At 33.4% G+C, this 228,841-nt stretch carries 174 protein-coding genes and 2 pseudogenes; 29 read left to right on the top strand and 147 right to left on the bottom strand.

Annotated elements, in window-relative coordinates; all coding sequences use genetic code 11:
- The coding region (locus tag OCV48_RS08440; RefSeq protein ID WP_147591667.1) for a motility associated factor glycosyltransferase family protein at nucleotides 1–1,515 on the top strand (1,515 nt) is incomplete at its 5' end.
- Here the strand turns inward: OCV48_RS08440 and OCV48_RS08435 are convergent.
- Genes OCV48_RS08435 through OCV48_RS08425 form a run of 3 tightly spaced genes read right to left on the bottom strand, consistent with a single transcriptional unit; the run spans nucleotide 1,516 to nucleotide 4,436 of the window.
- Nucleotides 1,516–2,601 carry an RES family NAD+ phosphorylase gene (locus OCV48_RS08435; protein WP_147591666.1) on the bottom strand — a complete coding sequence of 362 codons (1,086 nt, stop codon included), beginning with the start codon at nucleotides 2,599–2,601 and terminating at the stop codon, nucleotides 1,516–1,518.
- Entirely contained in the window at nucleotides 2,602–3,576 is a 975-nt protein-coding gene (locus OCV48_RS08430; RefSeq protein ID WP_147591665.1) for a sce7725 family protein, read from the bottom strand. It lies immediately after the preceding gene.
- 2 nt (nucleotides 3,577–3,578) lie between these two features.
- Nucleotides 3,579–4,436, bottom strand: coding sequence for a sce7726 family protein (locus OCV48_RS08425; RefSeq protein WP_262559443.1), 858 nt, complete (start codon nucleotides 4,434–4,436; stop codon nucleotides 3,579–3,581).
- A 448-nt stretch (nucleotides 4,437–4,884) separates the two neighbouring features.
- On the opposite strand from OCV48_RS08425, the gene OCV48_RS08420 reads away from it, so the two are divergent.
- A complete protein-coding gene (locus OCV48_RS08420) occupies nucleotides 4,885–5,286 on the top strand; it encodes an adenylyltransferase/cytidyltransferase family protein (protein ID WP_147591663.1) in 402 nt (133 codons plus the stop codon).
- A 110-nt stretch (nucleotides 5,287–5,396) separates the two neighbouring features.
- Here OCV48_RS08420 and OCV48_RS08415 read toward each other — a convergent pair whose 3' ends face one another.
- From OCV48_RS08415 to OCV48_RS08270, 30 genes are all read right to left on the bottom strand, one after another.
- Nucleotides 5,397–6,557 (bottom strand): LicD family protein, encoded by a 1,161-nt coding sequence (locus OCV48_RS08415; protein ID WP_147591662.1) that lies wholly within the window; start codon nucleotides 6,555–6,557, stop codon nucleotides 5,397–5,399.
- Between the two features lie 2 nt (nucleotides 6,558–6,559).
- Complete coding sequence (locus tag OCV48_RS08410) at nucleotides 6,560–7,375, bottom strand: radical SAM protein (RefSeq protein ID WP_147591661.1); 816 nt, start codon at nucleotides 7,373–7,375, stop codon at nucleotides 6,560–6,562.
- A gap of 40 nt (nucleotides 7,376–7,415) precedes the next feature.
- Nucleotides 7,416–7,937: a GNAT family N-acetyltransferase gene (locus OCV48_RS08405; RefSeq protein ID WP_147591660.1), complete on the bottom strand. Its 522-nt coding sequence runs from the start codon at nucleotides 7,935–7,937 to the stop codon at nucleotides 7,416–7,418.
- A 54-nt stretch (nucleotides 7,938–7,991) separates the two neighbouring features.
- On the bottom strand, nucleotides 7,992–9,035 hold the full coding sequence (gene pseG / locus OCV48_RS08400) for a UDP-2,4-diacetamido-2,4,6-trideoxy-beta-L-altropyranose hydrolase (protein WP_147591659.1): 1,044 nt from the start codon (nucleotides 9,033–9,035) through the stop codon (nucleotides 7,992–7,994).
- 58 nt (nucleotides 9,036–9,093) lie between these two features.
- On the bottom strand, nucleotides 9,094–11,079 hold the full coding sequence (locus OCV48_RS08395) for a cytidylyltransferase domain-containing protein (RefSeq protein ID WP_262559441.1): 1,986 nt from the start codon (nucleotides 11,077–11,079) through the stop codon (nucleotides 9,094–9,096).
- A gap of 91 nt (nucleotides 11,080–11,170) precedes the next feature.
- Nucleotides 11,171–12,217 carry a pseudaminic acid synthase gene (gene pseI, locus OCV48_RS08390; RefSeq protein WP_147591658.1) on the bottom strand — a complete coding sequence of 349 codons (1,047 nt, stop codon included), beginning with the start codon at nucleotides 12,215–12,217 and terminating at the stop codon, nucleotides 11,171–11,173.
- A gap of 26 nt (nucleotides 12,218–12,243) precedes the next feature.
- Nucleotides 12,244–13,383 (bottom strand): UDP-4-amino-4,6-dideoxy-N-acetyl-beta-L-altrosamine transaminase, encoded by a 1,140-nt coding sequence (pseC, locus tag OCV48_RS08385; protein WP_262559440.1) that lies wholly within the window; start codon nucleotides 13,381–13,383, stop codon nucleotides 12,244–12,246.
- Nucleotides 13,384–13,419: 36 nt separating this feature from the next.
- A complete protein-coding gene (pseB, locus tag OCV48_RS08380) occupies nucleotides 13,420–14,421 on the bottom strand; it encodes a UDP-N-acetylglucosamine 4,6-dehydratase (inverting) (protein ID WP_147591657.1) in 1,002 nt (333 codons plus the stop codon).
- 59 nt (nucleotides 14,422–14,480) lie between these two features.
- Nucleotides 14,481–14,828 carry a hypothetical protein gene (locus tag OCV48_RS08375; protein WP_147591656.1) on the bottom strand — a complete coding sequence of 116 codons (348 nt, stop codon included), beginning with the start codon at nucleotides 14,826–14,828 and terminating at the stop codon, nucleotides 14,481–14,483.
- Nucleotides 14,829–14,832: 4 nt separating this feature from the next.
- On the bottom strand, nucleotides 14,833–17,013 hold the full coding sequence (locus tag OCV48_RS08370; protein WP_147591655.1) for a motility associated factor glycosyltransferase family protein: 2,181 nt from the start codon (nucleotides 17,011–17,013) through the stop codon (nucleotides 14,833–14,835).
- 201 nt (nucleotides 17,014–17,214) lie between these two features.
- Nucleotides 17,215–18,027, bottom strand: a complete 813-nt coding sequence (locus tag OCV48_RS08365) for a flagellin N-terminal helical domain-containing protein (RefSeq protein ID WP_147591654.1) — start codon at nucleotides 18,025–18,027, stop codon at nucleotides 17,215–17,217.
- Nucleotides 18,028–18,226: 199 nt separating this feature from the next.
- Nucleotides 18,227–18,709 carry a hypothetical protein gene (locus OCV48_RS08360; protein WP_147591653.1) on the bottom strand — a complete coding sequence of 161 codons (483 nt, stop codon included), beginning with the start codon at nucleotides 18,707–18,709 and terminating at the stop codon, nucleotides 18,227–18,229.
- A 27-nt stretch (nucleotides 18,710–18,736) separates the two neighbouring features.
- Complete coding sequence (fliS, locus tag OCV48_RS08355) at nucleotides 18,737–19,108, bottom strand: flagellar export chaperone FliS (protein WP_021982582.1); 372 nt, start codon at nucleotides 19,106–19,108, stop codon at nucleotides 18,737–18,739.
- Nucleotides 19,109–19,148: 40 nt separating this feature from the next.
- Nucleotides 19,149–21,386, bottom strand: coding sequence for a flagellar filament capping protein FliD (gene fliD / locus OCV48_RS08350; RefSeq protein WP_147591652.1), 2,238 nt, complete (start codon nucleotides 21,384–21,386; stop codon nucleotides 19,149–19,151).
- A 40-nt stretch (nucleotides 21,387–21,426) separates the two neighbouring features.
- A complete protein-coding gene (locus OCV48_RS08345; protein WP_147591651.1) occupies nucleotides 21,427–21,855 on the bottom strand; it encodes a flagellar protein FlaG in 429 nt (142 codons plus the stop codon).
- Nucleotides 21,856–21,928: 73 nt separating this feature from the next.
- Nucleotides 21,929–22,147: a carbon storage regulator CsrA gene (csrA, locus tag OCV48_RS08340; RefSeq protein ID WP_021982585.1), complete on the bottom strand. Its 219-nt coding sequence runs from the start codon at nucleotides 22,145–22,147 to the stop codon at nucleotides 21,929–21,931.
- Complete coding sequence (gene fliW, locus OCV48_RS08335) at nucleotides 22,148–22,615, bottom strand: flagellar assembly protein FliW (RefSeq protein WP_147591650.1); 468 nt, start codon at nucleotides 22,613–22,615, stop codon at nucleotides 22,148–22,150.
- Nucleotides 22,616–22,639: 24 nt separating this feature from the next.
- Entirely contained in the window at nucleotides 22,640–24,133 is a 1,494-nt protein-coding gene (locus OCV48_RS08330) for a flagellin N-terminal helical domain-containing protein (protein WP_147591649.1), read from the bottom strand.
- Between the two features lie 288 nt (nucleotides 24,134–24,421).
- On the bottom strand, nucleotides 24,422–25,942 hold the full coding sequence (gene flgK, locus OCV48_RS08325; RefSeq protein ID WP_147591648.1) for a flagellar hook-associated protein FlgK: 1,521 nt from the start codon (nucleotides 25,940–25,942) through the stop codon (nucleotides 24,422–24,424).
- A 16-nt stretch (nucleotides 25,943–25,958) separates the two neighbouring features.
- Nucleotides 25,959–27,710 carry a flagellar hook-associated protein FlgK gene (gene flgK, locus OCV48_RS08320; RefSeq protein ID WP_262559439.1) on the bottom strand — a complete coding sequence of 584 codons (1,752 nt, stop codon included), beginning with the start codon at nucleotides 27,708–27,710 and terminating at the stop codon, nucleotides 25,959–25,961.
- 99 nt (nucleotides 27,711–27,809) lie between these two features.
- Nucleotides 27,810–28,319, bottom strand: coding sequence for a flagellar protein FlgN (locus OCV48_RS08315; RefSeq protein ID WP_147591646.1), 510 nt, complete (start codon nucleotides 28,317–28,319; stop codon nucleotides 27,810–27,812).
- 41 nt (nucleotides 28,320–28,360) lie between these two features.
- Nucleotides 28,361–28,633 carry a flagellar biosynthesis anti-sigma factor FlgM gene (flgM, locus tag OCV48_RS08310; protein WP_147591645.1) on the bottom strand — a complete coding sequence of 91 codons (273 nt, stop codon included), beginning with the start codon at nucleotides 28,631–28,633 and terminating at the stop codon, nucleotides 28,361–28,363.
- A 682-nt stretch (nucleotides 28,634–29,315) separates the two neighbouring features.
- Nucleotides 29,316–29,729 carry a hypothetical protein gene (locus OCV48_RS08305; protein ID WP_021982592.1) on the bottom strand — a complete coding sequence of 138 codons (414 nt, stop codon included), beginning with the start codon at nucleotides 29,727–29,729 and terminating at the stop codon, nucleotides 29,316–29,318.
- Nucleotides 29,730–29,767: 38 nt separating this feature from the next.
- Nucleotides 29,768–30,523 (bottom strand): ComF family protein, encoded by a 756-nt coding sequence (locus OCV48_RS08300; RefSeq protein WP_262559438.1) that lies wholly within the window; start codon nucleotides 30,521–30,523, stop codon nucleotides 29,768–29,770.
- Nucleotides 30,496–32,709, bottom strand: coding sequence for an SF1B family DNA helicase RecD2 (gene recD2 / locus OCV48_RS08295; RefSeq protein WP_021982594.1), 2,214 nt, complete (start codon nucleotides 32,707–32,709; stop codon nucleotides 30,496–30,498). Before recD2 ends, OCV48_RS08300 begins: the two co-directional genes overlap by 28 nt.
- Nucleotides 32,710–32,757: 48 nt before the next feature.
- Nucleotides 32,758–33,114 carry a rod-binding protein gene (locus OCV48_RS08290; RefSeq protein ID WP_021982595.1) on the bottom strand — a complete coding sequence of 119 codons (357 nt, stop codon included), beginning with the start codon at nucleotides 33,112–33,114 and terminating at the stop codon, nucleotides 32,758–32,760.
- Nucleotides 33,115–33,147: 33 nt separating this feature from the next.
- On the bottom strand, nucleotides 33,148–33,966 hold the full coding sequence (gene flgG / locus OCV48_RS08285; protein ID WP_021982596.1) for a flagellar basal-body rod protein FlgG: 819 nt from the start codon (nucleotides 33,964–33,966) through the stop codon (nucleotides 33,148–33,150).
- Between the two features lie 17 nt (nucleotides 33,967–33,983).
- Nucleotides 33,984–34,766 (bottom strand): flagellar hook-basal body protein, encoded by a 783-nt coding sequence (locus OCV48_RS08280; RefSeq protein ID WP_147591644.1) that lies wholly within the window; start codon nucleotides 34,764–34,766, stop codon nucleotides 33,984–33,986.
- Nucleotides 34,767–34,803: 37 nt separating this feature from the next.
- The gene (gene mreB / locus OCV48_RS08275; RefSeq protein ID WP_021982598.1) at nucleotides 34,804–35,796 is read right to left on the bottom strand and encodes a rod shape-determining protein; all 993 of its coding nucleotides are present in this window, start codon (nucleotides 35,794–35,796) and stop codon (nucleotides 34,804–34,806) included.
- 830 nt (nucleotides 35,797–36,626) lie between these two features.
- A complete protein-coding gene (locus OCV48_RS08270; protein WP_147591643.1) occupies nucleotides 36,627–37,091 on the bottom strand; it encodes an Lrp/AsnC family transcriptional regulator in 465 nt (154 codons plus the stop codon).
- Nucleotides 37,092–37,378: 287 nt separating this feature from the next.
- On the opposite strand from OCV48_RS08270, the gene OCV48_RS08265 reads away from it, so the two are divergent.
- Nucleotides 37,379–37,684: a Glu/Leu/Phe/Val dehydrogenase gene (locus tag OCV48_RS08265; protein ID WP_021983381.1), complete on the top strand. Its 306-nt coding sequence runs from the start codon at nucleotides 37,379–37,381 to the stop codon at nucleotides 37,682–37,684.
- A gap of 63 nt (nucleotides 37,685–37,747) precedes the next feature.
- On the opposite strand, the gene spoIIID is transcribed toward OCV48_RS08265, so the two are convergent.
- The 20 genes from spoIIID to OCV48_RS08165 form a co-directional block, all read right to left on the bottom strand.
- Nucleotides 37,748–38,005, bottom strand: coding sequence for a sporulation transcriptional regulator SpoIIID (gene spoIIID / locus OCV48_RS08260; protein WP_021983380.1), 258 nt, complete (start codon nucleotides 38,003–38,005; stop codon nucleotides 37,748–37,750).
- A 128-nt stretch (nucleotides 38,006–38,133) separates the two neighbouring features.
- Nucleotides 38,134–39,057 carry a hypothetical protein gene (locus OCV48_RS08255; protein WP_021983379.1) on the bottom strand — a complete coding sequence of 308 codons (924 nt, stop codon included), beginning with the start codon at nucleotides 39,055–39,057 and terminating at the stop codon, nucleotides 38,134–38,136.
- Nucleotides 39,058–39,185: 128 nt separating this feature from the next.
- Nucleotides 39,186–40,319: an adenylate/guanylate cyclase domain-containing response regulator gene (locus tag OCV48_RS08250; RefSeq protein ID WP_021983378.1), complete on the bottom strand. Its 1,134-nt coding sequence runs from the start codon at nucleotides 40,317–40,319 to the stop codon at nucleotides 39,186–39,188.
- Between the two features lie 2 nt (nucleotides 40,320–40,321).
- A complete protein-coding gene (locus tag OCV48_RS08245) occupies nucleotides 40,322–41,287 on the bottom strand; it encodes a TIR domain-containing protein (protein WP_262559436.1) in 966 nt (321 codons plus the stop codon).
- 1 nt (nucleotide 41,288) lies between these two features.
- Entirely contained in the window at nucleotides 41,289–43,136 is a 1,848-nt protein-coding gene (locus tag OCV48_RS08240) for a diguanylate cyclase (protein ID WP_262559434.1), read from the bottom strand.
- Between the two features lie 323 nt (nucleotides 43,137–43,459).
- Nucleotides 43,460–46,153 (bottom strand): CotH kinase family protein, encoded by a 2,694-nt coding sequence (locus OCV48_RS08235; protein ID WP_262559433.1) that lies wholly within the window; start codon nucleotides 46,151–46,153, stop codon nucleotides 43,460–43,462.
- A 71-nt stretch (nucleotides 46,154–46,224) separates the two neighbouring features.
- Nucleotides 46,225–47,217: a UDP-glucose 4-epimerase GalE gene (gene galE / locus OCV48_RS08230; RefSeq protein WP_147591639.1), complete on the bottom strand. Its 993-nt coding sequence runs from the start codon at nucleotides 47,215–47,217 to the stop codon at nucleotides 46,225–46,227.
- Nucleotides 47,218–47,250: 33 nt separating this feature from the next.
- Nucleotides 47,251–48,120, bottom strand: a complete 870-nt coding sequence (locus tag OCV48_RS08225) for a PPK2 family polyphosphate kinase (RefSeq protein ID WP_147591638.1) — start codon at nucleotides 48,118–48,120, stop codon at nucleotides 47,251–47,253.
- Between the two features lie 515 nt (nucleotides 48,121–48,635).
- Nucleotides 48,636–50,732, bottom strand: coding sequence for an ABC transporter permease (locus OCV48_RS08220; protein ID WP_147591637.1), 2,097 nt, complete (start codon nucleotides 50,730–50,732; stop codon nucleotides 48,636–48,638).
- A complete protein-coding gene (locus tag OCV48_RS08215) occupies nucleotides 50,722–51,486 on the bottom strand; it encodes an ABC transporter ATP-binding protein (RefSeq protein ID WP_147591636.1) in 765 nt (254 codons plus the stop codon). Before OCV48_RS08215 ends, OCV48_RS08220 begins: the two co-directional genes overlap by 11 nt.
- A 256-nt stretch (nucleotides 51,487–51,742) precedes the next feature.
- Nucleotides 51,743–52,807 (bottom strand): sensor histidine kinase, encoded by a 1,065-nt coding sequence (locus OCV48_RS08210; protein WP_147591635.1) that lies wholly within the window; start codon nucleotides 52,805–52,807, stop codon nucleotides 51,743–51,745.
- Entirely contained in the window at nucleotides 52,798–53,478 is a 681-nt protein-coding gene (locus OCV48_RS08205; RefSeq protein WP_262559430.1) for a response regulator transcription factor, read from the bottom strand. Before OCV48_RS08205 ends, OCV48_RS08210 begins: the two co-directional genes overlap by 10 nt.
- Before the next feature lie 119 nt (nucleotides 53,479–53,597).
- Complete coding sequence (locus OCV48_RS08200; RefSeq protein ID WP_147591633.1) at nucleotides 53,598–54,608, bottom strand: Abi family protein; 1,011 nt, start codon at nucleotides 54,606–54,608, stop codon at nucleotides 53,598–53,600.
- A gap of 288 nt (nucleotides 54,609–54,896) precedes the next feature.
- A complete protein-coding gene (locus OCV48_RS08195; RefSeq protein ID WP_147591632.1) occupies nucleotides 54,897–55,769 on the bottom strand; it encodes a phosphoribosylaminoimidazolesuccinocarboxamide synthase in 873 nt (290 codons plus the stop codon).
- A gap of 89 nt (nucleotides 55,770–55,858) precedes the next feature.
- Nucleotides 55,859–56,446: a cytidylate kinase-like family protein gene (locus OCV48_RS08190; protein ID WP_147591631.1), complete on the bottom strand. Its 588-nt coding sequence runs from the start codon at nucleotides 56,444–56,446 to the stop codon at nucleotides 55,859–55,861.
- 212 nt (nucleotides 56,447–56,658) lie between these two features.
- Nucleotides 56,659–58,014, bottom strand: a complete 1,356-nt coding sequence (locus OCV48_RS08185; protein WP_262559479.1) for an MATE family efflux transporter — start codon at nucleotides 58,012–58,014, stop codon at nucleotides 56,659–56,661.
- A 353-nt stretch (nucleotides 58,015–58,367) separates the two neighbouring features.
- Complete coding sequence (locus OCV48_RS08180; protein ID WP_147591629.1) at nucleotides 58,368–60,107, bottom strand: ABC transporter ATP-binding protein; 1,740 nt, start codon at nucleotides 60,105–60,107, stop codon at nucleotides 58,368–58,370.
- On the bottom strand, nucleotides 60,107–61,876 hold the full coding sequence (locus tag OCV48_RS08175) for an ABC transporter ATP-binding protein (RefSeq protein ID WP_147591628.1): 1,770 nt from the start codon (nucleotides 61,874–61,876) through the stop codon (nucleotides 60,107–60,109). The genes OCV48_RS08180 and OCV48_RS08175 overlap by 1 nt, the downstream gene beginning before the upstream one ends.
- Nucleotides 61,877–61,898: 22 nt before the next feature.
- On the bottom strand, nucleotides 61,899–62,882 hold the full coding sequence (locus OCV48_RS08170; RefSeq protein WP_021983984.1) for a helix-turn-helix domain-containing protein: 984 nt from the start codon (nucleotides 62,880–62,882) through the stop codon (nucleotides 61,899–61,901).
- 360 nt (nucleotides 62,883–63,242) lie between these two features.
- On the bottom strand, nucleotides 63,243–65,852 hold the full coding sequence (locus tag OCV48_RS08165) for a cation-translocating P-type ATPase (RefSeq protein ID WP_147591627.1): 2,610 nt from the start codon (nucleotides 65,850–65,852) through the stop codon (nucleotides 63,243–63,245).
- 548 nt (nucleotides 65,853–66,400) lie between these two features.
- Here OCV48_RS08165 and OCV48_RS08160 point away from each other — a divergent pair.
- The gene (locus OCV48_RS08160) at nucleotides 66,401–67,114 is read left to right on the top strand and encodes an undecaprenyl phosphate translocase family protein (RefSeq protein WP_021983982.1); all 714 of its coding nucleotides are present in this window, start codon (nucleotides 66,401–66,403) and stop codon (nucleotides 67,112–67,114) included.
- Between the two features lie 164 nt (nucleotides 67,115–67,278).
- A complete protein-coding gene (locus OCV48_RS08155; protein WP_021983981.1) occupies nucleotides 67,279–68,253 on the top strand; it encodes an Abi family protein in 975 nt (324 codons plus the stop codon).
- 120 nt (nucleotides 68,254–68,373) lie between these two features.
- On the opposite strand, the gene OCV48_RS08150 is transcribed toward OCV48_RS08155, so the two are convergent.
- Nucleotides 68,374–68,796, bottom strand: coding sequence for a (deoxy)nucleoside triphosphate pyrophosphohydrolase (locus OCV48_RS08150; protein ID WP_147591626.1), 423 nt, complete (start codon nucleotides 68,794–68,796; stop codon nucleotides 68,374–68,376).
- Nucleotides 68,797–69,048: 252 nt separating this feature from the next.
- Between OCV48_RS08150 and OCV48_RS08145 the strand changes: the two are divergent.
- From OCV48_RS08145 to OCV48_RS08135, 3 genes and pseudogenes are all read left to right on the top strand, one after another.
- A pseudogene (locus OCV48_RS08145) lies at nucleotides 69,049–69,216 on the top strand (helix-turn-helix domain-containing protein); the annotation flags it as partial.
- A 180-nt stretch (nucleotides 69,217–69,396) separates the two neighbouring features.
- The gene (locus OCV48_RS08140; protein WP_262559476.1) at nucleotides 69,397–70,404 is read left to right on the top strand and encodes an IS30 family transposase; all 1,008 of its coding nucleotides are present in this window, start codon (nucleotides 69,397–69,399) and stop codon (nucleotides 70,402–70,404) included.
- A complete protein-coding gene (locus OCV48_RS08135; RefSeq protein ID WP_021982349.1) occupies nucleotides 70,394–70,567 on the top strand; it encodes a hypothetical protein in 174 nt (57 codons plus the stop codon). The genes OCV48_RS08140 and OCV48_RS08135 overlap by 11 nt, the downstream gene beginning before the upstream one ends.
- A 300-nt stretch (nucleotides 70,568–70,867) precedes the next feature.
- Here OCV48_RS08135 and OCV48_RS08130 read toward each other — a convergent pair whose 3' ends face one another.
- The 8 genes from OCV48_RS08130 to OCV48_RS08095 all read right to left on the bottom strand — a co-directional run bounded on the left by OCV48_RS08130 (nucleotide 70,868) and on the right by OCV48_RS08095 (nucleotide 80,274).
- Complete coding sequence (locus OCV48_RS08130) at nucleotides 70,868–73,804, bottom strand: DUF3427 domain-containing protein (protein WP_147591624.1); 2,937 nt, start codon at nucleotides 73,802–73,804, stop codon at nucleotides 70,868–70,870.
- Between the two features lie 165 nt (nucleotides 73,805–73,969).
- A complete protein-coding gene (locus OCV48_RS08125; protein WP_021983965.1) occupies nucleotides 73,970–74,749 on the bottom strand; it encodes a ZIP family metal transporter in 780 nt (259 codons plus the stop codon).
- Between the two features lie 232 nt (nucleotides 74,750–74,981).
- On the bottom strand, nucleotides 74,982–75,491 hold the full coding sequence (locus tag OCV48_RS08120) for an NUDIX domain-containing protein (RefSeq protein ID WP_021983964.1): 510 nt from the start codon (nucleotides 75,489–75,491) through the stop codon (nucleotides 74,982–74,984).
- 81 nt (nucleotides 75,492–75,572) lie between these two features.
- Nucleotides 75,573–76,106, bottom strand: coding sequence for a prolyl-tRNA synthetase associated domain-containing protein (locus OCV48_RS08115; RefSeq protein ID WP_021983963.1), 534 nt, complete (start codon nucleotides 76,104–76,106; stop codon nucleotides 75,573–75,575).
- Nucleotides 76,107–76,177: 71 nt separating this feature from the next.
- Entirely contained in the window at nucleotides 76,178–77,458 is a 1,281-nt protein-coding gene (locus OCV48_RS08110; RefSeq protein ID WP_021983962.1) for an N-acetylmuramoyl-L-alanine amidase family protein, read from the bottom strand.
- A complete protein-coding gene (locus OCV48_RS08105) occupies nucleotides 77,442–78,890 on the bottom strand; it encodes an ATP-binding cassette domain-containing protein (RefSeq protein WP_021983961.1) in 1,449 nt (482 codons plus the stop codon). Before OCV48_RS08105 ends, OCV48_RS08110 begins: the two co-directional genes overlap by 17 nt.
- 13 nt (nucleotides 78,891–78,903) lie before the next feature.
- Nucleotides 78,904–79,983: an ABC transporter substrate-binding protein gene (locus OCV48_RS08100; RefSeq protein ID WP_021983960.1), complete on the bottom strand. Its 1,080-nt coding sequence runs from the start codon at nucleotides 79,981–79,983 to the stop codon at nucleotides 78,904–78,906.
- Nucleotides 79,984–80,028: 45 nt separating this feature from the next.
- Nucleotides 80,029–80,274, bottom strand: a complete 246-nt coding sequence (locus tag OCV48_RS08095; protein WP_021983959.1) for a TM1266 family iron-only hydrogenase system putative regulator — start codon at nucleotides 80,272–80,274, stop codon at nucleotides 80,029–80,031.
- 497 nt (nucleotides 80,275–80,771) lie between these two features.
- Here OCV48_RS08095 and OCV48_RS08090 point away from each other — a divergent pair, with 497 nt between their 5' ends.
- Nucleotides 80,772–81,176, top strand: a complete 405-nt coding sequence (locus tag OCV48_RS08090; protein WP_021983958.1) for a hypothetical protein — start codon at nucleotides 80,772–80,774, stop codon at nucleotides 81,174–81,176.
- Nucleotides 81,177–81,287: 111 nt separating this feature from the next.
- Here OCV48_RS08090 and OCV48_RS08085 read toward each other — a convergent pair whose 3' ends face one another.
- From OCV48_RS08085 to OCV48_RS08050, 8 genes are all read right to left on the bottom strand, one after another.
- Nucleotides 81,288–82,466, bottom strand: coding sequence for an FKBP-type peptidyl-prolyl cis-trans isomerase (locus OCV48_RS08085; protein ID WP_021983957.1), 1,179 nt, complete (start codon nucleotides 82,464–82,466; stop codon nucleotides 81,288–81,290).
- 189 nt (nucleotides 82,467–82,655) lie between these two features.
- On the bottom strand, nucleotides 82,656–83,417 hold the full coding sequence (locus tag OCV48_RS08080; protein ID WP_021983956.1) for a tRNA threonylcarbamoyladenosine dehydratase: 762 nt from the start codon (nucleotides 83,415–83,417) through the stop codon (nucleotides 82,656–82,658).
- 66 nt (nucleotides 83,418–83,483) lie between these two features.
- Nucleotides 83,484–84,161: a FadR/GntR family transcriptional regulator gene (locus OCV48_RS08075; protein ID WP_021983955.1), complete on the bottom strand. Its 678-nt coding sequence runs from the start codon at nucleotides 84,159–84,161 to the stop codon at nucleotides 83,484–83,486.
- A 24-nt stretch (nucleotides 84,162–84,185) separates the two neighbouring features.
- The gene (locus OCV48_RS08070) at nucleotides 84,186–84,752 is read right to left on the bottom strand and encodes a cytidylate kinase-like family protein (RefSeq protein ID WP_021983954.1); all 567 of its coding nucleotides are present in this window, start codon (nucleotides 84,750–84,752) and stop codon (nucleotides 84,186–84,188) included.
- 24 nt (nucleotides 84,753–84,776) lie between these two features.
- The gene (locus OCV48_RS08065; RefSeq protein WP_021983953.1) at nucleotides 84,777–85,469 is read right to left on the bottom strand and encodes an LrgB family protein; all 693 of its coding nucleotides are present in this window, start codon (nucleotides 85,467–85,469) and stop codon (nucleotides 84,777–84,779) included.
- Entirely contained in the window at nucleotides 85,462–85,809 is a 348-nt protein-coding gene (locus OCV48_RS08060; protein WP_394803259.1) for a CidA/LrgA family protein, read from the bottom strand. The genes OCV48_RS08065 and OCV48_RS08060 overlap by 8 nt, the downstream gene beginning before the upstream one ends.
- A gap of 448 nt (nucleotides 85,810–86,257) precedes the next feature.
- Nucleotides 86,258–87,412, bottom strand: coding sequence for a type II toxin-antitoxin system HipA family toxin (locus tag OCV48_RS08055; protein WP_021983951.1), 1,155 nt, complete (start codon nucleotides 87,410–87,412; stop codon nucleotides 86,258–86,260).
- Nucleotides 87,399–87,677 carry a helix-turn-helix domain-containing protein gene (locus OCV48_RS08050; RefSeq protein WP_021983950.1) on the bottom strand — a complete coding sequence of 93 codons (279 nt, stop codon included), beginning with the start codon at nucleotides 87,675–87,677 and terminating at the stop codon, nucleotides 87,399–87,401. The genes OCV48_RS08055 and OCV48_RS08050 overlap by 14 nt, the downstream gene beginning before the upstream one ends.
- Nucleotides 87,678–87,919: 242 nt before the next feature.
- Between OCV48_RS08050 and OCV48_RS08045 the strand changes: the two genes are divergently transcribed.
- A complete protein-coding gene (locus OCV48_RS08045) occupies nucleotides 87,920–88,447 on the top strand; it encodes a M15 family metallopeptidase (protein ID WP_021983949.1) in 528 nt (175 codons plus the stop codon).
- Nucleotides 88,448–88,544: 97 nt separating this feature from the next.
- On the opposite strand, the gene pncB is transcribed toward OCV48_RS08045, so the two are convergent.
- From pncB to OCV48_RS08030, 3 genes are all read right to left on the bottom strand, one after another.
- Nucleotides 88,545–89,753: a nicotinate phosphoribosyltransferase gene (gene pncB / locus OCV48_RS08040; RefSeq protein ID WP_147591620.1), complete on the bottom strand. Its 1,209-nt coding sequence runs from the start codon at nucleotides 89,751–89,753 to the stop codon at nucleotides 88,545–88,547.
- A gap of 158 nt (nucleotides 89,754–89,911) precedes the next feature.
- Nucleotides 89,912–90,481 carry a cysteine hydrolase family protein gene (locus OCV48_RS08035; protein ID WP_147591619.1) on the bottom strand — a complete coding sequence of 190 codons (570 nt, stop codon included), beginning with the start codon at nucleotides 90,479–90,481 and terminating at the stop codon, nucleotides 89,912–89,914.
- A gap of 27 nt (nucleotides 90,482–90,508) precedes the next feature.
- The gene (locus tag OCV48_RS08030) at nucleotides 90,509–91,393 is read right to left on the bottom strand and encodes an NUDIX hydrolase (RefSeq protein ID WP_021983946.1); all 885 of its coding nucleotides are present in this window, start codon (nucleotides 91,391–91,393) and stop codon (nucleotides 90,509–90,511) included.
- Between the two features lie 368 nt (nucleotides 91,394–91,761).
- Between OCV48_RS08030 and OCV48_RS08025 the strand changes: the two genes are divergently transcribed.
- Both OCV48_RS08025 and OCV48_RS08020 read left to right on the top strand, forming a co-directional pair.
- The gene (locus OCV48_RS08025; RefSeq protein WP_021983945.1) at nucleotides 91,762–92,484 is read left to right on the top strand and encodes a lysophospholipid acyltransferase family protein; all 723 of its coding nucleotides are present in this window, start codon (nucleotides 91,762–91,764) and stop codon (nucleotides 92,482–92,484) included.
- An 8-nt stretch (nucleotides 92,485–92,492) separates the two neighbouring features.
- Nucleotides 92,493–93,275 (top strand): histidinol-phosphatase, encoded by a 783-nt coding sequence (locus tag OCV48_RS08020; RefSeq protein ID WP_021983944.1) that lies wholly within the window; start codon nucleotides 92,493–92,495, stop codon nucleotides 93,273–93,275.
- 93 nt (nucleotides 93,276–93,368) lie between these two features.
- Here OCV48_RS08020 and mgtE read toward each other — a convergent pair whose 3' ends face one another.
- From mgtE to cls, 3 genes are all read right to left on the bottom strand, one after another.
- Nucleotides 93,369–94,763 carry a magnesium transporter gene (mgtE, locus tag OCV48_RS08015; RefSeq protein WP_021983943.1) on the bottom strand — a complete coding sequence of 465 codons (1,395 nt, stop codon included), beginning with the start codon at nucleotides 94,761–94,763 and terminating at the stop codon, nucleotides 93,369–93,371.
- Between the two features lie 299 nt (nucleotides 94,764–95,062).
- The gene (locus tag OCV48_RS08010) at nucleotides 95,063–95,989 is read right to left on the bottom strand and encodes a polysaccharide deacetylase family protein (RefSeq protein ID WP_262559428.1); all 927 of its coding nucleotides are present in this window, start codon (nucleotides 95,987–95,989) and stop codon (nucleotides 95,063–95,065) included.
- Between the two features lie 77 nt (nucleotides 95,990–96,066).
- Nucleotides 96,067–97,539 carry a cardiolipin synthase gene (cls, locus tag OCV48_RS08005; protein ID WP_021983940.1) on the bottom strand — a complete coding sequence of 491 codons (1,473 nt, stop codon included), beginning with the start codon at nucleotides 97,537–97,539 and terminating at the stop codon, nucleotides 96,067–96,069.
- Between the two features lie 133 nt (nucleotides 97,540–97,672).
- On the opposite strand from cls, the gene OCV48_RS08000 reads away from it, so the two are divergent.
- Nucleotides 97,673–98,164: a hypothetical protein gene (locus tag OCV48_RS08000; protein WP_021983939.1), complete on the top strand. Its 492-nt coding sequence runs from the start codon at nucleotides 97,673–97,675 to the stop codon at nucleotides 98,162–98,164.
- 128 nt (nucleotides 98,165–98,292) lie between these two features.
- On the opposite strand, the gene OCV48_RS07995 is transcribed toward OCV48_RS08000, so the two are convergent.
- On the bottom strand, nucleotides 98,293–98,715 hold the full coding sequence (locus OCV48_RS07995) for a DUF1934 domain-containing protein (RefSeq protein ID WP_147591618.1): 423 nt from the start codon (nucleotides 98,713–98,715) through the stop codon (nucleotides 98,293–98,295).
- 36 nt (nucleotides 98,716–98,751) lie between these two features.
- Complete coding sequence (gene murI, locus OCV48_RS07990; protein WP_147591617.1) at nucleotides 98,752–99,594, bottom strand: glutamate racemase; 843 nt, start codon at nucleotides 99,592–99,594, stop codon at nucleotides 98,752–98,754.
- Between the two features lie 354 nt (nucleotides 99,595–99,948).
- Between murI and OCV48_RS07985 the strand changes: the two genes are divergently transcribed.
- The 5 genes from OCV48_RS07985 to OCV48_RS07965 all read left to right on the top strand — a co-directional run bounded on the left by OCV48_RS07985 (nucleotide 99,949) and on the right by OCV48_RS07965 (nucleotide 107,035).
- Entirely contained in the window at nucleotides 99,949–101,418 is a 1,470-nt protein-coding gene (locus OCV48_RS07985; protein WP_147591616.1) for a DUF1846 domain-containing protein, read from the top strand.
- A 24-nt stretch (nucleotides 101,419–101,442) separates the two neighbouring features.
- A complete protein-coding gene (gene murC, locus OCV48_RS07980; RefSeq protein ID WP_262559427.1) occupies nucleotides 101,443–102,876 on the top strand; it encodes a UDP-N-acetylmuramate--L-alanine ligase in 1,434 nt (477 codons plus the stop codon).
- A gap of 283 nt (nucleotides 102,877–103,159) precedes the next feature.
- Nucleotides 103,160–104,473, top strand: coding sequence for a DnaD domain protein (locus tag OCV48_RS07975; RefSeq protein ID WP_147591615.1), 1,314 nt, complete (start codon nucleotides 103,160–103,162; stop codon nucleotides 104,471–104,473).
- A 256-nt stretch (nucleotides 104,474–104,729) separates the two neighbouring features.
- A complete protein-coding gene (locus tag OCV48_RS07970; protein ID WP_021983933.1) occupies nucleotides 104,730–105,749 on the top strand; it encodes an ATP-binding protein in 1,020 nt (339 codons plus the stop codon).
- A 101-nt stretch (nucleotides 105,750–105,850) separates the two neighbouring features.
- Complete coding sequence (locus OCV48_RS07965) at nucleotides 105,851–107,035, top strand: ribose-phosphate pyrophosphokinase (RefSeq protein WP_021983932.1); 1,185 nt, start codon at nucleotides 105,851–105,853, stop codon at nucleotides 107,033–107,035.
- A 198-nt stretch (nucleotides 107,036–107,233) separates the two neighbouring features.
- Here OCV48_RS07965 and OCV48_RS07960 read toward each other — a convergent pair whose 3' ends face one another.
- The 5 genes from OCV48_RS07960 to pfkB all read right to left on the bottom strand — a co-directional run bounded on the left by OCV48_RS07960 (nucleotide 107,234) and on the right by pfkB (nucleotide 115,998).
- Nucleotides 107,234–109,567 (bottom strand): transglycosylase domain-containing protein, encoded by a 2,334-nt coding sequence (locus tag OCV48_RS07960; RefSeq protein WP_147591614.1) that lies wholly within the window; start codon nucleotides 109,565–109,567, stop codon nucleotides 107,234–107,236.
- Between the two features lie 249 nt (nucleotides 109,568–109,816).
- Complete coding sequence (asnS, locus tag OCV48_RS07955) at nucleotides 109,817–111,208, bottom strand: asparagine--tRNA ligase (RefSeq protein ID WP_147591613.1); 1,392 nt, start codon at nucleotides 111,206–111,208, stop codon at nucleotides 109,817–109,819.
- 151 nt (nucleotides 111,209–111,359) lie between these two features.
- Nucleotides 111,360–112,475, bottom strand: a complete 1,116-nt coding sequence (locus OCV48_RS07950) for an aminopeptidase (protein ID WP_147591612.1) — start codon at nucleotides 112,473–112,475, stop codon at nucleotides 111,360–111,362.
- A gap of 610 nt (nucleotides 112,476–113,085) precedes the next feature.
- A complete protein-coding gene (locus tag OCV48_RS07945) occupies nucleotides 113,086–115,047 on the bottom strand; it encodes a PTS fructose transporter subunit IIABC (RefSeq protein WP_147591611.1) in 1,962 nt (653 codons plus the stop codon).
- Nucleotides 115,048–115,077: 30 nt separating this feature from the next.
- Nucleotides 115,078–115,998, bottom strand: coding sequence for a 1-phosphofructokinase (gene pfkB / locus OCV48_RS07940; RefSeq protein WP_021983905.1), 921 nt, complete (start codon nucleotides 115,996–115,998; stop codon nucleotides 115,078–115,080).
- Nucleotides 115,999–116,276: 278 nt separating this feature from the next.
- Between pfkB and OCV48_RS07935 the strand changes: the two genes are divergently transcribed.
- Nucleotides 116,277–117,035 carry a DeoR/GlpR family DNA-binding transcription regulator gene (locus OCV48_RS07935; protein WP_147591610.1) on the top strand — a complete coding sequence of 253 codons (759 nt, stop codon included), beginning with the start codon at nucleotides 116,277–116,279 and terminating at the stop codon, nucleotides 117,033–117,035.
- 120 nt (nucleotides 117,036–117,155) lie between these two features.
- Here OCV48_RS07935 and OCV48_RS07930 read toward each other — a convergent pair whose 3' ends face one another.
- A complete protein-coding gene (locus OCV48_RS07930) occupies nucleotides 117,156–117,683 on the bottom strand; it encodes a spore maturation protein (protein WP_021983903.1) in 528 nt (175 codons plus the stop codon).
- 117 nt (nucleotides 117,684–117,800) lie between these two features.
- Between OCV48_RS07930 and OCV48_RS07925 the strand changes: the two genes are divergently transcribed.
- The gene (locus OCV48_RS07925) at nucleotides 117,801–118,877 is read left to right on the top strand and encodes a hypothetical protein (protein ID WP_147591609.1); all 1,077 of its coding nucleotides are present in this window, start codon (nucleotides 117,801–117,803) and stop codon (nucleotides 118,875–118,877) included.
- On the opposite strand, the gene OCV48_RS07920 is transcribed toward OCV48_RS07925, so the two are convergent.
- From OCV48_RS07920 to OCV48_RS07670, 51 genes are all read right to left on the bottom strand, one after another.
- Entirely contained in the window at nucleotides 118,860–119,450 is a 591-nt protein-coding gene (locus OCV48_RS07920) for a nucleoside recognition protein (RefSeq protein WP_147591608.1), read from the bottom strand. The two genes, OCV48_RS07925 and OCV48_RS07920, sit on opposite strands and share 18 nt — an antisense overlap.
- Nucleotides 119,451–119,580: 130 nt before the next feature.
- Nucleotides 119,581–120,510, bottom strand: coding sequence for a cysteine synthase A (gene cysK / locus OCV48_RS07915; protein WP_147591607.1), 930 nt, complete (start codon nucleotides 120,508–120,510; stop codon nucleotides 119,581–119,583).
- Nucleotides 120,511–120,528: 18 nt separating this feature from the next.
- Nucleotides 120,529–121,836 (bottom strand): O-acetylhomoserine aminocarboxypropyltransferase/cysteine synthase family protein, encoded by a 1,308-nt coding sequence (locus OCV48_RS07910; RefSeq protein ID WP_021983899.1) that lies wholly within the window; start codon nucleotides 121,834–121,836, stop codon nucleotides 120,529–120,531.
- A 258-nt stretch (nucleotides 121,837–122,094) separates the two neighbouring features.
- The gene (locus OCV48_RS07905) at nucleotides 122,095–122,535 is read right to left on the bottom strand and encodes an RrF2 family transcriptional regulator (RefSeq protein ID WP_021983898.1); all 441 of its coding nucleotides are present in this window, start codon (nucleotides 122,533–122,535) and stop codon (nucleotides 122,095–122,097) included.
- A 22-nt stretch (nucleotides 122,536–122,557) separates the two neighbouring features.
- A complete protein-coding gene (gene nifU, locus OCV48_RS07900) occupies nucleotides 122,558–122,995 on the bottom strand; it encodes a Fe-S cluster assembly scaffold protein NifU (RefSeq protein ID WP_021983897.1) in 438 nt (145 codons plus the stop codon).
- Between the two features lie 31 nt (nucleotides 122,996–123,026).
- Nucleotides 123,027–124,214, bottom strand: coding sequence for a cysteine desulfurase NifS (gene nifS, locus OCV48_RS07895; RefSeq protein ID WP_147591606.1), 1,188 nt, complete (start codon nucleotides 124,212–124,214; stop codon nucleotides 123,027–123,029).
- 300 nt (nucleotides 124,215–124,514) lie between these two features.
- On the bottom strand, nucleotides 124,515–127,049 hold the full coding sequence (locus OCV48_RS07890) for a C1 family peptidase (protein WP_147591605.1): 2,535 nt from the start codon (nucleotides 127,047–127,049) through the stop codon (nucleotides 124,515–124,517).
- Nucleotides 127,050–127,245: 196 nt separating this feature from the next.
- The gene (locus OCV48_RS07885) at nucleotides 127,246–129,030 is read right to left on the bottom strand and encodes an alpha-amylase family glycosyl hydrolase (RefSeq protein WP_147591604.1); all 1,785 of its coding nucleotides are present in this window, start codon (nucleotides 129,028–129,030) and stop codon (nucleotides 127,246–127,248) included.
- Between the two features lie 195 nt (nucleotides 129,031–129,225).
- Nucleotides 129,226–131,211, bottom strand: coding sequence for a hypothetical protein (locus OCV48_RS07880; RefSeq protein ID WP_262559426.1), 1,986 nt, complete (start codon nucleotides 131,209–131,211; stop codon nucleotides 129,226–129,228).
- A gap of 389 nt (nucleotides 131,212–131,600) precedes the next feature.
- Entirely contained in the window at nucleotides 131,601–132,443 is an 843-nt protein-coding gene (locus OCV48_RS07875) for a PAS domain-containing protein (RefSeq protein ID WP_147591602.1), read from the bottom strand.
- A 161-nt stretch (nucleotides 132,444–132,604) separates the two neighbouring features.
- On the bottom strand, nucleotides 132,605–132,997 hold the full coding sequence (locus OCV48_RS07870; protein ID WP_262559425.1) for a hypothetical protein: 393 nt from the start codon (nucleotides 132,995–132,997) through the stop codon (nucleotides 132,605–132,607).
- Between the two features lie 21 nt (nucleotides 132,998–133,018).
- Nucleotides 133,019–133,576: a histidine kinase N-terminal 7TM domain-containing protein gene (locus OCV48_RS07865; RefSeq protein ID WP_147591600.1), complete on the bottom strand. Its 558-nt coding sequence runs from the start codon at nucleotides 133,574–133,576 to the stop codon at nucleotides 133,019–133,021.
- On the bottom strand, nucleotides 133,533–135,416 hold the full coding sequence (locus tag OCV48_RS07860) for an InlB B-repeat-containing protein (RefSeq protein WP_262559424.1): 1,884 nt from the start codon (nucleotides 135,414–135,416) through the stop codon (nucleotides 133,533–133,535). Before OCV48_RS07860 ends, OCV48_RS07865 begins: the two co-directional genes overlap by 44 nt.
- Before the next feature lie 211 nt (nucleotides 135,417–135,627).
- On the bottom strand, nucleotides 135,628–139,416 hold the full coding sequence (locus OCV48_RS07855; protein ID WP_147591598.1) for an alpha-amylase family glycosyl hydrolase: 3,789 nt from the start codon (nucleotides 139,414–139,416) through the stop codon (nucleotides 135,628–135,630).
- A gap of 234 nt (nucleotides 139,417–139,650) precedes the next feature.
- A complete protein-coding gene (locus OCV48_RS07850) occupies nucleotides 139,651–143,097 on the bottom strand; it encodes an alpha-amylase family glycosyl hydrolase (RefSeq protein WP_147591597.1) in 3,447 nt (1,148 codons plus the stop codon).
- A gap of 94 nt (nucleotides 143,098–143,191) precedes the next feature.
- Nucleotides 143,192–147,748: an alpha-amylase family glycosyl hydrolase gene (locus OCV48_RS07845; RefSeq protein WP_262559423.1), complete on the bottom strand. Its 4,557-nt coding sequence runs from the start codon at nucleotides 147,746–147,748 to the stop codon at nucleotides 143,192–143,194.
- 372 nt (nucleotides 147,749–148,120) lie between these two features.
- On the bottom strand, nucleotides 148,121–151,978 hold the full coding sequence (locus OCV48_RS07840; protein WP_147591595.1) for an alpha-amylase family glycosyl hydrolase: 3,858 nt from the start codon (nucleotides 151,976–151,978) through the stop codon (nucleotides 148,121–148,123).
- 260 nt (nucleotides 151,979–152,238) lie between these two features.
- Nucleotides 152,239–154,140, bottom strand: coding sequence for a BspA family leucine-rich repeat surface protein (locus tag OCV48_RS07835; protein ID WP_262559422.1), 1,902 nt, complete (start codon nucleotides 154,138–154,140; stop codon nucleotides 152,239–152,241).
- Nucleotides 154,141–154,175: 35 nt separating this feature from the next.
- On the bottom strand, nucleotides 154,176–155,786 hold the full coding sequence (locus OCV48_RS07830; RefSeq protein ID WP_147591593.1) for an SH3 domain-containing protein: 1,611 nt from the start codon (nucleotides 155,784–155,786) through the stop codon (nucleotides 154,176–154,178).
- A gap of 270 nt (nucleotides 155,787–156,056) precedes the next feature.
- The gene (locus OCV48_RS07825) at nucleotides 156,057–158,576 is read right to left on the bottom strand and encodes a BspA family leucine-rich repeat surface protein (RefSeq protein ID WP_147591592.1); all 2,520 of its coding nucleotides are present in this window, start codon (nucleotides 158,574–158,576) and stop codon (nucleotides 156,057–156,059) included.
- A gap of 49 nt (nucleotides 158,577–158,625) precedes the next feature.
- Entirely contained in the window at nucleotides 158,626–160,713 is a 2,088-nt protein-coding gene (locus tag OCV48_RS07820; protein WP_262559421.1) for a BspA family leucine-rich repeat surface protein, read from the bottom strand.
- Between the two features lie 57 nt (nucleotides 160,714–160,770).
- On the bottom strand, nucleotides 160,771–161,055 hold the full coding sequence (locus OCV48_RS07815; RefSeq protein ID WP_021982350.1) for a hypothetical protein: 285 nt from the start codon (nucleotides 161,053–161,055) through the stop codon (nucleotides 160,771–160,773).
- A complete protein-coding gene (locus OCV48_RS07810; protein WP_021982351.1) occupies nucleotides 161,055–161,183 on the bottom strand; it encodes a hypothetical protein in 129 nt (42 codons plus the stop codon). Before OCV48_RS07810 ends, OCV48_RS07815 begins: the two co-directional genes overlap by 1 nt.
- Complete coding sequence (locus tag OCV48_RS07805; RefSeq protein WP_021982352.1) at nucleotides 161,173–161,691, bottom strand: hypothetical protein; 519 nt, start codon at nucleotides 161,689–161,691, stop codon at nucleotides 161,173–161,175. The genes OCV48_RS07810 and OCV48_RS07805 overlap by 11 nt, the downstream gene beginning before the upstream one ends.
- A gap of 166 nt (nucleotides 161,692–161,857) precedes the next feature.
- On the bottom strand, nucleotides 161,858–164,101 hold the full coding sequence (locus OCV48_RS07800; RefSeq protein WP_021982353.1) for a BspA family leucine-rich repeat surface protein: 2,244 nt from the start codon (nucleotides 164,099–164,101) through the stop codon (nucleotides 161,858–161,860).
- Between the two features lie 4 nt (nucleotides 164,102–164,105).
- Nucleotides 164,106–165,746 (bottom strand): BspA family leucine-rich repeat surface protein, encoded by a 1,641-nt coding sequence (locus OCV48_RS07795; protein ID WP_147591590.1) that lies wholly within the window; start codon nucleotides 165,744–165,746, stop codon nucleotides 164,106–164,108.
- A gap of 367 nt (nucleotides 165,747–166,113) precedes the next feature.
- On the bottom strand, nucleotides 166,114–167,694 hold the full coding sequence (locus OCV48_RS07790) for a BCCT family transporter (RefSeq protein ID WP_262559420.1): 1,581 nt from the start codon (nucleotides 167,692–167,694) through the stop codon (nucleotides 166,114–166,116).
- A complete protein-coding gene (locus OCV48_RS07785; RefSeq protein ID WP_262559419.1) occupies nucleotides 167,687–167,815 on the bottom strand; it encodes a hypothetical protein in 129 nt (42 codons plus the stop codon). The genes OCV48_RS07790 and OCV48_RS07785 overlap by 8 nt, the downstream gene beginning before the upstream one ends.
- Before the next feature lie 23 nt (nucleotides 167,816–167,838).
- A complete protein-coding gene (locus tag OCV48_RS07780) occupies nucleotides 167,839–169,596 on the bottom strand; it encodes an NTP transferase domain-containing protein (protein ID WP_147591588.1) in 1,758 nt (585 codons plus the stop codon).
- A 111-nt stretch (nucleotides 169,597–169,707) separates the two neighbouring features.
- The gene (locus tag OCV48_RS07775) at nucleotides 169,708–171,249 is read right to left on the bottom strand and encodes a BCCT family transporter (RefSeq protein WP_147591587.1); all 1,542 of its coding nucleotides are present in this window, start codon (nucleotides 171,247–171,249) and stop codon (nucleotides 169,708–169,710) included.
- Between the two features lie 89 nt (nucleotides 171,250–171,338).
- The gene (locus OCV48_RS07770) at nucleotides 171,339–172,055 is read right to left on the bottom strand and encodes a sugar phosphate nucleotidyltransferase (RefSeq protein ID WP_021982359.1); all 717 of its coding nucleotides are present in this window, start codon (nucleotides 172,053–172,055) and stop codon (nucleotides 171,339–171,341) included.
- 138 nt (nucleotides 172,056–172,193) lie between these two features.
- Entirely contained in the window at nucleotides 172,194–173,162 is a 969-nt protein-coding gene (locus OCV48_RS07765) for a choline/ethanolamine kinase family protein (RefSeq protein WP_147591586.1), read from the bottom strand.
- Between the two features lie 118 nt (nucleotides 173,163–173,280).
- Nucleotides 173,281–174,231, bottom strand: coding sequence for a LicD family protein (locus OCV48_RS07760; protein ID WP_021982361.1), 951 nt, complete (start codon nucleotides 174,229–174,231; stop codon nucleotides 173,281–173,283).
- A gap of 24 nt (nucleotides 174,232–174,255) precedes the next feature.
- Entirely contained in the window at nucleotides 174,256–175,359 is a 1,104-nt protein-coding gene (locus tag OCV48_RS07755; protein WP_021982362.1) for a hypothetical protein, read from the bottom strand.
- An 89-nt stretch (nucleotides 175,360–175,448) separates the two neighbouring features.
- Nucleotides 175,449–176,267 (bottom strand): DUF4422 domain-containing protein, encoded by an 819-nt coding sequence (locus OCV48_RS07750; protein WP_147591585.1) that lies wholly within the window; start codon nucleotides 176,265–176,267, stop codon nucleotides 175,449–175,451.
- A gap of 106 nt (nucleotides 176,268–176,373) precedes the next feature.
- A complete protein-coding gene (locus OCV48_RS07745; protein WP_262559418.1) occupies nucleotides 176,374–180,825 on the bottom strand; it encodes a right-handed parallel beta-helix repeat-containing protein in 4,452 nt (1,483 codons plus the stop codon).
- A 53-nt stretch (nucleotides 180,826–180,878) separates the two neighbouring features.
- Entirely contained in the window at nucleotides 180,879–182,459 is a 1,581-nt protein-coding gene (locus tag OCV48_RS07740; protein WP_021982365.1) for a lipopolysaccharide biosynthesis protein, read from the bottom strand.
- Nucleotides 182,460–182,463: 4 nt separating this feature from the next.
- Nucleotides 182,464–183,729, bottom strand: coding sequence for an O-antigen ligase family protein (locus OCV48_RS07735; protein ID WP_147591583.1), 1,266 nt, complete (start codon nucleotides 183,727–183,729; stop codon nucleotides 182,464–182,466).
- 26 nt (nucleotides 183,730–183,755) lie between these two features.
- Entirely contained in the window at nucleotides 183,756–184,850 is a 1,095-nt protein-coding gene (locus OCV48_RS07730; RefSeq protein ID WP_147591582.1) for a hypothetical protein, read from the bottom strand.
- Nucleotides 184,851–184,865: 15 nt separating this feature from the next.
- Nucleotides 184,866–185,984: a UDP-galactopyranose mutase gene (glf, locus tag OCV48_RS07725; protein WP_021982368.1), complete on the bottom strand. Its 1,119-nt coding sequence runs from the start codon at nucleotides 185,982–185,984 to the stop codon at nucleotides 184,866–184,868.
- Between the two features lie 24 nt (nucleotides 185,985–186,008).
- A complete protein-coding gene (locus OCV48_RS07720; RefSeq protein ID WP_021982369.1) occupies nucleotides 186,009–187,049 on the bottom strand; it encodes an NAD-dependent epimerase/dehydratase family protein in 1,041 nt (346 codons plus the stop codon).
- Nucleotides 187,046–187,759, bottom strand: coding sequence for an IspD/TarI family cytidylyltransferase (locus tag OCV48_RS07715; protein ID WP_021982370.1), 714 nt, complete (start codon nucleotides 187,757–187,759; stop codon nucleotides 187,046–187,048). Before OCV48_RS07715 ends, OCV48_RS07720 begins: the two co-directional genes overlap by 4 nt.
- 51 nt (nucleotides 187,760–187,810) lie before the next feature.
- Nucleotides 187,811–188,680: a LicD family protein gene (locus tag OCV48_RS07710; RefSeq protein WP_147591581.1), complete on the bottom strand. Its 870-nt coding sequence runs from the start codon at nucleotides 188,678–188,680 to the stop codon at nucleotides 187,811–187,813.
- A gap of 24 nt (nucleotides 188,681–188,704) precedes the next feature.
- The gene (locus tag OCV48_RS07705) at nucleotides 188,705–189,610 is read right to left on the bottom strand and encodes a LicD family protein (RefSeq protein ID WP_021982372.1); all 906 of its coding nucleotides are present in this window, start codon (nucleotides 189,608–189,610) and stop codon (nucleotides 188,705–188,707) included.
- Between the two features lie 86 nt (nucleotides 189,611–189,696).
- Nucleotides 189,697–191,145 carry a sugar transferase gene (locus OCV48_RS07700; RefSeq protein ID WP_147591580.1) on the bottom strand — a complete coding sequence of 483 codons (1,449 nt, stop codon included), beginning with the start codon at nucleotides 191,143–191,145 and terminating at the stop codon, nucleotides 189,697–189,699.
- Between the two features lie 80 nt (nucleotides 191,146–191,225).
- Nucleotides 191,226–192,686, bottom strand: coding sequence for an LCP family protein (locus OCV48_RS07695; protein ID WP_262559417.1), 1,461 nt, complete (start codon nucleotides 192,684–192,686; stop codon nucleotides 191,226–191,228).
- Nucleotides 192,687–192,834: 148 nt separating this feature from the next.
- Nucleotides 192,835–193,716, bottom strand: coding sequence for an immunoglobulin-like domain-containing protein (locus OCV48_RS07690; protein WP_147591578.1), 882 nt, complete (start codon nucleotides 193,714–193,716; stop codon nucleotides 192,835–192,837).
- 33 nt (nucleotides 193,717–193,749) lie between these two features.
- Nucleotides 193,750–194,481: a CpsD/CapB family tyrosine-protein kinase gene (locus OCV48_RS07685; RefSeq protein WP_147591577.1), complete on the bottom strand. Its 732-nt coding sequence runs from the start codon at nucleotides 194,479–194,481 to the stop codon at nucleotides 193,750–193,752.
- A 38-nt stretch (nucleotides 194,482–194,519) separates the two neighbouring features.
- Nucleotides 194,520–195,248 carry a YveK family protein gene (locus OCV48_RS07680; protein ID WP_147591576.1) on the bottom strand — a complete coding sequence of 243 codons (729 nt, stop codon included), beginning with the start codon at nucleotides 195,246–195,248 and terminating at the stop codon, nucleotides 194,520–194,522.
- Between the two features lie 20 nt (nucleotides 195,249–195,268).
- Nucleotides 195,269–196,009 (bottom strand): CpsB/CapC family capsule biosynthesis tyrosine phosphatase, encoded by a 741-nt coding sequence (locus tag OCV48_RS07675; RefSeq protein ID WP_021982378.1) that lies wholly within the window; start codon nucleotides 196,007–196,009, stop codon nucleotides 195,269–195,271.
- A gap of 259 nt (nucleotides 196,010–196,268) precedes the next feature.
- Nucleotides 196,269–207,623 carry a cadherin-like beta sandwich domain-containing protein gene (locus OCV48_RS07670; RefSeq protein WP_147591575.1) on the bottom strand — a complete coding sequence of 3,785 codons (11,355 nt, stop codon included), beginning with the start codon at nucleotides 207,621–207,623 and terminating at the stop codon, nucleotides 196,269–196,271.
- Between the two features lie 202 nt (nucleotides 207,624–207,825).
- Between OCV48_RS07670 and OCV48_RS07665 the strand changes: the two genes are divergently transcribed.
- Together OCV48_RS07665 and OCV48_RS07660 are read left to right on the top strand one after the other, a co-directional pair.
- A complete protein-coding gene (locus OCV48_RS07665) occupies nucleotides 207,826–208,653 on the top strand; it encodes a LytTR family DNA-binding domain-containing protein (protein WP_021982380.1) in 828 nt (275 codons plus the stop codon).
- Between the two features lie 14 nt (nucleotides 208,654–208,667).
- Nucleotides 208,668–209,222: a GNAT family N-acetyltransferase gene (locus tag OCV48_RS07660; RefSeq protein WP_147591574.1), complete on the top strand. Its 555-nt coding sequence runs from the start codon at nucleotides 208,668–208,670 to the stop codon at nucleotides 209,220–209,222.
- 327 nt (nucleotides 209,223–209,549) lie between these two features.
- Here the strand turns inward: OCV48_RS07660 and OCV48_RS07655 are convergent, their stop codons facing one another.
- From OCV48_RS07655 to OCV48_RS07630, 6 genes and pseudogenes are all read right to left on the bottom strand, one after another.
- Nucleotides 209,550–210,671 carry an HD-GYP domain-containing protein gene (locus OCV48_RS07655; protein WP_147591573.1) on the bottom strand — a complete coding sequence of 374 codons (1,122 nt, stop codon included), beginning with the start codon at nucleotides 210,669–210,671 and terminating at the stop codon, nucleotides 209,550–209,552.
- Nucleotides 210,672–210,769: 98 nt separating this feature from the next.
- A complete protein-coding gene (locus OCV48_RS07650; protein ID WP_147591572.1) occupies nucleotides 210,770–211,999 on the bottom strand; it encodes a DUF6128 domain-containing protein in 1,230 nt (409 codons plus the stop codon).
- Nucleotides 212,000–212,176: 177 nt separating this feature from the next.
- On the bottom strand, nucleotides 212,177–213,040 hold the full coding sequence (gene rsmA / locus OCV48_RS07645) for a 16S rRNA (adenine(1518)-N(6)/adenine(1519)-N(6))-dimethyltransferase RsmA (RefSeq protein WP_021982384.1): 864 nt from the start codon (nucleotides 213,038–213,040) through the stop codon (nucleotides 212,177–212,179).
- Between the two features lie 41 nt (nucleotides 213,041–213,081).
- Entirely contained in the window at nucleotides 213,082–213,849 is a 768-nt protein-coding gene (locus tag OCV48_RS07640) for a TatD family hydrolase (RefSeq protein ID WP_021982385.1), read from the bottom strand.
- A 1-nt stretch (nucleotide 213,850) separates the two neighbouring features.
- A pseudogene (gene metG / locus OCV48_RS07635) lies at nucleotides 213,851–215,821 on the bottom strand (methionine--tRNA ligase); the annotation flags it as partial.
- A 142-nt stretch (nucleotides 215,822–215,963) separates the two neighbouring features.
- A complete protein-coding gene (locus tag OCV48_RS07630; RefSeq protein WP_147591571.1) occupies nucleotides 215,964–218,117 on the bottom strand; it encodes a DUF5704 domain-containing protein in 2,154 nt (717 codons plus the stop codon).
- Nucleotides 218,118–218,345: 228 nt separating this feature from the next.
- Between OCV48_RS07630 and OCV48_RS07625 the strand changes: the two genes are divergently transcribed.
- From OCV48_RS07625 to OCV48_RS07595, 7 genes are all read left to right on the top strand, one after another.
- The gene (locus OCV48_RS07625; protein ID WP_147591570.1) at nucleotides 218,346–220,178 is read left to right on the top strand and encodes a DUF885 domain-containing protein; all 1,833 of its coding nucleotides are present in this window, start codon (nucleotides 218,346–218,348) and stop codon (nucleotides 220,176–220,178) included.
- Between the two features lie 297 nt (nucleotides 220,179–220,475).
- Entirely contained in the window at nucleotides 220,476–221,198 is a 723-nt protein-coding gene (locus OCV48_RS07620) for a radical SAM protein (protein ID WP_147591569.1), read from the top strand.
- Nucleotides 221,199–221,226: 28 nt separating this feature from the next.
- Nucleotides 221,227–221,937, top strand: a complete 711-nt coding sequence (locus OCV48_RS07615) for a queuosine precursor transporter (RefSeq protein ID WP_147591568.1) — start codon at nucleotides 221,227–221,229, stop codon at nucleotides 221,935–221,937.
- Nucleotides 221,938–222,148: 211 nt separating this feature from the next.
- Nucleotides 222,149–222,313, top strand: coding sequence for a hypothetical protein (locus OCV48_RS07610; protein ID WP_021982391.1), 165 nt, complete (start codon nucleotides 222,149–222,151; stop codon nucleotides 222,311–222,313).
- A 92-nt stretch (nucleotides 222,314–222,405) separates the two neighbouring features.
- Entirely contained in the window at nucleotides 222,406–222,891 is a 486-nt protein-coding gene (locus tag OCV48_RS07605; RefSeq protein WP_021982392.1) for a helix-turn-helix domain-containing protein, read from the top strand.
- A gap of 74 nt (nucleotides 222,892–222,965) precedes the next feature.
- Complete coding sequence (locus OCV48_RS07600; protein ID WP_262559411.1) at nucleotides 222,966–224,177, top strand: glycosyltransferase; 1,212 nt, start codon at nucleotides 222,966–222,968, stop codon at nucleotides 224,175–224,177.
- A 120-nt stretch (nucleotides 224,178–224,297) separates the two neighbouring features.
- A complete protein-coding gene (locus tag OCV48_RS07595) occupies nucleotides 224,298–224,987 on the top strand; it encodes a GTP pyrophosphokinase (protein WP_021982394.1) in 690 nt (229 codons plus the stop codon).
- Between the two features lie 185 nt (nucleotides 224,988–225,172).
- On the opposite strand, the gene OCV48_RS07590 is transcribed toward OCV48_RS07595, so the two are convergent.
- The 6 genes from OCV48_RS07590 to OCV48_RS07565 form a co-directional block, all read right to left on the bottom strand.
- A complete protein-coding gene (locus OCV48_RS07590; RefSeq protein WP_021982395.1) occupies nucleotides 225,173–225,619 on the bottom strand; it encodes a hypothetical protein in 447 nt (148 codons plus the stop codon).
- Between the two features lie 73 nt (nucleotides 225,620–225,692).
- Complete coding sequence (locus tag OCV48_RS07585) at nucleotides 225,693–225,884, bottom strand: hypothetical protein (RefSeq protein WP_147591566.1); 192 nt, start codon at nucleotides 225,882–225,884, stop codon at nucleotides 225,693–225,695.
- A gap of 192 nt (nucleotides 225,885–226,076) precedes the next feature.
- Entirely contained in the window at nucleotides 226,077–226,475 is a 399-nt protein-coding gene (locus OCV48_RS07580; protein WP_021982396.1) for a hypothetical protein, read from the bottom strand.
- 20 nt (nucleotides 226,476–226,495) lie between these two features.
- A complete protein-coding gene (locus OCV48_RS07575) occupies nucleotides 226,496–226,741 on the bottom strand; it encodes a hypothetical protein (protein WP_021982397.1) in 246 nt (81 codons plus the stop codon).
- Between the two features lie 117 nt (nucleotides 226,742–226,858).
- Nucleotides 226,859–227,389 carry a hypothetical protein gene (locus OCV48_RS07570; protein WP_147591564.1) on the bottom strand — a complete coding sequence of 177 codons (531 nt, stop codon included), beginning with the start codon at nucleotides 227,387–227,389 and terminating at the stop codon, nucleotides 226,859–226,861.
- 358 nt (nucleotides 227,390–227,747) lie between these two features.
- A complete protein-coding gene (locus OCV48_RS07565; RefSeq protein WP_021982412.1) occupies nucleotides 227,748–228,803 on the bottom strand; it encodes a hypothetical protein in 1,056 nt (351 codons plus the stop codon).
- Nucleotides 228,804–228,841 lie beyond the last annotated feature (38 nt).

Below are 228,841 nucleotides of genomic sequence, written 5' to 3'. Positions count from 1 at the left end.
ATGTTTACGGACGAAGAAATTTCATTAGTAACTGATAATCTCGGAACAATTCTGAATGCACAATCTGAAGCTGACTATGTTCTCCTTGCAGATATGTTAGAAATCTCTTTACTTACTTCAGTTAAAAGTATCTTAGAAACAAGAATTTCCACAGATGGCTCCAATCCTAAGCCAGAATACCTTAATAATAACCTTGAAGCCCTTAAAAATGCTGATAATTCAGGTAAATACACTTCATTAATTACACTTATACAGAAGAATTCTGCTAAATACATTTCCTCTTTTTCAACGCAGACTCAATACATTTACAATGTAGAGCAGACAAACATTGGTGTTCCGACACTTAAGGTAACCACAAATGATAAATCGGTCTATTATCATTCTAATGTAAATCCATTTAGTGAGGGACGTATGCTTGCTAGATATTATGCCAAACCAGACACATATAACTACAATGTTTTCGGTTTTGGTTTCGGATATCATATTAAGGCTCTCTTAGAATCGGACCGACGTTTCAGAATCAATGCCATCGAGACTAATATCGAAGTTCTTACCATGGCATTTATGTATATAGATTTGGCAGACATTTTGTCTAATGACAGATTTTCTCTGGAATACTGCCCATTAGATAATTTTGCTGATTCTTTCAAAAATTTACTTAATAATTCAGAAAATTCTTCATTATTAATTCACTATCCATCATTAGCCACATTAGAAGATGGTGTATTAAAGCAATCTCTTAATAATTATTTTATTAATTTTAGTTCAATGTATTCACAGGAGAAATATCTTAACTGGAATTTCTACTATAATATGAAGTTAAATAGCAGACCTGCTGACACCCTTAAGGATAATTTTAAATCTAAAGACATTATATATGTTGCCGCAGGTCCATCACTTAATTATTATTTTGATTATCTTGCGAAGAATATGGCTTCTAGCAACACAATTATTATCTGCGCAAGCACAATTTACCGTACATTATTGAATAAAAATATTATCCCTGACTACGTAATAATGACTGATGCACAGGATAATATGATTTCTCATGTAAAAGATATCAATACGACTGGAAGTTCTCTTATCTATCTTTCTACAGCGTGCAGTAATGCAGTTGCAGCATTTAATGGTGATAAATACATTTTATTTCAATACGGTTATAAACCCGCTGAAAGTTATGCTAACAAAAACCACCTGTCTCTTATAGAAACAGGCGGCTCAGTTTCAACCAGTGCAATTGATTTAATACTCAGATTCAATTGTAAGTCTCTTACAACAATCGGTTTAGACTTAGCATATACCGATAATAAGTCACATTCATATGATACTAAAAATGTTGACACCTCTAACCACTGTATCTATGTTAAAAGTGTTAAGGGCGAGTCTGTACCAACTACTAACATCTTAAATATCTATAGAAAATGGATTGAAAACCGAATTAAAGACGTTAAGAATATCAAGCTTGTAAATATGTCTCATGGAGCATATATAGAGGGAATGGAGAATGTGGGGTAGTTAGTTTCTAATAAGATGGTAGTCCAGATTGTTAATTATATAATTCTCACACTCTACACATTCGCAGGCATTTGGGTTAAATAGTGCTAAATTATATGATTCCTTATCAAATGTACTGTAGTATTTCACACCATCATATCCCAGGTATTTTGCAAAATCACTTATATATTGTGTAGGTAGATAATCTAAATCACTATCTAACCTGCTCACCGGTTTAGCCAAATCATTCTTAATTCTACGCAGATGCCTTTCATTTATCAAATAATTGATTTTATTATTATCTTTATAAAACGGTGTAAAATGTGCAATCGAACTCAAATCTAATACGTGAAGTTCACATTTTGTATTAAAGGTTGCAATTGTTACACCATCAAATGCTTGTCCTCTTATTTCCTTTACAGTAGTATCCATATTATTAGACAAATATAAGCAGCTTTGCCCTTTTGAATTAATTCTTCCTGCTGATGCCACATCACAAGGTGGTTCTCCCATCTCGCCTTTTTCGAAACCATTTTTATGTCTTTCATCAGTCAAACGGGCTCTGTAGAAATATTCATCTTTAGGAATTATTATCTCTGTTTCTTTCAGTATATTCTCTAATATCTCATAATTTATATATTCACCATGGAATCTGTTTTCATTTCGTATATATTTCTTAAATGTATCCCAGTTCCCCACACCTAGAATTGAATTATCCCGCAGATATTCTTCATCATATAATTGAGGCACACCTATTTTCTCACTTATAAGTCTGGAATCCAAATCAAATGATTCATCAATAATCTCAGTGACGATATTCTTCACTTCATATGTATTACCTGAAAAAATCTCCCAGTCTTTAAGTAACCTTTCCTCTATATTCATCTTCTCATCTTCAGGATATAATTCCGGTAATTCTGATTCTGGAATATATATCTCTAATATTGAGTCTAATAATTCCTCAACATTTGACGAAAATAAATCTTTCTCTGAATCATATATCCAGACATCCTGTCTATTGCAAATCGGGCATTTTCCTTTATGTCCTATCATTTTTATCGCAGCTCTTATCTCTGAATCACGAAAACATTCTACACAACATATCATTTACTCATCTCCTAAATATTCACTCATCATCTGTATATGATGCATTAACGAAAATCTCTTAATCATTCCTAATCCCGGATACTGTCCCATATAATAACATTCTACAAGTCTGTTAAGTCCATCTGTCTTAGGTATCTCATCATACATTTCCCAACTAACCAGTTTACTCATTGCTTCTTCAAATTTTCTTGCAAGGTCAGATTTTGTATCATTACTGTCTGATACAAAATGATGAATTCTTAATTCATTATTCTTACCATAATACATAATATGAATGGCTATAGCAGAAGGGGCAAACCCTGATTCATCATATTCTTCACCTACTATAGAATAATCAGAGAAACCAAAATATCCTCTTTTAGCATATACAATATGATTTCGGCTAAAAAACTCATCAGGCTGATTCAGATAATCCACATTTTTCTTTGCTTTATTATAACAATCCTTTATCATTACCACATTACCATATACCTCATCTTTAAAATCTTCGTCATTAGGTATAAATGTTATCTTAGCTTTTAATCTTTCTCCGTTTTCCTCGTAATACACATAATCGCCAGTTTTTTTATTAATAACTACTATATCTTCCGATTTCTTCTCTCCATTTAGTATCTTATCTACTATTTCGCCATTACTAATATAACCATCTATAATATTCTCATCTGTCAGTAATTCTAAACTTAAGTATAAGTCAAGTTTTTTCTGTAAATTATTCTTTTTCTTCTCATCTTCTTCTTTAGATATCTTTCTTATCATATTATGGTAATCTTTTTTATAACTTCCTACTTGCGGGTTTCTTATAATAATTATTTTTCTCTTCATTTCCACAAACTTAGCTAAAGTCATAAAGAACGTTGAATTAAAATGAACCGGTTCTATAACCGGAATAATCTTATCACTTAATTTACCATTTTCTAATAATTCTTTAATACACAATAATTCATTCTGTCTGCCTCTTAAATACGGAAAATACATATTTACTCCTCCATTTCCTTATGTAAAAATTCATCAATTGCTTCATAGTTCAATTTATACTTTTTCGAAAAATACGCATAAAAGCGTAGTTCATACGGAACTTTCTCCTCTAACTCACCACCCTCCTTTAATAATGTCCTTTTTTTCAAACACTCCATCACCTCTTTCTGCAATGTAATAATATTTACCATTCCAATCCATTTCTGGCACTCTCTATAATATAAAAAATTGTTGACCTCTGGCAATTTCTTATAATGCTTTAATAAGATACTTTCAAATTCTGACTTCCTTAGCAATTGAAACATCGTTTCATATGTTAAGTATTCACGATTGCAATAAGCTTTTTTCCTCTGTACCAATCTTCCACTTTTCGTCAGTTCATATATTCCAACACTCTGCAATTCTAAATTATCTTTAATTATATCTATATATTTGCTTCCCACAACAACATATACATAGCTGAATACCTTATAGTAATCCCGAATCTGATGATTAAGCCGTACAAGACTATCTAAGTCAGTTTTTATTTCATATACAATTCCCCGACCATTAATCATAACAAAATCGGCTTTTGATTCGCCTATCGGCAATTCCGAAAGTGCTGCTGTATCGCATAAATCATGCTTATTTATTAATAGTCCATTTAAAATTGTATTTTTAAAAAAATACTCGTTTCTATATCTGATATTCATATATCTATATATCTCTTTTATCGCTGTTCCATATGTTACATTTGCCATTTTACTACATCTACGGATACATTTATAAAAAGATTGTGGTGTTGAATTATCTTCAATCATTTTATCTATATATGGAATTGTAAATATTTTATTTATTATAGACATATCTTTATTATGCATAATAATCCTCATTTCTGAGCAACTTGCCTAGAAGAAGCGTTGAAAATTCACATAGGCAATTTACCATCTACCATAAAAGCTATTTGCTTTCGCTCCGAAACAAATAGTTGTGCCAAAATAAATGTATCAACATTATTTTTCACACTATCTCCATATACCATATACTATCTAGAACTGTTTACAGTATATCACATTTTATAAATTATATCAATAAGATACTTTCAAAATATCTATATTAGTGTATATATTTCATATATTATAATTATACCAGAAATTCTTTTTGCTTCTTTATTTTAGCAACATACAAGCCGATAAATACTATAGTATCTGATACAAAAATTTATATTAGAGCATAAAAATATTCCCTATTGTGAATTAAAAATTGATATTTTCAAATTTACAACTATCACATTAAAAACAAATATACTGCTCAGAAACGAGGTCTACTATGAAAAAAATACTTACATTCGGTGTATATGATTACTTCCATATAGGACACCTAAATTTATTCAAGCAATGCAAGCAATATGCAGACTATCTTATTGTAGCCATTCAAGATGGTGATTACATTCTAAAATATAAACCTGAGGCACAGATTCTATATTCAACCGAGCAACGTGTTGAAATAATTCAGGCATTACGCATCGTTGATGAAGCGATTGTATACCAGACAGTTAGTCCTGAAACACTTGAAACAATTAATTTTGACATATTAGCTCTTGGTGAAGATCATATCGGAGGTCGTTTTACTGAAGTTGAGCAATGGTGCCATGAACATAACAAAGAAGTTGTCAGACTAAAGCGTACACCCGGCATATGCTCAAGTTCTATAAAGAAGCATCTTAGTTAATGATTTATATTTTTTAATTTTTAAACAACGTTATAAAAATAGTTTCATAATACATTTATTATCTTATATATTATGAAACTATTTTATTATGTTACATTATAATGTTTACATCAAATATCTTTATTATAATAAGTATGATAGAAATGTTCACCTACACGTTTTTCCTCTGGTGGTAATTGCATATAATCTCCATACATCTGCTTTAAGTATGCATCATATTCCGTCGGAACCATAAGTTGCAGATTCTCAAACTGTTTTTCAACACCATCTCCAAACATTTCCTTTTTAAAAATATCCTTAACAAAAAATGGCATCAATACATTTCCAATTAATTTACTTTCATCATACTTATATTTCAAAAGGAACTCATTTAATTCATTAATTGCTTTTATTCTTTCATTATCCTCTACTGCTATAAGGCAATTATTTTCAAGTTCTTTAACTCTTTTAATATAATAACTTTTTTCTTCTTCATCATCAGGTATTCCATATAAAGGAAACAAATCAATACTTTGACCTGTTGTAACCTGAATTGGGAATTTATTCACATCACATATCGTATTACAATCAACCATATAACCAAATCCCCAGCCAAAATAACAATCTGTATTAAATTGAGATATTATCTTATATTGTTCATCTTCTTCCAGAATTTTAATTAACTTCAAATAATCATCTATTGGGATAAATACATCAACATCATCATCCCAAGGTATATATCCTTTATGCCTGATAGCTCCCAATGCCGTTCCCGCATGTAAATAATATTTGATATTATATTTTATAGAGCACTCTTTTAGCTTCTGTAATATACCCAATTGGACATCTTTCACTTCATCTCTGCTAAGTTTATGCAAACCACTTCTATCAACATACGAATAATCGCTCATTAATTCTGGCAAATCAATAACTTTTATTATATGTTTTCCATATTCGTAGCCATAGTTCTCCAATTGTGTAATCATTTCATTCTGAAAGCCAGATGCAATTAATATCAAATAATCATCATTAAATTCTTCATTTAATTTCTCAGGCGCATACACTTTTTTGCCATATACAGTCATACCTTGTCGCATTTTTGCATTATCAATTATGAACGAGATATCTAATACAGTATCCTTTAATTTATCAACTATCATCTCTGCTATAATGCTCGTTCCAAACATAATACATTTTCTATTTTCATCTTTGTATTTTTCCAATAATTCTTTGATATTCTGATTAAAAATATTAAATGCATATTTATGAATTTCAAAATACTGTTTTTTCATGCTTAACTCCTTTTATTCTTTTCATTTTTTATTTCTTCCAATGACATTTGAATAGCTGCCGGGATTAAGTCATCTGATATTTTGCAATATCCACATAGTTCAGAGGCTTTAGTGTTATACCATTCTTCAAATCTTTGAAATTCATCAATAAATTTTTTTCCTTCATTTTTTATTTTTTTCAAATCAATTATATTACTTCCAGTCGTATTCTCGTTTTTAAGTTCCAAATAAGCAATCATTCTTCCACAACCTGCAAAATAATTTTCAGACAATGTCCAGCAACTTTTATCTGGACATTGTCTATATGTCATATTTATTATATCATATTGTTTTTCCTTTTTATTATCTACTTCCCCCAGTTTATACCATTCTCCTGTGTTATATATAAATTCATATTCTCTCACATCTATATCATATAAAGTTTTTAGTTTATTTTCTATATTCTGACGTATAACATCTGTGCATTTATATTTAGAAAATCTTATTTCAACTTTATTAGAATATTTTCTTATAATATTGATTGCTTCTTCACTTGGCATAACAGTTCCATTGCTTGCTATCTCTATTTTATGTATTTTACTGTTCATTGCACATATTTCTATAACTTTTGAAATATCCTTATGTGTAAACGGTTCTCCCCCTTGAATTTGTAATACTTCTATATCCATATTTTCTGTAATATATTCTATATTTGCAACTATATCATTAACTTCATAGGATTTTTGTGTCAAATATGGTATCAAATTACAACAATCTCTGCATTTTAATGTACATTTTGTTCCAACCCATAAAACTAAAAATCGTATTCTATTCTTCATAATTTTTTCTCCTTAAGTTTTTATTATTTTATTAAATAATTCATTTTGATATCTCTTTATATCTTTTTTTCATATAATACCATACTCGATGCCTTATTTCATCACCAATAATTCTTTGTGAAATTCCAACTTTGTCACTTGGAATAAAATTATTATTTAATACGGCCTTTTGAGATGCTACATTATTTTCTCTAATTTTAACATATATATTATCTGATATATTTTGTGCCTCTTCAATAGCTAACTTAATTGCTTCTGTTGCATAATGATTTCCTTGAAATTTTTCTTTAATTCCATATCCCATTTCAATTCCATCTGCCATAATTGATAATTGAATAAAACCTACCACCTGATTATTAATATTTTCTCTAATAAAGTATACTCTTTTATCTCCTATTTCGGAAAATCTATCTTTTTCCGTTCTTTGGCTATAGCACTTTTTCATTATATCATAATCTGGTGGATTATGATACCCACTCCAATAAATATTGGATTTTTCGCATCGTATAGCATAATATTCCTTAAATTCACTATCCTTTGCAACGCTTATATTTATATTCATCTATGTTGACCTCATATGTTTTATTGTATCATTATATATTAATATAGCAGTCCTTTATTCTGTATACATTCGTCCGATATATTCAGCTATTCGTCCAGCTCCTAAACCATCAATTAAACCTTGCATTCTCTTTGATGATTTTTTCCTTAATTCAAAATCTGTACAATATTTTTCAATATTGCTAACACAATTTTCAATACAATTTTCGATATTCTCACATGCATTTCCTGCATAAAGCATATATTCTTTCCTTTCCCACATATAAGTCTCATCCTGATTATCTGCAATAGATAAGCAAACTGTAGGTATCCCACATGAACATAATTCATATAAAGTTGTACCACCTGCTGAAACAGCAATGTCACATGTACGCATCCAATATGAAATATTATTCACATTCTCATGCAAAAAAATATTGGGATTTTTTTCTTGTAATTCAACAAGTTCTTTTTTATGTTGATTGAATCTTCCAACTATTACATGTATCTCTATATTTTTGTATTTACTATCTTTTTTTAGTTCAAATATTAGTTTTCCAGTTATATTAAATGCATCTGTCCCACCTGTTGTAATCAAAATTTTTTTAACTTCATCTCTGACTACATATGGATGATAACTAAATTCATCTCTTAATGGAGCATATCGACCGCCTATCAATAATTCCGGACATTTAATATTTTTATACATTTTAATATAATCACTTGCACATGTAAATGGATTGTCGCAAATTACAGTTGACACATTATATTCAAACTTTTTCAAATCATCAATATATATAATCTTTGTATATTCAGATAGTACGTTCAGGTAATTCGCTGTTATATAATACGAATCTACAATTAATAACTTTACCTGATTCTTTATAAGATATTCTTTCATAATATCTATTTCTTTATCAAAATCATTCCATGTTGAATTCAAAATATCCACCAAAAAGTTTCTATCTCTTATTATATCACTGGAATTATTATCAGCAGTTACAAAAGTAACATTTACATTGTTTTTTCTTAATTGTTCCGCTATAGACAAACACCTCATAACATGTCCTGTCGCAATCACATCATTTGCGTCTACTCTGATATATACTTCTTTATTCATATTTCACCAACTATTTCTATTCAATTAAATTAATTATATATCTTAGTATATTATTAATCTACACTGTTTTCCAGATAGGACCTTCTATTCCATCTTCTGTTTTCACCTTAATCTTAATTGTTTTTTCGATATCATATACTCTCTGATATAATTCTTCGTCATCTTTTGCAACCAGATGTATAAATTTACCTTCTATCTTATCCTTAAACTCACATGTTTTTAGTCCTACTTTAATATCCTCAAAGTTATTACTTCCTGTATATGGCAAATCTATTGCTTCCTGTAATCCATCAATAGATATAACCTCTCCCTTTGGCAGGAAAAATGCGACATATCCCGCCGAAACATTCTTTGAGTTAATTGTAGGCATTTGAGTTAATTGACCTGTGCAGGCTTTAAGTAAAAATTCCTCTGATGAAAAATCTGTCATTAGTGGAACTATCCCTGAGGAAATATATCTTCCTCCGCCTCTTGCTGCTGTTTCCATCAACCATGCACCTCTGTCATTTATCTTAACTTCTGTATGCGTTCTTCCCCAAGGCAATTCAAAACCTTCTACTATTTTCTTTACTAACTTATTAACCATTTCATATTGCTCAGGGGTGATTTCAGCAGGATATTTGCCCATATATTCAGAAAAAACTCCTGGAACTTCACACTTAATATATTCGCCACATATAATTGTCTGGTATATACCATTAAATACAACTCCGTCTAAAAGTAGTTCTTTACCTTCGATATACTCTTCAATTATAACATTACCTGTCTTTGATGAATTTTTAGTGTATTCAAAATTTTCTATAATCGTTTCTACTTTATCAATTCTTACAACACCTCTGCTGCCCGCACTATCAATTGGCTTCATAATTGCATCTGTGTCTAAAGTTTTATAAAACGAAACTGCATCTTCTAAATTGTCAACTAATTTATATCTAATTGTATCAATACCAATTTTTCTACATGTTTCTCTCATTAAGAATTTATTTGTAAATAATTCTGCCTTATCATTTCCAATTCCCGGAAGATTTAACTTATCAGCTACATATGCAACCGTCTTTACCGGTGTCTCCGCCTGGTCTGTTATTATTCCATCTAAATGTAGATTTTTCGCAATTTCATATACTTTTTCCTTATCACGCAAATCAACATATACTCTTTCATCCGCATAAGCAAATCCAGGTTCATTTTCATCTGGAGATGCAACAATTGTATACATATCTAATTTTTTTGCACATTTAATTAATGGAAGCAGGAAATTATTTGCACCTAGAATCATAACACGTTTCTGATTCTTATGGTATGTGTGTGCACCTTTCTGAACTACATTATCATTAATCCTTAATAGTTCTTTATTATCTTCCATATATCTGATTACATCGTTAAAATAAAAATTATGTTCACCATGATATAAGCCCTGGTATATTTTCTGAATAAGTTCATAATCTTCAGGAGTATCTAAAGTCCACCTGTAGTTTGAATAATCTTTGTTATATTTATATACGTATATTTTATCTGTGTTTTTATAAATATATGGTGTTACATGTTCTCTGTCATATTTGCTTTCTGCCTTATCAAACGCTTCTTTTAATAGCGTTGTTCTAAAGATTTCTATATCTAAGCCTCTTGGATATGTCATCTGGCTATTATCATCAGGAACATTCGTAATAATATCACATGCATTTTCTTCATATACATCTATCATTTCATCTATCAAATGCGGATCAATCAACGGACAGTCTGCAGTAATTCTTATAATATTTTCAACATTATATTCTTTTGCAGCATAATAATAACGCGCCAGAACATCATTTTCACTTCCCTTAAAATAATTCACATTCTGTTTGTTCGCTATATCAATTATTGGCTGATTATTTTCATTGTCAGTTGTTGCAACTATAATACCATCTATCTTTTTTGCCTGCTTAATTCTTTCAAGTTCATGTTCAAGCACTGGTTTGCCACACAGATTTTTTAGAACTTTTGCCGGTAATCTTGTTGACCCTATTCTTGCCTGAATTATTACTGCATATTTCATTTCTTCCATAGTTTTTCTCCCATTTCTAGCTTATATTTTAATCAAATAATATTAGTTTAGATGATAGGCTTCTTATAAACTGTACTATATACATATATTTCTATCCTATATATTTCCAATCCATCGGAGTACCTTTAGCTATATCACATCTTGCCTTCTGACCTAAAATTTGTTCATAATATTTAGTATGCATACCTATTCCAGGTCTTATTGAACGTACATTTTCTTCTGTAATTACTTCACCTGCTTTTATATCTTTAACAACAAATAAAGAACGTGAATATATCCTGCTTTCTATCTGACCTGCATTTGGCATATATGACACTTTTCCTAATGCCTTTTCGACATTTCTTATCTCTGTAACCATCTTCTCAAATTCAGCCGGCTCCATAGAGAACTGTGAATCTTCTCCACCGTCACTTCGTCTTAATGTAAAATGTTTTTCAACCATCTTAGAGCCTAATGCAGTTGCAGCAACTGCTATTTCAGTTCCCAATGTATGATCTGAAAGTCCACATATGCAATCAAACGTCTCTTTCATATTAGGAATTACTTTTAGATTCATATCTTCATAAGGTGCAGGATATGATGATATACATTTTAGAAGAATCACATTATCGTTTCCTGCCTCTATACATGTTCGAATAGCTAAATCAATATCTTCCAGATACGCTATCCCAGTTGAAATAATAATAGGTTTACCAAGTTTTGCTATCTTTTTTATTAACGGAATATCATTTATCTCAAATGAAGCTATTTTATATGCCGGAACATCCATCTTTTCTAGGAAATCTACCGCTGTTGGGTCAAATGGTGATGAGAATAAATCAATACCTAATTCATCTGCATAACTTTTTAAATCATTCTGCCACTCCCACGGAGTATATGCTTTTCCATATAATTCATATAAAGTCCTGCCTTCCCAGATTCCTTTCGTTATAAATGCAGGCATATCGCTGTCTATTGTAATTGTATCCGGTGTGTATGTCTGTATCTTAACAGCATCTGCACCTGATTCCTTTGCTGCCTTTATTATTTCCTTTGCACGGTTAAAGTCCATATTATGATTTGCTGACATCTCAGCAACAATATAAGCAGGACTACTTTCAGATATTACTTTACGTCCAATTTGTATTTCTTTGTTCATACTAATCTCCATTCCACAATCAATGTTTATTTCATAAACTCTTTTATCTTATCTATTACGTAATCCTGTTCTTCGTCACTCAGGTCATAATAAATCGGAATACTAATTATTGACTCATAGAGTTTTTCAGCATTTTCGCATTTTACATTCTCATAACCATGTTCTCTATAATATGGAAATGTATACACTGGAATATAATGAACATTTACGCCAATATTATTAGCTCGCAGATATTCAAATAATGCTTTTCTAATCGATTTATCAACCTTAATTACATATAAATGATAGGCACTATTACTATATTCAGCCTGCTTAGGTATCTCTATACCATTAAAGTCTCTGAATGCCTCATCATACTTTGCAGCTATCTTCTTACGTTTCTCTAAGAATTTATCTATTCTTCCTAACTGGCTTATTCCAAGCGCTGCCTGTATATCAGTTATTCTGTAATTATAGCCTAAGTCAATCTGCTCATAATACCATGGTCCATCAACTTTATGTAAGAACTTCTCTTCTCTTGTTATACCATGTGTTCTGAAAAGTTTTAATTTTTCATATAAATCTTCTCTATTCGTAGTAACGATTCCACCCTCGCCACATGTTATATGCTTTACCGGATGAAAGCTAAACTCTGTCATATCAGAAAGTGAACCTATCTTCTTTCCCTTATATTCAGCACCTACAGCATGTGCAGCATCTTCAATTACGATAAGATTATACTTATCAGCAATCTTGTGAATTGCATCCATATCACATGTCTGTCCGGTATAATGTACAGGTATTATTGCTTTCGTCCTCTCTGTAACATGGCATTCCACTGACTCCGGTGAAATGTTATATGTAACAGGGTCAATATCTGCAAATACAGGAGTGGCTCCACAATATAATGCACAGTTGGCTGATGCTGCAAAAGTTATAGGTGTCGTAATAACCTCGTCACCCTTACCTATTCCTGCTGCCATACACGCAATATGAAGTGCTGCTGTACCATTTGATACTGCAACTGCATATTTTGCACCTACATAATCAGCAAATTTTCGTTCAAATTCAGCAATCTTTGGACCTGTCGTAATAAAATCTGATTTCAACACTTCTTCAACAGCTTTTATGTCATCTTCATTTATACTTTGACGACCATATGGTATATAATGCATAGCACCTTCCATTTTGCATCAGCCTCCATCTATTCTTCTAGTTATCTATTAATGTTTCTTATTATAATACTGTTCTTCTACTAATTTCTTTAAATCTTCAACAGAATACCATTCAGTATTATTATCTGAACTGTAAGCAAAACCATATTCAAGTTTCTTACCACCTGGTATTACTTTGCTCTCATTCCACCAGTTAACCTGAGGATATACTATGAAATGTTTATCATATTCATATGTATGTAATGAATCCTCTCTTGTAACCATTATCTCATGTAATTTCTCACCTGGTCTTATTCCGACCTCTTTAAGTTCACAGTCAGGTAACATTGCCTTAGCTAAATCTGTTATCTTGAATGATGGAATCTTAGAAATAAATGTTTCTCCACCTCTTGCTTCTGATAATGCTTTAATAACAAGTTTTACACCCTCTTCTAGGCTAATCCAGAATCTTGTCATTCTGAAATCTGTTATCGGAAGTTCTTTTGCACCATTCTTAATCAATTCATCAAAGAACGGAATTACTGAACCACGACTTCCTGCAACATTACCATACCTTACAAGTGAGAAATTAATATCCTGTTTACCTGCATATGCATTAGCTGAAATAAATAACTTATCTGACACTAATTTTGTTCCACCATATAGATTAACTGGATTAACTGCTTTATCGGTAGATAGTGCAACTACTCTTTTCACACCCTTATTAAGTGATGCATTAATTACATTTGTTGCACCATCAATATTAGTCTTAATTGCCTCTAATGGATTATATTCACAGGCAGGCACCTGTTTCATTGCTGCCGCATGAACTACATAATCAATTCCATTTAACGCTCTTTCTAATCTACTTTCATCTCTGACATCACCGATAAAAAATCTTAATTTGTCAGCATATTTCTTAAACTTCTCCGCCATAAGGAACTGTTTAAATTCATCTCTTGAATATATTACTATCTTCTCCGGATTATAATGTTCTAACACATATGTTGTAAATTCATTTCCAAACGAACCTGTTCCACCTGTAATTAATATAGACTTGCCATTAAGCATATTCTGTACCTCATTTCATAATTTTCTAAAATATCTCGTATATTATCGCATTAATATTATTATACCATAATATTGTTTTTTTCCAATTCATTAATAACATCAATATAGAATAATAATGTATTCTTTATCTCATAATTGAGCGTGTCCGTAAGAAGTATTGTATCCTTATGTTCAATTGCATCAGCCAGATTATTTATCTGCTGGATAACAACTTCTTCCGGGAATTCCACTTCAAGCTTGCTAAAGATTTCTTTACTATTAAGTATCTTACCAAGTATATTTGTGAGTTCATTCATCATACCATTGAGTTTTTCAAAGCCATCTTTCTTATCACCCTGGCACAATAATATATATATATCATCTATTTTATTTAGTATTTCTTCCATATATCTAACCTTTTCACTCATATTTCTATTCCTCCGTCAAATATACTTTTCTATCAAGCAGACTCTTCATCAGTCCGCATAGCCTATTCTGTAATATATCATTCATCTCATACATCTTAGCCTGACTGTCTTTCTCAACAATCTCATCCAGAATATCCTTTATATTCTTCCATTCATCTATGTTACTTTCTTTCATATAATTTATACAATGAACGATTTCTTTATAAAAGATTTTCATATTATCATTAACTGTTTTCATATCATCATTCTTGGCAGCATTATTAATATTTTCTATTGCTGATAATGATTCTATAAGACTTTTTTCTGTTTCTACACCTAAATTGCTCTTCCATTCTTTTAAATCTTTTACCAGGCAATCAATTCCTCGTATGTATGAATCCATTAGTTTTATTCCATTATTAGATATATCTCTTATTTCATCCTTAACTGAATCCTTAGTGTGATATACATTTCCTAATACTTCAAATTCTGTATTCTTTTCATAGACATTTGCTAATTTTAACAGTTCTTTATTATCTATATATTCAGTAATTTCATTAATTTCCTCTACAAGTTTGTTAAACTCCTTGCTTGCGACTTTGCCCTTACGTGATAACTCCTCTAACTTTTCATATTTACGTTTATATTTCTTTAGCTTATCCTTTTCAGATAACAGATCATCAGGCATATTGTCAATTTCTTGTAATATTTCATCCGCCTTTTCATCAGTAATTAGTCGTTTTATCTCTGCAATTATTTTTTCAAAATCTATATCCGTTTTACATTCTCGTTCAATCGCTTCTTTGAGAGTCATTATCTCACTGCCCTCTATCTTAGCCCCACCCTCTGTAGCATCTATTACATTCAAATCAGTATATCTGACAATCTGCGATTCAAACCACTTACGATACAGATTCATATTAGATTCAGTATATACTTTATTTCCATATACATCATCAACTTCAAAATATTTCTTATTATCTTTTAATAAATTATCATCACTATTACCATATGCATCCGTAGTATGTTTCTTCTTGTCTGTATATGCTAAATCCTGCCCCACCAATATAATATTTTTAAATCCCAATATATTTGCAAGTGAAAATGCATTATTTGCAACGGAGCCACCTGTTTCAGTCGGATATAGTTTTTCACCTGTACCCTTTTCGTATATATATGATATATATGAATCAGTCTCAGAAAAGTAAAACCTTTTTCCTTTGTGAAATAAATATAGCTCATAATTCGAACAATCACAAACCACCATAGGAATATCTTTGAATCTAGGATGCATAAATAATACCGGTGGTTTGTGCGAATCAATTGTGATTATCAAATCAGGTATTATATCTCTTTTTAAAAGTGCTTTTAATGCCGTATCCACAACTAATATAAATGCTTTTCCTTTCGCCTGTTTCAATTCATTAATATTCTTATCCAAAGATGGTCCTGCGGATACAATTATTGCCGGAATATTTTTTATATTTTTAATCTTATAGAGCTCTTTTCTTAATTGTACTATTGAATATTCTCTGATTATATCCCTACATGTAGATACCTTATTTCTTATAAACTCCGATGCCATTAATATCTCTGTATTTCTGCTAAGTATTACACTTTCATATTTTTCTTTTATATTTCTAATAACATCTCTCCATATCTCAGGATACAACTTATCGTAATTAGGCATACAACAATATTTTGTAAGTCTCATTAACGCATAATTATTCATAACAATAGCTACAAATTCACCAAAAACCTCATCATTTATTCCATTAATACATAAAACCACTTCGTCATTTTTTATAACATCCGTAATATCAATCTTCTCAATCGCCTTCATAAATATATTTTTGTCGGGCTCATATAATAATATAGCACTTTCTTTACCTACATTTTTTATCAATTCTTTTACACATCTGAAATTTGATAGTCCAAAAATTATATATACGGTTTTATAGTTGTCACCTTCAAACTGTTTAGCCCAGTTCTTAGCAAATTCTTCATCTGAATATCTGCTGTTCAGATAATATAACCTTCCATTTCTATTTATAACCATAATATCTTCTTCTGATGCTGATATATCCCATAATACGTCCTTGATATTATATAAACTGTTATTTTCGTTATCCGTAAGGTATTTATATATACTGTTATATTTTATTTCAAATGCTTTCACATTCTCTTCATATATTGTATTATTCATTAGCTTCTCCTATCTTTTTACACTGTAATATATATCGGCATATATGATATTAATAATAATACCTTGTTATATGTTATTTCCCATTGATCAGCCTCAATCTGATTAAAATTAATTATAGAGATTCATTTTACAAGTATACAAAAGAAAAAGACCATACATCAAATGATGTATGATCCTTTTCTTTTATGATAGTACTCTTAATTAGCCTAATAATGAGAGAACACCCTGTGTTGACTGGTTAGCCTGTGCAAGCATTGACTGACCTGCCTGTGCAAGAATGTTATTCTTGCTGTATTCAACCATTTCTTCAGCCATATCAACGTCACGAATACGAGATTCAGCTGCACTTGTATTCTCAGATGTTGTATCAAGGTTAGCAATTGTATGCTCTAATCTGTTCTGTAAAGCACCAAGAGCTGAACGCTGTGTAGATACTGCGCTGATAGCCTTCTGAACTTTTGTCATAGCTGAACCAGCTTTTGTGAATGATGTAACATCTAAGCTAGCAACACCAAGTGCCTTAGCATTCATTGTGCTGATTGAGATAGAAATCTTCTGTCCTTCAAGAGCACCAACCTGAAGATTCTTTCCTGTGAATTTACCATCAAGTAAGTTCATTGTATTGAACTGTGTTGTAGAAGCAATTCTTGAAAGTTCTGATGTAAGTGCATCGATTTCCTTCTGGATAGCTGTTCTATCAGATGTTGTATTAGTATCGTTAGCTGCCTGTGTAGATAATTCATTCATTCTCTGAAGAATTGAATGAGCTTCATTTAAAGCGCCTTCAGCTGTCTGGATTAAAGATACACCATCTTCTGCGTTAGAAGAAGCTTTGTTAAGACCTCTGATCTGGCTTCTCATCTTCTCTGAAATTGTTAAACCTGCTGCATCATCACCTGCACGGTTGATTCTGTAACCTGAAGATAATTTCTCTGTTGATTTTGCCTGATTGCCTGTTGTGATACCTAACTGTCTGTTAGTGTTCATTGCTGTAAGATTATGCTGTATTACCATAATAATTCCTCCTTGAATATGCAGTAGCTTCCATGCTACTGATTACTTAATTTTTTTTGTTGTGTAACTTTCCCTCCGGCCGTACGCTCCATCGTTCCCGTCACATAAGTAAATTACTTATTTGTTTTACTTGTATATTATATCGGCATATGTACCGAATACTTTATACCTAAATTAATTTTTTTGTATATTTTTTTAATTATTTTTTCTTGTCCATAAACTGTGGTTCTACATAATTGACCTTATTCATATTATTATAATAATTAGATGCCACTTTATTAGCATTCCTGGTCTGATGAATCTTTGTCTTTTCTTCACTCATCTTCTTTAGGACTGCTTGTTTATTTCTCTTCTCACTAAGCTGGACTTCCATCGATTTCTCGGTAATCTGCGAGATAAGCTGTTTCAATACAGCTATTTCACTACTAAACTTATCGGTATTGCCAGTTATCTCACTCTTAATTCTTTCATATACCTGTTCGAAACCTTTATCAAGATTATTGATTTCCTTAATATATATATCTTTCTTATCTATTATTTCATTGAATAAATCATCATCTATTTCATTACCTGATACAGATTCTAACTGTTTCTGATTAAGAAGTAATATTTCATCCAATATAGTAATCTTCTTTTTTAAACTCTCTGTTAAAATAGATAAATATTCTCTACCATTCTCCATTAAGTTTAATCACCCCGCTTCTCTTTGCTATTTGCTCTGTTTCATAACTTCTGTCCATGTTTCTCTCATAACACGCAGATGAGATAACACTTCTTCTAATATTTCCTTATCCTTGTGCAAATTTGCTTCTAAGAGTCTTCTTCCGAGGTATTCGTATACGTTATCGAAATCCTTTGCTACAGGATATTTAAAATTAAGTGTCGCTCTAAACTCTGCAATTATAGCCTCAACTTTTTTAATATTAGTATTAGCCATTTCTATCTGTCCTTCTTCAACTGCATTTATAGCCAGATTACAGAATTTAATAGCTCCGTCATAAAGCATTAATGTCAACTGAGCAGGAGTTGCTGTCTGTATCTTCGTATTTGCATAATTAGCATATGGATTGCCAAATGACATCTTGTCTTCTCCTTTTCAACCTTCTCTAAATTATTAACTATCAGGAACCTAATAGACCTGTTAATGAAGAACTGTTAGAATTAAGTGTTGCTAATGCCTTTTCCATTGCTGTAAACTGTTTTCTGTATTTTTCTTCATATGACTCTATCTTTTCTTCCCAGCTCTTTATAGTCTTAGTATATTCATTATACTCGTTCTTCATTGATTTGTCATTATATACTGTATATGCACTGCTAAGTGTAGTACCTTTCATCTTGTTACTCAATTCAGCATATACACCATCTGCAAGTTTATTGAAGAACTCGCATACTGTATCAGGATCTGAAGCAATTGCTGCCATTAATTTGTCTGTATTACCTGATGATGTTGAATCTTTAGAATCACCATCAATATGGAATATTGATTTCTCGTTATCGCCTGATGTGAAATATCCTCCGGTCTTTATACCGAATGAAGATAAAGAATACTTCTTTCCATTAATCTCATAACTCTTCTGGAATGCATTCTTAACAGAATCCGATACAGACTGTAATGTATCATCACGTCTTAATAATGCTTTCTTAATCTTTTCTTCCCATTTCTCTATTTCTTTATCAGTCATAGCTTCTTTCTCATCATCAGTAAGTGGTTCATAACCCTTAGCTGAATCTGCATTATATAAAGAATCCATTTCCTTGATAAGTGTATTATATTCTGTGAAGAAGCCTTTAATCATATCATAGATACCTTGTGTATCTGTATTTGTTGTGATAGATATTTCTTCATCAGCACCTGTTAACTGGTTTGCCGTAATAGTCAATCCATTAATCTGGAAGTTATTAGATGCAGATGTAAATGTAGCACCATTTAATTCTACAATAGCATCCTGTCCCTGAATACGGACTGCACCTGTTCCTGAACCTGAATTATCACCTATGAGTTGTAATGCATTCTTATATTCATCGCTTGTCTTATCAGCATTTGCATCATTTACAATGTCATATGCCTTAACAAATTCTTTAGCATTACTTCTCTTAGTATTGTAATTATCTAATATTGTCTCTTTTAACTCTGCATTCTTCTTAGTTATATCATCATTGAGACCATTTACATATGCTGTAAAACCGTCATTATCAGCAAGTGCCTTATTAGCTGTATCTATAGTCGCAACATTTGCATCAATTATCTTCTGATTCTCTGTTTTCTCATCTTCATATTTCTTTTTCTCCGCTTCTACATTAAATGTAGCATTTGCAGAAGCAACATATATCTCATGTTTTGCCTGAAGTTCTTCTAACTCAGCCTTGTCTTCATCGGTAAGTTCTTTCTTTGATGAAATTTCTGTCATTCTCTCAGCTGCTTTACTGATAAGTGCACTTCTATCTTCTAATGACAAGCCCGATACTTCATTTATTGCATCTAATTTATAATCGATTAACTTATTAGCCTTGCCTAAAGTCTCATTGCTCTCATTAGCCTTCTCAAGTGTAGATCTCAATGTATCTTTGAGTTTATTCATAGACACTTCATCTGTAAGATCATACAATGCAGTCTTCTGCTTAGTATAATCTGTGTCTGTAAAGTTGCTTATATCATCATCTGTAAGTGCAGCCCAATATCTGTATGATTCAACATCTGCAGATGTGACTGAATTAAGTCCCATACCACTAAGTGCTTTTAAGCCTGATGAATTAGCGCCTATAATTGAGAACTCTCCCTCAGAGCCACTTGTCTTGGAACTTACGAAGAATCTCTGGTTAGTCTCATCAAAGCTTGCATTAAGCCCTGCTTCTTTTAATCTTGCCACTGCTGTATTAACACTATCACTTCCATTAAGTGTAATTGTCTTCTCTGTATTGCCAACCTTAACAGATATACTGCTTCCATCTTCTATTCCAAGTTCTGATAACTTAGATGAGCCTGTAAGTTTTGTATTACTTCCGTCACTTGATTTAACAACTGCACCTGTCAGATAGCCTGATTTAGCAAGTTGCTTAATCTTAAGTTTCTGCGTACCTGATACAGCATCGCTACTCGCCTTAACTGTAGCCTTTGTACTGTCTACAGATGATGCTTTCTTAGAAAATGCATTAGAAAATCTAAGTGATGACAATGTACCACTATAGAAACTATATATCTTTGTATTTAATTCTTTCCACGCATCCTGCTTCCATTCAAGTTTAGTCTGTGCCTTTACATATTTATCTTTCTTTGTGGAATATGCTGATACTAACGCACTAACAATTGAATCGGTGTCAAGATTTGAAACAAGTCCTGATATAGATACATTACTGCCCATATTCTACCTCTTTTCTACTACTAATAGTTAATAATGTAGTTTATAACTTTTCATCTACTAAGATACCTGCTAATTCCCATACTTTAGCAATCATGTCCAAAGTCTTCTCTGGCGGTATCTCTTTAATTACTTCTTTAGTGTTTTTATCAACTATCTGTATAGTTACACGATTAGTTGCTTCATGCACTCCGAATACACATTCCGTATTACTTAGCTTCTTATTAATATCACTAAGCGTCTGTTTCATAGTCTCTTCTGACATCTGCCTGCCTTTACCATCAGTATTGCTATCTAATGATGAATTATTAGCATTCTCTACTATCCTTGTATCTTTACTAATCTCGCTGACAGATCCTTCGGCTCCTGAAAAGCCGCTAACTGTACGAGCCGCTTCCGGCTTCTCTACCTTTGTTATCTGTGGTGCTGCCTGATATGTTGCTGCTGCACCTGTTACGCCTTCAATTGCCATAACAATTCACCTCCATGTGAAATTCATTCTTTATTACATTATCTATCGACATTTTTATATAAATATTTAACAGTTATTCAAATAATTTCTTTAATCCTTCTACTGCTGATGCATCAGCTGCTTCCCTATTCGATTCCTGTATCTGTAAATACACTTCTTTCCTATATATTGGCACTGATTTTGGTGCAGATATACCAAGTTTCACATGGTCACCTTTCACTTCTAATACAGTTATCTCTATATTATTATTAATTACAATTGCCTCGTCTTTTTTCCTTGATAATGCAAGCATCTATTCGCCCTCCTTATCTGCCACCTTTGATGACTTTAATATATCATATATAGGGTATCTAACGACATAATCATCATTATCCACTATTATCTGGCAGCCCTTTAAAGTGACCGGATTAATTACAATAGGTGCTTTTAGATTAGTGGTTATCTTAGTTATATCTGCCGGCACTGTAAGTGTAGTAAGTACAAATATTTCTCCATCCACTAATTCACCAATATTTTTAAATAACTCATCTTCAACAACAGGATTGTAATCCGCCTTAATCATAAGCGGGTCAATCACAGGTAATGCAATGTTTCCATCATCTAATGACTGAAGCCATAATATCTTAGATTTCTCCGATTCTGCATCATGCATTATCATAAACTGTTTTAAGTCTTCGAATCCTATGATTCCATCGCTGAAATTAATAATTTTATTAACATCTATTTCAATATTCCCAAATAATCTTGTCTCGATTTTCATATATAGTCACGCCTCCATTACATTTTATAAGAAATCTAATAACTTCTTCTGCACTACCATAGATGCTGCCGCAAGTGATGCATCGTAAATGCTTTCTGCTTCTTTAATCTTAATTGCTATATTTGAAACATTTATCTCTTCATTTGTACTCATCAGCTTCTTAACTGTTGTCTGCTGATCTGAAAGTCTGCTTTCGTTAAGTTCTAATCGTTTAAGTCTGGCACCTACATCAGCCTCTGCTAAGCTGACCGAATCCTGATGTTTATTAAACACACTTAATCCATATGTAAATGCTTTCTCCATATTCTTCTTTGCGAAATCTAATTCTCTGTCACATAGATCAAGTAATTCTTTGTATTTCTTCTGCTCTGTGCTGCCTTCCTTAGCCGAATTATACATTTTCTCTATTCTCGACTTCTTCTCTTCGACGTTCATTGCATAGTTAACACTTTCAATGATATCGTCCAAGTCTCTTGTCATATCCTGATTAAATACTTCTTTACCCTGAGTATTAATCTTTATGTCCTGATTGAAATTAATCTCATATTTAATATCTTGTTTTCTATTCGTATATGTTACCCAGTTATCAGGATTATCATCTGTCATGTCTACACAGTCGAAATACTGAATTGGATCAAGTTCACCTTTATTAAAACCTTTTTTGGTGTAGGTTATCTTAAAACTATTACCCTCTGAATCGGCTTTTGCCTCTGACAGCTTCTTATATACATCTTTACCAAGAATCAATTCGCCTGTATCTGCAAGATAATATGCTTCGCCTGCTCCAGGTTCATATGAGCCGATGTCTGTAGAAGTCTTAGTAACAGTAGTAATGCTCTCACCTGTCTCAGTAAGATTTATAACTGCACCCGAGCCAGCTTCTAACTTATCATAGCCAAGTCTTATTCTATAAGCTGTTACCTGGGTAGGCAATTTAATGGCTGAAATATCCGTTCCTGCTATTGTAGAATCATTTATTCCTGAAATATCTAATCCGTTAGATACTTTATTCACAGTACCAATTGCACTATCATTAAATTTCTGTGTAATCTCATACTTTTTTTCATTATCACTTGTAAATGTAAGAGTTCCATCAGTTTTATATCCCGTAAAAATTGTCCTTCCGGCACAATCTGCATTAGCATCACTATATATCTGGTCTCTGTATGCTTTTAACTGGCTTACTATAGTATTCTTATTAGTTGTATCATAATATCCGTTAACAGCCTGGTTACAATATTCTGTTATATCACTTAATACCTTTACAGTATTCTCAAGTGCTCTTTCAGTCTCAGTCATCCATGACTCTGCATCAGGTATATTCTTTGATAGATACTGATTTATCTCTGATAAAGTAGAGCGAAATCTTAATGCTCTGATTGCAATTATAGGATCATCCGATGGTCTCTGAATCTTCTTCTCAGATGCAAGCTGCGTATTAAGGGTATCCATATTAGTTTTATTATTATTAATGTTGTTTAATGAATTATTTATCAAAATTCCATTTGTAATTCTCATACCTTACTCCATTCCGCAGGCATATATTCCAGAGGAACCGCGAGCTGAATTTCAAATTCAGTTCTGCGATATATACTAATTGTTTTGCCTGCGAACAATTAGCTGTGTGGAATAATTGCCACATCAGTGCAATTATTTCACATTAACCTCATTTATGAGCGACTTGTCGCGAATGGGCGATAAGAAATTGCGTATGCAATTTCTTATCTGCCATATATGGCTAATTGTAGCGCCCGCGATACAATTAGCTGTGTGAATGAATTAGCGCATCAGCATAATTCATTCACACTATACCCCCATTTCGTTTATAAGTTTATTATATATTTCCTGCATAACCGATATCATTTTTGACGAAAGTTCGAATGCCTCCTGATACTTAACAAGGTTCATACTTTCCTCATCTCCATCGACACCTGACACTGACATTTTCTGATTCTCTATGCTCTTCTGGATATTGGCATGGTTCTTCTCAAATGTCTGTGCTTTCTTAACATCTACAGCGATTTCTGATACTATACTCTGCAAGAAATCACTTGCCGTATAATTGCTGAATGCCTGTTTATCTTTAAGTGCTATAAATTTATCTATAAGTCCTGCATCTTCTTTACCATCGTTAATAGGATATTCTGAAGCTGCAAGTAATGATGGATCATCTATTAACTCCTGATTAACAGTAAGCACTCCATTGTCTGACAATTTGAATATCGGTAAATTCTCTGTAGTATTACCATATAAGTTATAATTAGCAGGTACATCATTACCATTTTCATCTTTTCTGGTATTCTTCTGATGTATGTCATTAAACAGATTAGTTATTGTCTTTTTAAATACCTGAATCTTATTCACATAATGTGGTATTCCTTTGTACTTAATAGCCTCACAATCAGGATTGCCTTCTTCAATTGTTCCGTTATTACCATCACGTACATCAAGTGCGGCTCTTAGCGAACCTGAAAGTCCCATTGCCTGCACATCTAATTTTGTACCTTGGAAATATATGTCGTAAAGCCCCGGTGAATCCATTGAATTCTTTGGATTCTCTCTTTCAACTGTATATAGCTGCATACTGTCATATGTATCAACCAGTGTCACACCCTGAACCTTAACATCGAATTCCGAATTACCATTCTTGCCAATATTTTCTGTCACTTCAATAGGTATTATCTCTGATAATTCGTCAAGCAGTAATTCACGTTTATCTCTTAAGTCATTTGCGACTGCACCGGTAAGTTCTACTGTATTAATCTGTTTCGTAAGTGATGCAACCTGCGACGAAATAGTATTAATTCTGTCTACTAAGTTACTGACTTCTGTATTAGTTTCCTGCTGAAGATTAGTAAGTTTAGTCTGTATGTCATTGAAATATTCTGCTATTGTCTGACAGCTGCTTAAGAATTCATTTCTGTATGTCAATTCTGACGGATTTCCCTGCATAGACTTCAATGTATCGAAAAGATTCTCATATTCTACAATAAATCCATCAGTTTCAAACTCATTGAAATAATCCTCTATCTGTAATGCATATGTATCTTTGGATGTATATTCCCCTACTTTAGCCTGATTATATCTGTATTTATCATCATAGTAAGAATCTCTTACCTGGGATATCTTTGATACTTCTACTCCTGCGCCAAGCATTCCATAAGAGGTGTAAAATCTTATGGCATTAGCTGCTGACTGCGAAACCTGCTGTCTTGAATACCCTTTTGTATTCTCATTTGCAACATTATGCATAGTCGTAGATAATCCTGCCTGTGCAGCACTTATTCCTGATGTCGCAATATTTAATCCAAAAAATGTTGATGCCATTGTTCTGCCTCCTATCCTAACCTAATCTCTCGATAATATACTCTAACATATCTGCAATTGTTGAAACATATCTTGATGATGCATTATATGCACTTTGGAATTTAATCATATTAGCTAATTCATCTTCTGATGAAACTCCATTAATCTCTGACCTCTTGCTATCCACCTCATTAGTAGTCGTAAGCTGGTTAGATGCCATTGAATTATACAAATCACCTTTGTTACCTATCGAATATACAAACTGTTTATAGAAAGCTTTAAAATCAAGTTTAGCCATATTACTTGGGTCAAGACACATCTTATTATTATCCCATGTCTCAGCCAATTTCTTACCTTTATCAAGGTCATTGTCACCTTCTAAGGTCTTAAATGGTAATTTCGAATAGTCCTCTATTATAGTCTGGTTCATATTTATATTAGAAATTGTATACAATGATTCCGAACCAAATGTATTACGCTCATTATAGACATAATATGTATTACCATCATTACCTGTTACTTCTATGAATCTGTCTGTGTAATCCCTTGAAAATAACTCCTCAGGCGGCATCTTGCCATCATCACCTGTAGAAGTTGTCATATCTAAAATCTTCACCTTTGTAGCATCGTAAATATTACCATTTGCATCTGTATATTCCGTAACTCCATCAGGTACTTCATCTGTAGTAGGACTAAACACATCATTTATAGCTGTTACGATTCCATTTACCAGCTTATCAAATAATGCCTGTGCTTTAGTCACATCACAGCAATCAACTGTTGCATTATATTTATCTACTGCTGCTAAATAATCCTTAAGTCCGTCCGGTGTAGATACATCATAATCTGCTACTTCCGGAATATCTGTGTATTTTGCTGCAAAATCGCCTCTTGCAAGAAGATAACCTTTGAGGCTTCCTATATCATTCTTCTCTGATGTGGAAATCTTTACTTCTAAGTTAAATACTTCCTGATTATCAAGGTATGGCCATACACATGATAAATATGTAGAGCCTTTATCACTGTCTAATTTCATTGTATCTATATGGAACACACCGCCCTCTGTAACAAACGGAACTCCTTCAATCTTAACTGATACATAATGACTCTCGTCTTCCACATATGAAATATTTACATATTTAGATAACTCATCTAAATATAAATCTCTTGTATCTCTTAAATCATTCGCATTCTCAATTCCTGCCTCAATTCCTGAAATCTTTAAATTGAGTGCATTAATCTTATCTCCTAACTCATTAATCCTATCTACTGTTGTCTGAACTTTACTGTCTAAATTCTTCTGGTAATCTACGAGTCCGTCATAGATGCCTTTCGCCCTGTTTAAAAATGTCTCCGCATTCATAACTAATTCCGACCTTGACACAATGCTATCAGGTGTCTTCGCCATCTCACTTATTGATGACCATAAATCCTCTAATGTATTCTGAAATTTTACACCTTCTGTTTCTCCTATTATTGTCTCAATTTCAGATACTGCCTCATATCTGGCATCATAGAAACCCTGTCGTCCGGTTTCTTTTCTATATTTAGCATCAAGAAGAATATCTCTTACTCTGCTGGTAACTGATGTCGCAACACCTAAACCAACCTGCATACTGCTTGTTGCACTTTTTCCGATATTATTATATGTTCTGTCACTTGTAAAGGATAACTGTCTCGTATATCCTTTTGTATATACATTAGCCAGGTTATGTGTCGTAGTATTTAATGCCGTCTGTGCTGACTGCAATCCTGACACCCCGACATAGATGCTTGTCATTCCTGCCATGGCTTCCTCCATTTGTTATCAATATTTGCTGTCAATCTGCTCTTAGAATATTATAGTATCCGTTAATAAAATTCATAAGCAGGTTATTATATTAACACGTTAGTTCTTCGCATCAAATGTAGAATTAGCATAAGTTGATGCATTATAAGCATTTCTATTATAATTCGCTGTCTCAGGATACTGATTAAGACTATTGAGAAAATTAATATCAAAATCAACTAACTCAAGTGACTCCTGAATCAACTGCTTATTCATGTCATTTATGACCGCCATGTCATTCAATGTCATCTTTAATTTGTCATGAACCTCTGCTAATGCATTCTGTTCTTTTTCCTGCCCATTTAACAAATCTATAATCTTCTTTACTGTAATTGTCTTAACATCCATGTTCAATACAGTAGCTATATCTTCTACTACCTGTGTTCTTTTATTCTCAAGAGCAGCAATCTTATCTGTATGCTCCTGCTCTTTCGCAGTTATATTATTTAAAGCTTCAATTTCACCATTAATTATAATAGGTGTCTTTTGTTTAGAGAGTTCAAGTAACTCCGTATATTCATTATTTTCTAAATCTAATGTATCTATTAATTCTTCTATTAAACTAGCCACCGAATCTCTCCTTTATCTATAGGCATTTATCTAATTATAATCTATAATACCTGATATTTTTCTAATAATTTGTCTGCAAAGCTTTCTGCACTTACATTATATGTTCCATTGTCAATTCTTGACTTAATATCAGCAATCTTATCTTCTCTTACATCCGCAACTTCATTTACTGCACTTTTAGCTGTCTGATAAGCCTTGCCCATTGAAGAAATCTCTACTTTATCTCTTGCTGATACCGATGTTGTCTTCTGTGTCTTATACTTGTTATTCGTCTGGTAAATCTGTGATATCTGGTTATAAGCATCAATACGCATAATATTCGCCTCCCTGCAAATTTGTAGTCAGATATTAAAATCTCTGGTTACTTAAGTTTTTTCAATATCTAAAATTTTCTTTCCATATCTGATTTATTACTATAATAATTATGCTAAATTCTCTTAATTTATATTTAGCTATATTTTAAATATCGGCAAAGTTTAAATTTACTTTATAGATAAACTAATAAAACTCCTCTAGAATAATGAATGTCGCTTGCGACGTTCTCCGCCTGCGGCGGGTTGCTCTAGCAACATTTTCTATTCCGCCGCAGTGCGATCCTCGCGGAGCGTTATTTACTTACCAGGACAATTTCAACGAAATTTCCTGGTAAGGAATACAGAATGTCGCTTGCGACATTCTCCGCCTGCGGCGGGTTGCTCTAGCAACATTTTCTGTTCCGCCGCAGTGCGATCCTCGCGGAGCGTTATTTACTTACCAGGACAATTTCAACGAAATTTCCTGGTAAGTAAATAAATGCCGTCCTATGCAAACGATATCACGGAGCAGTAAATCAAACATACTTCGCTTAAATGTTGATTTACTGCTCCGTCCTTTTGCATCTGACGGCATTAACTTACATACGATATGTTATAAATCACGTCTATGTCATAGACGGACATATAGTTTTTAGTTCATGCATTAAATAAACTCATATAACCAGAAAAGTCACTAAAACATCTATTTATCCAGGAATCTCATCTTCGCTCTTTCATCTCTGTCATATCTCTGATTCCTTTGCATCATAGGTGATTCTTTCTTATATGCATTGCCTAAGGTATTAACCATTGTCTTCTTACAGTTTTCACAAAATCTTCCTGTTCTTATGGTACAGCCACAACGCTCACATTCTATTCCGACCAGCGAATCTTCTGTAAATGCAAGTCTTTCTTCTCTTACCCACTGTTTAATCTGCTGTATGCTTACATCATTATCTTCTGAAATCTGCTGAAGTTGTGCTGTTCTATTGTCTTCTATATATTTCTTGACCTGTGCAAATTTTTCTTCAAGTTTATCCCTACAGGCAGGACATAGTCTTGGTCCGCTGATATAATTAAATAATCTCCCACATTCCTTACAATTTTTTACGTCCATTGTTGTCCTCCATTTCTGCCTGTATTCTCCAGATTTAATTAATATCCGGTTCCAATACTTAATGCCACATAATATACTTCTTCTATGCCTGACCTAAGTAAAACAGCTGCACACGCATCTATTGTACTTCCTGTAGTATATATATCATCTATCAATATAACTTTACTTAATCTTACTACATTTTTGCCTATTTTAAAAGCATTTTCCAGATTTTTCTTTCTATCCATATCATTTAATTCTTTCTGTGGTTTTGTATTCTTTGTTCTTAATAAAATGCCTTTTCTAACAGGTATGCCAAGCCTTTTTGAACATTTGTCAGCTATAATTTCAGCCTGGTTATATCCTCGTTTCAGCCTTCTTTGTCTGTGAAGTGGTACCGGTATTAATGCGTCGCAATTCCAATTCTTTATTATACCGCCATATCTGTTTACCACTTCATCTGCATAGAAATCTATGTATTCCCTTTTATTACAATATTTTATCTTATATATTGATTTCTTAATTTCACCGATATGCATAAACGGAACCACTCCCTCTTTATACAAATGTTTCTTCATCTTACAGTCATAGCAATATTCATCCTCCATTTTAATTAACTGCTTGCCGCATTTCTTGCATCTGGGTTCGTTAATATATACTAATTTATTCCTGCATTTTTCACATATCAATTTCCCATTAAATTCCAATATCTTATCACATATAGGACATCTCCTTGGAAATATTATTCCTTTAATGTCTATATTAAAATCTATCCCTAATCCCATATTTACCTCACTAGTTCCTTTATTCGCCATCTAAGTCCTGAATATCTCGTCTGTTCTCTGTCATTAGCTTTCATCTGCACAAATACCTCAGGTACTCCAACCATGCATACACATTTCTTCGCTCTGGTAACTGCTGTATATAGAAGATTCCTATTCATTAACATTCTAGGTCCCGGATACATCGGCATAACAACCGCTGGATACTCACTTCCCTGTGATTTATGTATGGTTACAGCATAGGCTAACTCTAACTCGTCTAATTGTTTAAAGCTATACATTACAAATTTATTTTCTTCAAATTCAACTTCTAAATATTCAGTATAATTGTTAATTCTTCTTATAATACCGACATCACCATTAAATACGCCCATTCCACTGTCAACGGCAATTCCATATTTACCTCTCATTTCCCACTGAATCTGGTAATCATTTTTTATCTGCATTATCTTATCGCCTTCACGAAATACACAATTTGCCATTTCTTTCTCAATTTTTGTCTTATCAGGCGGATTAAGAAACCTTTGCAGAATTGAGTTCAGACGTTCCACACCTAATAATCCTTTTCTCGTAGGCGTAAGCACCTGAATATCATTTACATCTGCATCTACATATGGTGGCAGCTTTTCTCTTATAAGCGTAAGCATTGCATTTATTATGCTGTCAGCATCTTCTCTTCTTATGAATAGAAAATCATTGCTTTTCTTAGCTAAATTCACTTCTTCACCTCTATTAATCTTATGGGCATTTATTACGATATCACTACTTGCAGCCTGTCTGAAAATCTTTTCTAAACACACTACATTGAATGTTTCACTCATAATTATATCTCTAAGTACATTGCCCGGACCTACTGACGGAAGCTGGTTCACATCACCTACAAGAATCAGCCTTGTACCAACTGTTATAGCTTTAAGCAATGACTGCATAAGAAAAATGTCTACCATCGACATCTCATCTATTATAATTACATCCGCCTCTAAAGGATTTAATTCATTTCTCTCAAACTGTCCATTCTGTCCTTCGTCAGGATTGCCATTAAGTTCTAATAATCTGTGTATAGTTACTGCATCAAAGCCTGTCGTTTCTTTCATTCGCTTAGCTGCCCTGCCTGTCGGTGCTGCAAGTAAAATCTCCATTCCCTGATTCTCAAAGTATCTGATTATCGTTTTAATTGTTGTAGTCTTGCCTGTTCCCGGACCACCTGTAATTATTAGCAATCCACATTTGACAGCTTCTATTACTGCTCTCTCCTGCATCTCATCCAATGCAATCCCTTCACTATCTTCTATTTCATTTAATTTTTCTATAACTTTTTTCTCATCTGTTTTCGAACTTACATTTAAGTCATTCAGGTATCTGGCAATGCTCAATTCTGTAAAATAGAATTTAGATGAATATATGACTTTTTCATCATTTTCTTCACGTATTATAATTCTTTTCTCTATAGATAAATCTGTTAAATGCTTATCTAAATTCACCTCAGTAAGACCAAGTAATTCCTCAGCCTGACGTATGAGCTGATTATAGGGCAGATAAACATTTCCGTTTATTCCTGCCTGCTGAAGCGCATATAATATTCCACTTTTTATTCTGAAATCCGAGTCTGTATTTATCCCCACGTGCGATGCAATTTCATCTGCAATTTTAAAACCTATTCCGTCTATATCGTCTGCCATTTTATATGGATTGACTCTTACTACATCATAGAGTCCCGGTCCATAGAAATTATATATCTTAACCGCAAGCGACATTGAAATTCCATATTGTCCAAGAAAAATCATAGCTTTGCGCATATCTTTCTTCTCTTCCATCTGCATAGCTATCTCTTTAGCTTTGTTGAGACTTATTCCCTTTATCTCTGCAAGCCTTTCAGGTTCTTCTTCCATAATTCTGAAAGTATCTTTCTTGAATCTATTTACTATCTTCGTCGCTGTCGAAATCTTTACACCTTTAATTGCTCCAGATCCAAGATATCGAATCATTGAAATCTCATCTTCTGGTGCAATTATCTCATATTCTTTAACACTTAATTGTTCGCCGTACGATGGATGTTCTATGTATTCTCCCTGAAGTTCCAAATATTCTCCCTCTCCGATATAATGAAAAATGCCTACACAGGTTATCTCTTCACCGTCAGCATTGACAGACATAACCGTATAGCCATTTTCCTCATTTCTATATACAATTTTCTCTATATACCCCTTTACGTTTTCCATAGTTCAAGCTCCACTTCTTATGTATTGTTTGCTTTATAAATTGTATCTTTAAATTTTATATTCACGTTTCATCGATTCATACAAAGTCTGTGCAAGTCCTAAGCCCTGTGTCTCTGTACTCTTACTTGCAAGTTCCTGATACATTGTATCTTTAAAGAAATCTACTGTCTGGGTCATTGATGAATCTTCGTCCTCATCACTCTTAGGAATCATTGACTCCATTCCTTTCATAACCTGCTCTAGGAAATATGCTTCAAACTGTTTGCATACCTCCATTAATTCTTCATCACTTGCTTTAGCATAATCAGTCGATAATGAATTCTCTAATTTACTTGCTGTAGTATTATTAGCATTGTTATACAGGTCTCCTAACTGACCTACATAGTTATCTATAGACATACTCATCTATCTATCATTCCTTTCGGATATACAATATCCTTAATTCTTTAATTGGTTAGCCTGCTGCATCATTGTATCTGATGTAGTTATCGCCTTAGAGTTAAGTTCATAAGCTCTCTGAGCCACAATAAGATTAACCATCTCATCTACTACCTGTACATTTGAAGCCTCTAAGCAACCCTGATGTAATTTACTTTTCTTTAATGTATTCTCATCTTCATATACAGCTTCACCTGAAGCTTCTGTTGCTTTATATAATGTGTTTCCCTGTTTCTCTAGTCCTGATGGATTAGCAAATTGTACAAGTCCAATCTTAATATCTAACGATTGTGGATTACCTGTTTCATCAGGGTAACATATATTACCATTGCTATCAATCGAAATCTCTGATACATCATATTCTTCTGTATCAAATTCTATTGTATTACCATCAGCATCTAAAATAGGAAGTCCCTCTGAATTAGCTAAAACAACGCCACCACTTGTACTTGTTGCCCAGTTAAATGCACCATTTCTTGTATAATATGTCTCGCCGTCTAATCCTTGAACTGTAAAGAATCCTTTACCCTCAATTGCAAAATCTGTATCTACTTCTGTAGTATTAATATTGCCCTGTTTAAATATTGATGTAATTGCCGCATTCTTTACACCTAAGCCTACCTGTGCACCTACTGGTTTTGTATCACCATTTGCACTTGTAGTCTTTGCCTGGATTGTCTGATATAATAACGACTTAAATTGATTTGTTTCTTTCTTGTAACCTATTGTATTAACATTTGCAAAGTTGTTTGATATTGTATCTACATTTGTCTGCTGCGCTCTCATTCCTGATGCAGCTGTCCATAATGACCTTACCATAACATGTACCTCCCTTTCTATCCTAATTTACCAACATTATTAACCGATTTACTCATCATCTCGTCCATAGTCTTAACAGCTTTCTGGTTAGATTCATATGCTCTTGCTATCTCTATCATCTCAACCATTTCTGATACAACATTGATATTAGAAGCTTCTGTATATCCCTGATGTATCTTACCTGACCATTCTGTCTCTGTAGCACCATCAACAGCTATAAGATAATTCTCACCTGTATCTTTAGCAAGATAATTATAATCCTCAAAATCAGTTATTCCAAGTGTATCTACATATTCACCATCTGCATAAATATTTCCTAATTCATCTACAAGAACCTCTTCGGCATCTGCAGGCACAACAATCTCTGTTCCTGCATCATTTAACACGTAGTCACCATCTTTAGTTCTAAGTGTTCCCTCTGCATCTGTAACAAAACTACCGTCCCTGGTATACTTTACTACGTCTTCACCATTCTTATTTGTGAATAATATAGAGAAAAATCCATTTCCCTCTAATGCTAAATCATATGTGTTCTCAGTCTCAACCAACGATCCCTGTGAATAATCAACGTAATTCTCGCCAATTTTAACACCAAGACTCATCTTTCCAATGTTCTGGTTGATATAACCTACTGAACTGTCTTTAACTTTAATAGCAAGTACATCATCAAACGCTCTTGATGTTGCACCCTCTCTTTTATATCCGGTTGTAGTCGCATTTGCAAGATTATTCGTTATTGTATCTAATCTATACTGCTGATTTAACATTCCGGTATAAGCTGTGTAAAGTCCTCGTACCATTCGCCTTCTCCATTCTGCCCTCTGGCATCCTCATAACCTATTCTGTAGGACCGTCGCTTAAAAATTCAATGAATTTACCGGTTCCGATAGCAACTGCTGTCATTGGGTCTTCTGCTGTCATTGTATTAATACCTGTCTTCTCTTCTATAAGTTCTTCTAATCCCTGTAATAAACATCCGCCGCCTGTAAGGACAATTCCTCTGTCTGCAATATCTGCTGCTAATTCTGGTGGAGTCTTCTCAAGCACACCATGAACTGCTTCAACTATCTGTGAAGTTGTCTCACGTAATGCTTCTTCTGTCTCATCTGAAGTAACTGTTATAGTCTTAGGGAGACCTGTTACAAGATTTCTTCCTCTTACATCAAGAGTTACAACCTCCGGTCTCTTGAATGCCGAGCCAATCTTAATCTTGATTTCTTCGGCTGTTCTCTCACCAATTAATAAGTTATGTTTCTTACGCATATATCTTACGATTGCTTCATCGAAATCATCGCCTGCTATCTTAACAGATGTACTTACAACAGTTCCGCCAAGTGAAATAACAGCTATATCCGTCGTTCCACCACCTATATCGACAATCATATTTCCACATGGTCTTGTTATATCTATTCCTGCACCAATAGCTGCTGCTATAGGCTCTTCAATAATTGCAACTTCTCTTGCACCAGCTTGTAATGTAGCATCTTCTACAGCTTTCTTCTCTACTTCTGTAACTCCACTTGGTACACATACACTGATTCTTGGCTTCTTAAATGTTCTCTTTCCGATTGCTTTCTGGATAAAATGCTTAAGCATCTTCTCTGTAACTGTATAATCAGAAATAACACCCTGTCTTAATGGTCTTACTGCGATAATATTACCCGGTGTTCTACCTATCATTAATCTTGCTTCTTCACCAATAGCTTTAATCTTATTAGTATCTCTGTCAAATGCTACAACTGAAGGCTCTTTTAATACTACACCTTTACCTTTAATATATACTAAAATACTAGCTGTTCCTAAATCAATTCCAATATCTGTAGTCAACATACAAATCTCCTTTCAAATCTCTTCCATCAAATTCTTCAATTGAATAAATCGAATAAATGATTAAATCTATTTAAAGTCTAGTCATAATCAAGTAATTTTAACTATCTCTTATAATAATTATCTATCTTTAACTATCTCTCAATAATTTTTATCTTTCAGCTATCTGTAAATATGATATTGCAATTTACAAAAAAATATTAAACCATAAATATAAATTTTATGGTTATCAGTTTCTGAATCTACTTATTTTATGAGATACCTTGTCTAATTATATACAATATCTTTAAAATATGGAAGAACTTTTTTGAGAAATTCACATTTTTTTTACATTTTTACATTTTCAATAATTTTTAGGCATTTTTGAGTATTTTTATTATTGATTTTTTACTGATATATATAACCCAAACTTCGTACATACATAACAGAATTAAATCATCTGTATAAATAAATTTGCATATATAAATATCTTTAACAATTGATTAACGATTAGTTTATATTTTTTTTATAATATGTACAAACTTTATACACATTTCCCAAATATAATACAAATATGCTACTGATAAGTAGCTAAAACAACTTAACATTTTCATAACTCAGCCTAGTAGTTGCGAGGCTACTAGGCATCCCCCCAGAGAATACGATATCCATTTAGGATATCTTTTTTTTACTTACCAGGAAATTTCGTTGAAATTGTCCTGGCAAACAAAAACGCTCCGCAAGTATCACACTGAGGCGGAGCAGAAAATGTTGCTATAGCAACCCGCCGCAGGCGGAGAATGTCGCTTGCGACATTCTTTATTCTATTAAAACATAATATTAATTCAGCATATCTATTCCTCTATATTATTATCTATGTTTACCCCACGATGCTCAACCGAAGTAGAAAATACTATCAAGGTTTTTGTTCTTCCATATTTCTGTAATTCACCGATAAACTGGTCTAATTCCATCGTCGTTCTAAATAAAACTTCTAACAGCATAGAATAATCACCGGTTACACAGTTGCACTCCACCACGTTCCTGCATTTCTTTATATATGGATAAAACTCTTTCTTCTGTGGAGGCGTAACTTCAAGACTTATAAATGCTTTTGTATATAATCCGAGTGCCGAAGAATTTATAATCGCCTGATAACCTGTTATATAATTATCCTGTTCTAATCTCTCTATCCGGTTTGATACGGCAGGCGATGACAGGCATACCTTTTTAGCAATTTCTTTTACTGCTGCTCTGCCATCTCTTTGCAGAATATTTAATATTTCAATATCAATCTCATCTAATTCATTATGTTTCATAAGCATCTTCTCCTCCTTATGATATATGATATTACACAGAAAAGGCGTAACCTGATTATGGTTACGCCTTCGTCCTCTATACGCAAAGATTAACATTTATCTTTCGTTCCGTCAATACTTATTAAGTATAATTTTTCTCATTTTATATAACCTTTAATTTTATTTTGAATATTTTTACTTAAACGATTTTAAATTTAGTTAAAGTTCTTACTTTTATTAATTATTTTCGTATTTACTCTGACTTATTGACATTTTCTTAAAGCAAATCTATTATTGCAGACAAGTTGATGTACACAACGTTTTACCGCAGACGTGACGAAATATTAGAAAAGCGTTCAATCACACTTATTCCTGATATATTTGCAAATAGCGGCGGCGTAATTGTGTCATATTTTGAATGGGTACAGAATATCCAGGAGCTTACCTGGGAACGCGAACAGGTTAATGAAATGCTAGAAAACCTTATGACGAAATCATTCAAAGACCTTACAGATGTTGTAGATGAATGTAACTGTACATTTAGAATGGCTGCCTATATAGTGGCCCTCAGAAAATTAGTTTATGCTGAAGAAATTAAAGGCATTTTCCCATAAATTGTTATTATACATTTCTTTTCAAAAAAGCTACATATTACCAGGATATGTAGCCTTACTATTTTATGAAATATGCAGATGCAGATATTTTTCCTTAGTTGCCATTCCACCCCTTATATGTCGTTCTGATTTGTTAATATCTAACACCTTTCTTGCCTCACTTGCAAGAGATGGATTTATTCTTAAAAGTCTTTCCGTAACATCTTTATGTACCGTACTTTTACTTATTCCAAACTGTTTTGCTGTCTGCCTTACTGTTGCTTTATTACTTATTATATAATTGGCTATTTCAACAGCTCTCTCTTCGATATATTCTTTCATATATAGGTCTATACCTTGTATTTGTTTATTTATACAAGATATGCTTTCAAATATATATTAATGCTAATATTTTTTTCAATATATATTTATTTTTCTAATATATATTTATTTTTCATATATATATATATTTATTTTTCATATATTTCATATGTATTCCAGAAGATATCTCTTTTTATTATATACACGTCTCTCACATCATCTACCCTCGCTGCAAGGTAATCTCCCTTTTCACCTATAAAATATTCAGCATTATTATTAACCCCGAATACTTTAGTTCTCTTCTGTAATTCTTTCGCATAGATTCCGTTTCCTTTTCTCGGATAACACATATATGCAAGTTCATCTATCGATTCGTAATTACCACTATCCACATTTAGAACCGCCGGAATGAAATTAAGCATACTTTCAAATACATCTAATTTCTCATTTGTCTCTATATAACTTGCCTCGAATTTCTCCCTTTTTATATCATATACTTCGCCACGATTTCCTATCATAATATATAAATCTTCATCAGAAGTTATTATCACGCCTGACGTATTCTCAAGACTTTTTATACACAGATTCGTTCCTATTCCACATATATCTTTAGTTCTTACAAAAGCCCATGGAATCCTTCTCTTCACATAATGCTTCATATCATCTAATGATATTTCATCTTCCATAGAATTAATCACTTCTGTATCTTCGAAATATTTATACGACATTTTCTCAATAATATTTTCAACATCCATCCCCGTAAATGCAGAGTCGGTATCAATTATTAACTTAGAAATTTCACCATTAGCTACAACTGCTCCACCAGCAGTAATCCCATAGCCGCCTAAAATATAGTTAATAAATTCCAATGCACGTATTGATTTATTATTACTGACACAATTGATTATGTAATTATCATTTTTCATACAGATTATAATGCAGATAATGCTTCCACATTCATTGGTAATATCTATTACTTTATCCACATTAAATTCATATTTATCCTCTACATTCAGAATCACAACTGGAATGTTTTCTAATTTAATCGTTTTTTTAACTTCGACTGCCTCCATATGCCTGCCTCGCTTCCACTAGTTTCTTACAGAACCATAAATATTTAACACATCACTAATATATTTAATCTATTTAATTTAATCTATTTAACCTATTTAATCTATTTCATCTATTTAATTCTTTTAATCTATTCTACTCCCATTACTTCGCATACCGTAACTTCCTTAGAGATTCCCTTAACTGTAACCGTAATCTCTTCCCTGACAGCTACTTTCTTCTCTATATCTTTAATACTTTCTTTCGATATCAATATCTGCCCGCCTTTGCTTACGTCTTCTATTCTTGAAGCTAAGTTAACTGTATTTCCCATAACATTATATCTCATCATCCGGTTTGAACCGATATTTCCGATAAACACCTCACCTTTATTAATTCCGATTCCCATTTTCAATTCTGGATATCCATTTTCACTATTATATTCATTTACCTTACTCATAGCCTCCTGCATTTCCAATGCAGCTTTAAGTGCATTGTATTCGGAACATTCTAATTCCATCGGTGCGCCAAATACAGCTAATATTGCATCTCCGATAAATTCGATAATAGAACCCCTCCACTTAAATATTATATCTGTCATTTCTCCTAAGAAGAAATTAATCATATTTGTAAGCGAATCCGCTTCTAATCTTTCGGCAATCGGTGTAAAACTTCTTAAGTCTGCCATAAGTATAGTAACGTTCTTCTTCTCACCACCGATAGATGCACCCTCAGGATTATCAAGAATTACTTCAGTAATATCATTAGAAAAATACCTGCCAAATATCTGATACAGCAGCTCATTGCGTTTCTCTAGCTGCTCATTTAATATCTTAATCTGTCTTGCCATACTTAGTTCACTATTCTGTCTCTGAAGAATTATTTCGTAGTCCCTGCCCTTTTCATACTGGGATGCTATTCTCTTAATTCTCATTAAAGCTACATTGCTTAATGGTTTAGATAATACAATCAATGCACCTCTTTCATAACATTCTTCGTCTATTTCCTTTGTTCTTTTACCTATAATAAAAATTACAGGAACACCCACATACGCAGACTGCCCCTGTATAATCTCCAATGCCTTAAAGCCACATTCTTTCTCTGTGTCATAATCTAATATTATAACCGATGGTCTGATGTCTATGTCTTCTCTCTCTATTGCCTTTTCTACAGATTGATGCGACAACATCGCAATGGTTCTGAATGTGCCACCGCCATTTACCGCGCCCTGGGTTTCTACTAATTCTTTTTTGTTGCTGCTAATTATCCATATATTTTTTTCCATAATTACCTGCCATCTATTTTCTTGCAAACATCACATAAATATCCACTTCTGATAGGTGCCCCACATATTTTGCACCTTAACCTTACATCACTGTTTTTAGGAATTTCTAACATTTCCTGTTTAATAAAATAATCAATGCTTGCTCTTGGTACTTTTGTAGCTTTCTCTATCATAATAATCGAACATGGACCTGCTTTCTCAAGATAGTTTCTTACTGTCTGGAAATAATCATAATTCTCCATTCCACAATTTGTACATTTATATACACCTTTAGCAATCTCTTTTAACTTGCCATTACATTTTCTACAGAATTCAGGTTGAGGATTATAGCTAAATGCTTTAATTTTCGAGCGTCTTATATTTTCCCTGTCTGTTTTCTCCATTTCAGGATGTTCTTCTCTGTTTTCTGCTCCTTCAATATCTTTATCTGAATTTTCTCCGTTACCTGTATTTTCTATATTTCTATTCGAGGTAGTTTCATTATTATCGTCTAATTCACGATTATTTGAATTTGCGATTTCTCTGCCATCTGCAATATTTCTTGTATTGTCTTTTAAACTTTCCTTTGATAAAAGCGTCTCTATCCTGGTTCTTAATACTCTCAAAGTTTTCTTTAGATTACCATTATAATTAACCATCTGGATATTATTAAGATAGAAGCTAAACATATCCGTAAGTTTTCCCTCTGTGAGTTTTAACGGAACTATAACTTTTCTATTATTTATTGCAAAATCTATCTCCTTTTCTACCCATATCGAGCGTTGGGAATCTTCGGAAATAATAAGCAGAAATATATTACATTCACATATAACTCTTGGTATCTCTTTTGCATAATTTGAACCTGCCGGTATCATCTCAGGTGCTTTCCAATACGAAATACCTGAAGTTTCAAGCATATTAACTACTTCATTAACAATCTCTGTATCTTTAGAGCTATAACTTATAAAAACTGATTTTAATTCTTTCATATTAGTCACCATCTATTACTCTGTTTCTTCCATCACGTTTTGCTTTATACAAGCGTCCGTCTACAACCTTTATATTATCCTCAATGTTATTTTGTGCATTTAACTCGCTTACACCAAATGACATTGTTATATTTAATATCTTATCCTCAACCATGAAATCTGACTTCTCAATCTGACTTCTTAATTCTTCTGCAAATGCTTTAGCAGCAGCTATATCTTTATTCTTAAGGATAAAGATAAACTCTTCACCGCCCCATCTTACTATTTCATCTTCCTTATCGACACTGTTTTTGAAAAGTTTAGAGACACTTCTAAGTATTTCATCACCCGCATTATGTCCATATGTGTCATTTACTTTTTTGAAAAAGTCTATGTCACACATTATAAATGAAAATTTCACATCATATACATTTGGTAAGACTTTCTTATTATAATATTCGTAAAATGAATATCGGTTTTTAAGTCCTGTAAGTCTGTCCCTCAATGCAACATTGTGCAGTAAATGCGACTCTAATGATTTCTCACAAAATGCAACAACAATCGATAATCGATTAATATCCCTTTCATCGAACACTCCTGCATTCCCATTTTCATCTATTTTATTGATTACCTGAAACGCACCAATAACTTCATTATCAACATCGGTTATCGGCATACACAATGTTGAACGTGTAAGATAACCTGTCTCTTTATCCACATTTCCATTAAAATATGGCTGGCTATATGCATCATTGCAAAGAATCGTTCTATTCTCTGTAATTGTTCTTCCAACAATTCCTGTTCCCTCAGGTATAGTAATTCTGCCATTACCCTGTGCTGAAAGTGTCCAATACTGCTTAGAACTGGTATCCCAGAACCAGAATGATGCCCTGTCAGAATTAACTATTGTACTTCCTAAATCTGTCAGCAAATCAACCGTTTCCGAGAATTCTTTAATCTCAACTAACTTCGTCATATAGTAGAAGATTCTCTCTAAAAGTTCTTCCGCAGCCAATGCTTTAACATCGCTAATTTTATTGTATTTATTAATTCCTATTTCATTATTTGTCACATTATGTGCAAATGCGGCTTTGTATCTTTCTGACTCTAATTTCTCCATAAATTCTAATGACTTAATCTGATTCTCCGGCAATGTTGTCTCTATCAATACCGAACAATCACTAAAATATACATTATAATATTCTAAGAATTTATTCCAGTCTAATTTACCATCTCCTAATGTCAGGTGCAAATCCTGTGTCAAATCATTGTCATTAATATGAATATGTTTAACATATGGACTTAGTACTTCTATCCACTCTTCCATATTATTACCGTAGATGCTTGCATGTGCATAATCAAAACACACACCATAATTATCATATTTTGATAACTTTTTCGAAATCTCTGCCAATATATGTGGATTGCAGTCAAACATATTTTCTAAATAAATATCTATATCACTGTATTTGTCCAGTAACTTTTCCAAGACTTTGACCGTAATCTCAACCACACGTTTTTCATAAGTTTCCGAAACAAGATATGGATTAACATTTGTATGAAATACAACTCCACGCGCACCAATTTCTTTAGCTATATCCATACTCTGTACCATTTTTCTATATGAAATATCTCTTATTTCCTTATCTTCACTAAAAACGGCTATATCATAAAAAGCGCCATGCAAGGTACAATACTTCGGTACTCCGGCTTCTTTATATCTTTCTATAATTTCATGAACTTTCTCTTCATCATTAATTATATCAGGTGCATAAAAATCATTATATTCGAATCCTGCATTATACTTTGATGCAATTTCTTTATGTTCATAAACTCTGTCTATATTTGACACAACTAAAACTCTATTCATACAATTCTCCATTTATATCACACATTTTTAATAGGTATATTATACATTATTTATGTATATTTTTCTACATTTTTAGTGCAAAAATGACACCCTGATACTATGAATAAAGAATGTCGCAAGCGACATTCTCCGCCTGTTGCGGGTTGCGATAGCAACATTTTCTGCTCCGCCGCAGTGCGATCCTCGCGGAGCGTTTATACTTACTAGGACAATTTCAACGAAATTTCCTAGTAAGTATAAAAAGGTATCGCCAGACTATTCTGACAATACCTTTTTGATTTCATTATATTTTATTCTTCTATCTCTTTATACCTGACTACTTATTAGTTCCATTTTGCAATTGCATCATTGTAGGTTTTCATAATCTTAGTCATATATGTCTTAACTGATGTATTGAATCCATTGTTCTCGTTGAATGCAAGGTCTGAATTCTTATATGTCTTTGCAGGAGCATCCACTTCCTTAACATACGCTCTAACATTTGAGTCAGGAATAGCAACTGATGCATAATTAGCTTTTGCAATATTATATATCTTCTTATATTTACTATAATCAAGCCAGCCACTTTCTGCTATTGCTTTAAGGGCATTTGTATATTCTGTAGTATACAGATTATTTCTTGTAATAATACTATATCTGAATACAGGATTCTCCTGTGAACCCTTTAAAGCTGCATTATCAGCATATGGGCTGAATGTTGTCATATCTTTACTTGAAACTGTCATACCAAGACATCTGTCATTATCATATGGAATATAAACTGCCTTACCATTCTTCATAAAGTAAATATAATGATTATTGTAGTTATTTCTTAAATCATCCGGATTACCTACAAAATAGGATGCTGCTGCAAATTTAACAAATCTGTCTGAATCAACAAGACTTTCAAATGTTGCCTTAGTAGGTGTTCCCTGTGCAAACGTGTTAATAAAGTTCTTTAGTGATGCATGTTTTGACTTCTTCTTATTAGTCTTTAACTCATATATGAAATTCTTACCACTTTTTTCAACGCTCATTGAATTAATAGTATCTTTCTTATATGTAGCACCACTCCATTCACCTACACCATTGCTCGTCTGACCCCATGCACATTTGTAAAGGTCTCCTGAATCATCGCCGAAATATCTCTTTAAGAATACGTCATCTACCATTTCATACATTGTATATACACCATAGTTGTATCCACCAAATCTTACATTTGCAAGCGATGTATTCTGTGCAACAACGCCTGATGCCCTGAATAATTGATTTGCATAATAGTTACCTATATATGTTCCATCAATATTTCTGTTCCATTTAAGTTCGATAGCTTTTAATGTAGCAAACGTTCTCTTCTTTCTGGCTTTTCTATCAGCATCATTTGCCCATACCTTAGCATTGCCGGCATATTCTGTCTCATCATCAAATGTTTCTTTGAAACTTATCTTTAAATGTATTAAGTTTCTATCATCTACATTTCCATTATTATAAATATTTACTCTTGATGTATTACCTTTAATTCTTACACCGACTTCATAAATATCATACTTCTTATTGCCAACTGTTACTGTAAGCTTATCAATCTTTCTGTAAATGTCTTTACCTTCTTTGTAATCCTTCTGCATTAGTTTAATCTGGTCATCACTGATATTCATATCAAATGTAACTTTGTTATTAATATCAAATAATGCGTTGTATAATGCTTTCTGATCACCCTGGTCTGTATCTGTTCCGGTTACAGGCTGTATGGAATCTTTAACTGTAATCTTACATGTTGCTGTTTTACCATTAGATGTCTTAGCTGTAATTGTAGCTGTACCTGCCTTAACTGCTGTAACTTTACCTGTGCTGCTTACTGTTGCAACAGATTTATCACTTGTTGTCCATGTAACTGTCTTATTTGTAGCATTAGATGGCGCTACTGTAGCACTTAAAGTATATGTACCGCCTTTTGTTAAAGTATAGCTTGTCTTGTTAAGTGTTATACCTGTTGCTGCAACCGTAGTTGGTTTCTCTATATATGTATTGGCTGTGCTGCCAGGTGCTGCACTTCCCTTAGCTACTAATTTAATCTCTATAGCTTCAAGCCTCTTTCCATAACCTGAACTTCCTGCCGATGCACCATTCTTAGCCCAGCCTAACCAGCCATATGTCTGTGCGTGAACTCTGTAATATACATCATATTTATCAGCCATCTTTCCTGTTAATTTAATCTGAATGGCTTCAAGTCTCTTTGCCTGACCTGATGTTCCACTTAACGCTCCGTTGCTTACATATCCCTGCCATCCATAGTCCTGTACGTGTGTTCTGTATTGTATACTTCCTGAATATCTTGGATTAACAAGAGAAATCTGGATAGCCTCAAGTCTCTTTGCCTGGCCTGATGTTCCACTTAACGCTCCATCACTTACATATCCCTGCCATCCATAGTCCTGTACGTGTGTCCTGTATTTAACTAATGTCTCACGAAATGTATTCTTTGTACTTCCAGGTGCTGCACTTCCTTTTTTAACAAGTTTAATCTGGATTGATTCAAGTCTGTAACCATATCCTGCTGTTCCAGCTGACGCACCATTCTTAGCCCAGCCTAACCAGCCAAATTTCTGCGAATGCACTCGATAGTACACATCATACTTATTAGCCATCTCCCCTGTAAGTTTAATCTGGATAGCCTCAAGTCTCTTTGCCTGGCCTGATGTTCCGCTCATTGCGCCATTACTTGCCCAGTTCATCCAGCCATAACTCTGTACGTGAGTTCTGTACTGTATACCTCCACTGTAATCTGCATTATTTAATTTAATGCGGATTGCCTCTAATCTCTTAGCTTGTCCCGTTGTACCACTTTCTGCACCATTGGATACATAATTCTGCCAGCCATAAGTCTGGACATGTGTCTGGTACTTCACACCTGCGCCTGTTGCTGCCATTGCTTCTATATTATTAGTTGAAGAATTATTTCCGTTAAACATAAGACTTAATGTAAAAACAATTCCTAATACAATAGACATTACAACATGCTTTCTGCCTTTCTTTGTCATAGTTTTTTCTACCTCCATTGTTATTATTCTAAGTATAGTAAATGCCTTGTCCTATGTTAAACCTGCATTTACTAATCCTCAAAACCATTTTTATGTTCGCTGTGCCACTTCCATGCTGTCTCAATTATCTTAGATAAATCAGCATATTCCGGTTTCCAGCCAAGTACACTCTTAGCCTTATCACTTGAAGCTATGAGTGTTGCAGGATCACCTGCTCTTCTGCCTTCTTCTACTACTTTAATATCAGCTCCGGTTACTTTCCTAGCTTCATCTATTACCTGTCTTACCGTAAATCCAACGCCATTTCCAAGGTTAAATATATCACTCTTATTACCATCCATAAGATATCTTACTGCTAAAATATGTGCCTGTGCCAAATCAGTAACGTGTATGTAGTCTCTTACACATGTTCCATCTACTGTATCATAATCAGTTCCGAAAATGCTTATATGGTCACGTTTGCCACTTGCCGCCTGTAGAATCAGTGGAATAAGATGTGTCTCAGGATTATGGTCCTCGCCAATCTGTCCGCTTATATGTGCACCACATGCATTAAAATATCTCAACGATACAAAACGTAAATTATGTGCCACGCCTGTCCAATAGAACATTCTCTCCATAGATAATTTTGTTTCACCATAACAATTAGTTGGTCTGGTAGGATCAGTCTCTACAATAGGAATGCTCTGAGGTTCACCATAAGTTGCGGCTGTTGAAGAAAATACAACTTTATCAATTCCATGAGCCACAAGTGATTCTAACATTACCTTTGTTCCACATAAGTTATTATCATAATATTTCAAAGGATTAACCATACTTTCGCCAACCAATGAATTTGCTGCAAAATGAATTACTGCATCTATATTCTTCTCAGTATCTAATACACTGTCAACAAATGCTCTGTCTCTTAAATCTCCTTTATAAAATTTAGCTTGTGGATGTACAGCTTTCATATGCCCTGTCTCAAGGTTATCTATTATTACGACCTCATTTCCGGCATCGATTAACTCATATACAGTATGTGAACCTATATATCCTGCACCACCTAATACTAAAATTTTCATTTTATTCCTCCATTTCTAAGACGTTGTTCTTATCTATTTATCTCTTAATTCGTCTTCTAACATTTTTCTTGCTTCGTCAAAATTCTCCATTACTGCCTGACTTACCTTTGGAAAATTAGGTTTCATATCCTCTAATGTATCTAATATAATCTGGCTTACCAGATATCTCATATACCATTTATGGTCTGCCGGAATCACATACCATGGGCAATAATCCATCGCAGTCTGGTTAACTGCTTCTGCAAATGCCTTCTGATACTCTTCCCAGTATTCTCTTTCCTTAAGGTCAGATGAACTGAACTTCCAATATTTCTTAGGCTCATTTAAGCGTGACAAAAATCTTCTTGCCTGCTCATCCTTCGATACATTGAGATATATTTTAACAATTCTTACGCTATTATTGTATAGATATTTTTCAAAATTTCTGATATCTTCATATCTGTTCTTCATAACCTCGTTTAATTTCACATATGAAGCCCTTGGCTGGTTCTTATATAATTTATGGACTCTTCCAATGAGTACATCCTCGTAATGACTTCTGTTAAATATAGCTATCTGACCTTTCTCAGGTACGCAATGATGAACTCTCCATAGATAATCGTGTGCTAATTCTGTTGCATTGGGTGCTTTAAATGCATACTCCTTAACTCCATGAGGTGACAGACAACTCAAAACCGCCTGAATGGTTCCATCTTTACCTGCTGCATCCATCGCCTGAAATAAGAATATAATTCCTTCTCTCTTCTCAGCATAAAGCTTCTTCTGTAATTCATCAATCTTAGGGAGATTCTCATTCATCAGATTGACCGCTTCTTCTTTAGTAAGTCCGCCTGTTTCTTTTGTGTCAAATTTATCAGGGACAAATTTCTTGCTTCCATCATAAATATACTTTTTTATATTCATATTTACCTCTTTTCTCTGCATTTTCTATTATTTTTCACGTAAACGTACCTTAACTTTATTATGGTTAGTATTATAACATTTTATTACCGGCATTACAATTAACTACGATAGTTTATAATTATTTTATTAATTTTATATTTTTTTTATATATAATTCAATTTTTAGACAAATTTATCCCTTATAATGACAATTGTAAAGCAAACGAAAGGGGTTTGCTTTACACCTCTCAATGTTATAACAGTGAAAGCTGTTATACATATACCCAATACATCCTACATCTTTTTATCCCCATTGATCACAAGCCATTGAAGGAAGGCTCATCAATGGGGATTACAATTTTTCCTACCAGAAAAGAGTTTTGTATATAACAGATTTTAATACCAGAATTATTCAGGCATTAAAACCTTTACATACAAAACTCTTTTATTTATTCAAAACTGCATTTGTTTGGTTAAGATACATCATTTGTCAAATGAATTTGATAATATATCTTAACAATGCCAACGAAATTTTATTTACACATTTTTCTTAAATCCAACATAGGTTGCTATAAAATATATAACATACACTCCAAAGAATACCAATGCTGAAATCCCGAAATAATACATACCACTTCCTGAAACACCCGTATATTTTACGAAATTATTTCCAGCAAATACTGCAATAATTCCGCTTATTATAAGTGATACGATTCCCGGAATCATATAATATCCAAGTAACTGTTTTAAGATTATTCTATTAACACTTCTTTCGCTAAGTCCTAATTTACGGAGAATAACATATCTGCATCTGTATTTTGATGAATCACTCAACTGTTGTACTGCTAAAATGGTAAGTGCTACACAGACAAATACAATTCCTACATATGCTATTGGAAAAACAATTGCTGTTATGACAAATTTCATCTCATTAGTCATTGGCGCTGATACTAACACATCTGCAAAAACTGCAATTATATTATCAGTTCCATAACCGCCAAGAGTAACATCATCCCATTCTTCATTACTACTAATCTTACCCTCCCTGACTAACTTCTGAAATTCTTTCTCAGGCATAATCCCATTTTTCTTCTGTCTTATGTCATCTAATTTATCACTAAGTTTATTATCCGGAGCATTAATAACACTGGCTGCAAGATTCGTATAATATGGTGTCATCTTCTCTGCTGCGCTGTCAGGAACTACAATCAGGTAATCTGCACCATTTATTCCGTTTTGTGAAATGCTGTCAGTATATATCTTAGAAAACCTGAGTTCCTTATCACCAGCTTCCACTTTTGTATTAAGTATTTCTCCTTTCAAATCATTTTTCATTCTCTTCTTAATATTAATGGCGTACTCATTCTCATGTAATGTAATCTCTTCGTATCCAAGCATTTTTCTTAACGCATTATAATCACTAAGACTTATAAATGTATCATAATCATAGTATTCATCTCCGTCATTTTTAACAGCTTCTTCATCTAATTTTCCATCTTTAGTTCTGTATATTTTTCTTATCGTAGATGCATTTACATAGAGAAAATCATTTATTTTATGACTTCCATTCTGGTAAATGTGATAAATTAACTTTTCTTTTATTCCTGCCAGTTCCTCTATGGCTTCCATTTCTTCCTTGAAATCTTCATTTACGTTATTACTATATACAAGCACATCAAAAGGCATTATATTCTTAAGCTCGGTATCCTGGTATTTTGCAAACATCATGGCAATGGTTCCACCAAGAATTGCACACGTAAGTAATATTGTAAGGCTTCCCATTGTGAAACGCATTGTACTTAATTTTGAAGAAAGTTGTCTGTAGATAAATAAATTATTATTCTTATAGACTCTTCTGCTGCCTTTTTGGACACATCTTGCTATATATCCCGCAATTCCAAAGTAAATCATATAAATAGAAATGATAAGTCCTATGCTCATAAGAATTACACCTGACACAGTGTATCTGCCCTCAAATAATTTAATAAAAAACAGAATTATATACGCAAGCGAACCAAAGAAAAGCCATTGTGATAAAACAGGACTTCCCTGCTTAATCTTTTCATTCTCCTTATCCATTTTCATTAATTCTGAAATATTCATTTTCTTAAACTTTCGTTTATTACGAAATAGTGCAAGAAGATAACAGCCAAAATAGCAACAGATTGTCATTAATACAGATAATCCCTGCACATCTATTTTCACCTTGTATTCTATGTTAAATACGCTATAGAATATCGTCATAATTATCTGCTGCAGAAACATTCCCGCCACAGAACCAATCACGAACCCGATAGTTCCCATTATAAGATTCTCTTTCATATATAAATGCGATATTTCTTTCCGCTTCATTCCTAGCAGCAGATATGTTCCGAATTCCTTACTTCTCTTCTCAAGCATAAATTTCGCCATATAATTGATAAGCCAAGCCACAATTAACACTATGAAAAATGTCGCAATTCCAAGCATTACCGCCATAATTCCTGCTTCACTGCACATATTTCTTACTTCTTTGCTGAAAATCATTGAATTAAATGCGAACATCATAGCTGCAATTATAGTCATTGTAATAATATATATAAGATAATCTTTTAAAGACCTCTTAGCATTTCTGAAAGCGAGTTTACTTAACATCTTTGTCACCTCCGGTCAATGCAAGAATGTCTAATATTTCATTTAAGAAATCACGTCTGCTCTTATCGCCTTTCACCAGTTCATTAAAGATTTTGCCGTCCTTAAGAAATAATATCCGATCACAATAGCTTGCCGAAAATGCATCGTGTGTAACCATAAGTATAGTAGCCTGCATACTCTTGTTTATCCTTGTAAATGTCTCAAGCAACGTCTGTGCTGCTTTAGAATCTAACGCCCCTGTTGGTTCATCAGCAAGTAAAAGCGACGGATTATTTATAAGCGCTCTCGCACAGGCACATCTCTGTTTCTGCCCACCGGATACCTGATACGGAAACTTATCACGTATTCCACTAATTCCTAGCAGACTTAACATCTCATCTACTTTTTCTTTTATTTCTTTCTTACGTTTCGTATGAAATGTCATTGCTAACGCAACATTTTCTCCAATCGTAAGTGTATCTAACAGATTAAAGTCCTGAAATACAAACCCTAAATTATCTCTTCTGAAATCAGATAATTTATCTTCATTTAAACCGGTTATATCTGTTTCGCCATAGTAAATGTGTCCCGCAGTTACTTTATCAATTGTAGACATCATGTTAAGCAATGTAGATTTACCGGAGCCTGATGCACCCATAATTCCGACAAATTCACCTTTATCCACATCAAAGCTTACTCCGTCAACAGCCTTTGTTACATTACTGCCCTCTCCATAATATTTTTCGACTTCATATACTTTTATATATTCACTCATTTTTACCTCATTTCCAAGCCACCGAAATATATTCAAAAGTTTATCTTAGTTTAATATAAACTATTTGATTCTTTTAATCTTAACGGCTTTATTTTTACTAAAATGAGTCTACTACCTTTTTAAATTTTCTTGTATCACTTTAGATTTCACTAATCTTACAATTTCGTAAGATTATATGCATTTACCTAACAGACTTTTAGCGAAGTCGAACGTCTATGCCGCACGATACGTCATAAATCGAGTGTGTAGTATGGACTTACAACTTCGCATAATCTGAATCAGGAAATATAAGAATCATTCGTGTATATCTGCCTTCCTCTGACTCACATCTGATTCCGATATCTAACTTATCGCACAGATTTTTACACAGGTACAAACCTATTCCTGTTGCTTTTTTATTCCTATTATATTCTAATGAATTGTCTTTTTTGATGTTATTTTCTTTCTCGATATCTCTTCTGCCGTTACTTCCCGTAAAGCCTTTCTCAAATATCCTGCCGATATCTTCCTTAGGTATTCCAATTCCATTATCTTCTATTATGAGTTCTATATTTTTATCCTGCTTATTTGTTGTTATATCTATATGTGCATTTTCATTTGCACGATATTTGATGGCATTTAAGAATATCTGGTTAAGCAGGAATTCTATCCATTTCTCATCTGTCGAAACCATTATGTCATCGAATTCAACATTTACCTGCATTTTTCCCTGAATGAAATACAGCTTATTTCTTCTTACAGAATTTAATACAACATTTTTAAGATTAATGCTATGTATCATATAATCTTTATATACCTGCTCCATTCTGGCATAATACAGGACATTTTCCACCTGATTTTCAATTATTCCGGTTTCTCTCTGAATTTTCTTCGTATAATCATTCTTATTATTTTCGCATATGAGATTAATGGCAGTTAACGGAGTCTTGATGTCATGAACCCAGCTTTCAATATATTCCTTATATTCTGACTGTGATTTCTTCAAATCTCTTATCTCTTCTATTACTGATTTATTAGATGTGTGTATTATTTCTCTGTAGATTTTGTCATAAATGCTGTTGCCTTTATCCATTACTTCTGCTAGAAGATATGGCTTATCAAGATTTTTTAGGGTATCATCTATTTTATTAAAATATTTTCTCTTAATTATATAGTCCACGCTCAGATAAGTAACTAAAATTATACCCCACGCTGCAAGTATTAATATTACATTTGTAAGATAGTTGCCTGTCGAAATGAGGTACAGACTAAGTGCCATCATAGATGCCATATTTATAAGTATTACAATTATTTTGTCTGATAAATAATCTGTCAGCCGCATATGTAGCCCATTCCTCTCTTAGTCTGTATAAGTTTTTCTTCATCTAATCCTTTTAATTTATTTCTTATTCTTGTAACATTTACACTCAAGGCATTGTCATCAATAAATACGTCATTGTCCCACAAGTAGTCAATCAGTTCTTCCCTTGAAATTATCTTGCCTTTATTTGCAAATAGATAATAAAGTATTTTCATTTCATTTTTCGTAAGCTCTGATTTCTTATTATCCTTATAAATCAATGCAACAGATGTGTCCAGGCATACATTTCCACATTCTAATATAGTGTCTGACTTCTTATCAGATGATTTCTTAGTCCGCTTGAGTAATGCGGCAATTCTTGCAAGTAATATCGGTGGTTGATATGGTTTACTGATGTAATCGTCACCACCACGAATAATACAGTTAAGCTCGTCCATTGAAGTGTTATTTCCCGTTACAAATATGATAGGGACATCTGACTTCTCTCTTAGACGGTCGCATATCGTAAGACCGCTTATTCCCTCTAAATTAACGTCTAGCAAAACCATATCAGGGTTCACGTTTAATATATCATCTGCAGCATTTTTGTAATCTGTAGTTGTGCGTACTTCGTATCCTGACGTATTTAGTAATAATTTTAATTCTTCGCGAATGTTGTCATCATCTTCAACTATGTAAATAATCGGTGTCACCCTCTTTTCTATAAAAATAAAAGACACCCACATAATTGTAAGTGCCTTTCAACCAAAATCCATCTGGTTATCTCTGTATTAGTATATTATCATAACACTTTTTTTATTACAAGTCTTTTTTATATCTTTTTATCAAATGTATTATAATTGATTTTTTCCTTTGGTAACTCAATTAATATTTGTAAATCTTCTATATTTTTAATTCCCATTTGTCCTCTTATATTATCAAAAGCATTTTTCGGAACAGACTTTTCTAATGCATTTACCATTCCTATAAATTCTATCATCATACACTTGAATTCAGAAGCCGGCAAATAATATTTAAAATAAACCATCAAATCCATCAACTTCTTTTCAGTATCTTTCATATATGATGGTTTTATCATTTTAAAATAATTTTCTTTTATTCGCCCCTTTTTATTTTTATTTTTTGTTTCTGTAATACAATATATTCTTTCATTATGCGCACACGAATTTCTTACTTTTCTAAGCCAATGCAAACTACCTATTAGCAATTTTACATTTGGATATCCATTTTCATCTTTCATTCCATATAATTCGCACAAACTATGTTTTACTATTGTTTTGCTATTATTCAATATATCAATGAATGTAGAAAAATTAACTACCTTAATCATTATCCATGTAGGTATAGCTGTGTGTTTGTCCATATAAAATCTCACATAATCTAACTGACTTTTACTTAACTCACTATATGCTGATGAAATAGCACTTATCTTGTTTTGCAACCTTGCTTCATCTGAATATGCTTTAGCATCATACCATGGAATCTTTCCATTTTTATTGCATTGGTCAAATTTATAACTCGTTAATGTTCTCACTTCTTCTTCAATTTGTGTAATGTACCTTAAAAGAAAGTTTCTCAATTTTTCATCAAATCTTTTCAGCTCATAAATATTAGATAAATCTGTATTTGGCAAATATATGTAGTTTCCATTAATATCTTTATCACAGATAAATGGATTTTTATATCCATTAACAATATTAAAATATCCCATTCGAACAAGAATTTCCTTATCTTTAGAACTTTTATTACAGGATATTTTCTTATCATTACGTAACTTTTTTAATTGTTGGTTATATGTTAAAAAATTTTTGTCATCACTCATAAATAACTCCTTATCTCTTTATTTTTCTATAAATTGCTTCATATGAAATGGTAAATTACTCCTTCCAGATAATCCAATACAATTTTTAACAAAAGAGATGCTTTTTGAACAGACATTCTATTCAAAAAACATCTCTTAATATTCCTTTATGTTTATTACCATCAAGTTAGTTTCTTTTCAAAAAATCACCTTTTAGCAATATCATATCTTAAACTTCGTCAAATAAGGCATTTTATAGATTTTCATGACTGTGTTGCATTTATAATTTATTCACTAGCCTTAAATTAATTATTCAAATTTCTTTCCTGTAATTAATTCAAATGCTTCTTTATATTTATCAACTGATTTCTCAACAACTTCATCCGGAAGATGATAATCACTGTCCGGGTTCTGTTTTAACCAGTCTCTTACATACTGTTTATCGAATGAAGGCTGTCCCTGTCCAGGTTTGTAACCTTCTAATGGCCAGAATCTTGAGCTGTCTGGTGTAAGCATCTCATCACCAAGAACTACATTTCCATTCTCATCTAAACCAAATTCGAATTTTGTATCTGCAATAATAATTCCCTTGCTTAATGCATATTCTGCACATTTCTTATAAAGTGCAATTGTGCAATCCATAATCTTCTTAGCATATTCTTCGCCTTTTCCAGGGTGAAGCTTCTCAAGAATCTCTACGCTATCTTCAAAAGTAATATGTTCATCATGGTCGCCTAAATCTGCTTTAGTTGTTGGTGTATAGATTGGTTCAGGTAACTTGTCTGATTCCTGTAATCCCTCTGGAAGCTTAATTCCACATACAGTACCGTTTTTCTTATAGCTTTCCCAGCCACTACCTGTTATATATCCTCTAACGATACATTCGATTGGAAGCATATCTAATTTCTTACACATCATACTGTTTCCATCGTATTTCTCATTCTGGAAGAATTCAGGCATATCTTTAACATCTACAGAAATCATATGGTTTGGAACAATATCCTTTGTGAAATCGAACCAGAACTTAGACATCTGTGTAAGAATTGCACCTTTCTTATGTACAACATTCTTAAGAATAACATCAAAAGCTGATATTCTGTCTGTAGCAACTATGATAAGGCTGTCTCCGTTATCATATACTTCACGTACTTTACCCTCTTTAATAGGTTTAAATTCTTTCATTGCATTAATCTCCATTTCTGTGATTTATTTCTTTATGAATATAATACAATAAATCTATAATAAATCAATGTCTATTTTCAACAAAATTTTTAGAGATTATAAAGTTCCTCTATAATATCAATACATTTTTCATATCCAATTTCACTGCTATTTAACGAAATTGTGTAATTTTTAGAAAGTCCCCACTGTCTTTCAGTATAATATTTATAATTAACACTTCTTCGCTTATCTATATCGTGGATAAGTTTTTTTGCCTCCTCTTCTGTCTTATTATACAATTTACTGATTCTTGCAATCTTTTCTTCCATATTTCCACATATATATACATTTATACATTCCTTATAATCCTTGAAAATGTAGTCAGCATTTCTTCCAACTATAACACATGGACCTTTCTTTACTGCATCAATTAGAATTTCCCTTTGAGCCGCATACAGAATATCATCGATTGATTCTCCATTTTGATTTCTGCCAATCAGACCATATGCAAAAATATTTTTAAGATGTGCATATTCGCCTTTCTGCTCTATAAATTCTTCTGCGAGGCCCGTTTTCTCTGCAACCTCACTAATTATCTTTTTGTCATAAAATTGTATTCCAATTCTTTTAGCAAGCTGTTCACCGATAAAACGTCCGCCACTGCCAAATTCTCTGCTGATTGTAACTATTTTATTCATATTAACCTCTTTTCTGAGCGACTTGTCGCGAAGAGGCAGTCAGAAATTCGCGTAGGCGATTTCTGACTTGCCATAAAAGCTATTTGCTTTCGCTCCGAAACAAATAGCTATGTGAAAAATAATTGCATCAGCATTATTTTTCACATTGACCTCTTTCTGAATTCTCATTTCTATTTAGTTTTTATTTAATTAATTTTCATATAATTTCTTATTTAGTTAAGTTCACTTAATTTAGTCCTGTTAATTCGCTTCATTAATAAATATGCCACAAATGCCGTAACCGCCTCGGTTATCGGAAAACATGTCCATATTAACCATATCTTATCAGAATTTTTAATCGCAATGTTTGAAAATAAATATGCTAAAGGAAGCACTATTATACACTGTCTGAGTACCGATATAATCAGGGATTCCAAGCCGCTGTCGATGGCCTGATAGATTCCCTGGTATGCAATATTTATTCCTGCAAATACGAAACTTATTGAAACAATACGCATTGCATCAATACATAGGTTCTGGGTATTTCCTGACAGTCCAAATACTGCCGACAACTGATTTGCAAAGATTTCAAGTACCACCATACCCACAAACATAATTATGAATGTATATAACATTCCATATTTAATTCCGTCTTTAACACGTTTCTTACTTCTCATACCATGATTAAATGATACAACCGGTGTTATGGCATCTCTTAATCCAAATGCAGCAAAGAGAACAAACTGCTGGATCTTATAATATAATCCATACGCAGTTACCACTGATTCATTAATTCGTACAAATATAATATTTAAAGCATATGTCATAAGCGACATTAGTGCCTGCGAGATAATTGCCGGCAGACCAATTGCATATATTTCCTTTATTATTGTAAATGATGGTTTCTTATATCTTAATGAATTGTCAATTTCGACATTGAATTTCAAATGAAATATGAGTGCTGTCACAAATGATACTATCTGTCCGATTACAGTCGCATAAGCTGCACCCTTTACTCCATATTCCTTAAAGCCACTTAAACCATAGATAAGTACCGGGTCTAAAATAATATTTACGACAGCGCCAAGAATCTGTGCAATTGTTGAATATAACGAACGTCCTGTCGCCTGTAATAATTTCTCAAATATTGAGAAAAATGTAATACCAAATGAAATTACGCAACAGATTCTAAGATAATCAACTGCCATTTCTCTTATGAGTACATTTTTCGTCTGCGTTGATATATATGCTCTCACTCCGACCATTCCGTATATCAGAAAAATAATATATATCACAGTTGCAAGAAAAATACTGTTTCCTGCGACTTTACTTGCTTTCTCTTTATTGCCCTGTCCTAGACTTTTTGCAAGTAATGCATTAGTTCCGACACCTGTACCAATAGCAATTGCCACCATTAACATCTGAATTGGAAACGCAAGGGTCAGAGCATTTAATGCTGCTTCGCCATTTCCTTTCATATTTGAAACAAATGCACTGTCAACAATATTATATACAGCCTGCAATGCCATTGATAAAATCATCGGAATTCCCATACTTAGCATTAATTTGTTAACCGGCATACTTGCCATTTTGTTGTCCCTTTTGCTATTTCCTTTCTCTAAATTTTCAGAAATATTGTTTTCCACTTCATCTTCCTCCATTTCTTTTAACTAAGAAGAATATCGCTTTGCGATATTCTGTGCCACTTTTGCAACATTTTGCATTACCTTTTCATAATTTTTATGTTTATGATGCTTTATGCAACATTTTTCTCTGCAAAAGTGTGCACATTCCTGCGAAGCTTTTTGTTGCATAGGAAATACTAAGAAATTTCTTATACAACAAAAAAGCACGTAAGCCCATTCCTGGACTTACGCGCTTCGCAACTCGGATATTTCGGATTATAGCAAAACTTTTTCTTGATGTCAAACTAAAATAATTTCTAATTCATCTTCCACTCCGCACTCTTAAGCTGCATACTCATCATATGTTTATATATACCATTCTTAGCTTCAAGCTCTGCAGGACTTCCCTGTTCAGCTACAACGCCATCTTTCAGAACGACAATCTTATCTGCACTTGCCACAGTTCTCATTCTGTGTGCAATTATAAGAACAGTTTTATTCTTAATTAACTCAGAAAGCGACTGCTGAATCAAAGTCTCATTATCTACGTCAAGAGATGCTGTTGCCTCATCAAGAAGAATAATAGGAGCATCTTTCAAGAACGCTCTGGCTATTGAGATTCTCTGGCGTTCACCACCTGATAATTCCGAACCATTTTCACCAATCATTGTGTTATAGCCATCAGCCAGTTTCTCTACAAACTCATCACAGTGTGCTAATTTAGCGGCTGCTATAACCTCCTCGTCAGTTGCATCTTTCTTACCGATTCGTATATTTTCCATAACAGTATTGTTAAATAAAGTAACATCCTGAAATACAATCGAATACAGGGACATAAGTTTCTCAGGATCAATCTTCGATATATCCATTCCACCAACAGTAATCTTACCTTTATTAATATCCCAGAATCTTGCTGCAAGTCTTGATACAGTTGTCTTACCACCACCTGATGGTCCGATTAAAGCTGTAACTTCGCCCTGTTTTGCACATAATGACGCATCACTAAGTACATTATCTTCACCATCATATCCGAATGCAACATGGTCAAATACGATATCACAACCCTTATTTGTCAATTTCTCTGAACCTGTCTGTATACTGTGTGACAAGATTTCATCCATTCTTCTGCAAGGTACATCTGCTGATATAATTGCTGCAAGATTCTGTAATGACATCTGCATAGGATCATATAATCTTGACACCAGAAGTAAGAACATAAAGAATTTAAATATATCGATTTTGCCTTTTGATAGAAGTATTCCACCCACAAGGGCAACAGTTGCGATTCCCACTTTTAAAATCATCTGGGCTGAACCTACGAACACTGCTGTTCCAAACTCAGTGACTATTGAATGTTTCTCAACTGCCTTAATCTTCTTATCCAGTCCTGTCATATAGCTTTCACTTGCATTGTTAGCTCTTAAATCTCTAAGTGTTTCTAAACACTCCTGTATACCATCTGCAAGATTCATTTTAAGTCTCATATGATTTTCATTTAATTTCTTTTGTACATTTGCAGAACTTAATACAATGATAAATGCAATAGGTAAAACCCATAACGCTGCAATTGCCATTCTCCAGTCAATAAAGAAAAGGCTTATTGATACAATAAGTGTCGAAATCATTGCTCCTATTAATTCAGGAATCCAATGTGATGATGCAGTCTCAAGCGTGGCACAATCAGCCATAATTGTACTTGTCAGATCTGACAAATCTTTTTTACCAAAATAAGAAAGAGGTAATTTTCTTAACTTTTCGGCGAGCGTTGTTCGTCTGACTCCGCTTTCCACATAAGTAGAAAGGAATGTTGCATTATATTGAATATAAGTTGTTATCGCTATTAATAACAGACAGATAACACTTCCAATAATATAAAGAATTCTCTTATTAGAAGTTACATCATTGTTTATAAAATCTTTAACAATATAATAAAGTAAACCAACAGGAAGCATAAGAACAATATTTGACACAGTTACGGAAATAAATGCCTTTATCATATCCTTTGCACCCTTAGGTGACAACGCATATTTATGTTGTAATTTTTCGTTTAAATTCATTATCTCACACCTACCTTCCAATTTACTGATTTATTGTATTCAGACCACATATGAGTATATATTCCGCCTTTATTATTTAACTCATTATGTGTTCCCTGCTCTGCAATCCTGCCCTCTTTTAATACATATATCTTATCAGCATTTGTAACAGTTGACAGTCTGTGTGCTATCATAATAACTGTCTTGCCTTTTGAAAGATTTGCAAATGCCTCCTGAACCTTAGCCTCATTGTCAGGGTCCGCAAATGCTGTAGCCTCATCTAATACAAGAATCGGTGCATCTTTTAACATTGCTCTTGCGATACTGAGTCGCTGTGCTTCTCCACCTGACACGTATGTACCATCTGAGCCAATCATTGTATCTATACCTTTTGGCATTTTTGCGATAATATCCTCACATTGTGCATCTTTAAGAGCCTTAAGAACTTCTTCTCTTGTTGCATCAGGTTTACTTAATCTTACATTATCAAATATTGACATTTTAAGTAACTTACTATCCTGAAATACAAATGAAACTGTGTTCATAAGTTCTTTGCCTGCGATATCTTTGACATTTGTTCCGCCAATGTTTATTTCACCCTCATTAACGTCCCAGAATCTTGCGATAAGACTTGCAAGTGTTGTCTTACCACCACCTGATGGTCCAACGAGTGCAATATGTTCACCTGATTTAATATTCATATTAATGTCAGTTAATGCATTGCTCTTAGCATCATCATATCTGAAAGAAATATTATTTACGGATACGGAATAATCCTGTGGAGGCTTTGGTGCAGAAGGCTCTTCAAGAGGCTTCATATTAGTTATTCCCTCAATTCTCGAAAGAGCATCTTCCACAAGCATATTATTCTCACTTGAGAACATAATTTTATTAAGTGTAACTGTAATGATAGGTGTTATAATTACATAGAATGTGAAATTCAAAATAAAATCTTTAGTTACGTCATTTCTGGTAATCACAAAGCCTGCAAGCATAAGAACTGCGAACACTGAATTAATAATTGTTGTATACAATGTCATTGGCATTCTAAGGTCTAATGTATAAGAAATTACCCATTTCTCATACCCTTTAATTGCCTCTTTAAATCTCTTAAACGAAAACACTGACTGTCCAAATGTTTTAACAACCGGAACACCTCTTACATATTCTACAGCTTCATTTGACATTGTCTCTAAGGAATTCTGGTATTCCTTCATCTTCTCTTTCATCTTTTCACCTGTCATCGAACCCATAATTAGGAATGCAAGTACAGTAGGGATAAGACTTAAAAGTCCAAGTTTCCAGTCAAATGCTATAAGTAAGACTAACAAACCTACAGGTGTAGCCATTGCACCTGCCATATCAGGAAGCTGATGTGCAAGGTATGTCTCTGTGGCGGCACTTGATTCATTTACTATTTTTCTGACTTTACCACTTCCCTCTCTGTCCATAAAACCTAAAGGAAGTGTAAGGATATGTCGCATTACTTTTGACCTCATATTTGCCTGAACTCTGAAGGCTGCAATATGTGAACACATGAGTGCAGATATGTAAATAAGCATTGAACCTATTGCAAAGCCAACCGCTGTCCAGCCGTATTTACTAAGATTCTTTGCATCACCATAAAAAGGTGCCACATCAAGTATTTCTTTGATAATTCTCCAGATATAATAAAATGGGACTAGTGCTAACCATGCACTAATCACAGAAAGTACTAATGAAGCCATAGTCAGGTACTTAAAATTTCCTGCATAGTCAAACAATTTTGACATTGCACTTTTTTTCTTCATTTTTAAACATCTCCTTTTTTGTTTATAGCGGTAGTGTACTGTTATTTTTTCTATATTGCAGCGGCGTTACTCCCATAATCTTTTTAAATGCTGCCGCAAATTTGCTTGGACTGTCATATCCGACATGCCCTGCAATCTGTGAAACATTTTCATTAGAACCGTTTCTAAGTAATGTTGCTGCTCTGTTAATCCTGTATGTCTGAATATATTTATATATTGGACTTCCATAAATTGATTTGAAACATTCCTTTAATGTTGTCGCTGATATATCATATTTTTCTGACAATTCTTCGATAGTATAATGATATGTAAGGTTATGTGTAATCAATTCATGTATGTTCTTTACCTTTTCCACCTGACTTTTGTAGAAATATGGTTTGTCAAATTTATCATTATCGATTTCTAAGGCGTCTAAATACAACAGCAATTCAAAAACCTTTATTCTGTAATACTCTTTTCTTATCTTCGATGGAACTTCATAAAGTTCCGAGAAAATATGTTCAATTTCCTTGCTCGCCTTTATAATATGTGGCTTATCATTGTCACAGAATTTTTTCTGAATGTCTGACAGCTTCACTGGAAAATTATTAAGTTCATTTGCCAGTTGTTTATCAGCTACAGGTCGATAAAAGCATATTCCTATTCCGTGATAGTGATTTAATGGAAAATTAACATTGCCTGCATGATATTTTCTGATATCTACACACAAATCGCCTTTTTCAATATAGTAATATGCGCCTGCCCTTAATTCACTTTCCATACAACCCTCACGACAATGATTAATGCAAAGTAAATCAGTAGATGTCGCATCAAATTCCGATATACACGATGACATATGAAAATCACTATACATAACAATTACACCTGGAAATACATTGTACATAGTTATGAGTCCATCACCTGAAGAGTTCTTCATTTTCCAAATTTCACAATCTTCGCTCTTAAATATCTCTTCTGCCCTGTTTTCCCTTGCTATATTTTCAAAAATTTTTTCTTCATCATTCATATTAAATTTTGATTAGTCACCTCTTCCTTTAGTTAGCATATACTAACCTATGTATAAAAAAAAATATTCTCTTTTTATTTGTTTTTGTTCTGAAACAAATAGTTATGGAAAATTCATTTTCATCAGAATTATTTTCACACTATTTATCGTAATGATTTTATAATATTTAAAACATTATTTCTACTCCATTTAGTCAAAAATAATCCTTTTAGTTATGTATCTCCCAAAATTCTCCGGGAGATACATATATTTTCCTATTTTGATTTATTTATATTTATTCTGCTTCTACCTGCTTTACCTTTATTTATACGCTTTATTTAATTTTATTTAAAAGTTGAGTTTCTTCCTTGCATTTTATCGCTATATCAATGTTTTTAACCATTTAAGCAGTTGTATAATCAGGAAATCAGCTGCCGCAAGTGCATATATAATCAGTAATTGTGCGATACTCAAAGTCTGTACTTTTAATGCTGTATGAAATACCGGAATCATAAGAACTGAGCTCATAAGGATTACTCCTGTCAAAAACGAACCAATCAGCCATTTATTTGAAAATAAGTTATTAAATATAACCGGTTTATCTGATTTACAGTTAAAACCATGGAATAATCTGCCCATACATAATGTTCCAAATGCCATTGTACTTGCAAGCAAAGCATTATTATCTCTGTAACCAATCATAAATGCAGTCATTGTCGTAACTGCTATAACTAAGCCTTCGATTCCAACATTTATCAGGAAATCTTTAGTCATAATGCTTTCATTTCTGTCTCTTGGCGGTTTCTTCATCACATCTTTATCACCCTTTTCAAATCCTAATGCTATCGCTGGGAGACTGTCGGTGAGCAGATTTATAAATAGCAGATGAACTGGTGCAAACGGAACAGGCAGCATCGCAATTGATGCGAATAAAACTGCAAGTATTCCTGCAAAATTACCTGATAGCAGAAATTGTATCGAATTTTTGATATTCTGGTATATATTTCTTCCATTTTCTATTGCCTTGACTATTGTCTGGAAATTATCATCTGTAAGCACCATTGCTGCCGCATCTTTCGATACTTCACTTCCTGTAATTCCCATGGCCACGCCAACATCTGCCTGCTTAAGTGCAGGTGCATCATTCACGCCATCACCTGTCATCGCAACTATATTTCCCTTAGCCTGCCACGCCTTTACAATTCTTATCTTATGTTCCGGAGAAACCCTCGCGTAAACCGATATATTTTCTACGAAATTCTCAAGTTCTTCATCACTCATTTTATCTATCACACTACCCTCGCATGCCTCATCAGCATTTTCTAAGATTCCAATTCTCTTAGCAATTGCTGCCGCAGTGACCTTATAATCTCCGGTAATCATTATTGGCTTTATGCCCGCTTCCTTACACTCCTGCACTGCTGACTCCGACTGCTCTCTTGGCGGGTCTACCATAGCAGCAAGCCCTAGGAATGTGAGGTTATCTTCGTCATCTATTGTTAAGTCATATGATTTATAATTCTTATATGCAACAGCTAAAACTCTCATTCCTTTTTGGGAAAATTCTATGTTTTTCTTCTCGATTTCTCTCTTATCTTCGGCATTAATCTGTCGTACTATACCTTTATCCTCTATATTAGCAAGTCTTGATAAGATAATGTCTGTTGCACCTTTTGTTATCATTATTAAATTGCTATTATTCATATCAGACATATCATTAACATTATTAATAGTGCTGTCATTTACAATAACATTCAAAGTTGACATCAATTTTCTGTCACTGTCAAATGGATTCTCAGAAATTCGCTTATTATCTGCACGAAATTTCTCAACCGATATTCCTAAGTTCTCCGCCCATACCACAAATGCGACTTCTGTAGGGTCGCCAATCTGCTCATCATCTCTGATTGATGCATCATTGCATAAGATACTGTATTTAGCAAGTTTCAAATTGTCGTCATTAAGACAATAGGCATCTTCTATGGTCATCTTGTTCTGTGTCAGTGTTCCTGTCTTATCCGAGCAAATAACAGATATGCTTCCAAGTCCCTCAACTGCCTGAAGTTTTCTGATTATCGCATTTTCTTTGGCCATCTTCTGTGTTCCAAATGACAATACAATAGTTACAATAGAACTAAGTGCTTCTGGAATTGCCGCTACCGCCAATGCTACTGCGAACATAAACGCATTTTCAATATTTTCCCCCTGAATAATATTAAGTGTGAACAATATCGCACAGAAAATAAGTATTATTATAGATAACTTCTGACCAAATTTATCTAATGATATCTGTAATGGTGTTCTTTTCTCAGAAGTCGCTTTCAACAGACTTGCGATTTTACCAATCTCCGTATTCATTCCGATTGATGTAACGATATAACTTCCCCTTCCAAATGACACTAAGCTACCCGAATAGACCATATTAGTTCTTTCTGCAAGCGGCTTCTCCTCTTCAATAACTGTGTCGGTTTTATCAACCACAAGGCTTTCCCCAGTTAGCATACTCTCATCTATCTTAAGTCCTGCTGATTCTATAATTCGTCCATCTGCCGGAACATAATCTCCGGCTTCTAAACAGACCACATCACCAATTGTTAATTCTTTTGAACTTATTTTCATAACCTGTCCGTCTCTTATAACCTTTGCCATCGGCATCGATAACTCTTTAAGGCTCTGCAAAGAATGTTCTGCCTTAATGGTCTGAACCGTTCCAAGTATTCCGTTCATCGTAATAACAACTAATATTACAACACTGCTTTCCACATCTCCTAATGCTGCTGATACTATTGCTGCAATAATAAGTATTATTACAAGAAAATCTGCAAATTGCTTTAGAAATACCTGAAAAACATTTTTCTTTTTCTCCTCTACTAATTCATTTAAACCGTATTCCTGCTGTCTCTTGGCAATCTCTTCATTTGTTAATGGTTCTGTTTTACCATTTAGTTTTTGTCTGACTTCATTTGATGTCATCTGATACAACTCTTTCATCTCTTACCTCCATTTCTTTGCATAAAACAAAAAGTGTTTCTTCGTATAAATCAAAAATGAGACCTTTACTGCACACAAAATGTACAGTAAAAGTCTCACTATTTAATTACGACGCGGATATGTCGCCATATCGGGATTGACACAGTCGTAAACGTTTTGATTCATAATTAAACGCCAGTTACTCCCTCTTACAAGAGTTTCACAATATTTAATTGGTTCAATGTATTCTACAATATACTATGCAATATTTCAAGACTTATTTTAATTTTCATAATAATATTTTTATTAGCTCAACCTTCGCACATACATATTGTCGCCAATATTCGTCTATTAAAGTAGATTTGACAGATATAAATATTAATGTCTAATTACTCTTTCTGATGAATATCTTTATTATAATCTACCATCATTATATTGTAAATGTAGGAATTATATATCAGAATCTCGTGAGTATGTTTCACAAAATATTTCACTACACATTTTAATTAATTTAATTCTACTATCATTACACATATATCTTAAAACTATAAGTCAGAGGTAAAATATTTATGAATATTATATTATTCTTAAAAGGACTTTTTATAGGTTCTACGATGACCATTCCTGGTGTCTCTGGTGGAACCATGGCTATTATATTAGGTGTATATGAAGATTTAATTCATAACGTCAATCAGATTAAAAAGGAGCCTTTTAAAAGTGTACTTTTTCTTTGCAACATCGGACTGGGCGGGCTTATTGGGTTCGTTGCATTTGCAAGGGTTATATCCTATCTTCTCGCAAATCCTGCAACTGGTATCTATGTCAGAGTTATATTTGCCATCATCGTCTTATGTGGTATTCCGTTATTAGTTAAGAAATCCGGTATAACAAAGCTGTCCATAGTCCATATCCTGTGGCTTTTTCTCGGTCTGTTTCTGGTTCTGTCACTTTCAATTATTCCTAAAGGACTTTTCGCCTCAGGTTCAGGTCTTTCATTTATTATTATGCAGTTTCTCGGTGGCATTATCGTCGCTATCGCTCTGGTACTTCCTGGAATCAGTGCATCTCATATGCTGTATATTCTCGGTCTTTACACCACAGTCCTTGAAAATGTATACACTTTCAAATGGCTGTCTCTTATTCCATTGCTACTCGGAATTATTATCGGTACGTTTGCAACTGCAAATGTGCTAGAGCGACTTATAAATAAATATACTGAGAATACTTATATGGTTATTATTGGTTTTGTGATGGGGTCTGTGGTTGGATTGTTTGGTGGGTGAGGACTGATGGTGTAATTTATACTACATACCATAAGTTATAACAAAAAATCATTAAAATATCAGCGTTACCTTTATTCCTAGCATCTTATCAATGTTTTATTATTGCATTGTCATCTTTTTACTGATATACTTGTTATATACACCAAAAGAAAGAAGGTTACTAAATGGGGAGACCTCAAACAATAAATGGATTAATGCGTCATTTACGAAATGATTGTAATATACAGATAAAAGGTAGTTTTCAAAAGCAACAGTTGATTAGTTATGGATATTATCATGGATATAAGGGATACCGCTTCATAAAAAACCAACATAACCAGATTCCATACACAAACTTTAGCGAAGTGGTCGCTGTTATTGAATATGATAACAATCTGAAAGCAGCTTTATATTCTGATCTTATGTTTATTGAAACCGCAATCAAAAATATTGTCTGTAATGAATCTGTAAATGGCTTAAAAATTGGTACATTTGAATATGTCTACAAAGAGCGCATGAAGGACAATCCAACAAATACAAATTTACAATCTAAACGTCTTAAACTAAGAAACTCTGTATATTTAAAATTATCTACACGCTACCACGATGAAGGGGACAACGATAATCAAATGGTTCGTCATTTTTACAATCGTGGTGAGGATTTACCTCTATGGGTTGTTTTTGAAATATTGTATCTGAGTGATCTTGCAAGATTTTTTGAATGCTTGAACACATCTATGCGCGAACATATAATGACACAATTAGACATGTTTGATATTACTATTGATACTAATAGAAATCTACTAAGTAATATACTATATACCATAAAATCATTACGCAATTCTGTTGCTCATAACAATATAGTTTTTGACACAAGGTTCAAAGATAGAAAAATCAGCTCTGTATTAAAAAAATGGGTTGAAAAAGAGACATGCATTCAAAATATAACTTTATATTCTTTAATTGATTACATAATCATTGTATGTTGTCTACTGAAACGTATTGATTTCAGTTCTCAAAGAGCCAAACAACTTGTTACTGCATACAAGTCACAAAATCAGCTTCTCAAAAAGCAAGTAACTCCAGCTATTTATTCACAGATAATACAACAAAACGTTTCTCAAAAAGTTATAGCTTTAGAAGCATATCTCAACACATAAATAAGAAATATTTATTATTTACCTTGCATATTTTCAGAATTTATTGTATATTATAGTTATTGAAAGAGGTGTATGTTTTCGGACTACACTGGGGAAGTCACTCTGTGGCTTCCTTTTATGTTACTTATTTTTATCTTGCTTCATTTCATCCCTAACACTATCTACAATAGAAATATCCGCTGGTAACCATTCAACATTATATAGTTCATCTTGTGTCAGCCATCTTGCCGCTTCATGTTCTTTTAAGATTATTTTATCAGATTCTAAACTACACCAATAACAAGCCATAGAAAGATGAAACGTATCATAATCATATTCGACCGTGTCGATTAACTTATCTACTGAAATCTTAGTATCCAGCTCTTCTTTAATTTCTCTTATCAATGCTTCCTGTGGTGTTTCACCAGGTTCTATTTTACCTCCAGGAAATTCCCAGCCTCCCTTAAATTCTCCATAGCCTCTCTGTGTCGCTAATATAACAGATTGTCCATTTTGATTTTTTGAACATATTACTGCTGCAACAACTTTTATAATCTTTTTCATATTTTTATTATTAAGCTCCATTCTGTAGATTTTATATTATACTTTTAAAAAGGTTACATTATTTCTTACTGTTTATTGTTTATAATGATATATTGTATAATAATATTCAAATTTTACTATTCAATGAAAATTCGTAATGTGAATTTTTAAATTCCAGTTTCCTAACCCTAAAATCATCAAATTCGGAATTTACTCTTGCACATAGTTTCTGTTACTATATCCATGGTTATCTGTCTGTCAGAAAGGATTACCATGAACAAAAATAAGAATACCATTCATAATCAAAAACATTTAACACTGACAGAACGAATTTATATTGAACAGGAACTGGTACAAGGAAGTACATTCAGCTCCATTGCGTCTATCATAGACAAAGACCCTTCCACCATCTCTAAGGAAGTAAAGCGCGCACGAATTATTGAAGATGCCAGATATACCGGAAAATGTCATGCCTGTCAAAACTATGGTGACTGTTTTCGGAAAAGCATCTGCGGCGATTGGTGTAAATGGCGTTGTCGTAACTGCTATAAGAAAAATCCTACACATGTCTGTCCCGATTTTATTCCCTGGAACTGCGGTCAGCTGGGCAAGCCACCATATGTGTGCAATGCCTGTGACAAGTATAAATGGTGCCCTCTTCCCAAAGCCTTATATGTCGCCAATAAAGCCCAGGCCTCCTATGAAAAAAAATGGACCGATTCCAGAAAAGGTATCAATATGACACCCGAAGAACTTCAAGAATTAAACGATTTGATCTCTCCTTTAGTCCTCAAAGGTCAGCCATTGAGTCATATCTTCGCAGTTCACAAAGATGAAATACCGGTCTGCCGAAGAACTCTATATAACTACTTCGACCAATGCGTTTTCAAAGCACGCAATATCGATTTACCACGTCGTGTCCGTTACAAAAAGCGTAAGAAACGCTCCGAGCCTCGTAAAAAGGATTACCAACAGACTTATCGTAACAAGCGCACTTATATTGATTTTGAACGCTTTATGGAAGCTCATCCGGATACTGACGTAGTTGAAATGGATACCGTCAAAGGCAGCCGTGAAAAAGGAAAATGTCTGCTTACACTTCTATTTAGAAGCTGTAGTTTCATGATTATTATTCTACTCCCTGACTGTACACAAAAAAGCGTCATCAAGGCGATCGATGACCTTTGTGAGACCATTGGAATCAGGACCTTTAAGAAATACTTTCCGGTTATTCTCACAGATAACGGCTCTGAATTTAAGAATCCCTGGGAAATCGAGAAAAACGAAGCCGGCACACACAGAACTTATGTGTTTTACTGCGATCCTTATGTTTCCAACCAGAAGGGGCGGCTTGAAAAGAATCATGAATATATACGTTATATCATCCCAAAAGGTCGGAGCATGTATAAATACACTCAGGAAGATATAAATCTCATGGCCAGCCACATTAATTCAACAGCCAGAGACAGCCTCAATGGTGCATCTCCTTTTGATTTGGCAGACCTGCTTTTGGACAAAAAAATACCGCTTTTAACAGGACAGCATAAAGTCTCCCCAGACAATGTCGTGCTAAAACCGGTACTTATAGAAAACAGTGTCAAAGAAAGAGAGATCCGTCATGAACAATAATCTTACTATTCCATACGACATTTTCCTGGATAAATACTTAGAAGTCCAAAGAGATATCGAATATTTGGAATATAAAATAGCATCATTAAATGAAGAACTTGATGTCTGGCAAAAGGCCTATGAAGACTATGCTGACATCTTAATGGAGCATGGTCTCATATAAAACACTCAAATCTTAAACACAAGAGCAGATAGATAACCACCAAAACTCATCAAAATTTTCTCCGAGACAGGTGGAATTTATTTTTGCCCAATTTTCTCCAACTGTCTGTTTGCCATGCAAACAAACAGACTTGGTACAACGAATTATAGCACTTTTCAAGGTACTTTTGTATAGGGTATCTTCAAAAAAGTTGCTCAAAATCGAAAATACGAGGCCAAATCAACTTGAACTGGAATTTAGTTTTTCATTTGACCTTCAATGAAAATTATTCTATGCCAAAAATTCTTATATTAATAGTAATTAACCATTTACAATGTACTCATATATGTCATCTCTTACACTATGTTTAAGTCTAAAAATAAAATTAACTATTGGCAATTTTTTTCCCTTATTGTTTCTTATAGTTGTCTCATTCCATTTAATTGGCTCGACTTCACCCATATAATAAAAATCGGTACCTTCACCATCGCTTTTCTTAATAAATAAACATATTTTCAAACCTGTTTGCTTATAATTTATTATATCTTCACTTTCTCTGCTATTTAATGACACACCATTTCTAGTCATCCAACTAAATATCTGATTATTTATAAATTCATCTTCATATTTTGTACTATCTGAAATATCACTTTTCTTTTCATATGTAACAAATATAGGACAAGTATTATGTTTAATTCTATATCCATACATTGTAGAACTCTCATCTTTATCCCAGTTCATAAGACGACAAACATCTTTTCTTGAATACTTCTGATACAATACCATATTATTGTCATCATGTTCCGAATATAAATCTTTATATCTTAACATTCCGTATTCGATTAAGTTGTTTAATTCTCTTCTAAATTCCACATGTTTAAGTTTATTCCAAAAGCTAATTGAACGCATAAACATATCCTTAGCTGATTTTTCATCAGAAATCAATTCGATATCTGAATATTTTTTTATATCAGCACCTGCTATAAACTCCATATTCAATATTCGTTTAGCCGAATTATAATCAACTGCCTTATATTTTTCACCAATTTTTTCAAGCTCATTCTTAAATGAATCTTCATTTATAATTCTGTCTTCAATCATCATTTTAAGCATAAGCAATTCATGTGGCCTCTTACCATCTATTATAAGTGCAGAAATAAATGCCAATATCTGCTCTTCTTTTAGTGAAAATGTTATTTTATAATCTTTATCTACCATTCTAAGAAAATTATCATAGGTTTTAGCATAATTAATAAAAAGCATAGGCTCAATTTCACCTAATTTATAAAAATCCAAAATAGTTGGTATCCTTCCAAGTTTATATTTAACCTGATTATACTTATCCGTAAGCATTCGTTTAGTCGTTGTCATTCTATCTATAGATTCAAATATTTTTTTCTTAGTTATTTCTTCAAAATGAATTGTAGAACAACCTGGTATAATTCTTGAACCCTCACGAATATATTTTCTAACTGTATCTTTGTTATAAGTTCTATCTCCTGATAATGCTATTGGAATAAGAAAATTATTATTATAATTGCCAATAAAGTCTAAGACTACTACATATTCTTTATTATCAGATTTTCTAAGACCACGTCCTAACTGCTGCACAAATACAATTGCCGATATAGTTGGTCTTAACATAATTATCTGATTAACTTCCGGAATATCAACACCTTCATTAAAGATATCCACAGTAAAAATATAATCTAATGTTTTCTCCGCATTTGAACTCATATTACCGCAATCCATCTCAAGTCTTTGTATAGCTTCTTCTCTTTCATCCTGTGTATTTGAACCTGAAAGTGCAACTGTATTATATCCTCTCTTATTAAATTCCTTAGATAGTTCCTTCGCCTCCTCATTTCTACTACAAAATATTAATCCTTTTACTCTATCTCCATCATGTCCGTAATATTCTGCCTGCTTTATGATATGATCTACCCTTGCTTCATTTGCCAGAAAACTAAAATCAGAATTATCATCAATAGTCTTTCCATCCACTTCTAAATCGGATATTCCAAAATAATGAAATGGACATAATAAATCTTCCTTCAACGCATCTTGTAATCTTATTTCACTTGCAATATTATGGTCAAATAATTTATATATATCAAACCCATCTGTTCTCTCCGGACTAGCTGTCATTCCTAGCAGAAGTTTCGGTTTAAAATAATTAATAATTTTATGATAGCTCTCTGCACCAGCTTTATGCGTTTCATCAATTATAATACACTCAAATCTATCTCTTTCAAAATTCTCTAACATATTTGAACGGCTCATAGTTTGAATCGTTGAAAACAAATAATCTGCTTCTATTTCCTTATAATTACCTGAAAGTAATCCCGTAGAGATATCAGAAGGTAAAACCTTTTTATATGAGGCTTGTGCCTGTTTAAGAATCTGTTCTCTATGTACTAGAAATAGAACTTTTTTAAAGCCTAATTCACGCATAGCAAATGCCGAAGCATAAGTTTTTCCTGTACCTGTTGCTGATATCAACAAAGCCCTATCACATTTTTTAGCCATTAAATTCTTTAAGTTGGTAATAAACTCAATCTGCATTTTATTAGGCTTTAATTTATAATTCTCAATAGATGTTATTTTTCCCTTATTTGCAATACTCTTCTGCTTTTTAATTATTTCATAATTTACTCTATACTGCTCAATGAATTCATTATACTCAATTGAATGTTCATCATTCCATAATGTATTAAATTCTTCTAATATTTCATTTGCCATTTTTCCTTGTGATGTTGATACAATTTTTGTATTCCATTCACGATTTTTAGTAATGGCACTTAATGTCATATTAGAACTTCCAATTATAATTTTATATATTTCCTGTTCTCTAAATATATATCCCTTTGTATGAAAACCACCTGTTGTATCATTTGTACAAAACATTTTAAGCTCAATATTTTTTAATTCAGATAATTTAGATAATGCTTCTGGTTCACTAAAGTTCAGATAATTTGTAGTTAATATTTTACCTGGAATATTCTTTTCTTCTAATTCCTTTAAAATTTGCAACAAAGGAGTTATTCCACTCATAGTTATAAACGCAACACTTATTGAAAATTCATCACACTTACGCAGTTCATTTTCAATAGACACAAGAACCTTTTTCCCCTTTTTATAATCATTTGAAATAAATTCTGGTCTATATGCTAAATTTGAATTAATATTGCTATCAATATATGCTGTTTCCAAGCCACTTATTATATCTTGTATTTTGTCATTTTCACTTATTATCATTTGCCATTCTCCATTTTTCTACAATCATATTGTTTTTCTACATTGAACTACACATATCTATCATTCTCTCACAGGGACTCCAAAGCCCCTAGTCTCTTTCGCTATCATATAACTTCTGTTCAACTCTATCTCAAATCTAATTATTCTACCTAACTTGCCTATTCCCTACCCCAATGCCACATCTAACACCATCATTACAATAAATCCAATCCCAAAGCCAATCGTTCCGATATTGGAATGTTCGCCCTCTGATACCTCCGGAATCAGTTCCTCGACTACAACATATAACATTGCTCCGGCCGCAAATGATAATACATACGGTAAAATCGGTGTCAGGACATTTGCAAAGGCTACGGTTATAAATGCCGCAATAGGCTCAACTATTCCAGATAATGTTCCGTATAAAAACGCCTTGAATTTGCCATTGCCATCCGCTTTAAGTGGTAATGAAATAATTGCTCCCTCCGGGAAATTCTGTATTGCAATACCAATAGAAAGTGCAATTGCGCCCGCAAATGATATCGCTTTGTCCCCAGATGCAAATCCTGCGAAAGCTACACCAACTGCCATACCCTCTGGTATATTATGAAGTGTTACTGCAAAGACAAGCATTGTCGTTTTTTTTAAATTCGCTTTAATACCCTCAGGTTCATCTGAACCCATATGTAAATGAGGGATAATTCTATCCATTATTAATAAAAATGCCATACCAAGTGCAAGTCCTGTACAAGCTGGTATAAATGCAAGTCGTTTCATTGATGATGACATATCGATTGCTGGTATAATGAGCGACCATACCGATGCCGCCACCATTACTCCTGATGCAAAGCCTAATAATGCCTTTTGAATCTTCGGTCTTATCTGATCTTTAAGGAAGAACACACATGCTGCACCTAATGTTGTTCCTATAAATGGTATAAGAATACCAATAATAATATCTATCATTCAAACCTCCTGACTTTATAAAGCTCATTCTTCTCCTGGCTTTATAAAGTTCACTCTTCTTCATAACATTATATTATTCAATATTTCCATTCTGTTACTTATATAAATACTATGCCAATAACTTTTCTAACTTATTATTTATAACTTACTATTTCTAATTTACCATTTATAACTTACTATTTCTAATTTACTATTTAAACTTATTATTTCATAACTAACTATTCTTAAATTCCTATTCATAATATTCGTCCATACACACCACAAATTCATCAAATATCATCTGGTCAGCAAGTGTAAGTCTGTCATACATCTCATCAATCTGATCTACTGTAAGAATCTTTGCTTCTACTGTTTCTCCAGGTTGTAATTTGATATCTTTAAGTTTCAAATGTGGATTTGCTTCCACATCATATACATCCATAAGCAAGCTGCTGCCATCAATATTCAATTGTCCAAGATAATTGAATTTATCAGGTACTACAGTAATGCCTGTTTCTTCCTTAAGTTCTCTTATTCCTGCTTCTTTGCTGTCCTCATCTGCGCGAACTGCACCTCCTGGGAACTCCCACATTCCTGCAAACGATTTATTTTTATCACGTTTTGTAATAAGAACTTTTTCTCCAATTCTTACTATCATAACTGCTGCTAACACAAATTCTCCATCCGCAGGTTTGTATTCGCCTCTTGTAACCACCTTACCGGTATCTTCGCCATTTTCATTGTATATTCTTATTTTTTCCATTGTAATCTCCATTCCGTAGTAATTTTATCAACTCATCCTGACTGTTCTTATGTCTTTTTCTGGTTTATTCATCAACGAATTTTATAATTTAACAACAGTCATATCATGATGCATTGCAGGTAAAATTTTTTCAATCAAATCCTTTGTCTTAAATCTCAGACTCGATGTGTTAATACATGGATGGCATCCAATATATTCGCCGTCTAATAATTCTTCATCTACCAAAAGTCTTACTGCATTATCAGTGTCATTCATAAGTCCCATAACACTGACTGAACCTGGCGTTATGTCTAAATATTTTTCCATAAATTCAGGCGAAGCAAATGATAATCTCGGACTGTTAATCTGTGATGAGATTTCCTTTGTCTTAAACTTTTTATCGCCAACTATCATCAATAGATAAAATTTAGTTTTCTGGGTATTACATAAGAACAGATTTTTACAAACTGTTGCGTCAAGAATTTTATCTACTTCTTCACAATCTTCCATTGTATTCGCTGCCTCATGGTCTACTCTTTCATATTCAATTGAAAGACTATCTAACAGGTCGTAAACACGAACCTCTTTAGCAAGTCTGTCATCTGTATTTTCAGGTCTTCCTTTAACTAACTGCATTTTTTCCTCCATAATCTTTTGATATTATCATTGAATAACTGCGTTTCTTTCATTATATTCTTTGATTTTATCTATCGTCTGCATTTTTTCATACATATAAATGTAATAATTATTCCGCACACTATTAACGCCATTCCAATAAATGTATTTCTATTATCTTTAACAAATGATTTGGCTTCAGAGCTTCTATTATCTGAGTCTGTTTTATCACTTTTCTGTTTCATAATTCCATTAAGTTCAATAATATTGCTGTCCGAACTCACATCATCTCTATTATAAACCCTCACAATTAAATTTCCAATATCGACATTAATATCTGATAAAGTAACCTCAATGGTATCTTCTGAACTTCTCTTATCATTCCAGATTTTCAGTTCTGAAAATGTCTTACCACCATCTAAAGAATATGAATAATAATTTATATATGAGTCCGAATCTTTTGCACTTACGGAAAATGTTATACTATTATTTCCAATATATTTAAGGTATATGCTGCATTTTTCAGGCGGGGTATTATCAGGATATACTCTTTCTTGTGGCTCGGCAACATCTAATTTCTTATAGTCAGAATAATCCACACCAAGTTCGGTGCTTTTTAATCCAAAATATTTTGCTACGGCAGTCGCATCAAGTTTACCAAACTTCTCCAGATTTTCGATATTTACATTTTCAGCATTATCATTCTCAGTATTTTCATTTACTATGTATCTTCTGTCCTCTTTATTATCCACGTAGCAATGCTCTATAATTACTGCATTTATGCCACGCCACTCATTTTCCCTGATAATTCCGTAATATTCGTCACCGTCATCTCCAATTCTGGTCTTGATTCCACGTATAAGAAGCCCCATTTGTGACAGTTCATTTAGCTCAATATCCGCAAACTGATATCCCGCCACATAGTAACTTCCGATGCTTGGAATCCAGACTTCCGAACCATATTTGCTATGTAGTTCTGATGCATTAAAATGTATGCTAAAGAGAAAATCTGCATTCACACTCTTTGCAAATTCACTCCTTGCCCTTAGTGACATCGACACATCTTCACTATCGTGTGTCAGATATACTTTTATGCCATTATATTTTGACAGTTCTTCATACATTGCCTTCGCAACAATCATATTTATATGTCTTTCTACAATATTACCATTTATTGCACCATCGTCCGATTCGCCTCTTAATCCACCATGTCCCGGATCAATTACGACTACAACATTTCCATTTTCGTCTGCTCCATAGACTTTATTTCCGTAGTTAAGCCCGATTAACATAATGACAATAATTAAGATATATCTTAATATTAATGTCTTAATTTTTAAACCATTATTTACCTGATTAATAAATATTCTCATTTTTCCGTCCCAAATTCTTAATTTCAATAATTTCAGCCTGTATTTTTTCTGCTTCTGAGATATCATGTGTTACCATAATAACAGCTCTTCCATTCAGATATTTTACCACATATCTGATTATATTGTCTTTAAGAATTGTATCCAGACCCTTAAATGGTTCGTCTAGAAGTATTATTTCAGACGACTTCATCATGCATCTTACGATTGCTACGCGTCTCTTCATTCCCCCGCTTAATTCACTGACTATTTTATTACCGACACCCTCTAATCCCACTTCTTTCAGATGCATATCAGCTTCGGCTTTATCAAATCTGCTGCCAAGCACACAATATAGATTCGTATACACATCTGTATTTTCTAACAGACGGTCCTCCTGAAATACCATCGACACCTTCCCCACAAATGTAATTTTCCCGCTATCGGCTTTCTCAAGACCTGCTATTATGCGAAGCAGCGTTGTCTTGCCAATTCCTGATTTGCCATAAATGCAGATTCGTTCACTTTCGTTTAAGTTAAATGAAATATTTTCTAATACCTTTTGTTTTCCATATGATTTTGTAATTTCCTTAATCATTAAAATATTATTATTTTCTAATTTCTCATATTCTCCCTTTTTCTTATGTGATTTATCTGCTTTATTCTCATTCTCTGCTTTTCTGCTTATATTGGTTTTTTCAATAATACACGATAATTTATTTAATAAATATATGCATACGCCTTCAAAAAAAACACTCATAAGCACAATTACAACCGTCCACGCAAATAGCTCATCTGTCATCAGATATAATTTCGATTTATATAATTCGCTGCCTATCGATTGGAAAGGCAGTCCTATTATTTCTGCTGCAATTCCTGCTTTAAAGCAGAAACCAAGTCCTATCTTGCAAGCCGACATAAAACCACTGACTAATGCGGGAACATAGATAAATCTAAGCCTTCTTAAAAGACCTACATTAAATATATCTGCCATTTCTAATAAATTATTATCAACATTATCGAAGCTCTGCAATATATTTATGTAAACCACAGGTGTTACCATTACAAATGAAATTAATACCGATAGTTTGTCTGATTTGACCCATAAAAGTGCAAGAATTATAAACGAAGCTACCGGTACGGTCTTTAGCAAACGCATAAATGGTGACACGAGCACATCAATAATTTTCACAAATGAAGATATAATTGCTGAAAATGTTCCGGCTATTAATGCAAGCAGAAAGCCTTTTGCTATTTTACTGAATGTATTAAATATTGTCTGCCAGAAGCCCGCCCTTTTACCGATTCTTATTAATGCTTTATATGTTGCCTCAGGCGATGGCAGAAATATACTGCTGTTTATTTTCAATGATAAAAAATGCCATACAAAAAGCCAGAAACATATTGCTGTTATTGTAAGGACAATTTTTTTCACAATATTATTCAGACTTTTCATATGGCCTCCTATTTTAGTTTACATAATAAAATGCATCATCAGGTAATGTTCCACCTACTGCTTTCGCATCTGCATCAAATAAAACATTTAAGTAAGAAGAGATATCTGATTTCATCTCATCTCCTGATTCAAACTTGATATTACAGTAAGGAATCGCCTTCTTAGCTATAGCTGCTTTGAATATATCATATTTCTCGACTAATGCTGCTGCTTCATCTACATTTCTGTTAACATATTCTGTTGATTCCTTATAGTCTGCTAAGAATTTGTCAAATGCTGCTTTATTCTCTTCAAGGACTTCATTTCTGACAATTACTACACCTGTTACAAGTGAACCGCCTGAAACTTTTTCCCACTCTTTAGTCATATCCAGAACTATTTTCATATTTTCGTTCTGTGCAAGAACTGTTGTAACATATGGCTGTGGAAGCATTGCTACTGCATCTGTCGCTTCACTCATAGCTGCTGCCACTTCAGTTGCCTCTGATTTGTATTCTATCTTAACATCTTCGCCCGGTTTAAGACCGTTTTTCTCCAGAATATAATTAAGCGTATATTCAGGTGTAGTTCCCTGACCTGTAGTTATAATTGTTTTTCCTTTAAGGCCAGTTACTGTTGAAATATCATCTGATGTAGAAATCATATAGAGTACACCAAGTGTATTAATGGCTGCGACTTTAATTCCACCATTTGTCTTATTATACAATACCGATGCAAGATTGCAGGGTACGGCGGCAATATCTATATCACCTTTTACAATTCCTGCTGTTATCTCATCAGCGGCACCGTATACTGTAACTTTGTATTTGTTATTATCATTAGTCTGGGTTGATGCACTATCGTCCCATGCTTTAACAAAGCCAATTGCTGTAGGTCCTTTTAACATTGCAATATTATATTCTCTTGCATCTTCTGCCGTAAATGAAATTCCATTATCTTTATTATCTTCATTATTCTTAACTGTTTCCTTATCATCTTTACCTGTGGCTACACTGTTAGTCGTTTCTTTCTGAGTTTTATCACCGCCACAGCCTGCTAATAATGTCATTGCAAACATCAAGGTTAAAATAACCGCTGAAATTCTCTTTGTCATTGATTCTTCCTCCTGTTTCTGCTTCTTTCAAAGGTATTTTTAGAATTATTTCTTAGAATATACAGTTTTAACTGATATTCCCTTAATCATTCCAAGTTTACCGGATAAAGAACTGATAACATCATTAGGTGCATCTATTACGATGCTTATAATATTCACCTGTTTCTCTCTATATGGAATTCCCATTCTGCCAATTATGTAACTGCCATAATTATGTAGAATCTCGTTTACATTTTCCACAGCATTTGTGTCTTCTACGATAATCCCTATCAATGCAATTCTAGTTTCCATTTTTCCTCCATTTACTATAGAATTCCTGGTAACGAATAAAGAATGTCGCTTGCGACATTCTTCGCCTGCGGCGGGTTGCTATAGCAACATTTTCTGCTCCACCGCAGCGCGATCCTCGCGGAGCGTTTTTTCCTTACCATGACAATTCCAACAAAATTTCCTGGTAAGGAAAAAACTCTGCCATAAGCAGAGTCAATAATTCTGAATAATCCTATAGTTATAGTATTGTATTCTTATTGCACTCAATGCCTTTACATACGGTATTCCGGTTTGCTTAGTACGATTAAGTATCTTTAATGGCTTTGCCCTTAACTTTATTTTCCTTTAGTTTCGAGTTCAGCACTAATGGCATTATACATTTTTAATTTATTTTTTACAAGTATTTAGTTGAATATGGTTGAATATAACAGACAGATTTCTTGACGATTTTTTTCAATAATGTTATTATTAGACTAATAGAAATAGTGCGTTATTATTTTGAGAAGAGGTGTTGTATTATGTGGAACTATTCAACAAGTTTATATGAAATGCAACAATATATTATCAAAATTTTTGAAGATAAAATGCGACTACATGCCAAGATATCTGATATTATCGACTTATCTTACGATGACTATATGTGTCTGCTTAATAAGATACACCAGATTAAAACAATTGAAGAGATTGATCATTATAATCTCTCAATATTGGTCTGTTTTACAATATCCTACAAATTTAACCAGCAGGACAGTTTCTATAATACTATGAAATCTATTGTATTATCTATGCCACAGCATCATACCAGATTTATTTTAGAGTCACTAAATACTACCTGCTATGATTATCAGATTGATACTTTTGACTACACGCTTGATAATCTGCCGGTAATTAAGGAAATAATAAAAATACATGCAAACTATTAATTACAACTTTTATTTATATTGATTAAAATTAATAACTCCCTATGAATGCTATCGCAAATATTCATAGGGAGTTCTCTTTTTATATATTTACTTACAAATTTAAGTCAAATATTATTTTGCTGATGTTGTCTCATTTTCTGTTGTTGACTCAGCTTCTGTCTCAATTTCTGAATCTGGAACTACTTCAACATAATCAGCAAGTTTATAATAAACTTTTCCACAGATTAAATCATCTACTGTAGACTGTTTATCATAGTCAACCTGATATGCTGCTATATCAGCATATTTTCCTTTACTGTGATCTACCATAGCCTGTGCTACTGTATTGTATTCATCTTCAGAAATCTTAATGCCTTCTTCTTTAGCAATACTGATTAATACAAGATAGTTCTTGAATATCTTTGTATAATACTCATCAAATTCTTCTTCTGAAGATAATCCATAGTAGTATGATATAAGTGTTGCAAAATCAGCGCCATTGCTTTCTGCTGCTTCTTTAATAGGTGCTTTAATTTCATCTAAATATTCATTAAGTTCTGCTTCATTAATTTCTGTTTTTGTTGCATCTGTTATCTCACTAACAATTTTAGATGCAATATTTGAAACTTTGATTCCTTCTGTAATTGCATCATAATACTCATCTGCTGTTTTAACTGATTTACCATTTAAGAAATATTCGTGTAAGAAGTAATATATCTCGTCTGTGTTGTCAGCTACGAACTGGTCATTGATTCCAAGAATATAATTAACTTTTACAGTAAATACAACATTTTTACCAGCAACATCTTTATTCTGGTAATCATCAGGGAATTTTAAGTTAAGGTCAACTGTTTCACCTGTCTTAACACCTTTAAGTCCATCCTCGAATCCATCGATAAATGAACCTGTTCCGATACCAAGTAATGAACCTGAAGCTGTACCGCCTTCGAATTCTGCGCCATCAATCTTACCTGTATAATCGATATTTACAATATCAAATTCTTCAACTGTACCCTCTTTCTGAGTTACATTTGTTGTATCAACTGTAAAATATCCTGATGTAATAAGGAGACAATTAATCTTCTTCTTTGTTGCTTCATCAATATCGACTGTAGATTCACCAACTTTTAGTCCTTTGTATTCAGCTAATGTAACTTTAGATTTGTAATCTGTACCTGACATATCTGCCTTTGTATTAGCTACTTTTCCTACATTTCCTGAGCTTGCACTCTTACCTTTATCCTTGCCACATGCTGTAGCTGTAAATGCCATCGCAATACAAAGACCTAAGGCTAAAATTCTTTTTCTCATTAATATCCCTTGCATTTCGTTCCGTAACGATATAATCACATAATATATCTGAGATTTTATTATGTAATTAATGCATTTTCCTTTACTTTTAATATTTTATCCACACTAATGCGAACACGTACTCTCATTTATACCATAATTATTTACAAAATAAAAGTATCTATGTATATTTTTCACATAATTTTCAAATTATTTGTTAATTCTGCACAAATCTTTCACGACTTCGCCAGCAATAATAAGTCCTGCTACCGATGGCACAAATGCAACGCTTCCGGGAATATCTCTTCGTTCTGTACATTTATGTGCGGCACCCGGAGGACATATGCAATTAGAGCGACAGCTTATAGCCATATCTTCTATCGGTCTTGTAGGCATTTCTTCTGAATAAACAACCTTTAATTTCTTCACGCCTCTTTTCTTAAGTTCACGTCGCATAACTTTAGCAAGTGGGCATACCTTTGTCTTGTATATATCAGCTACCCTGAACATACTTCCGTCGAGCTTGTTACCGGCTCCCATACTGCTTATAATCGGTACGTTCATCGCCTGCGCTTTCATTACTAATTCTATCTTTGCAGTTACGGTATCTACCGCATCTACAACATAATCGTATTCCTCAAATGGGAATTCATCAGAATTCTCAGGTAAAAAGAAACATTGATGTAATCTTACATCAGCCTGTGGATTGATTTCAAGTATTCTGTCTCTCATCACTTCGGTCTTATATTTACCCACTGTTTTTCTCGTAGCAATAATCTGTCTGTTCAGATTCGTAAGGCATACTTTATCATCATCAATCAAATCAAATGCTCCGACTCCACTTCTTACAAGTGCTTCACATACATAACCTCCGACTCCTCCGATTCCGAATACTGCGACTCTGGAATTCTTTAATTTCTCCATTGAATCTTTACCTAATAATAATTCTGTTCTTGAAAATTGTGTAAGCATATGTATTCTCTCCTGAAATTATTTTCTATTTAAACGATTGCATAATTAACTTTGCAAATCAGATACTTATTCAAGCATTTCCTCTATTATATCATAGTGCCTGTCAATCGCCCTGAATGTTTCATCACATTCTTTTTGCATTATATTCATATATATTTCTTTGTGACATTCAACTAATTCTTCTCTTACATCATTATCTGCACGTTTAATGACATAATCAATCCATTCCCGGTACACTTCCGTAATCGCTTCCATAATTATAATTAACAGGTTATTCTCCGTTAATATAATCAATTCGTTATGGAATTCCCTATCGGTATCAGATAACCTCTTTCCTTTTAAATCCTGCATTTTGATAAGCAGTTTATTCAGATTATCCATTCTGTCCTTCGGTACGTTTTTCTCAATTAACAGGCTGCATACTGACTTCTCCATTGTTCTTCGGAATTCGCATATATCCTTCTTAGAGATACTTCCTAATGCAAGCATCATTATTATTGTCTGCCTTATTGACTGTCCTGCATTTTTCGAAATATAGTTGCCTGAACCCTGTACTCTGTCAACTAATCCCATTCCACTTAGAATACTTATAGCTTCTCTTGTTGAATTTCTTCCGATTCCAAGTTCCTGTGCAATTATACGTTCTGCCGGAAGTTTACTTCCCACCTGTAGTGAACCATTCTGCATTAAATCATAAATATATTTAACTGCCTTTTCATATTCCTGAGTTGTATTTTCCTGCATAGCGGTGTATTAACCTTTCTGATATTATTTTCTGGCATTTATATAATTTTCAATTACATCTACCACACCATCCACACCAAGTGCGGAAACATTCAGACAAACGTCATAATTTTGCGCCATTCCCCATTCTTCTCCGGTGTAGTATTTATGATATCGCTCTCTTCTGTCATCGGTCTGCATAATCAGGTTATGTGCCTTTTTAACAGATATGCCATGCTTATCTGAAATAACTTTCTCTCTGTCACTTATGTCTCCCGTCAGAAATATTGAGACTGCATTTTCATTATCTTTGTAGGCATAATTTCCGCATCTTCCAAGAATAACAAAATTATCTTCAGGAACGATATCTTTCAATGCTTTTTTGGGTGTTTTCATATATATGCTGTCATCATCAGTCATTGATATTGTGTGAAGTAACATATCCATAGGTATCTCACTGTAATAATCAGGATATTTATCATATAACCCTTTTTGCTTCGCTATTTCTGAAATGCGTGCTTTATTATAGTATTCCATATTGTATTTCTCTGCTAATTTATGTCCTATTATGTCACCATTACAACCACATTTACGTCCAATTGTTATAATCATAATTGTCCTCCTAGTTCTATTTAATTACATAAAATTTGCAAATACAGACGAAAGTACAACTGTCAGAATTCCTGTTACAGCTATTGCAAGACTGCTCATTGCACCCTCTATCTCACCTATTTCTATTGCCTTAGCCGTTCCAACAGCATGTGATGAAGCACCAAATGCAAGTCCTTTTGAAACCGGCTCAGTTATTCTGAATATTTTGCATATCATTTCGCCAAAAATATTTCCAAGGACTCCGGTTACAACGATTACTGCAACGGTAATTGTAACATAGCCACCTAATTCTTCCGACACGCCCATACCTATCGCAGTTGTTATAGATTTTGGTAACAATGTAACATAGTCTTTGTGCGAAAGTCCCATTATCTTAGCTAATACAAATACTGTACCAAGGCTTGTAAGCACTCCTGAAGTTATTCCTAATATGACAGCTTTATAGCTTCTCTTTAATAACTCCCACTGTTCGTATAAAGGAATTGCTAAGCATACCGTTGCAGGTGTCAGAAACCAGCTTAAATACTGTGCACCTTTGTTATATGTTTCATAATCTACTCTTGCACATACAAGTACAACTATTGTAAGCACAATCGAAATTAATAATGGATTAAATATACCTAATTTGAATTTCTTCTTTAATATAGAGCCAGCCAGATAGGCAAGGAGACTGATTGTAACTCCTGCAAATAGTGAGTTCTGAAACAACTCATTCATGTCTTGTTTCCTCCTTTTTCTTTCCTCTTCTGATTATCCATTGGGATGTTCTTCCCGTAGCTATCATAACTGTTACAATTGATACTACTGTTATTATGCTTACTGGTAATAACACAGGCTTTAAATTCACCCATGATGACATAAGTCCTACTCCTGCCGGAATAAACATAACCGGCATTATTTCGATTAGAAATTTACCAACATCCTTCACTGCCTCTAATGGAATTATTCCTGTAAGAAGTCCTATAAATAAAATCATCATACCGTATATGCTTGCTGGTATGGGCAATGGAAGAAAATATTTTAATATTTCTCCGATAAATGATATGGCTAAAATCATTAAAAACTGGCGCAAATATTTCATAGTTCTCTATATGATGCATTAATTGTTTCTATCTTGCAGATATACCTATATTATGCTTGGTTGCAGGTCTATAATAAACATCCTCATAATTCCTTTATCTAGTGCAAGTAAATGCCGTCCTCTGCAAAGTCTATTACGTTGCAGTAAATCAAACGCACTTCGCTTGAACGGTGATTTACTGCAACGCTCTTTTACATATGACGGCATATAACTTGCACACGATACGTCATAAATCGTATATTTATTATAGACCTGCAACCAAGCTTTAATATCCAGCTATTTAGCAAAGATTAGAAACAATTAATACATCATAGTCTCCTTTCCTGTTTATACTTCTAATATTCATTTGCAAATATTTATACTAAAATTGGTAGTACCAATTCATTATAGACACTCATATTTACTATGTCAAATATTTTTCTTACTAATTATCTTTTTTAATAAATGCCAGTTCTTCACCAACTATTGTTCTGATTTCGTCTATGATATCTTCACATAATGATTTCTTAATACCTGCCCCTGTTCCAACATTCATCAGTTCTTTTTCTCCGGGATTTTTTCCATTACCATCAACTGATGTCGTATGCTCACCATAATAAGTATTACTGTAAGTGATATCGTATGCAGGACTTAGTCTCCAGCAATCCTCATCTTCATTATATAAAAATGTAAAGTTCTTAGCATGGTCATCTCTATTATGTGCAAATACATTAAAACATGCTCTTCGAAACATATTTTCCATATCTTCTGCATTTCCTCTTGTAAGTACATGGGTAAGCTTCATTAACACACTATAATCCAGACATGGAGACATAAAATCTGCTTCTAATATTGCAGCCGCCGTAGCCATGTGAACTTTTTTCATTTTACCTTCATATGGTATTCTGTCAAATCTCACTGTTCCGAAATATCCGTCACAAATTTTCGATGGAAATAGCCTTGTTTCTGTCATTTTTATACCACATTTTCTTGCACATTCTGAATAAATGTATTCTCGTAATCCACAGTTTGGGCCATCGATTCCCGCCAAAAACTTTATAATCCAATCCTTATCTTCAATATGTGTTAATATCTTCGGTCTTGCACCTCCACTACTGCCTCCTAACTTATATAATATGTCCAAATCAGGCGAATATTCTGTTTTAAGAACTTTCTGGCATTGTTTTGAAAGATAATCCAAATCATCTATTTCTTCATTTTCTATTATTCTGTAATCAGGTTCATATTCCAAGGCTCCCATTCCTGATGTACCAACTAATGCAAGCCTGTCAAGAACAGTTATATCCTCAGTAATCTTATATTCCTTTAATATCCTGTCTAAAAGCAGTTGTCCCCATGCATCAGGCAAACTATCTGCAAATATGCCAAATAATCCATTAAAATATCGTTTCCCGGGGATAAATACTTTTTTCTCAAGTGGTAGTGAAAACGGACTTATTGCAAAACCATTAACTAACCATTCATCATCATATGAAAATGCCACTTTACCATCCGGTGTCATTGCAAGTGTTCCTACATATCGGTCAAAACATTTTACCTTAAGAGTTTTTAACCCCAACCTAATACTATCTTTGTTCATTGATAACCTCCTGTATAGAATTATATGTGACTTCCGTAAATAAGGCTTTGATTCCATTTACAGCATCTAGTACGACAGCAATTTTTGTCAAAGAAATAAGACTGATATTTCCTGTTTCCTCAAATCTCTTTATTGAACCATAGCTTACCCCTGATAACTTACTTAGCTTTTGTTGTGATATCCCCTTTCTCTTTCTTATATTCTTTGCATTAGTTGCAACTAGCATATTTATCTCCTGTGGTGTTTCCCATATATATTTTTGCATACTAATCTCCATTTTAAATCGACTTATTGTTAATATAATTATAGCTAATATATTAGCTTTTTTCAATATATTTATTAAAATTAGATAATATATTAGCTATTTTATATTTTTCTTATACTTCCCCACATTTTTATCTATTGTTTTTCTTACATAATCTGAATTAGTTTCTTTCATTACTTTTCACCTTTTTCTGTTTCCTGAATAATATAAAATATAATTTTTCATATGTAATCGAGGTTAGTGTGAACACAAAACATTATATTACCGACAGGTATCACCCTTTGCCCCCTGATTATATCCCAGAAGATTTAGTAAGAGCGCCTGTTCCGTTCATAGCACCTGTATATGATATGAAGCGATGCATTTCCTTAGTCGCTTATGAGCCACTCCGCAAAATGTTCAAAGCCTGTTTTAAAGAAGGGCTTAATCTTATGGGAATCTCAGCTTTTCGTTCATACGACAGACAAAAAGAACTCTATGAAAACAGTGTTCGTGAACATGGGCGTGAATATGCATATTCACATGTAGCAATGCCAGGTACCAGCGAACACCAGACAGGTCTTGCAATCGATGTCTCCTGCCCTGGCGTTGACTACGACTTATGCGAAGAATTCGAAAAAACTCCTGAGGGAATCTGGCTTAGGAAGAATGCCTCTGCCTTTGGTTTTACATTCAGCTTTACCAAAGAAAATTCATCTTTCACCGGATACGTCAATGAACCATGGCACATAAGATATATTTGTAAAGATGCTGCTTATTATGATTTATAGTTTTTCATAGCACATCATTTTCCTGCACATATATCAATTATCTGTATATACTGAATTACACATATAAAATATTTTTATAAATGTATCTTAATATCTTCTATCTGTCGTTTTTCATTCGCCAGTCGATACATCTTCTCAGATAATGTACATAATCAGGATTTTTACACATTCCTTTACCCGGTGTATCAGAAATCTTTGCAACATCCATACCGTTACATGCCGTTGTTTTCATTACGATATTGAGTGGATGAACATCTGTATCATTCGAAATATAAGTTCCTATTCCGAAGGCAACTCTTGCTTTGGTATTAAAATACTTGTTAAGTCCGTCAGCACGTTCGAAATCAAGGCTGTCGCTAAAGAGCAATGTCTTCGTCATAGGATTTATCCCAAGACTTTCATAATGTTTAAGCATCTTGTCGCCCCATTCATAAGGATCACCACTGTCATGTCTGACACCCGAAAATAATGTTGCATAAGTAAGCTGGAAATCTTTAAGGAAGCAGTCAGTTGTTATCGCATCCGCTAACGCTGTACCATTTAAGATACCATATTCTTTTACCCATGCATCTAATGCATACCAGTTAGAATATGCTGGATTATGTTTATGATTACCCTGTCCTACGCACATAATCCACTCATGCGCCATCGTACCAACCGGTGTAAGATTATATTTCTTAGCAAGATATACATTTGAAGTTCCAACGAATTTTGAGCCGGGATATTCATTTTTACTAAGTAAATCTACTGCAAGTTCCTGGGCTTTGGCTGACAATCTTCTTCTAAGACCAAATTCACTAAATGAACCGATATTATATTCACCTGTGCTTATTTTCCTGATTTTTTCATCTAATCTATTCTTAAAGCTATTAAGAAGTTCATCATAATTATATTCCATTCTGAAATACACTTCATTAATGATTGCAAGTGTAGGAATCTCATACATAGAGGTATTAAGCCATGTGCCTTTTGCCTCAATTGAGAGACCACACTCTGCATCTGTTGTTATCTCGAAATCTTCATATCTTGGCTGCCAGAGTCTTAAGAAATCCACATAACTTCCCTTAATCCACTTAATATTATGAAGATATTCAAGCTCTTCTTCTGTAAATCTAAGTCCGCAATATGCCTTTATCTGCTCTTTTATTTCCTCTACTACTTCTTTTGTAAAATGCACATCTGTATTTCTGCATTTGAAAGACCAGGTAGTCTTATAATCACTAAATTGATGGTATATCGCCTGTCCCATACTGAATTTATACATATCAGTTTCTAATAAACTTGTAATAATCTGATTTAATTTCATAATAATCCTCATTTCTGAGCGACTTGTCGCAAAGAGGCGCTGAGAAATTCGCGCAGGCGATTTCTCAGCTGCCATAAAAGCTATTTGTTTTCGCTCAGAAACAAATAGCATGGTGAAAAATAACCGCATCAGCATTATTTTCACACTTTTCTCCTATTCTACACTATCTCAACCTGACACATTTTCATTGCTTCAATTGCTGTTCTATGCGATTCCTTAGTTACGCAGGCACATGCATTTTCTATAACTCTTACCTTTGTCTCCGGAATTGCTGCTTTCGCAAGTAATACATTACTAATCACACAGATTCCTGTACATACTCCTACGAAATCTATGATATCTTCTTCGTTTACATTTTCAGATAACAGCCTTGCTAACTCCATACTTCCAAATGATGGCTTGTTAATAATAATCGGCATATTTTCTTTCTGATTCAGATAATTTATAATTTCTGAAGTTTTATATTTATTTTCTACTGCACTCATTATATCTGAATCTATCTCAAAACCTTTCGTTCCCTCTATACAATGAACGACTGGAAGATTCTTACCCTCCCGGGTATCAAGATAATTCTCCTGGTGCGTATCTCTTGTAAGAATAATGTCTGTATACTTTTCATTATTCACAATTTCTATTATATTATTAACTACAGCCTGACAGTCCGCATTACCAAGTGGACCTGTTATAAAATCATTCTGCATATCTACAATTACTAATATTTTCTTCATATATTTTTCTCACTGTCTCCATTTCTACTAACGTTTATATTTATATAAAGCTGATGACTTATTACCTGTTATCGATATTCCTTTTTTGTCTAAAAGTCTGACTTTATCGATTATTTTTTCCCTGAAATTCGTCTTATAAAGTTTCTTACCCAGAATAACTTCATACACCCGTTGCAAATCAGGAAGTGTAAATTCCTTTGGTACAAGGTTAAATGCAACATCGGAATATTCTATTTTATTCTTAAGCCTCGTAAGCCCTTCTAAGATTATCTCCGAATGGTCAAATGCTAATGCATCATCACTGACTAAGTCAGGCACATAATTCTCAACTTTTATTACGCCATTCTTAAATGATTTCTTCTTAAGATTGTATCTGATTTCAATATTCCTATCCTCATTCCGAAGAATCAGATTCCTGTCCGTAAATCTTATGTCAAACCATAAAGCCTCTTTAGCATCATCTCCGGCCTTAACTTTTCCCTCGACTTTCGTCTCTGGTACAAGTGCCATATACGCAATATCTATAACTCTCATTCGAGGGTCCCTGTCCGGCTGGCTCATTGTATAAAGCTGTTCTAAATAAATATTTCTAAGTCCCGTTTCTTCTTCAAGTTCCCTTGAAGCTGCACTATATGCCGATTCATCTATCTCCACAAAACCTCCAGGTAATGCATAACAATCTATGTATGGATGGTTTTTACGTTGAATCAGCAAAGTTTTCAGTCCGTTAAACGACTTATCCATTGCAAGAATCAGCATATCTACTGTCACTGATGGTCTCTCATAATCACTTGGCCTGTAACCTGCCAGAAACTCTGCTTCGGTAAGCCCAGCAGCATTTCGTTTTTCTAATATGCCTTTTCTACCACAATCTTGTTCTGGTAAATTCTCCTTACTACGTTTTTTTTCCATATTCCATTTCTCCTTAAAAGTATCTTTTTACTACTTTCGTTCTATAACAATATCACTATGTCATATTAATGTCAAGAAGTTTTTATAAAAAAGTATTTTTTTACTACTTTAATGATATTGTTTATATAACTCAGACTTTGCACATACATATTGCAGACTATATTCATCTGTTAAAGTAAATTTGACAAATATAAATATCCAAATACCTCTCAATATGTTATAATGTATAGGATTAAAGTGTTAAAAAGTAATTCAATATGTTCTCTTGCTATATTCTTATATGCGTATACGATATGTATTCTTGTATACAAGATGCTTATTACTTCTTTAATATTTAATTTAATACTAATAAATTTTATGGAGGACTTATGTTACGACTTTTTGGAATTGCAATATTTCTGGTAATATTTTTTATTCTAAGTATACCCATATATCTTATTGAATGGATACTTAGTAAATGCAATGTTAAGGCAAGGGATAATTCAAGCAAATTCATTGTATCGATGGGCTTTAGAATTTGTCTGTTTATAGCGGGTGTTAAAATCGAAGCAACCGGGGTTGAGAATATTCCAAAGGATAAAGCCTGCTTATATGTTGGTAACCACAACAGCTTTTTTGATATCTTAGTATCATATGTTACTATCCCATATAATGTCGGATATGTAGCGAAAAAAGAGATTAACAAAGTTCCATTTCTTAATCTGTGGATGAGAAATATCAGTTGTCTTTTCTTAGACAGAGATAATATTAAAGAGGGACTTAAGACAATATTAAAAGGTGTAGAACAGATTAAAGGCGGTGTGTCAGTATTTGTTTTCCCTGAAGGAACACGTTCTAAAGACGGTAAAATGCTTCCTTTCAAAGAGGGAAGTATGAAGATGGCAGAGAAATCTAAATCGCCTATTATTCCTGTCGCGCTTACAGGTACAGCAGATATTTTTGAAAATCATTTTCCTAAGGTTAAACGCGGAAAAGTAACTATTGACTTTGGTAAACCAATTATAATCGAAGAATTAGACAAAGAAGATAAGAAATTTCTTGGTGCCTATACACAGAGTAAGATTCAGGAAATGCTTGACGAAAGGGCTTAGACTTAAAAATGAAAGTTAATTACCATACACACACCTGCCGCTGTAAACATGCCGGTGGAACGGAAGAAGATTATGTATTGGCTGCTATTAAAAGCGACATTAAGATTTTAGGATTTTCCGACCACGCACCATTTCCTGATGGTGAAAATTATGGTCTTAGAATGGAATATAGTGAATTAGATGATTATCTTAACGAACTTGACCGCCTTAAAGAAATATATTCTGACAGAATTACTCTTTACAAAGGATTAGAGATTGAATATTTTCGTAAGAATCTTAATTACTATGAAGAACTTCTTACGAAACGCGGACTTGATTATCTGTTACTCGGCGAACACACATATATGTCTGATAATAATTCTTCTAAAAGCATTTATTCCGCTGACAGCACTGAATGTTATTTAGAATATGCTAATGCAATAAGCGAGGGACTTGCAACTAGATATTTTAAAATTCTTGCACACCCTGATTTGTGTATGATTAATCCTTTTGCATGGGATTATAATTGCGATAAAGCATTTGACATTATATTAGAGGCCGCATCCAGATACGGAACCATCATAGAATTCAACGCTAATGGAATACGACGTGGACTTACCGATTATCCTGATGGCAAACGATATCCTTATCCTGATAACCGCTTCTGGTCACGCCTTAAAGGTAGTGATATTAAGGTAATCGTAGGTTCAGATTGTCATAATCCGTCAGTTATATGGGACGAAGCCGTAAATCTGTCATATAAAACATTGGCTGACTTACAGCTTACACCTTTAGAAAATATTTTCCGGTAAATGCCAATTTGCCAGACATTATCTGGCAAATTAAATATACAAAATACTATTTATTTTCTGTTTAGTAATACTAATCTTTATTCTAATTAAATACTATGCCAGATGTATACACTGGATTAAAAGTATCCAAGATAATCCATAATAAGTAACTACTGCAACTAAATCATTTACAGTTGTGATAAGTGGTCCTGAGGCTACTGCCGGGTCCACTTTTATTTTATGGAAGAATAATGGCACTAAAGTTCCAACAAGGCTTGAAATAATCATAGATACTAATAATGATATTCCAACACAACCAGATATCATAAATGCATTAAATAATGTGTAGCCCTTGAAGAAACTAATGTAAAGTCCCAGACAAACAAGTGACAATATGCCAAGAAGCATACCATTACTAAAGCCGACTTTCACTTCTTTTATAATTAATGATAATTTATCTTTACCCTTTAAGTCCTCGTCCATAAGAACACGAATTGTTACAGCCAAAGACTGTGTTCCGACATTTCCTGCCATATCAAGTACCAAAGACTGGAAGCATATTATTATCGGCAGCACTGCCACAACATTTTCAAACGCACCCACAACTGTCGAAACTCCCATTCCTAAGACCAATAATACTATAAGCCATGGCAAACGTTTACGCATACTTTCTGTTGTGGTTTCTTTAAGGTCCTCTTCTGCAGTCAGACCAGCTAATTTAGCATAGTCCTCACCCATTTCATCATCTACTGCCTCAATTACGTCCTGTGCAGTCAGAATACCTATTATGTTCTTATCAGCATTTAATACAGGAAGTGAATCTTCTGCATAATCTTTTATCTTCTCGATACTCTCAGAGATATTCTCATGGTCAAGTAAATATGGATAAGAATAACTGATAATATCATCAAGTTCATCATGCTCTCTTGCTATAATTAAATCTTTTAAATCAATGACACCACAATATTTATCAGCTTCATCTACAACATAGATTGTAGAAATATTATCATTCTCTCCTGCCTGTTTAATCAATTCATGCATTGCCTGACGGATAGTAAGATTTTTAGATATTTTAATATAATTCGTAGTAATCAGACTACCGATTTCTTCCTCGTCATATGAATTTATCAAACGGATATCAGCTTTAACATCTTCTTTCAGAATTGGTCGCAACTGACTTTTTATATTTTCATCAATATTTTCTAATAAATCGACCGCATCATCTGAGTCCATCTCGTTGATAATTGTGGCTAATTTATCGATTCCTAATTCTTCGATATATTTATCAGGTTCTTCAATATAAGAAAATATATTAGATATCGTTTCTGCATCAAGATTATTATATAATTTAATACGTTCTTCTTTAGTCAGATATTCAAGACTTTGTGCGATATCATTCTCATGGTAATCACTTAATTTTTCTAATAGCTCTTCTTTATTAAGTCCACTTCTGATAATAGATACGATATTTTCAACATACATTGGTTCTTTTAATACTTCTTTTTCCATTTTAAGCCTCCATTCCCCCTAAAAAAGGGCATAAAAATTCCATCGTAGTAAAATACTACACAAACATCTGTGGTTGTGATATTTCTAACGATGGATAAGGCCTAAAATATATATCTAAAAGGCATACATACAGACACTTGAAATATATTCCAAGTCTGTTCCATCGTTATATGTACTTCGACTATTACTATCACAACTGTCCATATATTTCGCCTCCTTTTAATTTAGCATTAATTGAATTACCTTTTTAACCAATGTTGATTATAACACCCTGACCACCAAATGTAAACCTCATCTGATTAATTCTCATAATCTATAAACTGTGCAAATGACACATCTAAATTGCCCTTTATTACACCGAATTCATATCCGTTAGCCTTATAATATTCAATTATTTCAGGTAAAGCAGCAAGTGTTTCAGTTTTAGTTCCGCTGTCATGTGCTAACATTACAATATGATTTTTTCCCTCTGATTCAGCTTGTATCTTAGCAATTATACTGTCTTTCGTTGCTTTGGCGCTTCCGTCACCCACACTTACATTCCAGTCCACGAAATCATATCCATTAGTTTTCATATCTTTTGCAATTGATTTTACAATACTCTTTCCATAGCTGTTTGTACTTCCGCCCGGAAATCTGAAATAATTAGGTGTTGTACCTGTTACATTTTTAACATACTCGAAAATCTCGTTGAAATCAGCTATATATGCCTCTTCTGAAGCATATACCTTGTCATAATCATGTGATGCCGTATGAATCTGTATGCTGTTTCCTCTTGCGATTGTATCCTTGTAAATGTCTTCGTGCTGTGGCTGATATGTTACGAAAAATGTAGCATTTATACCATAGCTGTCTAGAGCATCAAGAAACTGTGGTGTCAAATCTGATGGACCATCATCAAATGTGAGATAGACAATCTTCTTATCAGCAGCTGCCTTTTCCTTAATTCCCTGTGCTGTCATTACACTTTCAAGCTCTGCGTTCTTATCAGCAAGTGATTCCTTTTCACTCTCTAACTCAGTTACCTTTTTATTTAAGTCATCTTTTTCATTATTAACTGACTCTAATTCCTTACTGTATGAATCCTTTGATTTATTTAATTCCTTGACCTTGTCGGCATTTTGCTTATTGTCTGATTTTACCTTTATAAAACCGATTGTCATAACCACTAAAGCTAAAAACATTACACACGTAATGCCTGACATCAGTAAAACTCTTTTTGCCATCTTACTTTTCCTTGTATTTTTACTGCTCATTTCATTCGTTCCTTTCTGCACCTGTAAATGTTTTATAATGCCAAAAACTACATAAGCGGTGCTAACAACCTTGATATCTGCTCTTTAAATCTTATCCATAATGTTCTTCTGTTATAATTAAATCTTGTTATTTCTCTGCATTTCGTCAGGTCTTCTAAGAATTTCTTCTCTAACTGCCATGAAACATCAGGATCATAGACAACTGCATTTACTTCGAAATTTAATGCAAAGCTTCGTCTGTCCATATTAGCTGTTCCATAACAACTTACCAGACCATCTACCACCATTCCTTTTGCGTGCAGGAAGCCCGCTTCATAACAATAACATCTGACTCCCGCATCTATAAGATCTCCCGCATATGAGTATGTTGCCCAATAGACGAATGGGTGGTCAGGCTTACATGGTATCATAAGCCGCACATCTACTCCTGACAATGCTGCAATCTTAAGTGCCTGCAACACACTGTCGTCCGGTATGAAATATGGTGTCTGCACATATATTCTTTCTTTTGCTTTATTAATCAATCGCAGGTAATTATCTCTTATCTCCTGTCTCTTTGAATCAGGACCACTTGAAATAATCTGTACACCTACATTTCTATTGTAATGCAATGGCTTATTATTGAAATATTTCTCTATGCCGAACAGATTCTCTTTAGTCGTATAATTCCAGTCAAGCAGAAATCTTATATGAAGATCATTAACTGCCGCACCCTCTATTTTAAGATGTGTGTCTCTCCAATATCCGAATTTCTTATTCTTACTTATATACTCATCTCCAACATTAAAACCGCCAACATATGCACATTTGCCATCGATAACCACAATCTTTCTGTGATTTCTGTAGTTAAAACGCATCTGGAATCTTCCAAGGAATGCTGGGAAGAATTCACCGACTCTGATACCCGCCTGCTTCATTTTCCTTACATTTTTTCTTCCTAAATATCTGCCGCCCATACTGTCATAGAGAACTCTTACCTCTACACCCTGTGCGACTTTTTTCTTCAACACCTCGAATATTCTGTCGAATAATTCACCTTTACTGATAATATAATATTGTATATGAATAAACTTTGTCGCTTTCTTCATCTCCTCTATTAAATCATCGAATTTGGCATTTCCATCCGTAAATACTTTGACTTTATTATCCTCACTGTAGATTGCGCTGCTCGTCTCCAGATTAAATAATACTAAATCCGAATATTCCCGCACCCTTTCATCTGTAATACTGAATTCATTATTAAATATCCGGTTCTCCTGTTTCTTAATTGCTCCATTTAATTCGTCTTCTACTTCTTTAATTCGAAACATTTTACTCTTATGGTAATCATGCCCGATTACAAGATATAAGAAGAAACCGACAATAGGTATGAAATATAAAAGCAGAAGCCATGCCCACACCGAAGTCGGATCACGTCTCTGGAAGAATATAATTATTATGCCCAAAATAATATTTATATAAAAAGTGTTATTATATATCCACTCCCCGATGCCCTTTGCTATGCCTATTGCTTCGCTCATATCGGTGTAATCTCCTTTACTTTTATTTTATATCTAAAAAAGAATTGTATTTTATTCCCATAAATGTTAAAATACTTTTTATGTATTGGTTTTATACCAAAATCATAGTATTTATCATAGAACGGAGGAAAATATGCCATTACTAATTAAAATATTATTAATAGTTATAGCAGTTTTACTTGTATTATTAGTTGTACTTTATATATTCGGACGTAAAGCTGAGAAAAAAGCTGATTCACAGCGTAAGACAATGGAAGGCCAGTCACAGATGATGTCTTTTTATGTAATAGATAAAAAGAAGATGAAGCTGTCCGAAGCCGGATTTCCAAAAATTGTCGTTGAACAAACGCCGAAATATCTACGTCGTGCAAAAGTTCCTATTCTAAAAGTTAAAGTCGGACCAAAAGTTATGTCCCTTATGTGTGATGGAACTGTATTTGATTCAATACTTCCAAAACAGGAAGTTAAAGCCCAGGTAAGCGGAATCTATGTTATGTCTGCAAAGCGTATCAGAGGACCTCTTCCAGAACCTAAGAAAACACGCAAACAGCTTAAAGAAGAGAAGAAAGCTGCTAAACTTGCTGAAAAGGCAAAGGCTGAAAAAGCTAATGCAAAATCTAAATAATCTTAAATGTAATTTAGATTCATAAGTCTTTATATATAGCATTAAGTGTTATATATAAAGACTTTTTTACTTCTATAATTTTTCTATATCCTTGTACTTTTTTATGTTTTCTTAATTGTTATTTTTTATTATATATTTTCTATGACCTGTATCTCTACTACACAATCCGAAACTTTCTGTTCATCCATAACTAACGCATACTCGATTCTTGCCTCAATCCTGCCATCGCCTTCGATTACATGCATATATTTTGTATCTACACCAATATACAGATTCCCTGCAAATGTCTTATAATAAGTAGTATTTATTTTACCCTTTTCGAAATTCAGATGTGTTGCATTATTTCCTCTTTTGATAAGCTCGATATTATCATCTCTCATTTTCAGCATATTTGTATTAGCTTGATTAGAGTTCTCATCTTTCTCTTCATAACAGATATAATGCTTTCCATTCTTATTATAATAAGTTCCTTTAACGTCTATAACCATATCCGATTCATCACTGTCTGTATTGTGGAGTCCCCTGATTATAACACGCACATTTTTATCCATATTATACCGAACCTTTCTGATTTTTTATAAAATGTACTAATATTCTTCAATATTTATCTGTGTAATATTATCTATATGAAATGGCAATATTGAATTTGCAAAATTCTTAAACTTATCCGCAGTATCACTTACATAGAATTCATACATTCCACCTGTATATCTGTGTTCGTTGCCTGCTGCTAAATTCTTCTCTTCTAAAAGAGTTCTTAAACTTATCGCTGTCTCATATGCCGGATTAACAAGTGTTACCTTATCGCCCATAATCTCACCAATCGTATTTCTAAGGAGGGGGTAATGCGTACAGCCAAGTACCAATGTATCTATATCTTTATCCTGAAGTTCAGCAAGATATCTTCTTGCCACTTCATAAGTAACCGGATCTTTAATCCATCCCTCTTCTACTAAGGGAACGAATAACGGACATGCCTTTGTCACAACCGTAATGTCACTATTACGTTCATTTATCGTATCTGTATAAATTCCACTGTTGATTGTAGCCTCTGTTGCAATTATTCCAATGCGTTTATTAACTGTTTTCTCAACAGCTACCTTTGCGCCCGGCTTAACCACACCAATAATTGGAATGTCTAATTCTTTCTCTATTTCATCTAATGCCATCGCACTTGCAGTATTACATGCCACGACAATAGCTTTTACACCTTTTGTTCTTAGAAATCTTACTATCTGTCTTGAATATTTAATAATGTTATTTTTAGATTTCGAACCATATGGAACTCTCGCAGTATCACCAAAATATACTATTTTCTCATTTGGCAGCTGTCGCATAATCTCTCTTGCAACGGTAAGACCGCCTATACCTGAATCAAATACACCGACAGGTGCTAGTGAATTTTCATTATTATCAACTGATGTTTCCATTTTTCCTCATTTCTGCACATTTCCCTGTACATATAAATATATTAATGATGTCCGGACAAATATTTAGAATTGCGAAGTAATTCACATAATATCTGCACCATCTGCATCTTCTTATATTGCCTCATTATAGCAGATATTTTATTATTTGAAAAGCAGACTTGAATTTTACTTACTTATTATTTACAATATATATAGTTCGATAATATAATGATACAGATAACAGGAGGTTCTATGGATTATGCACTGCATATCTTTCCATACTCTGCCACTGTTAAAATATTGTGTAGCATCATATAATACAAAACTAATAAACCATAATGTAAGGAAAAGTTAAACTTTAGAACGGAGGAACCAATGAAAATCGGTTTTGATAATGACAAATATCTTAAAATGCAATCTGAACACATTAAAGAGAGAATAAGCAAGTTCGGCGACAAATTATACTTAGAGTTCGGTGGCAAGCTTTTTGATGATTACCATGCTTCCCGCGTATTACCGGGCTTTGAACCTGACAGCAAATTAAAAATGTTAATGCAGCTTTCTGATCAGGCTGAAATAGTAATCGTTATAAGTGCTGCTGATATCGAACGTAACAAAGTTCGTGCCGACATCGGAATAACTTATGATGAGGACGTTTTACGTCTTATGGATGCATTTACTTCACGTGGATTATATGTCGGAAGTGTTGTAATTACACATTATGAGAGTCATAAGGCAACAGATGCATTTAAGGCTAAACTAGAGAAAATGAATGTCAAAGTATATCTTCATTATTCAATAGAAGGTTATCCATCTAATATACCTTTTATTGTAAGTGATGAGGGATATGGTAAAAATGATTATATAGAGACGACAAGACCATTGGTAGTTATTACCGCACCAGGTCCAGGAAGCGGAAAGATGGCAACATGCCTTTCACAATTATATCATGATAACAAACGTGGAATCAAAGCAGGCTATGCTAAATATGAAACATTCCCTATATGGAATATTCCTCTTAAACATCCTGTGAATCTTGCATATGAAGCAGCAACCGCTGACTTAGATGATGTAAATATGATTGATCCATTTCATTTAGAGGCATATGGCGAAACAACTGTTAACTACAACCGTGATGTGGATATTTTCCCTGTTCTAAATGCAATCTTTGAAAAGATTTATGGCGAAAATCCATACAAATCGCCTACTGATATGGGTGTTAATATGGCAGGCAACTGTATTATTGATGACGAAGTATGCCGTCAGGCATCTAAAATGGAGATAATCAGAAGATATTATGAGAGTCTTAATAAGCTTGTTACTGAAAATGGTACTGAACATGAAGTCCAGAAGATTGAACTTATAATGAATCAGGCAAACATCAGCACACATGACAGGAAAGTTGCTGTTGCAGCAAGGGAATTATCTGAGAAATTAGGTGTGGCTACAGCCGCTATGGAATTAGACGATGGTAGAATTATTACTGGTAAGACTTCTGATTTATTAGGTCCATCTGCTGCATTATTATTAAATGTGCTTAAAACTCTTGCGGAAATCGACCACGAGACACCTATTATTTCACCAGAAGCCATAGGTCCTATCCAGCATTTGAAAGTTGATTATCTGTCAAGTAAGAACCCACGACTCCACACTGATGAGGTTCTGATTGCTCTTGCAATGAGTGCTACTTCAGATAACAATGCCAAACTTGCAATGGAGCAGCTTCCAGCCCTCCAGGGACTTGATGTTCATACAACAGTAATGCTTTCAGATGTCGATAAGAAGACATTTAAAAAGTTAGGCGTACGCCTTACAAGCGATCCTGTGTTTGAGAAAAAAATATAATATTTATCAGAAAAGAGGATTAGTATGAAAAATCTTGATATAGAAAATATAATGAAAAAGCCTTGTCACGTTCATTTCGTCGGCATTGGCGGTATAAGTATGAGTGGATTAGCTGAAATCCTTATAGATAACGGATATACTGTTTCCGGTTCAGATTCTAAAGAATCCGCAGTAACAGACCGTCTTACTTCACTTGGTGCAACTATTCATTATGGACATAATTATGAAAATATAACAGATGATATCTCTTATCTTGTATACACAGCCGCGGTTAAACAGGATAATCCTGAATTAGTTGCTGCAAGAGATAAAGGTATCACAAGCGTAACGCGTGCAGTCTTATTAGGACACATAATGGCACAATATAAAACAGCCATTTCCGTTGCAGGAACTCATGGTAAGACTACTACTACTTCTATGTTATCTGAAATATTACTTGCATATGAATGTGACCCTACTATATTAGTGGGTGGAATGTTAAAAACTATCGGTGGAAATTTACGTGTAGGGCATTCAGATTATTTAGTTACTGAAGCCTGCGAATATACTAACAGCTTTTTATCACTTGTCTCAAATGTAAATGTAATCCTTAACGTGCGTGAGGACCATCTTGACTTCTTTAAAGATATTGATGATATCCGCAACAGTTTCAAGATATTTGCTGATAAATTAGACGAAAACGGCACATTAATAATAAACAGTGCCATTGATAATCTAAGTTACTTTACTAATGATCTCAAATGTCGTTACATAACATTTGGTCTTGATAAAAATATCAGTGATTTTTCGGCTGAAAATATTGTTTACAATGATTTTGCATGTGCATCATTTGATGTAGTCAAGCGTGTAGTCAAATGTGAAGGGGGCTGTTGCTCATTATCAGGCACAGAAACAATTGCACATATAGACTTAAAAGTACCGGGTGAACACAATATCTTAAATGCATTGGCTGCATTTGCAACCGCTTCCTCTATAAAAGTACCTGTTGAGTTCATCGTAAAAGGTCTTAGCAACTACTCAGGTACAGACAGACGTTTCCAATATAAAGGAACATTTAACGGTGTAACTGTAGTTGACGATTATGCACATCATCCTGATGAGATAGAGGCTACATTAACAGCAGCCAGAAATTATCCTCATAAAACTCTCTGGTGTGTATTCCAGCCACATACATACACACGTACAAAAGCTCTTATGGATAAATTCGCTAAAGCTTTAACACTTGCTGATAAAGTTGTCTTAGCTAAAATATATCCTGCAAGAGAAACAGACGACCTCGGAATAAGCTCTGATACATTACGTGCAGAGATAGAAAAATTAGGTAAAGAAGTATATTATTTCCCAACTTTTGAAGAAATTGAAAAATTTTTATCAAAAAATTGTATCAACGGTGATTTGTTGATAACTATGGGTGCTGGAGATGTTGTATTAATTGGCGAAAATCTGGTTGAGAAATAGTTATCCACATTATCCACATTTTTATTGTGAAAAACTCCATGATAAAAATGTGGATTTCTTTATTTTTCGACAATTATGTAAACCACATTGATTTGCTTGTATTTTACGGAATGTAACAATTTTCGATATTATTTTTTATACCTTGTCCACATTGTCCACATTATCCACATTGCTTCAATCCCTTTATTTTCAAGGGTTGCAGCAAAAATAGGTGTGTTCATTTTCCTTTTTTTGTGCTATAATGACTACTCAAAGAAAGTTGTTTATTTGAAATATTTATAGTGTGAAAGGTATTGATACAGAAATGGGTACGATTAAATTAGAAGGCAGCTCACAGACTATGGCAACCATAGTATCTAATTATTTTTTAGATGAGTATATGCCAAATGCTAACGGAGAGTTTGTGAAAATTTATTTATATTTACTAAGAGCTTTGTCTTCTCCAGATATGGATATTTCGATATGCCATATCGCAGACATCTTTAATCATACTGAGAAGGATGTTGTCCGTGCCCTTAGATACTGGGAACAGATTGGTCTTCTTGACCTTAAATTTGATTCTAATAAGGTACTTACAAATATTAAGATGAAACCACTTATTACCGACTACACGACTACTGACGGCTCAAATATTGAGATTTCGACATTTGTAGCACCTAAGTCACAACCAGTAGCCCATATACATAATGAAATGACTGATAGCCATAGAAACAATACATTAACTGACAACCATAAAAACAGTGCATTAACTAGTAATCGCATGGATAGTGAATTGCCTGTTAATCATATGGATAATGATAATATAAATACTGACAATATAAATACTGACAATGTGGCACCTGACAACATTCCTTCAGACAAGGCTTCTGCCACACTTAAACCATTCAATATGGCACAGCCTGATTTCTCCAAGAAAGTATATACAGCTAACGAAATCAGCTCATTTAATGAGAAAAGCGAAGTTGTCGAATTTATGTATATCGCACAGAAACTTCTCGGTAAAACTCTTAGTGCATCCGATGTAAATACTTTATTATTCTTCTATGATGTACTTGGTTTTGATTCAGACCTCATTGTATATCTGCTTGAATATGCTATTTCTAATAACCACAGGCAGATGCGTTACATAGAGAAAACTGCTATTTCGTGGGCAAACGAAGGAATCGATACTGTTGATAAAGCTAAGGCAAGTACAGAATTATATAGTTCAAGATGCTATCCTGTGCTTAAGGCATTCGGAATAAGCGGACGTAATCCTGGAGCAGGCGAGAAAGCCCTTATTGTAAAATGGACAGATTCCTATGGTTTTCCAATGGATATCGTATTAGATGCCTGCAATCGTACGATGAATGCAATTCACCAGCCAAGTTTCGAATATGCCGATTCCATTCTTACCAAATGGAAAGAAAAGGGTATCCGTACTCTTAGTGATGTCAAACTATTAGACGGCGAGCACCAGAAGAACAAGGCTGCTTATAAGAAGAATCATACCGATAATAATGAGACTTCTGCCAGACCTAAGAATTCATTTAATAATTTTAACCAGAGAACATACAACTACGAATCTTTAGAGAAAGAATTACTTAATAACGTATGATGCCAGGGTCAAAATTCTCAAAATATACTATGCTTGCATAGTATATTTTGAGAATTAATGACCCGCCCCGATATGAGCATAAAAGGGAAGCGCTAGCTTCACGTTATGCGAATATCGGGTAGGATTGTTAAGAGTGCAACGCACGTAACAATCCGTATGGCATCATTTCCCTGATATTGGCATAAAAGGGAAGTGCTGGCTTTACAATATACTGATATATTAAATTTCTTAAGACCACATCGCAATGGAGGATATAATGTCACTTACAAATATGCAATATGACGAGATAATTCGCTCATATAACAGAATACAATTAGAGAATAAGAGGCTTCAGAACGAAAGAATTGCAACCGTCTATAGTCAGATTCCACGTATCAAAGAGATTAATGATGAGATTTCCTCTCTTTCTCTTGCTACGACCAGGGCAATGCTTTTAAGTAATAATTCTCCTGAAGACAGCAATAAGCCTATAGAGGAATTTAAGAAGAAATTAACTTTACTCAAAGAAGAACGTATAAAACTTCTTATTGAAAATGGCTATAAACCCGATTATCTCGATATGCACTACCATTGTAATGACTGTAAAGATACAGGATATATAGATAATAAGAAATGTCATTGTTTCAAGAAAGCTGAGATTGAAATATTATACAACCAGTCAAATATTCGTGAAATTCTTAAAAGCGAGAACTTTGATAACTTTAATCTTGATTATTTCAATGACAGTGATATAGATTCAGTAACCGGAAAGTCCCCTAAGGACAATATGAATAGTGTCTTGAATATATGCCATAACTTCGTAGACAACTTCTCTTCTCCTGACAGGAAATACAATAATCTTTTGTTCTTCGGTAAGACCGGAGTAGGTAAAACTTATCTTACAAACTGTATTGCAAGAGAACTTTTAGACCAGAGTATATCAGTTATATATCTGTCTGCAATTGGCTTGTTTGACATATTATCAAGTGCCGGCTTTGATAAATCTGATATTGATGCAAAGAATAAATCACAACAGATTACAGATTGCGATTTACTGATTATCGATGATCTAGGAACAGAATTATCTAATTCTTTTACTAATTCTGCATTATTTAACAAGATAAATGAAAGACTAATTAATAAAAAATCGACCATTATTTCAACAAACCTTGGTCTACCTGAACTAATGGAACGTTATTCCGAAAGACTTACATCAAGACTTGCAAAGGAATATACATTTATGAAGATTTACGGTGATGATTTGAGACACAACCGTAAGGTAAAAAGCTCTAATTGAGAGATTCTACCATTTTTTTTAACTAATTAACTTGACTATAACAATTCATAATGTTATAAAATTATGTGGATTATCACAGAAAACACAACGGAGGTTTGATTATGTCAGCAGATGAAAACAATTTCGCAACAACTATCCCTGTCGGTCCTCTTGGAATTATAGCTTTAAATAGCTGTGAGCCAATCGGCAAAAAAGTCGATGCTTATATTTCAGCATGGAGAAATGACAGAGAACACGAGCACAAGAACACAATCGCTTTTTCAGGTTATCAGAAAGATTCTTATCTTATTGATTCAAAGATTTCGAGATTTGGTTCAGGTGAGGCAAAAGGTAGTATTAACGAATCTGTCAGAGGTAAAGATTTATACCTTATGGTAGACGTTACTAACTATAGCATTAAATATTCTCTTTGTGGTTATGAGAATCATATGTCACCAGATGACCATTATCAGGATCTTAAACGTATTATTGCAGCCGTAGCAGGTAAAGGCAGACGTCTTACTGTTATTATGCCTTTCTTATATGAAAGCAGACAGCATAAACGTACTGGAAGAGAATCTCTTGACTGTGCATTGGCTCTTCAGGAATTAACAAATATGGGTGTTGAAAATATTATCACTTTTGATGCTCATGACCCTAGAGTTCAGAACTCTATTCCTCTTAAAGGTTTCGAGACAGTTCAGCCTGCATACCAGTTTGTAAAAGGTCTTTTACGTCATGAGAAAGATTTACAAATTGATGCTGACCATTTAATGATGATAAGCCCCGACGAAGGTGGTATGGGACGTGCCGTATACCTTGCTAACGTATTAGGTATCGATATGGGTATGTTCTATAAGAGACGTGATTACAGTAAGGTTGTAAACGGAAGAAACCCTATTGTAGCTCATGAATTCCTTGGTTCAAGCGTAGAAGGAAAAGATGTATTTATCATTGATGATATGATTTCTTCAGGCGAATCTATGATAGATGTTGCTACAGAGCTTAAGAGAAGAAAGGCCCGCAGAGTATTTGTAGCCGCTACATTTGGTTTATTTACAAATGGTCTTGAGAAATTTGATGAAGCTTACGAAAAAGGAATCATTGACAGAGTTCTTACAACTAACTTAACATATCAGACTCCTGAATTATTAACAAAACCATATTACATTAGTTGTGATATGAGCAAATATATCGCTTTAATAATAGATACATTAAATCATGATGCATCTATCAGCGGCTTACTTGACCCTGTTAAACGTATACAGAAATGTCTTGAAAAATATCGTAACGGCGAGGTTATCTAAGCTCTATACACAAATAAAATACTTTAAAAAGAGAGTTAATGTATCGATTAATTTCATACATTAACTCTCTTTTTATCTTATCAGCACAATTTTTATGCCAATCCTCATTTCTAAATGAATTGTTGCGATGACACAGACGAAGAATTCGCACAGACAATTTCTTATCTCTTATCTGTAATAAAAACATTTACTATCGCACTAATCACCCCAATATTCCTGATATACACCACCATCAGCACCTCCCGGTGCCTGCTCATTTGATGGTTTTGTAACCTGTGAATTATATGGATTAGTTGTCTCTGTATTATCTCTGTTATCTCTATTATCAGAATTATTATCTGTACTTATAGTTGTTGTTTCATCATCACTTTCATTAGTATAGATAGAATTTTCCTCATTTTCAGTAGTCTCATCAGCGATTTCTTCAGTGGTTTCTTCAGTGGTTTCTTCAGCAGGCTGTGATTCAGATATCTCTTCGCCATTACTTAGTATTCCGTCTTCTGTAACATACGGAACGAAATCTTTAATCTCTAACCCATCATGAATCTTAGTCATAAATTCTTTCCATATATTTCCTGAACAGGTATTGCCATAGCCGTCATTAATAACTTTAGGCATGTCATATCCCACCCACACTGCTGTAGTGTAATATTTACTAAAACCTACAAACCATACATCTTTATTATCATTAGTAGTTCCAGTCTTTGCAGCACAAATTGCATTTGAAATATTATATTTTCTTCCTGTTCCTACTGTAAGAACACCTTTCAGGACATCAGTCATTATTCTTGCTGCATTTGTCTGGTAAATCTGTTTAACTTGTATGGAAGTATTCTTCGACTTTGTATACTCTATATTATCTACTATTATATTGTAATCTGCATCTGTTATCTTTGATATACAAGTTGGCGTTCTGAATACGCCATCATTTTCTATAGCAGCATATGCAGAAGCCATCTCAAGTGTCGATACACCGTAGGTCATTCCTCCAATTGAGACAGCAGGTACATAGTCTTTATTCACAATCTTATTAAAATTCATATTTTTAAGATATCCAAGGCAGGTATCCGCTGATAGCTCATCAAATAGTTTCCATGCTATTGTATTCTTTGATTTTTCTACAGCACTTCTTACTGTCATCTCACCTTCGTAGACATTAGGTGAGTTAACCGGTCCATTTTCGATGGGTTCATCTACAACCTTTGTGTCAGGATAATAATTTCTTTCAAATATAGGTGTATAAATGAGAATTGGCTTAATAGTACTACCAGGCTGTCTATAGCTCTGATATGCCCTGTTGAGTGTATATCCTTTATAGTCCTGCGTTCTTCCACCTACAATCGCCACGACCTTTCCAGTAGTATTGTCAATGCAGGTCGCAGCCCCCTGAAACGCATAAATACCCTCATTATTTACATCTGTATAATGTGCTAAATTATTATCCACTATATCTTGTAATTCCTGCTGCTTATTCAAATCAATTGATGTATATATTTTGTAACCACCCGTATATAATTTAGCCGAAATATCATTATATAGGACCTCATATTCTTTCTCATACTTCTCTTTTTCCTCATCTGAATCGAAATAATACTTAAATTCAAATCCAGAATTAGACATAAGAGAAATTGTTGCACAATATCTAACATATGTTTCTATGTAATTATTGGTTTTATTTTCTGATGGATATAAGACAATTGTGGTATACAATGCAGCTTCGTACATCTGCTTGTCAATGTCATCATTTTCATACATCTGCTTTAAGATTCTGTTCTTTCGCAAGGTAGTCTCATCACTATTCGTATACGGATCATATAAAGTAGGATTATTCGGAATTGCACATATAAATGCTATCTCACCTAGCGAAAGCTCCGTTACTGATTTACTAAAATATCCTCTGGCAGCCGCCTCAATTCCATAATATCCGTTACCAAAATATATGTTATTTATATAAAACTCTAATATTTTATCCTTAGAGAACTTTTTCTCAATCTCTTTTGCAATAAACATTTCCTTTATTTTTCGTCCCATTGTAACTTTATGTGACAGAAAAACATTTCTTGCAAGCTGTTGTGTTATCGTACTTCCTCCTTGCGTTATTTCACCTTTATTCTGTAGTAACACTAAAAATGCTCTGGTTATCGCTTTGTAATCTACACCTGAATGTGAATAAAAATTTCTGTCCTCAGATGTAATAAGCGCTGCTTTAACGAAATATGGAATATCTTTATAATCAAGATAATATGAATCTCTTTCTCCTATCAGTTCCGTTATAACATTACCGTCTGCATCATATATAATACTCGTCTGGTTTGCTTTAAATATTTCCTCGCCACCCTCTTTAACGAGTCTCTTCGCTTCTTTATCATACTCATATAATTTCACGCCATATTTTACTCCAATAAATAATATAGCTGCTATAATTACAAAAAACAGACCAAGTAAAATCTTCTTAATTACTTTTCTGTTCTTATTCCTATTCTTATATCTATTATTATTTTTTCTATTATTTCTCTTTCTTCTTTTAGCCATCGTACACTCCTTTTCTCTGGCATTATCTGTCTGAGAAATCGTATTATTTATTATTAAATGACCAACCTGACCTTATCTTAAAAATCTTATTAACATAAGCGGCCCAATTCATCGATGTTATCTAAAGAAATTTATAGATGTTATCTGTAAATTGAGCCGCCTTCTATATCTGCTTATTTTAAATCTAAATTACTTTTTCGTGCCACGCACTCTTAATAATCATAATTTAATAAAATTATTAAATACAGATTATAATTCACAGTTATTAACTGTTCTTGGAAATGGAATTACATCTCTGATGTTAGCCATACCTGTAAGGTACATTACACATCTTTCGAAACCTAAACCAAAACCTGCATGTCTTGTTGAACCATATTTTCTTAAATCAAGATAGAAGCCATAATCCTCTTCTTTAAGGCCTAATTCTTTCATTCTGCCAAGAAGTTTATCATAATCATCTTCTCTCTGGCTTCCTCCGATGATTTCGCCGATTCCAGGAACTAAACAGTCCATAGCCGCAACTGTCTTATTATCATCATTTAATTTCATATAGAATGCTTTGATTTCCTTTGGATAATCTGTTACAAATACAGGACGTTTGAATATCTCTTCTGTAAGATATCTCTCATGCTCTGTCTGTAAATCACATCCCCATGAAACTTTATAATCAAATTTATCATTATGTTTTTCAAGAATCTCGATTGCTTCTGTATATGTTACGTGTCCAAAATCCGAATTAAGCACACCATTTAATCTGTCTATTAAACCTTTATCTACAAAATTATTAAAGAACTTCATCTCTTCAGGTGCATTATCCATTACATATTTGATAACATATTTAAGCATTGCTTCTGCAAGCATCATATCATCTTTAAGGTCTGCAAATGCCATCTCAGGTTCTATCATCCAGAACTCTGCTGCATGTCTTGTAGTATTAGAATTCTCTGCTCTGAAAGTTGGTCCAAATGTATATATATTTCTGAATGCCATAGCATATGTTTCGCCATTTAACTGACCTGATACTGTAAGATTTGTCTCTTTACCGAAGAAATCCTTGGTATAATCTACTTTTCCATCATCTGTCTTAGGTAAATCATTCATATCAAGTGTTGTTACCCTGAACATTTCACCTGCGCCCTCGCAGTCACTTCCTGTAATAAGTGGAGTATGAACATATACGAAATCTCGCTCCTGGAAAAACTGGTGTATAGCATAGGCTATTAACGAACGTACTCTGAATACTGCCTGGAATGTATTTGTTCTTGGTCGTAAATGTGAAATTGTACGAAGATATTCAAAACTGTGACGTTTCTTCTGTAAAGGATAATCAGGTGCTGATGTTCCCTCTACTACTATTTCACTTGCCTGTATCTCAAATGGCTGCTTAGCTTCAGGAGTTGCAACCAATGTACCTTTAACAATAATCGCTGCACCAACATTTAATTTAGAAATCTCTGCGAAATTCTCCATCTCATCATGGTAAACTATCTGTAATGTTTCAAAAAAAGTACCATCATTTAATACGATAAAACCAAATGTTTTAGAATCTCTGATACTTCTGATCCAACCACCTACTTCGATTTCTTTGCCAATATACTTGTCAGTATCACGATATAAGTCTTTAATAATTGTTAGTTCCATTTCTTTTTCCTCACTTAAACACATTTTTACACAAATAACATATAGTGTATTAGAATGTACAATCCCTAAGTTATATAAACTCTTTAATCATACATCAAATTTCAAAACACTTTTCTATTATAATACAGATGTATTTTTTTAACAAGACCATCTACTTTAAATTCTCCGGATTTAAACATTCTAATTCAGGCAGAACAAATACACCGTCTTTTCTTATAAGAACATCATCAAAATATATTTCTCCGCCACCATATTCTTTAGTCTGGATAAATACCAAGTCCCAATGGATTGATGATTTATTGCCGTTTGGTGCATCATCATAACAGCAGCCCGGTGTAAAATGTATTGAACCCATTATTTTCTCGTCAAATAAAATGTCTTTCATAGGGCTTGTTATATATGGATTGACACCAATCGCAAACTCACCCACATATCTTGCACCCTCATCAGTATCAAATACTTTGTTAATTCTGTCATTATCATTTGCAGTAGCTTTGATTATCTTACCGTTTTCAAATGTAAGGCTTACATTTTCATAGGTAAAGCCCTGATATACTGATGGCGTATTATACGTAATTGTTCCGTTTATTGAATTCTTTACAGGTGCTGTATACACTTCTCCATCAGGTATATTCATTTCGCCTGCGCATTTGATTGCAGGAATATCTTTTATCGAAAATTCTATGTCTGTTCCCGGACCTGTAAGTCTGACCTTGTCTGTTTTATTCATAAGCTTCTGTAATGAGTCCATTGCTTTATCCATCTTAGAATAATCCAGATTACATACATTAAAATAATAATCCTCAAATGCTTCAAGGCTCATATTACTAAGCTGTGCCATCGCCGGATTAGGATATCTTAATACAACCCATTTAGTATGGGCTACACGTCTGTCACTATGAACCGGAGTTCCGTATAAAGTCTCATACATATTCATCTTGTCTGCCGGAACATCAGATAATTCGGCAATATTATCAGTACCGCGGATACCTATATAACAATCCATTTTATCCATTTCCATACAGTCAATTTCAGACATTATTTTTAACTGTTCTTCACTACATTCTAATAATATCTCACGAAGAACCCTATTATCAGTAAAATGTGCAAATGGAATACCTTTTGCCTTATACACTTCTTTAATGACTGCTCTTGCAAGGTCAGTTGTGTCATTTCCTATATAATGCACATAGACCTTTTCGCCCTCTTTAACCTTTACAGAATAATTCACAAGATTGTATGCTAATTTCTTAATTCTTTCATCCATTTTTAGTCTCCATTTTTATGCATTGCATATTTATTTTCCTTGCCATATTATAACATAATTGCAATACATTTATACACTATTATTAACTCAAACTTCGCACATATATATCGTAGCATATATCCATCTGTTAAAGTAAATTTGACAGATATAAATATCGAAATACCTTGTAAGAATTGCGTAAATTTGCAAGATATCTTTTTCGGCTCAAATTTTGTGTACATTCAACAGACATACACTTAAGGCGAGATGTCCGTCTATGCTACACACTTTCATAATTCCTTTATCTAGTGCAAGTAAATGCCGTCATCTGCAAAGTTTATTACGGTGCAGCTAATCAAACGCGCTTCGCTTGAATGGTGATTTACTGCACCGCCCTTTTGCATCTGACGGCATTAACTTGCACACGATACGTCATAAATCAAGTGTGTAGCATAGACGAACACAACGTTTTAAGTGTATGGCATTGAATGAACTCAAATAATCAAAAGAGCCGAAAAAGATATCTACAAATTAGCAATTCTTACAAAAGTTTCGATATTTATATATGCAAATTCACTTAATACAAATGATTTGATTCTATTATATATGTGCGTAGTTTGAGTTATTAAATTTATTTTGTAATTGGTTTCTTTAGTAAACCTAACATAAATGTGCTTACGACTGTTCCTATAACTAATGCAAGGAAATAGAATAATCCATTACCGACTACTGGGAATACGAAGATTCCACCATGTGGTGCCATAAGTGTACATTTGAATGCCATTGATAATGCACCTGCTATTCCTGAGCCAATTACGCATGCCGGTATAACATGAAGTGGATCTGCTGCTGCAAACGGAATCGCTCCCTCTGTAATAAATGATAAGCCCATAATGAAGTTAGTTGGTCCTGCTTTACGCTCATCTTCTGTAAATCTGTTCTTGAATAATAAGGTGGCTAATGCTATTGCGCAAGGTGGAACCATTCCGCCTATCATAACTGCTGCCATAATGTTATAATTTCCTGCTGCTATTGATGCTGTACCAAATACATATGCTGCCTTATTAAATGGACCACCCATATCTATGGCCATCATACCAGCTACGATAATTCCAAGTAATACACTGCTTACACCATTAAGATGTCCAAGTCCGTTATTGAGCCCTGTATTAATCATACCTACAACCGGCTCAATTATATAATTCATTATTAATCCACACGTAAGTATTCCAACAAAAGGATAGATAAGAATAGGTCTTATACCGTCTAGACTCTTTGGTAACTTCTCTGTTAATTTAATAAGTAATTTAACAAGATACCCTGCTATAAAACCTGCTGCTAACGCACCTAAGAAACCCGATGAGCCTGTTGCTGCTATTGAACCTCCGACGAAACCAACCGCAAGTCCCGGTCTGTCTGCTATACTCATAGCTATAAAGCCCGCAAGTATTGGTAACATAAAGTTGAATGCTGTTCCACCGATAGATTTAAACATAGCTGCGATAGGGGTAATTGTACCAAAATTTCCTCTTTCAGCCGCACTTAATGAATTAATATCGACTGATAAACCATCTATTAAAAAGGCTATGGCTATAAGTAAACCACCACCGACTACAAATGGAAGCATATGTGAAACACCATTCATAAGATGTTTATATATCCGGTGACCTATACTGTCTGAACCTGAACTTTTAGAAGAACCGCCCTCTTCACTTCCACCATTACTCTTGTATATAGGTGCATCACCATTTAATGCACGATTAATCAATTTATCAGCCTTACTGATACCATCAGATACCTGAACTTCAATTACCTTCTTACCATTAAAACGTGACATTGGAACTTTGGTATCTGCTGCTACGATTACTGCCTCAGCTCTATCTATTTCTGATTCAGTAAGTACATTTTTAGCACCACCTGAGCCTCTTGTCTCAACCTTAATCTTACAGCCAATTTCCTTAGCTTTCTTCTCTAATGATTCTGCTGCCATATAGGTATGTGCAATTCCTGTAGGGCATGCTGTAACTGCAACTATGAATTTGGCATTCTTATCAGATTTTTCTGATTCACTTACAACATTTTCTGTTCCGGCATTAACTGCATTTTCTTCGGAAGCTTTTTTACTATCTGACTTATCTCTCTCATTTTCGGCTTTATCAATAATGCTTATAAATTCTTCTTTGCTCTTTGCATTTCTTAAATTAGCTGTGAATTCTTCATCCATTAACATTGTTGATAATTTACTTAGCATTTCGATATGAGCATCTCCACCATTAGCAGGTGCGGCTATAAGAAATATCAAATGTACTGGCTCATCATCAAGTGCCTCGTAATCTACACCCTCTGGAAGCACCATTGCTGCAAGTCCCGGAGCATTTACTGCCATACAACGACCATGAGGAATTGCTATTCCTTCACCAACTCCTGTGGTTCCCTCTTCTTCTCTTGCTCTTACTGCCTGCAGATACTCTGCCTTATCTGTGATATTCCCTTTTTCATACATTAAATCTACTACTTTTTCAAGCACTTCATCTTTCGATGCTGCTTTCTGATTAAGACTCACTGAATTTCCTAATAAATCTGTAATCTTCATAAAAACCACCATTCCTTTCTACATATATTGTTATTCTACAGTCATTTCTCTTTGTTTAATAAGTAATTCTTCGACCTGCTCCTTTGTTGCAAGATTTTCCGAAAATGCACTTGCACTTCCTGCACACAGACCTGTTTCAAATGCTTCTTTATAATCTTTATTCTTAAGATATCCATATATAAAGCCTGCTACCATCGAATCACCTGCCCCGACAGAATTAACAACATTGCCTTTATGTGCCGCACTCGAATATACATTTCCGTCTTCAGTAACAAGAATGGCTCCTTCTCCCGCCATCGATACTAAAACATTTCTAGCCCCACGCTTCTGTAATTCAAATGCATTTTTTACAATATCCTCTTTCGATAAATTCTCAAGATTCATCATTTCAGCAAGCTCCTGCTTGTTCGGTTTGATTAAAAATGGGTGTAAAGGCAATACATTTAATAATAAATCTTTGGTTGCATCTACTACTATCATTATCTTTCTGTCAGACAACATCTTCATAATATCGTAATAGATTGTGTCCGGTATAGATGCCGGAATACTTCCTGCCAGTACCAGAACATCGCCTTCTTTAAGCTTATCAAGCTTGTCTAATAACTGAGTCATTTCACTATTAGATATTGCAGGTCCGATTCCGTTAATTTCACTCTCTTTTTCTGATCTCATCTTAACGTTGATTCTTGAGAATCCATTGTCAACCTTGATAAATTCTGATATGCAACCATCATCACTTACCATTCTCTCAATTTCTTTACCTGTGAAGCCGGCGATGAAGCCCAAAAGATGACTTTCCATTCCCAGATTATTAAGTACTATCGAAACATTTATGCCTTTTCCACCTGGCAATATCATTTCATCAGACACTCTATTGACACTGCCTTCTTCAAAATTTCTGACACTTACGATGTAATCCAGTGACGGGTTAAATGTAACTGTATAAATCATATCTTCCAAACCTCCATTTCCTTATTTTACTAATATGAGCCTTTCTTCATAATTTTATTAATTTTTTCATTATCTTTCGTATTTTTGAATGTTTTTAAACGTTTTATATCTTTGTATATTATATATACCACCATTTCCATTCATAGTCAAGCATTTTCATTCGTTTTCTTTCAAAAATATAATAATTATTTTGACAATTTTCCCACATTTCATTATACTATCTGTATTGAATGATTTTGACCGTTTGTGAATAAGCTGAATAAGAAATGGAGATTATTATGTTAAACGAGGAACGAAAAAATGAAATCGAAAAGGCAGTAAATGAAAAAGGCTCAATAAGTGTACATGAGTTAATGCAATTATTTGATGCTTCTGAATCAACTATCCGAAGAGATTTAAACGATATGGCTGCAAAGAAGCTTTTAACCAAGGTTCATGGTGGTGCAATAGCCTTAACTCCGAACCAGAACCCCTATACAATTTCATATGACTCTGCTGTTTTAGAACGCGAAAATATTAATCGTAATGAGAAAGTATTAATTGCACAATACGCTGCCTCACTTATTAATAATAAAGAAATGATTTATTTAGATGCCGGTACCTCAACTGGATTTATTATTGATAATATTTCACCTGATTCAAATATAATTATTGTAACAAACGGCATTATGCATGCCAAAAGGCTTGCCACAAAGGGCTTTAATGTATATCTGCCTGGTGGATTATATAAGGCAACTACTGAGGCTATGGTTGGCGAAGAAGCAGTTATTAATCTTACTAAATATCATTTTACCAAAGGTTTTTTCGGAACAAATGCTATCAATAAAGCAAATGGTTTTTCAACACCTGACCCATCGGAAGCTATGATAAAAAAATGCGCCCTATACCAATGTACAGAACGCTATATTCTATGTGATTCATCTAAATTCAATAAAGTATCTAATGTATCTTTTGCCGGATATTCAGATGCAACTATTATTACAACTACAGCTGCACCTGATATCTATAAAGATTCCGAAAATGTTTTGCTTGTATAGATGTAAAAGTTAAGTTTCATCATTACACTCAATATATCGTATAACTCTCTATAGGTCTTTTGAAAACCATAATAAGGTATAGATTTTGATACTATAATTTTATGTTATTAAGCAAGTTAATCAAATCATCATTTTAGTCATTATTACACTTGCAATAATTCCGGCTAAAGTAGATATTAATGCTCCTGCCAAAGTCCACCTTGTCTTGGTGACTTTGGCTGTCATAAAATATACCGACATTGTATAAAATATTGTTTCGGTGCTGCTCATCATTATAGATGAAAGCAGTCCCTCATATGAATCTGTTCCAAATTGTTTGAAAACATCTAATACAAGTCCGGTGGCCGCTGATGATGAAAACATCCTTACAATCATTGCTGGCACGACCGCCGGTGGCAGACCAATTTTCAATGTCATCTTAGCTATCTGTTTGGTAAAAAAATTCAAAAAACCAGATGAGCTTAACACACCAACACCAATCATCAGCCCTACCATTGTAGGCATCACACCTGCGACTGTTTTTAAACCATCTTTTGCTCCCTCAATAAAATCATCATACACTTTATTTTTCTGAATAATTCCAATTCCTACAATGTAGAATACGACAAATGGAATCATCATATCAGACAGATATAGAATAACTTTCATACTACCCCTCATTTCTGATAACATTTATTTACATTATTTCACATTTTTCTTGAAGTATTTATTCCGTTATGATAAAATTTATCCGTTATGATAATATGTTAAAAGGAGGCACGAGTTATGAATAACGATAACACAAATACCAATAATAATTCCAACGAAGAATTTGTACTCGATTTCGATGATGACGTAGTAGATTTAACAGATTCAAATCGTAAAAATACAAATTCCTATAACAGTAACATTTCTAATAGCTACAATTCTGATAGCTACAATTCCGGGTCTTATAATTCGAATAATTATAATTCTAATTACAATTCTAATAGTTACAATACTAACAACTATAATTCCGATTTCAATTCCGATTATAGTTCCGGATATGACAACTTTTCTGGCAATTATGATCCCTATGGTGCTTACAACCCTAATCGGGATTTATCACTTAGCAATAATGCTGAAAAAGTTATTAACAATACCTACAAAAATGATCTTAATATTACCTTTAAATTAGTAATCGTAGCAATGATTGCAATTATTGCACACTTGGCATATTTAGCATTTAGTAAAAATCCATTTACTGCTTCCCAATATTATTTATGGGCAATCAATTTGATTACAGAAGTTGCATTTATATCTGATGCAATTGTATTGAAGGCCAAAACCGGAAAAACATCTCCTATAATAGTTGCTGTTTTTCTTTATATCTTTTATCCACTTATCTCTTTTTCAAAACGTGGATTATCTAAGGCTATTCCATTACTATGGATTATATTAAGCATTTCCTTTACAGGTAAATTTATAAGTAATCAGTATCATATTTTGACTACTAATCCTGAATATACGAAATCATCAGCCGATCATTATGACTCAAAATATGATAAACCGGTAAAGAAATTAAATGCTATGAAAGCAAGCAGCACATCAAAGAAAACTGTCAATGATGTTATCAAGGATTATTTTCGTAATACCTCATGGGATGCTAAAACTAATGATGATGGCTCTTATAGTATTTCAGTACAGGGAGATGCTCATGATAAAGTAAATGGCGAAGAGGTCATTTATAAAGTAAAAATTGGCTTTACACTATCTAAATCCCTTGATTCATACAGCATTACAAGTGTTTCTATAAACAGTACACAATACAACTCACAATCACAAGTCCAAAGCTTCTGGAATGAATTAGTGGCGGGTCATTAACTTACAGAAAATAATAGCTGCCATTGTACTTGCAGATGTCGCAATAATAGCCGGCACAACAATAGATGCAGGATTAATACTTCCATATTGGCTTCGGTATGCAATTATATTCATCGGAATTATTTGTAAAGAGGAAATATTTATAACAAGAAAAGTACACATTTCATCACTTGAGATGTGTACTTTTTCTCTTCCATTTTTCTCTTCATTTAACTTTGATAGACTTTCCATTGCCTTAAGTCCCGGAGGGGTTGCGGCCCAGCCCAGTCCTAAGATATTAGCAATTATATTTGTAGTTATGTATTCTCTGGATTCATGATTTTTAGGGATATCAGGAAATAGGAAATTAACAAATGGCATTATTAATTTCGTCATTTGTCTTATAATACCTGCTCTTTTACCTATCTCCATTATGCCGGACCAGAAACTTAATACTCCAAGCATAGTTATACATAATGTGACCGCTTCCTTAGATGATGTCAGAAAACCATTTGAGACCTCAGAAATATTTCCTGTAAATGCCCCATATAATATCCCGATTAAAATCATAAATGCCCATATATAATTTAACATCTTTCACCGTTTTAAAAGCTTTCGATTACTTAAATTATATTAGGGCATTTACGTTAATATGATAAAAGAATTACCACATTATAACCAAATTAATGTTTTACTTAGTTTAATATAGAAATTAAACTAATTTTTATTCAAATAATGCTGTTGAGTAATATCTGTCACCGCTGTCAGGTAATAAAGTAACAACTGTTTTGCCTTTATTCTCAGGCTGTGAAGCCCAGTCAACTGCTGCCTTTAATGCTGCTCCTGATGAAATACCTACAAGAATACCCTCTGTTTTAGCTATTTCTTTACCGAATGCAAATGCATCTTCATTCTCAACTGTAACGACTTTGTCATATATTTTTGTATTCAATGTATCAGGTACGAAACCTGCTCCAATACCCTGAATCTTATGTGCTCCTGATACACCCTGTGATAATACAGGTGAAGTTGCAGGCTCTACTGCAATAACTTCAACATCTGATTTCTTAGATTTTAAATATTCACCGACACCACTTACTGTACCACCAGTACCTACACCAGCTATAAATGCATCGATTTCGCCATCTGTATCATTCCATATTTCAGGACCTGTTGTCTTCTTATGTGCTGTTGGATTGGCAGGATTAACAAACTGGCCTGGTATGAAGCTATTAGGAATCTCCTTAGCCAGCTCTTCAGCCTTAGCAATTGCACCTTTCATACCTTTTGAACCCTCTGTAAGAACTAATTCAGCACCATATGCTTTAATAATATTTCTTCTCTCAACACTCATTGTCTCCGGAAGAACAATTATGAGTCTGTATCCTTTCGCTGCTGAAATAGCTGCTAAGCCGATTCCTGTATTTCCTGATGTAGGCTCAATAATTGTAGAACCCTCTTTAAGAAGTCCCTTGTTTTCAGCATCTTCTATCATTTCTCTCGCAATTCTGTCCTTAACACTTCCTGCCGGATTAAAATACTCTAATTTAGCAAGTAGTCTTGCCTGAAGATTGTATTTCTTTTCTATTCCTGTAAATTCAACTAATGGTGTATTACCTATTAATTCTAATGCACTTTTATATATTTTACTCATATTCTATACCTTCCTTTCTTAGTTTAAACTCTTAAATGCTTCATCTAAATCTTCAATAATATCATCAATGTTTTCTGTACCAATTGATAATCTAATTGTATTTGGTTTAATTCCCTGATCTAATAATTCAGCCTCGTTGCACTCTGAATGAGTTGTTGAAGCAGGGTGTATGGCTAATGACTTAACATCTGCTACATTTGCAAGAAGTGAGAACAGCTCGAGATTATCAATGAATTTCTGTGCTGTCTTAGCATCTCCTTTGATTTCAAATGTAAATATTGAACCACCACCATTTGGGAAATATTTCTTATAAAGTTCCTGCTGTTCTTTGTCTTCTGAGATTGATGGGTGATTTACTTTCTCAACTAATGGCTGATTCTTAAGATATTCAACTACCTTTAATGCATTTTCAACATGTCTCTCAACACGAAGTGAAAGTGTCTCAAGTCCCTGTAAGAAGATAAATGCATGAACAGGTGAAAGTGTTGCGCCTGTATCACGAAGAAGTATAGCTCTGATATATGTTACAAATGCTGCAGGTGCGCAGTCTTTTGCAAAGCTTACTCCATGATAAGATACATTTGGTTCTACTAACCATGGCCATTTATCACTCTTAGTCCAGTCGAATTTACCACCATCTACGATTACACCACCGATTGTTGTACCATGTCCACCGATGAATTTAGTAGCTGAGTGAATTACTATATCTGCGCCATGTTCAATTGGTCTTACCAGATATGGTGTTGCAAATGTATTGTCAACGATAAGTGGAATTTCTGCTTCATGAGCAATTGCTGCTATTCTCTCGATATCAACAACTTCTGAATTAGGATTACCCAATGTTTCAATCTCGATTGCTTTTGTATTCTCTTTAATAGCTGCCTTTATTCCATCATAATCAAATGGATCTACGAATGTTGTCTCAATTCCATAATCAGGAAGTGTATGTGCTAATAAGTTATATGTTCCACCATAAATGTTCTTAGCTGCTACGATGTGGTCACCTGCATGTGCAATTGCCTGAAATGCATAAGCAAGTGCTGCCGCTCCTGAACCAACTGCTAATGCTGCCACGCCACCCTCAAGTGCTGCTATTCTTGCTTCAAATACCCCCTGTGTAGGATTAGTAAGTCGTCCGTAAATATTTCCTGCATCTCTAAGGCCAAATCTGTCTGCTGCATGTTCGCTGTTATGGAATACATATGATGATGTAAGATAAATTGGAACTGCTCTTGCATCTGTAACTGGATCTGGTGATTCCTGACCAACGTGCAACTGTAATGTTTCGAATTTAAAATTTCTTTCAGCGTAAGTTTTTTTACTCATATCTTCTACCTCGTTTCCTTATTTTTTGTTGGTGTTGTTATAATGTGTAATTCCTATTTGATTACTAGGATTAACTGTTGAAGATATAATACAGCTCAATTCCTAGTTTGTCAATAGGAAATTGGATATTTATTTAATTTTTTACACCTTATAAATTTCTATACTAAAAAACACCTGCCAACACTCTTTCCAAAATATCCTCAAATATTTTAAAAATATGTATTATGCAGGTGTTACCTTACTTTATTATATATTTAGTTATATATAATACTCAACATCTCCGTTCTTTTTCTTCTGTATCTCCACTAAATCTGCAAGTGTTATTCCATCAACCACACTGTTAATCGCATCATTTAATTTCTTCCATACCTCTAACGTTGCACATTGGGGTTCTCTCTCACATACACCATTCTCATCATCAAGACAGGCTACCGGTGAAAGACTTCCCTCTGTAAGTCTAAGAATCATGCCAACTGTGTACTTCTCAGGTTTCATTTTTAATGAATATCCACCCTGTGGACCTCTTTCACTCTTCACAAAGCCGGCTTTATTTAATACTGATATAATCTGTTCAAGATATTTACCTGATATATTCTGTTTTGCAGCTATATCTTTTATACTTATTGGTTTGTTTGGTTCACAAAGCGCTAATTGAAGCATAAGCCTCAGCGCATATCTTCCTCTTGTTGAAATCTTCATATTATCCTCATTTCTAAAGCTTTTAATAATCTTCTTCCTCTTCGCCCTCGCTAATATCTGTCTTAGGCTTCTCAAGTCCCTCTATTTTAATATTATTTTTCTCTGCGTAATCCCAGAGTGCTGCATGAATTGCTTCTTCAGCTAAGAGTGAACAATGCACCTTTACAGGTGGAAGTCCATCAAGTGCCTCCATTACAGCTTTATTAGTTATCTGTAATGCTTCATTAATATTTTTACCTTTAACAAGCTCTGTTGCCATACTACTTGTTGCTACTGCTGCACCACAACCAAATGTTTTGAATTTACAATCTCTTATAATTTGATTTTCATCAATATCTAAATATATTCTCATAATGTCACCACATTTTGCATTACCAACTGTACCGACTCCACTTGCATTCTCTATCTCACCTACATTTCTTGGGTGTTGAAAATGATCCATAACCTTTTCGCTATACATATTCTATCCTTCTTTCTTCTTATATTATCTGTTATCTTGCCTGTTTCTTTACAAAATCTTCGTAAAGAGGTGACATACTTCTAAGTCTCTCTACGATACCTTTTAACTTGTCCACTACAAAATCTGCATCTTCCATAGTAGTATCCTCAGAAATTGTAAGTCTTAATGAACCATGTGCTATTTCATGAGGAAGTCCGATTGCAAGTAATACATGCGACGGATCTAATGCTCCTGATGTACAGGCAGAACCACTTGATGCACATATTCCAAAAGAATCTAACATTATAAGCATTGATTCTCCCTCAATAAACTGAAAACTGAAGTTAATATTATTAGGCAGACGTCTTTCTCTGTCTCCATTAAGTCTTGTGTAAGGTATCTCATTCATTACTCTTTCGATAATATGATTTCTTACTTCTATTTCCTTTGCTGTTCTCTCTTTCATATTTCCAACTGCGATTTCAGTTGCTTTAGCGAGACCGATTATTCCAGGTACATTTTCTGTTCCGGCTCTTCTGCTTCTCTCCTGTGCACCACCATGTACAAACGATCTTATCTTAACACCTTTTCTTATATAAAGAAAACCTATTCCCTTTGGTCCATTTATCTTATGACCACTTACTGATAGCATATCTATGTTCATTTCTTCTACATCAATTGGAACCTGTGTAAATGCCTGAACTGCATCTGTATGGAATAACACGCCATGCTCTTTAGCAATCTTGCCAATTTCTGCTATAGGCTCAATTGTTCCTATCTCATTATTTGCAAACATTATTGAAATAAGAATTGTATCAGGTCTGATAGCTTCTTCTAATTGTTTCAAATCAACGATACCATTCTCATCTACATCAATATATGTTATCTCATATCCACGTTTCTCAAGATAATCACATGTATGAAGAATTGCATGATGTTCAATCTTCGATGTAATAATATGGCGGCCTTTATTAGCATAAGCCTCAGCAGTTGCTTTCAAAGCCCAGTTATCACTCTCTGAACCGCCCGCTGTAAAGTAAATGTTTGCTGTATCTGTATTAATTGCTTTCGCAATTGTCTCTCTGGCTGTAGTAATATCCTTCTTATTCTGTGAAGATATACTGTAAATACTTGATGGATTACCAAATTTCTCTGTGAAATAAGGTAACATTGCATCTAAAACTTCTGGTTTAACAGGTGTAGTTGCTGCATTATCCATATAAATAATTTTTTTATCCATAATAAAATAAACCTCCATTCTGAAGTATAAGAATTCAAAGACTAGTAAATAATATGAACTTCTTAGGCTTATACCTACTTTTACAGTATTTCATATTGTATTACTATGATATGAAATATCATATATCCACTTACAGTATTTGTCAAGTATCAAAAGATTATTACTGAATTGTTGAATTTGCTTATTTTTCAAAGAAATTAGCCTGTTATAGAATTTATCAAAAGGCTTATTGATAAACGATTATCTATAAGCCTTTCCTATTCATGTATACATCAATTGCTATTTATATACTTTGAATTATTATTTTTTATAATTTTTAATCCATTTTCCATCTGAGCCAACGTAATACTTTCCACCATCTACCCATTCAGAAATCGCCATTGTTCCATCTGCCTTTACGTAATATGTACCACTTATCCATTTTGATGTCTGCATTATTCCATCAGCATTTACATAATACCATTTGCTTCCAATTTTAAGCCATTTTGAAACCTGCATTATTCCATTGGCATTTACATAATACCATTTACCATTGGTTTTTATCCACCTAGATGTCAGCATTACTCCTTTTTTATCAAAATAATAACTTTTATTTCCTATCTTAAGCCATTTTGAAGTCTGTACTGTTCCATTCTTAAGATAGTACCATTTTCCTGATAATTTCAGCCATTTTGTATCCTTTACCCAGATACCTTTACCATCAACATAGTATCTGCCATTATCTACTATCTCAGATGTTGCCATACTACCATCTGCTTTTACATAATATCTGCTGCCTATCCACTTTGAAGTCTGCATTACTCCGGATTTATCAAAATAATAATATTTTGTACTGATTTTAACCCATTTAGAAGTCTGCATTGCTCCGGTCTGGTCCACGTAATACCATTTTGCTCCGGATTTAATCCACTTTGATGTCTGCAGCTCACCATTTGAATTATAATAATACCATACATTATTTATTTTCTGCCATCCTTTTATTGGAATGTCGATAACTACAACCTGTACTGTTGAATAATCAGAATAAATTCTTTCACCCGAAAAAGTCTTGTATGCTCTTACTTTATAATAGTATTTTTTTCCGCATCTGACCGAATTGTCCACATATGAATTGTCAGTAAAGCTTCCTAACATATTGTATGTTCCATTTTTCTCAGTACTTCTGAACAGTTCATATCCTTCTGCTCCATCTACATTCTGCCATTCAAGCCTTGCACTGTTATTATCCGTTGATTCAGCTTTAGTTATCTGTGGCACAGATAATTTGTCTGATACTTTGCTTGTGAATGCCTTTATGCACATATTTATGCTGTATTTTTTTAAATATGTTTCATACATATCCACTAATTTTCCTGATGGTGCATAATAACTTTCATTATTACGTGATACACTGGTAATTCCAGCAGTAGCAGAATATATATATGAGTAATCCATTGATGTCTCATCATCAAATGTAATCACGATAGCAAATGTATCACCCTCATCTAGTTTAACTGTGCTCGGCATATTTACTGTATAATAACCTGCAAATGTTGTCTTTCCTGTAACCGGTGTATCAAGTAACGGTGTTCCACTCTCAGGATTATCTGTATTTCCTGTTATTGTACCATTAGCATCTTCAACATTAAGTGCAGGATTCTTATAAATCTGGATTGAATAAGATGTATTTGCATCCTTAACACTAAATGCTACAGCATCAAGTTTCTGTGTTCCTGTGCCCTTCTTTACAGTAAATACATTTGCATATTTATTGGCTAATATAAAATCTGCTCCTGTAGAACCCATAAGACCATAACCAATTTCTGTATTACCATCATACTGGTAATTATAATCATATGAATCCTTCTTAGCGACTTCATAATATGTTGCATTTCCTGATTTAGCACTTAAATCATAGTAAGATATCCACATATATCCGCCATTAGTTCTGTAATTGTATGAACCCCAGCTATTCTTAATCAGCCATGCACCATCTCCCTCAGGCACATACACTTTTCCATTTGAATCTGTGGATTTGAAATTATCCCTACTGATTGTGTCGTCCCAACCCACAATCGTTACTGCATGATTGGTAGATTTAATCTCATAATTATAATAATATTCGTTATTAGCATAATTGTCAGAATCATAATAATACATACTTGCTGCACCATTTTCCATAACAGCTTTCTTAACGTAATCTCTGTCCTGCATGTTTATCTGTCTGACACCAGTTAATATATATTGCAATTTTGATGCATCATAGCTATATGTTGTAGCTGTTGCACCCGGATAAACACAGTCGCTTTCATTTACCATACCTGCCCACTTACTCATAGCTCTGAATACCATAGTCTGATTACCACCTCTGCTTAATGCGGCAGTCATATCATCAGTATATGTATTATCGCCATCCGTTCCACCTAATGGGTCAACAAATGTTCTGTCATCAAATGCCATATATACAACATTATATTCTGACATATCAAGTGTGTCTTTATTATCAGCTACACCATGGCTTAATGCTGTAGATTCCATGGCTGCAATTGCCGCAAAAGCCCAACATGTTCCCCATCTTCCCTGATTCCTTACAGGCGTTACATATCCATAATCCCTTGAGTCATATTTAGCAGGAATAGCTGCCGCCTGACATAGTCCTTCATTGCTTTCTGTGACATCTAATCTTGGTGCAACATAACCATTGTCTATGTAACCATATGCTTTATCATAAGTTACATATTCATTATCATCGTCTGTTGCCTTCGCAATCATACCCTGAAAATTAACTGTCGATATAAATGTCATTGTTGCCAGGGTTATTGCAAAAAATCGCTTAAAATACTTTCGTTTTACCATATGAGCACCTCTCTTTAATGATATAGTTCAGTCTGATTTCGTTCCAATTCAACTTCTTTAATTATACCATATCTGGTGCCAATAATCTCTAATTATTTCATATTTTGCCAAACTATTTTTAGTAAAAACCTTTAAACTAAATCCATAGTCAATAAGCCATTTAACGTTCTGATTAATCTCACTTATATCCATATCTTTATCTAAAACTCTTAGCCCAGTTAACCAATGAATCATGATAAATATTTTCTGCAACATCCTTCTTCATCTGATCTGTTACCGGACCATTACTTGCTAATTTACCTAAAATGACATTCTGAAGTTCTGTTACTGTCATATCTTCATAAGGCTTGCTCATATCAACTTCTACAACTTCGATTTTATCAGAATTCAGATTATTAGAGCCTGCTTCTGTTGAATCTGTCTTATCTTTATTCATCTTAACCGATTGCTCTTTACTTTCACTATCTGCTTTATTCTCTGACTTAGTATTATTATCTGACTCATAATCTGGCTTAACGTCTGACTTTGTGTAATTCGTATTATCTAATCCAGGAACCTGTTTACCTTCTGACTTCTTTACATCCACCTTCTTCGCAGTCTTTACAGCTACAGGTTTGAGGTCGGCTATCTTCATATAATCCGGAAGCCATATTTCCCCTGAATTAGCTTCGAGTTTAATATTAATACAACCATTCTCGACTTTAACTCTCTGGCCTGTAAGTGCACCATAATACTCATCAGCGCTGCCTGCACCAACTGTAATATCCGCCTCATGGTCTGCATTATTAACTGTTATCACAACTGTGTCTCCATCCAGGTTTCTTGCAAATGCATACTGTTCATTTGTAAGCAGTCTCTCCTGATAATCACCATATGATAATGCCTTTACATTCTGTCTTATTTTACCAAGTGCTGCAACAAGACTTGTACAACTGTTTTTCTTAATTGCATCTTTATAATCATCCAGATTAATTGCCGGCCTCAATGAATCATCAGAAGACTTCTCTTTACGTCCTTCAATTCCAAATTCTGAACCATAATAAATTGATGGAATACCTGGAAGTGTATACAGAAGAACATGTACAGGCGAAAACTGTGCCTTATTATTAAGCTTTGTATATATTCTCTCAACATCATGATTATCTACAAAATTATATAATTTAAGTCCCTCGGGGCTGTTTCCACCCATACTATATAAACGTCTTACTGTATGTGCAATCTCGAAATAGTTATGGTCATTATGTCCCGAAAAAAGTGCTTTGTGTAACTGGTAGTTAGTTACTGAATGAAGTGTTCCTTCATTAACCCATCTATTATAATCTCCATGAATTACTTCGCCCATCAGCCAGAATTCCGGTTTTACTTCATTTGCAACCCTTCTAAGCTGATGCATAAATCCAAAATCGAGTACATCTGCCGCATCTAATCTGATACCATCAACATCAAATTCTGATACCCAGTATCTGATTACATCACAGATATAATCCTGAACTGCAGGATTTTGCTGATTCAGTTTAACCAGGAGGTTATATCCTCCCCAGTTATCATAGGAGAATCCGTCATTATACTCATTATTTCCCCAGAAATTCACGTTACAATACCAATTTTTATATTGTGAATTTTCTCTATTCTTCTGAATATCTTTAAATGCGAAAAAATCTCTTCCTGTGTGGTTGAATACACCATCAAATATTACTCTTATGCCCTGTTTATGACATTCCTTAACATATTTTTTTAAGTCTTCATTTGTTCCAAGTCTTGAATCTAACTTCTTATAATCCGTTGTCTCATAACCATGTCCAACTGATTCAAAAAGAGGTCCTATATACAATGCATTACATCCAATTTCCCTGATATGTTTAATCCATGGAATCAAATTGTTTAATCTATGTTCCGGCTCCTTATATTCGTTCTGTTTTGGAGCATTTGCTAATCCTAACGGATAAATGTGATAAAATATTGCCTCGTCATACCATGCCATGTTTCTAATTCTCCTTTAACTCAATGTTATTCATAATATATTTTACTGGGATTAACAAATAATTCAAGTCAAACTTTAGTATAAATTATTCTTTCAGCAACGTAACCTTATATAACTGACAAGGACCATTAACATATCATTTAAAATATGTTAATAGTCCTTTGATATTTTAATAATTATATTAATATCTTTTGTCTATTTCTTATATCCTTTAATCCATTTTCCATCAGAGCCAACATAGTATTTACCACCGTCAACCCATTCCGAAATTGCCATCGTTCCGTCAGCTTTTACATAATATGTTCCGCTTATCCATTTAGATGTCTCCATTATGCCGTCTTTATCAAAATGATACCATTTCTTACTTATCTGTACCCATTTTGACTTCTGAACTTTACCTGATACTATATAATACCATTTATCGCCTGACTTAAGCCACTTAGTTCCTTTATCCCATTTGCCATCTTTACCAACATAATAATTACCTTTGTCGACAAATTCTGAGATTGCCATTGTTCCATCAGCTTTTACGTAATAGTTTCCGCCTATCCATTTAGATGTCTCCATTATGCCGTCTTTATTAAAGTGGTACCATTTCTTGCCTATCTGCATCCATTTTGACTTCTGAACTTTACCTGATACTATATAATACCATTTACCACCTGACTTAATCCACTTAGTTCCTTTATCCCATTTGCCGTCTTTACCAACATAATAATTACCTTTGTCGACAAATTCTGAGATTGCCATTGTTCCGTCGGCTTTCACATAGTAGTTTCCATTTATCCATTTAGATGTCTGCATTACGCCGTTTGCATCTACATAGTACCATTTTGTTCCTGATTTAATCCATTTAGATACCTGTTTAACACCTGTCTTATCATAATAATACCAGTTATCATCTACTTTCTGCCAGCCGGTAAGTATGACATCTTCCATTGGTTTAACCGGAACTTCTTTTACTATAACATAGTTGCCCCAGTATTCATTATACGTAAGTTCTTCCGTTTCAACTTTTGTTCCGTTGATGTACACATTCATATTTTCCGAATTATCATCAAATACCTGTCCATTTCTTGGACTTACACTAAATCTCATCATATAACACACATCTTTTGATATAACATGTCCGGCTTTAACTAAATACCATGAATTGCCATCTCCTACATAAATTAAATGTGTGTTCACTATGTTCAGATAATAAATATCATTCGCAATTACACCTGTTATCTCATTTTTAAACTGGTCAGCTGCTTCTCCACCATCTGCACCCTCCTTAAATTTACTCCATGCAGAATAATCAACCGTCAGGTAAATATCTCTGGTTATTGCATTCGTTTTAAATTTATATTCAAGAATCAAATCAGAGCCATCCATTCTGCAGCTGCTAGTACTATAATTTGTATCATTTACTATATATTTACCATTGTACTCTTTAGTTTTATCATCAACCGAAAATTTATAACCTTTATTTGGTGTAAGTGTTAATGCCAGTTTATATGTAGAATTCTCTTTAAATACATCTCCGGCTTTAAATTCTGAATCATTATCACAAGTCCACTCTAACTTGCTTATCTCAAATGCTACGTTTTTACTCTCAATAGATGTTTTAGAAGTACGACCGGCTTTTACTTTACCTGTAGCAATTTCAAAATCTGTAATATTTATAGCTTCCGGACGTGCAGCCGGTGCGAAAGGAATATCTAATTCAATACGGTAACATTTCCAGTATTCGTTGTAACTCAATAAAATAGGTGTCACCTTTACACCATTTAAATATACAGTTATATTATTCTTATTCCTGTTAAAATTATATTGATTTTTAGGATCTACTATAAAATGACATCTGTATTTTTTCCCTTCTTCAATCGCATCTCCTTCCTTCACAGCCTCTGAACTTGAACCGTCCACATACTTTAACGCTGTATTAAGAATATCTACACTATACATGTCTTTATTTGCTTCTCCAACATCCAATGCATCGCATAACAGCTGTCTTTCTGCTGCCATGGCATCCTGTCCGACCTGATATAGCGTCCATGCTGATTTGTCAATTGTCAGATAAATTTCATTAAGAATCACGTTCTCTGTTTCTTCTGCGTGTGCAATTGCCGGTAATATCCCGATTATCATCGCTAACGCCAGAAAAAAACTCATTAATTTGCTTAATCTTTTTTTCATATAATTCCTCCTCGTCTTCGAACGATTATTCATATAAACCTGCATGTTTCATGCATACAGTTCCACGAAAAAACTTCAACTCAATTAATTTTCATACCATTTACTCTTATCCTGTCAAATGTATATGCTATATAGAGTATTATATAAGAAAAAGTCTATTAATACCCTATCAGTTTTAATAGTCTTTATTCTTAATTACACAATTTTCCAAGTGGTCTCTTGCAAATCTCTGGTCTTCTACTATAAGCACTCTTTTCATTCGGTCTCCATTCTGAAATTATTGCTTTTTATTCATTTCTGCTTTAAACAATTTCATTGAATATTTATATCTAAGGTTTATGCCGGTTTTACTACGTGCAAAACACATTATAATTACTGCTCTGTCATTTTTATGCATTTCCCATATCAGAAGTTTTCAAACCAATATTTATAATTAATTCCGGTATACTCTGTATCTTCATATATCCACCAGCTTCTTCTAGCTTCTGCCTTATATTCGATAACCCTCCACCTTCAATTATGTTTTTATCAGGCTGTTTACCATTATTTCTAATACGGATATTATAATAACATATAGCATTTTTTCTATATAATGACTCATCATTTACAATGTCCTTCGTTACTTCAACAGTTAAACGATTTGCTTTTACGTCTTCTTTAAGTTTTTCATTATCTGCATCTAATTGTATCATAGATTTATAGATTTCTGTAACATTTGTTGCCAAAATCTGACTATATTTTTCATTACATTTTATCGCGAGTTCTTCTTTTGCGAAAATCCATATTTCATTTTCAGAAAATATGTAAATATTCTCTCCATATATCGCTTCTGCCGAATTATCCGCTGAATTATACTGCATAGTTAATTGCATTTCGCCTGACTCATCTTTTGAAGTTCTCTTTAACTTAATATCATTTGGAGGATTATTTAAAGCATTTTCTAATTCCATAAGATTTTGAACGTTACTCCCTATAAGTCTTCTACCTAATTCATGCATTTTACGATTGCATAATACTACCTTTCCATATTTGTCAAAAAAACATATGCCACTTGGCAGATTGTCTAATCCTTCCTTTATAGAATTAGAATTTATCTGATTATTATTAATATTATGTATCTTATATAATCTATATATGCCATAAATCAGATTAACGCCATACCATATTATGGTTGCCGCATATAAGCAGGATAATCCTGTGCTGCTTAATAAAATTCTATTTTTATATCTCATGCATCCCTTCATTGTTATATTATCATTTGCTTTTAACCCACCTAATAATGTGACCATTAAAAAATTAATCATTAAAATTATTATTTTTGCAAACAATTTATATGTCAAATGTAAATGTCTGTAATAATCTAGCTCTTCAAATATATCGTATAGTTGTCCACTTACAATGGCAGGTATTTCACTTTGAATTCTATATTATCGCTGTTGTAATGAATGTTATTATCTGACTTATAACATACGTTTCCTTCGTTATCAACAATCTTAGCCTCTATAGTTGATATTTCAAATAATTTATCATATCTGGAATTTGACTGTATAAGCCCGCATTGTATGCAGCTCTCAAATATTGCAGTAAAGAACAGGCAGCAAAATACTGTCATATCGCCTAAAACTATTCTTAATCCATTAACTTCCGAAATGTACAATCCCATATATACAAATAAAATTACAAGTGGCAATATTGGTCTCCACATTATTTTTCTTGTATTTGGGACTCTGGACTTTATCACAATAATTACTAATGCACTTATAGCACAACCAATACACCATATCATTACCACTCCGTATCCTGTTGCTTAACTATACTTTGAATCCGACCATACACTTCCATTCTCCGGAAATGCAAACATCTTCTGATGAAGGTCATTTGTCAGGACAAATACTATCGCTATAATAGTCGGGATATATAGGGCTCCTGTCCATTCAGGCAATTTATAATCCTCAGCTTTACCTAATGACATTGCTGTTAAAAGCCCTAAAAATGGTATGCCTAAAAGTGGTATATGGTACATATACCACAGATACCTTGACGCATTTATATTGTCTACAATGAAATATTTTATTGTTCTTATCATAATCCAGAATATCATAAGTCCAGCTATACTTATAAGATAGTGTTGAACCTGTTTCTGAATTATTCTTCTCTTAATAGACCTGCCCCATAGATAAAATATTGTGATGTATATGTATGTTCTTAAAGATCCTGCTAACTGGAATATTTCAAATTCAAAATCACACATTCTGCACAAATAGGCCATAAAAACGGCAAGTCCAAGAAGAAGCATTTTCTTTTTGTGGATTATATTCGTTTTATCTGCCATATTCCTTAATCCATTTGCCATCGGCACCGACATAATATTTTCCTGTATCAACCCATTCAGAAATTGCCATTGTTCCATCGGCCTTAACATAATATTTTCCACTAATCCATTTTGATGTCTGCATTACTCCATCTGCATCAAAATAGTACCATTTGCCATTTATATTAAGCCATTTAGACATCTGGACTCTGCCAGAAACTATATAGTGCCACTTGTTGTTTACTTTAAGCCACTTTGTAGTCTTTATCCATCTGCCATTCGCATCTACATAATATTTACCAGAGTCAACAAAACCTGAAACCGCCATTGTGCCATCAGATTTAACATAATATTTGCCACTAATCCATTTTGATGTCTGCATTACTCCATCTGCATCAAAATAGTACCATTTGCCATTTATCTTTTGCCATTGTGATGTTAACATTGCTCCATCTGAACCAAAATAATACCACTTTTTACCTTGCACCAACCATTTATTCTTCTGAACTGTACCTGTTATCACATAATACCACACATTATCTGCCATAACCCATTTTGTAGTATATACAAATCTTCCCTGTGAATCCACATAATGGTTTCCATTATCGACTATTTCTGAAACCGCCATCGCTCCATCTTCTTTGACATAATATTTATTATCTATCCACTTTGATGTATCCATAATTCCTTCTTCGTTAAAATGATACATCTTACCATCAATCTCTTTCCATCCGATTATCATAGATTCATCAACATATCTATATTCAGCTGTTATCTCAACATCATTATCAGGCATTACAAATGTAGTTGTTGCATTATTTTCATCATTAAATACCACGTTTCCATCTGAACATACCCATTTATCAAACACTTTACCCTTTGCCGGATTATCTGCAACCAATGTAATTAATTTATCCTTTTCAGATACGGATATTGCATTATTCAAATCATCATAAGTTGTTCCATTATTCACTTTTATATCATAATCGACGACACCTGTTCCCGGAGCCGGTGCATCGATATATATGTAATACATATCCCAATTACTATTATATGAGATATCTCTAACTGCCACTTTTTCACCATTCAGATAAATATTCATCTCTGATGTAATGCTGTCAAATGTATAATCTCCTGTTCTTAAAACTGTTATGCACATCACATACTGCGCATCTAATAGTATTCTTCCTTTCAGATTATAGTTTATATATGAATTATTTAATTGTCCAAGAAATGAATTATTCCTGTCAATACAATATCTGTCACTATCTTTGCTATCTACATTAATTACTTCATCAGCAAACTGCTTACTTGCCTTAGTTGCATATTGTCCAATTATATATTTGGTCCATACTTCTTTATCAAGTGTAAAGTATAAATCTTTGATTACATTATCAGTCTTAAATGTTATTTCTAAAACCAGACTGTTATCTTCCATTCTGTCTGATACATTGTCGTACTTTACCCATACGAAATAGCTTCCATTATATTTTAATCCACCATCTGTCATTTCTGTTGTGAATTCATAATTATCATTAGGGGTAAGTCTTAATATGAGTGTATATGTAGAATTTCCATTAAATACATCACCTGCTTTGAATTCCGAATCTTCTTCGCACTTCCACTCCACATCAGTTATCTTAAACATATTGTTATAATTACTAATAATAGTCGGAGCAATATTACCAACCCTTGGTGCATCAACTGTATTGATTGTAAAATCTTTTATGTATTGCTTCTCCTGTATACCGGTTTCATTGTTATCTAATTCATTATCATTAACTTCTGCTGCTTCGCACACATATTTTCCACTATAAAAGCTTACTGATAACGTACCCGCAAATATAGCTGCCATAAATATGTATTTCATAATTCTCACTACTGTGTTTCTCATATTTTTCATCTCCCATATCTTCCAAATGTATTACTATTTTTAAGTTATATATCAATCTATATACTTATATACTTTTATACCATAAAAGCGATGAAAAATCTATATACCAGACTTCTCATCGCCTTTATTATTTCTAATTTTGCTTTATTGTTACTTAGTCTATGTCAGTTGATACTAACAGTTTCTAAATCACCTTGCTAAAATTATCAGACTATTTCTTATATCCTTTAATCCATTTACCATCAGAACCGACATAATATTTTCCACCGTCAACCCACTGTGAAACTGCCATTGTTCCATCGGCTTTTACATAATATTTTCCGCCAATCCATTTTGAGGTCTGCATTACTCCAGATGCATCGAAATAATACCATTTGCTGTTTATGTTAACCCATTTAGACTGCTGGATTTTTCCTGATATCATATAATACCATTTGCTATTTATCTTGAGCCACTTTGTAGATTTAATCCATTTACCATCAGAACCGACATAATATTTTCCACCGTCAACAAGTGTTGAAACTGCCATTGTTCCATCGGCTTTTACATAATATTTTCCACCAATCCATTTTGAAGTCTGCATTACTCCGGATGCATCGAAATAATACCATTTGCTATTTATCTCAACCCATTTAGACTGCTGGACTTTTCCTGATATTATATAATGCCATTTTCCGTTAATTGTAAGCCATTTTGTTGTCTTAACCCATTTACCACTGGCATCTACATAGTATTTATTATTATCTACTAACTGTGATATTGCCATTGTTCCATCGGCATTAACATAGTATTGTCCACTTATCCATTTTGAGGTCTGCATTACTCCGGATGTATTAAAGTAATACTTTTTGCCATTTATTGATTTCCAGCCAGTTACAACTTTTCCATCTTCGTAATAATACCAATAATCTCCTTTATTTACCCAGCCAGATTTTGTATCTGAAGTTGTTTTTGTATATACGTATATAACTTCTATTGTATTATCACCGAATGTTCCACTTGCATTATCTGGTTTTGTCTGCAATTTATATCCATTAAATGTCTTTGCCTCTGATGAATATTTTTCACCAGTTTTTCCTGACAATTTCTGAATATCTAATATATTACCTTCGGTATCCACATACTTGACATATACTACACCATTCGTGTCTACCGTCTTAATATATCCACTTACATCATAGTAACCACTGTTTACAAATTCAAAATCTGCTGTCTGATTTCCATTACCATCATTAAAGATGATCATCAATTCTTTATCTGTTGATGTATATTCATAGCCATATATTCCATCGCCTAAATCTAACATCTTACTTCCTGGCCACGCCTTACCTACTGCTTTGTCACCACTAAACATGTATATATTAATATCAGAACCCCATCCATCAGGCTTCTTGAAATATATGCCGTTGGTTATTACCGGAATCTGCTTTGCTGTTACATATACTTTTATCGTAGCTTTATATCCATTAAATGTAGTTACTGTAATATTTGCTGAACCATCTCTTACAGCAGTAATAATTCCTGCATTACTTACAGTTGCTACCTGTGTATTATCCGAAGACCACTTAACAGTCTTATTTGTTGCATTAGCCGGACTAACCGTTGCTGTTATCTTCTCTGTGTTTCCTTCCTCTAATATTACAGAAGTCTTATCCACAGAAATTCCCGTTGGTTTAATTATATTAGGATTTTCTGAAACTGTAACATTCACCGTTGCAGTCAATCCGTTAACTGTTTTAGCAGTTATTACTGCTGAACCTTTTCCCACACCAGTAATTCGTCCACCACTAACAGTTGCTACTGAATTATTACTTGATGACCATGAAACTGTCTTGTATGTTGCATCTGCTGGACTTACAGTTGCTGTAACAGCCTCAACATTTCCTTCTAATAATGATACTGAAGTTTTATTTAATTTTATGCTTGTAGGGTTTACTACATTTATTTCAATTGGCTCAATTAATTCCTCTTTTCCACCATCTGTAAGATATTTACCATTTGTAATTACTCTTCCTGGTGCTGGAGTTTTTTTCGTATCTAATACATATACTGCAAGATTACCTTTTCCAGATACAGTAGCTGTTAATGTTCCATCAGTTACATTTTTAACAGTTCCTGTAACAGCGTCTACATATTTACCATTAGGAATTCCTGTAAATGTTGAATCCCCTGAAATACTTACAAGACAAAAACTATCTGTTTTATCGTCTGTATATCTTCTCTTGAATGATAATTCACCTGAACATCCTTCTGTTGAATACTGACCTTTTCTAAGAGCAGGTATTGCCTGACGAAGTCTGTTTAATCTCTGGATGTGCTGTGATAATGGATGCTTTAATGTATCACCTACTGCACCACTTACATTACCATATTCACCAAATCCAACTGATGTAACTGTTCCTTCAATATTATCTCCATAATATGCACGTCCTGTTTCTGCAAGTGCAATATTTGGACCTTTATCAATAACTGCGCCTTTCTGGAATTCTGTCTCTGTACCATAGTAAATACAAGGAATACCTCTGAATGTAAACATTAATGAAAGGTTTTCTGCCCATGTATCCTGAGGCTGATCAAATCTTTTATCCTCTGGAGCTCCGTCAGGGGCATAATCATGTGAATCTACATATGTAACATTCCATGTAGCATCATTATAGTATTTATCACCATTTACAGCTACTGAGAAAGCATTTTGTGCTGTTTTAAATGACCAATGCATTGGGAAGTCAATAACATTTAATCCTGAAAATTCGCTATAATCAGGTGTATGATATGTATTTCCATTTAATAATGCATTCTGGCTTGTTGGCTGTTCGTCTATATTATCTGCATTATCCTTTGTTGCCTGAATTGCTGAATTGTAGTTTACCTCCCAATCGGTATCACTCCATTCATAATCCTTTGATTCCTTCCATGTATAGTATGGTGTTGACATAGATGGAGACTGTCTGTACCAATAATTACCATTATCTCTTGTACATACCTCTCCAAACATATAGAAGTCTTTACCGTTTCTCTTTCCTGCCTTCATAAATGCATCATTAAATACTTTATTGAATGTAAGTCGGCTGATATGTCTTACTGTATCTACTCTGAAGCCATCAACACCCATATCAATATATTTAGAATATGCATCTACAAGATAATTATATACTATCGGATTCTCTGTATTTAAATCTACACAGTCACCGGCTATCTGTGCTATCTGACATGTATAATCATCCCAGTTAAAATTACCATAATGGTGATATAGATTATTAACATCATGATTCACACCATCAGTATTCTTCATAAGCGCAAGTCTTGCTGCGTATTGAGCTGCAGGTGTTAAGCTATTATAATTACTTGGTAAGCCTGAACCTTCAATAACCTGTAAACAATCAGGTGAACTTAAATCACCCTCTTTGTTAAACATTGGTATCAGATTTGCTTCACCAAAGTTACCTGTATGGTTAAATACAACGTCCTGAATAATCTTCATTCCTCTTGCATGTACTGCATCTATCAAATCCTGATATGTACAATCATCTGATTCATATCTTGGATCAACTTTGCTGAAGTTAATTGCATGATAACCATGATAATCATAACCACTGCAATTCTCTACAACTGGTGTAATCCATATTGCTGTAAAGCCTAACGCTTTAATATAATCCAGTTTTTCAATAAGTCCCTTAAAATCGCCCCTCCAGGCTGGATCGTTCAAATTATACTGTGTTCCATCCCAGCACTGAACGTCATTACTTTCATCACCATTATAATATCTGGTAACCATTGCAAAATAAATGGATTCATCACGAAAATCCGTTCTTGAATTTGCAAATATAACATTTCTGTCTTTACCTGACAGTACATCTGTCGATGCTGCCTCAGCCTTAACTACATTAGCTTTCTGCTTGTAAAAGTCTAACCCATAACCATTTAATACAAAGGTAGACACCGCTAACATAAATGCTATTGTTTTTTTAGCGGTTTTAAAAAAAATCTTTTTCTTTTTCATTAATTTTTTCCTTTCTTTATATTTTTATATACCTTCATTTCAATTATATCGATGTTGCACAATAAAATCAAGCATTGTTTTAAAATTTTGTTAACTTTTTTTAAATTTACTTGTTATTTTTTAACATTCTATTAATGTGTAATACATTTTATACAAAAATCACCCTGAATCTATGCATAAAGCATAAATTCAAGGTGATTCCTATGTAATAATTATTTTATTTATCTGTGATTATTATTTTTTATATTTGTTCTTTATCCATTTACCATCGGCATCTACATAGTATTTATTATTATCTACAAGTTTTGATTTAGCCATTGTTCCATCTGCCTGCACATAATATGTCTTGTTTATCCATTTAGATGTCTGCATTACGCCTGAGCCGTTGAAATAATACCATTTATTATTTATCTTAACCCATTTAGACTGCTGGATATTTCCTGATATATTGTAGTACCATTTGTTATTAATCTTAAGCCATTTTGTTGTCTTAACCCATTTACCATTACTATCCACATAATATTCATTATTATCTACTAACTGTGATGTTGCCATTGTTCCATCGGCTTTAACATAGTATTGTCCACCTATCCATTTTGAGGTCTGCATTACTCCGGATGTATTGAAGTAATACTTTTTGCCATTTATTGATTTCCAGCCTGTTACAACTTTTCCATTAGTATAATAATACCATGATGAGCCTACTTTCTTCCAGCCATTAGCTACATCAATTGTATTCTTTGTATACACATATATAACTTCAATTGTATTTTCTGTATATGTTCCCTTTGCATTAGCCGGTGTTGTCTTTAATGTATAACCACTGATTGTCTTAGCTTCTGTTGTATAAGATGAGCCGATTGTACCTGTTAATTTGTCTGTACCAAGTACATTTCCATCTGTGTCTTTATACTTAACATTTACTTCACCTTTAACTTCAATTACTTTGATAAATCCGCTTAACTCATAATATCCATTATTATGAAAATCAAGGTCATCAGTCTGATTAATTCCATCATTGAATATAACCTTCGTATTGCTATCTGTTATAGAGTGTTCATATACATATAATCCATCACCTAAGTCTGTCATAGCTGCACCAGGCCAGTCCTTACCAACTGTTGTATCGTTACTGTAGAAATAAATATTTATATTTCTTCCCCAGGCATCAGGTTTCTTAAAGTATATACCATTCTTAATAACAGGAATCTCTTTAGCTTCTACTTTAACTGTTAATGTAGCCTTGCAGCCATTATATGTAGTAACCGTAATAACTGCTGTACCCTCTGATACTGCTGTGATTTTTCCGCCACTTACTGTGGCAACTCCTGCATCATTAGAACTCCATATTACTGTCTTATTAGAAGCTGTTGCAGGAAGTACTGTTGCTGTAACTGTCTCTGTATCCCCTTCTGTCAGAGTTATGGATTTCTTGTTTAATGTAACAGAAGTCGGTTTAATTATATTAGGATTTTCAGACACTTTAACCTTAACAGTTGTAGTAAGTCCATTGACTGTCCTAGCAGTAATTACTGCCGAGCCTTTTCCTACTGCTGTAATCTTTCCACCACTTACTGTGGCTACTGTACTGTCACTTGTTGTCCATGAAACTGTCTTATTTGTAGCATCTTTAGGAGCAACTGTGGCTGTAATTGTTTCTGAATTGCCCTCTAAGAGCGAAATTGAAGTTTTATTTAATGTAATGCTTGTTGGATTAATAACATTAATATTTTCCTCGCCAATCAATTCAGCTTTACCACCATCTGTTAAGTAATCGCCATTTGTAATTACTCTTCCAGGAGCAGGAGTCTTTGCTGTATCAAGCACATATACTCTCATATTACCTTTACCTGATACATTAGCCGTAAGTGTTCCATTTGTTACATTTTTAACATCACCTGTAACTGCATCTACATATTTACCATTAGGTATCCCTGTAAATGTTGCACCACCTGAGATAGTTACAAGGCAGAAACTGTCCGTCTTATCATCTGTATAGCGTCTCTTGAATGCCATTGATCCTGAACAGCCATCTGTTGAATACTGACCTTTTCTAAGAGCAGGTATTGCCTGACGAAGTCTGTTAAGTCTCATAATATGCTGTGAAAGAGTAGAATTAAGTGTGTCCTTAACCGTACCACTTAAATTACCAAATACTGTGAAATCAGACGTATCAATATTACCCTCGATATTATCACCATAATATGCTCTACCTGTTTTAGATAATGGCATATTAGGTCCAACATCGATTGGTGAACCTGCCATAAATTCTATTTCACTACCATAGTAAAGACATGGAATACCTCTGAATGTAAACATTAATGAAAGGTTTTCTGCCCATGCATCTGTACCACCATTATATCTCTGTGTCTGACATTCATCAGGACCGTAGTCATGTGAATCTACATATACAACATTCCATGTTGAATCGTTAAAATATCTATCCTCTTTCAATGCTGTCTGAAAAGCACTGCTTGCTGTATTGAAACTCCAGTGCATCTGGAAATCAATTACATCTAATCCTGATTTTTCTGAATAATCAGGTGTATGATAATTATTACCATTAAGGAATGCATTTGTACTTGTTGGCTGATTATTCATATCATTGTGTTCATTATAATGTTTTTTAACCAACGCTTCATTTGATGCCAAATCATTACTCCACTTACCTGTCCATTCTACAGGATCATTCCATGTATAGAAACTCGTGGAAATAGGGGGATGTTCACGATACCATACATCATGTCCTTTAGTACAAACTTCACCAAACATATAGAAGTTATCGCCACCTGTTTTCTTAAATGCAGGTAAAAATACTGAATTTAATGTAAGCCTTGAAATATGTTTAACTGTATCAACTCGGAAACCATCAACACCCATGTTGATATATTTATTGTAACAATTTATCAGATAATTATATACTTTCGGATTCTCCGTCTCTAGGTCGAAGCAGTCATCTGCAATCGTTCTGTCCTGTGCTTCATAGTTATCCCAGTCACCACCACCACAGAAACCATTATGATGATAAATGTTTTCAGGATCATTAGAACCTATCATAACCGTTTGATTTCTCTCTTTATATATGTCACTTGTTAACTGAAGAAGGTTCTTCTCACCCCAGTTACATGTATGATTTAATACCACGTCCTGTATAAGCTTCATACCTTTGGCATGTACTGCATCGATAAGGTCCTGATATGTAACACCATTTGATTCATATCTCGTATCTACTGCGCTGAAATCATATGCATGATATCCATGATAATCATAACCTGACTTATTCTGTACTACCGGAGTAATCCATACAGCAGTAAAGCCTAACGCCTTGATATAATCTAACTTATCAATAAGTCCCTTGAAATCACCTCGCCATGATGGATCATTTTCAGGATTCTGTGCTTTTGCATCTTCTGAAGTACGCGCATTGTTACTTGAATCACCATCATAGAATCTTGTTACAATAAGAAAATAAATTGTTTCATCACGAAAATCTGTTCTTGAATTGGAATATATAACTCCTCTGTCTTCATTTGACAGCACTTCTGTTGTAGACGCTTCTGCTTTAACTTCTGAATCCCTAAACATCTGCAATCCATAGCCATTCGTCATTACCGTTGCTACTGCAAGTGTAACCGCCAAGACTTTTTTTGTCAAAGATGCGATTCTTTTCTTCTTTAACATGCCTTCATTCCTTTCACTCTAATATAGCATAAAGCAATCCTTAAAGATTACTTTATGCTATTTTCATTTTTTATATATTTAAGACTTCAATATACTATTTGTTCTTTATCCATTTTCCATCTGAGCCAACGTAGTATTTACCACCATCAACCCATTTAGAAACTGCCATCGTTCCATCTGCCTGTACATAATATGTTCCATCTATCCATTTAGATGTCTGCATTACGCCTGAGCCGTTGAAATAATACCATTTATTATTTATCTTAACCCATTTAGACTGCTGGATATTTCCTGATACATTGTAGTACCATTTGTTATTAATCTTAAGCCATTTTGTTGTCTTAACCCATTTACCATCGGCATCTACATAGTATTTATTATTATCTACAAGTTTTGATTTAGCCATCGTTCCATCTGCCTGTACATAATATGTCTTGTTTATCCATTTAGATGTCTGCATTACGCCTGAGCCGTTGAAATAATACCATTTATTATTTATCTTAACCCATTTAGACTGCTGGATATTTCCTGATATATTGTAATACCATTTGTTATTAATCTTAAGCCATTTTGTTGTCTTAACCCATTTACCATCGGCATCCACATAATACTTATTATTATCAACGAGTTCTGAAACTGCCATTGAACCATCAGCTTTTACATAATATGTACTGCTTATCCATTTAGATGCCTGCATAACGCCTGATGTATTGAAGTAATAATATTTACCATTAATCTGTTTCCAGCCTGTTACCTTCTTACCATTGCTGTAATAATACCAAGATGAACCAACTTTCTTCCAGCCTGTAGTAACACTTCCTGAACTTTCTACTGTATACTTCTTAGCACTTGTTACTGTGTTATTCTTTGAGTCTGTTACGACACATTTAATTGTGTAAGTACCCGCTGTCTGTGGTGTCCAGGATGTTGATGTTTCACCACTTCCTGTCTTAGTAGCTACTAACTTATTATTTACATAGTATTTATATGTATAGTTGGCTGAACCACCCTGTGCAATACCTTTTAATGTAAGAGCTGTTCCTGCTGTCTGTGGAGCTGAACGGTCAGCACCAAAATTTAATTCAAGATCGTCTGATGGTGGTACAATACCGCCTCCGCCAATCTGTGCAAAATCAGCTGTAATGATGTCGGTATCATCTTTCTCTGCCGATGTACTTGGATCACTTGAGTAATCCTTCATAGCATTGTCAAGCATTGATGCATCATATGGTATACAGTCAAGGGCTGATTCACCTCTTGTAGCAACTAACATTGCTTTAATACCTTTTGATGTAATTGTACTCTTTGTAATTCCAAGAGTTGAATATGGAATCTTAATCTCATAGAATGAGTCATATGTTATATTATGTTTTCCCTCTGAACCAACAAATGTCTTATAATCAACCCAGTCTGCTCCATTATTGAATATATCATCTGTTGAATCTGATCCATTAAGTCCCATAATCTTTGAACTTATGTTAGTTGTAGCCATCTTGTATTCAATTCCACCATCAGCAAATCCAACGCAGCCATCTTCATAGTCTGTATTACCATTTGCATCTACTGCCTTGAATATAGATGGTTTTCCTAAACCTGGTTTACCACTCATATAGAGTAATCTATCTACGTGCTGATTAAACTCTAGTCCCATCTTCCGACCCCAAATAGGTCCTCCTTCAGTGTTCTTGTTCGACATTGAAACTGAGTTCTCATCTACGCTGAGTGCAAGAATAAGTGGTACATCGAGTACTCGTCCGCCATCACTTAATGGACCATCACCTGATCTTGCCCATGTATCTGTTGTATTAACCATCTGCCATGCAACGTAAAGGTTTTCATCATCATAAGCTGCATATAATGCTGTAGTATCAAGCACACAGTTTTCGTGTCCACCCTTATAGTGGTTTGCTACATCCCATGCACCGCCTTTAGCTATAAGCATGCTTTCATCCCAATCAGATGCATCACCATCGATTGTGATTGTCTTCTCAACACCCTTCTTTCCATCAGGGTTAGTTGCATAAATGTTGCTTGCAAGTTTCTGTCCTGCTGTTACAACACTTGCAGTCTCATTTGTTACTGATAATTTACTTGTTTCTTCATTAACAGTTCCATTAAATTTCTTATTATATGTAAATGTATAACTCTTTGTCTTACCACTCGCATTAGTAGCTGTAGCTTTAACTGTAACTGTAGAATCTGCTACTTTACCTTGTCCAAGTACAACATTTGCTGAACCTGTAAATGTCTTAACAGGACCATTATCTACTGAATATGTACCTGATGTTGCATTACTTAATGTAAGCTTAATTGTCTGTGTCTCTGTCTTAAATGTAGAACCATTTGCAAATGATGTTGTGACTGTAGGATCACTACTTGTAACTTTTGAATAAATATATTTTACTGTGATTGTTGAAGCTGTATACTTTCCTGTTGCATTAGAAGGTGTTGTCTTTAATTTATATCCACTTACTGTTGCAGCAGAAGTTGTATAAGAAGCTCCTACTTTACCTGTTAATTTCTTAGATGTAGCTATTTCATTACCTGATTCATCTACGTATTTAACTATTACTGTTCCGTTCTCTGTTGTAGATGTCATCTTAGACCATTTGCCATCAGCATATAACCACGAACCTGATGATTCAAACAGAAGTCCCGGTTCCCGGTCATCCGGATAACGGTTAGCTATTGAATTATAGAAGACAACTCTTGGAGCCTTAATATTTTCAGGAATTGTATATTTATAATAACCTGTTGTTGAATCATATGTCATCTTCTCGCCAGGCCATTCTCCATTATTAACCATCTCTGTTGCTGAATCATATGCATAACAATATATATCTCCAGTCCAGCCTGATGGTACTTTTATGTATGCAATATTATCAGTCTTCTCTACTTTAGTAAATGTGTATGTAACAGGGTCTGATGTTGTCTTACCATCTGTTGCAGTAAGAACTATATCAACACTTTCGCCATATGCCATATCTGCACCAATTGTAATTGATTTAGCTGATGTAAATGTCTTAACTGACTGTGAACCAATCTTATATGTACCTGATATTGCATTAACTAAGTCAAGCTTAAGTGTTAATGTATCACTTGTAAACTCTCCGCCTTCCTGCGATATAGTTGCTTCAGGATCTAATGTAATTGGTTTCTTATTATAGACTACTGCAACGCCTGTGCTACCTATATTACCTGTAATCTTACCACCTGATACCTTGAACTCATTTCCTGATACCTGGTCCTTATATGTGCCATCTGCTAATAAATGTGTTTCAGCACCTGCAACATTCTTAGAACCACCACCAATGTTTACAAGAACAACACCACCTTGTACAGTATTCGAACCTCTTTCTACTAATACTACTGAACCGTCATATGATGACATATATTCTGATTTTCCACTAAAGTAGTTATGGAATTTATTAACTTCAACTACTTCTGAATCTTTCCAAGCTGTATTTGTACTTTTTGAACCCATCTTAGCTCCAGTGTCGCCCGGACGGATATAATAGAGTACTGCAAAATCTCTTGCAGCCTGAATAGCCCATGATCTGTTTATAACACTCTGTGAAAGCTTTGTTGAAGGACCTGTAAAGCCATCATTGGCATATGTATCGTGAGACTCAGCCCAGAGAACAATATTATCTCCTAACTCTCCTTTATATGTAAGGGAAGAATTTGCTGCTGCTCCAATATCATGATTATTTACGCCCCATGATGTTGCATTACCTGCTCTGTTATCTGTAACAGCAATATATTTCGTATAATTTGAAATAGCTGTTGCAGAATCATCAAGAATCTCACCATAGAGATAAACATCAGGTTTATATTCCTTAATAGCACTTGTAACATAAGGCCAGAAATCTGATGCTCCACCCGGATCACTTGGAAGTTCGATATGCTTAGCTGCATCGAATCTGAATCCGTCTGCACCAAGATCAACACATTCTTTTAATAAAGAAACAATTGCATTCTGTACCTTTTTACTTCCTGTATTAAGATCTGGCCAACCACCAAATCCCCAGGTTAAACTTGTTGTGTCTCCATTACGGTGCTGATTGCCATAATCGATTCTTGTAGAACCATTTAAATGCCAGCAACTGTCATCATCTCTGAATGTCGGATCATTCTGACTACAGATATCTCCTCTTGAGTTACCAATACTACCTGTATTGTTAGCCATATGGTTAGCAACAATATCTACAATAACCTTGATTCCGTATTTCTCAGCTTCATCACACATAGCCTTGAATTCCTCTTTCGTACCAAACCAAGGATGGTTATTAACCATACTAAGTGTTGTAGGCTGATATACTTTCCACCATGTTCCCTGTGTATCACCAGAACCTGCATCCTTAGGCATCTGCACAGGTGATGTCTGTAATGATGTATAACCTGCTTTTGCAATCTCAGCCATACTGTTCTTTATCTCATTGTACGACCAGTTCCAACAATGAAGTATCAAACCATCACAGGCTTTATCCAATAAACCATATTTGTTTGACGAAGCCGCTACTGTCTCAGAAGTCTGTGCTATTACTGCTTCTGATGCATAACTTTTCATTTCCGGTATAGTTATACCTGTCATTAACATCGATACTGATGTAACTACCGCCAGAAATGATTTCATAAATCTCTTCTTCATGATAATCTCCATTTCTTAATTAATAATGTTTACTTAACAACTTTTCATTAAAATGCACTTAACATTCTCTACATAGTCCACCCTCCTTTGTCACGTTCTAGGATCGATACGTCTCGATAGGGACTATTATATATGCTGGTATATTAAATTTCAACAAGATTTTAAGTTTCTGGAACATGTATGCGAGTTGTTTTTTGGCATATAATGGTGCCTTTTTAGTAAATTTTTAGAATTTTGTATGTATTTCATAAATGTATAGGATTATTTTTATAACCTTTTAGATAATAAAATATCCTCTATATTATAGAATTAACTTGCTAATTAATTCTTATTAATATAGAGGATATTATTGTTTAAGTCATTAGACGGATATTATTTGTTTTTAACCCATTTTCCATCTGCGCCAACGTAGTATTTACCACCATCAACCCATTTAGAAACTGCCATTGTTCCATCTGCCTGTACATAATATGTTCCATTTATCCACTTAGATGTCTGCATAGCACCTGATGCATCAAAATAGTACCATTTACTATTTATCTTAACCCATTTAGATTTCTGGATATTGCCAGATACATTGTAGTACCATTTGTTATTAATCTTGAGCCATTTTGTTGTCTTAACCCATTTACCATTGGCATCTACATAGTATTTGTTATTATCTACAAGTTTTGATTTAGCCATTGTTCCATCTGCCTGTACATAATATGTTCCATTTATCCACTTAGATGTCTCCATAACACCTGATGCATCAAAATGGTACCATTTACTATTTATCTTAACCCATTTAGATTTCTGAATATTGCCAGATACATTGTAGTACCATTTGTTATTAATCTTGAGCCATTTTGTTGTCTTAACCCATTTACCATTGGCATCTACATAGTATTTGTTATTATCTACTAACTGTGATTTTGCCATTGTTCCATCTGCCTGTACATAATATGTGCCATTTATCCATTTTGATGTCTGCATAACACCTGATGCATCGAAGTAATACCACTCACTGTCTATCTCTTTCCAGCCAACTGTTATAACATCTCCGCCTGACATCTTATATGTAAGCTCGCCAGATTTCAAGTCATCTCTATTAGCTGATACGTAAAGTACATCTGTACTCTTTAATGCAGTTGCTACATTGACTTTCCATACACCTGTTATCTCATCTGTTACAGCTGTATAAGTCTTATTATTTAATTTAACTGTTACTTTTGAGCCATAAGCTGCCTTACCTGTTATTGCTTTAGAACCTGCAGATGCCGAACTAATAGATGGTGTTGCAAGTACCAATGCTTTCTTAGCATTTATTATATTATTATATGTAGTCTCTACTTCAGTAATATCTGCTTCTTTCTCACCTAATGCCACTAACTTGTCTGCCTGTGCAATATAGCTATATAATTTCTTATATGAAGCCTGTGTATAATCTGATACTGTAAGATTCTTAACAGCTCTTGCTTCTTTTCTTAATAAAGTATATTTTGATTCAATTACAGGAGTCTTCTCTATATCATACTTAGTATTATCGGCGCTCTTAATTGTTATCCATGCCTCACTTGTAATTCCAGTAATATCACCTGTTCTGTTTGAGCTTCCACCATCGCCAACTATACAGTTAAGTGATGACACACCCTCTTTAACAAATGTATACCAGCCATCCGCATCAGGATTACTTAACTGCTTACCAGGGAAACCACCATTGTAGCTGCCTGAATTGTCCCAAACATATAAGAAAGGTGCAACATCTGAATATGGTTTAATATGAATTGTTACTGTATTCTCTACAACTTCAACTGATCCACCATTGATCTTTGTTGTAAAGTCAGAAGCTACATTAACTGTAACTTTTCCCTTTAATCCTGTTATATCTGATGTCTGTCCAGAGCCACCATCATTAATAATTACATTATATGTTGATATATCCTTAGCAAATTCAAATGTATAGTAACCATCCGAATCTTTCTCTGTTAACTTAGTTCCTGGCCATGCATCTGTTAATGCTGTTGAGGCGCCAGTCCATGCATAGAGATATGGTGCTGAACCATTTGCCATCTTAATTCTTATAATATTATCTTCTTTTTCTTCTTCTCCACCGCCGCCTACGTCTTCATTTCCATAAGCTTTATAGAATGTAGCCTTACCATTGACTACGCCCTTTTCATTCTCGGCTGTATACGAAACTGTTACTGTGTCGCCTTCATAAGCTGTCGCACCAATTGTAAATGAATCACCATCTTTAACAATAAATTTCTTAGCTCCATCTACAGATATAACTGCCTGTTTTGTATCTTTAAGGCTTACTGTAACCTTCTGTGTTCCTTTGAATTTAGCTTCACCATTAATTGTAACTAATGGTTTTCCATCAGGGTCCTGAACAAGAACTGTTCCATTTGCACCACTGTTAAATGTAACTTTTCCGTCTGTAACTACTGCCGATGATGAATCATAGTAGTTAACAACTCTGTCGCCATCTTTCCATACATTGCTGACATCCATTGTAACTTCTGTATTAGCTGCTGCAGCGATACAGAATGCAACTCTGTCTTTAATATTTCCACTTTCATATGTTCTTGTAAATGCATGTCCTGAACTTGTTGTTATAGTAGTATTCTGACCAGCACCTACTGCAATATGGCTATTTCTGAATGTTCCGACTTTCTGCCAATGTGATAAAACGGTTTCATCAATTGAATCCCAGTTCATATCACTTCTGAGTGAATGGCCTGCACCACCATTTCCATCAAATGGGATGCTATCAACTAATCCTCTGTTTGTCTCATCACCATAGTAAATCTGTATTCCACCTGGTAATAATAAAAGTGCCGAACCAAGGTATACCATATTACCACGAGCTAATGTAGAGTCGTGTGATGACATATATGATAATACATTAAAGTCAGGTGTGTCATTAATTGCTGTTGCATATCTTGCATATACTGATTCTATTCTACCTTCAGCCAACATTCCGCCGCCTGTTGTCTCGAAGTTAATCATAGAGTCGAAACCACCCTTTGAATAATATGCGTCATTATCTACACCATGATCCCAACATTCACCAGTCATCCAGAAATCAAGGTCATCTAATTTCTTATCAGGGTTATTCGCTTTCCATGTCTTAAGAGCCTCTGTACACATATCATTAAGTCTCTTCCATGATGCAAATTCAACGTGTTTAGCTGTATCACATCTGAAACCATCAACACCATACTCACGTACCCATGTTGATAACCAGTAAGAAATGCAGTTTGTAACCGTCATATCATAGCCATGTGAACTAAGATAGCTCTTAAGTTCTGCTACTTCTGAATCATAACGTCCCTCTGATTTCCATTTCTTCTCAAGGAATGCAGGGATACCAACTGTTGCTGTTGATTCTGTTCTGAAGTCAGGTAAGCCGGCAAGCGACATTGTGTAGCTATCTCCGCCACCCGCTGTGTAGCCTGGAAGTCCTGCTCTTACCCAGTCAGAGCCCCACCATTTTCCCCATGCCACAGCATCTGCCTCGTAATCAATGTAACTATGGTAATCTTTATTATTAACATTAGTCATTGAATAGTAGTAGTCTTCCCAGCCACTTTTAACACTACCAAAGCCATATTCATTCATATCGTATAAGCTGTTATAACCTGCATGGTTAAGAACGATATCCATTACGACTCTTATTCCATGTTCATGTGCTGTATCTACTAATTCTTTGAACTCGTCCATTGTACCAAAGTTAGCATCAGAATTAGTATAATCAAGTACATAATATCCATGATATGAATAATGTGCAAAACTTGGTGAACCATCACCACCTACTATGTAACCATGAATCTGTTCGTATGGTGCACTAATCCAGATTGCATTAACACCAAGATTATTGAAATATCCCTCTTTGATTGACTGTGTTACACCTTTAAAGTCTCCACCATGGAATGTTCCCCTGTCATCAGAAACGTTAATTACATTTCCGTTTTTATCCAGTCCTCTATTGTATGAATGGTCATTTGATGTATCACCATTTCTAAATCTGTCTGTAAGCAAGAAGTATACAGATGCATTGTCCCACGAAAACGTATCTGCATTTACCGTCCCTGTTTCTGCCGCTTCTGCAACGATACCATTCGATATGTTGCCTGTTATTCTCTTTGATGATAATGTCAGACTATCTAGGAACCCTGTTCCGACCATCACCGTTGCCATCATAAATGATGCGCATTTCAAAGTTAAATTTTTTAACTTTTTCATAAAATAATGTCCTCCTTTTAACATAATTTTCACAAATTTTATAATTAAAAAAAATGCAAACTCAATACACAATCAATCTTATGTGTTTTATTCACAATTTTTTTATTATAAATCTACTTTTTTTGTGCTACATTTCCATAATAACACGCAAAAAGTAGATTGTCTATATAATTTTGATAGAAAATGAAATGAAATGTGCAGGATATATATGACACACTCTTTCATACCCCTTATCCAGTTGATATCAACTATGTTCTATTTTATTTCTTTGCACCTTTAACCCATTTACCATCAGCATCTACATAGTATTTGCCATTATCTACCCACTCCGATACTGCCATTGTTCCATCAGCTTTAACGTAATATGTACCGCTTATCCACTTAGAGGTCTGCATTACTCCGGATTTATCGAAATAATACCATTTTTTGTTGATACTTACCCATTTTGATGACTGCATTACTCCTGATTTATCTACATAGTACCATTTATTGTTTATTTTTATCCATTTTAACTTCTGAATTACTGATTTAGAATTAAAATAATACCATTTGTCATTAATCTTCTGCCAGCCTTTCAGTTTCTGCCATTTACCATCAGTGCCTACATAATATTTACCTTCTACTATTTCAGAAATTGCCATAGTTCCATCAGCTTTCACATAATATGTACCTTTTATCCATTTAGATGTCTGCATTACACCTAATTTATCTACATAGTACCATTTATTATTTGTTTTTATCCATTTTAATTTCTGTAAAACACCATTGCTGTTATAATAATACTGTTTGTTATCAACTTTCTTCCAGCCTGCTTTACTAACTCCTGCAAGCGTAAAATATCCCGGATTAGTTGAACCACCATCTATATGGGCATATTCTTTTGATACCTTATCTTCTGAATACTCTGTACCTTTTTCACCCACAAGCTTTCTTGCTCGCAAAAACATTTTTGCATCATCTGTTACATTATTTACATTAAATTTATTACTAACAATTATTTTCTGTAAATTAATGCACTCTTTAAACATATAACTCATATTTGTTACTTTGTCTGTATTAAATCCCATAAGATTTAACTCTGTAAGATTCATACAACCACTAAACATATAACTCATGTTTGTTACTTTGCTTGTATCAAAATTGCTTACATCTACATTTTTTAAGTTATTACACATCTGAAACATAGCATTCATATTGATTACACTACTTGTATCAAATCCAGCTACGTTTATGTTAGTCAATCCTTTGCACATATTAAACATATAACTCATGTCTGTTACTTTACTTGTATCAAAATTACTTACATCTATATTTGTCAGGCTTTGGCATTTTTGAAACATTCCACTCATATCGATTACTTTGCTTGTATTAAATCCTGATACATTTAACTCTGTAAGATTTATACAATTATCAAACATATAACTCATATCTGTTACATTATTTGTATTAAATCCTGATACATTTAATTTTGTCAGACCTTCACATGCTTCAAATATACCATTCATATCGGTTACTTTACTTGTGTCAAATCCTGATAAATTCAAATTTGTTAAGCCTTTACATGCTCTAAACATATCATTCATATCTATTACATTGCTTGTGTTAAATCCACTTAAATCAAGGCTGCTTATTTTCTCACACCATTTAAACATAGCCGCCATACTTGTTACTTTACAAGTATCAAAACTACTTACATCTACGTTGCTTAATGAACTACAACCAATAAACATATTTGACATATCTATCACATTTTTCGTTTCAAAATTTTTAAACTCTACTTTTGTTAAAGAATCCAGATTAGAAAACATAGCCTTACATGTATCCGGCTGCATTTTCACATTATTCATGCTTACTACATAATATCTTGTTCCTATTCTAAATAACTGTACTGAACCATCTGTACCTACACTAATATCTGTACCTTTCAGAGTATTAATCTTAGAAGCAACGTCTGTAGGCAGCTCTTTTTTAGACATAAAATATATCTCTGTAGCATCATTTGAAATTGAAGTTCTAAATACCCATTTATCAAAAGTTGCCATCTGTTCTTCTGCTGCACTTACCTCCATATCGTTTAAAAACGCTATTCCAACAAATACGATTGCAATTGCAATAACCGCCATAATTGTGTTCCTTATACTTTTAATGATCTTCTTATTCATATATAAGTCCTCCATTCTTTCTCATTTGTTATATTCTATTTTTTAGCACCTTTAACCCATTTACCATCAGCATCTACATAGTATTTGCCATTATCTACCCACTCCGATACTGCCATTGTTCCATTGGCTTTAACGTAATACGTACCGCTTATCCACTTAGAGGTTTCCATAACTCCATTTGCATCTAAATGATACCATTTGTTATTTATGTATAACCATTTTGATAACTGCATCACTCCTGATGTATTAAAGTAATACCATTTATTACTCAGTTTCTGCCAGCCTGTCTGCATTACTCCATTGCCATCTACATAATACCATTTATCATTAAGCTTCAACCATTTTGCGGTCTGCATTACGCCACTGCCATCTACATAGTACCATTTGTTACTTGTTTTTATCCATTTTGAGTTCTGCAGGATACCATTATTTTCAAAATAATACCATTTATTGTCAATTTTCTTCCATCCCGTTATCTTATTACCATTTTCATAATAATATTTTGAGCCTGATTCTTCATGCCATCCATCTGTTATCTCTGTATTTTCTTCGATATTCACCTGTTTTGTTCCTAAGAATACATTCTCTCCGCCGCCAATATTAATTGCATAGACGTATACTGATTGTAGTCCTGTATAATCTGTATATATTTTCTCGGAATAACCATGGTTATCACCCACACTATATACTTTATTAACATCTGGTCTGTATCCGTTTGCGACTATAGTATGACATGGTACTCCCGAACCCGCCGGACCACCTATATAAACATCTATATATATCGAGGTTGATATGTCATCTGAATCAAATGCCCAGCCACGTACATCTACGCTTCCGACACCACCACTGATACTGTCAATTGTTCCTTTTGGATTATTGTATTTTTTCTTAAGATATTCCATAGAACAATATCCGCTATAGCCATTCCATTCTACATGAGCCCATGAACCATTTCCTTTGGTTACCTTTACTTCAGTCGCCTCAGGAATAGTTGTAATTATCGAATATCCGGTACCATGTCCACTTCTCATTATCAATGATGAGTCGTCAGTATTAACAACATATGTCCCTGCGTATGATGTTGAACAATCACAGGAATTTGATGCAACATTTCCTGAATACCTTAAAACACCACCCCACGGCTGTGATGAGCTGTAATAATATGATGTAACTGAAATCTCTTTGCCTGTCTGATCCCCGGGTTGTGGATATCCATAATCTGTATGTGCACCTACAAGTTGCCCATTTCCTATGTATAATTCAGTATGTACTCCTTCACACAAAAGTATATCGCCTCTTATTAATTTAGACTTGTCTCCTATCTGGCTCCAAGGTATCCATATAAAACCATGCGTTGTAAAATATGAACGCATATTTCCGGTATAACTCACTTTACTTGTATCAATATCTGCTCCTGCATTTTTAAATGCCTGGATTATAAAAGATGAACAGTCGTAATCAGGTCCCCATCTGTTTACCTGACTATATCCATGCGAATTGTCATTTGCAATTTTCATCGCCCATGTTATCGCTTTGTCTACAATTGAAGAATCTGCTCTTACTGATATAGGTGCTGATATCAGCATCGTGCCGGACAATACTAATGCCAGAACTGTAGAAATAATTTTCTTAAATCTGTTTCTCATGTATTTTAACCGCCTTTGCTTTTCCGAAATCTATATATGCTTATTATAACACTAAAATATGATATATGTATTGTTATTTTGATAATTATTTTAAGGTTTTTTCAGATTTCGGCATATTTCCGTCAGTCTTCACGTAATAGGTATTGCCAGTCCATTTTGATTTCTCAATAATTCCATCTTTGTAAAATAGTACCATTTACTGTCGATATCCTGCAAGCCTGTCTGCTTTACTCCTCTTGCATTGTTTCTATCTACATTTCTGTATACAATTTAATTGCCGTCTTTCATAAAGCCTGTCTGTGTAAAGTATCCCGGATTAGATGAACCTCCATCTATATGTGCATATTTTATATCACTTTTATACATTCCATACTTCGTTCCTTTTGCACCTGTAAGTTTATTACATCCATAAAATATGTTATCACCTTCTATGACATTATCAACATTAAATTTATTGTTTGCATATATTGTGCTGATATTTAAACAAGTATAGAACATACCTCCCATATGCGTTACTTCGGACGTATTAAAGCTACTTATGTCCAATTGGCTTAATCCACTGCAATATGCAAACATATGTGACATATCTGTTACTTTAGATGTATCAAAACTACTTATATCTAATTTATTTAATGAACTGCAGCCACTAAACATATATCGCATATTAGTTACTTTAGATGTTTTAAATCTGCTTATATCCAATTGTTCCAATTTACTGCAGTCCCTGAACATATATTGCATCTCTATAACTCTTGATGTATTAAAGTTACTTAAATCCAGATTACTTAAATTGCTGCAGCCATCAAACATGTTATCCATCATTGTTACTGACGAAGTATCAAATCTGCTCAATTCCAGACTCCTTAATGAACTGCAGCCACTAAACATATGATACATGCTTACTACATTTGAAGTATCAAAGCTGCTTACATTCAATCGTGTTAATTTGCTACAGTTTTTAAACATCATATGCATATTTGTTACATATTGTGTATTAAAGTTTTTCAAATCCAGACTGGTCAACCCACTACATTCACTAAACATATATTGCATCTCTATAACTCTTGATGTATCAAAATTGCTTATATCCAGTTTATTTAATCCGCTGCAACCACTAAACATATGTGACATATCTGTTACTTTCGATGTATAAAAGTTGCTTAAATCCAATTGATTTAATTCACCACAATCTATAAACATATATCTCATGTCATATACATTAGATGTATTAAAACTGCTTACGTTTAACTGTTTCAACCCACTACATCCCATAAACATATACTTCATATCTGTTACATTAGATGTATTAAAACTGCTTAAATTTAATTCATTTAATTTGCTACATTCTTTAAACATAAAGCTCGTGGTTTTTACATTAGATGTATTAAAGTTATCTACATTTAACCGGCTCAACGATCTACAGCAGGCAAACATATATGACATATCTATTACTTTCGACGTATTAAAATTACTTATATTTAATTCACTTAAATTACCACATCCAAAAAACATATCTGACATATCTGTTACTTTCGATGTATTAAAATTGCTTAAATTTAACTCTTTTAATTTGCTGCACTTCTCAAACATGTTACGCATATTTGTTACATTTGATGTATTAAAGTTACCTAAATACAATTCAATTAATTCACTGCATGAGTAAAACATGTCTGACATATCTCTTACTTTTGATGTATCAAAATTGCTTATGTTTAACTCTTTTAATTCACTACAACCTGCAAACATGCAGGACATATTCGTTACATTTGACGTATCAAAATTTTTAAATTCTATATCCGATATTTTATAATCCATAAACATATACGGACAATTGTTAGGTCCCATTTTTTCATCAGTTATGCTTACAACATAATATTCTGTACCTATTGCATATACTTTTATTACACCATTATTATCCGAACTGATGTCTGTGCCTTTCTGCGAATTTAACTTAGCTGCCACATCAGCCGGCATATCTTTTTTACTTATGAAATGTATCTTTGTAGCAGTAGATGGGACTGCTTTTTTGAATGGCTCTATGCCAAACTTAATTGTCTGACCTTTTACGACTGTTTTTATCCATTTTCCATCTTCACCAACATAATATTTGTTATTGTCTACCCATTCAGACACTGCCATACTTCCATCAGTTTTTACGTAGTATGTACTGCTTATCCATTTTGATGTCTGCATTTCACCTGTTTTATTTACATAGTACCACTTGCTATTTACGTTTATCCATTTCGATGTCTGCATTTCACCTGTTTTGCTTACATAGTACCACTTGTTTTTTACATTTATCCACTTTGATGTCTGCATTTCACCTGTTTTGCCTACATAGTACCACTTGTTTTTTACGTTTATCCATTTCGATGTCTGCATTTCACCTGTTTTGCTTACATAGTACCACTTGTTTTTTGCATTTATCCACTTTGATGTCTGCATTTCGCCTGTTTTATCTACATAGTACCATTTACTATTTGTGTTTATCCACTTCGACTTCTGCAATACTGAATTAGAATCATAATAATACCATTTACCGTCTATTTTCTGCCAACCTGTTTTCACATTACTGCTTTTATCTTCAGATGCAGCTACATTATTAGATGTCACCTGTACAGCACTTATTGAATCTTCACCTTTAGATTCGACATATACTGCACTATGTTCCGTTTCTTCTGCATTCGCTTCCACCACACTAAAATACGATTTTCCCATGATGGCAGCCATAAACACTACTAACGTCGTAATCACGTATCTTATTTTTTTAATTGCTTTTTCTTTGTGCATTCTTTTAATTCCTCCGTTTTGCAAAGCAGATGTTACATTAGCTTTCTACTTATTTTTTAGCACTCTTAACCCACTTGCCGTCAGCTCCGACATAATATTTGCCACCATCTACCCATTCAGATACTGCCATGATTCCATCAGCTTTTACATAATAAGTATTGCTTATCCACTTAGATGTCTGCATTACACCACTGGCATCAAAACAATACCACTTTTTATTTATCTGCTGCCAACCTGTCTGCATCTCTCCACTTGCATTGAAATAATACCACTTTTTATTTATCTGCTGCCAGCCTGTCTGCATTACTCCATTTGCATTGAAATAATACCACTTTTTATTTATCTGCTGCCAACCTGTCTGCATCTCTCCGCTTGCATTGAAATGATACCACTTCTTATTTATCTGTTGCCAGCCTGTCTGCATTACTCCATTTGCATTGAAATAATACCACTTTTTATTTATCTGCTGCCAGCCTGTCTGCATCTCTCCGCTTGCATTGAAATGATACCACTTCTTATTTATCTGTTGCCAGCCTGTCTGCATTACTCCATTTGCATTGAAATAATACCACCTTTTATTTATCTGCTGCCAGCCTGTCTTAAGACTTCCATCATAATTCTTATAACTCCATTTTGCCCCCTTTTTAATCCAGCCAACTTGTCTAAGGTAGCCCGGCTTAGAACTTCCACCATCTATTCTTGCATATTCATCTTTATCCACTGAATATTTTGTTCCTTCGCCACCTACAATACTATAACAATTCTTAAATATATTTTTTCTCTGAGCATTTGCTGTATCAAAATTCTTCACATATACAGATTTCAATGCAATACAGCTTTCAAACATATTGTTCATTTTTATTGCGTTTGTTGTTGTAAAAGTTGTCAGGTCCAGACTGGTTAGTGAATAACAATTTCTAAACATTTTGTCAAAGTATTTTACATTCTTCGTATCAAATATACTTAAGTCTACACTTCTTAAAGACGAACAGTCATTAAATAATTCTTCCATATCATCTACTTTAGTAATCTTAGTTTTGGGCAGCTTAAGATTAGTAAGCAATTTGCAGCCAGCAAACATTCTATAAATTGTTTCTACATTACTTGTATCAAAATTACTTATATCTATGCTTCTTAATTTGCTGCAATTATTAAACATCCCCGCTATCGTAATAAGTTTTGGAGTTCTGAAATTACTTACATCTATCTGTGTTAATGAACTGCAATCAGCAAACATTGCTGTCATATATTGTATATTACGCGTATCAAAATTACTTACATCTATACTTTTTAATGATGTACATCCATAAAACATTCCAACAACACTAGTTGTCTTAGATGTATTAAATGAGCTTACATCAATACCGGTTAATAATTCACAGCCGCTGAACATATAGCCCATCTCTGTTACATTTCGAGTGTCAAATCCCTTAACATTGATATTCTCAAGTGCATTACACCCAAGAAACATCGTGCCCATATTTGTTACATTCCGGGAATCAAATCCCTTAACATCAATATTCTTAAGCACCTTACATCCATCGAACATTCCATACATACTTGTTACATTTTTAGTATTAAATGAGCTTATATTTACTTTCTCAAGACTACTACAGCCTTGGAACATTCTAGACATATCTGTAACTTTACTTGTATTGAAGCCACTTAAATCAAGTTCTTTAAGCTTCCCGCTTTCTGCAAACATATATTTCATATCAGTTACATATCGTGTATCAAAATTATTAAACTTTATGCTTTTTAATTCTTTATAATACGAAAAGATAAAGTCACCAGCCGATATTGACATTATGGCATTATTCATACTGACAATATAGTATGAATTATCAATTTTAAATAGCTTTATTGAACCATTCATTTTTTCACTTAGGTCTATTCCATTCATTTTGTTTATCTTATCTGCCACAGTTTTAGGAAGATCCTTTTTAGAAATAAATATGATTTCTTCGCAGTCAGCATCAATGGCTTTACGCATCACGCGATCATTAAATATTTCTATATTCTCTGCCGCATCAGCCTTTACATAATTAACATACATACTTCCAATAAGAATTGTCATAATCACAACCAATGTTGTAATTACACATCTTATACTTTTAGTGATCTTTTTCTTATTCATTTTCATAAGTTCCTCCATTTTCTCTGAAATAATATATATTTTCAATCTTTATCTTTACTATTGTTTTATTAATTTTTCTTTGATTTTTGCAATTACTTCATCTACATTATGCGTATTGATATTAGCACCTTCATCAATATAAGTAACAATTTTTTCACCCATTTCCTGCTCAGATGTATTTTGTTTACCATAATATGATTTTAACTCTTCCAAATTCATATTACAAATCAGCTTCATTTGATTCATTAATTCTTCAGATAATTTATCATTATACAATTTTGTATATGCATTTTGAATATCTTCAAAAGTAATTACATTACCTATTTCCATCTCACTAATCATTACACCAATAGCATCAGAAATATCATAATCTCTCCCGGAACTTTTCCCAGTTCTTTTCGATATTCCTTTGCAAACTGTTTTATTATCTCAAATGCATTTTCTCTTGTAATTCTCCCTTTATACTGCATCGTACAAATCCCCTTCTATAATGTTATATTTAGCAAATTCTTTAATACCGGATTTTTTATTTGTAATCATAGAATCCCCCACATAAAATGGTTTTTCAAGTTTCATATTTCGCATGTCATTATATTTGTCACACAAAGGAATATCATATTTCTTACTGATGTAGTCAACTGTAGCAACAAGATATAACATTTTAATATAGTCGCTATGAAATCGATAATATTCTACATCTTCACATTCAATAATTCCTAACACTGTTTGTAAATCATTTCTCTTTATATCATGATGAAGATTGTTTCTAAATGTCTGGAAATCTTCCTTATGATAAACTATCTGATCCGGACGATATCCTAAAACTTTAGCAAGTTTTTCTACAGTGTAATACGTGCATGTTCCCAAATCAACCTGTCCTTTTATTATTGGATAAAGCGTTGCATATGGAATACAACTCTTTTGTGAACATACTCTAATATTCATATTTTGCTTTTTTAATTCTGCAACAAAATCCATAGTCTTCACCTCTTAAAACCATTTTATCGGTATACCGATAAAATGTCAATTAATTTTTGTCTATATAAATTTATATTATTTTGTAAAAAGTTGTTACTATAATTCTCACAGCAACCACTTTATTTTATACATTCACTTAACTTATTCTATATTCTTGTTTTTCATTCTACTTCTTTGCCCCTTTAACCCACTTGCCGTCAGCTCCGACATAATATTTGCCACCATCTACCCATTCAGATACTGCCATGGTTCCATCAGCTTTTACATAATAAGTATTGCTTATCCACTTAGATGTCTGCATTACACCACTGGCATCAAAACAATACCACTTTTTATTTATCTGCTGCCAACCTGTCTGCATTATTCCATCTTTACCTACATAATACCATTTATTGCTTAATTTCAGCCATTTTGACGTCTGCATTTCGCCTGACTCATTAACATAATACCATTTTCCACTTGATTTAACCCAGCAAGCAGAATACATTTCACCATTAGCATTAAATGCATACCATTTTTTATCAAGATTCATCCAGCCTGTCTGAAGACTTCCATCAAGTTTTTTATATGTCCACTTGTTTCCTTTTTTAATCCAACCAACTTTATTTAAATAGCCCGGTTTCGCACTTCCACCGTCTATACGCACATATGCACTCTTTGAACCTGAATACTTTGTGCCATTGCCTCCTGTAATGCTATAACAATTTCTAAACATATTATTCACAGTTGCGCTTCCTACATCAAATTTATTAACATATACCGATTTGAGTGCATTACAATTTTCAAACATGCTGTCAAATGATGTAGCTTTTGCAGTAGAGAAGCTTCTTAAGCTAACACTTGTTAAAGCTCTGCAATTTTTAAACATTCCATCAAATTTACTTCCATTTCTTGTATCAAATGAACTTAAATTGACTCCCTGCAATGATGTACAATCACCAAACATATAGCTGAAATCACTTATTTTCTTCGTATTAAGATTGCCAAGATTAACACTCTGTAATGATGTACACCCGTTAAACATATTCTCAATTGTGTATATAGAATCTGATGTTATCCAGCTTACATCTATACTTTTTAGCTGCTTACAGCCTTGAAACATCTTTGCCATTCTTGTAACATTCGCAGCCTTGGCTTTAGGCATCTTTATGCTTTTGAGTGACGAGCATCCTTCAAACATACTCTCAAGCCATTCTGCCTCGTTGAATTCAAAATTACTTATGTCTATGCTTTGTAATGAACTACAACCCATAAACATCCCCCACATTCCAGCCCTTGATGTTTTAAATTTGCTTACATCTATTGAGGTTAATGAACTGCAATTTTCAAACATTCCGTTAAAATTTGATACATATTCCGTATTAAAATGACTTACGTCTATACTTTTAAGTGATGTGCAGCCTGAAAACATGCAGCCCATATTACTGGCATTATCAGTTCTGAATGCTTTTAAATTAAGTGTTGTAAGTTTCCCACAATTCATAAACATGGCTCCCATATCTATGACATATCGCGTATTAAATCCTCTTAAATCAAGACTTGTTAGAGAGTCACAATTTTTAAACATATATCTCATACTGGTAACATATTCCGTATTAAAACTGCTTACATCCAGTTTTTCAAGCATAGAACATTCTGCAAACATTTGATCCATTTTTCTCGCACTACCCGTATTGAAACTGCTAAGATCAAGTTCCTTGAGATTACTACACTCACTAAACATGCCAACAAAACTGTCCACATTTTTAGTATTAATTCCGCTTAAATTAACTTTTGTAAGTTCCCTGCACTTTTCAAACATATCTCCCATATTAGTCACATTTTCCGTATTAAGTCCGCTCAGGTTAACCTCTGTGAGGTCATAGCAGTTACTAAACATCCCATACATATCTGTTACATATCGCGCATCAAGTCCACTTAAATCTATTTTCTTAAGGCTTTGACATCTTTCAAACATATAACTCATACTTTCTACATAACGTATATCAAAGTTGCGAAATTCAACCGTTTCTAATTGTGAATAATATTTAAAAAGCATATCACATTCATCTATAGCCATTATTGCATTATTCATGCTTACTACATAATATGTATCACCAACCAAATACACACATATGGAACTGTCACCATCAATGCTTATATCTGTACCTGTTAATTTATCTATCTTTGCAGATATATCTGACCTAATATCCTTTTTCGAAATAAATACAATATTTTTAGCACTGTCAGGAACTGCAGCCTTTAATTTAGATTTCTTTAACATGATAACTTTAGCATTATCTGCTGCCTGAACTTCCTTCATATCTGTAATAAATCCGGATACAACCAGCATTAATGCCATAATCACCAATGCCATAATATGCTTACCATATTTCTTATTATTAACTTTTAACTTCTTTAAAATATTCATAAACTTAACCTTTCTTTACCCATTTTCCGTCTGCGCCGACATAATATCTGCCATTATCTACCCATTGAGATATAGCCATTGTTCCGTCAGCTTTCACATAATATGTTCCACCTATCCACTTGGAAGTCTGCATATGACCTGCTGAATTAAAATAATACCATTTATTATTAATCTTACCCCAGCCTGTCTTCATCTCACCTGAAGTATTAAAATAGAACCAGTTGCCATTAATCTGCTTCCAGCCTGTCTGCATTATTCCTGAACCATTAAAATAATACCACTTATGCTTAACCTGTTTCCAGCCTTTTGTCTTTTTTCCGTCAATTTTAATGTAAGTCCAGCTATTGCCCTGCTTCTTCCAGCCTGTCCTTGTAAAATATCCGGGATTACTGCTTCCTCCATCTATGTGTGCAAATTCTGAACCGATGTTGTTCCCGCCAATTACATATTTTGTTCCACTTCCTCCTTCAAGGTCATAACAATATTCGAACATTTCCGGTGCTTCCACATTTACTTTAAAACTGCTGCTTGCACCGATTTTTTTTAGCTCATCACAAAACCAGAACATTTTCGTCATGTCCGTAACTTTAGATGTATCAAAATTAGCCAGATCTAAACTTTTTAATTTATCACAGCCATAAAACATCTGATACATACTCTTAACATTAGAAGTATTGAAATTAGACAAATCTAACTCTCTTATTTCATAGATATTTCGAAACATTCCTCCCATATTGGTTACTTTAGATGTATCAAAGTTGCTCACGTCTAATTCTGCTAAATTCCTACAGCTACCAAACATAACCGACATATTAGTAACTTTGGATGTATCAAAGTTACTCACATCTAAGTGTCTTAAGTTACCACAGCTTGCAAACATAGATGCCATGTCAGTTACTTTAGATGTGTCGAAGTTACTTACATCTATACTTGTAAGACCACAGCCTTCAAACATATATCTCATATCTGTTACATTGCGCGTATTAAAGCTTGATACATTGACATCTTTCAAATGTGTACAGCCCATAAACATATACTGCATATATGTTACTTTCTTAGTATTAAAATTCGACAGATTAAGAAAATTCAAACTCTCACAATCTGCAAACATATATTGCATGTCAGTTACATTACGTGTATCAAACTTACTTACATCTATACTTGTTATGTCATAACATCTCCTGAACATATATTTCATACTGGTTACATTTCCTGTATAGAAATTCGTAAAATCGATTTTTAAAAGTCTCATGTAATCAGAAAACATATATGCACATGTATCCGGCTGCATCGTCTTATTATTCATACTTACCACATATGCTTTATTTGTATCTATCAAAAATACCTTTACAGAGCCATCCTGCTTAACACTTATGTCCTGTCCTGACTGCTTATTAATTTCTGTTAATACATTTCCCCGCAAATCCTTCTTCGAAACAAAATGAATTTCTATTATTTTTAACGAATACGTAGATTCAGTAAATTTCTGCCGGCTAAACGTTACAATATCTGTAGTTTCTGCCGCAATAGTTTCTACACTGTTAAACCATATGTTGAATACAATCATAGCCATAATTGCAATCATAATTGTGCATATATGTCTACGTCTTATTTGACATACCATAGCTTTCTCTGACTTTTTCATAACTTCTCTCCATTTCCATTGTTTTTCTTAATACAAAATCTGCTTTTTTATATCTTTCCTGTGTACCTCATCATAAATTATCCACTGTTTCCAAAATATAGAATCTGTTATTTCATATTTTTATATAACCTGCGTACATTTATGAATCATTCAAATCATTAGTTATCAAAAAGCGGTAAGAAATCTGCACCCAACACTTCTTACCGCCTTTACTACTAGCTATATTTATATACTAGCATATAAAATTATTTTTTACCATATTAATTTTCAAAGTTCAATTAGTTCAGTACTAATTTATTAAACAATATTTATTAGTATTTACTACTATATCGATAATGTTTTTATGAATATTAATATTATAATATTTCTACTTATTAGCTTCAGTCTCTTTTTTATCTTCTTCGCAAATCACTGGTTTTTCTTTCTCCTCTAAATATTTCTTAGCATCTTTAAAGAAACTTGCTACTATCATTATTACTATTATTCCAATTGGAAATGCTGCAATAATCGATACCGATTGCAGGCTATACATTGAATTCTCTGAGAAAATTAATGCTATCGGGAATAATATAAACATAATCGCCCAGAATGTTCTGACTTTCTTATCAGGTTCTTCATCAACTTTTAATTTCTTATATGAGTATGATGATATTACCATTGTAAGTGCATCAAAAGTTGTTGAATAGAAAGCTATCATGGTTATTACCAGAAGAATAAGTCCTATGCTTGACAATGGCAACGTATCAAATATTTTCATAATAGCTGCTGAATAATCGCCATTTGCTGCAATACTTCCACTTACATCAAGGCCATGCTTCATCTGCTGTGCCAGACCATAGTTACCAAGAATAATAAATGATGTAAACGTTCCTGCAAGACCCCATCCATAGCCACCAAGTACCGTATTTTTAACTGTTCTTCCCTTACTAATTTTACCAATAAAGAATGGAGTAGCCACACACCATACCATCCAGTATGCCCAATAATAGATTGTCCAGTTCTGTGGAAATGAATTCTCACGAAGTGGATCTAACCAGGTTGCCATTCCAATGAAGTTCTGTGTCATATTTCCTATTGCCGAAAATCCTGTTTCTAAAATATATGTAGCTTCTTTACCACCGATTAAGAAGTATAATAACAATGCAAAGAATAGGTATGAACAGCCTGAAGCCAGTCTTGATACACCTTTCATTCCAAGTAAAACAGTTAGTGTATATACAAATGCTATAATCAGAAGAATTATAATTGTTAATGTTGTACCCTTGTTGAACCCGAACACTTCACTAAGTGCTGTAGATAACAGAGGAGTTGCAAGCGAAAATGTTGTAGCCGTACCTGCAATCAATGCAAATATTGCTATTAAATCAATAATTTTCCCCCAAATACCATCCACCTTATCTCCTAAAAGCGGTCTGCACCCTTCAGAGAATTTCTGTTTTTCTCTTCCTCTTATATGCAGCATAAATCCAAACGCTACAGCCAATACAATATAAAAGCTCCATGCTATTGGTCCCCAATGGAATAACGGATATGTAGATGCCCATTTCTGGATTCCGCCTAATTGCTCTATATATGGCTCATTTGCATATAATGCCCATTCACATAGAGAATAAAATAAGATATCTGCTGCCATAGTCGAAGTAAATATCATTACACCCCAGCTAAATGATGAATACTGCGGTTTGTCACAATCTTTTCCTAACTTAATCTTTCCATACTTAGAAAATGCTATAAACATTGTACATGCAAATATTCCAAGTCCTAATATAGCATAATATATGCCGAAGTCATCTCCCAGAAAACCTCTGATATTCTTTAATACTGCTGTGGATTCATTCGGAAATACCATAAACATAATACACATTGCAATAACACCTATAAGAGGTACTATCATTGAAAACCAGTCTAATCTTCCTATTAATCCTTCCTTTTTCGTTTCTTTACTCATCTTTCTTTCCTCCATTTACAATATTTTCATAACTTTTATCTAGTTTAATTAACTCATCAAACAAGAGGTATGGTGTGGTATCCGTAACCGGTCTCGTTCTGCTTTCTAAGCCTGCTGCCATTATAATGGCTCTTTTTATAGGATTTATAATTTCTCCATTTCCTCCTTGGCTATCCTGTAGTATTCTTTAGCATATCTGTACTGTCTTATTGAATAATCTCCAAAATCAACACCCTGATTTCTCTTATATTCACACCAGTTACTCCACAACAGACCACAAACAGCAATATAACAATATATCTTTATCCGTATTTCAGGTAAGCAATTGTTTTCATAATAAATGTCAATTAATTCATCCATTTTATCTCTATCATACATAGCATATATTCCAAACATTGCTATATCTATATCATGGTCCTGCATTCCTGCATATTCCCAATCTATTAACGTTATCTTCTCTGTTCCGTCAGCTGCCTTACTAAACAGAAAATTATCACAATTAGCATCTATATGACATAAGATTTTCTCTTTGACGTGACTGTCTATATATTCTTTTAATTCATACATTTTATTTTTTGTATCAATGTAATCCCTGTAAACAGACGGCTTGCCTTCCCATAAGTTTTCATAAAATTCCATATTCTTAAATATATCAAATTCATGACCAACTTCTAACTTAAGCTTATGAAAATCTTTTAACCTGCTTATGCATCGGCTTACTTCATCTTTATTGAATGGATCACACATTCTTACATTTTCTATGTATTCTGTTATTTTATAACCTGTATCCGGGTCAATAAATATTATCTCGTCACAGATTTTTTTATCCTTTATTACGTTATAAACCTCTGCCTCCTGCTTCCTGTTTATCATCTCATTTGCTCCGGGACCTGGTATTCTCATAATATATTTTTTACCCTTACAATTGAATAAAAATGAGCGGTTCGTCATTCCCTTTTTAAGCACCTCAATATTCTTTATATCTCCTATTCCTACGCTCATAACATCAGCGATAATTTCAATTGCCTTTGACTTAAGATTCGCCGATTCACCATCTAATTCCTTTAACTGCTCATATGTATTTATCTCCACAGCATCACCACTCTTTACGATTTTAGCTGCTACCTTAATTCTATCCGTAAATAATGCTTCTTCCCAGAATTTATCACTATTTCTTTCATTTTCGCATAACCTGATTATCTCTTCTTTAACTAAAGCCGCATCTTCACCTGTAAGATAGCTTATTCCTATCATAGCATTGCCTTGCTCGTCATCTTTGACAGGTATTAATTCTTTCTTTCTGTTAATACTTACTGTGCTCTCGATATTCTTTGTATCATTTACCATATACCACGAATATAATTCGACACCATCGTAAGGATTATTCTTACACCAGATATCACATGGAATAATGTATGAATCAGATAACTTATCTATAACTTTGTTAACCGAATACAGATTGTTCTTCATAGAGTATTCGCTGTTAACAACCATTTCTATATTATATTTATCTATCAGATATTCATATTGTTCTTTCATAAAACCAACAACTATGTATATCTTATCTATACCTGCCTCATGTAACTGCTTAATAGTTCTTTCTATCAGAGGTTCTCCTTTAACTTCTAACATTCCTTTAGATACTTCAGTATTAATTGGCACCATTCTCATTCCGAAACCCGCTGCTAAAATAATAGCATTCTGTGGTCTGCTCTTTTTAATTAATTCTAACGCCTTAGGTAACAGCTGCATTTCACCATCTAAATATTTATTATCTATAAGCTCTTTAATGCATTTATTAACAGTTCCTAATGAATGTCCCGTTGCCTCAGCTATCATTCTCTGATTAATACTTTTATCTTTAAATATATATTTTAATACATCTTTTTCCTGGTTGTTCATAATTGTCTCCTTTTTACATTTCGTGAACGTCTAGTAAAAATATAACACATAAAGTAATATCTGTCTATAAAAAATTACTCTATGTGTTATATTTGTTATATTTAATATTAATTATGACGTTTTTCCTGATTTCTTATCTTTTATATAGCTATTAGCATCTTTAAAGAAACTTACTATAACCATTATAACCACCACGCCCATCGGAAATGCTGATATTACCGACACCGACTGTAAGCTGTACATCGAGTTCTCTGCAAATATAAGCGCTATTGGAAATAACACGAATACTATTGCCCAGAATGTTCTTACTGCTTTATGTGGTTCTTTATCTGCCTTTAACTTCTTATATGAATATGATGATATAACCATCGTTAATGCATCTAGTGTTGTAGAATAGAACGTTATCATTGTAATTACTAACATAATTAAGCCAATGCTTGATAATGGCAATGTATCAAATATTTTAAGTATGGCTGCCGAATAATCACCTGTGTTGGCAATTGTTCCACTGATATCCACACCATGTTTTAACTGCTGTGCCATACCATAATTACCAAGAATTATAAATGATACAAAAGTTCCTGCAAGTCCCCATGCATATCCGCCTAATATTGTATTCTTAATTGTTCTTCCTTTACTGATTTTACCAATAAAGAATGGTGTTGCTGCACAACATGTAAGCCAGTAAGCCCAGTAATAAATTGTCCAGTTCTGTGGAAACATATTCTCACGAAGTGGATCAAGATTAGTAGCCATTCCAATAAAATTCTGTGTCATATTACCTATTGCCGAAAAACCTGTTTCTAATATGTATGTAGCCTCACGTCCACCTATAAGAACGTATAATAAAAGTGCGAAGAAAAGGTATGAACAATATGATGCTAACTTCTGTATACCTTTCATTCCAAAAAGTACTGTTAATGTATATACTAAAGCAATTACAAGTAATACACACATTGTAAGCCCTGTTCCCTGTTTAAAGCCAAATACTCTTGTAAGTGCTCTTGTAAGCAATGGTGTTGATACTGAGAAACTCGTCGCGGTTCCCGCTATTAATGCAAATATAGCAATAACATTGATTATCTTGCCCCATATTCCATCTACCTTATCACCAATAAGTGGTCTGCATCCTTCAGAGAACTTCTGTTTCTCTCTGCCTCTTACATGAAGCATAAATCCAAATGCCGCACCTACCATTATGTAGAAACTCCATCCTATTGGTCCCCAATGGAATAACGGATACGTTGATGCCCATTTCTGAATACCACCCAAACTATTGATATATGGTTCATTTGCATATAATGCCCATTCACATAATGAATAGAATAATGTATCTGCTGCCATTGTAGCTGTAAATATCATTACACCCCAGCTAAAAGACGAATATATAGGTTTATCATCTTCTTTACCAAGTTTTATCTTTCCATACTTAGAAAATGCAACAAACATTGTACATGCAAACATTCCAAGTCCCACGATTGCATATATTATTCCTATATCATCACTGAAGAAACTTCTTACCTTCTGTATTATTATCTCTGACTGTCTTGGTGACAAAAATATCCATATACATACTGCTATAACACCTAACAATGGTACTATCATTGAAAACCAGTCAATATCACTACTTCTTCTCTGCTCTTTATTTTCCATCTCTGCTCTCCTATGTCTTTTATCCTTTAATTTATACCAGGCATATACTTAATGTCTTCTTATATCCTAAGCCTTATAATTTATTTCTATTAATTCTCTTTATATTTCGCATAACTGCTATCCATCGCAATTAACTCTTCTAAGCTGTCAATTTCTATCATATCTTCTCTCTTCATTTCCATAATGCCCATCTTATATTCATCAAAATGACAGATGCATGGTATATCATCCCAATATATCTTGGTATTCTTCTTCTCTATGAATTCAAGTTCTAAATGTCTCTTTAACTTTTGTCCATCCTCTTCTGTCCATCTTGATATGCTGAACATCTGCCATGCATGATTCCCACCGATTCTGCTGCATGACACACCAATACCATTCTCTACAGTAAGAGTCCATTCGATAGTATCTTCATCTGTCCATACACAATTATATCCCGAACGTTCGAACTCAGGTCTTAATATTTCTGCGTTGCGAATTACCTGATCTCCATCAAGTATAAGTACATTCTTTAAATGTTCCCTCGCCATATATAATGAGGAAATATTATTACATGTTTCATAATAGGGATTTTCAATGAATTGGATAAAAGGATATTTCTCCTTAATAACGTTGAACTTTTCTTTAAGATATCCTACAACTATGTATATTTCAGTAATCCCATTAGCTAATAATCCATCTATACATGTTTCAATCATTCTCTTACCATTTACCTTTACTAAAGGCTTAGGTATCGTATCCGTAACCGGCCTCATTCGGTTACCAAAACCGGCCGCCATTATTATAGCTCGCTCTACATGATGCATTTGTCTGCCCTTCTTTCTTATATTTTCATATCAGTTGTCATATATCTATGCCTGATATGTTATCTTATTTGTTATGAACCTGTTTATTATGCCAAAATTTAATTATTATGAATCTGATAACTCTGGCTATCAAAGTTATTAGCTTCGCATCTCTGCTTTAGCAATATCATAAAATTCTTTAGCATATCTGTACTGCATTAATGAATACTCTCCAAAGTTAATTCCCAGATGTCTCTTATATTCACACCAGTTACTTGTTAACATTGCATAAATTGCAACATAGCAATATATATTTATTCTTCTTTCTCTTGTACAGCCTTCCGGAAAATATATTGAAATAAGCTTATCTATCTGTTCCCTGTTATACATTGCATATGTGCCAAACACAGCAATATCCACATCAGGGTCCTGCATTCCTGCATATTCCCAATCGATAAGATTCAACTTTTCTTCTCCATTCTCGTCTGTACTAAATAGAAAATTATTATAATTAGGATCAATATGCGTTAATACCATCTCGCCTGCGTGTTCTTCTATGTAATCTTTTAACTCATATATTTTCTTCTTAGTCTCTTCATAATCCGGATACATTGATGATCTGCCCTTCCAAAGCTTCTCATAATATTCCAGATACCAGAATAAATCATATGTATGACCTACTTTCAATTTCATATTGTGAAATTCACGTAATTTCTTCATACATTTTCTTAAATCTTCTTCATTTAACGGATCACATGCTCTCGCATCTTCTATATATTCAGTAATTTTGTAACCCGTTTTTGGATTAATATATATTATATTATCACAAATATCTTTATCGCTGATAATATTATAAACTGCCGCTTCTTCTTCCCTGTTAACGGTCTCTTTTGAACCATTCCCCGGTATTCTCATAATATATTTCTTATCTTCATATTCAAATATAAATGAGCGGTTAGTCATTCCTTTCTTTAGTGCTGATACATTCTTTATACCATCTAATGGTACTTTCATCACCTTGGCAATAAGCTCAGCCACTTCTTTATCCTCAATTTTTTCTGCTTCACTTTCTTCTGTACATCTCTTAATATCTTTATCTTCCGCGTTATTAACTTTATTCTCGACCATTACATATCTCCTTATTTTTCATAGGCAACGAACCAAACTATAACATATCTGTAGTTTTTTGTCTAGTCTGGTATAATCACTGTTATATCCTGCCGTATTTTGCTATATTTAGTTATATCTATTTATTTCCACTCTTATCTTTTGTTATCTTATTAATATATTCAGTATATGATCTGTCTGTGTCAATTATCATATCACCATGTGCGCTGGCTCCTTTCTTGAATACCATATAGTCTCCATAATCATTTCTCAGCATCTCATCATAATCAACTGATATCGGAAGTTTTATGAATTCAAATGGCATATATTCAACCTTATCGAAATATGACTTTAATCTCTTGCCCCATCTCTCTATATCGAACGAAAACTCTAAAGTTGTCACATACTTTGTCTCCATATTGTTATACCTCTTACAGACCTCTTCAAATTTCCTAAAGTTCTTCTCTTCAAGCTTAGTCTTTCTTAAAAACGTATTTACAACCGGATATAATATTCCCTTTACTTTGCTCTGCCATGTATTCTGCTTATAATATCTAGTAGACCATCTCGCATATTTAACAGCTCTTTTCCTGTATTTTTCTGCATCTTTCTTCTGCTGCTCGTATAACTTCTTATCATCAATAACGTTATCCATTACGAATACATCAAGAAATAATCCTTGATTAAACTTAAATTTGCCCTCTTCTGTCTTCAATATTCCTGTAGTTGCTGAATTTCTAAGTTGTGCATGTCCTCTTAGACAACCCGGGTCACTATATTCTGTCTGTAAGAAATATGGATATTTAAACTCTGTCTCTGCCACTTTCAATAATTTCTCATAATCATCACGAAACATTGTAACGTCTATATCATCATCCCATGGTATAAATCCTTTATGTCTTACTGTTCCTAGCATCGTACCATCTGTAATGTAATATTTGAGATTATGTTTCTTACACACTTCGTCTAACTGCATAAGCAAGTCTATCTCTATTGCCCATACTTCTTTAATGTCTTTGGTTACCGTATAATCACATCTTACTTCTTCTTCAAGAAAGCCGTCTGGTAACTCTATCTTTAAATCTACCATAATTGTCTGCTTAAATATATTTTATTATTCATTCTCTATCTTATCTAAAGCTGTAGAAAATGCCTTTGTAAAATATTCTCCTTCCCTTAATTTTCTTCCTATAATTTCAACATTCTTACGCATTATTTCATATTCTTCGTTACTTAATCCGCTTATTGCCTTACTGATATCTTTTAATGAATCTACTGCTATACCCAGGTTATTCTTTAATATGAAATCCGCCATTGCAGCCTGCTTCCATATTATTACCGGAAGCCCTGATGCAAGATAAAGTGATGTCTTGTGTGGATTATTATATTTTAAATATTCGCCTGTATTACCTTTACAACTCTCATCGCTTGGTCCATCCCATATAATCCCGAAGTTACCTGCTATTATGCCCGGTAATTTTTCTGCCGGAAATGAACCATGCCATTTTGAATTAGATGTTGCTTTAGTTTCGTCAAAGTTATTACCATAGAGGTTTATAAATATTTTGTCGTTATTCTCATAATCCTTAATGAGTTCATATATGTAGCCACTCTTACCAATAGCTAAATTTCCTGCAATAGACACCTCACATCTATTATTATCAAAAGGGGTTATCTGTTCGGATTTCTCAATATTCGTCAAATAGTCAAATATTCCAAGTAGTATTAGTCTATTACTATCAAATCCTTTTTCAATAAGATACTTCTTCATCTTTTCATTATGGCAAATAACATAATCCATTTTCTTTAAAAGCATATTATCTGCAATTTCATTGGTTTTGGTATTATTTTCTATTACTCCCGCTATTCCCTGCCTTAATGATTCTAAATCATGTACTATTGCTATAAATTTAATATTCTTTCTTTTTTTCAATATTGGTACACATTTATTAGTATATCTATTACCATACATTGGATGTTGATAAAGTACAATCGCATCTTTTGGTATTTTGAAATATAATTTTATCCAATTGATAGGACATATAATGCAAAGCCACAATTTCTTATATATTTTACTACCTTTATCAGGAAATGTCGGAAGTACCACTCTGTTATATCCATTTTTCTTACATATATCTGCAATATCATCTTTAGCTTTTGAACCTGCAGTATTCCTTTTAATACGATTAATATCTATATAATATATCTGTTTTGCCATCAGTAATTTACTCCTTCTGTGATATCAATTAAACAAGCTTTTCTAAATCACTTAATCCCGAAATATAATTAGTCAATCTATACACTCTCTTAAAAACTGCCATTATATTTTTTACTAAAAAATTTAGCTTTTAAAAATGCAAATATTTTCTTTGTCCAATTTATCTTTTCAATATGTATACACTTTATTTCTTTTATATCTTCTTTCTTTAAGTTACCACTTTCTAATTGATAATCAAGCCATACATTAAAGATAATTTCCGAAACTCTTCCATAAAATCTATTCTGAAATGCTGATAATTCCGGCATGTTTTTCATCTTTTGCAACTCAAACAGAATATTAAACAACCATTGACAATACTGATTTAAATATTCCTTTTCCATTATCATCATATTGAACATATATCCATATGATCTTTTTACGATTTTATCATATGACTTCAAATAATCTGGATACTTTTCACTAATTATTCTTCTAGTTTCATCTAACTGCCAAGCATAATGTGTATGCTTATAATGGCTATATAAAGATTCTATGTAATATTTTCTTTTATTTGGTACAAAAACCTTTATCTTCCCAAGATAGGGTTTTATCTCCTCATATTTTAAGATGCTGTCAAACGGATCTTTACCCTTTTTCTTCATGCAGAAATGTCTTCTATAATGTGCAAGACCTATATACTTCGCATCAAGATTCTTCCACGCCCAATAGATACCCGTAAGTTCACAAAAGCTTGGATTCAATTCTGAGATATTATCTCCTGTATTATCCTTTATGTAACCTAAGTCGAGTGGTTTTCCGCTATCATCTGTTTTACCCTCTGCTCCAACATGGAGCGGAAGATACATTTTGTCTTCAGGCATTCTGTATTTCTTATGTGTTGCAATAATTATTCTAATCTCTTCCATTTTCCTCTAATTCTTTCTTTTTTTTATTGTCATTACATTAATTGTTCTGAAAATTCTCATATCTATATTATAATTATAGTTATGGAACTTCCAGAACATAGTTTTTTTATTTTGTTGCGTCCTTTATCCATTTACCATCAGAACCAACATAATATTTACCACCACATACCCATTCATCAATGGCCATGCTTCCGTCTTCTTTTACATAGTATATACCTTTTATCCACTTTGAGGTCTGCATTATTCCAAGTTCATCAAAATAAAACCATTTTCCTTTATTATTTATCCATTTTGACGTTTGCATTATTCCTGAACCATTAAAGTAATACCATTTATTAGCCTTTTTTAGCCAGCCTGTCTGCATCACTCCTGAGCCATTAAAGTAATACCATTTATTAGCCTTTTTTAGCCAGCCTGTCTGCATCACTCCTGAACCATTAAGATAATACCATTTACTACTTATTTTCTGCCAGCCTGTCTGCATCACTCCTGAACTATTAAGATAATACCATTTACCACTTATTTTCTGCCAGCCTGTCTGCTTTACGCCTAAGCTATTATAATAATACCATTTACTACTTATTTTCTGCCAGCCTGTTATGATTTGTTTTTTGATAGTAAAATTTTTAACTACATAACTACTATAACTACCTATTCCTGTAATTATGACCATTGCATTTCCCGGTTCAGTATTTTTATCATAGACAACCTGATAATCTATATCCTTAACAAGTTCTGTTCCATTATATGTTATTTTTAATTCCGGTTCTACTGCATTTCCAGTATAGTTTTGTTCATTTATATTTTCAATGTCCGCAAGCCTTATGGAAATTTTTGTATCTGTTATCGGAAAATCTGTTTTACTATATGTATATGTTCCTGATGTACTCACAGCATTATTGCTTGCTTTTCCTGTGCTTGCATCATTTGAATTAATATCTTTTTTACCACTATTTATTACATCATTGGCTGTAAGAATAACTTCTTTACTTGCATTTACAGTTATTCCATGTAATGTACTGGCTGTAACAAAATTATCTTTAATATTCGCAATATTGGTTTTATATATCTGAATTCCATTACCCTTTGAATTCTGTATATCATTACCTATAACTTCTGCATTATCTACAGTATGTATATAGATACCTGCTGCTCCTGTAATATCTATATCATTGTTTTCAACATTAATATTAGATGACAAATTAGCCTTAATTCCAGCATTTCCGGAATTTGTAACTGTATTTTCTACAACATTATTTATGTCATTACCTGTATATAGGCAGTTGTATAACATTATTCCGACTTGTCCGCTTGCATCAATATTGTTTTTTCTAATATCTGCTAATGCAGCATTTATATTAATTCCGTTTTCTCCGGCTCCTCTAATTGTATTTCCAGTTAAAACTGCTTTCGATTTATCCCTAATTACAACACCATGTTTTGTAGTGGTATCTACTGTATTATTTTTTAATGTTGTTTCTGCTGATGATACTAATATTCCATAATTAGACGAATTTTTTACTATATTATTCAGTACATTTTTTACAATCGATGCCGTTGATATATATATTCCATTAATACCGGCTCCTGAAACATTGTTATTATTAATATCTGATACATTGGCTTTATATGTATATATACCGTTATTTATCGGATTTATTACAACATTGTTATTTATTTCCTTAACATTACTTTCCATTGCATATATTGCATTAGTCTTACAACCAGATATATTATTATTATTTGCAAGGTTAACATCACTATTTGTAAAGTAAATACTTTCAAATACTGAATCTGTAATTGTATTATTTATCACATCATTTTTTATAGTGTATTGTTCTTTATCCTTTGAATTATATATAACAATTCCATAATTTTTAGGTGCATCTACACTATTATTTTTAATATTACCTCTACTGGCATTTATAAAAATACCATTATATCCTATATCTGTTAGTTTATTATCAGATATAAGTGCTTCAGAATTCTGATTTAACAGAATTCCATTATTACCAGTACCACTGATTATATTATATTCAATATCGGCCTTACTATTAGCTAGCTGGATGGCATCATTCTCTGAACCATTAACAGTATTTCTATTAACTTTACTAATGATATTGTCTGTATACTGACAATTATATAGCATAATTCCAACTAATTTACTGTTTTCAACATTGTTTTCACAAATATCTGCTAATGAATCATTAACATTAATTCCATTTTCTCCGGCTAACTTAACAATGTTATTATTTAGTTTTACTTTTGAACCAACCCTAAGCATAACCGCATGGCTTACACTTGTATTAATGGAATTATTATTTAGTTCTGCTTCTGATGAAGATATCAGCACACCATAATTACCTGAATTATTTATATCGTTTTTTGAAATTACACAACCTGTGGAATTATTCACAAAAAGCCCTGTAGTCTTACTATTATCAATATTATTGTCTGTTAATTTTATATTATCTCCATTAGTTATGCGTATTCCATAAGTTTTGGAATTATTGATAGTGTTTCCTGAAATTTCTGCATCATTATCCTGATATATATTCATTCCCATACGATTAGGTATGAACTCGTCAGCAGCTATTTCCACACTATTATTCTTAACAACACCCGATGAATTTCTCAATGTTAAAAACTCTGTTACATTTGTTGCTATATTGGAATCTATATTAACATTATTATAGTTATATGCATTTATGCATATTGCTTTAATATTATTAAATTTATTATTACTAATTTCAAAATTTACTCCTCTATTATCTATTAAAGCATGATTACCAATACCTGATATAAGATTATTAAATGTACAATTTTTTACTACAATATTGTTACATAATGTACCATCATATGGTAATGCTGGAACCTCTGATGTCCCATCCTCTGTTATACAATCAATATGTAGTGCTTCCATAACTCTATACGAATTCTCATAATCTATGCTGCCATCTTCATTATATACGTAATAGTTTTCCGTATCAGGTTCCGTACCTGTATACAAATGTGCATCTTCAAAAGTAACATTATCAACTACTACTCCATTAGCACCTGCAAAAACAACCATATGTCTTCCGCAATATCCCTTAATTGTACAATCTTTAAGAGTTATATTGTTACAATGATTGAATCTTAGCACATCACACATTACAGTTGTATCTGTAATGTTTCCGTCCCATATTCCTCCTATAATAGTTATATTCGAAGTCTGGTCATATCCACCTAAAAGCTCACCTTTTCCTTGACAACTTTGTAACATCTCCTGGTCTTCATCAAGTCTTACAATTTTGGCATTCGCATCTAGAACAAGTGTCGTATTAGAATATATATTAAGTCTTTTACTTATATAATATGTACCCTCCGGTATGTTTACCGTAATCGGCGTATCATTATCTCTACCAATTTCTAAGACCTTATTTAATGCATCGATGTCATCTGTTTTATCTGTTCCATCAACACCATAATCACATACATTTATATTTCCTGATATCCATTTCCCATAGAAATGTACTGTTTCTCCAGGCTTTACAGTTCTTGCTACATTAACATTGGGATTATATACATATAATTTGTCATTTGATGTAGCCTCTGACTCTGATAACCAGTTAACATTTATTCCATCAGATGTATATGCCCATCTGCCATCACTTTCTCTCTTTGCATACCACCCTCCCAGTACACTATTTTCTTTTTTAAAATCAAGTTCATTTGCTGATAATGTATCCGTAGGAGTTCCATATTCTACTACCGTTGTGTATTTTGATTCTTCACTGTTTAAATCTTTATGATACTTGATTGTGTAGCTATTTTCTACCCAAACACCATAGAAATGAACTACTGTTCCTGCTGGAACAGTCTTGGCAACATGTGTTCCACTTGTATATAGGCATAAGTAGCCACCTTCTGGACATTCGGTTGCCCATATTACCGTGTTTCCATCTAACGTGTATGCCCATTTTCCATCACTTTCTCTATACACATACCAACCTGATAATGCTAATCCATTATTCTCAAAGCCAAGTTCTTCCGCTGTAAGTGTCTTTGTATCTGTTCCATATGTTACTTTTGTTGTTATATTACTTGCTTCCGATTTATCATCTTTATGATATTTTACTGTAAAATAATCATCTACCCATACACCATAAAAATCAATTGCCCTACCTGCTGGTACTGTCTTAGCTACTGTTATTCCTTCCTTGTACAAACATAAAGAAGCACCCTCTGGACATTCGGTTGCCCATATTACCGTGTTTCCATCTAACGTGTATGCCCATTTTCCATCATACTGTCTTCTTACATACCAACCTCTTAATAGTTTTCCACTTCTCGAATACCCTAAGTCCGTTGCTGTAAGTGTTTTCGTTGTCACTCCATATTCAACATGTGATATGATACTTGATGCTTCACTATCCATATCTTCATGATAATATATTGTGAAATAATTAGAAATTTCATCTGCAAAAACTGTCTTAACCAGTGAAATATCTAAATTTCCAATAATTAGTGTGACTGCCATCAATATCGCTACAAGTCTTTTTAATTTTTTCTCCATGTCGTCACGTCCTTTCTCCATTTGTATATTCTTAGCTACATTACAATTTATTCTTACGCATTTTTCTTTATGTGAATAAATTTATTTATTATCCTTTTAGCAATACCTACAAGATATTTTCCCTCTTCAGTTTTTCTATATATAAGAAAAACAACAAGAGGAACACTAATTCCACATATTGCTGAATGAACTACTACTGATAACCAACCCCAGCCAGTTAGAAAATTATTACAAATAATGTAATCTACAATACCCACCATCACAACAATAAGAAATTGCTTTGCAAACCTTAGATAATATTGAATAAGAGAAAATTTATTTTCAAATCCATATTTGTGTATTATCATTGGATCAAACCATACAAAAGTGAGCCAGTCTGCCACTATTGTACCAATCAAAACACCATAAATTCCACATACATGTACTAATGCTACCGATACACCTAAATTTATTATACAACCTGCAACCGGTCTGTATTTTGCCTGTTGAAATAATCCCATTATATTTCTAAATCTATTAAATTGTTTACAAACTGCCAATGTATATAATTCCAATCCAATTAGAAATGCGAAGGGCTGTTTAATTACCCAGGATGAACCAATCCATGCTGTTATTAATTCATCAGCAACACAAGCAATACCTACGAATGCTGTCCCACCTATTATACATGTTACAAGATTAATTGACTTAAATATCTGATATTCGTGTGCTTTATCTTTTTCTGTGTGTAAATTCCCCAAACTATGTGTTAATGAATCATATATTTTGCTAAATAAAGTATAAAATGTAGTATATAAAATATAATAATTTGAATACAATGCTACATAAGATATACCCATAACCGCCGATATAATTATATTGTCTGTTGACTTAATAACAAAACTGTTTACATTGTATATAAAAAGAGCTGAACAATCTTTAAATATCCCTTTTATCTCTTTAGTTGCTACTTTTTCTTCACATTTTTCATTTATATAAGGATACATTTTATCAGCCATTCTTGCACAACATATATTCTGCAATATAACCTGCAAAACCAATATCACTACATAAATAACAAAATCCGTAAATAATATAAGGCAAATAATCTGTGCAATTCCCGCTACAATTGTGAATACATAACTTACAATATTGATTAAGTATTCTTTCTGATTAGCTCTAATTATAGCACTTTTATAAGAAAAAAACAAATATGATGTAACTGATTTTAATAGATATAATATAAATATAAAAACTGCATTTATATGTAATTTTTCTAATTTATCATAATCACTTATCAATATTGGTAAAAACGGAATTAAACATAGCCCTACGCCCGCAATTATGGCCCCGATAATTCTATATATTTTTTTATATAGTTCCATTAACTGTGCTAATCTTTTATAATCATTTTTAGCAATTGGTTCATATAATTTAAATAAAATTGCATTTGAAAATCCAAATTCTGTCAATGACAACATATTTAAAATATTTGAATATAATCCGTTAATACCTAGATATGACTTTCCAAGAGTCTTAATAAATACAGTTCTTACTATAAACTGCATTAATATTGTGATAAATTGTCCACCCATACTACTAACAAAATTGTATATAGTATTAGATACCCTTGAATTTTTCTTTTCTACTATCATAAATTTACTTCTTTCTCTCTTTATTATCTATCTCTGTCTCATACAACTTTTCATTATTTCTATACCATTTCTCAGTAACCTGGATTATTGTCATAAAGAATAACAAATATTTTCCATCTATCTGGCTCATTAATCCATTAATAGCAACCAGCAAAATACCCATAAGCATAATCTGCTCTGACATTTTCTTTGATGTCTTTAGTGTTAACGCTGCTAGTATCAATAAGATTAAAGATGGTATACCATAATACTCCAATATTCCAAGGAATATGTTATATGTACTTGTTGCACCATTGGTCCAGAATACCTTACTTACATATCCATGCCCCACAATAGGTGATTTCATAATATATGGTATACAGTTATCCCATACATAAACTCTACCTGAGAATGTCATATTCTTATGCATATAATTCTCTATGAAATTCTTGATAAATGAAATATTTGCACCGCCTAATACAACAATATTTACAGCGGCTATTGCAATTATGACATTTTTTATATTAAAAATTTCTAATTTATTCTTTACCAGCCATTTCGGTACATTTACATATAATAAGAGTGCTATCATCGCCATTGATACAATAATTCCTGTCGATGATCCTTTCATAAATATAACTTTTGTTTCACTTGCTGATGTACTCTCAAAACACGCAAGCAATACAGAAATATTCATAATTGTATTCTTAATTCTGGTTCTTGTATTTTCTTCATGCAATGTTATTGCCATTATAACCATACTGAATATTATCATAAATATCGGTGTATTATTCTTAGAGCCGAATAACCATTGTGCACGTACAATACTTGAACCTTGTGAACTCATATATAATCCATGCGGAAACAATACCATTACTGCAAAACTTATCCATATATAGAATATGCTCACAACATATAATGGTTTTAATCCATTAAATCCATCAGTGTTAATAGAATATGCAATAACTATAAGCATCTCTATAATTGTATATGTAGATAACACATATGTTACAGTCTGTCCCGGAGTACCTAATACTATGGTGAATACATTCCAGACGAGCATCAATATCACATATATCCAGTACTTTGAAATTCTTAATATACCATCACTTTTTCTGATGTAATTACCTATTATTATGCAGATTATCGGCATACGTACAAATATACACAATAACTGACCATTTGGTATAATTCGCATAATAGCTAAGGGCATAAAGTATAACAACCAAAACAGGCAAAGGCTTACACTTCTTCTATTAAATTTTATCTTTAATATTGAATCGTTATTCATTGTTTAATTACCTCTATTGTAAAATGTTATATAACATAATTATCCACATAATCCAGAAATTCATTATACTTTCTGAAATCTATTCCTTCTTTATATACCAGATGCATATTAACATTTGCAAGAACAAACAGATATACATACTCTTTTCTTCGTTTATCATCAAACTGAGTGCCAATTTCCTCAAACAATTTTTGTATCATTTTATCCATTTTACCATGCATATAGCCATCAAAATATTCCTTTTCACGATAATATATTGCTTTCCATACAAACCATAAGAGGAAATCGTAGTAGAACAAATTCTTTCCATAGAATTCATAATCAAATACTGTATATCCTGTTTTCTCTTTGAGAATATTAGATAACACCAGGTCATTATGCTGGTTAATAAATATCATATTATAATTATCATCTTTTTTAAGAGCTTTTGCTATTCTGTCTAAAAGTGATTTTTCCTGTTCACTTTTCGCATTTCTATATACTTCTTTCAGATACTTATCATAATTTACATAATTTTTATCATTCTCAGTCAGACTACGTTCGTAATTACAGAGACTTTTTCCTAACCATTCCGACATCTCTGCTAAGTCAGATTTATTATTTCTCCATAAACCTGCTTCAGTTATAAGTCTTTCCACAATGAATTTTTTATCACTATTACATTCTATTATTACATTTTTGCCAAAAAACTTTGCATAATTCTCATTAAAATCTATTGCTTTGTTGACTAAATCGCTATGTTCACAATAATATGTAACTCTTTCTTTATTACTGTCGAAAACCTTAACATTACCTTTTCTTGTTACATACAGTTTATCTCCTGAAGCGCTGCCTTTAGTCTTGAAATTATCTTTAGAGCTACTTTTAGCAATATTATTTAAATTATCCTTTATTCTATACTTTTTACCAAGCATAAAATATCTTATTTTCTTCTTGCTGCTTACGTCCTCATCAGACAGTTTCTTAAGCCATTTAAAGAAACTGTCTTCTTTCTCCCAGAAACATCTTCCTTCATTGAATACAAGCCTGTAGACACCGGCATAGAGTTTATCTTCATTTTCTTTTATGTCGTTTATGTATTTAGTTTTTTCCTGTTTTAACTTATCTAATTTTCTAAACATAATCTACCATATCTGTTATTTACTTAATTCTTTCTTCGCGCAATTTAATGCAGATGCGATTACTGCATCCATATCATAATACTTGTATTCTCCAAGCCTTCCACCGAATGTGACTTTATCTTCTTTGTCTGCTAATTCTTTGTACTTACTGTATAAATTACCATTTTTCTCATCATTTACAGGATAATATGGTGTATCACCTAATTTCCATTCTGAACTGTATTCCTTACTGATAACAGTTTTAGGTATATCATTGCCATTTTCATCCTTACCAAATTCAAACCATTTATGTTCAATAATTCTTGTCCATGGAGTCTCACTATCTGTATAATTAACTGCTGCATTTCCCTGATAATTGTCTGTATCAAGAATCTCATTTTCAAATCGAACTGAACGATACTCAAGATTACCAAGGCTGTAATTAAAGTATTCATCTATTGCTCCGGTATAGATTACCTTTTCTGCCATACTATCGTATTTATCCTTATTCTTGAGATAGTCACTATTAAGTTCTACATCTATGCCCTCAAGCATATTTTCAACCATCTTAGTGTATCCACCTACAGGTATTCCCTGATATAAGGCATTAAAATAGTTATTATCAAATGTCAATCTTACCGGTAAACGTTTAATAATAAATGAAGGAAGTTCACTACATTTTCTGCCCCACTGTTTCTCAGTATATCCTTTTACAAGCTTCTCATAGATATCTGTACCTACAAGGCTGATAGCCTGTTCCTCAAGGTTCTTAGGTTCTGTAATCCCTGCTTCCTTCTTCTGTTTCTCAATCATTTCTTTTGCTTCCTGTGGAGTAACAACTCCCCACATCTTATTGAATGTATACATATTAAATGGTAATGAATATAATTCACCTTTATAATTTGCTACCGGAGAATTGGTAAATCGGTTAAATGTAGCGAATTCATTAACATATTCCCATACCTCTTTGTTATTAGTATGGAATATATGTGCACCATATTTATGTACATTTATTCCTTCAATTTTCTCTGTATAAACATTACCTGCTATACATTCTCTTCTATCTATAACCAGACACTTTTTGCCTGCTTTTTTTGCCTGCTGTGCAAATACTGCGCCAAATAATCCTGCGCCAACTATCAGATAATCATACATATTTCTTTTCTCTCCTTAATATATCTATTTCATATAATATTTTATTGTTCTATATGTACCTTGTTCTAAATTAAATTCTGCTTTCCATCCAAGACCTTCCAGTTTTTCTCCATCTAATGATGAATCTGTCATTAGATTAAACCCTTTACTTTCTTCACTTGTTGCCATTTGGTATATAACTTTTTTAGACGATACCTTTGCTAATTCTCTTGCTATATCACTGATTGTGCATACAGAATCTCTATTAGAAATATTGTACGCATCTCCATTTTTACCACCTAAAAGAATAGTTAAAATAGCTGAAGCACAGTCTAAGGTATAACAATATGAGCGTAACTGGTTACCTTTACTTTTCATTACTATATCTTCATTATTTGCAACATTCCGAGTGAATTCAGCTGTGGCTCTTGTATCCGAAGATGTAATTGATGGACCATATATATGTCCAGGTCGTGCTATAACTGTATTTAATTCATATTCATTTGTATAAGCCACACATAATGCTTCTGCGGCACGTTTTGCACATGGATAACTTGCACGCATATTTAATATGTCTACATATCCATAATCTGTCTCTTTTCTTGGTCTTACCTCATCTATATTGCCATATACTTCGCTTGATGATATATATAATAATCTGATTACTTTATTTTTAGCTGACATTTCAAGCATTCTATTTAATCCAATAAGATTGGCAAGCATTGTTTCAACCGGTTCTGCCGTATACATTTTAGGATTTGCATTGCTTGCTCCATATATAATATAGTCTGAATTTATATTTATATCTTTATCATCAGTCGCATCATACTGTACAAATGTATATTCGTCATTTTTTGTATAATAAAATCTATCTGATGTTCTCTTCGCATTTCTTCCCGCTAATATGATTTTAATTTTTGCTTGTTCATATCTATTCAGATATACTAATATATCAACAATTGATGAACATATCATACCGGTTGCACCTGTTATTAAAACTGTTTTTCCATATAATTTCTCTTTTAGCGGAATGTTATTGATAACCTGCTTAACATCATTCCAATATTCTTCATTATAGTTTATCATTTTAACCAGCTATCCTTTTTAGTATGTAATAATGCCTTAAATATAACCATATCTTCTACAGTCGTAATCTTAATATTCTCTTCTGAACCTTTAGAGAAATATATTGTTTCTCCTAATTCCTGCATCAATGTACATGAGGCAGCCGTATTTGTTATACTTCTCTTAGCTGCTTCCTCATGTGCCCACAAAAGTTTCTCTAATGTATATGTATGAGGTGTCTGTGTTCTATATAACTGCTCTCTCGGAATGGAAATTCTAGATGATTTACCATTATCCTCGCTTTTAAATACAGCTTCAACACATGGGATTGCTGCGACAGCACTTCCATGCGCTTTAAATGTTGCAAGGCTGTCTGATATTATTTCACCTGAAATCATACATCTATTTCCGTCATGTACCATTACTACTGTATCTTTATCACATTCATCTTTTATAGCATTTAATCCTTTGCATATAGACTCCTGACCTGTACTGCCACCAGCTACAACCCATTTAAGTTTATTTATATTAAATTGTGCTGCATATGCTTTTAATACATCTATCCATGCCGGTAAGGTCACAACAACTATTGCATCTATACTTGGATGATTTTGAAATGCCTCCATTGTATGAATTATTATAGGTTTATTTTCTACATGCATAAATTGTTTAGGAATATCCTGTCCCATTCTTGTACCTGTACCTGCCGCTGTTAATAATGCTACTACCATAATCATTCCTCCTAATCCTATATACAATTGCCGTATTATTTTAACAACTTTTTATATATTACTTTTTTCTGATTGTATAGTCTTATAAAACTTAAATATATGATGGGATACTCTTTTTTCTTCTGGTGGAAGTTCCATATAATCATCTCCATATAATTGCGAAAGATATTTATGATATCCCTTAGGACCTTTTAGCATATGTCCTTCGAATTCAAGCTCTATCTGTGGTATATATTCTGCTTTTAGTACTTTCTCTTCTGTTTTATGTATATTTGTAGTTACGACACCAATATATTCTGAAGCATTAAACGGTATACTTGTCGCTTTTTTCTGAACCTGCTGTACCCAATAGTCCTGACCAAACAACATTGCAATTGGTCTGCACACAAAATGAAAGATTTTAGCAGGCAGATTTTTTCCATGAAATAATGAACCCGTTGTACAATTAAGCATTTTCTTTCCTAATTCCATTGAATTATAATGTTTCTTAGTTGCTTTATCATCTGCTGGTAATCCTTCAATCGGAAAAATATCAATAAATATTGGATAATAAACATTTTTTTTATTATTTTTCTGTATAGAATCCTCTAGCAATACCGATTCATCATATAATCGCCAAAAATGTTTAACGCATACCGCATTTCCACTGGGACGTACTAATTTATAATTTCCTATAACACCACCTGATATTTTCTGTAATTTTTCGCAATCAGGTCTTGGCATATTGATATCAATATCATCATCCCATGGTATAAATCCTTTATGTCTTATTGCGCCTAAAAGTGTTCCTCCTGAAAGATAGTATCTAATTCCATTTTTTTCACAATAATCTGCTAACACAAGCAGCATATCAACTAATTTACTTTTAACTTCTTCAAGTGAAACTTCTTCACCACAATTACTTTTGTCATACTTCACCATACTACTCAATTCCTCATTTCACATTTAGTTTTCCGGAAATTTAAGTTCCAAAACAATATGTTCCTCTCTATCTTTTTCTGGTGGAATCTTCATATAATCACCATACATTTTCTTAAGATATGCATCATAATCTTTAGGTATATTCCACTTGTGTCCTTCAAATTCACATTTTGTTACCTGTACCTGTCCATCTCTTAGATACGTTTCTTTAAAATAATGCTTTCTTCCTGATGGAATGCTTACATATTTGGAATTATTATTTTTACACAATCCATATATCTTTTGTGTAAAACAGGTCAATTTCTTAATAGATATGAAACTTAATAATCTACCTATAAAAATTTTAATTTTAAAAGCTGATTTTAAATCCGGATTAGCCTCTGCTAACTCACTCATAAGTTCCCGGTTTTTATAAAACATTCTACAAGATAGTAAAAAGCCAAATGCCATACAGAAAAAGCCATGTATATTATATAATATTTTATTATCAAATGTATTTTCCATTAAAAATATATCTATAAAAAAGCCACATTCTTCTGTATATGTATCTTCTCTTCCTCTACAAACGCTGCCTTTTAATCTTATTCTATTTACTGTCATTCCATAATCTTTAGTTTTGCAATAATGCACCCAATATTTTTCGCCGAATTTTTTTAAAAATGCAATTCTGAACCGTTCAAAATCATAAGCTGGCATACCTATATCCATGTCATCATCCCATGGTATAAATCCTTTATGTCTTACTGCACCTAATGCACTTCCACCTAATAAACAATATGCTATTTTCTCTTCTTCACATACTGTTACGATATCTTGCATCATTTTCAACAATTCTTTTTGAAAATTTTTCAGTACATCTCCTTTAATATGTATAAATTTATCTGAATTACTATTTATATTTTTAAAGGCTGCAACCGTTGATAATTTCATAATTTTCCTGACCATACCTTCCTGTTTATATGTATCAATATCATTAGCATCTACTGATATTTAATTGTATATATCTGCAAATTCAATTAGGACGAACCTTTTTTCTTTAATACTACCCATACCGTCTTAAGTAGTATCTTTATATCCTTCCCAAGGCTCCAGTTCATGATATATTTTGTATCTAACTTAACTACTTCTTCGAAATCAGTAATGTCACTTCTTCCACTAACCTGCCACATTCCGGTAAGACCAGGCTTAATGGCAAGTCTTGCTCTATGATGAAGTTCGTATTTCTCCCATTCATCAAGTGTTGGTGGACGTGTGCCGACAAGACTCATATCGCCTTTAAGAACATTTAAGAACTGTGGGAATTCATCTATAGATGTTTTTCGTATAAAGTTTCCAATTCCTTTCCCATTTTCACCACCAATTATACGTGGATCATTCTCCATCTTGAACATCATGCCGTCCTTAACTTTGTTCTGTGCCATAAGTTCAGCTTTACGTTCTTCCGCATCTAAGTACATACTTCTGAATTTATATATGTGAAATTTCTTACCATTCTTACCAACTCGCCACTGCTTAAAGAAGATTGGCCCAGGTGATTTAATGTATATCGCTGGTGCTACAAATATAAATAATATTCCAGTAAATATAAGTCCGACAATACCTCCGACTATATCCATTAGTCTCTTGATAAAACTCTCAACTATTGAAGCTGTATTAATAGCACTTGTAAGTACGGTATATTCATTCATTCTTTCAACCATTCTTACTTTACCCGGTTCGTTTACGATCTTAGCAAGATTCTGGTGTATTGTAATTCCCATAAGCAGACAATCTTCCACCAGCTTCTTTTCTACACTCTCATATTTATCATTAAGGCTTACAAATACTTCATCTACCCACGATCTGCATAGATAATCAGATATTTCATTACCTGATGCTAATACATTTATATCGTTAATCATTTCACCAGTCATATTCTTATCGACTATGCATACACCTGTAATATGATATTTACCTTTTCCATAATTTGACAAATTATCAATTAATTCTTCTGCCTCATCACATGACGTAATTAATACCATAGCCTGTGTCTTCGAATTATCTCTGATGGATGATTTTGAGACTACCCATTTCCAGATTTCCCTGACAATATAAGTAATTATTATTCCAATTGCCCAGGTAAGCATAAATACTATTCTGGAGTATTCCTGTCCCTGTTGAGACATATACAGGTATACTACCTGCATCATTGTAACTATAGTTACATATCTGACAGTACATAAGAATTCTTTATAATGTCCTCTGGTAACTATCTTCTTATAAGGTGATGCCATTAATGCCACTATAACACATATCATCATATATACAATAAAGATATTTGAATATAACTTAGGCAGTACAATTCTATTGCCTCTCCAGCCGTGCCTGATTATATAGGCTATGGCAAAAGCAACTTCTATACTTATAATGTCTAATGCAATAAAGTCTAAATGCCTGAATATTCCTGATGTTTTCCTTCTATACATAGCCTAATAATCCTTTCTGTAAATTTTTTCTTTTCACCTGTCTCATTTTTTATCTTCCCTTTACCCTTTTCTACACTAATTTACTCACTTATTATTTTACCATCAATAACCTGCTGAATTAATTCTTTCGCATGTTCAATTGTGCTTTCGTCAGGAATCATTACCCACAAGTTATCTCTTTGTGGTATAGAGTAAGTAGATGACCTTGTACCTGTACCATCAGCGCTGCATGACACTATGTTCCATTTCTTCATATCATTAATCTGCATTTTAACCAGACTCTGTATCATGTCTTTAGGCATACTTGTCTGGAAACAATCTGAAATAGCGTCCATAATATCCGTGTAATTATATAACAGCTTAGAGCTTGCCATTTCGTTAATAACTGCTTTAATTACTTCCATCTGGTCTCTGCCTCGCTGTCTGTCACCATCTGCCAAAGCATATCTCTCTCTTGCAAATGCAAGCGCTTCCTTACCATTAAGCTTATTGTCTCCAACCTGTATATTGTAGTGACCGCTTCTTGTTGTAAATGCGTAATCTGAATGAACAGTTACACCGCCAAGTTTATCTATTATCTTGATAAAACCATCAAAATTAAGTCTGAAGTAATACTGTATATCTAAGTCATAAATCATTGATAATGTATCTTTTGAACAATTTATACCATATAATCCCGCATGCGTAAGTTTATCCTTAACACCATTAGAAATTGATAATGGTACATAATAATCTCTAGGTGTAGATACTAAAAGTATCTGTTTAGTCTTAGTATTTACAACAGCAATAATATTTACATCGCTTCGGCTTGTCTTAGCAACTGAACCATACGTATCTATACCACTTATGTATAATGTAAATACATCACTATTTAATTTGATTGAACTGTCATCATCCTGTTCATACCATTCTACTTTTGACTTAACTTCTGTCATAAGTAATTCTTTTACCTTATCTTTAAAGTCCTCATAACCTTCAGTCTCTATGATTACATCTATATATGCCTCATTCAGGATAATCGCCTTAACATCTCCATTATATAAACCATCTATCATAGAAAAGAAATCGTCATATTCCTTTATAGCAATCTCTTTATTTATAGTTTTATTTATTTCTTCTATAGTTTTATCTGTCGCCTCTCTGCCTTTTGATGAAAGAATACCATATGTATAATCCGCAGCATCGCCCAGACTTTTAGCTTCATCATCTGCAAGCACATATACTAACATTTTATCTATCTGCTCATCAGCTCCGGCTGTCTTGTTCATAACGTCTGTAGTCTTAGCAATATATATACAGGCTATTCCAAGACCTATACTGATTATGATTCCAATTACTAACATTATAATTCCCGGTATCTTCTTAAACTGCAAAACCACATTAAGTACACATAATACAACGAGCACTCCTACTGCAAGAAAGAAATATTTCTGTGGCAATACATCAAGTTTTGCAAGATAGTACAGGAACAATAGTGTTATTATACTTTGAACAATAGCAAATCCATATCTCACTAGTTTAAATATGTCTTTTTCTTTCATGGTCAACCTCCATTTCTCAGACATTTACGTCACATATAATCTTCATTTTAGTCTTAATTGTTTATCTATTAAATATTATCTTCTACACATTAATATGTTGTTTCGTATATTTCAACATATTTTTATATTCACAAAACAGACAGTACATTTACTGTGCTGTCTGCTCTGCTGTTATCCCTTGCTGTACATTCTGTCCAGGCTGCGCATTGTTTACATTGCCATTTTCAGGCACTATAGTATTATTTGCAGTGTTGCCTGTTGCTGCTACTGTATCTGCCGGTATAACATGTAAAGTAAATGGTGCCGGTGCTGATACATTACCTTCTGTGTCTGATACCAGATAGTTAATATGATAATCTCCAGGAACACTTACGTTATAATCACCGGTAATTCTTATTCTTCTTGATACGTCACCTGAATTATCATATGTTTCCCTTACAAAGCTTATCTCATCGAACCTTTGTCCAGCCTTAATAGTTGTCTCAGCAGTCTTTAATTTGATGACTGGTATACCGGTTGCATCTGCCGCTGCCTTATCTATTTCTCCAGTCGGACCGCTATCTTCTACCGTAGTATTTGTTGTCTGGTTCTCGCTTGTACTCTCATTTGTGCTTGCCTCATTGCTTGCATCTGTCTGCACTGATGACTGGTTTTCATCATTTGCTTCTGTATTCTGACTAGCATTTGCTCCTGTTGATATATATTTTACACGTCGTTTATTATTCTTAGTGATAGTAATATTATTCTTCGAATCTTTCGCAGCATATACTACCTCCATATATTCACCATTGCCTATTACTATCTTATTTGCCACCATTAATGTATCACTTACATCGCCATCTTTATTATCTACGGCAGTTACATCTTTAAGCAATACATCATTGGGCTCACCCTCCGTATATGTTAGCTCTTCGTCCGAATATGTAATAACAGGTCCTTTTCTGTCAGAAGTTGAGAATTTTATCGCTCCTATTCCAATTACCACTGCTATAACTGATCCGACAATTCCTAAAATCTTTTTATTGTTCATACATTACTCCGTCCTAAAACAGATATTAAATATCTATTTCTTTGCACTTTGTCCATAGTTTCCGTAGTTACCATAATTACCATATTCACCATAGTGTCCATAGTGTCCATAGTATTTGCCATAATATCCACCTTTACCAGTAGGAACTTTATTAAGAACTACGCCTAATATCTTACAATCCGCTTTCTCTAACTGTGCTTTTGTCTTCTGGACAAGTTTATAGCTTATCTCACCTGCTGCTACTACCATAACTACGCCATCACATTCCTGCGCTATGATAGCTGCATCAATAACACTTCCGATAGGCGGAGTATCTATAATAACATAATCATATGTCTGTCTTAACTGTTTAATTAATGTCTTAAAATATTTATTACCAAGTAATTCTGCTGGGTTTGGTGGAACCGGACCTGAGAATACTACATGTAAATTCTCCACATTTGTAGAATATACAACTTCATCAAATGCATTTACTCCTGATAAATAATGTGTAAAACCTTTTACAGCTTTGTTAATCTTGTAACGTCCAACTAAAACTGACTTTCTAAGGTCGGCATCTATAAATATTACCTTCTTGCCTGACTCTGCAATTGAAGCTGCAAGATTAAAAGATACACTTGATTTTCCCTCATTAGGAATTGTACTTGTAAGTGCAATAACTTTTACATCACTACCACAGAACTGTACATTTGTTCTTAATCTCTTATATGCTTCATTGGAACTGTTATCTAATTTCTTTAATTTATCAATATTTATGTTTAACATACATTTCCTCGTTTCTGTTATTTCTTATTTATTCTTTATTATTTCTTCTTTTTCTTTTTCTTCTTGCTATCAGTTGTCTCTAATTCAGGAATTAAACCAAGTACACTTAATCCAAGATATTTCTCAACATCTTCCTGTGCCTTGATAGTATCATCTAACATAAATCTTATAATAATAACTGCTATCGCAATTACAAATCCTAACATAAAACCAATTAATGTATTCATCTTAGTATTAGGGCTTATCGGACTCTCAGGTAATTTTGCTTCTTCTACAGTATTAACTGTCTCAATACCCATAACTGACTGAATCTGTGCCTTAGATGCTTCTCTTACGGCATCAGCTATCTTCTTTGCCATCATTGGATCTTTATCATTAGCAGCAATTGTAAGAATTCGCGTATCCGTAGGTGTACTTACATGTATCTTTCCAGCTAATGCAGATGTTGACATCTTAAGATTCAAGTCTGCAATCACCTTATCCAGTACCGGATTACTCTTTACTAATATCATGTAGTCTTTAGTAAGATAATTACTTGACTGTAAATCTGTAACCTTAATCTGATCTGTTGTTGTCAAAGAATTATTTGTAACATATACCTGTGTTCTTGCCTGATATACAGGGCTGACTAAAAATTTCGTAAATGTAAATGCAACTGCTGCACCAAGCACAGCTGCTAATACAATAATTGCAAGTTTGTTAATCAATATGGCAAATATATCTCTAAGATCAATTTCCACTTCGCCGTTTCTGTTTTCTGTTTCCATTAGTCTTGAACTCTCCTTTATTATATGTAGTCTTTCGCAAGGATCTTACGCGGATTAACACTTAGAAGTCTCTCCACTGTCTCCTCGTCAGTTTTCTTTATAAGATATTTTATACATTCTTCCAAATCAGGCGAACGATGACCATCACTATGTGTATCCGTACCAATAAAATGCACTAAGTCATTTTTAATCATCTTAAGTACTTTTTTTCGAATACCTCTGCCATATTTACCTGCTATCGTATGTGCATTTATCTGAATGTATACACCTGCATCAACAAGCCGTTCTACATTTTCAATATCTGCCATAACCTCTTCGTATCTCTCACAATGTGCAAGAACCGGTGTATATCCATTATTAACCAGCTCATATAGGCTTTCGCTTATATACTTATACTTGTCATTTGGTGAAAATTCAACCAGCACATAATCCGAATCTGCAAGTGTAAATATCCTACCCTCTTCAAGATTATCTACCACACCATAACTGTAAAATATCTCATTGCCAAGATATAGTTCAAAATCCGGATATTTCTTAGCAACTAAATTCTTTAATTTTTCAAAATTCTTTTCAATTTCTTCTTTATTATCATCGTATTTTCCCACTTCATAATGAGGTGTTGCAATCATTCCACGAATCCCGTTGCTGTATGCTATATCTATCATTCTTAATGCCTGTGTAGAACTTCTCGCCCCATCATCCACGTGAGGAATTATATGACAATGAATATCTATATATCCGTTAATCTTTCTTTCCTCCATTTTATTATATTATTCTTTAAATTTCACTAGTCTTTCTGCTAAATTTCATATTTTTAACATTTTTTTACATTTAGACGCAAAAATGCCTCCAAATAGTCATACAATTACAGATTATAACATACCAATACCATTTTGCAAGAATTTTATTTTAAATTGTAGTGTATTATTAAATAATATGCAATTTATAGGGATTAATACATTAACAGCCATATATCCATGAAAGATATATGGCTATTAATTTAATAATTACAATAAATAATTATGAATTTTTCTTGTTACGTTTTGCAGCACTTACTGTTACCACAATTGCACTTGCTAATATAATTAATAACATCATATCAATTGGTGTGTAATCCGCTGTCTTAGCTGATTTATCATTATGTTTAGTAGTAACTGTAGGTTTCTCTGTTTCTTTTTCCGTAACTTTTTCTGTTGACTTCTCTGTAACCTCTTCTGTTGGTTTTTCAGTTTCCTTTTCTGTTGGTTTCTCTGTAACCTCTTCCGTTGGTTTTTCCAGTTTATCTATATCTTCTGTCACCATAACATTTCCACATACTGTACACTCTTTATGACGTTTGCCAGTTTCATACACAGTAGCTTCTTTGTCAATAATCCAGTCACTTATAGTATGCTCTTTGTCGACAGTTACATTGATAACAGTTGTATTTCCTGCTTTATCTGCAAGAGTAATCTTGTGATTTCCTGCTTCTAATGTATACACACCGTCAATGGCAGTTAATAACGTTTCTGATATTATCTTTCCATCTTCATCTGTCACCACATCTGATACAGCATCTAAATATTCATCACTTACAGTAAATACTGCTTTTTCACAATATGTCTTGCCATCTTCTATACCTGTTATCTCAGGTTTAATATCTTTAATTAACATTCCATCTGTTGAAATATATGTAACATTTCCTGCATGGTCTGTAAACTTAGCATAAATAACATATTTATTAAATGAACTAATATCAAATCCACCTGTGTAGTCTGTAAATTCTATATTATCCAATTCTGATAAAGTTAATGCCTTATCTTCGTTAGATATATAATACTGAATTTTAACCTGTTTATCATCTGTGTAACCCTCATGACTATAACTGTCATCTGTAGCTGTTATGGTTACTGTCTGTGACTCTTTATAGAATGTTTTAAATGTTATTCCATTTAGAAGACTATCCCATTTATTGTCTGCGACTTTAATCTCACCTGTTGGTGCTGTTATGTCACTAATTAAGTCACCATATTCACTTCCACAACCCGAACATATTGCCCGCTTGAAGTATGTAGCTCCTGTACCATTACAATTCTCTGTTTCAAAGCCACTACAATCAGCAGTACAATATCTGGTATGTGTATCATCGTCATTATGTATCCAGTTTCCATATGTATGTTCTGCATTTACTGTTACATTAACGATTGTGCTGTTTCCGGCTTTATCTGTTGCTACTATCTTATGATGTCCAGGTGTTAACGTATATTCTTTCACATCATCAGCATAGAAATGACCTGTCATTACTTCTTCTGATATTACCTGTCCATTTTCGTCTGTCAACGTATCTGTCACAGTATCTAAATATTCATCACTTACAGTAAATATTGCTTTTATACAGTATGTCTTGCCTTCTTCTAAACCAGTTATCTCAGGTTTGGTATCTTTAATTACCATTCCATCCGTTGAAATATAATTTATATTTCCGGCTTTATCTGTCAATTTAGCATAGATGATATATTTACCATTTGGTTTAATATTAAATTCTTTGTAAGTCTTCCATGCACTATCGTCTAATTCTTCAACATATTGTAAATCTAATGCTTTATTAGAAACGTAATATTTAGTTGAATCCATTCCGCTGCCTTTGTCCTGTGAAGTTATGGTAACTGTCTGCTCTTTCTTGAAGAATATTCCTAATGTAACTGTATTTACGAATTTCTTCCATCTGTTAGTTGATACCTTTATTTCACCCTTAGGTGCTGTCGTATCCTCTACACCCTCAACGGTAATGTCTATATCATTTTGTATGTTATTAATTGTATATGTCTTTTTATTTGTTGATGTATCAACATTTAACGAAGTAACAGCCTCTCCATTTACTTTTATAGCAAAGTCCGGTGTCTCAGTATATCCCATACCTGTTGCATATGTAAGAGTGACACTTCCATTATAGCTTACCTCTTTATCGCTGACAGATATATTATATCCAGTCTGTTCACCAGGTATTGTTATGTTTAATTTACGTCCTGCCTTAATTGTAACTTCCGCTGCAGGTGGTGTGTCATAATTCTTCTTCTCAATATAACGGATTTCATATGTTCCTGCTGCAAATTTCATATTTGCATCTGTAACCGCCTTGAACGGATTAGTTACTTCAGATGCATCCTCAGAATCAGGTTTCACACGCCATTCCATTTCAGTAGTAATACCTGTTATACTTCCATCTGCCTTATCACATATAGTTTCGTCAACAGCAGTAAGTTCCGGTAATGTACGTGCTGCATTTCTTATCATAAACATAGCAGTATTCTGAGCCTTTGTATGAGTATCATCAGCTTCCACAGTCACTCTGACTACATATTCGCCTGCATCTGCTGGTGCCGTCTTAGTGTAGCTGTCATCTGATTCACCCTGTTTCTTATACTCTATAGTAACTCTGTCACCATCTGTATTATTCTTCGTTGTAAATGTCGTCTCAACAGGATTGCCATCATATGTCTTAGACATATCGTCTATCGACACATAACCATCTGTTCCATTTATAATTGTAAGAATATAATTAACTGTTGCACTTCCATCTGCCGAAGTAACTGTAATCTTAATCTTTTCAGTACTTCCCGGAGTCATATCTACTGTTTCAGCAAGTATATTATTTGCTTTATCATCTGTCTTACCTGCTAAAGTAACTTTTGCTGATGCACTCTTTGCCTGAGCTGCTATAGATATGTTAGACACATCTTTCGCATCAACTATATAGTAGTAATCTCCGTCTTCATTCTTAACAAACTTATCAAGTGTAATACCTGCAATTCCACTTACATTTAATTCTGCAAGTTCTGCATTACTGTCCTCATCATCTGCATTAATAACATCTGAATATGTAACAATTACATCACTTCCTGCCTTATCGAATGTAAATATCTTATTTTCTAATATTTCCTCACCATCTAATGTGATAAGTCCATTATTTTTATTTTTCTTATTATAAGTCTGTTTAACCTCTATTACATTACCATCAGCATCAAGTAATGTTACCATAAGATTTCCCGTTGTAGTCTTAGTAAGACGATTATTCTGTACATTTACTGAAACTGTTGTCTTATCATCATCAACACGGAAATCACTTGTGATACTTACGTCCTTACCTGTACGTGTCTTTAAGTTCTCACAAGTTACATATGAATAGTTATCTGAACTTACAGGTTCTGTTCTGGCAGATAGTTCGCCTTTATCGTCAGTTTCCATAATCTCAGCCTTTATATACACATTAATGCCGTTATCACTTATCTCCTGTTTTGAACCATTTGCTTCTGATATATAAGAGGCTACATCGAATACAGCCTGTCCGCTATATCCGCCCTCGTCTATCATCTTTAATTCATCATCTGAAGAAATGATAATAGGACTTATATATTTCTCAGGTATCTCTTCTTCATAAGTTGCATCATTATAGAAACTTATCTTAACCTTTCGGTTACCATTTCTTAGTGAAGCATCTAATGTATTTGCTAACTTAACCTGAATGGTACGCTTTCCTGATTCCTCTTTGACAATCTCTGCCTTAGTAATCTTCAAATCAGGTATATCCATATATATGACATCGCTATAAGCTTTGCTGTCTCCATTACTGAATACAGCTTCTACCTTATAATTAACATCTTCCACTTTATCCTCCGGAACCTGATAGTCTGCTGTAAATGTATAACTTTCTCCAGGCAATAAGTTAATATCAGTATAAGTCGTATCTGTATCACCAACCTGTATCTTTACTTCATTAACTGCATCTGTTCCGTTATTCTTCACACTGAACTGTACCTGTGTAGTTGCACCAAGTTTAACAGTATCATAATCGGCAAGTGCATTTTCTACTGAAATCTCATTCTCATATGTCTTTGATGTAAGATATATAGAAGTAATGCTGCTTGGAACTTCATAACTTACAGTTTCTCCACTTACTAATTCTCCTGTTTCAGTCTTAGTTTTACTTGAATCATAAGTTGTTCCAAGAATAACTGCATTAACATTTCCTGAACCACCCACATAAGTATCGAAATTATCTGCAAGTGTTCCGTCTGACATTTCTGCTATATCAAGACTTCCTGTATAACGTACAATCTCTTTATTCTCACCATATGTATAGAACTTAACAGCTTTTAATACGTCCTTTTCAGTATAGAGTTCAGTATCATCATCTGTCTTAACTTCATCAGCTCGTTCTACCCATATAATTGATAAATCATCGATGCTTTCAGCACCCTTTGTAAATCTGAAATCAGAAGTAATAGATACTTCGCCGGAACCAGCTACCGAACTTATGGAATCAGGCATACGTGTTCCTGTTATTCCATTTTCATCGAAATCCATAAATCTGATGTCTGCTACAGTTTCACTTGTATCCTCCGTATCATTACCAGCTTCACTTGTACTCATCTTATCTGCTGCATCTTTAGCAACACTCTGTTCAGTATACCAGCCTAATACAAAATGCTCTTTATTATCTGCCGGGAATGTAACCTTTGTAAGATTAGGATTCTCATCTAAATATGAATCTGTTGTAGCTCTTACATTACGTTTTACATTGAAGTTTGTATTATCTATTACTGCATAATAAATCTCTCTGTCAGTAATAGTATCATCAGAACCATCTTCATCTAATGTATATGCAACTGCAGCAGTTCCATCTGAAAGCATAGATGCAACTAATGCTTTTACTGAACCTGAGGTACCATTATAGAGAGTATCTTCTTTACTCCATGTGCTTCCGTCATATACTCTGTATAATATTGTATCTTTTGTAAATTCCGTAATATTCTCTTCACTAGATGCCGGTGTTACCGCACGCCATGCAATGACTGCTCTTGCTTCACTGCCTGTCTTACCATTAGTTGCTACTACAGGTGATAAATCAGGTGTGTTATTATCACTTAACTTAGTAGTCTGCCATGTGTTACCATCATATATAGAAGCGTATATTTCAGTACCATTCATCATTACCATCTGGTCACTGTATGTTAATACAGAACCCTCGTCTTTCTTAATTTCTTTATCGCTTCTAGTCCATGCTGCTACAGCAAAGTCACCATTACCTGCGAGCGCTGCCTGGTTGTCACCATAACCATTATCATCTATTGCTGCATGAGTATCACTATCTGTACCCATCTTATATGTATTACCATGTTTAACTGCATATGCAACTCTTGTATCATCAGTATCCATACTTCCCATATCTGACAGATATATCATTACTTTTCCATCATCAGTAACTAAAGGATCGGAATATGGATAAGCATTATTCTGTAACTTGTACCTTGAACCTGCTGCACCTGCCAAAGCTCTGTACTTACTTGTAAACACAGGTCTTACACTATCATTCCAATAATTCTTATTCTCTTTTAAATAATCTCTGTCTTCATATGTAGCCGCGAGATTAAGTGCATAATATCCCTGCCCTCCGACATTAACCGGAGATATACTGTTAGTTCCAAGCAACTCACTTATTGCAGCATTCTTAGCCTGCTGATTCTTAGACCAGTTGTCCTGAATCTCTTTCCATTCACCAGTCTTCTTATCCATAAGATTAAATGATTTTGAGAACAGAGTTTTACTATATTTAATGAATAATATTTTGATAACCAATTTAAGGCCTATTTCTCCATCTATCTTAAATCGCTGTCCATTCATCTTGCCATGGTTATCTTTATTCGTATAACCATCTGCCGTATTCACAACATAACCGTCATCAGAATACATATATGGTCTATTCAGCCAGTCAAACCTCATATCCAGACTAATCTGTCCATAGATTCCAAGCTTAAATGCAACTACCGAATAATCGATACCTACTCCCGCAAAGAATTTAAGATACAAATATATTCTTAATTCTGTAAGATAATCATTTGCTATGCCATTCTTTGCATTAAAATTACTTATATAATCAGAGTAATCATCGTATTTATTGTAAGATACTGCAAGAGCATCAAAACTAATCTCTACCTGCGACCCAATAGTAAGACTTGCCGTAAATGGCACAAAGCCTACCATTGTATTCCAATTCCAGGTATAACCAAAGCCACCACCGGCATCAAAGCCACCACTTAGGATCTGAATCTTCCACATATCAGAATCAACATCAAAGTAAATTAGTGATTCAAGATAACCGTTAAATTCAAAACTCTTATCACCATTACCGACTTTACCTGCCATACCTTTTTTGAAAGTATCCTTTGCTTCATTTACATATTTCTCAAATCTCTTCTGGCTGGTAATAGCTAACATCTCACTTAAGCCCGGTTTGTATTTAAAGTCCTTATCATCACCGCCATTAATAGGGCTCTCCATATTTCCAACGTTACATTCTATAAGTCCTAAGAACTTAGATGGATCAGAAGTAGGCGCTATCTGTAAGTTGAACAGATTACCATTTGCACCTGTATATTTCTCACCCGATATAAGATTTAATGCTACAGTAACAAATTTGTCGCCTGTTTGTACCTTATCTGAAGCCGATGTTCCGGTTGAATCACCCATTGTCTTTAACTGTTCGACAAGATTCTTAGACTCTTCAACTCTGCCCATGCCAAGCATATTATATAACTTGAAAGATAATTCTTCTCTTCGAGTTAATGTTCCATCTTTACTATCTTTATAATAATTTAATACAAGTCCTGTTTTCTTACCTTTTGGTAAAAATCCTTCTAAAGTATCAGCATTCAAACTAACCTTATATTCAGTTCTATATATATTACTGAACTCATATATACCCGAACTGATTTCGCTCTGCTTGTCATAATCAGAAATCTTATATCCATCATCAGTAACTAACTGTAAATCAGGAATACATTTCTTCATTTCTTCTGTATCTTCACCCCACCAATATACTTCTGTAGTTAATATTGCTTCAGGTGTACTGTCTGATGGTCCGATATTTCCTGTATATCCAACCACATCTGTTACTGATTCTTCTGAATAGCTTATGGTCTGATTAGCTATATAGTTATTATGCTCTCCGCTTACGTTCTTACGGAAATTAATAACCGCTTCACCACTGTTTATATACTTGCCCTCATTCTGAGTAGCATCTATCTTAACTAATATAGGATATCTCTTATTATCCTTAGTGCTTATCTGGAAAATATAGCTTATATTATCACTTGATTCAGGAAGATTATTTTCAAATCCCCACTGTGTAATATCCATATTAACTGATAATTTACCATTTTTACCTAATGTGACAATATTGTCTTCTGCACCAGATTGTTTAACTATATTACTGCCATCAAATTCAAACTTAGCTGCTGAATTATATTCTCCATTTATATATACACCGCCACGTACTATAACGTCTCCGGTATATGGGTTTCCATCCGAATCCTTTACATATACATATGCATTTGCCATCTTCCTGAGCTGAAGATTATTCTGTGGATATCTGCTTAACTTAGTCCAGTCACTTTCACCGGTAGCAATTTCTTTATTATATATAGTTCCAATATATGTAATGCCATCTTTTACCGTTGTAAAATATACATCTGATGCTATTCCACTTTTCTCAAAGATAGCTGCAGCTCCTGTACTATCCGAAGTAGCTGTCTTCTGTTCTCCATTATTATTTACATATGTAATAGTTGTCTCTGCCTGTGGATATGTCTGGAATAAATATAACTTATCCCTTAAAGTCTCTATATTGACCTTAAGAGTATCTGACATACCTGTAAGTTTATGTACTGCCGTAACGCTTGTTATACCATATGATAATCCTGACAGACCTAATTCTGTAGTAGGTCTGTATGATACATAAGAGAATTTATCTATATTTTCATAGAGAGTTGACTGCTGATAATTTAGTGAAGCAACATTCTTATCAGATAATGACCATTCTATCTGGTCTGCAACTTCTGTCCATGCATATTCACCATAGTTTACCGAGATAATATTCTTAAGATATATGTCTCTCTTTAATGCAAGAATCTCGTCCTGAGACATCTTAGATATCTCATCTATGTTAGACATAGTAATCTCATCTGCACTCTTGCCGTCTACCATAATCTTTAAGGCATCTGCATCATATACATAGAGAATAAACGAGTCATAACTCCAGGTACTGTCTGTATTATTCTTAGCCTGAATAGTTACAGTATATGCTGTACGATAACTTGCCGGATCACTACTGTCTGCCACTACGTCATCTATATTCAGTTTATATGTACCCTCTGCTTCACCTGTCCAGTAAAGCATATCAAATGCATTACTAAAATTATCTTCAGCATTTTCTAAAGAAGAATAGTTAACTATATCCTCTGTACCTTTAGTAATTCTGAAGTTAAATATGGCATCACTTATATCCGTAGACAGAATTTTCTTTAAATTTTTAACAGACCAGTTAATATCCACGCTCTTCGTAGCATCTGTTATATAATAACTGTCAAGTTTACCTAATGATACCTCTGCCGGTAATGAGGTTACAGTAACATCAACACTATCCAAATATGTAACTCCACTGCTAAGGTTCTTAGTAGAAACCGTCACTTTATATTCATTACTTCCTTTGCCGTCATAATAGTATTCGAATACACTGCCCGGAATAGTTACACTTCCTGCCGGATTATCGGCAGTTCCTGTTACAACTGTCGAATAAGCAACCGGTTTAGTATCATCTTTACCATCTCTGATTTCAACATTAAATTCTGTGTTCTCGCTGCCATTCTTCTCACAAAGATTGCTTGTCCAGAATATAGTTAAATCGTGTTTATCTTCAACAGTATATGAATCTCTTGCAATCTTAATAAACGGATTAAAACCGGGCTTAAATTCTAACACTGCCGTATCTCTGCCGGTATCGACCGGTGTATCATCATCTCCTGCTACATATATATCGTATTTAGTACCTACCCATGGCTGATATTTTCCCGCATTCCTTGGAATTATACATATCTCTACCCTGCCTGCCTTAAGCGGTACTATTTCAGCACTTCCATCCGGCTTTACATCAATATTCACTATTCCATCTGTAGTTGCCTGCCATGCAAAATCTTTCGTCTCATCTGCAAATGTTCCATCCGCACTGGCTGTTGTCACACTTGTAGTATCTCCACATGTATATTCTTTACCACTATTTAATGTAAAGTCTGCTGTAATTGTAGGCATCTCATCCTGAATATATATAACCGGTTCATTTCCATTCTCAAAAATATGATTATTATTACCATCTTTTATATGAAGCCTTGCATTAACATCACCCGGATAAATATATACAAATGCTTCCTGATTAACTATGCTATATTTATCTATTACAAGCTCTCCATTTACATATAATTCAATTAAATGTTCCTTAATTGTATCTTCATAATTCTTACCCACATCGACACTTGCAGTAACTGTCTGTCCTACATATGTCTCGCCCGCTAACTTAAGTGGAAGTAATGTCTTACCTCCATCTATAGATACAGCAAGGGTATCCGTATTAATCTGAAAGCCATCATCAGTTGCTTCCATATGTCCTGCAAGCCACTGTGTTCTCTCTTCGTCATTTAATATATTAACACTTATATTTATCTCTGTTTTTTTAAATTTCGCTGATATTCCTGTAATAGAATGTGAACCAACAACACCTGCCAACTCCACTCCATCAACTTTCTGTCCTGTACTGTTATCTCCACCAGGATTATAATCCACAAGTTTCAAATCACTTGTATCCGTTGCTGATATTGAAGAAATAACAAGTTCCGAATTATCTGCTTCTTTAACGGTATACGGAAATGTAAGAACATTACTATATCCACTTCCTTCTGCTGCTTTATATTCTGCTGCCTCGCCATTGAACTTCACAACTGCAGTCGATGCATCAACCGGCTCTGTGAATGTAACCTTAACAGGTACAACCTGTCCCGGATAATAATTTTCACCGGCTGCTTCAATAGACTTCACACCCGGAGCCTTCTCATCACTTAATTTTAAACCCACTCCAGGTATTCCACCAATTTCTTCCGAACTAGTGCCGTGTCTGTTTATATTTCCACTAAATCCAAATTTAAGATATCTATTACTACCATCAACATAAAATTGATCATATGATATTTTACATTTTGTAATTAACGCATTCTCTTCGCCCCACATGTTCATATGATATTCTTCCGGGATAGCTGTTGAAAGTACTCTATCCCATATTAATATAATATTACCATTTTTATCCAACACCTGAGCAAAATACCTAATACTTCCTTTCGAAGTATCAATATTCGAACCATAATGTAACTTAATTGTATCTATATTATTTAAAGAATCATACTGAACCACTGATATAGTATCTGCTATACCATATTTGAATGAATTTTCTCCTACTGCAAAAGTCGATAAGTAAATTGCTTCTTCATTTTGAAGTCTCCAACCATCTTCAACATAGTAACAATTATCCTCTACCCCCCACTGCACCTTATAGTTATCTTCCGAAAAGTTTCTATTTCCCTCACTCTTTACCATCATATAATCTTTACTATTGGTTCCGTCTGTGAATAATGCATTCTTAATATTACCAAGCTTTAAATAATACACAAGCTTAGCTGTTGTCTGTGCATAATCATCTGTAAGTGCCTCCAATGTTACAGTAATCTTTGTCGATGCATTACCATTATCATCAGCAGTAAGTGTTAATGTTGTCTCTCCTGATATTTCTGTACCATCAGCAGCCTTTACAGAGGCTATCTTCTGGCTGGCAGCCACCACTTCTGCATCAAAAGTTACAACCTGTCCTGCACCTGCACCTGTTAAATTAAACACAAATTCTTTTTCTAAGTCATTTAATATCTTAGCCTCCACACTTACTCTGGCAGAATGTGAAATTCCTGCTTTATTAACTACCATGGTATTATTATCCGCTACCATAGTAATTCCACTATTTTCAATCTGTGCCATCAGGCTCTTAAGGTTAGCCTGCTGTTCACCTGTCCACTGATGTTCGGTGAAATATGTTTCCTTGAGATATGTGATATATTCCTCTATCTCAATCATTGTCTTAACATCGCCTAATGTAATAGCCTGACCGTCTACTAACAACTGGTGTGACAGATCACAATTCTCATCTTCTAAGAGTGCCTTGATTTCATCTAAAGTAACCTTTTTACCATCAAGCCATATGTCCCAGTTCTTAATCTCCGAACCATCGCTGTCTAGCAATCCATAGTTTTGCAAAATCTCATAATATTTCTGCAAATCTTCATCACTGACATCTTCTCCTAATACGTCTTTTAACAACGCAATGCCCTCTAATTCGGATAATATTTCTTTGTTCTTCTCTGAACCATTATCCAACAAGATGTCCGCATACACATTGTTTCCGATTGATGTGAATACCATTAGTATCGCCAACAATCCTGCTAACAACTGTTTGTAAATCTTCTTCATAGCCTTCCTCCTTGTATCTCGTTTATTTTCTTTAATTCACAAAATGTTCACATTTATTATATTATACTATATTTTGTAAACATTGACAACGCAGTCATTAAATATGGGCTTTTTTATGGCAAAAATGGTCAATCTTATTTGATTCTGTTATATTGTTGTGCTATTATAAATGTAAATAATTACGTGATACACAGGTGATTTTATGAATACAAATGAAATAATTGAAAAATCTGTCTATATAATAACTGAATACTACAAAAATAATACCCAACCCTTTTTCGACAATATTGATGATGACATTCTATGGATAGGTCCTGCCGAGAATCAAATACTCAGAGGCAAGGCTAATATTTTATCTGCATGGTCAAATGAATCACATAGTCTGACATTTACAATGAGTGACATCACTACAATTCCTATAAGATGTAGTGCAACCGTTTTTGAAATCGTGCTTATTTATCATATATATACACATTATCCAAATGGCAAGTCTACAGTTCATAAGCAATGTCTGCACTATACGTGGGCTGAAAAATGTAAGATTAATAAGGATAATACATATATCCGCGAACCTAAACTTACTATGATTCACATTTCAAATGCATTTCCATATGATGATAGAGATAGTATATATCCAAATCATTATATAGATTTGGATTCAGCCGCATTTTTCAGAACTAAAGAGGAAAATAATTTAACATTTTCAGGACAACAACATACTGTTTATTTTATTGGCAAGGATAAAATTATATATATAGAAAGTATTAATCGTGCACGTCATAGTATTATTCACCTAACCGGTGACACTGATTTTACCAATGCGCTGGTAGAATCTACTGATTCTCTTAATACAATAGAAGATAAGTATAAAGATTACTTCTTTAGAATTCATACAGGTTATATGATTAATCCTCTGTACCTGTCCAAAATTGAAAGATGTAAAGTTATATTGACTGATGGTACTGAATTACCGATTCCCAAACGTAAATATACAGAAATTAAAAGGTCACTTCTGTCAATATCCTCTTAGAAACGGAGACTAATATGAATATCACATATGAATCTGAACGCTTAATACTAAAAGTTCTTGATAAAAACTCTGCCCCTATGGTCTTAGATTTTCTATCTAAAAATAGTGATTACTTTGAACCATACGAGGCAGAAAAACCACCTAATTACTATACCCTGAAATATCAAAGTGTTTCTCTGCGCCTTGAATACAATGCTTTCATTAAAAACTCTTATGCCAGATTTTATGTATTTACCAAGGATGAACCTGATAGGATTATAGGAACTGTTTCCTTTGGAAATATGCATAAATTTCCATTTTTTTCTACAAGTATAGGTTATAAGTTCAGTAAAACTGTATGGGGAAACGGATATGCTGCCGAGTCAATAATCTGCGCTTCCTCAGCTATTTTTAAAGATGGAGGATTTCATAGAATTGAAGCATATGTCATGCCTGACAATCTTTCTTCCGTAAAGGTCTTAGAAAATGTAGGATTTGAATATGAAGGAATTGCTAAAAGTTCAATACGCGTTTGTGGCGAATATAAAGACCATGCACAATATGCACTGATTAATCCGTATAAAGAATAAAGAATGTCGCCTGCGACATTCTCCACCTGCGGCGGGTTGCTATAGCAACATTTTCTGCTCCGCCGCAGTGTGATCCTCGCGGAGCGTTATTTACTTACCAGGACAATTTCAACGAAATTTCCTGGTAAGTAAAATAAGAGTTCTAGGGCAAAACATTTGACGACCGGGATTAGTCAGCAATATATTTTGTCTTATAACTCTTTTTTCTCCATAGTTCAATAAGCCACTATATTAATATTGATATACAAATCTCCGACAAATGGGTATTTATACATTGCCCATCCGTCGGAGACTTTCAGATTATCTTATTCCACTATTTCGTAATATCTATTCATTATTGTTTTCTGCCTGCTTTTCTGAATATTCTTTAATATATTTATCTATTGTGGCTTTATCTATCGGAACACGATTGTCCATAGATTTCAACACATCAAAGATTCTTACTCTCATAAATGTAAAGTCGTCGCCTAAATCATAGACTTCGTTATTATTAAAGCCAAGCACTACCGGTCTTAAAATATTATCTTCATTCTCCTTAATAACAAGACCTTTTTCTTTATTTGACAATTCAACACATACACCCGGTACAAGTATATTAATGCTCTTAAGCAATGCACCAACATGTTTCTCATCAAACATTTTCTTATTATTAATTAATTCTCTGACTGCCATAATGTCTGAACTTGGTTCTGCGTTAATGTTCATACTTGTCATTTCATCAAATGCATCAGCCACTCTTAACATTTTGGTACCCTCTAATAATTTGGCATCAGTGCTATTTGTTCCTTTTATTTCTTTCAGATTCTGTGAAACAATAATTCTTGTAAGTGACGGAATCTCATAATCTTTTTGTATCAATTCATTTCCATCTATCTCACATTTGTTTATTGTATACATATCTTCTTCATTAAGGTTGCTGCCTTTTTTCAAAATATTTACAGGCACCATAGCTCTTCCTAATTGATGAATAAGTGCTGCTGTTACAATATTAATCTGCTCCATATATGACATATTAAGCTGAGATGACATTAATGCACAGAGTATGGCAACACTTATGGAATGTTTATATACATAATCCTCTGGGCTTCTAAGTGTCTTATTGAAATTGATTTTATGACCTACTTTTCCAAACTGTCTTATAATGGAATCTGCTAATTTCTGAATGTCTTTCTCATTCTTCTGTTCCACTATCATATCTAACTGTTTCTTCAATGAGAACTGTGCTACTGTCTGGAATTTCTCGAATTCTCTGTCTTCCTCAGACATTTCCTGTGCAGGTTCTGTAGGCTCTAATATGTACACGCCTAATAATCCGAAATTCTTTATACTGTTAACCCCCTGCTTATCTAACTTAGTATTAATGTCATATAATAGCACTCCATCTCTGTTATATACCGGTCTTGCCAGTCTCATTCCTTTTCTAAGTTTATCCATAACTATAAACTTCATACTCTTATCCCATATATTGTCAAAAGACAATATAGCCACTGACACAATAGAGAATGTCTTAGGCGTCCTTTCCTCTTTATTCTTTTTACTGTAACAATTTATAAATACATACACCAGTATCCAAATTTCATAGCTTTATTTCCATATCGGTTCGTTGCATTATTACATTCGAATTCCGTAAAACCAAACATTCTTGCTATTACCTGTTCCTTTTGATGAAACATTCCCGGAACTCCAACAAGATATTTCTTCCCTGAATCCATCTTTTTTTCACATAGCAATAAATATTTATAATTATAAAAACCATGAAGCAAAAAGCTATTATTACATAAATGCCAATATTTCTTCGGAAGATATGATATATCATGTGGCGTAATCTTTATACATTCGCCATTTATCTCATTAACTCTTATCTTAGGATAACAATTACATAACATTCTAAAATAGTCGCCTGCAACCGAATCAGCATTCCCTGTATCATCTATTTCGTCATTTTTCTGCTCTTCCTTTAGCATATCTGCTAATTTATTATTACATTTTTTTCTATCATCTGCAAAATCTGTTTCAGGTTCTATCTCTGTTCCCGGCTCTTCATTAGTTTCTATTTCACTTTTTGTGTCATTTTCTATCTCAGGCTCCGGCTCTGCATTAGTTTCCATTTCACTTTTTATTTCACTTTTTATTTCCCCTTTAACTTCAGGTTCTATCTCTGTTCCCGAATTACTATTTAACACAGATACTAACTGTGACTCTGCATCAGTTTCTACAGCTGCATTTCGATATAAATTTATGTTATTCTCCAACGCCTCGCCTTTAATATCATATGTATCACTATCTAATGGTCCCTCTGCAATTTTCAATTCTGCCTCTGTACTATTCTGTATATTAATATCGTCATTGCTCTTTTCCTTGAATTTATTCACTTCTATCGGAATATCGTCCCACTCTGATGCATATACAATGTTTAAATTATGTACTCCCTTTAAAAATGCTCTCGTACAGATGAAAATACCTGTAATTCTGTCTATTGCTATTCCTACATTTCCAATATTATCAGAATTCATTCGCATTTTTATCATACTGCATCCATTAACAATCCTGATTCGTTCTAAGAACACTTTCTTAACTTCACCATTATCTCTATAAAAGAAAAATACCTCTAACATATTGTCTTCTGCTTCATTCATAAGTTCATCGGCAATTCTTAGAGATATATTGACTTTACATATTCCATTTCTGGATTCAATTTTCGCAAACCCCGCATTTTTACTTTTTGTTCCTCTTTCATATGAATATATATATGAAATCAGCCTTTTATAATCTCCCATTTTTCCTCCATTCTAAAGCTTTTACCCTTATGTACACGCCTAAATTTGTGTACTGTGTATTCCTTTTCTTTTATTTGCTTTCTTACTTAATGTATGCTGAGCAAATAAGAAATATGACAATTATTTATTGGCAGGAACTTTTTAATACATCATGCTTATATATAATTGCCACTCATACTACATTTCATTTAGAATATCAGATAATTCACCAAATTGTTCTAGTGTTAATGCTTCACCTCTTATATTCTCATTAAGTCCCATTTTAGCAAGTGCTTCGACAACCTGCTCTTTTGTATAATTAAGTTCCCCCGAATTCTTAATTCCATTTACCAATGTTTTTCTTCTTTGATTAAATGATGCCCTTATAAGTCGGAATAACAAGTTTTCGTTCTCTACTTTAACTGCCATTTCGTCATACAATTTAAGCCTTATGACTGCTGAACTTACATTAGGTCTTGGCATAAAACAGTTAGGCGGTACATTTGCAACTATCTCAGGCTTTGAATAATACTGGACTGCTAACGACAACGCACCATAATCCTTGCTTCCGGGACCTGATTTCATTCTATCTGCGACCTCTTTTTGAACCATTACTGTTATACTGTCCACATTCACTTTTTTCTCAAAAAGTCCCATTATTATCGGAGTTGTAATGTAATACGGAAGATTTGCAACGACTTTTATAGGCTTTCCTGCATTGTGTTCTTCTACCAGTTTATTAATATCCACTTTTAAAATATCATCATTAATAACTGTTACATTATTATATTCACTTAATGTATCCTCTAAGATAGGAATAAGCGAATTATCTATTTCAACAGCTACGACTTCCCTTGCATTTTCACATAAATACTGTGTCATTGTACCAATTCCCGGACCAATCTCTAACACCATATCATCTTTCGTAATCTCAGCCTGTGCTATGATTCTCTCAAGAACTCTTGTATCAATCAAAAAGTTTTGTCCAAATTTCTTCTGAAATGTAAAATTGTACTTCTGCAATATTTCAATCGTATTCTTAGGTATGCCTAATGTAGCCATATAGCCCTCCGTTTCAATGCAATTTATCTATTCTACTTTAATTAATTCAATTTATATAAATCAATTGCATTTTTATATGTCTGCTCTATTATTTCTTCTTCTGAAATACCTCTTAATTCAGATATTTTCTTTACGACATAATGTAAATTAATTGAATCGTTTCTCTTACCTCGATTTGGTTCAGGTGATAAATATGGACAATCCGTTTCTAACACTATATTCTCTAGTGCTATATTTTCTGCTACCTCAATGAGTTTTTTCGCATTCTTAAATGTTACTACACCGCCAATACCGATATAATATCCCATTTTTATATATTCTTTCGCCATTTCAAGGCTATAAGAATAGCAATGAATTACGCCGCCTGATAATTTACCCTGATATTCTTTCAGTATCGACATTGTATCACTTGCTGCATCACGACTATGAATTATAACCGGAAGTCCTGTTTCTGCCGCAACATCCAGCTGCTTTCTAAACCACTTCTTTTGAATATCTTTGTCTGGTTCTAAAAAATGATAATCTAATCCTATTTCACCTATGGCAACTACTTTTTTATCCTCGGATAATTTTCTTAGTGTGTACATATCATTTTCTGTGAGTTCACCCGTTTCATTTGGGTGAACTCCTACAGAAGTATACATAAAATCATATTTCTTCGATAACTCTACAGATGCTTTTGTCGAGTCCATAGATGCACCCACGTTTACGATATTGCATATGCCATTCTCATTCATACTTGTGAGCAATTCATCTCTATCAGTATCAAATGCTTCATCATCATAATGTGCATGTGTATCAAATATCATTTTAGCAAATCTCCGATCCGCTAATTATGTCTTTATCTACTGTTAATACCGAGAGGTTTCCATCATCATCACTTGCTGCCAGAATCATACCCTCTGATATTAATCCACATAACTTAGCAGGCTTTAAGTTAGTTATAACTGCAACTTTCTTTCCCACCATTTCTTCAGGTGTATAATGTAATGAAATTCCTGAAACAATCTGTCTTACTTCATTTCCAACTCTGATCTGAGAAACTAATAGTTTCTTTGCCTTTTTAACTTTTTCACATTTAAGGACTTCGCCAACTCTGATCTGGATCTTATCAAAATCGTCAACAGTAATTTCTTCCTTAGCTTCAACTTCAGGATATTTTGGTCCCTGCTGTGCTGCTTTTAAAGCCTCCACTTTTTCTAATACTTCATTTATGTCAAGTCTTGCAAATAAAATCTCAGGTGTGTCAGTTACTTTATTACCCGATACATATTTACCAAATTCATTCATATCGTCAAGCGTACGTTTAGCAGCATTTAACTGCTTAAGTACCTTTCCAGATGTCTCAGGCATAAATGATTCAAGTAAACTAGCCCCAACAGAGATACTCTCAACAAGATTATATAATACAGTTGAAAGTCTGTCTGACTGACTCTCATCTTTAGCAAGTGCCCATGGCATTGTTTCGTCAATATACTTATTACATCTCTTGAATAATGTAAATATTTCTGTAATTGCATCTGCAACTCTTAACTCATCCATTTTAGCGATAACTTTACCAGGTGTCTCAAGTACTACTCTCTTAAGGTCAGCATCACATTCTTCTGTATTGACACCTTTATCAGTAACAACACCACCAAAATATTTATTAGACATAGATATTGTTCTGTTAACAAGATTACCAAGTGTATTAGCTAATTCGGAATTAAGACGTTCTACTACTAATTCCCATGAAATAATACCATCACTTTCAAATGGCATCTCATGAAGAACAAAATATCTTACAGCATCAACACCAAATAAATCTACAAGGTCATCTGCATAGATAACATTTCCCTTTGACTTACTCATCTTACCATCATTCTGTAATAACCAAGGATGTCCAAAAATCTGTTTTGGAAGTGGCAGATCTAATGCCATTAACATAATAGGCCAATAAATTGTATGGAATCTTAAAATATCTTTACCAATAAGGTGTAAATCTGCTGGCCAATATTTACTAAATTTCTCATCACTATTACCATCTACATCATAGCCAAGTCCTGTGATATAGTTTGATAATGCATCAAGCCATACATATACAATGTGTTTATCATCAAATGATACAGGAATTCCCCATTTGAACGAAGTTCTTGATACACAAAGATCCTGTAATCCTGCAAGGATAAAGTTATTCATCATCTCATTTTTTCTTGATGGTGGTTGAATAAATTCAGGATGATTATTTATATGTTCAATTAATCTGTCTGTATATTTTGATAATTTAAGGAAATATGCCTCTTCTTTAGCAGGCTGACACTCTCTTCCACAATCAGGACATTTTCCATCTACTAACTGTGATGCAGTAAAAAATGATTCACAAGGCGTACAATACATTCCCTCATAGAAACCTTTATAAATATCTCCCTGGTCATATAATTTCTTAAATATTTTCTGAACCTGTTTCTCATGGTAATCATCTGTAGTTCTGATGAATTTATCATATGATGTATTCATCAAGTCCCAGATTCTCTTAATCTCAGTAGATACTCCATCTACAAATTCCTTAGGAGTAACTCCCATTTCTTCAGCCTTAAGCTCAACTTTCTGACCATGTTCATCGGTTCCTGTCTGGAATCTTACATCGTATCCTTCTTCTCTCTTGAATCTTGCAATACTGTCAGCAAGTACAATTTCATAAGTATTTCCAATATGTGGCTTACCTGATGTATATGCTATGGCAGTTGTTAAATAATAAGGTTTATTCTTGCAATCTTTACACATAATATGTCTCCTTTTATAACATTCATATTTCTAATCTTAAGCCGGGCAACTTAATTCCCGCATCTTTCTTATAAAATCACTATCTTTAATAATACCTTTAAATTACGAATTTTGCAAGGTTTTGTATTCGCATATATACCATATTGTCAATATTCTTTTCTTAATGTGTTCCCACAACCCTGTGTTCAACAGTTGGTTCTTTATCTTCATTATCATCTTTATCTTTAATTTTGCATTTAACAGAATTATATGCTACATAATTCTGTCTATTTTTATTTGCTCTTTCTTCCAGATAATTCAATGCATTACCAACACTTATATGATTCTTTGCATATGCTCTTATATCCATATTAATTTCGTTCTTATCTGTATTAGTCACATACTTATTTTTCTCTTTCCATTCAATCCATTCACCTTTAGATAATAATTTAGTTTCTTCACAATCCGCCTCTTTTATCTCTATATCTTCATCAAACTTTATCTCTATTTTGTCTATATACCTATTGTAATCCTGATTGCCATATCCCTGATAATTTTGGTGTTCACCTGTTGTTATAGGCATAACTTCAAACTCTTTACCCTTTATTATTATATTTTCCTGTGTATCTGCTTCACTATTTATTTCATTATTAATATATAATGCCTTATTATCTTTATTATTTTTATCCACTAATAAACTATTATCTTTAGCATCATAAACGTTAGTAGTATTCAATACTTTTCCATCTATATATACCGGCGTATGTATACTTACACTTTTTATATCTTTTGCTGCAACCCTTGTATTATTAGTTGTTCCAAATTCTTTATATACAAAGTAGCCCGAAGTCGGCTGACTCGGTCTGTTCTGCTTCGTATGCGGAATTAAATAACCTGTCGCATACACCTCTGTCTTATCTTCTAATTTTCCCATATAGGGTTGTTTTGCATTATTATTTGACCATTTATTGTCCAGAAAACATATTTTATTAATCTCTAAATAATCGTTTCTTACTTTTATATCTCCTATTTTGGAATTAGCAAGTGCATGTCGGTTTATATCCGGAATTGATGGCTTTACACCATTTATCTCTAATTGACTTATTATTCCGCCGTCAATATAATACACATCATTATACTTAGGAAATTCCATGTGATAATCATAGTCATTCATATGCACCTGTACCATTTTAGGTGTTAATCCATTAACCGGTATATCAATTTCTCCTTTTTCAAATGCATATCCCGTTACATGAGCACCAGAAAGATATTGCACCTTGCACTCTTCTACCATATAGTATGATGCACTCCTATTAACATAATACCATTGTATAATCTCTTTTTTCTCACTTCTAAGTGTTCCACTATAATCTTTCCACTTTAATGTATAGGTAATTACAAATTTAAGTGGAATAGAAACCGAAATTATATTTTTCGAGAAAACCATATTATAAAAATAACTGTCTGCTTTCCCATCAACATAAAGTGATTCGCCGGTTGGAACTGCTTTTTCTATATCATATCTGCTTGCAAACTTACTACCTTCACCAATATCCATTTTACATTCTGTATCTTTCTTGTTCGTAACCTCACCTATTTTCATCTCTGTTTTTCTGAAATACTTCTCCTTTACCTGCGAAGGGAAATATACCTTTTTATCATAATGTGTCTTTAGACTCTCTTTTGATGCCCATGGTCTAGCCTGAGAAATTCCTTCATAATCGAAATATACTTCACCCCAGAAGCTCCTCCCATCAGCATTAAACCCACCAAGAACATTTCCCCTTTCTACAACAGTCATAATTTCATCAATATACACATGGTCTCCATATTTGAATAACTGATTCTTCCACTCTTTTGAAACACTATCTATAACTTTTTCAATAGTATCCTTAGTCCCTGTATAATAACAATACATATATGCAGGATTATTAGGATCATCTCTATATTCCACATTATTACTAACAGGAATTATTGCATACTGCTGCCCCCTTGCATTAATAGGCATATCATACCTCTTTATAACCCAGCCTATCGTCCTGTATATTATGGCAGATGTAGCTTTCTTATCATGCGTTGTCATTCTAAGATTACCATTTGAATCAAATTCTAATGTCTCCTTATACAAATTAGTGTCTGCATATCCATATGTTTTATCTTCACCCAACAGTAACACAACTAACAGAATAACCATTACCCCGAAAACACTAACAACATTTTTTAAATATGTTTTCTTAATTTTTATCCCTTTATTTTTCACCTCTAATATATTTGTACTTTGATTATCTCTATTTAGCCCTTTCATCTTTAATTTCTCTGTTTTATCTATCCTCACTATATCTTCACACTCCTTAGTTTAACTTATTAGTTAATTATTTAGTTAATGACTATTTGTAATATTTTATTTTTGTGTTGCAACATTTTGATTTGTGTGTTATAAATGATATATCATCTTTTTCTAATTGTCAATATAATTATTTGCTTTTTTTATTAAGCCGTTTTATAATCTCTAATACAACTATTAATTACGATATTATATTTATTAATATTAAATGGAGGGTTTATGAAAAAATTTTATCAAAAATTTCTAACAGTACTTTTACTTATTGTATTAGTATGTACATCTTGTAGAAGCGTTACCATCAACAGCAAACCTGATTCTAACGATTCAGAGATTACTACTTCAGATAAGGATAATGAAGCTGATGCAAATGATTCTGAGGAAGCAACCGCTGAACAGAAGAAATTCGACACATTTACTTCAGATTTATTTAAGGAAATTGTATCTGAAAGCTCGCTATCTGTTCATTCATACTTCTCATATCCCGAAGATTATGGCTTTAAGAACTGTCCATATACTCTTGGCGATGCATCTAAGGAATCCTTTGATGAAGATAATGAAAAAGTTCAAAAATATCTTGATGAACTTGTTGATTTTAATTATGACTATTTAACTGATAACCAGAAACTTACATATGATATTTTAAAAACCGATTTAGAAGATACGCTTAATTTCAGTGATTTTTATCTTTATGAAGATTACCTCTCCCCAATGTCAGGTATACAGACTTCTCTTCCATCATTCCTTGGAGAATTTGAATTTAATGCAAAGTCTGATGTTAAAGATTATATTGAGTTAATTAAACTTATACCTGATTATTATGACAGTGTTATGTCTTATGAAAGTGAAAAGGCTGAAAAAGGTATGGGAATTCCTGATTTCTGGATTGATTCCCTTATTGATTCCTGTAACGAATTTATCAGTAATACTGATAATCATTTTCTAATTACAACTTTTAACGATAAGATTAACAAATTATCTGACATTGAATCATCCGAAAAGGATAACTATATTAAAGAGAACACCGATATAGTTAAAAATTCAATATTACCTGCCTATCAGAAGATGATTTCCTCTTTATCCTCATTAAAGGGTAAATGCAAAAATGAGGGTGGTTTATGCAATTATGAAAATGGTAAGAAATATTATGAACTTCTTGTAAGAGACATCACATCTTCTGATAAGACCGTTTCAGAAATCAAGAATATGCTTAATAAGAAACTAAAGAAAGATCTTAATTCCATTATGGTACTTTCTTATAAAGATGCTGATTTATATGATAAGATGGATAAATACTCTTTTGATACATCTGAGCCTGATACAATTCTAAAACACTTACTTGACAAAATTACTGCTGATTTTCCAGAAGGCTACGACACAAATTATACTGTATCTGATGTACCAAAGGACATTGAGAAATATGAGAATCCTGCTTATTACTACATTCCACATATAGATAATACATCTAAGAATAATATCTATATTAACAGGAATGAAACTTATAAAGATATGGATTTATATCCTGTACTTGCGCATGAGGGATTTCCGGGACATATGTATCAGACAACATATTTCCAGAATACTAATCCTGATCTTATAAGAAATCTCTTAAGATACACCGGTTATATTGAAGGCTGGGGACTTTATGCTGAGTTATACAGTTTCAATTATTCTGGTCAGGATAAGGATACCATTAAGTTCAATAAGGCTATGCAATGCCTGTCATATGATGTTTACTGTCTTGCAGATATCGGCATTCATTATGATGGCTGGAGCAGACAGGAGACTAAAGATTTCATAACCTCAATCGGATATGATGAATCTGTTGGAGATGAAATTTTTGAAACACTTGTCGAAGATCCGGCTGTATATCTTGCATACTATATTGGTTATCTAGAATTTACTGATATGAAAGAAACTGCCGAGTCAGAGTTAGGCGACAAATTTAACATAAAAGATTTTCATAAATTTATTCTTGATATAGGTCCTGCACAGTTTGAAATTATTAAAGACAGATTTGATACCTGGCTTTCAAGGCAGAAAACTACTGCTTGACAACTTAAAAGTCATAGACTACAATATCTCTCGTTGTAGATATATTCACGTCCTGGTATTTAATTATACCTTCGAATATAATTAATATTTACTTGTCTATGTCATATATTATCCTATGTACTTTATAAATATATAATGTATATTTATAATATGGATAATTTTTTACAATTTAATAAGACAGTTCGTAACCATCCTGTCTGTAAACAAAACTAGGGACTATTATATTTTTATATGTAAATTTTGACTATATACTCCTACAGTTTTGTAGGAGTATTTTTAATCTGAAAGGCAAAAACAATGGCGAATACAGATAACTCTTCATTAGAACGTTATTCAATAATCACAGAGAAAAATCCCCGCGAAATCACTCTGCTTCGTGGCAATGGATGTAAATGGCTAAAATGCCGATTCTGTAATTATCATTTAGATCGCTGCCCTGATGAAGAACAAAATTTTATCCTCAATAAAGAGGTGCTTGACAGAGTATCCGGCATCTACGCAAAACTTGAAGTTATTAACTCTGGCAGTTTTGTAGATTTAGATACAAAGACTATGAATTATATTATCACAAAATGTAAGGAAAAAAATATTTCCGAAATACATTTTGAATGTCATTATATGCATAAGGATAGTGTTGAGGATTTACGCAGACTTTTTGACACCAACGGTATCAAAGCAAAAATTAAAATAGGTGTTGAAACTTTTGATTCCTTATTCAGAGAGTCCTATCTGGTTAAGGGAATTGATACCGATTCTCCTGCAGAAATTGCAAAATACTTTGATGAAGTATGTTTGTTACAAGGTATTCCAGGTCAGACTTCTGAAAGTATGATTAATGATATAGAAACAGGACTTAAATATTTTGAAAGAGTATGCGTAAATATTATGGTAGACAATGGTATGCCTATACATCCCGATCCACGTGTCATCAAAAATTTTATAGAAAATGTTTATCCACTATATATCAACAACAATCGTGTAGATATTTTACTCAACAATACTGATTTTGGTGTTGGATGAAACTGACTTTGAAAGGATAACTATAAAAATGACTAATGAATTATTATTAATCTTAAGTATAATTGGAATCTATGGTTCCGTATTATTATGGCTCTATCTTTTTGGAAAACAGGGCCTTATGGCTTTTACAACATTTGCCACAATAACAGCCAATATTGAGGTTCTGGTTATGGTAAAAGCTTTTGGCATGGAAATGACTCTCGGAAATATCCTATTTGCCGCAACGTTTTTAGTAACTGATATTCTTAGCGAATTATATGGTAAAGAAACTTCAAAAAGAGCTGTTAATATAGGTATTATAACTTCACTTACAATGATTTTCCTCACATATTCGTGGATGTGGTATAAACCTGCAGCTTCTGACTGGGCATATCCATCTATAAAAAATATATTTTCAAACACACCACGACTTATGCTTGTAAGTCTTTTGGTATATGCAATCGTCCAGAAATTTGATGTATGGGCTTATCATAAATGGTGGAATTTTACTACTAAGAAATGTGGAGATCAAAAAAGATATCTCTGGGTAAGAAATAACGGTTCGACACTCGTTTCACAATTTCTAAATAACCTGTTATTTACATTTGGTGCGTTCCTTGGAGTACATTCTTTCAAAACATTAATAAATATTGTTATCTCAAGCTATGTTATATTTATCGTAACAAGTCTTGCAGATACTCCTATTGTATATCTCGCCAGAATAATTCCGCGCGGAGTTCTTAATAAAGAGGACAATTAACCCCTATATCTCAACCCGCATTCCGAAGAGAAAATAATATATTTTAAAGTTCTTTGAAAAATTTAAAAGTATATTATTTTCTCTTTTACTTATCCTACAAAATGAAGTATAATATAAATAGAAATCATTTGTGAACAAACTATAAAATGTGTGCATCAGACATCACACATTTTATAGTTATGTGCTTTTGTATGTAGAATGGAGGTATCTTATGGAAAATCTTTTTAGTTTAGACGATTTAGCTGATGCATTAGCCGCATTTAATTCAATAGATGAAGAGAAAACCGAACGTATTCTTAATTCTAATATGTCCGAGGAAATGCTTGCATCACAGAAGCGTTATGAAGAATACATAATAAAGAATACTGAGAACTAAAATATGAATTCTATGACTATAGATAAGCATAAATTATAAGATAGTCATATTTATGTGAAGCATAGTAGTAGTTCATTAATATGGAGGAATAAATGGGAAAGAAAGCAACCAAAGCAGCCGACAATATGTATTGTATCGCAAGATATGAAGCCGCTAAACAGAACGAGGCATTTTCCAGTCGTGAAAAAGCTTCTGAAATACTTAACATCGACAGAACACGACTTGCAAACATCGAATTAGGAAATATTGTTCCTTATCCTGAAGAAGTTTTAGCTATGTCAAAACAATATAATGCACCTGAACTTTGCAATTCGCATTGCGCTGAGCAATGTCCAATTGGTCAGCATACAATTTCAAAAGTAATAATCGATGATTTTGACCGATTATCATTAAAAGTATTAGGTTCTATAAAAGATATTGACAGTATAAGAGTTTCTCTTATTGCAATATCAGAGGACGGAACAATTGACAGTTCTGAAATAGAAGAATTCAAAAATATTCTTGACTCATTAGAAAAGATTTCTAATAATGCTAATGCATTAAAAATATGGGCCGAGAAAAATATTAAATTTGAATAATTTTTATTTGAAATCAAACTCTTAAATCTTACTCGCAATTCTGCGGATTTAATATATGCAGAATGGAGATTACTATGAAGAAGAAAATCATTTTATTCAAGGGTGGAGTTGAAACCTTAGGTTTTTTCTCTATCCAGTTAGCCAATGCATTTGAAGAAATGGGATATCAGACATTTATATTTGATATGGAAGACCAATTTAACAGTTTTAATAAACTTATTAACTTCTGTCATAAAGGCGAAGCGACAATAATTACTTTTAACTTTATTGGTCTGAGTGGCGAAACAATATTTTATTCTGAAAATCATTTATTTTTTGATGATTATAAAATTCGTTGTTTGAATATAGTTGTGGACCACCCTTTTTATTATTATAAAAATTATTGCAGATTACCTAAGAATTATATGCAGTTTTGTATTGATAAAAAGCATCTGCAATATATGAAAAGATTTTATGGTAATATTGAATTAGGTCCATTTCTTCCACTTGCCGGAACCTCTTATGCCGATATTAATATTAATGCCAATACCGATATTGCATTTAATAAATTTATTGATTATGATAATTTTCTAAGTAATCGCAATATAGATATTATTTTTACGGGAAATTATACTCCTCCATCTGATTTTGAACCACAAATCAATAGACTCGGAGAGGATTATTCCGTATTCTACAAAAATATTATTGATGATTTGATAGCTCACCCTTATCTTGATATTGCCGAAGCTTTTGAACAACATCTTGTAGCAGAAATTGAAGATATTTCGGATAGTGACCTTAATACCTGTATGGCAAATATGATATTTATAGATTTATATATTCGTTTCTATATGCGTGGCAAAGTCGTCAAAACATTAGTTGATAATGGTTTTAAGGTAGATGCCTTTGGTAATGGTCTGGATATGCAGACGTATAAGCATCCTGAAAATCTGATAATGCATGGCGGTGTTAATTCGCTTACGTGCCTTAGGAAGCTTGCGACTTCAAAAATTTCGCTAAATGTGATGCCATGGTTTAAGGATGGAGCACATGACCGCATTTTCAATGCTGCAATGAATGGTGCTGTTAATCTTAGTGATGGCAGTAAATATCTGCACGAAATTTTTGACAATAAAAATGCTATTGCTTTCTATGACTTATCAAAGATTGATGATTTACCGGAAATCACGCATATATTACTGTCTAATCCCGATAAAATGATTTCTATGTCACAGAATGCCTACAATATAACAAGTAATTTCCATACTTGGAGGCAGAGAGCAAAGATTCTAGAAAAGTATTTGTAATATATTTATAATTATATTTTGCAACTAATTAGCAGATTGCATAAGGGTCAATCTGTTTAATATCAATTCAGGCATTTCAGCCTGAATCCTATTAATATAATGAAAGGTACGGTTTTTACTATGGAGGAAAATTTAGATGAAGAATTTTTCGTAGAAATGCTTAACAGTAAAAAAGGAGAATTAGCCATTAAGCAGGCTGAAAAATTCAAAGAAATAATGTGCTGGTATGGTTGTGCAATTCGTGAGGTACGCACAAAACTCGAGGTGTTAAATGATGAATTTCAGAATACAACCGAACGTAATCCTATTGATAATATTAAAGCAAGAATTAAAAAACCAATGAGCATTTACGAAAAATTAATACGAAGAGGCTTTCCTGTAACACTAGACAGTATTCTGTATAATCTTCATGATGTAGCAGGTATCCGAGTAATCTGCCCATTTATTGATGACATTTATACGGTGGCAGATATGCTTATTGCACAGGACGATATTACTTTAATCCAGCGAAAGGATTACATCAAGAATCCTAAACCAAATGGCTATCGCAGTCTGCATCTTGTGGTCGAAGTTCCAATTTTCTTATCAACCGGCAAGCAGATGATGAAGGTTGAGGTTCAGATTCGAACAATTGCTATGAATTTCTGGGCAAGCCTCGAACACCAGATTCATTACAAGAAAAGTCAGGACGATGTAGAGGATGTGGTCTCTCAACTTACAAATTGTGCAAATGTTATCTACGAAACTGATATGAAAATGCAAAATATTCGTAAGCAATTAGAGGCAGAGGGCAAACTTAAGCTCGACTAAAATCTTTATTGATATTTTATTAAAGTTTATATGTTATATAAAAGCGAATAATATTATTTAGTAATATTCTACACTACATTTACATTGCTTTGTATAACATGTTTTGTCCTATAACTCACACTTTCATAGAAAATAAAACAAGCAGGGAACTTGATTGTGATATAACTTTCAAGTTCCCTGTTTCTTTATAACTTAACTTCTTTTGCCAGTTCTTCTTCAGCTTCCCGAAGTCGCATTTTCAATATCAAAAGTTCTTTTTCGCACATTTCCCTTTTAATACTTACAGAATCTACACCTTTCTTAATAGCCGTCCTTCTTGCTGTTTCTAAATTACTGTTTATATACATTTCATATATTGGCTTTATGATAAATTTAACAATATATACAATTGCAAATGCATAGTAAAGTGGCTTTAATACCATTATAAAAGCCTTTGATATCACATTATCATAATTGCCCCATATAGTAATGCTATAAAACAAGAGAATTACAAGCAAAATACCAATATTGATAACGATATGTTCCTTGTAATCTCTTAGCATTTTCTTTAGTCCTGCTAACTCCATTTCCTTTGTACCTATGTCATATTTAATTTGTTCTATCTTGTACCTAAGTTCACCGGTTTTATCCATATGTTTCTCCTATTTCATAGTTATTCATATCTTTATAATAACAATATACAATTGCATTATTTGACTCATTAAATTATTCAATATTTATATTGGGAGCGATATAATATTCTGAACAATTTTCTTCTGTAAGCCAGACTAATTCCTTATTTTTTATCTCTACATCATTACTTTCATCAATAATACTTGCAGAATCAAAATGACCACTGCCTGCTATTGATATATTTAGTTTCGTTATTCCAAGTGATTTGACAAAATCAACTGTCAAAGATGGGATTATACACTATTCCAAATCAATCTAAACTGTGAATGGTTTGTTACTATTGCAGGAACAATTTTTACTTCTACCAGTACAAATATGAGTTATGGGATTATTAATACAACACATAACTTATGTGGATTACTGAATGCCGCTTGTAACATGGGTGTTTGGAATCGTCAAGAAAAATGTCCCGAATTATTACATCTTTAAAATTTCTATTGTTGGTTCCCATTCAGTTGCAATATCAATATTGTAATTCTGAGTAATCACTACATAATGTTTTAAATTTAAAGCCTCTCCATAACCATCAGAAATTTGATTTATTTGCTCTAAAAATTTACCATCTTGTACTTCATAAATTATATTCTGAAAATCATTATCCTTATATTTCCGTATTTCATTTTCAGAATAAAGGTTACTTTGCACAATTCCTTCATCTAGCATACGTACTGCTTGAACCATACCAAAATTAATCATTACGCATGTTTGACTACTTAACAGTTTTATAGTTAATCCTTGTTTCTCACCATTTATTAGTTGCACTTGGTAAACTGCTTTTGGAATTGTCCCAATAAATACTTCTTTCCATTTTTCCATATCTTTTATCTCTCCTAATATCAAATTTTATACACTTTCCTATTGTACACCCTTATTTCAAGAGTCGCTCCTCCTGTTGTACTACCTGGACGAGCAACAACTGTTGTTCCATCACTCAACTTACCGACTTTTCCTGGTCCATATTGTGTTTGAATTTCTTTCACATCGGTAGGATTGAGAGCATCAAAATCCTTAATTGTCTGTTCAAAATCACCTGTTGATTCAAAGTTTCTAGCAACACCTTTTCCGATAGTAGTTTCTGGCAAATCATCAATTATCTTACGACTACCTTTGCCATAAACTCTTTTGGGTTATAATATAGCAGACCAGCCAATGTTCTAATTGCATAGCTGGTCTAAATTTCATCTCTGTTTCCGTCTTATTTATAAATTTATTTCATATAGTTTATAAATTGTGAAATCACCTTGTTCTAAAATCATATTATTATCTTGACTTATCATATCCTCTCGTAATCTTATAAATTCATTGAGGTTTTCAATATGCTCAAACAATCCATTGCAATTTAACTTAAAATATAAAAACTGCTGAATTCTTTTTGAATATATATCATTATAAACTGCCGAATAATAGGAGCCACCTAAATAAGCATAATCATATCCAATAAACTTAGTTTTCCAATTAATATTGGTTAATCGAGGTTTTAACCTATCTGTCTCACAAAGCAGCATACGAAACTTGATATTTTCTCTTTTAGATAATTCTATATATTTTTCAATAAAAGAATAATCATTACATACATCAACATAATTCGAATCATACCAAGACTTCTCAATATTTTCACCAAAAAAATCTTCTAATAATTCTGAAAAAATATTGTTCAAATACCAATTATCCCATTCAACACCTTTATATTCTCTATTATCATCACGCTGAAAAATAATACCATTAATCATAGGATAATTTCCTCCAAATAATATATTCTATCGATATTCATATATCAGGTTGAATCGTTATAAAAATACTTAACGGCTACAGATATATAATACAATTTTTGTCAGATAATTTTTTTATATTTTCTTCTTTTGTTGTAGGGAAAATAACAATACAGCCTTCATCTATCAACACATTAACTGTCTGAGATAGTTGTTCCCTTAGGTACTCGATATCACTTGAATTCATCCAAGGATAACAAAATATCCTTTTCCCATTTGCGTAGCCTATTGCTGCCGAGGCTAACCATCGTTCTAATTCAGAATTATCAATTACTGTATCATCATATAGGACAATTCATGTAAAACGAATTCTTTTGAATTAACTATACATTTCTTCATAAGTTTTTTCTAGTATATATGATTTATTGCCCACCGAAAAAAATATCATATCCTCACTATTCACTTCAAAAGACTGTATCAGGTTATGTCTATCATCAATATAACAATATATAACGCCTTTATCTTTTGAATCAACAACTAAAAATGCTGAGTCAAAGATAAAATAATATTTTCCATTACAACATTTAATGTTTTTGGGATATTCGATAAATATTTCCGGATATGAAATTCCACCATCTAAAATACTTTCTAATTTAGGTAAACTTAATATATACTTTTTATCTTCATTTTCGTCCATTTCAAATAATACATTATTTTCTACCACAATATATTTTTTATTTTCAAAATCACAAATTATAGTTTTATACGGATGTTCCCAACATCTATTTTCTATTCTCAGAGTTTTATCAATATATATACTGCCGCAAATTTGATTATCCGATTGCATACATGTATAAAATAGACATATCTTTGATTTATCATTATTAGTACTAACATTTTTTATTTGTATATAAATATCCATTCCATATTCATTGCCAAAATCAAATATTACCTTACTTGATGTAAAATCAAAATCATATAAACATAATTTTTTATTATCCAAAATCAATATACCATTTTCTATTGTATAAAAAAATTTAACATCCTTTTTTATAGTACGTAATAATTCCTTTGTTACAGAATCGTAAATATTTATTTTTTTATTATAGGTAAATTCTATTATTCTGTTAGATACGCATATAACTTCAACAGCATTGTTAGTAATTTCAAAGTTTGCTTCAACTAAGTTATCTCTTCCCATATTTATTACTACATATTCTTTTTTGTTTAATATGGCTATTCTATTATTGTCTACACAATAAACTTTTCTCCCTTTACATTCTCTTTTGGAATAATATTCATTATTAATTTCTACATCACTTTCACAATATATCATTCTTTTTTTATTATATCTGTTACCACATGCTTTACAAATATATGTTTTCTTTTCCTCTATAAAATTAAAGCTGCCACAACTGCAAACCAATTTTTCCATTTTAAACCTCCTTAAAATGTCCATATGCATTATTTACT

It is taken from the genome of Bovifimicola ammoniilytica (assembly GCF_025567085.1).
In the GTDB taxonomy this organism is placed as follows: Bacteria; Bacillota; Clostridia; order Lachnospirales; family Lachnospiraceae; genus Bovifimicola; species Bovifimicola ammoniilytica.
The sequence above is the reverse complement of the archived record's forward strand: the minus strand, read 5'-3'. Positions and strand labels throughout refer to the sequence as shown.

Bases quoted from the DNA above. Each gene is read 5' to 3' on its own strand.
- OCV48_RS08435 (WP_147591666.1), bottom strand. From the start codon at position 2,601: ATGATATGTTGTGTAGAATGTTTTCGTGATTCAGAGATAAGAGCTGCG.
- OCV48_RS08430 (WP_147591665.1), bottom strand. From the start codon at position 3,576: ATGTATTTTCCGTATTTAAGAGGCAGACAGAATGAATTATTGTGTATT.
- OCV48_RS08425 (WP_262559443.1), bottom strand. From the start codon at position 4,436: ATGCATAATAAAGATATGTCTATAATAAATAAAATATTTACAATTCCA.
- OCV48_RS08420 (WP_147591663.1), top strand. From the start codon at position 4,885: ATGAAAAAAATACTTACATTCGGTGTATATGATTACTTCCATATAGGA.
- OCV48_RS08415 (WP_147591662.1), bottom strand. From the start codon at position 6,557: ATGAAAAAACAGTATTTTGAAATTCATAAATATGCATTTAATATTTTT.
- OCV48_RS08410 (WP_147591661.1), bottom strand. From the start codon at position 7,375: ATGAAGAATAGAATACGATTTTTAGTTTTATGGGTTGGAACAAAATGT.
- OCV48_RS08405 (WP_147591660.1), bottom strand. From the start codon at position 7,937: ATGAATATAAATATAAGCGTTGCAAAGGATAGTGAATTTAAGGAATAT.
- pseG (WP_147591659.1), bottom strand. From the start codon at position 9,035: ATGAATAAAGAAGTATATATCAGAGTAGACGCAAATGATGTGATTGCG.
- OCV48_RS08395 (WP_262559441.1), bottom strand. From the start codon at position 11,079: ATGGAAGAAATGAAATATGCAGTAATAATTCAGGCAAGAATAGGGTCA.
- pseI (WP_147591658.1), bottom strand. From the start codon at position 12,217: ATGAACAAAGAAATACAAATTGGACGTAAAGTAATATCTGAAAGTAGT.
- pseC (WP_262559440.1), bottom strand. From the start codon at position 13,383: ATGGAAGGTGCTATGCATTATATACCATATGGTCGTCAAAGTATAAAT.
- pseB (WP_147591657.1), bottom strand. From the start codon at position 14,421: ATGCTTAATGGCAAGTCTATATTAATTACAGGTGGAACAGGTTCGTTT.
- OCV48_RS08375 (WP_147591656.1), bottom strand. From the start codon at position 14,828: ATGAGTGAAAAGGTTAGATATATGGAAGAAATACTAAATAAAATAGAT.
- OCV48_RS08370 (WP_147591655.1), bottom strand. From the start codon at position 17,013: ATGAATAATACAATATATGAAGAGAATGTGAAAGCATTTGAAATAAAA.
- OCV48_RS08365 (WP_147591654.1), bottom strand. From the start codon at position 18,027: ATGGTAATACAGCATAATCTTACAGCAATGAACACTAACAGACAGTTA.
- OCV48_RS08360 (WP_147591653.1), bottom strand. From the start codon at position 18,709: ATGGAGAATGGTAGAGAATATTTATCTATTTTAACAGAGAGTTTAAAA.
- fliS (WP_021982582.1), bottom strand. From the start codon at position 19,108: ATGTCATTTGGCAATCCATATGCTAATTATGCAAATACGAAGATACAG.
- fliD (WP_147591652.1), bottom strand. From the start codon at position 21,386: ATGGGCAGTAATGTATCTATATCAGGACTTGTTTCAAATCTTGACACC.
- OCV48_RS08345 (WP_147591651.1), bottom strand. From the start codon at position 21,855: ATGGCAATTGAAGGCGTAACAGGTGCAGCAGCAACATATCAGGCAGCA.
- csrA (WP_021982585.1), bottom strand. From the start codon at position 22,147: ATGCTTGCATTATCAAGGAAAAAAGACGAGGCAATTGTAATTAATAAT.
- fliW (WP_147591650.1), bottom strand. From the start codon at position 22,615: ATGAAAATCGAGACAAGATTATTTGGGAATATTGAAATAGATGTTAAT.
- OCV48_RS08330 (WP_147591649.1), bottom strand. From the start codon at position 24,133: ATGAGAATTACAAATGGAATTTTGATAAATAATTCATTAAACAACATT.
- flgK (WP_147591648.1), bottom strand. From the start codon at position 25,942: ATGGCATCAACATTTTTTGGATTAAATATTGCGACATCAGGAATAAGT.
- flgK (WP_262559439.1), bottom strand. From the start codon at position 27,710: ATGGCAGGAATGACAAGCATCTATGTCGGGGTGTCAGGATTGCAGTCA.
- flgM (WP_147591645.1), bottom strand. From the start codon at position 28,633: ATGCGTATTGATGCTTATAACCAGATATCACAGATTTACCAGACGAAT.
- OCV48_RS08305 (WP_021982592.1), bottom strand. From the start codon at position 29,729: ATGGACGTAAAAAATTGTAAGGAATGTGGGAGATTATTTAATTATATC.
- OCV48_RS08300 (WP_262559438.1), bottom strand. From the start codon at position 30,523: ATGGCGAATAAAGGAACTAGTGAGGTAAATATGGGATTAGGGATAGAT.
- recD2 (WP_021982594.1), bottom strand. From the start codon at position 32,709: ATGGAAAACGTAAAGGGGTATATAGAGAAAATTGTATATAGAAATGAG.
- OCV48_RS08290 (WP_021982595.1), bottom strand. From the start codon at position 33,114: ATGAGTATGTCTATAGATAACTATGTAGGTCAGTTAGGAGACCTGTAT.
- flgG (WP_021982596.1), bottom strand. From the start codon at position 33,966: ATGGTAAGGTCATTATGGACAGCTGCATCAGGAATGAGAGCGCAGCAG.
- OCV48_RS08280 (WP_147591644.1), bottom strand. From the start codon at position 34,766: ATGGTACGAGGACTTTACACAGCTTATACCGGAATGTTAAATCAGCAG.
- mreB (WP_021982598.1), bottom strand. From the start codon at position 35,796: ATGTTGACTACAGATATTGGAATTGATTTAGGAACAGCTAGTATTTTA.
- OCV48_RS08270 (WP_147591643.1), bottom strand. From the start codon at position 37,091: ATGAAACATAATGAATTAGATGAGATTGATATTGAAATATTAAATATT.
- OCV48_RS08265 (WP_021983381.1), top strand. From the start codon at position 37,379: ATGTACACAACGTTTTACCGCAGACGTGACGAAATATTAGAAAAGCGT.
- spoIIID (WP_021983380.1), bottom strand. From the start codon at position 38,005: ATGAAAGAATATATCGAAGAGAGAGCTGTTGAAATAGCCAATTATATA.
- OCV48_RS08255 (WP_021983379.1), bottom strand. From the start codon at position 39,057: ATGGAGGCAGTCGAAGTTAAAAAAACGATTAAATTAGAAAACATTCCA.
- OCV48_RS08250 (WP_021983378.1), bottom strand. From the start codon at position 40,319: ATGGAAAAAAATATATGGATAATTAGCAGCAACAAAAAAGAATTAGTA.
- OCV48_RS08245 (WP_262559436.1), bottom strand. From the start codon at position 41,287: ATGAAAGAATTAAAATCAGTTTTTATAAGTTATAGCTCTAAAGATACA.
- OCV48_RS08240 (WP_262559434.1), bottom strand. From the start codon at position 43,136: ATGAATAGAGTTTTAGTTGTGTCAAATATAGACAGAGTTTATGAACAT.
- OCV48_RS08235 (WP_262559433.1), bottom strand. From the start codon at position 46,153: ATGACAAAGAAAGGCAGAAAGCATGTTGTAATGTCTATTGTATTAGGA.
- galE (WP_147591639.1), bottom strand. From the start codon at position 47,217: ATGAAAATTTTAGTATTAGGTGGTGCAGGATATATAGGTTCACATACT.
- OCV48_RS08225 (WP_147591638.1), bottom strand. From the start codon at position 48,120: ATGAATATAAAAAAGTATATTTATGATGGAAGCAAGAAATTTGTCCCT.
- OCV48_RS08220 (WP_147591637.1), bottom strand. From the start codon at position 50,732: ATGTTAAGTAAACTCGCTTTCAGAAATGCTAAGAGGTCTTTAAAAGAT.
- OCV48_RS08215 (WP_147591636.1), bottom strand. From the start codon at position 51,486: ATGAGTGAATATATAAAAGTATATGAAGTCGAAAAATATTATGGAGAG.
- OCV48_RS08210 (WP_147591635.1), bottom strand. From the start codon at position 52,807: ATGCGGCTGACAGATTATTTATCAGACAAAATAATTGTAATACTTATA.
- OCV48_RS08200 (WP_147591633.1), bottom strand. From the start codon at position 54,608: ATGAGTGATGACAAAAATTTTTTAACATATAACCAACAATTAAAAAAG.
- OCV48_RS08195 (WP_147591632.1), bottom strand. From the start codon at position 55,769: ATGAAAGAATTTAAACCTATTAAAGAGGGTAAAGTACGTGAAGTATAT.
- OCV48_RS08190 (WP_147591631.1), bottom strand. From the start codon at position 56,446: ATGAATAAAATAGTTACAATCAGCAGAGAATTTGGCAGTGGCGGACGT.
- OCV48_RS08185 (WP_262559479.1), bottom strand. From the start codon at position 58,014: ATGGCAAGTATGCCGGTTAACAAATTAATGCTAAGTATGGGAATTCCG.
- OCV48_RS08180 (WP_147591629.1), bottom strand. From the start codon at position 60,107: ATGAATTTAAACGAAAAATTACAACATAAATATGCGTTGTCACCTAAG.
- OCV48_RS08175 (WP_147591628.1), bottom strand. From the start codon at position 61,876: ATGAAGAAAAAAAGTGCAATGTCAAAATTGTTTGACTATGCAGGAAAT.
- OCV48_RS08170 (WP_021983984.1), bottom strand. From the start codon at position 62,882: ATGAATGATGAAGAAAAAATTTTTGAAAATATAGCAAGGGAAAACAGG.
- OCV48_RS08165 (WP_147591627.1), bottom strand. From the start codon at position 65,852: ATGAAAGAGTTGTATCAGATGACATCAAATGAAGTCAGACAAAAACTA.
- OCV48_RS08160 (WP_021983982.1), top strand. From the start codon at position 66,401: ATGAATATTATATTATTCTTAAAAGGACTTTTTATAGGTTCTACGATG.
- OCV48_RS08155 (WP_021983981.1), top strand. From the start codon at position 67,279: ATGGGGAGACCTCAAACAATAAATGGATTAATGCGTCATTTACGAAAT.
- OCV48_RS08150 (WP_147591626.1), bottom strand. From the start codon at position 68,796: ATGAAAAAGATTATAAAAGTTGTTGCAGCAGTAATATGTTCAAAAAAT.
- OCV48_RS08135 (WP_021982349.1), top strand. From the start codon at position 70,394: ATGAACAATAATCTTACTATTCCATACGACATTTTCCTGGATAAATAC.
- OCV48_RS08130 (WP_147591624.1), bottom strand. From the start codon at position 73,804: ATGATAATAAGTGAAAATGACAAAATACAAGATATAATAAGTGGCTTG.
- OCV48_RS08125 (WP_021983965.1), bottom strand. From the start codon at position 74,749: ATGATAGATATTATTATTGGTATTCTTATACCATTTATAGGAACAACA.
- OCV48_RS08120 (WP_021983964.1), bottom strand. From the start codon at position 75,491: ATGGAAAAAATAAGAATATACAATGAAAATGGCGAAGATACCGGTAAG.
- OCV48_RS08115 (WP_021983963.1), bottom strand. From the start codon at position 76,106: ATGCAGTTAGTTAAAGGAAGACCTGAAAATACAGATGACAGACTTGCT.
- OCV48_RS08110 (WP_021983962.1), bottom strand. From the start codon at position 77,458: ATGAGAATATTTATTAATCAGGTAAATAATGGTTTAAAAATTAAGACA.
- OCV48_RS08105 (WP_021983961.1), bottom strand. From the start codon at position 78,890: ATGAAAAGTCTGAATAATATTGTGAAAAAAATTGTCCTTACAATAACA.
- OCV48_RS08100 (WP_021983960.1), bottom strand. From the start codon at position 79,983: ATGACAAAGAGAATTTCAGCGGTTATTTTAACCTTGATGTTTGCAATG.
- OCV48_RS08095 (WP_021983959.1), bottom strand. From the start codon at position 80,274: ATGGAAACTAGAATTGCATTGATAGGGATTATCGTAGAAGACACAAAT.
- OCV48_RS08090 (WP_021983958.1), top strand. From the start codon at position 80,772: ATGTGGAACTATTCAACAAGTTTATATGAAATGCAACAATATATTATC.
- OCV48_RS08085 (WP_021983957.1), bottom strand. From the start codon at position 82,466: ATGAGAAAAAGAATTTTAGCCTTAGGTCTTTGTATTGCGATGGCATTT.
- OCV48_RS08080 (WP_021983956.1), bottom strand. From the start codon at position 83,417: ATGCTTACACAATTTTCAAGAACAGAATTATTATTAGGTAAAGATTCA.
- OCV48_RS08075 (WP_021983955.1), bottom strand. From the start codon at position 84,161: ATGCAGGAAAATACAACTCAGGAATATGAAAAGGCAGTTAAATATATT.
- OCV48_RS08070 (WP_021983954.1), bottom strand. From the start codon at position 84,752: ATGATTATAACAATTGGACGTAAATGTGGTTGTAATGGTGACATAATA.
- OCV48_RS08065 (WP_021983953.1), bottom strand. From the start codon at position 85,469: ATGAATGAGTTGTTTCAGAACTCACTATTTGCAGGAGTTACAATCAGT.
- OCV48_RS08060 (WP_394803259.1), bottom strand. From the start codon at position 85,809: ATGATTTTAGCCATATCATTTATCGGAGAAATATTAAAATATTTTCTT.
- OCV48_RS08055 (WP_021983951.1), bottom strand. From the start codon at position 87,412: ATGAACAAAGATAGTATTAGGTTGGGGTTAAAAACTCTTAAGGTAAAA.
- OCV48_RS08050 (WP_021983950.1), bottom strand. From the start codon at position 87,677: ATGCAAAAATATATATGGGAAACACCACAGGAGATAAATATGCTAGTT.
- pncB (WP_147591620.1), bottom strand. From the start codon at position 89,753: ATGAAATTAAATCAGATTATTACAAGTTTATTAGAAACTGATATGTAT.
- OCV48_RS08035 (WP_147591619.1), bottom strand. From the start codon at position 90,481: ATGAAGAAAATATTAGTAATTGTAGATATGCAGAATGATTTTATAACA.
- OCV48_RS08030 (WP_021983946.1), bottom strand. From the start codon at position 91,393: ATGGAAAAAAAACGTAGTAAGGAGAATTTACCAGAACAAGATTGTGGT.
- OCV48_RS08025 (WP_021983945.1), top strand. From the start codon at position 91,762: ATGTTACGACTTTTTGGAATTGCAATATTTCTGGTAATATTTTTTATT.
- OCV48_RS08020 (WP_021983944.1), top strand. From the start codon at position 92,493: ATGAAAGTTAATTACCATACACACACCTGCCGCTGTAAACATGCCGGT.
- mgtE (WP_021983943.1), bottom strand. From the start codon at position 94,763: ATGGAAAAAGAAGTATTAAAAGAACCAATGTATGTTGAAAATATCGTA.
- OCV48_RS08010 (WP_262559428.1), bottom strand. From the start codon at position 95,989: ATGGCAAAAAGAGTTTTACTGATGTCAGGCATTACGTGTGTAATGTTT.
- cls (WP_021983940.1), bottom strand. From the start codon at position 97,539: ATGAGCGAAGCAATAGGCATAGCAAAGGGCATCGGGGAGTGGATATAT.
- OCV48_RS08000 (WP_021983939.1), top strand. From the start codon at position 97,673: ATGCCATTACTAATTAAAATATTATTAATAGTTATAGCAGTTTTACTT.
- OCV48_RS07995 (WP_147591618.1), bottom strand. From the start codon at position 98,715: ATGGATAAAAATGTGCGTGTTATAATCAGGGGACTCCACAATACAGAC.
- murI (WP_147591617.1), bottom strand. From the start codon at position 99,594: ATGGAAACATCAGTTGATAATAATGAAAATTCACTAGCACCTGTCGGT.
- OCV48_RS07985 (WP_147591616.1), top strand. From the start codon at position 99,949: ATGAAAATCGGTTTTGATAATGACAAATATCTTAAAATGCAATCTGAA.
- murC (WP_262559427.1), top strand. From the start codon at position 101,443: ATGAAAAATCTTGATATAGAAAATATAATGAAAAAGCCTTGTCACGTT.
- OCV48_RS07970 (WP_021983933.1), top strand. From the start codon at position 104,730: ATGTCACTTACAAATATGCAATATGACGAGATAATTCGCTCATATAAC.
- OCV48_RS07965 (WP_021983932.1), top strand. From the start codon at position 105,851: ATGTCAGCAGATGAAAACAATTTCGCAACAACTATCCCTGTCGGTCCT.
- OCV48_RS07960 (WP_147591614.1), bottom strand. From the start codon at position 109,567: ATGGCTAAAAGAAGAAAGAGAAATAATAGAAAAAATAATAATAGATAT.
- asnS (WP_147591613.1), bottom strand. From the start codon at position 111,208: ATGGAACTAACAATTATTAAAGACTTATATCGTGATACTGACAAGTAT.
- OCV48_RS07950 (WP_147591612.1), bottom strand. From the start codon at position 112,475: ATGGATGAAAGAATTAAGAAATTAGCATACAATCTTGTGAATTATTCT.
- OCV48_RS07945 (WP_147591611.1), bottom strand. From the start codon at position 115,047: ATGAAGATTACAGATTTATTAGGAAATTCAGTGAGTCTTAATCAGAAA.
- pfkB (WP_021983905.1), bottom strand. From the start codon at position 115,998: ATGATTTATACAGTTACATTTAACCCGTCACTGGATTACATCGTAAGT.
- OCV48_RS07935 (WP_147591610.1), top strand. From the start codon at position 116,277: ATGTTAAACGAGGAACGAAAAAATGAAATCGAAAAGGCAGTAAATGAA.
- OCV48_RS07930 (WP_021983903.1), bottom strand. From the start codon at position 117,683: ATGAAAGTTATTCTATATCTGTCTGATATGATGATTCCATTTGTCGTA.
- OCV48_RS07925 (WP_147591609.1), top strand. From the start codon at position 117,801: ATGAATAACGATAACACAAATACCAATAATAATTCCAACGAAGAATTT.
- OCV48_RS07920 (WP_147591608.1), bottom strand. From the start codon at position 119,450: ATGTTAAATTATATATGGGCATTTATGATTTTAATCGGGATATTATAT.
- cysK (WP_147591607.1), bottom strand. From the start codon at position 120,510: ATGAGTAAAATATATAAAAGTGCATTAGAATTAATAGGTAATACACCA.
- OCV48_RS07910 (WP_021983899.1), bottom strand. From the start codon at position 121,836: ATGAGTAAAAAAACTTACGCTGAAAGAAATTTTAAATTCGAAACATTA.
- OCV48_RS07905 (WP_021983898.1), bottom strand. From the start codon at position 122,535: ATGAAGATTTCAACAAGAGGAAGATATGCGCTGAGGCTTATGCTTCAA.
- nifU (WP_021983897.1), bottom strand. From the start codon at position 122,995: ATGTATAGCGAAAAGGTTATGGATCATTTTCAACACCCAAGAAATGTA.
- nifS (WP_147591606.1), bottom strand. From the start codon at position 124,214: ATGGATAAAAAAATTATTTATATGGATAATGCAGCAACTACACCTGTT.
- OCV48_RS07890 (WP_147591605.1), bottom strand. From the start codon at position 127,049: ATGGTAAAACGAAAGTATTTTAAGCGATTTTTTGCAATAACCCTGGCA.
- OCV48_RS07885 (WP_147591604.1), bottom strand. From the start codon at position 129,030: ATGGCATGGTATGACGAGGCAATATTTTATCACATTTATCCGTTAGGA.
- OCV48_RS07880 (WP_262559426.1), bottom strand. From the start codon at position 131,211: ATGAAAAAAAGATTAAGCAAATTAATGAGTTTTTTTCTGGCGTTAGCG.
- OCV48_RS07875 (WP_147591602.1), bottom strand. From the start codon at position 132,443: ATGAGATATAAAAATAGAATTTTATTAAGCAGCACAGGATTATCCTGC.
- OCV48_RS07870 (WP_262559425.1), bottom strand. From the start codon at position 132,997: ATGATATGGTGTATTGGTTGTGCTATAAGTGCATTAGTAATTATTGTG.
- OCV48_RS07865 (WP_147591600.1), bottom strand. From the start codon at position 133,576: ATGTCGGTGCCGATGGCAAATGGATTAAGGAATATGGCAGATAAAACG.
- OCV48_RS07860 (WP_262559424.1), bottom strand. From the start codon at position 135,416: ATGAGAAACACAGTAGTGAGAATTATGAAATACATATTTATGGCAGCT.
- OCV48_RS07855 (WP_147591598.1), bottom strand. From the start codon at position 139,416: ATGAAAAAGAAAAAGATTTTTTTTAAAACCGCTAAAAAAACAATAGCA.
- OCV48_RS07850 (WP_147591597.1), bottom strand. From the start codon at position 143,097: ATGTTAAAGAAGAAAAGAATCGCATCTTTGACAAAAAAAGTCTTGGCG.
- OCV48_RS07845 (WP_262559423.1), bottom strand. From the start codon at position 147,748: ATGAAGAAGAGATTTATGAAATCATTTCTGGCGGTAGTTACATCAGTA.
- OCV48_RS07840 (WP_147591595.1), bottom strand. From the start codon at position 151,978: ATGAAAAAGTTAAAAAATTTAACTTTGAAATGCGCATCATTTATGATG.
- OCV48_RS07835 (WP_262559422.1), bottom strand. From the start codon at position 154,140: ATGAATAAGAAGATCATTAAAAGTATAAGGAACACAATTATGGCGGTT.
- OCV48_RS07830 (WP_147591593.1), bottom strand. From the start codon at position 155,786: ATGAGAAACAGATTTAAGAAAATTATTTCTACAGTTCTGGCATTAGTA.
- OCV48_RS07825 (WP_147591592.1), bottom strand. From the start codon at position 158,576: ATGCACAAAGAAAAAGCAATTAAAAAAATAAGATACGTGATTACGACG.
- OCV48_RS07820 (WP_262559421.1), bottom strand. From the start codon at position 160,713: ATGAATAAGAAAAAGATCACTAAAAGTATAAGATGTGTAATTACAACA.
- OCV48_RS07815 (WP_021982350.1), bottom strand. From the start codon at position 161,055: ATGATTAGTGAGATGGAAATAGGTAATGTAATTACTTTTGAAGATATT.
- OCV48_RS07810 (WP_021982351.1), bottom strand. From the start codon at position 161,183: ATGCAGTATAAAGGGAGAATTACAAGAGAAAATGCATTTGAGATAATA.
- OCV48_RS07805 (WP_021982352.1), bottom strand. From the start codon at position 161,691: ATGGATTTTGTTGCAGAATTAAAAAAGCAAAATATGAATATTAGAGTA.
- OCV48_RS07800 (WP_021982353.1), bottom strand. From the start codon at position 164,101: ATGAATATTTTAAAGAAGTTAAAAGTTAATAATAAGAAATATGGTAAG.
- OCV48_RS07795 (WP_147591590.1), bottom strand. From the start codon at position 165,746: ATGAAAAAGTCAGAGAAAGCTATGGTATGTCAAATAAGACGTAGACAT.
- OCV48_RS07790 (WP_262559420.1), bottom strand. From the start codon at position 167,694: ATGAGTAAAGAAACGAAAAAGGAAGGATTAATAGGAAGATTAGACTGG.
- OCV48_RS07785 (WP_262559419.1), bottom strand. From the start codon at position 167,815: ATGGCAGCAGGCTTAGAAAGCAGAACGAGACCGGTTACGGATACCACA.
- OCV48_RS07780 (WP_147591588.1), bottom strand. From the start codon at position 169,596: ATGAACAACCAGGAAAAAGATGTATTAAAATATATATTTAAAGATAAA.
- OCV48_RS07775 (WP_147591587.1), bottom strand. From the start codon at position 171,249: ATGGAAAATAAAGAGCAGAGAAGAAGTAGTGATATTGACTGGTTTTCA.
- OCV48_RS07770 (WP_021982359.1), bottom strand. From the start codon at position 172,055: ATGCATCATGTAGAGCGAGCTATAATAATGGCGGCCGGTTTTGGTAAC.
- OCV48_RS07765 (WP_147591586.1), bottom strand. From the start codon at position 173,162: ATGGTCGAGAATAAAGTTAATAACGCGGAAGATAAAGATATTAAGAGA.
- OCV48_RS07760 (WP_021982361.1), bottom strand. From the start codon at position 174,231: ATGGTAGATTTAAAGATAGAGTTACCAGACGGCTTTCTTGAAGAAGAA.
- OCV48_RS07755 (WP_021982362.1), bottom strand. From the start codon at position 175,359: ATGGCAAAACAGATATATTATATAGATATTAATCGTATTAAAAGGAAT.
- OCV48_RS07750 (WP_147591585.1), bottom strand. From the start codon at position 176,267: ATGGAAGAGATTAGAATAATTATTGCAACACATAAGAAATACAGAATG.
- OCV48_RS07745 (WP_262559418.1), bottom strand. From the start codon at position 180,825: ATGGAGAAAAAATTAAAAAGACTTGTAGCGATATTGATGGCAGTCACA.
- OCV48_RS07740 (WP_021982365.1), bottom strand. From the start codon at position 182,459: ATGATAGTAGAAAAGAAAAATTCAAGGGTATCTAATACTATATACAAT.
- OCV48_RS07735 (WP_147591583.1), bottom strand. From the start codon at position 183,729: ATGAATAACGATTCAATATTAAAGATAAAATTTAATAGAAGAAGTGTA.
- OCV48_RS07730 (WP_147591582.1), bottom strand. From the start codon at position 184,850: ATGTTTAGAAAATTAGATAAGTTAAAACAGGAAAAAACTAAATACATA.
- glf (WP_021982368.1), bottom strand. From the start codon at position 185,984: ATGTATGATTATCTGATAGTTGGCGCAGGATTATTTGGCGCAGTATTT.
- OCV48_RS07720 (WP_021982369.1), bottom strand. From the start codon at position 187,049: ATGATAAACTATAATGAAGAATATTGGAATGATGTTAAGCAGGTTATC.
- OCV48_RS07715 (WP_021982370.1), bottom strand. From the start codon at position 187,759: ATGGTAGTAGCATTATTAACAGCGGCAGGTACAGGTACAAGAATGGGA.
- OCV48_RS07710 (WP_147591581.1), bottom strand. From the start codon at position 188,680: ATGGTGAAGTATGACAAAAGTAATTGTGGTGAAGAAGTTTCACTTGAA.
- OCV48_RS07705 (WP_021982372.1), bottom strand. From the start codon at position 189,610: ATGAAATTATCAACGGTTGCAGCCTTTAAAAATATAAATAGTAATTCA.
- OCV48_RS07700 (WP_147591580.1), bottom strand. From the start codon at position 191,145: ATGTATAGAAGGAAAACATCAGGAATATTCAGGCATTTAGACTTTATT.
- OCV48_RS07695 (WP_262559417.1), bottom strand. From the start codon at position 192,686: ATGAAAGAAAAAGACATATTTAAACTAGTGAGATATGGATTTGCTATT.
- OCV48_RS07690 (WP_147591578.1), bottom strand. From the start codon at position 193,716: ATGAACAATAAAAAGATTTTAGGAATTGTCGGATCAGTTATAGCAGTG.
- OCV48_RS07685 (WP_147591577.1), bottom strand. From the start codon at position 194,481: ATGTTAAACATAAATATTGATAAATTAAAGAAATTAGATAACAGTTCC.
- OCV48_RS07680 (WP_147591576.1), bottom strand. From the start codon at position 195,248: ATGGAAACAGAAAACAGAAACGGCGAAGTGGAAATTGATCTTAGAGAT.
- OCV48_RS07675 (WP_021982378.1), bottom strand. From the start codon at position 196,009: ATGGAGGAAAGAAAGATTAACGGATATATAGATATTCATTGTCATATA.
- OCV48_RS07670 (WP_147591575.1), bottom strand. From the start codon at position 207,623: ATGAAGAAGATTTACAAACAGTTGTTAGCAGGATTGTTGGCGATACTA.
- OCV48_RS07665 (WP_021982380.1), top strand. From the start codon at position 207,826: ATGAATACAAATGAAATAATTGAAAAATCTGTCTATATAATAACTGAA.
- OCV48_RS07660 (WP_147591574.1), top strand. From the start codon at position 208,668: ATGAATATCACATATGAATCTGAACGCTTAATACTAAAAGTTCTTGAT.
- OCV48_RS07655 (WP_147591573.1), bottom strand. From the start codon at position 210,671: ATGAAGTTTATAGTTATGGATAAACTTAGAAAAGGAATGAGACTGGCA.
- OCV48_RS07650 (WP_147591572.1), bottom strand. From the start codon at position 211,999: ATGGGAGATTATAAAAGGCTGATTTCATATATATATTCATATGAAAGA.
- rsmA (WP_021982384.1), bottom strand. From the start codon at position 213,040: ATGGCTACATTAGGCATACCTAAGAATACGATTGAAATATTGCAGAAG.
- OCV48_RS07640 (WP_021982385.1), bottom strand. From the start codon at position 213,849: ATGATATTTGATACACATGCACATTATGATGATGAAGCATTTGATACT.
- OCV48_RS07625 (WP_147591570.1), top strand. From the start codon at position 218,346: ATGAAAAAATTTTATCAAAAATTTCTAACAGTACTTTTACTTATTGTA.
- OCV48_RS07620 (WP_147591569.1), top strand. From the start codon at position 220,476: ATGGCGAATACAGATAACTCTTCATTAGAACGTTATTCAATAATCACA.
- OCV48_RS07615 (WP_147591568.1), top strand. From the start codon at position 221,227: ATGACTAATGAATTATTATTAATCTTAAGTATAATTGGAATCTATGGT.
- OCV48_RS07610 (WP_021982391.1), top strand. From the start codon at position 222,149: ATGGAAAATCTTTTTAGTTTAGACGATTTAGCTGATGCATTAGCCGCA.
- OCV48_RS07605 (WP_021982392.1), top strand. From the start codon at position 222,406: ATGGGAAAGAAAGCAACCAAAGCAGCCGACAATATGTATTGTATCGCA.
- OCV48_RS07600 (WP_262559411.1), top strand. From the start codon at position 222,966: ATGAAGAAGAAAATCATTTTATTCAAGGGTGGAGTTGAAACCTTAGGT.
- OCV48_RS07595 (WP_021982394.1), top strand. From the start codon at position 224,298: ATGGAGGAAAATTTAGATGAAGAATTTTTCGTAGAAATGCTTAACAGT.
- OCV48_RS07590 (WP_021982395.1), bottom strand. From the start codon at position 225,619: ATGGATAAAACCGGTGAACTTAGGTACAAGATAGAACAAATTAAATAT.
- OCV48_RS07580 (WP_021982396.1), bottom strand. From the start codon at position 226,475: ATGGAAAAATGGAAAGAAGTATTTATTGGGACAATTCCAAAAGCAGTT.
- OCV48_RS07570 (WP_147591564.1), bottom strand. From the start codon at position 227,389: ATGATTAATGGTATTATTTTTCAGCGTGATGATAATAGAGAATATAAA.
- OCV48_RS07565 (WP_021982412.1), bottom strand. From the start codon at position 228,803: ATGGAAAAATTGGTTTGCAGTTGTGGCAGCTTTAATTTTATAGAGGAA.